Source organism: Rhizobium herbae (genome assembly GCF_019511375.1).
GTDB lineage: Bacteria > Pseudomonadota > Alphaproteobacteria > Rhizobiales > Rhizobiaceae > Pararhizobium > Pararhizobium herbae_A.
In genome coordinates this window covers 282,612-507,889 of sequence record NZ_JAEUAO010000002.1, presented here as the reverse complement: position 1 = coordinate 507,889, position 225,278 = coordinate 282,612, and the positions used below count along the sequence as shown (strand labels likewise).

Genomic DNA, 225,278 nt, shown 5'->3' with positions numbered 1-225,278 from the left:
ATCTGCCGCATCAGGACGGTGTCGGCGATATCGCCTTCGTAGAAGCGCGCTTCGGGCGCGATCGCCCAGCGAAACCCGGTGGAAAGACGATCGATGACGACGACCTGTTCACCGGCATCGAGCAGCGCCCAGACCATGTGGCTGCCGATATAACCGCCACCACCCGTTACCAAAACCGCCATCCGTGTACTCCCACACTGTTGAATTCAGCGGGATATGACCCGTTCACGGCGCGATACACAAGGATTTTGTGCAGTGCCGAACGGTCAAATATCACTCAAGAGGCGATATAGCCGGCCAACCGCGCCGCAGCCGTCGCGATCTGGCCGGGGTCGCGCAGGAAACAGGCGCGCATGAACAGGGCCCCACCCTCGCCGAATGCCGTGCCCGGTGCAAGGCCGACACCCGTCTTGTCGACGATGTCGAGCGCGGTGCGGCGGGCATCGGTGACCCCATCGATTTTCAGGAAGGCATAGATCGCGCCATCCGGCTTCAAGGTCTGGACGCGATTGGTCGCGATCAGCGCGTCGCACAGCAAATCGCGCGAGCGGGCCGCCTTGGCGATGTTTTCGGCAATGAAGTCATCGCCCCGGTCGAGTGCGGCGACGGCACCCGCCTGCATGAACTGGGCTACGCCGGATGTGGAATACTGGATAAGGTTTTCCAGCACCTGGCCGATTTCCGCCGGCGCAACGATCCAGCCGACGCGCCAGCCGGTCATCGACCAGTTCTTGGAGAAGGAATTGACGAAGAGAATGCGGTCGCTGTCTTCGATGATGTCGAGGAAGGACGGCGCCCTGCCGCCATTGAAATAATAGAGCGCATAGATTTCGTCCGCGATGATCCAGAGACCATTCCGGCGCGCCAGATCAAGAATTGCTCTCAGATCGTCATGCGATGCGGTCCAGCCGGTTGGATTGGACGGCGTGTTGACGAACAGTGCCCGTGTTTTCGGCGTGATCGCATCTTCGAGCTTGGCGATGTCGAGCTGCCATTTGCCGTGTTCGAAGTTGAGCGGAACCGCAATCGCCCGGGCGCCGGAAAGCTCCGCACTTGCCGCGAAATTCGGCCAGGCAGGCGAGAGGAAGACCACATCGTCGCCGGGCGAGGTAACGGCCTCGATCGCAAGCTTGATGGCCTGCATGCCCGACCCCGTCACATAGAAATTGTCCGGCGCAAGCGTCTTCTGGAAATGGCGCTGATAGTAGCGCACCAGCGCCTCACGCAGCGGCGGGATGCCGCGCTGCCAGGTGTAGAAGGTCTCGCCGGCCATCAGCGAATCCTGCGTCGCCTGGGCGATGAAGTCCGGAGTCGGCAGATCTCCCTCGCCAACCCAGAGCGGGATAAGCCCTTCGCGCCCGCGCGCATAATTCACCAGCTCGACGATGCCGCTTTCGGGTGCTGCGAGCGATCGGGGGCTGAGGCTGGCGAGAATGGTCATCGGCGGGCTCCTGTTTTCCCGCCGCTTCTAGCGGTTTTTCAGATCACGATCACGCGATATTCGCTGACGAATCTATCGATTCTGGTGATGTGTCGCCTCACGCTCGCTGCTTCAGCAAATCTCGGATTTCCGTCAACAGCTGCACATCGACCGGTGGCGGCGCTGCGGGCTCCTCATTTTTCTGCTTTTCCAGTGTGGCGCGCATCGTGTTGACTGCCTTGACCAGCAGGAAGATGATCCAGGCGAGAATCAGGAAATTCAGCACCACTGTGAGAAAGTTGCCATAGGCGAAGACCGCGCCCTGCTCGCGGGCCGCGGCAAGCGAGGTGGCGGTCACGGTGCTCGAAAGCGGAATGAAAAAGTTGGAGAAATCAAGCCCGCCGGTGATGGCACCGATGATCGGCATGATGATGTCGTTAACCAGCGAGTTGACGATCAGGCTGAAAGCCCCACCGATGATAATACCGACGGCTAGGTCTATGACATTGCCCCTGGCGATAAACGCCTTGAACTCATTCAGCATTGCTCTCTCCTTACTTCCCTTGAAACCGGCTGGCTTTGCCTGTCCCTGCATTGCTGGCCAGCCGGGGCGATGCTACTTGAAATTACACCCAAGTAAATCGCGCCTCGAAAAAGGAAAGTGAAACCCACCGGTTTCACGCCGTCTGAAAAAACAGAAGTCCGTTCTTTGACTTAAGGTTTAGACGCACCTGATTTTCTTCCCCGCCGTCTTGTCCTATGCTGATGCGAGGACAAGGAGGAGGCATGCTTTCGGGCTCGATCATCTTCGCGGCCGCCTTCGCCTATCTGCTGCTTTTGTTTGCAGTGGCAAGTTACGGCGATCGCAAGGCGCGCAACGCGCCTGCCGGCAAGGGCAGGCCGCTCGTCTATGCCCTCAGCCTCGCGATCTACTGCACCTCATGGACCTATTTCGGCGGCGTCGGTCTCGCTGCCGAGCGCGGGCTGGAATTCACCGGCATCTATATCGGCCCGATCCTGATGTTCACCCTCGGCCTGCCGGTGATCCGCCGCATCATCGCGCTTGCCAAGTCCGAGCGGCTCACCTCCGTCGCCGACTTCGTCGCCGCGCGGTACGGCAAGAACCCGGTGGTTGCCGCCATCGTCGCGCTGATCTCGCTGATCGGCGCCATCCCCTACATCGCCCTGCAGCTGAAGGCCGTTTCCAGCTCGGTGTCGGCGATGGTCGATACCAGCGGCTATGGCATCGGCGCCGGCCAGAATTTTATCGACCTGCCGCTGCTCGTCACGCTGTTCCTCGCCTGTTTCGCCATCGTCTTCGGCACGCGGCATACGGATGCCACCGAACACCAGGATGGTCTCATCCTGGCGATTGCGATGGAATCGGTGGTGAAGCTCCTGGCGCTGCTGACCGCCGGCTTCTATGTCGTGTTCGTCCTGTTCGACGGGCCGAACGATCTCTGGGCCAAGGCGCTCGCCAACCACCAGGTGATGACCGCACTGCACTATCAGACGCCGCTGCCGCGCTGGATCCTGCTGGTCGTGCTTTCGGCCTTCGCCATCATCATGCTGCCGCGGCAGTTCCACGTCACCGTCGTCGAGAACCGCACGGAAAGGGACCTGCGCACTGCCGGCATCCTCTTCCCGGTCTATCTGGTCGCCATTAATCTCTTCGTGCTGCCGATCGCCATCGCCGGCATCCTGACCTTTGCCGGCGGCGGCGAGGCGGACCTCTATCTCCTGACACTGCCGCTCGCCGCCGACATGCCGGCGCTGACGCTGATCACTTTCATCGGCGGTTTTTCCGCTGCCACCGCGATGGTCATCGTCGCCTCGGTGGCGCTGTCGATCATGATCTCCAACGACATCGTCATGCCGGTGTTCTTGAGGCGCAACCTGATGGGCCGCGGCAGCTCGCGGGATGTGACGGGCACCCTGCTCAACGTCCGGCGCACGGCAATCTTCGCGGTCCTGCTGCTTGGCTACGGCTATTACCGCTCCGCCGACATGAGCGCCGGCCTGGCATCCCTCGGTCTTCTCTCTTTCGCTGCCATTTCGCAGATGGCCCCGGCGCTCTTTGGCGGCCTCCTCTGGCGGCAGGCCAACGCCCGCGGCGCGATTGCCGGCATGACGGTCGGCTTCCTCGTCTGGGCGTACCTGCTCTTCCTGCCGAGCCTCGGCGGACCGGACAATTCGCAGGTCGCGGCCACCGTACTCGGCTTCCTCTTCCCCTTCACCGCGATCTTTTCCGGCCCTGCCGCCGATCCGCTGGTCAATGCCTGCGCGCTCAGCCTGCTGGTCAACGGGGTCGCCTATGTCATCGGCTCGCTGACGCGTGCGCCAAAACCGCTGGAGCGGCTGCAAGCCGGCGTCTTCATCCGCCGCAAATCACGCTCGGAGAAAGCGTTTCGTGGCCGCAAGACCAAGATCACCGTGCTCGACCTGAAGACCACGATCGCCCGATATCTCGGCGACGAGCGCATGCAGCGTTCGTTCCAGACCTATGAGCGCCAATCCGGCCGCTGGCTGGAGGACCATCAGCCGGCCGACATGGCACTCGTTCATTTCTCCGAGCAACTTCTCGGCAGCGCTATCGGCTCCTCTTCCGCGCGGCTCGTGCTGTCGCTGGTACTGCAGCGCATGGACGACACGTCTTCCGACACCGCCTGGCTGCTCGATCAGGCATCGGAAGCGCTGCAGTACAATCAGGACATGCTGCAAACGGCGCTCTCACAGATGGACCAGGGAATTGCCGTCTTCGACAGTTCCAACAACCTGATCATCTGGAACCGCCGCTTCCGCCAATTGCTCGACCTGCCGGAAAGCGCCGGCCAGGTCGGCTTTCCGCTGGCCGAAATCGTTTCGATGCTGAGCAAGCGCGGCGATATCCGCAAGGAAGACGAAAAGGCGCTGGTCGCCAACTTCCTGACGCTCGACAAACCCTTCCTGCTCGAACTTTCCGGCGGCGAACGCATCATCGAAGTGCGCACCAATGCGATGCCCGACAAGGGCATCGTCACCACCTATACCGATATCACCCAACGTGTCGCCGCCGACATGGCGCTGAAGCAGGCGAACGAAACGCTGGAACTGCGCGTTGCCGAGCGCACCGGTGAACTCACCCGCGTCAACCGCGAGGTAGCCGAAGCCCGTGCGGCCGCGGAGGAGGCCAATATCGGCAAGACCCGCTTCTTCGCCGCCGCCGGCCATGACATCCTGCAACCCCTCAACGCCGCCCGGCTCTATTCATCGTCGCTGGTCGAGCGTCTGGGGGATTCTGAAAACAGAGTGCTCGTCCAGAACATCGATTCCTCGCTGGAATCGGTCGAATCCATCCTTGGCGCCGTGCTCGATATTTCCCGCCTGGACACGGGCGCGATGAAGCCACGCCTGCAAACCGTGCCGCTCAACGACCTCCTGCGCCGGATTGAAACCGACTTCGCCCCCGTCGCCCGCGCTGCCAATCTCAAGCTCACCGTCATGCCGACGTCGCTGTCGGTGCGCACCGACCCCAACCTCCTGCGCCGCCTCATCCAGAACCTCGTATCAAATGCCATCAAATATACGCCGAAAGGCAAGGTCCTGGTCGGCGTGCGCCGCGAGGGCGGCAACGCCGTCGTCCAGGTGCTCGATTCAGGCATCGGCATTCCTGCGTCGAAGTTTCGTACGGTCTTCAAGGAATTCGCCCGGCTCGACGAGGGCGCCAAGACGGCGTCCGGCCTCGGGCTCGGCCTGTCGATCGTCGACCGCATTTCCCGCGTCCTCAATCACGCCGTCGATCTGCAATCCAAGCCCGGCGCGGGCACGCGCTTCCGCGTGACCATGCCGATCGACCGCACCACCGCTAGTATCAAGACCGCCGCCACGGCAGCGGTTGGAACCGCCGAACCGCTCCATGGCCTGCGTGTCCTGTGCATCGACAACGAGGCGCAGATCGTCGAAGGCATGAAACTGTTGCTCGAGGGCTGGGGCTGCACGGTCACCACCGCGCTGTCGCTGGCTGCCTGGCAGGCCGATCCGACCAATCTCGCCCAGCATCCGGATGCCATCATCGCCGACTACCACCTCGACAAGGCAACCGGCATCGCCGCGATCCAGGCGATCCGCGACCATTTCGCGATTGCCATCCCTGCCCTCCTCGTTACCGCCGACCGCACTCCGGAAGTCCGTGCCGCCGCCGAACGAGATAGCGTGGCGCTGCAAAACAAGCCGGTTCGCCCGGCCTCGATGCGAGCCTGGCTGACGCAGCTTTCCGTATCGATGAAGGCGGCAGCGGAGTAGCTGGAAGAGATTGCCGAAGGGCAGCCCCGTTCAAGCCGCCACAGCCGCGATCTTCCCCAGCTGGATCACCGCCTGCGTGCGGCTATCGACGTTGAGCTTGAGCAAGATCGCCGAGACATGTGCCTTGATCGTCGCTTCGGAGACGCCCAGTTCGTAGGCGATCTGCTTGTTGAGCAGGCCTTCGGCGAGCATGCCAAGCACGCGCGATTGCTGCGGCGTCAGCGTCTGCAGCCGATGCAGGAGATCGGCCACCTCCGGCTCGTGCTCCATGCCGCGCTGGAAACCCGGCGGAGTGAAGATGTCGCCGGCCATGACCGTTTCGATGCCATGGCGGATTTCATCGATGCCGGCGGATTTCGACAGGAAGCCGCAGGCCCCCAGTTCAAGCGCACGCTGGATCGTCGCCGGATCGTCATGGGCGGAGACGATCATCACCGGCAGGCTCTGGAATTCGGCGCGAAGGGCGATCAGGCCCGACAGGCCGCTGACACCCGGCATGGTGAGATCGAGCAGCATCAGGTCGGCGGAGACGTTGTCGATCGCCGCCTGCCGCGCCGCGGTGAAATCCCCGGCCTCGATGATGGTCGGATTGCCGGCCATGCCGGACAGCGCCTGGCGCATGGCGCCGCGAAACAGCGGGTGATCGTCCGCAATGATGATGGTCAAGCCTGACGTCATGACGCTCCCTCCCAAGAGCTCCGCGCGGTGGCCAAATCCTCCCATTCGCCGCCGCGGCGCATGCATCGTCCGGGATCCGGTCAGGTCTTCTGAGGCACGCTCTCGGTGTCGTCGGACTCGCGTTCCAGATCCTTCACAATTCCCATGAAACTGCGCATCATTCTTTCCATGATGCTCATCGTCTGGTCAATCTCTTCCTTCGTCGGAAGCCGCGGTTTCAGTGAGGTTTGCCCCTCGCCGACCGCTTTTTCCAGGGTTTCGATGCGTTTGGCCAGGAGATCGAGCTCGAGCTCGAAGGCAGTGCGTTCGTCGGCCGCCATCCGGCAGACGAGATCGCCATCCTTTTCCTGACACAGCGACACCTCGCCCGTCTGCGTATCGAGCCGCGCAACGCCGGTGTCGGTCTTCTGCATCGCATAGCGCCCGGGCGCCGGCTCCTGGGCAAACGCGGCGATCGCTGCGAGGACCCCGCCCAGAGCCAGGACCGGCATCAGTAACCTGTTCATCGCAATCTCCCAATCAGCCGAAAATCCGGGATCGAACCCGCTTGCCGGTGGACTTTCGCACAGGATTGCGGCAATCCCGCAAAACACAGTGTCCAATCTCCAGGAAACGGCGGCATGAGCAGCATTATCTACAAAATCGTCCCGGCGACTCTATGGCAGGATGCGCTCAACAGCGGAGAATTCAAGGGGGCATCGATCGACCTGACGGATGGCTACATTCATTTGTCGACGGCCGAGCAGGCACCGGGAACCGCTGCCCGCTATTTTGCCGGACAGCAAGGCCTTCTGCTTGTTGCCATCGATGCCGAAAAGCTCGGCGACAAGCTGGTCTATGAGCCCTCGCCCAGCGGTACATTGTTTCCGCATCTCTACGCCACGCTGTCCTTCGATGCGGTCCTCTGGGCAAAGCCGCTGCCGCTCGGTGCTGACGGCGCCCATCTCTTTCCGGAGCTTGACCGATGATCGATGCCTTCCAGTCGCTCGCCCGCCGCGGCCTCTTCCTGCTTGATCCGGAAGCGGCCCACGGGCTTTCGGTCAAGGCGCTGAAAACCGGCCTCGTGCCCGCCTGCGCAGCACCCGCCGATCCGCGGCTGACGCAGACCGTCGCCGGCCTCACCTTCGCCAATCCGCTCGGCATGGCGGCCGGTTACGACAAGAATGCCGAAGTTCCGGAGGCACTGCTCAGGCTCGGTTTCGGTTTCACCGAGATCGGCACCGTGACGCCGAAGCCGCAGGCCGGTAACGACAAGCCGCGCATCTTCCGTCTGGTCGAGGACGAGGCGGTCATCAATCGTCTCGGCTTCAACAATGAAGGTCATCAGGCAGCGCTGACCCGGCTTCGTGGCTGCTCTCGCGATGCGATGATCGGCGTCAACATCGGCGCCAACAAGGACAGTGCCGACCGCATCGCCGATTACGTCGCCGGCATTCGCGCCTTCTACGGCGTCGCCCGCTATTTCACCGCCAATATCTCTTCCCCCAACACGCCCGGCCTGCGCGACCTGCAGGCACGCGAAAGCCTGGCGGCACTTCTGTCGGCCGTGCTCGCCGCCCGCGACGAGGAGGCCGCAAAAACGGGAAGACGCCTGCCAGTGTTCCTCAAGATCGCGCCGGATCTCACCGAGGAAGCCATGGACGACATTGCGGAAGAAGCGCTGTCGCACGCTCTCGACGGGCTGATCGTCTCCAACACGACGCTGGCGCGCGACGGCCTCAGGGACCAGGACCAGGCCAAGCAAAGCGGCGGTCTTTCCGGCAAGCCGCTGTTTGAAAAATCCACCGTCGTGCTTGCCAAGATGCGCAAGCGCGTCGGACCCGCCCTGCCGATCATCGGCGTTGGCGGCGTCTCCTCGGCGGAAACGGCGGCGGAAAAAATCCGCGCTGGCGCCAACCTCGTCCAACTCTATTCCTGCATGGTCTATGAAGGCCCTTCACTCCCGGGCAGGATCGTCCGCGGCCTGTCAAACCTCTGCGACCGCGAAAAGCTCTCGTCGATCGCTGATATCCGTGGCAGCCGGACGGATCATTGGGCGGCCAGGAACGTCTGAGCCGTGCGGCGTGGCACCAGCGCCATCAGGAAAAGGCCGCGAAACAGCAGGAACAGGTTGAGCGACGCCCAGAGCCCGTGATTGCCGAAGACCGGCACCAGCAGCCAGAGGGCAACGACATAACCCGCGAAGGCGGCAAGCATCATGTTGCGCATGTCCCGCGACCAGGTGGCGCCGATGAAGACGCCGTCCATCAGGAACGCCAGCGCCCCGGTCATCGCCGTGATCGCCGCCCACGGCAGATAGACATAGGCTTCCGCCCGCACATCTTCCGCAGTCGTCAACAGATCGACCAGGCTGTCGCCGAAAATCAAAAAGGCGATGGTGGTGAATCCGGCGAGCGCGAGCGACCAGATCGCCGTCATCCTCAGCGCCCTGTCGAAGGCCGGCCGGAAGCGGGCGCCGATCGCGCGGCCCGTCAGCTGCTCGGCGGCATTGGCAAGCCCGTCGAGATAATAGCCGGCGACAAGGAAGATCGTCATCAGCACGGCATTGGCCGCCAGCGTCAACGGACCAAGGGCCGTACCGATGCGCGTCATCAGGGCAAATGCGCCGAGAAGCACGAAGGAGCGGATCATGATGTCGCGGTTGAGCCCGAACAGCGGCTTCAGGCGTTCGCGGGCAACGACTGAGGCCCAGCTCGGCGAAACCGTGCGGTCGAAGCGGCCATAAACGACCGCGAATCCGACGATCGCACCGACCACTTCGCCCGTGACCGTCGCCAGCGCCACGCCCATCACGCCCCAGCCGAGATAAAGCCCGAGAAAGACGCACAAGACAATGTTGATGCCGTTGATCAGCGTCTGCAGCATCAGCCCCGTCGTCCCCTGCCCGCGCCCGAGCACGTAGCCGAGGATCGTGTAGTTGGCGAGCGCCGCCGGACCGGAAAGGATGCGGCAGAGGAAATAGGTGCTGGTCACCGCCGCCACCTCCGGCCCCGGCGCCATCAGCCAGAGCCCGGCCGCCAGGAGCAGCGGCGATAACAGGACGATGGCGGTGCCGCACACGAGAGCGATGATCAGGGAACGCCAGAAAACCGCCTGCTCTTCCGCCCTATCGCCGCGCCCGAAAGCCTGGGCAACAAGGCCGGTTGTGGCGGCGCGCAGGAAATTGAAGGTGGTGAACAAAAGGTCGAAGAGGATGGCACCGACCGCCAGACCGGCAAGCAGCGTCGCCTGGCCCATATGTCCGACGACGGCCGTATCGACCAGCCCGAGCAGCGGCGTCGTCAGGAAGCCGAGCGTCATCGGCACCGCGATCGACAGGATCAGCCGGTTGGTGACCAGAAAGGGACCTGCCCCTTGGCTGTTTTCGCTGTCGGTCGTATGCGCTGCCGTCATGCTTTGTCCTCAAGACCAGCCGCGAAACCCAAGATCAGATCAGGCGGTCGAAAGCACCATGGCCCAATAGGGCTGGTTTCCTGAAGTGGGATTCCGCATCACCGCGACGCCCAGGCCGCTGTAGTTCGGCCCCAGCATGTTTTCCAGATGCTTGGGCGAATGGTACCAGGCGGCATAGGCCTTTTCGGCGCTGTCCTGGCCCATGGCGATGTTTTCGGCCGCCGGCAGGGCAACACCCTGTCCTTTCATGCGATCGAGGAAGCTGTCGCCCACACCGATCAGATGCGCCATCTTGCCGGCCTTGGCCATGCGGTCCGCCTGCGACAAGGCCGCCCGTGCGGCCGCCGGGTCGCGTGCGAGCGGTTTGAGGCCCTTCTGTTTTCTAAGGTCGTTGACATAACCGAGCGTCGTATCCGTCTGGTCGCTGCCATTGCCGCTTGGGGCCACCTTGGGCGTACCGCAACCGGCGAGAAAGCCGAGCGAAAGAAAAGCTCCAGATCGCAGAAGAGTGCGCCGGGAGGCGAGGAAGTTCTGATCGTGCATGTTACCGCCGGTAGTTCAAAATGCGCAGGATGATGAAGACCGGAATGACCACCGCCGCACCGAGCAGCAGGTAGTCTCCGAGGCGGCCGAGCGCCGCGAAGCCGGAATGCCAAAGGTCTAGAATGAAGTCTCGGACCGTGTAGAGTATGCCATAGGGCGTCCAGCCGAACACCGCCATGACGAAGCCGACGATGACCGACACCACCAAAAGCTTGACGATCACCCGGCCCGGCGAATCGCCCAGAAACTTGTTCACTCCATCGGCCATGGCCCATGATTCTCCTGTTTTGCCTGACATAAGCTGCCAAGGAGCCGCTCGCAAGCCGTGAAGATTGGCGATACCCCTTGCCGAGCCAATCGCCGCTTGCCATTTTTACCTGTGCACGCGACAAGCGGTCAAAGCCCAAGGGCACAATCGAGGCGCAGAAACAATGAACCTCAACCAGCTTTCCTCCGGCGACCTGATTGCCGACCGCCGCGCCGAATATGCGCATATGCTTGCCGAAAGCGACGACCACACCGGTGCCGCCGACCTGATGTCCCAGGCGCTGGAGCTTGTCCCCGATTGGGCGGCCGGCTGGTTCCGCCTCGCGGACTATCAGGAGAAATCCGGCCGCAAAGAGGCGGCGGTCGCAGCGCTGAAGAAAGTTCTCGAGCTCAACCCTGACGATATTTTCGGCGCCGGCCTGAAGCTTGCCCTCCTCGGCGGCGCTGAAACGCCGGAGCAGCCGTCCAGCCTCTATGTGGCGCAACTGTTCGACGACTATGCCGATCGCTTCGACAAGGCGCTGGTCGAGAAGCTCCATTACACCGTTCCGGAAAAGCTCGCCGCCCTGATTGCGGCCCAAGCGGGCAACCGGCGCTTCGCCCATGTCATCGATCTCGGCTGCGGCACCGGCTTGTTCGGCGAACGTATCCGCGACAAGGCGGATCACCTGGAAGGCTTCGATCTGTCGGCCAACATGCTGGCCAAGGCGGAAGACAAAGGCATCTACGACCAGCTTGCGCAGGCCGACCTTTCCCTGCCGCCGGAAAGCTGCGGCCTGTTTGCCAAGGGCAAGGCCGCCGAAAACCGTGCCAACCTCGTCAGCGCTGCCGACGTGCTGATGTATCTCGGCAATCTCGACAGCGTTTTCGTCATCGCATCAAAGCTGCTTGCCGATGACGGCCTGTTTGCCTTTTCCGTCGAGGACGGCGGCGACGAAGGCGACTTCGTCCTGCGCGAATCCCTGCGCTACGCGCATTCTGAGCGTTACATCCGGCAGCTCTGCAAGCGCTTTGGGCTCGACATACTTGACATTCACAAAACCACGATTCGCAATGATGGCGGAAAACCCGTCTCCGGCATTCTTTTCCTTGCGAGAAAATCGGCCTGAACGAACTTTTCTTGCTTAGTGTAATTAGGTCAGCATTGCTTACATATTCTGCTTGATTGAAACCGCAGGAATCGCGATAATTGCTGCATTGCACACTGGCGCTGCTGTCGAACAAACGCTGCGTGGTCATTCATTCCAATCGCCGCCCGTCCGGCTTCTGCGCGGGCACACATCCTTGCAGCGCTCGGAGATCGCGCCATGAGCCTTATCAATGCGCTTGGCTTCTGGAACACCAACGCAACACGCCACACACCGATCGAGGACGTGCAGGGCATCTTCTCCGGCAGCCTTGTGGCAGCACTTGGTCTCTATGTGCTTGCCAGCGCCGGGCTTCTGACGGGCAGCACCGCCGGGGTCGCCTTCCTCCTGCACTATGCGCTGGGCATCAATTTCGGTCTCGCCTTTTTCGTGCTCAACCTGCCGTTCTTCTATCTCTCGTGGAAGCGCCTCGGCATGGCCTTCACGCTGAAGACCTTCATCGCCATCGGCATCACCTCGCTGCTCACCAATGTCCAGAGCCAGGTGCTGCAGATCGCCAGCATCCACCCGGCCTGGGCAGCCCTTCTCGGCGGCCTGTTGCTGGGCTACGGCGTGCTGGCGCTCTACCGCCATCGCGCCAGCCTCGGCGGCGTCGGCATTCTCGGCGTCTATCTGCAGGAACGGTTCGGCATCCGCGCTGGTCTCGTCCAGCTTGCCATCGATCTTTGCGTGCTGGCCGCCGCCTTCTTCGTCACCCCGCCGCCGGTCGTCATCTATTCGGTACTCGGCGCCGTCGTGCTCAACCTGTTCCTGACCATCAACCACCGCGCCGACCGTTATATCGCGCTTTGACGACTGGCCCGTTGGGATAGGTTGGACCGGAAGCGTGCGCCTCCGGTCCGGGTGGGATAGTTCGAGCCGGTCTAAGCCGCCTCCCTCTTTCCGTACGGGTCAAACCGCCCGTAGAACGTCTCGCCCTTGGCCGCCATGTCCTTGAGCAGCGGCGTCGGTTGGAAATGCTCGCCGTAGCTTTCCGCCAGCTTTTCGCACAGCGCCACAAAGGCCTTCACGCCCATGCCGTCGATATAGCTCAGCGTGCCGCCGGTATAGGGGGCGAAGCCGAAGCCGAGGATTGAGCCGACATCGGCTTCGCGGGGGTCGGTAACGATGCCTTCCTCCATGGTGCGGGCGGCTTCGAGCGCGATGGTCACGAGGAAACGCTGCTTGATGGTCAAGACGTCGAAGTCTTCGGCGGGCTTCGAGGGGTAGAGATCCTTCAGGCCCGGCCACAGGAATTTTTTCGCGGGCTTGGCGGGATATTCGTAGAAGCCCTTGCCGTTCTTGCGGCCACGACGGTCGAGATCGTCGACCAGCTTGTTGATCAGTGCCATGTGGCGGGGATCGACGGCCTCTTCGCCGAGGTCGGCGACGGTGGCCTTGAGGATCTTCTGGGAAAGGTCGATCGCCACCTCGTCGTTGAGCGACAACGGGCCGACCGGCATTCCGGCCATCTTGGCGGCGTTCTCGATCATTGCCGCCGGCACGCCTTCGATCAGCATGTCATAGGCTTCGTGGATGTAGCGGAAGACGCAGCGGTTGACGTAGAAGCCGCGCGTGTCGTTGACGACGATCGGCGTCTTCTTGATCGCGGCGACGAAATCAAGCGCTGTGGCAAGCGCCTTGTCGCCGGTTTCCTTGCCGAGGATGACTTCCGTCAACATCATCTTCTCGACCGGCGAGAAGAAGTGGATGCCAATGAACTGGGCCGGGCGCTTCGAATTCTTCGCAAGGCCGGTGATCGGCAGGGTCGAGGTGTTGGAGGCGAAGATGGCATCCTCGGCAAGCACCGCCTCGACCTTCTCGATGACGTCCTTCTTCACCTGGCGGTCCTCGAAAACAGCCTCGACGACGAGCTTGACGTCCTTCAGGTCGTTATAGTCGGCAGACGGAGTGATGCGGGCAAGAAGGGCGGTTGCCTCGTCCTGCGTCAGCCGTCCCTTACCGATCGAATCCTTCACCAGGCCTTCCGAATGGGCCTTGCCCTTCTCTGCGGCCTCCATGTCGCGGTCGATCAGAGTGACTTCGATGCCGGCGGCGGCAGCGACATAGGCGATGGAGGCGCCCATAAAGCCGGCGCCAACGACGCCGATCTGCTTCAGCTCGGATTTAGGGATGCCGGCCGGACGGCGGGCTCCCTTGCCGAGCTCCTGCATCGAGATGAACAGCGAACGGATCATCGAGAAGGCTTCGGTGGTCTGCAGGATCTCGGTGAAATAGCGCTGCTCGATCTTCAGGCCGGTATCGAAGGGAACCTGCAAGCCCTCATAGACGCATTTGAGGATCGCAAGGCCGCCCGGATAGTTGCCGGCGGTCTCGCGGCGCAGAATGGCGGAGGCAGCCGGCCAGAGCTGGGCTGCGGCCGGCGTCCATATGCCGCCGCCGGGAACCTTGTAGCCCTTCTCGTCCCAGGGCTGGACGGGCTTCAGGCCGTTCTTGATCATCGCCTTTGCCGCATTGATCAGCTCGGCCGGCTCGGCGATCTCGTGGATCAGGCCCATGGCCTTGGCACGCTGCGGCGTGAGCGAGGAGCCGGTGGTCATCATCTGCAGGGCGTCCTGGGCGTTGGTCAGGCGGGGAACGCGCTGCGTGCCGCCGGCGCCGGGGAAGATGCCGACCTTGACCTCAGGCAGGGCGATCTTGACGGATTTCGAATTGGCGGCGACGCGGCCGTGGCAAGACAATGACAATTCAAATGCGCCGCCCATGCAGGTGCCGTTGATGGCCGAGACCCAGGGCTTGCCGGAGGTTTCAAGCTTGCGGAACAGGCCCGTCATCTGGCCGGTCAGGTGGAACAGTTTTTGCGCCGCGTTTTCCGGATCGAGCTTTTTCTGTTCCTGCTGGAAGGTGAACATGCCCTTGATCATCGACAGGTCGGCACCGCCGGAGAAGGTGGACTTTCCGGAGGTGAAGACGACGCCCTTGACGGCTTCGTCGGCGACGGTCTGGTCGACGATGGCGTCGAGTTCCTTCATGACCTCGGCCGTGAAGACGTTCATCGACTTGTCGGGCATGTTCCAGGTGACGAGCGCGATGCCGTCGGCGTCGGTTTCAATGGTGAAATTGGTGTAGCTCATGATGGGATTCCTCTTCCCTGAAATTCGTTCATAGTCAAAAGATGCCAAGCGCCAAGCAAAACCCGCCAACAACGAGAATGAGGACCACCCACAGAACGCGGTTTTGCGCGCGCAAGCGGCGGACATGTTCGTCCGTCCCGATCCGGGTGGAAGCCTCGTAGTCCGCCTTCATGTCCCTCTCCAGGTGGTGATGGGCGAACTCCTCCTCGATTTCGTGGTTCAGATCCTCGTAGACCTCGCGCCTCGGCATGTCTTTTGTTCCTAGACCCGCTCGATGATCGTCGCGGTGCCCATGCCGGCGCCGATGCAAAGCGTGACAAGCGCGGTCTCGAGGCCGCGGCGCTCCAGTTCGTCGAGCACGGTGCCGAGGATCATCGCGCCGGTGGCGCCGAGTGGATGGCCCATGGCGATGGCGCCGCCATTGACGTTGATCTTGTCATGCGGGATGTCGAAAGCCTGCATGTAGCGCAGCACGACGGCGGCGAAGGCCTCGTTGAGCTCGAACAGGTCGATATCGGCGATGGTCATGCCGGCGCGCTTCAGCAGTTTCTCGGTGACATCGACCGGGCCGGTCAGCATCAGCGCCGGATCGGAGCCGATATTGGCAAAGGCCTTGATGCGGGCGCGGGGCTTGAGGCCCATGGATTCGCCACCGGCCTTCGAGCCGAGCAGCACGGCGGCTGAACCGTCGACGATGCCGGACGAATTGCCAGCGTGGTGCACGTAATTGATCTTCTCGATTTCCGGATGCGCCTGGATGGCAACGGCCTCGAAGCCGCCCATCTCGCCGGGCATCTGGAAGGAGGGGTTAAGCTGGGCGAGGTTCTGCATCGTCGTCGTCGGACGCATGTGCTCGTCCTTGGCGAGGATGGTGATGCCGTTCTGGTCGTTCACGGGGATGACCGACTTGTCGAAATAGCCGTTGTCCCAGGAATGGCCTGCGCGCTTCTGGCTCTCGACCGCATAGGCGTCGACGTCATCGCGGGAGAAGCCGTATTTGGTGGCGATCAGGTCGGCCGAGACGCCCTGCGGCATGAAATAGCCTGGGAAATTGACGGACGGGTCCATGTACCAGGCGCCGCCGGACATTCCCATGCCGACGCGCGACATGCTTTCCACGCCACCGGCGATGACGATGTCATCGGCGCCGTAGGCGATCTTGCCGGCTGCGAAATTGATGGCGTCGAGACCGGACGCGCAGAAGCGCGAAATCTGCATGCCCGGGGCCTTGTTGGAATAGCCGGCCTCGAAGGCGGCGGCCTTGGGGATCACGGCGCCGGCTTCGAACACCGGATCGACGCAGCCCATGATAATGTCATCGACGGTGGAGGTGTCCAGCCCGTTGCGATCGCGGATAGCCTGCAGCACTCGTGCCGCCAGACGCGGCGTCGGCACTTCGTGCAGTGCCCCATCCTTCTTGCCCCGTCCGCGCGGCGTGCGCACGTGGTCGTAAACGAAGACTTCGCTCATTGTATCATCTCCCTATGCGGCGATCATCAGACCGCGCGTCGTCTGTGTCAAATCGGTCGGGTTCCTCTTCTCCCCAGCGGGGAGAAGGTGGCCCGCAGGGCCGGCTGAGGGAGGCCAAGAACTCAGCATGCGCTGCAAGCCCCCCCTCATCGCCTCGTTATGCTCGGCACTTCTCCCTGGGGAAAAGAAGGTTTTTCTCAGAACGCGTCCGCGTCGAGCGCCATCAGCGTATCGGCGCCGGTTTCGATGCGGGCCTTGCGCAGTGCGGTTTCCGGCATGATGCGCTCCATGAAGAATTTGGCGGTGACGAGCTTGTTCTTCAGATAGGCTTCGCGGCCCGTGTCGCCGGCGGCGAGTTTTTCTTCCGCCGTCTTGGCGATCTTCGCCCACATGTAGCCGAGAACGACGAGGCCGAAGAGGTGCATGTAGTCGGTCGAGCCGGCGCCGGCATTGTCGGGCTTGGCCATGGCATTGCCCATGAACCACATGGTCGCCGCCTGCAGGTCGTTCAAGCCCTTCTTCAGGCCCTTGGTGTAGGTTACGAGCCTTTCGTCGGAGCGGTTTTCCTCACAGAAATCGCCAATTTCCTTGAACAGCGCGGAGATCGCCCGGCCGCCGTTCAGCGCCAGCTTGCGGCCGACGAGGTCGAGCGCCTGGATGCCGTTTGCGCCTTCGTAGATCATGGCGATGCGGGCATCGCGAACGTACTGGCTCATGCCGTGTTCTTCGATATAGCCGTGGCCGCCGAAGACCTGCTGGGCCATGACGGCGTGCTCGAAGCCCTTGTCGGTCAAGACGCCCTTGAGGATCGGCGTCATCAGGCCGAGGATGTCGTCGGAGGTCTGGCGATCCTTTTCGTTGTCGCTGCGATGGGCGATGTCGGATTGGAGCGCCGTCCAGAGCGTGAAGGCGCGGCCGGCCTCGTTGAAGGCCTTGATGGTCATCAGCACGCGGCGGATGTCGGGGTGGACGATGATCGGGTCGGCCTTCTTCTCCGGGGCCTTGGCGCCCGACAGCGCGCGGCCCTGGAGGCGGTCGCGGGCATAGCCGGCGGCATTCTGGTAGGCGACTTCGGCGATCGACAGGCCCTGCATGCCCACACCAAGGCGGGCCTCGTTCATCATAACGAACATGGCGTTCAGGCCCTTGTTCTCCGCGCCGATGAGATAGCCGGTCGCCTCGTCATAGTTCATGACGCAGGTCGAATTGCCGTGAATGCCCATCTTGTGCTCGATCGCACCGCAGGAGACGCTGTTGCGACCACCAATGGAGCCGTCGGCTTCGACATGGAATTTCGGCACGATGAACAGAGAGATGCCCTTCACCCCCTCCGGCGCGCCCTCGATGCGGGCAAGCACGAGGTGGACGATGTTGTCGGCCATGTCATGTTCGCCGGCGGAGATGAAGATCTTCTGGCCGGAAATCTTGTAGGATCCATCACCCTGCGGCACAGCCTTGGTGCGCAGCATCCCGAGGTCGGTGCCGCAATGGGGCTCGGTGAGGTTCATCGTGCCGGTCCACTCGCCCGTCACCATCTTTGGCAGATAGGTCTGTTTCTGGTCTTCGGTGCCATGCACGAGGATCGCGGCGATCGCTCCCTGGGTCAGACCGGGATACATGGTGAGCGCCATGTTGGCCGAGGACATATATTCGCCGACTGCGGTGTGCAGCGTGTAGGGCAGGCCCTGGCCGCCGAATTCCTCCGGTACCGCAAGGCCAAGCCAGCCGCCCTCCCGGTAGTGGTCGAAAGCCTGCTTGAAGCCCTTGGGCGTCGTCACCGTCGCGTCGTCGTTGCGCTTGCAGCCTTCCTGGTCGCCGGAAAGGTTGACGGGAAACAGCACTTCCTCGGCGAGTTTTGCGGCTTCGCCGACGATCGCCTCGATCATGTCCGGCGTCGCGTCGGCAAAACCGGGAAGGTTGTTGTAGCGCTCGATGCCAAGGACGTCGTTTAGAATGAAAAGCGTGTCTTCTACCGGGGCCTTATAGCTGGGCATGTCTCGTGTTCCTCACCTGTAACCGTGTCGCGGGGCAAGCCTCTCCGGGGCGCGCGCACCATGTCATTTTCAGCATGCTACAAAACTTTGACGTTTGCGTAAACGTCAAAATTGATGAATGCGACAACTTTGCCACTCGAACCTGCCGGTGGCCGGAATCGGCATGTGTCGAAATCGCCCGTGCGGAAGCCTCCAGGGTCAGCATGCGCCGAAATCGTTAAAAAAATCCCAGCCCAGTTAACGGCTTATTTACTACGTTTGCCGAAAGTGGTGCTGAGGTGGTCAAAGCTGTAACAGTCGTGTCTTCGCGTCATTGCAGCCTTGTCCGAGTTCGGTGCCGGAGTATCCGAAGGCGGGGAAATGCCCTGCTAAGCCCCGGATTCCGATCAAGGCCGGTGAAAGAGGCGAAGAACGATGAACGGATCGCGATCAAATTTCCCACGTCCTGGCGCCCAGGCCCATGGCGACAGGTCATCCCTTGACGCGCTGAACCGCACGATCGAGGGGCTGGAAGCGCGAATCGAAGGCTTGATGGGAACCGCCGCGCGTGATCCGCGCAGCCGAGCTGATACTGCGCCGGCCCGTCACGACCCGATCGCGGAGATCATGCAACGCCAGCGCGCGCTGTCGGCAACCCGCGAGCGCGACATTCTCCGCGACCGCGGACCCCAAACGCGTGGTTATGACGACCGCCGTGAAGCCCAATCCCCGATCTCATCGGAACGCGACGTGCCGGTTTCGCCGCAATTCAGCGAAGGACTGCGCAGCGAGGAGTTTCGCCGCGAGCCATTGCGGAGCGAACCAAGGCGTTCGGAGCGCCAGGACACGCCGCGCCAGGAATTCCCCCGCCGGGAGCCGACGCGCAGCGAGCCACAGCGCCCGGATCCGGCCACCGCGGAGATTGCGCAGGCGCTGGTCGGCCTGCGCCAGGAATTGAAAAAGGACATCGCCGATGGGCTTTCGCGCGAAATGAATGCGCTGCGCGCCGAGATCCGTGGCATCGCCACCGATGTGGCGCAGGACCAGTCGATGGCGGGGGATATCCGCAGCGACCTGCAGAAGCTTTCCGACAGCATCAACCAGCTCGGCCGGCAGGCCTCCCCCTCGCAGGCCGACGCCCTCAAGGTCGAGTTCGACGAACTGCGCGCCATGATCGACGGCCTTGCCCGCGAAGACAGTGTGCGCCGCATGGAAAGCCGCTGGACCGGCGTCGAAGACCGGATGATTGCTTTCGATTCGAACCGCGACGATGAACTTGTGGCGCTCGCCTACCGGCTCGACGACATCAAGTCGCAGATCGGCGCGATGAACAGTGGTCCGGCGCTGCATGCGCTGGAGGACAAGCTGGTATCCGTGGCTCAGGCGATCGAGATGATCGGCCGTCATATGCAGCCGGACGACCGTCGCCTCGCCTCGCAGTTTGCCGATCTCGATGCGCGTCTCGATGAAATCAGCCGTGCCATCGTTGCAAGTGGCCGCACCGTCTCAGACAGTGCCGGCGTCAACCGCGTGGAAGGTCGTCTTGCCGACCTTTCTCGGCAGATCGACAGCCTGCAGCACCCATCCGACAACGGCATCGGGATCCGCATCGAGGCGCTGGCCGCACGCGTCGAGGAACTGGCGAACGAGGAAGCCGCAGTGCGCCTCGAAGAACGGCTCGATCAGCTGTCGCTGATGCTGGAGCGCTCGCAGAAGGTTTCGGCCCAGCCGGACCTGACGGGCTATCTCGCCGATATTTCCCGCAAGATCGACGCGCTCGACCAGGGTACCGTCAACGAAGCGCTCGCAGAGCGTCTCGACGATCTCGCCCGCCGCATCGACCAGTTGGACGCGTCCTCCGCGGGCTATGGCGGCGAAGACCGTTTCGCCCGGCTTGAAGGCCAGCTTTCGGATATCGCCATCCGCCTCGAGGAAACCCATGCGGCTCCCTACGACGACAGCGAGATCCTGCGCAGCCTGCAGGACCAGATCGCCAATCTGTCGAGCCTCGTCAGCCAGCCGCGGGACGTGTCCCCAGGGATCGCCCCTGCCGACTTCGAAGGCCGGATGAGTGCGCTCGAGGACTATCTGGCGACCAGCGACGAATACATCATCGAGGCCGCCCGCCAGGCGGCCGAGGCCGTCATGGAGGCCTATGCCAGGAACGGCGCCGCACACACGGCGTCGGGCGGAATGGACATGGCGGCAATCTCGGCGCTCGCCGACGATCTCAAGGTTCTCGAAGACATGAGCCGCTCGAGCGAGGAGCGCACCGCACGCACCTTCGACGCGCTGCACGAGACGCTTGTCCATATCGCCGAGAAGCTCGAACGGCTGGAAGAACGCGGGTTTGAACAACAAGACCCCCCTCGCGCCTTCGGGACGCGCGGGCAGGACAGCCAGCCGCACATGCCGAAGGCGGCGCAGCCGGTTTTCGCGACGGAGGACGAGCCTTTCACCGAGGCGGACTTTGGCCACCGGTACGAGGAGCTGAAGCGCGACATGCACGGGCTCGCCGCGGAAGCCGAGCCGGCGACCCTCTCGCGTGAGGAGGTCGAGGAAGCCGTTCAGATCGTTGCGGAACAGGCAAGCGTACACCAGGATGACGTGAAGGCGGCGGCACCGGCGGCAAAGACCGGCCTTCTCGCCGGGCTGACCAGGCGGTTTGCCGGCAAGCGCAGAGAACCGGCGCGCCCGGCGGAACGCCAGATGGTCGACCCGACGCCGTCGATCGACGCCGCAGAGGTGATCGAGCCGGACGTGGCCAATCAATTGCTGGAGCCCGGTTCCGGCGTGCCGGATGTCCGGAAGATCCTTGAGCGCGTGCGGGCCGGGCAGGCCGGCCGCAATGAGCAGACGGGCGAAGTGGACAAGTCGGATTTCATCGCCGCCGCGCGCCGCGCAGCCCAGCTCGCCGCCGAAGAGGCCGAGACCCTGAACCGCGGCAAGAGCGGGGCTGCCGCCTCGCCCATCGGCGGCACCCTTTCCCGTCATCGCCGCCCCATCCTGATGGCTGTCGGCGCCGTGCTCCTGGCGATCATGTCCTATCCGCTGGTCAACACGTTGATCAGCGGCGACGGGGCACCGGTCGAGACACCGGTTGCCACCATCGAGCAGCCGGCAACGAGCGAGCAGACAGACACCGCCAGTCTGGCGACGGTACCCCACGTGAGCGAGACCGGCATGTCCAGCGCCGACGGCGATGCCCTGCCGTTGGACACGCTGCAGCCGCAGACCGGCAAGAACACGACCGCACAACCGACGGTAACCGAGCCGCAGATGGCGGAGCCGGATACCGCCACACCGCAGACCACCCTGCCGGAGACGAAGCTGCCAGACGCCATGCAGGCAAAGCCGGAGGCTGCCCTGGCTTCGCAGATGCCTACTATTTCCGCAGATACGGCGACGTCCGCGGGGGCGACCACCGCAAAGGTCGAGGCTGCCAAGGCTGAAACGTCGACGCCACCAGCCGGCACGGCGATCGTCGTTCCCGTCGAGGTCAAGCCGGAGGCGCTCGCCGAAGCCGCCAGCAAGGGCGATCCGCTGGCGCTCTTCGAGGTTGGCGCTGTCTATACCGAGGGGCGCGGCGTCAAGATCGACCTGGCCGAGGCTGCGAAGTGGTACCAGCGCGCCGCCGACGCTGGTGTGGTTCCGGCCGAATACCGGCTGGCAAGCCTCTACGAAAAGGGCACCGGCGTTGCCCGGGACCTGACAAAGGCACGCACGCTCTACCAGCGGGCCGCCGAAAAAGGCAATGCCAGCGCCATGCACAATCTGGCGGTCATGCTGGCGAGCAGCGGCGATGCGGCTCCGGATTTTGCAGGCGCCGGAAAATGGTTCGCCATGGCGGCCGATCGGGGCATCCGCGACAGCCAGTTCAACCTGGCCATCCTCTATGCACGCGGCAACGGCGTGAAGCAGGATCTGGAAGAGTCCTACAAGTGGTTCGCCATCGCTGCCCGTGACGGCGACAGCGATGCCGGCCAGAAGCGTGACGAGGTGGCCAAGGCCCTGAGCGCGGACCAGCTGAAGAGCGCCAAGGCGAAATTCGAGGCCTGGAAGCAGACGCCGCTCGATGCCGGGGCCAATTCGGTCGATGTGCCTGATGCCTGGGTGGGCAAGGGCGTGAAGACCGCCTCAATCGACATGAAGAAGGCGCTGCGCAACATCCAGGCCATCCTCAACAACAATGGGTTCGATGCCGGCGAGCCGGACGGCGAGATGGGCAAGAAGACCATCGCCGCCATCAAGGCCTTCCAGAAATCGCTCGGCCAGGAACCGACCGGCGAGATCACCGATGCGCTGGTCAAGGAACTGCTGAAGCGAAACGGCTGACGTTGCCTGGCGATGCGGACACAGCGGCGCCGCTTTGACTGGCAGAGTTTTCAAAAGGCGTCTGCGGCCGCAATAATGCCGCAGACCAACCGGACAAGGAGGCCTGCAACGGGTTAGGTCTAAAACTTGCAAAAGGTTGACAGGTCCAGGCCCGGGGCGCATGACGGAACGACGTTGAATTCGCAATTTCGAATTGGTTTTCAGGCCCGTTCCATTCCAAATCTCCCGTGGTGAATCACTTGCCACTCTGACGTTTTCGCCCGCCATGCGGGCTATTGGCATATTTAGAGGTCCTGGCCGTGACGGTGTATCTGCCCATCGCAGAGTTGTCGGTGAACATTCTGATCATCCTCGGCATGGGCGCAGCCGTCGGCTTCCTGTCCGGCATGTTCGGCGTCGGCGGTGGCTTCCTGATCACGCCGCTCTTGATCTTCTACAATATCCCGCCCGTCGTCGCGGTCGCCACCGGTGCAAACCAGGTCGTCGCCTCCTCGATTTCCGGCGCCATCACCCATTTTCGGCGCGGCACCATCGACATCAAGCTCGGGACGGTACTGCTCTGCGGCGGTCTGGCCGGCGCCACCCTCGGCGTCTGGCTTTTCTCGCTTCTGAGGCGCATAGGCCAGCTCGATCTGGTCATTTCGCTCGCCTATGTGATCTTGCTGGGCACCGTCGGCACACTGATGCTCTGGGAAAGCATCAACGCCCTGCGCCGTGCTTCGAAAAACGAGACGGTGACGCTGCGCAAGCCGGGCCAGCACAACTGGATCCACGGGCTGCCGCTGAAGATGCGGTTCAAGAAATCGAAGATCTATCTCAGTGTCATCCCGGTCGCCACGCTCGGCTTCTGCATCGGCATCCTGACCTCGGTGATGGGGGTCGGCGGCGGGTTCATCATGGTACCGGCGATGATCTATCTGCTGCGCATTCCCACCAATGTCGTCGTCGGCACTTCGCTGTTCCAGATCATTTTCGTTTCCGCCTATACGGTGATCGTCCAGGCAACCGCCAACTACACGGTCGATATCGTGCTCGCCTTCGTGCTGATGATCGCCGGCGTGATCGGTGCGCAATACGGCGTGCGCGTCGGCCAGAAGCTGCGCGGCGAGCAGTTGCGGGCCCTGCTCGCGCTCCTGGTTCTGGCGGTCGGCATTCGCCTTGCCATCGAACTGGTCATCCCGCCGAAGGAAATTTATTCGATCGTTTCAGCGGGGCGCGGCTTCTGATGCGGATCCTCGGTCTAATTTTCCTCCTGGGACTGTTTTTTGCCGCGCCGCTTGCGACGTACGCGGAGCCGATGGATTTCACCGAGAAGCTCGACATCGGCATTTCGACCGACGAGATTTCGATCACCTCCGATTTTCGCGGCGCGGATCTGACGATCTTCGGCGCCATCGACGGCTTCAATGCCGATCTCCTTGCGCAGGGAAAATACAATATCGTCGTGGCCCTCGAGGGTCCGAAGGAAAACACCACGGTGCGCAAGAAGCAGCGCGTCTTCGGCATCTGGATCAACACCAATTCGATGACCTTCGAACTGGTGCCGGAATCCTATTCGCTGTCGAGCACGCGCGACATTGACACGATCGCGCCACCCGGCGGCATGAACAACATGGGTATCGGCGTCAATCACATCCCGCTGACTCCGATCGGCTATATCGGCGACGGCAGCAATCTCACCGAGTTCCGCGACGCCTTCCGGCGCCTGAGGGAAACGACGGGTGTCTACCAGCGCGATCCGGGCGGCGTGCAGTTCATCAGCTCCAGCCTTTTCAAGGCCTCGGTGCGGCTGCCGGCCGACGTGCCGAACGGCGTGCACATCGTGCGCGCCTATCTCTTCCGCGACGGCGTTTTCGTTGCCGCCAAAGCCTTGCCGTTGCGCGTCGTCAAGACGGGCCTCGAGCAGGCGATTACCCGCGCCGCGCATGAATCGCCGCTTTTCTACGGCATTACCGCCGTGCTTCTCGCCGTCGTCACCGGCTGGCTGGCAAGCATCGTCTTCCGCCGCGATTGACACGGGTTTGCCGCAGCCGAAAAACAGGCTATTGCGGTCGAGAAGCATCGAAAGGCCACCAGTTGGCCGATGAATGGAGTGTCCGATGAAGCCGATTTTCGTCCAGCTGCAATGTGCACCCGGCAAGACCTACGAGGTCGCAGACGCGATCTACAAGAAAGAGATCGTTTCGGAGATGTATTCGACCAGCGGCGATTACGACCTGTTGATCAAGATTTATGTCGAGGAAGGCGAGGACATCGGCAAGTTCATCAACGACAACATCGCCACCGTCCCCGGCATCAATCGGTCGCTGACGACGCTGACGTTCAACGCGTTCTAGCGGGCAGCGGTCCGGCCGCGCCCGGATGTTCCCGCATGTCCTCTTCGGAGTGATCCGCACCGTTGCATGCGGCAAGCGCGCTCGACATGCACGCAATTTCCGCACTTCCCCAATATGGCACCCGCTGAGAAGCGCCAAAACCGGCGTGCGGTCGCGCGATTTGCCTCCGGAAAACCGCTTGCATTTCACAATCGGATTGCCTAATCTCGGACCAGTTGCAAAACGATATTGGTCGCCGGAGGAGAAGTGTGATGGGCAAAGTTGTCGTCTGGAACCTGATGTCGCTCGACGGCTATTTCGAAGGTGCAAGCAAATGGGACCTGGATTTCCACCTGCTCGTCTGGGGGCCTGAGCTGGAAGCGTTGAGCAAGGAGTTCGGCGAGAAAGCCGAAGCGCTGGTTTTCGGCCGCGTCACCTACGAGGGAATGAAGGCCTATTGGACGACCACGGAGGATGACACCGAGATCAAGACCTTCATGAACGCGCTTCCGAAGATCGTCGCCTCCCGCACCTTGAAGGACGCGGATTGGAACAACAGCCGCGTCGCGAGCGACATTGCCGGCGAACTTAAGCGCCTGAAGCAGGCATCCGGGAAGAATATCTATATCTTCGGCAGCGCCGAACTGGTTGCCTCGCTGTTGCCGGACGACGTGATCGACGAGATCATGGTCTGCGTCGTGCCGGTGCTGCTCGGGCGCGGAACGCGGCTCTTCAAGCCTGCAAACGAGCGCACGTCGCTCAAGCTGCTCGAATCCCGCCCGCTGCAGTCCGGTGGCGTCATACTGCGGTATGAGACGGAGAAGTCTGCGGCCTGACGGTGGTCACTGAGAACATACGGCATTTCGAGCCGCTGGCGGGGCGGCCGAACGTCCCGTTGGATCGGTGCCATCAGGATCTTGAGACGTAGAAACTACCCCAACAAATTTGCAAATTTCACCGAAAAGATCCGGTCCCGCCCGAGCATATGGGCGACAAGGCTGTGGCGGTCGAACAGGCCGTGCATGGCCTTGTGGCGCAGGTCGAGACCGCCGGTGGTGACGCCGAAGGCCGGCATGATCAGGCGGCTGCCATCGGTGGCGAAACAGGCGCGCCGGACCCGCTTCTCCCGACGCGTGACGGTCGCAGCCGGATGGAGATGGCCGGCAATCTCGCCGGCGGGAGCATCCTTTGCCGGTTCGTGACGGAAGACCAGGCCGGCATGATGGAGTTCGTCGGCAGACGCGCCGGGCAGGCTGACCGTGCCATCGGGATCATGGTTGCCGTTGATCCAGATCCATTCGCGGCCGCGCGCCATCGTCTCTATCATCTGACGGAAAATTCCCGGCATCAGGGCCGAGCCGACGCGGTCGTGGAAATTGTCGCCGAGGCTGATCACCGTCTTCGGATTGTGACGGCAGATGACGGCATCAAGGATGCGCAGCGTCGCCAGCGTGTCATAAGGCGGCAAGAGCATGCCGCGCCGGGCAAAGGCCGAGCCTTTTTCCAGATGCAGGTCGGAAACGACGAGGGTCTCGAGATCGGGCAGGTAGAGGCCGCCGAGCGGGTCGCAGATTGCTGCCACGCCGTTGATGACGATGCGGGCGGACAGCGCCGGATTGTCCGGCAGGGCGGCGATGGCGTTGGCTATGCGGTGCATGTGGTTCCGGCTTGTCGATTACGGTCAATGCCCTGCCACCACCTCGCCAAACAGTTCGTCAGCGGCTTCGGCAAGCAGGAAATCCTGCGCGTCGCCGCCGACCGCTTCCTTGCCGATTTCGAGCATGACCGGCACGGCAAGCGGAGAAATCTGCGTCAGCGGGCGATGGGTGATGTGGCCCTTGATTCGCGATAGCATATCGCCAAGCCGCTCGATTTCCAAAAGTCCGGTGGAGGCGTCGTTGCGGGTGGCTTCGAGCAGGATGTGATCGGGCTCGTGGCTGCGCAAAACGTCGTAGATGAGGTCGGCCGACACCGTCACCTGCCGTCCGCTCTTTTCCTTGCCCGGATGGCGCTGGTCGATCAGGCCGGCGATGACAGCGCAGTTTCGGAAGGTGCGCTTCAGGAGGAAGCTTTCATTGAGCCAGGCCTCCAGGTCGTCGCCGAGCATGTCCTCGTCGAGCAGGTGCGCAAGCGACGGACGCTTGCTCGCGAAGGCCGCACCTAGGTCCTCCAACCCCCAGACAGCCAGCGAATAGTCGGTAGCGACGAAGCCGAGCGGCTTCAGCCCGGCCCGGTCGAGCCGCCGCGTCAGGAGCATGCCGAGCGTCTGATGCGCAAGCCGCCCCTCGAAGGCGTAGATCACCATGTAATGGCGACTGCCGCGCGGAAAGGTCTCGACCAGCAGTTCGTCCTCCTTCGGCAGCATCGACAGATCCTTCTGCAGCGACAGCCAGTCGCGCACCTGGTCCGGCAGGCTCGCATGGCGGGCCGGGTCGGCCAGCATCTTGCGGACCTGCCCGGCGAGGTAGGTGGAGAGCGGAAACTTGCCGCCGGCGTATGAAGGAACCTTGGGGTCGAGCGTATAGCCCTGAGATACCAGACATTCGTTTTCACGGATGCCTTCGAAGCGCAGCACCTTGCCGGAAAACAGGAAGGTGTCGCCGGGCGACAGCATCTCGAGGAAATATTCCTCCACCTTGCCGAGCGGCATTCCTCCTCGACCGAGCGAGCCCCGAGCGTTGCGCCTGACCATGCGCACGTTCAGCATCGGCGATTCGATAATGGTGCCGACGTTGAGACGATATTGCTGGGCGATCAGCGGATTCGACACCCGCCAGAGGCCTTCCCTGGTTTTGCGGATCTTGGCGTATCGTTCGTAGCTGCGCAACGCATAGCCGCCGGTGGCGACGAAATCGATGATGCGCTCGAAGGTTTCCCAAGTGAGATCGGCGTAAGGCGAGGCGCTGGTGATTTCCGTGTAGAGCGCGAGAGGATCGAACGGAGCGGCGCAGGCCATGCCAAGCACATGCTGGGCGAGCACGTCGAGCGCGCCCTTGCCGACGGGCGGGGTGTCCTGCGCGCCGATGTAGTTGGCGTCGAGGGCAGCCTGGCACTCCATCACCTCGAAGCGGTTGGCCGGCACCAGGATGGCGCGGCTCGGCTCGTCCATGCGGTGGTTGGCGCGGCCGATGCGCTGGGCAAGGCGCGAGGCGCCCTTCGGCGCGCCGACATGGATGACCATGTCGACATCACCCCAGTCGATGCCGAGATCGAGCGTCGAGGTGGCGACGACGGCGCGCAACCTGTTTTCCGACATCGCCGCCTCGACCTTGCGGCGCTGGGCGACGTCGAGCGAACCGTGATGAAGGGCAATCGGCAGATTGTTGTCGTTGATCGTCCAGAGTTGCTGGAATACCCGCTCCGCCTGGCTGCGGGTGTTGACGAAGAGCAGTGTGGTCTTCTGTTCGCCGATCGCCCGGTAGATGTCGCCGATGGCATAGGCTGCGGTATGGCCGGCCCAGGGAACATGCTCCTCGGTGCGCAGAATCGAAATCTGCGGCCGTGCGCCGCCCGTCACCGTGATTAGCCCGGCGTGATTGTTTTCGCCGGCTCTCTGCGGGCTAAGCCAGCGCTGCAGGTCCATCGGGTCTGCGACAGTGGCCGACAGGCCGATTGCCTGCAGGCCGGGCGCCAGTTTTCTGAGGCGGGCAAGGCCAAGCGACAGGAGATGGCCGCGCTTGGAGGTGACGAGCGAATGCAACTCGTCGAGCACGACATATTTCAGGTCCTTGAAGAAACGCTCGGCCTCGCCATTGGCGAGAAGCAGCGCCACCTGCTCGGGCGTCGTCAGGAGAATATCGGGCGGATTGAGCTTCTGGCGCTGGCGCTTGGCTTGTGGCGTGTCGCCGGTGCGGTTTTCGATGCGCACCGGCAGGCCCATTTCGCCGACCGGTTTCATCAGATTGCGCTCGATATCGACGGCGAGCGCCTTCAGGGGCGAGATGTAGAGCGTATGGATGCCGGTGAAGGCCGAGCCCGGCGGGATTTTCCCGCGCCCGGTGAGCGAAACCAATGACGGGAGAAATCCGGCGAGCGTCTTGCCGGCGCCGGTCGGCGCGATCAGGAGCATGCTTTCGCCCCCCTGCACGCGCGCGAGAAGCTCCAGTTGATGTGCACGCGGCTGCCAGCCCTTTTCCGCGAACCAGCGCAGAAAGGGCGAGGGAAGGAGCATCGAGGTTTCTGCGCGCGCGGCGGAATCGATCTGGTTCACGCGTACAAATGTAGATCAAATACGGCGGATTTGAAGGGCCGTTTGGTCCTTCGGCTTATGTCGGCATCGTTGGCCGATGCCTCAGCTAACCAATCAGCGTCCTTGTACGTGACAGAGCATAGATAGCCCATCCGAGCAGATGTCCGAAAAAGTGGATGCTCAGCAAAGCATATACGAGCATCGCGAGGACGATGAGTTGTGCGTCGGACATGGGAGATGCGCCGAACACCGAGCGCAGAATCTGGGGAACCCATCCGAAGCGAAGGCTCCAGCCGCAGCCGAGATAGCTGCATTGCGAGGCGATGCTTTGTGCCGTAGCCGCCGAAAACAAAACAGAAATGGTGATTAAGTTTCTCAGCGAGTATTCATGATCGCGAATAAGTCTGGAGACCAGCACTGCCTTGCTTATTGTCAGTACGAAAGCCGCCAGCAACGAGAAAAGGATCGTGAGTGGAACAGTCATGTCTTGCTCCTCCTGGATATCGACGAAGGATAAGTTTAGCGACTTTCAAATCAGTTTAAGCTATTGCTAAAATTCGCAACAATACCGACAAACTCACATGGAACACTTCGCCCGCTTTTGCGTTGATGGAAATCGAACGGCCAAGATCAAGGGAGAGGGATATGCCGTTGTCAGTGCCCGATGAAACCGTCGTTCCGCCCGATGAGCATCTCCTGACAGTGCAGGAGGCGCTTGAACCGCTTTACCAGAAGCTCGAACAGGAAGTGGAGAGCAAGTTGGTGGAAGCAGCCGTCGACGCGGGTTGGTCTCCCTATGATGCGTTGAATGCCATCGCGCAGCTGAAAAAGCATGACGGCGTTGAATGACTGAACGTCGGGTGGGGCGCTCTCACATTGCGATATAGCGATCCTTGCGATGGTTCACGGCCAGCGTAATGTTCATCACCAATGCGCCGGCAATCGAGCAGGCGATGATGTAGGGGCTGGCGAGGAACACGGAGCAGGCGACGATGGCGCAGTCGAAGCCGAGCTGGACGAGGCCGGCGCGCCAGCCGAAGCGATCCTGGAGATAGCGCGCCAGAATGCCGATGCCACCCAGGCTGGCGCGATGGCGGAAGAGTGCCAGCAGTCCCGCGCCGATGACGAGGCCGCCGAACAGCGCTCCAACGAGCGGATCGACCTGTGTGAGCCCCAGCGCAGGCGGCACGACCTCCGACAGGGTCGCGGTGATGGCGACGGCGGCGAAGGTCTTCAGCATGAAGGTAAGGCCCATGCGACGGAAGGCGAGATAGTAGAAGGGCAGGGTTGCAGCGAAGAAGCAGGCACCGAAGCTGAACCCGGTCGCGTAGTGGATGAGAAAGGCGATGCCCGGCACGCCGCCCGTCAACAGCCCTGCGCTGGACAGAAGCGTAATGCCGAGCGCCGCAAGCATGCTGCCGGAGATGACGCCCTGCACGTCGTCGGCGATCGAGTGGCGTTCAGCGCTCGAAGCCATCAGCGTCGCAAAGACTGATTTTGTCGGTGTTGCCATCATTTCTGCCGTGTCCTTGCCCTTGGGAATTCCCTTCTATCGTCCGCTTTGCCAAACGCAAGCGCTACGGCCGGTTCCCGTCCGTTGACAAGCACGATAATCGTGGATAAGATATATCCACGATATGACAAGGAGAGAGCGGTGAGATTGGGCGAGGGTGTCGAGCAGGCCATTCACAGCGTTGCGATGCTGTCGGGCCTTACGGAGGGCGGCGTGCTCTCGGCTGCCGCGATCGCCGAATTTCATGGTGTTTCGACCAGCTATCTCTTGAAGCATCTGCAGGCGCTGTCGGGCGCAGGCATACTCGATACGGTTCCGGGTCCGAAGGGCGGATACCGGCTGGCACGGAAACCGACGGACATCACGCTTCTCGACATCGTCCTTGCCGTCGAAGGCCCGGCACCAGCTTTTCGCTGCGGCGAAATCCGCCAGCGTGGGCCGAACCCGCTACCGAGCCGGTATTTCGCCAAACCCTGCGGCATCAACGCCGCCATGCTGAAAGCCGAGCAGGCCTACCGGGCGGAACTGGCAAAGACCACGATTGCCGACCTCGGTCGCGCCTTGGCCGCGGTCGATGACGGCGCGATCGCAGCCAGGGGCTGCGCCTTCCTGGAAATTCATGAACGCAAAACGGCTCGCTGAGCCACATCAAGGAGAAGACCGATGCAAACTCGTCTCGACATGACCAAAGCCTCGCCGGAAGCCTTCAAGGCCGTGCTCGCGCTTGAAAATTTCGTGCAAAACTCCGGGTTGGAGCGTCGCTTCATCCACCTGATCAAGCTGCGCGCTTCCCAGATCAACGGCTGCGCCTACTGCGTCGACATGCACGTCAAGGAATCGCGTCATGACGGTCTGAGCGAACAGTGGATCAACCTGATGTGCGTCTGGCGCGAATCGCCGGTCTATGACGCCCGCGAGCGGGCGCTGCTGGGCTGGGTCGACGCGGTAACCAACATTGCCCAGACCGGCGCTCCCGATGAGGCCTATGAAACTCTGAAGGCGCATTTCTCGAGCGAGGAGATCGCCAAGATCACGGTCGCGATCGGCACGATCAATGTCTGGAACCGCCTTGCCGTCGGCTTCCGCTCGCAGCATCCGATCGACAAGCCGGCAAAGGCTGCCTGAGAGAAGCCCCTCTCCGCTCCTTTTCCGCCCGCAGTGCGGCAGGCGGGGGCTGGATCAGGCGCTGGCCGCCTGCATGGCCGGCCGGGAAAAGCGGTTCCCGGCCAATGCCCGAGCGCGACACCCAGCGCTTAGGCGGCCATGCCCTGAATGGCCGAGACCTGCCAGTCGCCGCCGCGCTTGCGCAGGAAGGTCCAGAGCTCGACGGCTTCGGTCGGATGTTCCGGATCGCCCTCGACGACGCGGCCGGTGGCGCGGTCGCGCGTCACGTCGATGCTTTCGTAGCGCATGGCGACCGTCGCATAATCGGCGTCGTCCTCACGCCAGGCTTCCGCCACGTCGCCCTGCACCAGATGCACGTCGCTGACCTCGTTCTTCAGGCCCCTGGTGGCATTGTCGCTCAGTTCCTCGGCGAGCCACGACATCGCCTCCGGCGTCGTCAGCTTGCGCAGCGCCGCATAATCCTCTGCGGCATAAGCCGCCTGCACCTGCTTCAGCATCGTCTCGAACCGGTCGAGATCCTGCTGGCTGACGCCGATCTCGTCTGCAGGTCGCGACACGGCGCGCGCCGGCTCCTGCCGCGCCGCGCCGCCGATCTGCGGGATTTTGAAAGGCATGCCGGCGCCAAAGCCGTTGCCCGACGGGCCGGAATACCCCGTGGCAGCATCACGCGGCGAATAGCCGGCGGCGGCCGGTTCGTTGCGGCGGCTAAAGAAGCGCATCGCCAGCATGACGGCGCCAAAAATCAGGCCGACCTGCAGCAACAGGCCGAGGAAACCGGCAGCGCCGCCAAGGCCGTTGCCCATCAGCATGCCGATCAGGCCGCCGAGCGCCAGGCCGCCGAGCAGCGAACGGCCGAAACCGCCAAACAGACCGGGGCGCTGGGCCGCGGGGCGCGTCTGGCCCATGGTCTGTTGGCCGGTCGCCTGGCCGGGAGTCTGCTGCGGCGTCATCGTCCGGTTGATCGGCGCGGCGTCGCCGGGTGCCGTGCGGGTGATCGGCGGCGTCGAAAACGTCCGTGTGCCGCGACTGCCGAAGCCGCCGCCGGCGCGGCGAGCCTCGGCGAGATCCACCGCGGTCAACATCACCATCGAAGCGACTGCGATCGTCGCGAGAGCCCGTCCAACCTTGAACATCATACCCATCCTGTTGTCTCTTCCCGGCGCGCCAGGCGCGCTTGTGAGGGACATATGGGGACTCCCGCCCGGAATTGAAGTCTTTTGCCACACAGTTCACGGTAAAGCGGGTGGGAAGACGCCTCCGGACTGCCACATTTTCGGCCTCGCCGACCTCCCTGCGACAATGGCCTGCTGCCGGGTGGGCGTCAGCACCGAAACCGCACGCATGGATGCCGAGGGCATCGGACACCATGTCAGCGGCGAAAACGCTCGAGGCCTTTCGCCGTTTCATTGCGAGCAAGAACTGATCTAGCCAACGGTCAACCGCCGCCCGAAGCGTTCGCCCAAGATGATGATCATGCCGGCGGAGAAGATCAGCGCAGCGCCGATGAAAACCTGGAAGGCCGGGATATCGCCCCAGATCAGGAAGCCAAGGGCGAAAGCCCAGATCAGCGAGGAATATTCGAATGGCGCCAGCACCGAAACCGGCGCGCGGCGCATGCCTTCGAACAGCGCATATTGGGCGATGCCGGCGATCAGCCCGGTTGCCACCATCAGTGCGACGTCGGCAAGGCTCGGCGGCACCCAGGTGACCGTGACGGCAAGGCCGGTGAACAGTATGAAGAAGCCGCTGGATATGGTCATCTGCACCAGCGTCACCTCCTCCAGCGCGGTCTTGCGCAGGAGCACCGTCGAAAAGGCCCAGAACACCGCCGCCAGCAGTGCCAGCCAGACCGGCAGCGAGAGCTTCAGGCCCGTGCCGAACGGGTCCGTGGCGACCAGCACGCCGATGAAGCCGACGACGACCGCGATCCAGCGCAAAAGTGGCACGTCCTCCTTCAGGATCGGCACCGCCAGGATGGTGATCAGGATCGGCGCGGCATAATAGAGCGTCGTCAGTTCCGCCAGGCCCAGATCACGCGCCGCCGTGTAGTAGCAAAGCCAAGCCGCCAGCAAAAGCAGATTGCGCAGGATCATGGGCCCGAGAACCGGCGACCGGAGAGAACGGCGCAGCAACGGACCACGCCCGACGGCCACGCACAGCACGAAAATCGTCACGCTGCGGACGAATAAAATCTGCCAGACGGGCAGCGCCACCACCAGCCATTTGACCGAGGCATCCTGCAGCGTGAACAGGAAATAGGAAAAGATTGTCAGCAGAATGCCGGAAAGGACGGAGGTATTCACGCAAAGCTCCCGATGCACGGCGGAGCGTGCGGCTGCCCTGTGATAGCGCGGTCCGGTGCGGCGGGAAAGAGAAGCCGATGATCAGGTTCTGTGGCGAAAAATGGGATAGGCTGGTCCTACTTGGGCTCCTAAATCATGTTCTAACTACCTTGCGCCGAACGAAGAGAAGGGGCTACGACCTCCCCCAGCCTCTCACAGTTTCCACGCATCCGGTCGGCGATCCTGCGTTTCAATCGTGTGATTGTGGTAAAACGGCGTAGTTGCAGGATTATTTTCCTTGAATACTTTACTAAAGGCCGCGGTTTCGCTAATGTTCCTGCCAGACGGCAGGAAGCAAACAGCAGAGAAAGCGTTACGCTTCACCGCCCGCAGGATGCGCAACGATGTTTTCACATGACCGGATCTGGGGCGCGATCGATGCGCTCGCCGAGCGTCACCAGCTATCGCCTTCGGGTCTCGCCCGGCGGGCGGGGCTCGATCCGACGTCGTTCAACAAGTCCAAGCGGCACTCTGCTGATGGACGCGAACGCTGGCCGTCGACCGAATCGATTGCCAAGGTCCTCGATGCCACCGGCTCGACAATCACCCAGTTTATGGAATTCCTGCGCCCCGGACCGGCGTCCGGCTCGCTGCCTGACGGCGCGTTTCCGCCGCAAACCGGCTCTATCCCCCTGCTCGGCTTCGCCCAGGCAGGCGCCGGCGGCTTTTTCGACGATGGCGGCTTTCCGGCCGGCCAGGGCTGGGATGTGGTCGAATTTCCGGCCGCACCGGGTGCCAGGGCCGGCGTCTATGCATTGGAAATCCAGGGCGACAGCATGCTGCCGCTCTATCGCGACGGCGACGTGCTGATCGTCGAACCCGGAGCACAGATCCGCCGCGGCGACCGTGTCGTGGTGAAAACGACCGAGGGCGAGGTGATGGCCAAGGTTCTGGTGCGCCAGACTGCCCGCAGCATCGAGCTGCTTTCGCTTAACCCGGAGCATCCGAACCGCACATTCGAGCTCAGCGAGGTTGACTGGATAGCCCGTATCATCTGGGCCAGCCAATAGGACAGTTTTCCTGATGAAGCGGCCCCTCACCACCATCGCCGGCGGATTGCTTGGCATTTTTCTGACTGTCGCGCTTCTCAAAGGCGGCGCATCGGTCATTCAGGGACAACAAAGCGCGGCCGCTCCCGAATTCACGCTTGAAACACCCGAGCTCAGCGATGTACCGGATCTGGGCGGTGTGGAAACGGACGTTGGCGAAGAGGTGCCGGTCGATCCCGCGGAAAACGGCACGGTCGATCCCTTGAGCACGCCCGTGCGCGACATCGCACCGGAACAATTCGGCTTGCCTGAGGAGGTGACGGCAAAGCCGCTCAAGCGCATCGAGGCCCGCCAGTCGCTGTCCGAGCCCGTGGCAAAACCCGAACCCATCGCCTCCGTCCTTCGCCATCCGGTAGCGCTCTCGGCGGGGCTGATCCAGTTCGATGGCGACCGCCTGCTGCAGCTTGACGGGCTGGTCTCGCAGACAGCCGATCGGACCTGCGACGCCAATGGCAAGCGCTGGCCCTGCGGCCTCGTGGCGCGCACCGCATTCCGCAACTTCCTGCGGGCCCGCGCGCTGTTGTGCAACGTCCCGAAAAACGGCTGGCAAGGCACGCTGACCACCACCTGCACCGTCAACGGCATCGATCTCGCAGTCTGGCTCGCCAAAAACGGCTGGGCGGAGGCATCGGCGGGATCACCGCTCGAAACCAGGGTGGAAGCGGCAAGACAATCCGGTCTCGGCATTTTCGGCGACGATCCCCGCTCCGTCGGCGCAGCGCATGCCCCGCTTGATGAAGCGACGACGCCCGAGGAGCCGCCAATCAATACCGATATGCTTCAACCGGACTTGTAAGAGACAGCCCCGGTCCATACCTCTTTGCCTAGTCCCAGCAGCACGGATCGTCATGCCCGATAACCTCAGTCCTCAGGAAGCTCTCATCTATGTGATGGTGATGATGTCGGCAGTCGACAAGACCATGACCGATAACGAACTGGAGGGTATCGGCCGGCTGGCTCGCCACCTGCCGGTCTTTGACGGCTTCGATCATGACCGGCTGGTGCATGTGGCGCGGGAATGCGGGGCTCTGCTCGACGGCGCGGAAGGACTGGACATCGCGCTTGAAGTCGTGCGCGAGGCGCTCCCGCCCCGGCTCTACGATACGGCTTATGCCGTCGCCGTGGAGCTTGCCGCGACGGATCATTCCGTCCTGAACGAGGAAATCCGGCTGCTGCAGCTTCTTCGGGACCGGCTGGGGCTCGACAAGCTTACCTGCGCCGCCATCGAGCGCAGCGCCATCGCCCGCTTCCGCAAATAACCGGCAGAGAGACAGCGATCAGTAAATGCCGGCGGGAAAATACCGCAGGTAGATTTCATTGAGACGGCCCTTGCGCGAGAGTTCGAGCAGAGCGTGATCGATCGCCTGCGTGAGGGCCGGGTCGCCCTTGCGGTTCATGATCGTCAGCCCCTCCCCGAGGAAACGCTGCGAGAAATAAGCGCCGTCCAGAAGCGTACAGCAATTGGCAGCGTCATTGCCCGCCGTCCAGAAGGACAGTTGCATGCCATCGGAGAAGGCTGCAGCAACAGCCCCGCTCTTCAGCGCCGTGAGCATCGCATCGCGGCTGGCAAATGACCTGACCTCGAACGTCGGAAAGAACGCCTTCAGCATCGCTTCGTGTGTCGTCCCGGATACCGCACCGACCGGCTTGCCGCCGAGCGCGCTGACGGCGAGATCGCTCCCCATGGCCTGCCGATTGGCCGCAAATCGGGCGGGCAGCGTCATGAAGGCGCGGGAAAAGGCGAAACGCTGCCGAAGCTCGGGGCTGATGCCAATCCCCGCGATAATTGCCTCTCCCTGCCCGTCCTCGAGCGCGGACTGCAGTTCCGCGAAAGTCACGGCCTGGATCTGACATTTGGCCTCGATCTCCAGTTCCCGGCAAATTTCCCGCGCCAGATCGACATGGAAGCCTGAAAGCTTGCCCGACTGGTCGATGAAGTTGAAAGGCGGGAAATCCACCGTCGTCAGAAAGCGCAGGCGGGCGAGGCCGCTCAGATCCGGTTTCGCGATCCGCTCGCGCGCGTCAAACAACAAAGGCAGGTCGTGAACGCCGGCCGCCCGTGAAAGGCCCGAAAACGCTGCAATCAGCAGCACACACAACGTGAAAATCCCATTGAATTTTAGAAGTGCACGGAGCGCGCGTATCACTATGATCATTCCCGGGATCAGATAAGGGGATATTGCCGCCAGGCGGCGACGGGGATTGCATGCGGCTGGAAGATTATCCGGACAATTCCGGAATGGCTACCGCAAATCAAGCGCCGGGCAGACGAACGCCGTCTGCCGCAACGGCGCAACTGTTCTCTCTGGCTTTGAAACGGGAAGGCCGCCTGTTGCTGCAGATGGGCATCGGCAAGCCCTTGATTGCGCAGGCCATGCTCCTGGCCGAAGAGCACGGAACGACCGTCGAGGAGGAACTTCTCGCCTCTGGCGACATCAATGAGGCCATCTATTTCGCAGCTCTGGCCGAAAGGCTCGGGCTCGACTTCATGCCGGATATCGACCCGAACCGGGTGCAGGATATTGCGGGGATCGATACGCAGATCATCCGGCCGGAAATGCTGCGTATTCATCACGCAAGCCGCCCGCCGATCACTGTGATCGTTCCTTCGCTTTCCCGGCTGGACGAGATGGCGGCGCTTCTTGAACGAACGCCACCGCTGCGCCAGTCGATCGCCGTCTCCACCCCTTCGGCCGTGCGCAATGCGGCCTGGCAGGCCGGGCGCCGGCGCCGGGTAACGGCGACGACGCAGGCACTTTTCGAAACGACCCCCCTTCACAGCGCCCGCATCACCTTCTGGGGCAAGCAGGGATTTTATGCCGGCGTCATGCTCGGCGCGCTGGTCGCAGCCGCGATCACACTGCCGATCGTCAGCCTCCTGATGCTGCATATCGTCCTGACGCTGTTCTACCTGGCCAACTTTCTCGTACGGTTCTATGCGCTCGGCTGCGCCTTCCTGCAGCAGCGCTCCGGGCGAAGGCCCCCCATGGAGGACGAGACGGTCGGTCCCCTGCCCGTCTATTCGGTACTGGTCGCACTCTACAAGGAAGAAAGCGTGGCCGCACAGTTGATCGCAGCGCTGGACCGGCTCGACTGGCCACGCTCGCGCCTCGATATCAAGCTGATCTGCGAGGAGGATGATGTCGAGACGATCGCCGCGTTGCGCGCCCTGCCGCTCGCGCCCGAATATGAGATCGTGCTTGTGCCCGTGCACCTGCCACGCACCAAGCCGAAGGCCCTGAGCTATGCCCTGCCCGGGGTTCGCGGCGCCTTCGTGACCGTCTATGACGCGGAAGACCGGCCGCATCCCGGCCAGCTGCGCGAGGCCCATGCCGCGTTCATGGCGGCACCGGAGCGCGTGATCTGCCTGCAGGCCCCCTTGATCGTCACCAATGCCCGGCAATCCTGGCTGAGCGCGCTGTTTGCGGTGGAATATGCCGGGCTTTTTCGCGGGCTGTTGCCGATGCTGTCCCTGACCGGCCTGCCGCTGCCGCTTGGCGGGACATCCAACCATTTTCGGACAGCGGAGCTGCGGCACATCGGCGGCTGGGATCCATACAACATGACCGAGGATGCGGACCTTGGCATGCGCCTGCATCGCCTGGGCTATCGCTCCCGTGTCATCCTCAGGCCCACCTTCGAGGAAGCGCCGGTGACGCTGCCGATCTGGCTCGGCCAGCGAACGCGCTGGTTCAAGGGCTGGCTGCAGACCTGGCTCGTGCTGATGCGCAAACCTGCGCAACTTGCCAGGGAAACTGGCTGGCCGTCCTTTGCCGTATTTCAGGTTCTGATCGCAGGCATGCTTTTATCCTCGCTCTGCCACCCCATCGTCATCGGATTTCTCGTCTATCTGACATGGATGATGCTCCAGGACAGCACCCATGTGGACAGCTGGCTCGCCTTCTGGCTGTTTGCCTGCGACATCATCAATATCTTCGGCAGTTATGCCGTCTTTATTGCGCTCGGCCGCAACCGCATGGGAGCGAGCGAGAGACGGGCGGTGGGCAGGAATTGGGTTTACGTGCCGTTCTACTGGCTGATCATGTCACTGGCCGCCTGGAGAGCTCTGCTGGAACTCAGGACCAATCCGTTCTCCTGGAACAAGACGCCACATAGCCCCGTCGGCGAGGCATAGGACGAAAAGCAGGCGCGGTCGGCGGAAATCGTACCCGAAGGCGGATGAATCAGCGCGCTCCGCATTGACGGATCCCGGCATGAAGGAACAAATTAGTTGTTCCTTATGTTCTAGCGTAAAAAGGAGGATACGATGAAAATCGACCCTGATATCGCTATGGCGCACTATGCCTGGAAGATCAAAGCGAACGGCCGGCGTGCCATCCGAAGGGTCACCACGCTCCCGGAACTGCACGACACCCTGCAGACACTGAACCTGCCGGGAATTGCCCCGCCGGAATGGGTCATCAAGGACGCGTGGCGCGATCAGCGTGCCGGGCACGGCCGCTACGTCCACAACGAAGGCGGCAGGGATGAATGGTCACTCGTCTGGACGAAGGTCGACGATGGTCCGGAACTTTAATGCCGAACGTTTCGAACAGGATGTAGGCGCCAGGCCGGGCGCCTGCAAAGCCGGCCCCTCCCACTGAAAACCCCGTCGAATTCATGCGCTGGGAGCGCAGCGCAAGACCGAACGATAATTGGGGGGCCGCCTCGTGAACAGTCCCCCTTTCGCAAAATCCCTAGAGGGATAAGGGCTTCGAGCAGCGGCCCTATGGAAGCCACCCGTTTGACATAAGCGGACGTTAGCTGAACAAGAAGTCGTGCTTGTCGAGTTGCGCTAACTTGACGTTTTCAAGGAGAAGCGACCCCTCGTCGTAGATGATAAGCATGCCGCCAGTCGTGTCAGCTGCATGGTCGAGCACGTCGGCAAACGAGTGCAGGCCAACGTCATGGAAAAGGATTACATCCTTACCGGCTTTGCCTGCTTTGAAATCGGTGATGATATCATCACCGGCATCGTTTTCGAACACGAATACGTCGGGGCTACTAGAGCCGTAAAGTTCATCGTTGCCGGACCCGCCGTAGATGCGGTCTTCGCCTCTACCGCCTGAGATAAAGTCGTCGCCGCTATCACCGTACAGTTTGTCGTCGCCCCTATTGCCGTACAGTTTGTCGTTGCCGGTTCCACCTTTGACAATGTCGTCGCCGAGCTTCGCATCGATGACGTCGTCACCACTTCCGCCGTAGATGACATCGTCACCAAAACTGCCGATCACTCGGTCATTTCCGCTGTCCCCGAATAGACGGTCCCCTTCATCTCGTCCGCCGCTGCCCTGGATGCGATCATCCCCGGCACCACCATGAATGACGTCGCTTTGTCCACCGCCCCTGAAACTGTCCTTGCTTGATGATCCGACCACATTGAAGGCATCATTATAGACCGTACCATTGAGCTGCATGAAATCGCCGTCGGATGCCTGATCGAAGATCGTCTGCAGATCTGAGCCGAAAATGTCGAGGCCGGACATGGACATCTCTGCAGATTGGCTGAATGTTCCATCAACCGCCACCGCAGTTTGCTGACCGAAAGAGATGCTGTCGAGGGTGCCGACAACGTTGCCGGTGCCAGGATCAAGGGTCCAGCCGGTGGAAGAATGAAAAATGACGCCCCCGCCATCTGCACCAATAAACGCATATTCGGTCACATCCGTGTCCGTGGAGAGCGCTGCAGAAACATTGTCGAACGCGAATTTTTGGCTGAGATACCGGCTAAAGCTGATGCCGATACCATTGTTGTCGGGATCAAATGCGTTGATTTGAACTGTCATGCGGTCCCTCCTAGAAGCTAGATAAAATTAAGTAAAAACAGAATCATAGGCACAGGAGTAGCACCAATACGCTGCCGAGGAAATGCCCGAGCTCCGTAGCTGGAATGCGCTAAAAGGCATCATTGTGATTGATATCCTATCGGAGATACGTGAGCCGCATAGCCGCCACTCAGCGGTGATCAAACGATCGACAGGGCCAAAGCCAGAACGAAAAGTGTAAAACTGGCGTTAAACCGTCTGCTTGAGAGGGTGCCGAGTGCCCTCAAACCTTAGGAAACAAGGTGGAGCGGGTAGCGGGAATCGAACCCGCACGATCAGCTTGGGAAGCTGACAAGCTACCACTACATCATACCCGCGTCGGCTTAGGAGGTTTCCACCAAGCGCTGCCGGCTGTCAAGGTGGCTTCGGATGGCGGGCACCTTTATTCCGAGCGGAAATGCTTGGACAGCTTCAGTCCCTGCGCCTGGTAGTTGGAGCCGAGACCGAGACCATAGAGGCCTTCCGGCCGCTCCATCATGTGCTCATAGACCAGCCGGCCGACGATCTGGCCATGCTCCAGGATGAAGGGAACCTCGTGGCTGCGAACTTCGAGCACGGCGCGGCTGCCCGTTCCGCCCGCAAAGGCGTGGCCGAAGCCGGGGTCGAAGAAGCCGGCATAATGGACTCGGAATTCGCCGACCAGCGGATCGAACGGCGTCATTTCCGCGGCATAGAGCGGCGGCACATGCACCGCCTCACGCGAGACGAGAATGTAGAATTCGTCGGGATCGAGGATCAGTTCGTCGCGGCCGCGGCTATAGAGCGGCTCCCAGAAATCGAAGATGCCATGCTCGGCCTTCTTGTCGACATCGACGACAGCGGTGTGGTGCTTGCCGCGATAGCCGATCAGGCCGTCGGCGCCGGTTCCCTTGAGGTCGATGGAAAGCGCGATGCCGCCGCCGGAGACGTTCGGCTTTTCGCTGGCAACCAGCACGTCGCTTTCATGCAGCGCCAAGACCTCGGCTTCGCTGAGCAGCGAGTGGCCGATGCGGAAACGGATCTGCGACAGGCGCGAGCCGCGCCGCACGATCACCGGGAAGGTGCGCGGGCTGATTTCGAGGTAGAGCGGGCCGGAATAGCCGGCGGGTATCTTGTCGAATTCCTGGGCGCGATCGGCGATAACGCGGGTGAAGATATCCAGCCGGCCGGTCGAGCTCTTCGGATTGGCCGAGGCCGACATGTCGGCAGGCAGGTCGACGCTTTCCATCAGCGGCACGATGTAGACGCAGCCGGTCTCGAGCACGGCCCCCTCGGACAGATCGACGACATGCAGTTTCAGCCGGTCAAGCTTGTCAGCCACGAGATGACTGGGGCCCGGCAGGAAGCTGGCGCGCACGCGAAAGGCTTTCGAGCCCAGGCGCAGGTCGAGGCTTGCCGGCTGGATCTGGTCGATATCCAGCGCACCCTCGCTTTTCAGACGCCCCGTCTCAAACAACGCCGCTATGGCGCGATCGGCTAGAATGCCTGTTGCCCTCGTCATCCCGTGTTCCTTTTTGCCGCAAGCAGCACGTCATAAACCAGATTGTCCCTGTGACATATCTTCTTGTTCAAGGGAATTGACGCAAGCATGCTTGCGCAGTATTTGGAGGATTATCCCGTGGTGATTTGGCCGGTCGGCTTGCAGCCACGTTAAACAAATAGCTAAAAAGGCCGGGTTCGAAACCGGCTTGCTTTTGCGGCCGGTTTTTTTGTTTGTGAAAGCGACGATCCGATGAGCAAAAACTGGCGCCCGGCAACACAGCTCGTTCATGGCGGCACGACCCGTTCGAACCACGGCGAAACCTCAGAAGCCATCTTCCTGACCCAGGGCTTCGTTTATGACAGCTCGGAAGCCGCCGAGGCGCGCTTCAAGGGCGAGACCGACGGCTTCATCTACGCCCGCTACGGCAGCCCGACCAACGACATGTTCGAACAGCGCATGTGTATGCTGGAAGGTGCGGAGGACGCGCGCGCCACGGCATCCGGCATGGCGGCGGTTTCGGCGGCCATTCTGTGCCAGCTCAAGGCCGGCGACCATATCGTCGCCGCCCGCGCCCTGTTCGGCTCCTGCCGCTGGGTAGTGGAGACGCTGGCGCCGAAATACGGCATCGAATGCACGCTGATCGACGGGCGCTTCCTCGAAAACTGGGAAAAGGCGGTCAAGCCGAACACCAAGGTGTTGTTCCTCGAGAGCCCGACCAATCCGACCCTGGAAGTGGTCGATATCGCCGGTGTCGCCAGGATCGCCAATGCGATCGGCGCCAAGGTGGTGGTCGACAACGTCTTTGCGACGCCGCTTCTGCAGAAGCCGCTGGAACTCGGCGCCCATATTGTCGTCTATTCCGCCACCAAGCACATCGACGGCCAGGGCCGCTGCCTCGGCGGTATCATCCTTTCCGACAAGGAATGGATCAACGAACACCTGCACGATTATTTCCGCCACACCGGCCCGGCGCTGTCGCCGTTCAATGCCTGGACGCTGCTGAAGGGCATCGAGACCCTGCCGCTGCGCGTGCGCCAGCAGAGCGAGAACGCCGCGCGCGTCGCCGACTTCCTTGCCGAACAGCCTGAGGTCGCCCGCGTGATCTATCCCGGCCGCAAGGATCATCCGCAAGCCGATATCATTGCCCGGCAGATGAAGGGCGGCTCGACGCTGGTGTGCTTCGAACTGAAGGGCGGCAAGGAAGCCGCCTTCGCGCTGCAGAACGCGCTCGACGTCGTGCTGATTTCCAACAATCTCGGCGACAGCAAGAGCCTGATCACCCATCCGGCGACGACGACACACAAGAACCTGTCGGAGGAAGCCCGCGCCGAACTCGGCATTTCGCCGGGCACCGTGCGCTTCTCGGCCGGCATCGAAGACAGCGAAGACCTGATTGAGGACTTCGCCCGGGCACTGAAAGCCATCGGGGCCTGATTTCCGGCTTTTTTTTGCAAACGCCCGCATCCGCACGGATGGGGGCGTTTTTCATGCTTGCGTCTCAGCCCTGAAACGCGCCCGCGCCAACATGACGCGCGACAGCGCCGTGTAGAAGCAGACAAGGGAAAAGCCGATGGCGATCTCCGAGAACCAGTGCGGCAGCAGGCAGAAGGCGAGGAACACGGCAATCGTTTTCGTTGCCTCGGCAAGACCCGTGGTAACAGAGAGCAACTTCACGCGCTGCGCGTCCGTGGCGAGGCCGCCCCTCTCGACCATGACGCCAAAGGCGAGGCAGCTCGCGCCATTGATATAGAGAGACAGAAGCAGCAAACCGCCCGCTGCGCCGTTTTCATAGGGGTCGGCGAGGACGAAGGCGAAGGGGATGAGGCCGTAGAAGGCGAAATCGAGGACGGTATCGAGGAAGTCGCCGAAATCCGTGCGGTCAGTCGCACGCGCGACGGCGCCATCCAGCCCATCGCAGATCCGGCTTGCGCCGATCAGAACGAAGCCCCAGGCGAAAGCGTCGAGAACGATGGCAAGGGCGGCGGCCAATCCGAGCACGAAGCCCGTGACCGCCACCGTGTTCGCGCCGACGCCGCGGCGCGCCAACGCCTGGCCGGCGTGATCGAGCCGGGGAGCAAGTCGCCGCCTGAAGTGACCGTCGAGCATGCTGTACCCTATCCTAACAGTTTACGCTGTCCATTATTCTTGACGAAACCATCTTGCTGTAGAATATCGCCGGTAGACTTGAAAAGGGTTTGCATATGTACCGCGCGCTAACTCGCGATATCGAGGTGACCGTAGAGCCTTACTATCTGGAGGAGCAGTCCGATCCGGAGGACAGCCGCTATGTCTGGGGCTACCGGATCCTGATCTCCAATTTTTCCGGCAAGACCGTGCGCTTGATGACGCGCTACTGGCACATTACCGACGAAAACGGCCAGGTGGACGAAGTCAACGGGCCGGGCGTCATCGGCGAGCAACCGGTTCTCAATCCCGGCGACACCTATGAATATTCCTCGGGCTGCCCGCTGGACACACCGTCGGGCGTGATGTTCGGCCATTATTCGATGGAAACACCGGACGGCGACATCTTCACGGTCGACATCCCCGCCTTTTCGCTGGATTCACCAGGCCAGGCCCGGACGCTGAACTAGAGCTTCGCACCGCTCTTGGGATTTGCTCCAGCCGCAGCCTGTTACTGCGGCTTCACTTCCGTTGCCTCGAAGCGATAGGTCGTCGAGCAGAACTCGCACGTGACCGATACCATTCCGTCCTCGACCGCGTGATCGAGATCCTCCTGACTAAGGCTCGCCAGGACATCGCGCAGCTTCTCGCGCGAACAGCTGCACCTGTCGTAAACGGGCTGGGGCGGATAGACCTTGACACCACGCTCATGGAACAGCCGGTAGAGCAACCGCTCGGTACCGACCGTCGGATCGGTCAGCTCATCGGCGTCGATGGTCTCGACCATGACGCTTGCCTCGTCCCAGTGATCATCGACTTCGAAGGCATTTTCGCCGTTGTCGCCGTCACCGCCGTGAAGGTCCGCCTGGCGCATGCGCTCCGGCGCTTCGGGCAAGAACTGCGCAACCATGCCGCCCGCCCGCCACCGATGTCGCGGTTTGCCGTTCTCGTCGCGGTCGAGCAATTCGGCGACGCCGAGGCGCACCTTGGTCGGGATCTGTTCCGACTGGCGAAAATAGACGCCCGCGATTTCCTCCAGCGAGGCGCCATCGAGCGGTACGATGCCCTGATAACGCTGCGTATGCGCGCCCTGATCGATGGTGAAGGCGAGAATGCCTTCCCCCAGCAAATGCTCCGGCTTGGTGAGGCCATTTTCTTCGGCGAGCGACACGGCTTCCTCATCGTAGCGGGCATAGGCGCGCACCCGGTCGGGCGTCGAGAAGTCGGCGACGACCAGATCGACCGGACCATTGCTTTTCGTCTGGACGATCAGCTTGCCCTCGAATTTCAGCGACGTGCCGAGCAGCACCGTCAGCACCACCGTTTCGGCAACCAGACGGGCGACCGGCAGCGGATAATTGTGACGTTCGAGAATGGCGTCGAGCATCGGGCCGAGCTGCACGGCCCGCCCGCGCACATCTAGGCCCTCTACCTGAAACGGCACGACATGATCGTCGCCGGCGAAATCGAATTGGCCGAGGCCTGGCATGGCTTCCGTCATCACTCTGCTCCTTAGCCCTCGGACATCGACCAGCCACAAAGGCTGGGGCCTATGACGACGCGATGTCCGATGCTCTTATTGATCCTGCGCAGGTCCGTTTTGTCCAGATCAGTGCTGAGAAAACGGCTGCTCGCTCTTCTCCACGCAGCTGCGGATGAAAGAACCGAGGTTGGACTTCTGAACGCGGCTGACCGGGCGAGGAGGCCTAAGCCCCACGGGTCATCCAATTGCAGCTTAGATCGTGTGCCGCGGTCCGGTTTTCAATATGTGCGGCGCAGACGCTCAGAGTGCGCCGAGGCACCAGGCCAGAACCGATTTTTGCGCATGCAGGCGGTTTTCCGCCTCGTCGAAGACGACCGACTGCTTGCCGTCGATCACCTCGTCCGTCACCTCCTCGCCGCGATGGGCGGGCAGGCAATGCATGAACAGCGCGTCCTTGTCGGCCTTCGCCATCAGCGCTGCATTGACCTGGAACGGTTGGAACACATTGTGGCCGCGCGCCCGATGCTCCTGGTTCATCGACACCCAGGTGTCGGTGACGACGCAATGGGCACCTGCGACCGCCTGTTCGGCCTCGTGATAGAGCTTGATGTCGCCGCCATTGTTGCGGGCCCAGTTGAGGATCCTGTCGTCCGGCTCGGAACCCAGCGGCACTGCCATGTTCATCCGATAGCCGAAACGCGCGGACCCTTCGACGAAGGAATGCAACACATTGTTGCCGTCGCCGGTCCAGGCAATGGTCTTGCCCTTCACCGGACCTGCATGCTCCTCGAAGGTCATGATATCGGCCATGATCTGGCAGGGATGCGTCGTATCCGTCAGGCCGTTGATCACCGGCACGGTTGCGTGTTCGGCGAGTTCCAGCAGGCGCGAGTGATCGGTCGTGCGGATCATGATGGCATCGACATAGCGCGACAGCACCCTGGCCGTGTCGCCGATGGTTTCGGCGCGGCCGAGCTGCATCTCGGTGCCTGAAAGGAACAAGGTCTCGCCGCCGAGCTGGCGCATGCCGACATCGAAGGAGACGCGCGTGCGGGTCGACGGTTTTTCGAAGATCATCGCCAGCATCTTGCCGACAAGCGGTTTTTCCGCCGTGCCGGCCTTGGTGGCGGCCTTGCGAACCCGGGCATCGTCGATGATCGTCCGCAGGTCGCCTGCCGTCATGGCGGAAAGATCGAGAAAGTGTCTGGCCATTCTATTTCAAAGTCCTGTGTTTTCAGCTTGGGAAGGGGAACGTCGCTCAGGCCGAGGCCTTTCGTCGTTCCACCGTCAGCTGTTCGGCCGCGCGCTCGAGCCGCGACAGGCCTTCGCGGGCTTCCTCCGCCGTCGTCACCAGCGGCGGCAGCAGGCGGATGACGTTTTCACCGGCAGGCACGGCGAGGAGCCGCTCGGCGCGGATCGCCTTGAGCAGGTCCGCTGACGGTACCCTGGCCTTGATGCCGAGCATCAGGCCATCGCCGCGGATTTCCTCAATGATATCAGGGAACCGATCGGCAAGCGAGGCGAGCCCCTGGCGGAAGACCAGCGCCACGTCGCGGACATGCTGCAGAAAGCCGTCGGCCAGCACGACGTCGAGGACGGCATTGCCGACGGCCATCGCCAGCGGATTGCCGCCATACGTCGAACCATGCGTACCAGCGATCATGCCGAACGCAGCCTCCGCCGTTGCAAGGCAGGCGCCGAGCGGGAAACCGCCGCCGATGCCCTTGGCAACCGCCATGATATCCGGCGTGATGCCTGCCCATTCGTAGGCAAACAGCTTGCCGGTCCGGCCGATGCCGCACTGGACCTCGTCAAGGATCAGAAGCAGTCCGTATTCGTCGCAGAGCGAGCGCAGTTCCTGCAGGAACTCCTTGGAAACCATGCGAATGCCGCCCTCGCCCTGGATCGGCTCGATCAGGATCGCTGCGGTTTCCTCCGTGATGGCCGCCTTCACCGCCGGCATATCATTGAATGGTACCTGGTAGAAGCCCGGGGCCTTCGGGCCGAAGCCTTCGAGATACTTTGCCTGGCCGCCGGCGGCGATCGTCGCCAGTGTGCGGCCATGGAAGGCGCCTTCGAAGGTAATGATATGGAACTTTTCCGGGTGCCCCTTGGAGAAGTGGTAGCGCCGCGCCGTCTTGATGGCGCATTCCAGTGCTTCCGCACCCGAATTGGTGAAAAACACCTTGTCGGCGAAGGTTGCCTCGGTCAGCCGGCGGCTGAGGCTTTCCTGTCCGGGAATCTCATAGAGGTTGGAGAGATGCCAGACCTTGTCGGCCTGATCCTTCAGCGCCGAAACGAGGTGCGGATGGGCATGGCCGAGCGAATTGACCGCAACGCCGGCGGCAAAATCGAGATAGCGGGTGCCATCCTCCGCAACCAGCCAGACGCCTTCGCCGCGTTCGAACCTTAGGGGCGCGCGGGCATATGTGTCATAGAGCGGCGTGGCATCGGCCATGGCGCATGTCTCCTCAATCATCCAAGGTGATTGTTTCGGTTGGCTCAGCTCGGACTGTGGCCAGCCCTTAAAAAATCAAAATGCCGCCTCGCGGCGGCAAAATCACTATCTTCATTTCGCACCGCAATGTCAACAAAAGCCGGTGATTTGCGGCAATTTGCGCCAACAACGCGACATGGTTTTTTTTGATCGGACACTCTTGCAAAAATGCCACGCACACCAAGCAAGTTGGGGAAAACTCGAAAATCGATTCGCTCGGATTCCTGGGACTCTTGTCAGCGAGTCCCCCTACCTCTACCTTAACAAACAATTACTAGAACGCATGCGGCGGACCTAGTCACCAAAAGAGTTATCGCGTTTCAACCTCGGCGCCTGTCCGGGGGACGGTGGAGGATTCGACCATCACCAACGCTGTGAATGGAGAAAAGACCATGAACTGGACTGACGAGCGGGTCGAGAAACTCAAGAAGTTGTGGTCAGAAGGATTGAGCGCGAGCCAGATTGCCGCGCAGCTTGGCGGCGTCAGCCGAAACGCAGTTATCGGCAAGGTGCACCGGCTTTGCCTGCCCGGCCGCGCCAAGGCCGGCGGAAGTACAACGACCGCCACCCGCACCAAGCGTCCAGCAACGTCTGCCCCGCGTGCGCCCAACTATGCTGCGCGCGTCGCCACCCGCACCGTGACGCGCACCACCGGCGCCACCGTCATGAAGGAAGAGATGGAAATCGACGCCGTCGAGGATCAGAACGACGCGCCGGTCGGCAACGTGGTCGTACCGATGTCCCGCCGCCTGGCGCTGACGCAGCTCACCGACCGCACCTGCAAGTGGCCGATCGGCGATCCGATGAAGGACGAGTTTCATTTCTGCGGCAATGACTCGCCCGACACGTCGCCCTATTGCACCTTTCACGCAAAGCTGGCCTATCAGCCATCCGCCGAGCGCCGCCGGGCTCGCTGAAGGCCCGCGGACGCCGAACATGAAAATGGGGCCAACAGGCCCCTTTTTCATGCAATCAGCCCTCCAGGGAATAGCCGGCGCCGCGCACGGTTCGGATCACGTCCTGCATGTTGGAAAAGTTGAGCGCCTTGCGCAGGCGACCGACATGCACGTCGACAGTGCGCTCGTCGACATAGATGTCGTGACCCCAGACGCCATCCAACAGTTGAGACCGCGAAAAGACGCGGCCGGGCGAGGCCATGAAGAATTCCAGCAGCCGGAACTCGGTCGGCCCGAGGCGGACTTCCCGGGTCTTGCGGTGGACGCGGTGGGTTTCGCGGTCGAGCTCGATATCGCCGCATTTCAGCAGCGTCGACAGCACCTCCGGCTTGGCGCGGCGCAGCATCGCTTTCACCCGGGCCATCAGCTCCGGCGTGGAGAACGGTTTGACCACATAATCGTCGGCCCCGGTGGCAAGACCGCGAACCCGCTCGCTCTCTTCGCCGCGCGCCGTCAGCATAATGATCGGCAGGCGCTCGGTTTCGGAACGCTGGCGAAGCCGGCGGCACAACTCGATGCCGGAAACTCCCGGCAACATCCAATCGAGGATCAGGAGGTCCGGCAGGCGCTCTTGCAGGCGGATTTCGGCTTCGTCGCCGCGGTTGATCGTATCGACCTCGAACCCTTCAGCCTCGAGATTGTAGCGCAGGAGAACGCTCAGCGCCTCCTCGTCTTCGACAACGGCAATTCTTGGCAGCATGCTGTCTCAACTCCTTGACACCTTGGCCTCAACGCAAGGGGCTCGCCCGCCGGGTCCACAAGGCCGCCCGGGCAATCAAAATGTAAGCATTAACTTACGACGGCAGATCACTTGCCGAACGCGCCGACGGTGTTGGCAGTATCATCCTTCGGACGTTCACCCACCGGCTGGGCGCCGGTTGCCATATAGTAGATCGTCTCGGCGATGTTGGTGGCATGGTCGCCGATGCGCTCGATGTTCTTGGCGCAGAACAGGAGATGCGTGCACGGCGTGATGTTGCGCGGGTCTTCCATCATGTAGGTCAGGAGCTCGCGAAACAGCGATGTGTAGATCGCGTCGATTTCATTGTCGCGCTCACGAATGCTGTTGGCCTTTTCCGGCGAACGCGACGCATAGACGTCCAGCACTTCCTTGAGCTGCATCAGCGCAAGCTCGGCCAGATGCTCGAGACCGCGGGCGAGCTGGCGTGGCAGGCTGGCGCTGGAAACGGCGATCACCCGCTTTGCCGTGTTCTTGCCGAGATCGCCGACGCGCTCGAGGTCGGCCGCGATGCGGATGGAACCCATGATTTCGCGCAGGTCAGCTGCCATCGGCTGGCGTTTGGCGATGGTGACGATCGCCTTCTCGCCGATCTGACGCTCCGCCTCGTCGAGGATGGTATCGTCAGAAATGACCTTTTGAGCAAGCGCGAGGTCGGCATTGACCAGCGCGCGCACGGATTCGGCGACCATCTGTTCGGCAAGGCCGCCCATCTCGGAAATGCGCCGTGTCAGGTATTTCAGGTCTTCGTCGTAGACGGAAACAATGTGCGTGGACATGATTGTTTTTCCTTCGTCACAATCCGGTTTCAAGGGCGCTGCCGTCTCACAACGGGAAACGGCGAGACATATCGTCAGCCGAAGCGGCCCATGATGTAGTCCTGGGTGCGCTGGTCATCCGGATTGGTGAACATCTTGTCGGTGTCGTTTTCCTCGACCAGATTGCCGAGATGGAACATGGCGGTGCGTTGCGAAACGCGTGCCGCCTGCTGCATCGAGTGAGTAACGATGACGATGGTGAAATTGGTCCGCAGCTCGTGGATCAGTTCCTCGACCTTGGCCGTCGCGATCGGGTCGAGAGCCGAGCACGGCTCGTCCATCAGGATCACCTCGGGGCTGACGGCAACGGCGCGCGCAATGCACAGGCGCTGCTGCTGACCACCGGAGAGGCCGGTGCCCGGTTCATGCAGGCGGTCCTTCACCTCGTTCCACAGGCCTGCCTTTTGCAGACTCTGTTCGACGATCTGGTCGAAATCGGCCTTGGAGCGTGCCAGGCCATGGATCTTCGGGCCATAGGAGACGTTCTCGTAGATCGACTTCGGGAAGGGGTTCGGCTTCTGGAAGACCATGCCGACGCGGGCGCGCAGTTCGACGACGTCGATACTCGGATCGTAGATATCGTCCTCGTCGAGGGTGATCTTGCCCATCACACGGCAATTGTCGATCGTGTCGTTCATGCGGTTCAAGGTGCGCAGGAAGGTCGACTTGCCGCAGCCGGACGGGCCGATCAGTGCCGTTACCGTGTTTTCGCGAACATTGAGGTTAACATCGAAAAGCGCGCGCTTCTCGCCGTAATAGACCGAAACGTCCTTGCCGATCATCTTGAAGGGAACAGCGTTCATTTTCTGATCCAGCGCCTTTTCAACTGCTGCTTCTGACATCATGTTCATGTTCTTACCTCACTACCAGCGACGCTCAAAGCGACGCCGCAACAGGATTGCGCCAAGGTTCATAACCACGAGGAAAATCAACAGAATGATGATCGCGCCCGAGGTCCGTTCGACAAATGCACGTTCGGCTTCATTGGCCCACATGTAGATCTGCACGGGCAACGCGGTAGACGGTTCCATCGGGGAACCGGGGTAGTCGACAACGAAGGCCACCATGCCGATCAGGAGCAGCGGCGCCGTTTCGCCGAGCGCGTGAGCCAGACCGATGATCGTGCCGGTCAGCACGCCCGGCATGGCAAGCGGCAACACATGGTGGAAGATCGTCTGCATCTTCGAAGCGCCGAGCCCAAGGGCAGCCGATCGGATCGACGGGGGCACCGCCTTCAGTGCCGCGCGGGTGGCGATGATGATCGTCGGCAGGGTCATCAATGTCAGGACGAGGCCTCCGACCAGCGCCGCCGAGCGCGGCATCCCGGCGAAGTTGATGAAGATCGACAGGCCGAGCAGGCCGTAGACGATCGAGGGGACGGCGGCGAGGTTGTTGATGTTGACCTCGATGAGGTCCGTCAGCCGGTTCTTCGGCGCGAACTCTTCGAGATAGATGGACGCGGCGACGCCGATCGGCAGCGCCAAGGCAAGCACGATCAGCATCATGTAGAGCGAGCCGAGGGCTGCCACACCGATGCCGGCCGCTTCCGGCCGGCTGGAGGCGCCGAAGGTGAAGATGCCGGTGTTGAATTCCTTCGTCATCGCACCGCTGTCGGTCAGCGTCTTCATCCAGCCGATCTTCTGGTCGCTGACCTTGCGCTTGGATTCCTCGACTGCGAGATCGATCTGACCCTTGTTGGCGCTGTCGATGTTGCCTTCGGCAAGCAGCGACACGTTTACGGTCGTGCCGATCACCGAAGGATTGGCTATGACGATGTCACGCAGCTGCATGCGGGCGCTTGCGGACACCATCTCAGTGGCCTTCTTGACCTCGGCCCGGTTCTTCGGATCGATGCCGAGCGCCTTGACGAGGGCATCGCGCACCAGCAGCGGATAGTTGGCCGTCATCAGCTTGGACGGATTTGCCGCGCGCTCGTTCTTCGGGTCGATGACCTTTTCGGCAAACTCGATCGGCAGCGTGATCGTCGTCTGTTGAAAGGCCGTGTAGCCGTTCGAAATGACCGTCCAGAGAAGGACGAACAGGAAGAACAGGCCGATCACGATCGCCGCCATGCCATAGGCACGGAAGCGGCGCTCGGCGGCATAGCGGCGCTTGATGCCGATATCGCGTCTGGCTGCGGTGGGGCGCACGAAGGCGGGGGACGAAGAGGAAACGATCTCGGTCATTCGTACTGTTCCCGATATTTGCGCACAATGTAGAGTGCATAGATGTTGAGGCAGAGCGTGATGCAGAACAGCGTGATCCCGAGCGCGAAAGCCACCAGCGTCTGCGGCGAGTTGAACTCAAGGTCGCCGGTCAGCTGATTGACGATCTTGACGGTGACCGTCGTCATCGCCTCGAAGGGATTGAGCTGCATGCGCGCGGCAACGCCTGCGGCAAGCACCACGATCATGGTTTCACCGACGGCACGCGACGCGGTGAGAAGCAGGGCACCGACGATGCCCGGCAGCGCTGCCGGCAGGACGACCTTCTTGATCGTTTCCGACCGGGTGGCACCCAGCCCGAGCGAACCGTCGCGCAGGGCACGCGGCACCTGGGTGATGATGTCGTCCGACAGCGAGGACACGAACGGGATCAGCATGATGCCCATGACGATACCGGCCGTAAGCACGCTCTGCGCCTGAATGAAGGAGACGTAGTTGCCCGTGACGAGACCATTCAACTGGGCGGAAATATCGCGCAGGAACGGGCCGACCGTGACCAGGGCGAAGAAGCCGTAGACGATGGTAGGGATGCCGGCGAGGATTTCCAAAAGCGGCTTGGCGATCGAGCGGACGCCAGGCCGGGCATATTCGGACATGTAGATCGCCGCGAAGAGGCCGATCGGCACGGCAAACAGCATCGCCACGAATGCGATGTAGAGGGTGCCTGCCAGGAGCGGCAGCAGGCCGAACTGACCCTGCGTCGCCTCGCTGCCGGCTGCGGCGAAACGCGGATCCCAGACCGTGCCGAAAAAGAAGCTGGCCGGCGAAACCGAATTGAAGAAGCGGATCGCTTCCGACAGCATCGAGCCGACGATGCCGATCGTCGTCAGGATGGCGATCGACGAGGCGAGCATCAGGGTCCAGAGCATGACGCGCTCGACCTGATTGCGGGCGCGGAACGGCGCGGAGATGCCACGCAGCGCGAAGACGGCACCGGCAGCGGAGATCAGGAGAACCACGACCGCCATCAAGACGCGACTTGTCGCAGTCATCTGATTGAATTGCGCGGCGGATTTGACCATGTAGGCTTCGCCTTCGCCGGCAAGTGGAACACCTTTTGCGGCCAACACGTCGCGCAGATTGGCGGAGCCGTTGTTGAGCGCTGCCAATTCCGCATCATCCAGCAGATTCAAACCGTTGGCAACGGACTTCACCTGCCCGAGCGCGAGTTCGCTGGTTGCTGCACCCTGGCTGAGCACCGTTTGCGGGAGTGCGTTGCGCACGGCGCTATCGATATAAGCGGGTGCTGCAATCGCCCAGACGGCAAGAACGATCGTCGCCGGGATGATCGCGCAGATCGCTGCATAGGTGCCATGATATCCAGGAAGGGAATGGAGAACCGAAAGCTTGCCGTTCGAGGTGGCAATAGCCCGGGAGCGTCCGGCGAGATACGCCGCAAACCCGACAATCAAAATAAGCAAAAGAATAAGAGATGTGTTCATCTGCATGTCCCCCCGGCTTTGACAATCACTGAAAGCCGGCAAATCCGAACGCGGGAGGTCCGCCACGGCAAATTTGCCGTGGCGGATATTGCTCAGCTTGTTAGAGCATGTTGCCGGCGGCGAAAGCCTTGCGGCCTTCTTCGCGCTCGGCGTCCGGAGCCGAAACCAGGCCATACGCGGCGAGCGGGCTGTCGGGGCCGATCATCTGGTCGTCAAGGAAGAACTCGACATATTCCTTGAGGCCCGGGATCACGCCAAGGTGAGCCTTCTTGACGTAGAAGAACAGCGGGCGGGAAACCGGATACTCACCGGAAGCGATGGTCTCGACCGACGGCGTAACGCCGTTGACGGTTGCGACCTTCAGCTTGTCGGCGTTGTTTTCAAAGAAGGCCAGACCGAAGACGCCGATGCCGTTCTTGTTGGAAGCGATGCGGGCGAGCGTTTCGGTGTAGTCACCGTCGATATCGACAGCCAGGCCATCCTTGCGGACCGCTACGCACTTCTTTGCAGCTTCCTTTTCATCGGCGATGAGGCCCTTGATGACGTCCTTGGCGCCGGCTTCCTTGCAGCCTTCAGCAAGAATCTTCTCTTCGAACACTTCGCGGGTGCCGTGCTTTTCGCCCGGGATGTAGGCCGCGATCTCAACGTCCGGAAGGTCCTTGTTGATTTCCGACCACTTCTTGTACGGGTTGGCAACGAGCTTGCCGTCAACGACGATTTCAGCGGCCAGAGCGAGGTAGAGGTCCTTCGGGACCAGCTTCAGCTCGGCATTGCCTGCGTCGGTTGCGAAGACGATGCCGTCATAACCGATCTTGATCTCCTGGATCTCGGTGACGCCGGCTGCCTTGCAGGTCTCGAGTTCGCTGTCCTTGATCTTGCGCGAAGCGTTGGCGATGTCGATCGTTTCCGGGCCAACGCCCTTGCAGAATTCCTTCAGGCCGCCACCGGTGCCGCCCGATTCAACGATCGGAGTCTTGAAGTCGGGGAAGGTTTCGCCGAAGGTTTCAGCAACGATCTTGGCGTAAGGCAGAACCGTCGAGGAACCGGCAACCTGGATCTGGTCGCGGGCAATCGCAACGCCTGCAAAAGCGGCGGATGCAACCAAAGCTGCAACAGTGAGTTTCAAGGCTTTCATCAGAATTCTCCCAGAATGGGCTTGTGTGGGTGCGCTTTTCATCAGCGCTCGCTTTCGCCGTGTCGATCGGCCGCCCTAGTTAGCGCCCGATGGCCTCACCTTTTATGTCAATTTCACGAAACATTTGTGACAGCTTAAACTATTGAATTTACTTCATTAAACAGATTTGTGACTTTTCGGGGAGCCGGTTTGTGTCAAAACCTTACGGTAAACACGGTGCCCTTGCCGATTTCCGACTGGACGAGCAATCTGGCGCGGTGCCGGGTGAGGATATGCTTGACGATGGCAAGCCCAAGCCCGGTGCCTTTTTTCGACCGGCTGGCTTCTACGTTAACCCGGTAGAATCGTTCGGTAAGACGCGGAACGTGCTCTGCAGGGATGCCAGGCCCGTAATCGCGGACGGACACTTCAGCCGGCGCGTCGCCGCCACCGGAGAGCGTCACTTCGACCATTTTTCCCTCCTGGCCGTATTTGCAGGCGTTTTCGATCAGATTTTCGAAAACCTCGGTCAGTTCGTCGCGATCGCCCTGAACGACGACCGGATCATCCGGCACGACCAGCGAAATCTCCACACCGACATCTTCCGCCAGCGGCGACAGCGCATCCCGCACATGACCGAGCAGCGGCGCGAGGTCGACCGCCTCGTCCGGCGCAATGTGGGATTTGAGTTCCAGCCGCGACAGCGAAAGCAGATCATCGACAAGGCGGCTCATACGCGTCGCCTGCTCGTGCATGATGCCGAGGAATTTCTCGTGCGCCTTGGCATCGTTGCGCGCCGGCCCCTGCAGCGTCTCGATGAAGCCGCGCAGCGAGGCAAGTGGCGTTCTCAGTTCATGGCTGGCATTGGCGACGAAATCGGAGCGCATCCGGTCGATGCGGCGTGCCTGCGATATGTCGCGATAGGAAAGAACATAGAGCCGCTCGTTAGGCGATCCGATCTCGGCTGGCGCGACGCGCACGATGTAGACCGATTCCGACGGGAACCGCTCGGAATGTTCGATCTGGTTTACCTTGCCGGTGGCGATCGTCTCCCGGACCATGTCGAGGATCCCGGGCGAGCGAACCCGTGCGGAAAGATCGGTGTTGGCCGGGATCGTGCCGAAGGCCTTTTCGGCCGCATGGTTCTGCAGAACCACGGTTTCGTCGGGCGCAACCACGAGGATCGGCGTGTCGAGCGCGTGGAAGGCCGCAGCCAGCATACTCAGATCCGTTTCCTCGGCCACCGCCTGGGACACGGGGACGGCGGGCGGCGTGGTGTCGGTCGAACGGCTGAAAAGCGCCGCCATCCAGACTATCCAGAACAGCAGCACCGCGACGGTGTGAATGCCGGCCAATACGAGCGCCGCCGCGACGATGGCCGACAGGCCGATGATCCACTTCTCCGCGCGAGCCCTGTCCTTCAGGCGCTCCCAGACTGTCTTTGTCTCTTCCAACATACTCTCTCTTACCGGCATGCAATCAGCCGGTGATATCGGAGGTTCATGACAATGATTTTCACGGCATGCTTGAATTCGCAATTCAATTGTGGCCTCCTCCCATGAAATCGCGACCGGCGGAAAATGCAGAAGGGGAACCTATCGTGGTGGGGATCGAAAAAACGCAGCCGGTCAAACTCGTCGTCAACGGCAAGGAGCGGGTTTTCGATATCGACAACCCCGAACTGCCGAGTTGGATCGACAAGGAGGCGCTGGCCTCTGGCGGCTTTCCCTACGACAAGAAATTCGACGGCAGCGACTATGACGCAGCGCTGAAGAAACTGCAGATCGAACTCGTCAAGGTTCAGTTCTGGCTGCAGGCGACGGGCAAGCGCGTGATGGCGATCTTCGAGGGTCGCGATGCCGCCGGAAAGGGTGGTGCGATCTACGCGACGCGATCCTACATGAATCCTCGCTCCGCTCGCGTCGTCGCACTGCCCAAGCCGACCGAGACGGAACGGGGGCAATGGTATTATCAGCGCTACATCGCGCATTTTCCAACGGCCGGCGAGTTCGTCATGTTCGACCGCTCCTGGTACAATCGGGGTGGCGTCGAGCCGGTCATGGGCTTCTGCACACCCGAGCAGAACAAGCGGTTTCTCAAACAGACGCCACGGTTCGAGGGGCTTATCACCGGCGACGGTATTCACCTTTTCAAATTCTGGCTGGATATCGGCCGCGAGATGCAGTTGAAGCGGTTCCACGACCGGCGGCACGATCCGCTGAAGGTGTGGAAGCTCTCGCCGATGGATATCGCCGCGCTGACGAAATGGGACCTCTACACCGAAGCGCGTGACCGGATGCTCGAGGAAACCCATACCGAACATGCGCCCTGGACGATCGTCCATGCCAACGACAAGCGCCGCGCCCGCCTCGACATCATCCGTCACATGCTGAAGACGCTCGATTATGACGGCAAGGACGAGGACGCGATCGGCGAGATCGACGGCAAGATTCTCGGCTCTGGACCGGGCTTCGTGAAGTAGCGCTTCGCCGCTTCTTCACCCGGCCACTGCGTTCATTGCCCGGGAAGAATGCGGACGGCGAACAGGTCGAGGCTGTTGCCGGTACCCGCCAGGTCGCTGTTGATCAGCATATGCCCGGGAGCGCTCGGCGCCAGACTGCGGTCGAACGTCACCTTGAACAGCATGTCGCTGGTTTCCTCGTTCACCGTGAAGCGATGACGGCCGCAGTCGCCCAGCGAGGAGAAGTCGCATTCGACGGAAAACTGCGTCTGCTTGCCCGCATCGGCTCGAACGCTGAGTGCCACGGTCGACGTCTTGCCGGAAATCTGCCCGAGAACCGACGCCGGGATTTCGATCCGGACGTTTCCGTCAGCCCCGGCGGTCGCGGAGGTGATGCGCAAGCGTTGACCGCTCTCGTCGCTGACAGCATCAGCCGTCGCACGGCTGCCCGCCGTGACCTTGCCTGCGTCGGCAGGCTTGAACACCTCGACCCAGTCGCCGGAAAAACCCGACTGGGCTCCGAGCGTCCTCAGCCCCTCGCCGCCGTCGAAATCCTCGGACATTACGGTCGAGGGCGGATTGGCAACGCTGGTATCGCGCTCGGCGGCCGATTTCAGAAGGCCGCTGGTTTGCGCCCACCAGGCCGCCGTCCCGATAGCGGCAACGAGGGTCGCCACAACCATGACGAAGGACAGCAAGCGGTCGCGCTTGCGCCGGCGGGGCTTTGGCAACGCGGCGACTGCCGCGGCTTTCTTGCCGCGTTTGCCGGCGACCGGTTCGAAGGGGGCTGCCTCCGGCGCGCGGTTTGCCTCGCGGCGGTCGGGACGCACGCCGGCAAGCCCGTCATCGACCACGGGGCCTACTGCTTCCCCGGCGGCTCGTTCCGGCGGCATGTGAACCCTGTCGTCGAGCGCCGCCGAGGCAGCCCCGTCATCGTCAAGACGAGCATCCAGACGAACCGCGGGCGCCACGGACGCAGCCTTCAGCGCCGCACGTTCCTCGACTTCGATGGCATGGATGATCGCTTCGAGGCGGTGGCGCTGCTGGGCGATCACATTCGGATCGTGCACGTCCTGCTTCCTGAGGCCGGCCTCGAGCGCGTTTCGCGCCGACTGATAGATACGCGCCCGTGTTTCGGAATTCGCCCGGTCGGAGCGCTCCAGCGCATGTCTGATGGCAGTTTCCAGTCCGCTCACTATCCGTCCTTCTTGATGCAGACGACCGGCATGGGGCCGCGCTGCAGGGCATGCCGCACTGGAGCCGAAGCTCTCTGGCCGGCGGGCATGCCGATCAACATTGTCGCGAAAGCCTTGCGGTGCGGCAGCGCTTTCGTTCCTTGAGCATCCGCCGTGGCTCCTGGAAAACAAGGCGCACTTTTGGATGTGTTAACAATTGGGTAACTGCTGACGTCGCGATCTGCAAGCCTCGCGCGTCAAACTGACAGCCGGCGGCGGGGAAAACCCGGTGGTTTTGCCCGGCTTGCCGGATAGGGAGCGTTCAAGCACCCTTTGCAAAATCCATCCGCGCTGATAAAGTTCTTACGTTTACGAAAACGTCAAAGATTGAACCACCGGGAGCGAACTCTTGTCATTGCCAGCCCTTCTCAACGGCACCACGCGGCTGCCCGTCGTCGCAGCGCCCCTGTTCATCATCTCGCATCCAGCCCTGACGATTGCCCAGTGCAAGGCCGGCGTCGTCGGCTCGTTTCCCGCGCTGAACGCCCGGCCGGAAGCGCAGCTGGATGAATGGCTTGCCGAGATCACGGAAGAACTTGCGGCGCACAACGCCCGCAGTCCCGGCAGGCCGGCAGCCCCCTTCGCCGTCAATCAGATCGTCCACAAGTCCAACAAGCGGCTCGAGCACGACCTGATGCTGTGTGTCAAATACCAGGTCCCGATCGTGATTTCCTCGCTGGGTGCCGTGCCGGAAGTGAATGCGGCGATCCATTCCTATGGCGGCATCGTGCTGCATGATGTGATCAACAATCGCCACGCCAATTCCGCCATCCGCAAGGGCGCCGACGGCCTGATCGCGGTTGCCGCCGGCGCCGGCGGCCATGCCGGAACGCTCTCGCCCTTCGCCCTGGTCCAGGAGATTCGCACCTGGTTCGACGGGCCACTCCTGCTCTCGGGCGCGATTTCCACCGGCGGTGCCGTGCTTGCCGCACAGGCGATGGGCGCCGACATGGCCTATGTCGGCTCGGCCTTCATCGCCACAACGGAGGCGCGCGCCAGCGACGCCTACAAGCAGATGATCGTCGACAGCAGTGCCAATGACATCGTCTATTCCAACTTCTTCACCGGCATTCACGGCAACTACCTGAAACCCTCGATCGTCGCCGCCGGCATGGATCCCGAGCAGCTGCCCCAGGCCGATCCGTCGAAGATGGATTTCGAGACCGCCACAAGGGGCGCGAAGGCCTGGAAGGATATCTGGGGCTGCGGCCAGGGCATCGGCGCCGTCACGGAGATAGGACCGGTATCCGCATTGGTCGATCGCCTTGCCCGCGAATATGACGAAGCGCGCCAGAGACTGGCGCTGTAAGACAGCACCTTTGCGTCGTCCCGAGGTTTTTTCCGGTTCTGCAAACTGATGGCTTGAAATCCCGTCGGTTTGCAGGTATCAGCCCCTCACACATCGCTCCGCGGCACCCGCGGAACGTTTGCGGGCCGCTTTAGCTCAGGTGGTAGAGCACATCATTCGTAATGATGGGGTCGCAGGTTCGAGTCCTGCAAGCGGCACCATATTTGTTCCTGGACATATATTACTTCAATGGTTTATGGCCTTCCTGCGGTCGGGTATTCCATCGCACCTTCTGTCGCACCATTTTCTTTTCCTCGGATGGCCACACCGGTCGTTCAAGCCCGGCGCAAGCGACGCGGCGTAGCCTGTCCTCTTAACCGGCATGAAGCCGGCCAGCAAAGGACAATGACATGTCGAACACGATCGACTACGCGCCCCTCCCGCAAGACGCAGCCATCGCCCTGTTCCTGCAGGAAGGCGATGCCGACAGGTTGACCGACCTGCTTGTCGATGCGCTCGACGAAGCTCTCAGAATTCTGAAAGAAGAGCTGGTTTCCCGGCCGCTGAACTGACCTGGGGAGATCCCACCGGCGGCATGACGAACCTCCGACGCAAGGATGCCATATCTACCCCGTATGACTCTCTCCCGTCATGCGGGGGTGCTACGCTACAATTTACTCGGGAAAACATGGTTAATTTTTTAACTATTTTCCGGTTAGCAGCGTGGGAGGTCAGCGGATCGGCCGTTGATTCGAGAACCGGGAGGACCACAGATGATCTTCAATCTGCTCAAGCCCAAGTGCGACGATACCGCCGATACCGGGACCTATGCGGACGGCGCTTTCGAGCTGCCGGTCATCGAGATCAACTCCGCTCCCCGCCGGGTTCGCGGGCATATCGCGCATCAGCGGGACTATGGCAGCGACCGTGCCATCTCGCCGATCCCCGCCGGCCTTGCCTGACAATCCGGCAGGGGATGACCGCCCCTACGGCGGCCTCATTCTTCAGAGACGCGGCTTCAGCTTCATGTGGCGGTTGACGTCCTTGTAGAGCAGATAGCGGAACTTGCCGGGGCCGCCCGCGTAACAGGCCTGCGGACAGAAGGCGCGCAGCCACATATAGTCGCCTGCCTCGACCTCCACCCAATCCTGATTGAGCCGGTAGACCGCCTTGCCCTCCAGAACGTAGAGGCCATGCTCCATGACATGGGTTTCGGCAAAGGGGATCACCGCGCCCGGTTCGAAGGTGACGATCGTCACATGCATGTCGTGGCGCAGGTCGGCGGTGTTCACGAAGCGCGTCGTCGCCCATTTGCCTTCGGTGCCTGGCATTGGATCAGGGGTGATATCCGCTTCGTTGAGGAACAATGCGGGTGGCACGTCAAGACCGTCGACGGCCTCGTAGATCTTGCGTATCCAGTGGAACCGCACCGGCTTGTCACTGGCGTTGCGCACGGCCCATGCGCTGGCCGGCGGAATGAAAGCGTAACCGCCGGGTGACATCTGGTGGGCCTTGCCGTCCAGCGTCACGGTCAGCTCGCCCTCGACGACGAACAGAACACCCTCGGCGTCCGCATCCGGCTCCGGCCTGTCGCTGCCGCCTTTCGGCGCCACTTCCATGATGTATTGCGAGAAGGTCTCGGTAAAGCCGGAGAGCGGCCGCGACAGGACCCACGCCCGGGTGCCTTCCCAAAACGGCAGGTAACTGGCAACGATGTCCATCATCACGCCCTTGGGGATGATGGCATAGGCCTCGGTAAAGACGGCGCGGTCGGTAAGCAACTGCGTCTGCGGCGGAACGCCGCCCGTGGGGGCGTAGTAAGTGCGGTTCATCGGATTTCCTGGACTTTCAAGATGGATCAGTCCTTATGGCCGCAGGCGGCCGCAAGGAACACTCAATCATTAGCGCAATGGCGCGCTGAGATCACGCTGCAATTCCCCCTTATGTCCAGATAGAGTTTCGCCAAAGACGGGGGAAATCACCGTTAACGATGCGATCGCGCAAGGCTATGCGCCCGCTCCTATTTGATGATCTCGCTCGGCGGTGGCGGCTGGTTCGTCACCTCGTGCAACCATTCCCGCCAGATTGCCACCAGAAGCGCCATCAGCACCGGCCCGACGAAAAGCCCGAGGAACCCCATGGTCTTGACGCCGCCGACGAGGCCAAAGAAGGTTGGCAGGAAGGGGAGGCTGATCGGTCCGCCGACAAGCCTGGGGCGCAGGGTCTTGTCGACAATGAACAACTCGATGGTTCCCCAGGCGAACAGGGCGGCGGCGGCAAACGGCGAGCCACTGGCGAAGAGATAGACCGACACGAGGGTGAAACAGAGCGGCGCGCCGCCGGGGATCAGCGCCATGATGCCGGTGATGATGCCAAGGGTCACTGGCGAGGGAACCCCTGCCAGCCAATAGGCGACGCCAAGCACGATGCCTTCGCCGATAGCAATAATGCCCATGCCGGTGACGGTCGAACTGATGGTCAGCGGCACGATGCGCGACACGCGCTCCCAGCGCATCGGCAGGATACGTTCACCGAGACGATCAAGCTGGACAAGCAGTTTCTCGCCGTCGCGATAGACGAAAAACAGGGTGATCAGCATGAAAAGCAGAGTGAGCAGCGACTGGAAGGCAGACGCGCCGACAACGAGCACGCCGCGGTAGATGCTGCCGATATTGGAGCCACTGACGAGCTGGACCAGTTCGCCGACCGCGCCGGGATGGCCGACATATTTGGCCCATTGCGCTCCAAGCCAGACACCGGCACCCGGAATCTGCGTCAGCCAGACCGGCACAGGCGCTCCGAATTTGTTGGTGGCGGTGGTCCAGTCGACCCAGTCACGGACTTCATCGACGGCGTAGACCGCGGCCAGCGAAATCGGCGCGACGATGAAGGAAATCACCGCAATGATCGCAATGGTGGCTCCAAGCGTCCGGTTGCCGCCGATGGCCGCAAGCAGGCGACGATAGATTGGCCAGGAGGCGAAGCCGATTACCAGCGCCGCCAGCACCGGCACCAGAAAGCCGTGGAAGAAATAGACGCCGGCGAGGAGGATAAAGACGAGCAGCCAGCGCGCGGCCGAAATCGGCCCGACAAGCGCCGAGCGTTCATGGGCCGGACGGCCAAAAAGGCGCGGCTCAGACGGAAGCTCGCCCCGGTCACGATTGGTCAGTTGCAAAAAGCATTCCTCCACATGACATCAAGATGACAGCAAAACTCACGGCTTGCCACATGTTTCCGATTTTTGCCGGCAAACCCGGCGCGTGCGGCATAGGTAAATATGACCGCAGCGTCAACACAAGCCGATGACAATCGAACTTTGGCACGTGATGGGGAGGACTTGGGAGGAACGCCTTGGCTGGCTTGTTGCAGTGCAATATACCTTTTCGCACCTGCTCGCAGAACATTGCGGGCACCTGCCGCGAAATCTGGCCATGCACCGCCAAACTCTCGGCGATGTATTGACGTTTACGTTAAGGTTATATAATCCGGAATGGACTTGATGAGGCGAAACGAAAGCTTCATCCTCATCAATGTGGGCGATCTGGAGGGATCGTCCGCTCCTGCGCAGCGCAAGCCGATGACATTTTCGGACAGGGTTGTGTATGGAAAAATGAAGACGGCGCACGGCCGTCTTGCAGCGCGGCGGCAGTTGCATCAGGGAGAGAGACCATGCCGGACACTTTGATTCAGAAGCGCGACCCCCAGGCCGCCAAACCCTGGCTGCAGTCCTATCCGCCCGGCATGCCCGCAGAAATCACCCCTTTGCCCCACAACTCCATCGGCGAACTCTTTGTGGAAGCCTGTGCGACATACGCCACGCGCCCTGCGTTCACCTGCATGGGCAAGACGCTGACCTTTGCCGAACTCGACGCCGAGAGCAAGAAGATCGGCGCCTGGCTTCAATCCACCGGTCTGGCCAAGGGCGACCGCGTTGCCGTGATGATGCCGAACATCCTGCAGAATCCGGTGATCGTCTATGGCATCCTGCGCGCAGGCTTTGCCGTCGTGAACGTCAATCCGCTCTATACGCCGCGCGAACTCGAGCATCAGCTGAAGGATGCCGGGGCCAAGGCGATCTTCGTGCTGGAAAACTTCGCCCACACGGTCGAGCAGGTGGCCGCGCGCACCGACCTTAAGCACATCGTCGTCGCGACCATGGGCGACCTTCTGGGTCTCAAGGGCCTGATCGTCAACATCGTCGTGCGCAAGGTCAAGAAACTCGTGCCGCAATGGTCGCTGCCCGGCCACCTGTCCTTCAAGGCGGTTTTGGCAAAGGGAAACAGTGCGACCCTGAACAAGGTCGATGTCAAACCGGGCGATGTCGCCTTCCTGCAATATACCGGCGGCACCACCGGCGTCTCCAAGGGCGCGACGCTCACCCATGCCAATCTTCTCGCGAACATGGCCCAGATGGGCCTGTGGCTTGAAACCGCCTTCCTCAACAAGAAGCGGCCGGATCACCTGGTGTTCCTCTGCGCCCTGCCGCTCTACCATATCTTCGCGCTCACAGTGAATTCATTGATGGGCCTGAAGACCGGCGGGCAAAATATCCTGATCCCAAATCCGCGCGACATCCCGGCCTTCGTCAAGGAACTGGCGAAGTATAGGGTCAACATCTTCCCGGGCCTGAATACGCTGTTCAACGCACTGATGAACAACGCCGAATTCCAGAAGCTCGACTTTTCCGAACTGGCGCTGACCTTCGGCGGCGGAATGGCGGTGCAGCGACCGGTTGCCGAACGCTGGGAAACGATGACGGGATGCCCGATCAAGGAAGGCTACGGCCTTTCGGAGACATCGCCCGTCGCGACGGCCAACCGGCTGGACGCAGCCGAGTTCACCGGCACGATCGGCCTTCCCCTGCCCTCGACGGAGGTTGAGATCCGCGACGACGATGGCAACACGCTGTCGCTCGGCGATATCGGCGAAATCTGCATCCGCGGCCCGCAGGTCATGGCCGGCTACTGGCAGCGGCCCGACGAAACCGCCAGGGCGATCTCGCCCGACGGCTTCTTCCGCACCGGCGATATCGGCTTCATGAACGCGCAAGGCCTGGTCAAGATCGTCGACCGCAAGAAGGACATGATCCTCGTCTCCGGCTTCAACGTCTTCCCGAACGAAATCGAGGAAGTGGCGATGACGCATGCGGGCATTCTCGAATGCGCGGCGATCGGCGTGCCGGATCAGCATTCGGGCGAGGCCGTGAAGCTGTTCGTCGTCAAGAAGGACCCGAACCTTACCGAGGCGGATGTCAAGGCCCATTGCTCCGCCAACCTCACCAACTACAAGCGGCCGAAATTCGTCGAGTTTCGCACCGAACTGCCGAAGTCGAATGTCGGCAAGATCCTGCGCAAGGATCTGCGCGGCTGAGGGTGTTCAAACCGCCCGTCTTGTCAAAGGTTGACGGAGCGTTTGCAGCCTTCCAGTTTTGCAACCGCAAGACGATTCCAATTGTCGACCCGCAATAGGAAAGAACGGCTTTCTTATCCTTCGGGTGAGGACGCTCTTGATTTGCCGTGGCCAAAGCGACTAGCTATCGCGACCCATCCGCGACGCAAGGAGCCCTCGCCATGAACGCGCCCGCCACCACCGCGCTTGTCAGCCAGCTGAAATCCACCGTCACCGACACCAAGGCAACCGATATCCGGACGGCTTTCACCAGCGATCCCGAGCGCTTTGCAAAATACAGCGTCACTCTTGACGACATGCTGTTCGATTATTCGAAATGCGCCGTAAACGAGAAGGTGCTGGACGGCCTCGAGGCACTCGCAAAAGCCGCCAAGGTCGCCGAAAAGCGCGATGCGATGTTTGCCGGAGAGGCGATCAACATCACCGAGGGCCGCGCCGTCCTGCATACGGCGCTGCGCAACCGCTCCAACACGCCGGTCCTGGTCGACGGCCGCGACGTGATGCCGGACGTCAACGCCGTGCTCGATGCCATGGGCGCCTTTTCCGACGGTATTCGCTCGGGCGCGCTGACGGGTGCGACGGGCAAGAAGATCACCGACGTCGTCAATATCGGCATCGGTGGTTCCGACCTCGGGCCAGTGATGGCGACGCTGGCGCTTGCGCCCGCCCATGACGGCCCGCGGCTGCATTTCGTCTCCAATGTCGATGGTGCCCATATCGCCGATACGCTGAAGCTGCTCGATGCCGAGACCTCGCTGTTCATCGTCGCCTCCAAGACCTTCACCACCATCGAAACGATGACCAATGCGGCGACGGCCCGCGCCTTCATCGCCGAAAAGCTCGGCGAAAAGGCGGTCGGCAAGCATTTCTGCGCCGTCTCCACCGCCCTCGACAAGGTCGCTGCCTTCGGCATCGACAGCGACCGGATCTTCGGCTTCTGGGACTGGGTGGGCGGACGCTATTCGGTCTGGTCGGCGATCGGCCTGCCGCTGATGATCGCGATCGGCAAGGAGAATTTTGGCGAATTCCTCGCCGGTGCCCATTCGATCGATAACCATTTCCGCACGGCGCCGCTGCGCGAAAACATCCCGATGCTGCTCGGCCTTCTCGGCTTCTACCATCGCAACGTGCTCGGCTATCCGACCCGCGCCATCCTGCCCTACGACCAGCGCCTGTCGCGCTTCCCTGCCTATCTGCAGCAGCTCGACATGGAATCGAACGGCAAGGGCGTGACGCTCGACGGTACAGCCGTCGAGGGCAACTCCGGCCCGGTCGTCTGGGGCGAGCCGGGCACCAACGGCCAGCACGCCTTCTACCAGCTGATCCACCAGGGCACGAGCGTCATCCCGGCGGAATTCATGATTGCCGCGAACGGCCACGAACCGCACCTGCGTCACCAGCACCAGTTGCTGATCGCCAACTGCCTGGCGCAGTCGGAAGCGCTGATGAAGGGCCGGACCCTCGAGGAAGCCAAGGCGCAGATGGCGGCCAAGGGGCAGGATGCCGCCTTCATCGAGCGCATTGCCCCGCACCGCGTCTTCACCGGCAACCGGCCGTCGCTGACCTTCGTCTACGATCAGATGACCCCCTTCACCTTCGGCCGCCTGATCGCGATCTACGAACATCGTGTCTTCGTCGAGGGTGCCTTGTTCAACATCAACTCCTTCGACCAGTGGGGCGTCGAGCTCGGCAAGGAACTGGCGACGGGCCTGCTGCCGGTGGTGGAAGGCAAGGAGAGCGCCGAGGGCCACGACAGTTCGACGGCCGGCCTCGTTGCGGCGCTGCTGAAGGCGGCGAAGTAGTCTCGCCACGGCCTCGACAGACATCGATGAATACAGGCTGAATGCGGAGTTCAGCCTGTATTCGGACACGATGCGATATGCCTGAAACCGCGTCCTCAAGCCGGAGAGACCTCCGGCGACGCAAGGGTCCGGGGCATTGGCGTGGAACACTATTTCTTCGATCTGCACTTCGGCGATGAACAGGTGGTCGATGAAGACGGCATCGATCATTTCGATGTGGGATCAGCCGTGTATTACGGACAAAGAATCGCCGACAAGATCGGTCGCGATGCCGACTACACATCGCTGAAGGTGCATGTGCGCGCTCCCGACGGCTGCATTCTGGCGATTGTCGCCGCATCCTCCGGCCGTGGCTACGAGCAAGTGGCGCTGATCGGTCGCTGAGGCGGCTTGGATTTCAGGGAAGGCCATTTCCTGCGCCCGACAGTCAATCATCTGCTTGTCATCAAAACATGATCAAAGAGCCCGGATGGCAGTTGCCAGGCGATTCGACCGTCAGCCAGTGCTCCGCAACATATCGCAGAGCCGCGTCCAGGGGCGCAGCATGGAAAAGACCGTTCTCGTTGTGACCGATGCCTGGCATCCGCAGGTCAACGGTGTCGTTCGCACCCTCGATGAACTTGCCCGTTCGGTGCAGGAACAGGGGATCACCATCGAATTCCTGACACCGGAGCGGTTTGCCACCTTCCCGCTGCCTTTCTATCCCGATATCCGGCTGGCACTTCCGACCCGGCGGCAGGTAGCGAAAGAGATCGATGCAGTGGCGCCCGACTATATCCATATCGCCACGGAAGGGCCGCTCGGCCTCGTCGCGCGCGGCATCTGCCTGCGCAGGGGGCTGCCGTTCACGACGAGCTACCACACGCGCTTTCCCGAGTTCGTCAGCGCGCGATTGCCCATTCCGGAAGATTGGAGCTACTGGTGGCTGCGCCAGTTCCACAATTCCGGCAATGGCATGATGGTCGCCACCGCGTCGCTCGGTACGGAGATGGCTGCGCGCGGCTTTCACAACATCAAGCGGTGGACGCGTGGCATCGACACGGTTCTCTTCGACCCGGCGCGCCGCCAGAACCTGCCCTTCCCCCGCCCGATCTTCCTGAACGTCGGACGGGTGGCGGTGGAAAAGAACCTTCCGGCTTTCCTCGACCTTGACCTGCCCGGCAGCAAGGTGGTCGTCGGCGACGGGCCAGACCTCGCCCACCTGCGGCAGAAATATCCGCACGTGCATTTCCTGGGCCGGCGCATGGGAACCGAGCTTGCGACGATCTACGCGTCGGCGGACGTCTTCGTCTTCCCGAGCCGGGTCGATACCTTCGGCAACGTCATTCTGGAGGCGCTGGCGAGCGGTTGCCCCGTCGCAGCGTTTCCGGTCACCGCACCGAGCGACATACTGGCAGATGGCGGCGGCTTTCTGTCCAGCGATCTGCGGCAAGCAGCCCTTGCCGCGCTCGCCTTGTCGCGGGAGGACGCCCGGCAAAAGGCGCTGACATTCAGCTGGAGCGAATGCGCGCGGCAGTTTCTCTCGAACCTTGCGGGCGTACCCCGCAGTGCCTTTGCCGGCCGCGGCCGACGGTTGCGATCGGCATCGTAGGTCTGCCGGATCTTTCTTGCAGCCAACCCACATGGCGCCAGCGCGCCGGCGCGCTATCACAACCGATGGCCGGCAAGCGTTTTCGCAGGTAAATTAGAGGCCGATCTCGTAGCTCCAGGGCGGATTTGCACCGGCGCGCGACACGGTGACGGCGGCGGCCTTGGCACCGAGGGCAAGAGCATCGCGCACGGCGCTTTCGCTCAGGTTCGCAACCTGTTGCTTGGTCAGGAGATTGTTCATCTTCAGCGAAGCAAGAATGCCCGCGTCGAACGTGTCGCCGGCGCCGACCGTATCGACGACGGTGACTTTTTCACCGGGCACCGAAACCTTGCCGCGCGCCGTGTAGCCGTCGGCGCCGTCAGCGCCCTTGGTGATGACGATGAGCTTCGGGCCGCGCTGCAGCCATTTGCCCACCAGTTCCTCATGCGTGCCCGCCTCGCCGAACCAGTCGAGGTCCTCGTCGGAGAACTTGACGATGTCTGACATGGCCGCCATGCGCAACATGCGGGCCTTGTGGGCTTCGGCATCCTTGATGAAGCCGGGACGGATATTGGGATCGAAGGAAATCACGCGTTTCTCATGCTCGCGGGCCATCAGGGATTCGTAAGTCGATCCGCACGGTTCCGGAATCAGGCTGATGGCGCCGAAATGCAGCGCCTCGCAGAAATCGCCGAGCGCCGGCAGGTGATCCTTGGTGATCATGCGGCCGGCGGTGTTTTCGTCGAAGAAGGCATAGGTCGCCGAGCCGTTGATCAATTTGACGAAGGCCATCGTCGTATGGAGCGGCAGCGTCGCGCACGGGCCGAAATCGACGTTGCTGGACTTCAGCGTCTCGCGCAGCATATCGCCGAACATGTCATCGGAGAGGCCGGTGAAGAAGCCCGTCGGGATGCCGAGGCGGCCGAGCGCGATCGCCGTGTTGAAGATCGCGCCGCCGGAATAGGGCGCGAAAGCCACCTCGCCCGCCGTCGTCTGGCGCGGCAGCATGTCGATCAGGGCTTCTCCACAGCAGATGATCAAGACGGCATCCTCCCTTTCAGTGATTTCATTTCAATCGATTTAAAGCAAGACGATCAGGAATTCCAGCTCCGTTTTCAGGCTGTCGCCAAGGCGCTGACGCCGCCATTGCGACCCGACCATTCGAGCGGCGCGTTGAGGAAGGATTCGACCTCCGACAGCGTGTTTTCGTCGAACAGTTTCTGTTCCTTGGCAACCGCGAGAACGTCGCGCCACGTGGCGATGTTGTGCAGCGTCACCCCCTTCTCCTGCATCTCTGCGCGAGCCTTCGGGAAAATATCATAGTAGAACAGAGCGATCCCATGATCGACCACACCGCCCGCTGCGCGGATGGCGTCGATGAACTTGAACATCGAGCCGCCGGCCGTGGTCAGGTCCTCGATGACGAGCACGCGCGCACCCTCGGGCATATGCCCTTCGATCTGGGCGTTGCGGCCGTGCCCCTTGGGCGCCTTGCGTACATAGATCATCGGCAGGGCGAGGCGCTCGGCCAGCATCGCGGCGAAGGGAATGCCCGCCGTCTCGCCGCCGGCAATGACGTCGAACTGCTCGAAACCGGCCTCACGCAACACCGTCGCGGCGGCAAAATCCATCACGGTCGAGCGGATGCGCGGATAGGAGATCAGCTTGCGGCAATCGATATAGACCGGGCTCGCCATGCCCGAGGCGAGCTTGTAGGGTTCGGCGGCGCGGAAATGCACCGCCTTGATTTCCCAGAGCATCTTTGCGACCAGCTCGGCCATGACGGCCCTGTCGGGAAAGGATGTCTGGATCATCGCGGCCTCCTTAGCCATTGGATTTTGTTATCCGCGCATAGCAGTTCGAGCCCCCGAAAGCCAGAGGCGGAACACCTGGAACCGCTGGCCGCGGTGTTCGCCGCGATCAAGCCGTTCGCCCCTTTCAATCACGCGGCCGGCGCTGGACTTCGAAGGAGGCCGATCAGCACCCGGGCCGGATTTCAGCGCTCCGTGACGGCCCAGTGCAGCGGGAACATCGGATCGAAAACGGTAACAGCACCCGCTTCCGTCTCGATCTTCTTCGGGAACTCCACAGGTTCGGCGTGCTTGCGCAGCGTGATCGTCTCCTCGTTGACCGGCAGGCCGTACCAGGCGGGACCGTTCAGCGACGCAAAGGCCTCCAGCTTGTCAAGCGCCTGCTCCTGTTCGAAGACATGCGCAAGGCAGCTCATCGTGTTGATCGAGGTATAGATGCCGGCGCAGCCGCAGGCGCATTCCTTCAAGGGATCGACATGCGGCGCGGAGTCGGTGCCGAGGAAGAAGCGCGGATTGCCCGAGGTGGCGGCGGCCCGCAGGGCAAGGCGATGAACCTCGCGCTTGGCAACCGGCAGGCAGTAATAGTGCGGCCGGATGCCGCCGACGAGGATGGCGTTACGGTTGATGATCAGGTGATGGGTGGTGATCGAACCGGCGAGGTTGGCCTTCGACGACGTGATATAGTCGATGCCGTCCTTGGTAGTGACGTGTTCCATCGTCACCTTCAGCTCGGGAAGGCGGGCGCGCAGCGGATCGAGCACGGTTTCGATGAAGACGGCTTCACGGTCGAAGATATCGACGTCCGCCGATGTCACTTCGCCATGGACACAGAGCGGCAGGCCGATTTTCGCCATGCGCTCCAGCACCGGCATGGCATTTTCGAAATTGCGCACGCCGCTTTGCGAATTGGTCGTGGCGCCGGCGGGGTAGAGCTTGACCGCCTTGATCAGCCCGCTCCTGTGCCCGGCTTCGACATCGTCCGGGTTCGTGCCTTCGGTGAGATAGAGCGTCATCAGCGGCTCGAACCGGTCGCCTTTCGGCACGGCTGCCAGGATGCGCTTGCGGTAGGCGGCCGCGTCGGCGGTGGTGACGACGGGCGGGACCAGATTGGGCATGATGATGGCGCGGGCGAAGTGGCGGCTGGTATCGCCGATCACGCCCTTCAGCATGCCGCCGTCGCGCAGATGCAGATGCCAGTCGTCGGGACGGCGGATGGTAAGTTCGGTGATGGCATGCGTGCTCATGACGGATATCTCCAGGCGCAATCTAAGGGCGCATGGTGCAAGGGCATGCGCTGACCGAGGGTTCGGATAGCATCATTATGCGCGGGAAAACAACGACGGACTGCCCGCCTCAGGCCGTTTCGAAGATCTCGATGGCAATATCGGCCGGACGGGAATTTTCGATGATCCGCTTTCCGTTCGGCAGGTCGTTGCCGTAGAGCTTCCATTCGATGCCGGCGTCGTCGAGTCCGTAGTGAATCCAGCGCTGCCGCAGGCGCTCCTCCAGAACCTCGTAGGACGGGCCGACGAAGATCGTCAGGTCGAACATGCCGTCAAGCCGTTTCCAGGGCGCCTCGTCGAGCAGCAGGTAGTTGCCTTCCGTCAGAATGATGCGCGTCTCCGGCGCGACCACCCGGGCCGAGGCAATGGCGATCTCGCGGGAACGGTCGAAGACCGGGACGAGCACTTCCTCGTCCGCCTTGCGCACCGCCTTGACGATGTCGATGAAAGCGCGGACGTCGAAGGTTTCCGGCGCGCCCTTGCGTTTCAGCAGGCCGCGTTCCTCGAGAATTCCATTATCCATGTGGAAGCCGTCCATCGGCAGGACCGCGGATTTTTCGCCGCGCCGCGTCAGCTCTTCCTGGAGCGTATCGGCAAGCGTGGATTTGCCGGCCCCGGGGGGGCCGGCAATGGCAACGATGAAGCGTGGCCGCTTCCCCGCTTTCTCGATGACGGCGTCGGCGATTGCCGCAAGCGTCATGGTCATGCGGCGAGCGCCTCCGGCGGCACCTTGGCACCGGTCATGAAGGCAACGGCATCCGACATGGTGTATTCCTTCGGATTGATGACGCAGAGGCGTTTGCCAAGCCGGTGGATATGGATGCGGTCGGCCACTTCGAACACATGCGGCATGTTGTGCGAGATGAGCACGATCGGCAGGCCGCGCGCGCGCACGTCGAGGATCAGTTCCAGAACGCGGCGGCTTTCCTTCACCCCCAGCGCTGCCGTCGGCTCATCGAGAATGATGAGCTTGGAGCCGAAGGCGGCGGCGCGGGCCACGGCCACCCCCTGGCGCTGGCCGCCGGACAGCGTTTCCACCGCCTGGTTGATGTTCTGGATCGTCATCAGGCCGAGTTCCGACAGCTTGTCGCGAGCGATCTTTTCCATCGCCGCATGATCGAGCATGCGGAAAACACTGCCGAGCGGCCCGGATTTGCGAATTTCCCGGCCGAGGAACATGTTGTCGGCAATCGAAAGCGCCGGCGACAGGGCAAGGTTCTGGTAGACCGTCTCGATGCCCGCCTTGCGGGCCTCGATCGGCGAACGGAAGTTCACGACCTCGCCGTCGAGGCGGATTTCACCTTCGTCCGGATGGATCGCGCCGGAAATCGCCTTGATCATCGAGGACTTTCCGGCGCCGTTGTCGCCGATCACGGCCAGGATCTCGCCCTTGTAGAGATCGAAATCGGCATGGTCGAGTGCGGTGACGCGGCCGTAACGCTTGACGATGCCACGCGCGGTGAGAATGGGTTCCTGAGCCATCAGCCTGCCACCTTTCTGATCCACTGGTCGATTGCAACGGCGGCGATGATCAGCACACCGATCAAGAGATAGGTCCATTGCGGGTCCGTGCCGATCAGGCGCAGGCCGAGTTGGAAGACGCCGACGATCAGCGCCCCGAACAGCATGCCCATGATCGAACCGCGGCCGCCGAAGAGCGAGATGCCGCCGATCACCACCGCGGTGATCGATTCGATGTTGGCGAACTGGCCCGCCGTCGGCGACACCGAGCCGATACGGCCGATCAGGGTCCAACCGGCGAGTGCGCAGATCAGGCCCGAGAGGACATAGACCGACATCAGCATCCTCTTGACGTTGACGCCTGAGAGTTCCGCGGCGTCCGGATCGTCACCAACCGCGTAGACGTGCCTGCCCCAGGCCGTTTTGTTCAGCACATACCACAGGGTGCCGACGAGCAGCACCATCGTGACCGCGCCGTAGGTAAACACGGCATTGCCGATCCGGATATTGGTGCCGAAGAACTGGAGAAGCGGCGCGCTGGCGCTGATGTCCTGGGAGCGGATTGTTTCGTTGGCGGAATAAAGGAAGTTCGATGCCAGCACGATCTGCCACATGCCGAGCGTGACGATGAACGGCGGCAGCTTCACGCGCGACACCAGCCAGCCGTTGACGGCACCGCAGAGCCCACCGACGGCAATGCCGCAGATCACCGCTATTTCCGGCGGAAAGCCGTAGCGGAAGGTAAATTGCCCCATCACCACCGACGAAAGCACCATGATCGCACCGACGGACAGGTCGATGCCGGCCGTCAGGATGACCAGGGTTTGGGCGGCGCCGACGATGCCGGTGATCGCCACCTGCTGCAGGATCAGCGTCAGGGAAAATGCCGAGAAAAACTTCGAACCGAGAACCGATCCGAAGACGATCAGCGAAAGGACCAGCACGATCAGCGGCACTGCCGCCGGCCTCTTGTGCAGAAAATGCTGGGCCTTCTGCAAGGGTGTCTTGTCATGCGTATCAAAGGAAGCAACCTGCTTCGAGCTGCCACTCAGGACCTTTTCGAATTCCTGCGATGGCTGCGAGGCTACTCTCGGTTCGCTCATGAAAATTCCTCCCGCCTCTCAAAACCGTTCCCGTCGGTATGGGCTCCCCACCCCATCCGCCTGCACCTGCACACCGGACAGGTAGCAGGGCAAGGGGAGAAGTGTGCTCACGGTTATGGCGTTTTGTCAAAATGACATCATAGCTTAAACGAAGGGCGGCCCGAAGCCGCCCGTCGTCCCGTTCAGCGGCGGGGCGTCAGCCCCAGCACTTTTCCGTGCCGGCCTTGGTGTCGATCGATTCAACACCAGGAGCGGGCTTATCGGTCACGAGCGACACGCCCGTGTCGAAAAAGTCCTTGCCTTCGGTCGGCTTCGGCTTTTCACCGGTGTCGGCGAATTTCTTGATCGCTTCGATGCCGAGCGAGGCCATCAGCAGCGGATACTGCTGCGAGGTGGCGCCAATGACACCATCGATGACGTTCTTGACGCCTGGGCAGCCGCCATCGACCGATACGATCAGCACGTCCTTTTCCTTGCCGACAGCCTTCAGCGCCTCGTAGGCGCCGGCAGCGGCTGGCTCGTTGATCGTGTGAACGACGTTGATGGACGGATCCTTCTGCAGAAGGTTTTCCATGGCGGTGCGGCCGCCTTCCTCATTGCCGTTGGTCACGTCATGGCCGACGATGCGCGGGTCATCCTCGTCGCCGATCTTGTTGGGGTCCTTGGGATCGATGCCGAAGCCGATCATGAAGCCCTGGTCACGCAGAACGTCGACGGTCGGCTGGGACGGCGTCAGATCGAGAAATGCCACCTTGGCGTCCTTGGCCTTGTCGCCGAGGGTTGCCGCAGCCCACTGGCCGATCAGCTTGCCGGCGAGAAGGTTGTCGGTTGCGAACGTTGCATCAGCGGCATTGGCCGGTTCAAGCGGCGTGTCCAGCGCGATCACGAGAACACCGGCGTCGCGCGCCTTCTGCACGGCCGGCACGATGCCCTTGGTGTCGGAAGCCGTCAACAGAATGCCCTTCGCACCGTCGGCAATGCAGGTCTCGATCGCCGCGACCTGGCTTTCGCTGTCGCCGTCGATCTTGCCGGCATAGGACTTCAGCTCGACGCCGAGTTCTGCCGCCTTGGCGCTTGCGCCTTCCTTCATCTTGACGAAGAAGGGGTTGGTGTCGGTCTTGGTGATGAGGCAGGCCGAAACATCGGCGGCCTGGGCAGGTGCAGCAAAAACAACGCCGAGCGCAAGCGCGCCGAGAGCGGCGGAAACAATAGTCGTCTTCATGAAATCCTCCCAAGGATTGAAAAATAGAAACCGGTCTACCGGCTCGTCAGGCCTCGCCCGCCACAACATCTCCACTGCCGCAGTTGGCGCTTCCGGGCACAAAACAAACACCAAAACGAAACCCTGTCAATAAATAAATCAAATTGAATTATTAAATATCTGTGGCATTCTCTGCGCAGAAAACGTGCACGCGCTCGATATCGTTGCAGTGCGCGTGAAAGAGACAGAGCAACGGCGCAACGAGGAGAGACGTCCGGACGCCACGGTCTGGACGGAGCAGCGCGCCGGCGGGAGGAAACGCGGCATGATATCACGGAGCGATTCCGGCGGCGCCTTGGCCGTTCCGGACGTTGTCGATCCCGGCGGCGGCGCCAACCTGACACGCGTGCGCGCCTATAACGAGCGTCTGGTCATGTCGCTGGTGCGCCGCCACGGCAGCTTGTCCAAAGCCGATATTGCCCGCCGCTCCGGTCTTTCGGCGCAGACGGTCACCGTCATCATGCGGGCACTCGAGAAGGACCATCTCCTGACCCGCGGCGATCCGGTGCGCGGCCGCGTCGGGCAGCCCTCGATACCGATGCGGCTCAATCCGGATGCGGTCTATTCCTATGGGGTCAAGATCGGCCGGCGCAGCTGCGATCTCGTGCTGATGGATTTCGTCGGCAACATCCGCCTGCACCTGCACCAGATTCACGCCTATCCGATGCCGGAGGAAATCCTGACCTTCATCGTCGAAGGAATACCGAAGCTCGAAAAGATGCTGACCGAGGAGCAACGCGGGCGCATTGCCGGCATCGGCATCGCAACGCCCTTCCAGCTCTGGAGCTGGGCCGAGGAGACCGGCGCACCGAAGGACGCGATGGACACATGGCACGGCTTCGATCTGCGCGAGGCGGTGGCTGCGCGCACGCACCATCCCGTGCTGTTGCAGAACGACGCCACCAGCGCCTGCGGGGCCGAGCTGATCTTCGGCGTCGGAAGCTCCTATCCCGACTTCATCTATTTCTACATCGGCTCCTTCATCGGCGGCGGCATCGTCCTGAATTCCTCGCTGTTTTCCGGCCGCACCGGCACGGCAGGCGCCGTCGGGCCACTGCAGGTTTCCGACCGGAACGGCAAGCCGCAGCAGCTTCTGAAGATCGCGTCGATCTACGTGCTGGAAAATCTCCTGCGCGAGAGGGGCATCGACCCGAAACCGCTCTGGTATTCCGCCGATGAGTGGATCGACTTCGGCGAACCACTCGAGACCTGGATCCAGCTCACGGCGGCTGCCCTTGCCCAGGCGATCGTTTCCGCCGCCTCGATCATCGATTTCGGCGCGGCCGTCATCGATGGCGGCTTCCCCGGCTGGGTGCGCACACGCATCGTCGCCGCCATTCGCAAGGCGGTCGGCGAGCTTGATCTCGAAGGCGTCATCATGCCAGACATCGTCGAAGGTGCGGTAGGCGCCCAGGCCCGCGCCATTGGCGGGGCCAGCCTTCCGCTCTTTTCCCGCTATCTCAGCGATACCAACGTTCTTTTCAAGGAAACTGCCTGATGCTGAAAGGTCTGAACCCTATCCTGAGCCCGGAACTTCTGGCGACCCTCAGGGCGATGGGACACGGCGACGAAATCGCGCTGGTCGACGGCAACTATCCCGGGCTGGAACACGGCCGACGGTTGATCCGTCTCGACGGGCATCATCTGATCCCGGTTCTGGACGCGATCCTCAGCGTCATGCCGATCGACGATTTCGTACCGGAGGCGATCTTTCGCGCCACGGTCAAGCAGGACCGCGACGTGCTCGATCCGGTGCATCGCGATATCATCGCCTGCTGCGCCAGGCATGAGCCCGATCGCGCGGTCACGCCGCTGCTCGGGCCGGAATTCTATCCGAGGGTCAGGGCTGCACATACGGTCGTTCAGACCAGCGAGCCCCGCCTCTACGGCAATGTCATCCTGCGCAAAGGCGTGATTTACCCCTGACGCTTGCACTCAAAAGGAAAGGCCCGCCGGATGAATAATCCGGCGGGCCTTTTTGTTGGCGACCTGCGATCAGGCGACAGCCGCTACGCCGCGGCGGGCGTCAACCGAAAGAGAGCCCGGGCCGAAAGTGGCGACGAACAGGAAGCCACCTGCTATGGCGAGATTCTTCATGAAGTGGATGTCGTTACCGGCGACCGAGAAATCACCATGACCGATGAACGCTGTGGCGACGCAGAAAAGGGCCAGGATGTAAGCGACCGGACGGGTGAAGAAGCCGACGAGGATAGCGATGCCGCCGAGCAGTTCGACTGCCGTTACGAGAACGGCGGTAATCATGGGAACCGGCAGGCCGATGCTGCCGAAATAGCCGGCGGTACCGCCAAACGCAGTGAGCTTGCCGTAGCCGGCTACGATGAAGATGATGGAAAGGAGGACACGCCCCGCGAGGGCGACGACATTCTGCTGCATTGAAATATACTCCGGTTGGGGTTCCTGGTTGTCGATAGATTTATCAGCAATTCCCAATTCATCCAGCCCGCGCCAACGAAACAGATCGTTCACAATAACGAGACGGCGAAGAGAGGTCGTCAACACTGCGTGATCGGCCTTACCCGAGGGGCAGCAGCGACAAACAGCGTGTGAATAGGACAACCATTCCAACTTCCCTGGTCTTTTTTGTTGCAACGCCGGGAAGACTGCGAGAAGAATTTCACAGGGGCAGATATTTCGGGGGGACGGGGAAGCAAGATGAATGAAATCAACAAGAGTCCCGCCTTCTGGCGCTCCTTTCCGATCTTCGAGGAGTTCGACAAGGAAACGGTGGCTGCCGTCGCGGCCCTTGCGACCTACCGCAAGTGGACTGCCGGAACGGTGATCTTCCAGCGCGGCGACGAAGGCAATTACATGATTGCCGTGATCTCCGGCCGCATCAAGCTCTCGCTCATCACCCCACAGGGGCGGGAATTGCTTCTTCGCCACATCGAGGCTGGCGCACTGTTCGGCGAGATGGCCATTCTCGACGATCAGCCTCGCTCGGCCGACGCCACCGCGATCACCGTTACCGAAGGCTATGTCATCGGCAAGAAGGCCTTTCTCGACTTCATCACCCACACGCCGAACGCCGCCGAATCGATCATCCGCTATCTCTGCGCGCAATTGCGCGACACCACGGACCGGCTGGAAACGATCGCGCTCTATGATCTCCACTCCCGCGTGGCGCGTTTCTTCCTGGCGACGCTGAAACAGATCCACGGCAACGAACTGCCGGAAAGCGCAAATCTTCGCCTGACGCTCAGCCAGTCCGATATTGCCGGCATTCTTGGCGCAAGCCGCCCGAAGGTGAACCGCGCCATCCTGGCCCTCGAGGAATGCTCGGCCATCAAACGGACCGATGGCGTCATTACCTGCCACGTCGGGCGGCTGCAGAGGATCGCGGAACCCGAAGAGGAATAATGCCTTGAAAAGCTTCCGCCTGCCCCGGGTCAAGCCGCTGTTTGCCGGAGCGGTTGCGAGCGTCCTGGGTGCGCTGTTCCTGTTCTTCTCCGCCGGACCGGTGCTTGAAACGCAGCGCGAGCTTTTCTTCGATTCGCTGACGCAATGGGTACCGGCGCCGCAATCCGATCAGATCGTGGTCATCGACGTGGACCGGAAATCGCTGCTGCAGACTGCGGCGAAGAGTTGGGGCCGCGGCGAAACGGCCGAGTTACTCTCCCGGTTGTCGGCGGCCGGTGCCAAGGCCGTCGCGCTCGATTTCATTTTCAGCACGGCCTGCGATCCCGGGGAGAAATCCAACGCCGCGCTGACGCAGGCGATTTCGGCCGTGCCTACCATTCTCGGCTTTCTGATTGCCGATGGCGGCCCCGAGCATCCGGCACCTGTTCCGCCCGTCGCGGTCCGCCGTCCGGTGGCGATCCCCGACCTGTGGTTCATCGATGGCGCCGAAGCCTCGTGCCCGTTTCTGCAAAAAGCGTCGCGGTCGGCGGCAGCCGCCTTTCTCGTCGGCGACGAGGATGCCCGCATCCGCCGGGTGCAGGCCTTTTCGATCCTCGGCAACGATGCCTATCCGACGCTCGGGCTCGAGGCTGCACGCCTGGCCGAAGGCGGCCGCACGCCGATCCTCGGCGGCCAACCCGCCTGGCTGAAGCTCGAAGCCCGGCTGATCGAACTGGACGAGGATGGCAGCATGCGGTTTGCCGCAAGCTCGAGCGCCACGATCGCTGCGCGCACGGTATCGGCGGGCGACGTGCTGAGCGGCGCCGTCGCCGACGCGCGGTTCAAGGGCAAGACGGTGTTCATCGGCAGCAGCCTTCCCAATCTCGGCGGCCTGCGTTCCACCGCCTCGATGCCACTCGAACCTTCCGTGCAAATCCATGCCGACGTCGCCAATGCCGTGCTGACCGGCTTCATCCCCCGTCGCGATGCGCAACTTCCACTTCGTGAGGCGGCGCTTGCTTTGGTCGGCGGGCTGCTGGTCGCCCTGATTGCGACCCGCCTGCGGCCGGTGACGTCGGCGCTCCTGGGGCTTCTGGCGATTTCCGCGACGATCGCGGCGGCCGCGGCGATCTATGCCGCCTCCGCCCTGCTGGTCGATGCCGTCGGCATCAGCCTTGCCCTCGTCTTCGTGCTCGCCGTCACCAGCGTGCTGCAATTTGCCCGGGTCAGGCGGGCAGAATCGGCGGCGCGCAGCAAGTTCTCGCAATACCTGCCGCAATCCGTCGTGGCCCGCTACATCGACAACCCGGATGACGACCGCGTCGCCGGCGAGGAGCGACCGGTGACGGCGCTTTTCACCGACATCGAGGGCTTTTCCACCCTGTCGCAGAAGCTTGCGCCGCGCGACCTCGTTACCCTGCTCGACACCTATTATGCCGAGGTGAACGGACTGGTCGCCCGCTACGGCGGCATGGTCGACAAGGTGGTGGGGGACGCCGTGCATGCGTTCTTCAACGCGCCGGAGGATCTCGAGGACCACGTCAACAAGGCGATCGACTGCGCCGAGGCGATCCGGGCGCTGACGGAGGAAATGCGCCGCCGGCCGGGCTTCGTCGAACATCAATTCGGCCGCACGCGGATCGGTATCGAAACGGGGATCGCCGTGCTCGGCGAAGTCGGGGCCGGCGGCAAGCTGGACTATACCGCCCATGGCGACGCCATCAATCTCGCCGCCCGGCTGCAGGAAGCCAACAAGTTCCTCGGGACCGCCATATGCATCGGCCCGGAAGCGGCCGTCCAGAGCGGCCGCAAGCTGCGGTCGCTCGGCATGCACGAAATCCGCGGCTTCGGCGAAATGGAATTGTTCACCAGCGAGGCCTGAGGCTAGAGCATGATGCCGAAAAGTGTGAGCGGTTTTCGGACGACATCATGCTCTACTTCTTTGATTCTGGAGCCGGATGATTTTAGGTCGATTCGACCTAAAATCATCCGGCTCTAGGCCTCAACGCGTCAGCCCGACGCTCGCATAAGCCTCGACGATTCTGGCTTCCTTCCAGACGACGGGCTGCGTCGGCGCATCGCCGGGCCTGGCGATCTCGACACCCTCGCCGGCCCCCACCAGCCGCTGGACACCACCGCCATCGACAGACACTTGGCCGTGTTCGACAAACACGGCGAAAACACCGCGGTTCGGGCCGGCGAAGAATTTCGTGCCCCGCACGCCGATCATGCCGAAGGTGGTTCGCAAGGCGAGGTCGATCTTGGCAAGGCCTTCCGGCCTGTCGAAGACCATCTGCCCCATGCCGAGCTCCATGGTGCCGCCCTGGCCGGCGATGAAGCTGTCGACAAGCAGCTCCGTCTCGCTGCCGAGCAATATCCGGGTATCGGCGAGTTGCAGGTCGGCGAAGCTTTCGGCAGCGGTCCGGACGAAGTCGTTGTCCATGATCTGCGCGCCGGTCGCCAATCCCTCTTCCTTCTCCGCGCGCTTCAGGTTGACCTTGCCGCGCACATCGGTTGCCTTGCCAATGACGGCGTTTGCATGCGCCGGGATGGCGAACAATCCCCCCATGGCCAAAGCGCAGCCGCCGACGAATGTCCGCCGTCCGATCCGGACGTGCCGCATCGGCATGTTCTCTCGCGTCATTGCCCTTGCTCCTTGTTCAAACAGGCCGGTTTTCGACGCAGCATCCGCGCACAGGCCAGGAAGCCTGCCGGACACTCCTTTGGCCGGATTGCTTTCATTCTTCCTCCCCGGCGGCCTGAAACGCTGTTTCCCAAGGAACAGCCATGCGCCGGCTTGCTCCCTAGGGTGGCACAAACGCCAGGGAGAACGCTATGAAAAACGAAACCAGCAAGCGCATTTCCGTGATCAACGCCATCCTGCTCACCGCCGTCAGCCTGCTTGCGATCGCAGCGATCGCCATTCCCCCCGCCCGCGCTGCCTCACCGATGCTGCCAGCCGACCAGTGTGATGCCGAGGCCGGCAGCGAACACGATCTGCAGCGCAACCTGTCCTTTCGCCCCGTGGCGACCGAGGATCTCCGCATCGGTATTGCCCTCTCGGCCTGCCGCGAAGCCTTCAACCAGGGCAGCGGCCCACGCCAGACCTTTCAGCTCGCCCGCGTGCTCCATGCCGCCGGCCAGCACGCGCAAGCCTTCCAGATGCTCGAAAAAGCGTCCGAAGGCGGGCATGCGGCCGCGATGGTGAACTATGCCGTCATGCTTGGCGAAAAGGGAGATCACGACACCGCTTTCGCACTCTTTGAAAAAGCCGCCGCCACCGGGAACATCATGGCCGCGTACAATCTCGGCGTCGCCTATCGCGATGGCGTCGGCACGTCCGCCAATGGCTCGCTTGCCGCCCAGTGGTTCGAGCGGGCCTCGGTCGCCAGGGACAATCTCGGCGCCTTCAACCTCGCCGTCATGCTGGACGAGGGGACGCAGGTTCGCGAAGACGATCAAAAGGCCGCGCGGTTCTACCGGCTGGCCGCTGACCGCGGCAATGTCGATGCGATGGTCAATCTCGGCCTGATGCTGGAAAACGGCGAAGGCATGCAGGCCGACCCGGTTGCCGCCGCTGCAATGTTCGCGAAGGCTGCGGAAAATGGCGACGCATTCGCCATGACGAAGATTGCCAAGCCGGGGATCGATCCGGCAACAACAGCCAGCGTCCAGCCGAGCGAGCAGGCAAACCTCGTTCTGGCAAAATCGGGCCGCGTCAAGTGAGGCAGCCGCATCCAAGAAACGGCTTGCGGCCTCCCCATGCCGTTCAGCCGCGCGCGGTCCGCTGGCCGGGCAGGGACCGGCCGCCGCAGCGCCTGTTTCTCGCCATCAAACCGTAAGCATAAACTAACACATTCGTCAGCGGATTTCGCCGGCCTGCGGCCCCCAGGTATCGGTCAGGGCAAATCCCTCGGCCAGCGGATCGAACGGATCAAGCGCCACCTGATGCAGCCCGAAGGTCCAGCCGCGGCCGGAAATCGTCGGGATGATCGCCGGACGGCCCGCCACCTCAGTGACGCTTTCCAGCCCCACCTCGAATTCCGAACCGATGATCGAACGCGACGTGAAGACGTCGCCCACCTTCGCCAACCCTCGCGCGTGAAGCGTCGCGAGATTGGCGGAGCTGCCGGTGCCGCAGGGCGAACGGTCGACCCGCCCCGGCCACATCGTCGTGCAGGTGCGCACCGTACCGTCGGCTTCGGTATCGCGGAACATCACATAGGCGACGCCCGTGATCTCCGGAATTTCCGGGTGGACGACCGGGATCGTGCGGTTGACGAGGTCCTTCAGCATCATGCCGGCCTCGACGATCCGGCGGGCGTTGGCCTTTTCGATCGTCGTGCCGATCTGCGCGACGTCGACCAGCGCATAGAAGACGCCGCCGAAGCAGAGGTCCATCTTTATCCGGCCCCAGTCGGGCGTATCGACCTCGACATCCAGCTCATGCACGAAGGAGGGAACCATGGTGAGCTTGACGCGCTCGCAACGGCCGTCGCGGCAGGTGGCCGTCGCCTTGACCAGGCCGGCGGCAGTATCGAGCATCACCACCGTCTCCGGTTCCTTCATCTCGACAATGCCGGATTCCAACAGCGCCGTCGTCACGCAGATCGAGTTCGAGCCGGACATGGCATGCGCCTGATCCGCTTGCAGGATAATGAACCCTGCATCCGCCTCCGGCCGCTTTGCCGGCACCAGGAGATTGACGGAGCCGATCGATCCTGAGCGTGGCTCGAGGCAGAGGAAACGCCGCAGGCTGTCATCGACGGTATTGATGTGGTTCAGCTGTTCGGCGATCGAGTTGCCCGGGATTTTCGGCACGCCGCCGATCGCCACCTTGCCGATCTCGCCTTCGCAATGAACATCCAGCAGCTGGATCGTACGTTTCCATCTCATCATTCGGCTCCAGTGTCGAAAATCAGTTCCAGCCGCGCATCAGCGCCGCGTCTGCGGCAAGTGCGGCCATGAAAGTGCGTTGTTGCCTGAGTGCTGCCACCGCCGTGTCCCGATCGGTAAGCTCGAAGCGCAGCCGTGCGCCGACCGGCGCCTGCGCGAGCTTCCACAGATCCGCCTCGATGACATTGGCGATCTTCGGATAGCCGCCGCAGGTATTGGCCTCGGCAAGCTGGATGATCGGCTGGCCGTTCGGCGGCACCTGCACCGTGCCGGGCATGATACCATGCGAAAAGAGTTCCAATTTGCGGATAAGCGTCAGCTCCGGGCCGCTCAGGCGATAACCCATACGATTGGCATCATTGGTGATCAGCCAGTCGGTTTCATGAAATTGCGAGCGTGATTCGCCGGTGAAGACAGCATATTCGGCGCTCGGCAAGACGCGCAAGACGATCGCTTCGTCCTTTGCCGCTGCAGGTCCGCGCAGCGCCGATACATCGGCGCCGTAACCACCCTCCATCCGCAACATTCTGCGAGACCCCTCGGCAAGCGCCAGCCTGTCGCCTCGGTGCAACCCGCGGCCCTCAAATCCGCCGAAAACGCTCTTGAGATCGGTGGAACGCGAGCCAAGCACCAGCGGCACGTCGATACCCCCCTGGAAGGCGATGACGGTGCGGGCACCCCAGCGCGGCAGGCCGAGCGTCAGCGCCTCGCCCGCCTTCGCAGTCATCGCCCACCAGCCGGGAACCTGCCGATCATCGAGCTTTGCCGGGCAATCGGCCCCCGCCACGGCAAAGACCGTATCGGCCTTGAACCGCAACCGGAAGGGAAACAGCGCCACCTCGATGCCGGCCGCGCCCTCGTCGTTTCCGACGAGCAGGTTGGCGATTTCGAGCGCCGGGGCGTCCATGACGCCGGAGTGCCCGACGCCGGCATCGAGGTAGCCCGTGCGCCCGAGATCCTGCACGGAATTGACCGCGCCGGTCGACAGGATCTCGATCATGGCTGGACCTCCAACACACGGAAGTGGATACGGTCGCCCGGCTTGCAGGCGCACGGTGGATCGCGCAGCGGGTCGAACAGCGGCACCTCTGTCTTGCCGATGATGTGCCAGCCGGACGGTGCCGTGCAGGGCATGATGCCGGCTTGCGCGCCGCCGATGATCACCGAGCCGACCTTCACCTTCATGCGCGGCACGGCCCGGCGGGGAAAGGCGAGCTGCGGATCAAGCCCGGAAAGATAGACGAAACCCGGCATCGCGCCGACGGCCGCCACCGAGTAGACCGCTTCCGAATGCCGGCGCACCACCTCTTCGACGGTTAGCCCGGCATTGTCCGCAAGCGCCGCCAGATCCTCGCCGTCCGGCCCGCCATAGACCACCGGGATGTCGATATCGCGGCCTGAGACCGCGTCCGGCACCACCGTCTGCCAGATGCGCAGAAGCTGCTGTTCCACTTCGCCGGGCGAAATCGCCAGCGGGTCGAAGACGATCATCAGATTGTTCATGCCGGGCACAGTCTCGGCCACGCCGTCGACCTTCAGCATCCATGCCGCCACGGCCCAGATTCTCGATTGGATATCGTCCGAAAAAACCGGACCGGCAGCGTCGAGCAGGATCGCGCCTGCGCCTTGCGAGCTCAATCTGGGAGAAACAACGTCTGTCACCTGAAAATCCGCCGAGGAACCTTGCCGCTTCTCTGATATATTAGCTTGCGGGTCTTGCCTAGCCGTATCGCATTCACAGCTTCGATCTGATTGCAGCGCTGACGACACGTCAATCATCCTTTGCGACGACGCGGAGGCGCATCCTGTCATTTCCCTAACCCCCGACATAGGCTAAGATCGGTTTGCCTCAAATCATCAGGAAGCGGAAAAGCCTTGAACACCAAACGCTTGAGCGTCGATCTGAACTCCGACATGGCCGAAGGATTCGGCGCCTACCGGATGGGTGACGACGATGCAATCCTCAAGGTCGTCACCTCGGCGAACATCGCCTGCGGCTTTCATGGCGGCGATCCGGAGATCATGGCAACGACCTTCGCCCTGGCGAAGGAGCGCGGCGTCGCCGTCGGCGCCCATCCCGGCTTTCCCGACCTCTGGGGCTTCGGGCGCCGCAACATTCCTTTCTCCGCCGGCGAGATCGAGCGCCTCGTCGCCTACCAGATCGGCGCGGCGCAGGCGATGTCGGCCTATGCCGGCCATCCCATCACCCATGTGAAGACGCATGGTACGCTCGGCAACCTGACCCAGCAGAACGCCGAGGTGGCAATGGCCGTCAACCGCGCCATCAAGGCCGTCGATCCGTCGCTCGTCTGCCTCGTCATCGCGCTCGGCCACCAGCAGCGACAGGCGAACGAGATGGGACTGAAGACTGCATCCGAAATCTTTGCAGACCGGGCCTATACGGAGGAAGGTTATCTCGTCGACCGCAAGATCGCCGGTTCGGTGATCCACGACCCTGCCGAGGCCGCCGCCCGCGCCGTTCGCATGGTCCGCATGAATGCCATCGAGACGATAAGCGGCAAAAGCATCAGAACCCCTATCGACTCGATCTGCGTTCACAGCGACACGCCGGCCGCCGTCATGATTGCAGCAACTGTCCGGCTCGGCCTGGAGGCCGAGGGCATCACGGTGAAGAACTTCCTTTCCTGATCCCTGCCGAAAACGAGACATTCATGGACCTCGACCTGATCGAACGGCTGATGCGCCTTCTGGAAAATTCCAGTGTCAACGAGTTGGAACTGACGGAAAACGGTACGCGCATCCGCCTGTCGAAGACGATTGCGGCACCTCGGTCCAACGCATCCAACGCGGCCGCTTCGTCAGGCGGAGCCCGAGCGGAAGCGACAGCGTCCGCCGCCGCGGCAGGGTCGAAGGAACATGTCGTCGTCGCGGGTTTGCCCGGCACCTTCTACCGCTCGCCGCTGCCGGGCGAACCGCCCTTCGTCGAGCTCGGCGCCCTTGTCGAAGACGGCCGCAAGCTTGCCATCATCGAAGCCATGAAGATGATGAACCCGGTCGAAGCCGACTGCGCCGGTCGGATCACCGCAATCCACGTCGCGGACGGCGCGGCGGTCACCGCGGGCATGCCGCTGATGACGATCGAGATGACGGCGTGAGCCGATGAACAGCAAAGACATTCAGAGCGTGATCGCCTTGATGGAGCGGCACGGCGTTGCCACGTTCGATTACGAACACGGAACCACCCAGCTTCATCTGACGATTGGCGCCGATGCGCACGACGCCGCGCCGGCTGACCCGGCGGCGATGGCGAATCCGGAGACGATCCGCTCACCCGGGGTCGGCATCGTTCTCTATGCTCACCCTGCAAATGCCGGGCCAGTGCCGGCGCTGCCGCGAAAGGCCGCGAAAGGCGAGGTCGTCGCCTATATCAAGACGGGCCTGACCCTGCGCGCCGTTCTTGCCACCAAGGACTGCCGCCTCCAACGCGTGCTCGTCGCGGAAGGGACGGGTGTCGGCTATGGCGAAGCACTGCTCGAAGTCGCGCCGTGATCGAACAATCCCAATTATGTTGCTTGACGCCCCGGCTTCCCGCGGCCAGCCTGACGGCATTCATTAGTGGTTTCTTTACAATGGGCGCGCCGCGATGACGAAGCTGATCGTCTTCACCGACCTGCACATGGTGCCCAAGGGCACATCGATCATCGGGCTTGATCCGTTCCAGCGACTATCCGCCGGCATTGCGCACGTCAACCGCTACCATCCCGACGCTGACCGGGTGATCGTCATGGGCGACCTGGCGCACCAGGCCGACCGGCCGTCCTATGAGCGGCTGAAAGCCTTGCTCGACCAACTGATTCCGCCGCTCGCCATCACCATCGGCAATCACGACAGGCGCGACGTGTTTCTCGACGTCTTTTCCACCGCTGCCCGCGACGAGGACGGCTTCGTGCAGCAGGCCATCGATTTCCCCGACTGCCGCGTCGTCATCCTTGATACGCTGTTTGCGCCGCCTTACGACTATCCGCGCAGTCACGCCGGCTTCCTCTGTACCAGGCGCCTTGCCTGGCTCGACCGGCAGCTGGAAACGGCCGGCGACCTGCCGGTACTGCTCTTCATGCACCATCCGCCGCACGCGACCGGCTTTACCGGCATGGACCTGATCCGCCTGATCAACGAGGTGGACTTCTATGACGTGGTGAAGCGTCGCGGCAATGTGCTGCATCTCTTCGCCGGCCATGTGCACCGGACGATTTCCGGATCCAGCCGGGGCATTCCCTTTTCCGTCTTCAAAAGCCCGGTGCACCAGCAGCCGATGCCCTTCCAGGCACCGGACGCCTCGCTGTCCGTCGACGAACCCGCCGCCTACGGCATCGCCGTCATGACCGACACGGGGGTGCTGGTACATACCGAGGATTACGAGATCGCGGTTCGGGATGCAGCGGTTGCTTAGCGCCGCGCATCAAATGCTCTCGGCATTCGATCCGAGACCGATCGCGGACGTCCGTCGGACGATGCCCCACTCTGCAAGAGCTGCAATGTTGTCGTGAACGCGCTTCACATCCCCGCTCGATGGACCTCGCCAGTCCAAGCAGCTTCGGCAGCCGGCCATGTCTCCCTATCCTATTCCGCTCGCACGGAATTTCAGCTACCCTACGTGCCATGACCCTCATCGTTCCCACCGAAGATTTCGATTGCCAGAGTTGTGGCGCCTGCTGCAGCTATTCCGAGGAGTGGCCGCGTTTTTCGCTGGAAACGGAGGAGGAGCTGGAACGGATCCCCGCCGAATATGTCTCCACAGATCTCGGCGGCATGCGCTGCGAGGACAATCGCTGTTCGGCGCTGGAGGGAAAGCTCGGCATCCATGTCGGCTGCCGGATCTACGCCGTGCGACCGATCGTCTGCCGCACCTGCATGCCTGGCGACGACGAATGTCTGACGGCCCGCCACAAGCTGTCGCAGAAAGTCATGCTCTGACTTCGGATCGTCCGGCACGATTTTGGTTAGGCCGTATACTACACGGTTTATCTGATAAAAATCAGGGAAACATTCATTTCTTACGACATTTAACCGGATGGATATCCGGAAACCTCTGCCTTATTTTGCACGCAGGATTGGAAGGCGCGCCGCGCCAGTTCAGAGGGACGAGATCGATGAGCCAGCCGCAGAAAACTCCGCAGACCAAGGCCGCCCCCCTGCCCTTCGAAAACTTCGCGTCGCCGATCGCCACTCAGACGACGCTGCGCCAGGCAATCACCGCCTCCTACCGCCGGCCGGAAACCGAGTGCCTGCCGCCGCTGGTCGACGCCGCGACGTTGCCTGACGATATCCGCGCCCGCGCCAGGGCCACCGCGGCCAAGCTGATCACGGCGCTACGCGCCAAGCACAAGGGATCCGGCGTCGAGGGGCTGGTGCATGAATATTCGCTGTCGAGCCAGGAGGGCGTGGCGCTGATGTGCCTGGCCGAGGCGCTGCTGCGCATTCCCGACACCGCCACCCGCGACGCGCTGATCCGCGACAAGATCGCCGACGGCGACTGGCGTTCGCATATCGGCGGCGGCCGCTCCCTCTTCGTCAACGCCGCCACCTGGGGCCTCGTCGTCACCGGCAAGCTGACCGCCACCGTCAACGACCGCAGCCTGTCCGCCGCCCTTACCCGCCTGATCGCGCGGGCCGGCGAGCCCGTGATCCGCCGCGGCGTCGACATGGCGATGCGGATGATGGGCGAGCAGTTCGTCACCGGCGAAACCATCCAGGAGGCGCTGAAGCGCTCGCGGCCGCTCGAGGCCCGCGGCTTCCGCTATTCGTACGACATGCTCGGCGAGGCCGCGACCACCGCTGCCGACGCCAAGCGCTACTATGCCGATTACGAAAACGCCATCCACGCGATCGGCAAGGCCTCGAACGGCCGCGGCATCTATGAAGGCCCCGGCATCTCGATCAAGCTGTCCGCCCTGCATCCACGCTATTCGCGCGCTCAAGCTGCGCGCGTTATGACCGAGCTGCTGCCGAGGGTGAAGGCCCTGGCGCTGATCGCCAAGCGCTACGATATCGGCCTCAACATCGACGCCGAGGAGGCCGACCGACTGGAGCTTTCGCTCGACCTGCTCGAAGCGCTGCGCCTCGATCCGGACCTGTCCGGCTGGAACGGGGTCGGCTTCGTCGTCCAGGCCTATGGCAAGCGCTGCCCCTTCGTGCTCGATTTCATCATCGACCTCGCCCGCCGCTCCGGCCACCGCATCATGGTGCGTCTCGTCAAGGGCGCCTATTGGGACGCCGAGATCAAGCGGGCGCAGCTCGACGGGCTCGAAGGCTTCCCCGTCTATACCCGCAAGGTCCATACCGACGTTTCCTATATCGCCTGCGCCCGCAAGCTGCTGAGTGCCAAGGACGTCATCTTCCCGCAATTCGCCACCCACAATGCGCAATCGCTGGCGACGATCTACGAAATGGCCGGTCCCAATTTCAAGGTCGGTGATTACGAGTTCCAGTGCCTGCACGGCATGGGGGAACCGCTTTATGACGAGGTGGTCGGCAAGGCCAATCTCGACCGTCCGGCCCGCATCTATGCGCCGGTCGGCACGCATGAGACGCTGCTTGCCTATCTCGTGCGCCGTCTCCTGGAAAACGGCGCCAACTCCTCCTTCGTCAACCGCATCGCCGATCCGGCCGTCTCCGTCGACGAACTGGTCGCCGATCCGGTCGACATCGTGCGCGCCATGCCGTTGATGGGTGCGCCACATGACCAGATCAAGCTGCCGTCCGACCTTTATGGCGGGCGTCGCAACTCCGACGGTCTCGACCTCTCCAACGAGGCCTCGCTGGCGATGCTTTCCGAGGCGCTGAAGGAAAGTGCCGCGATCGCGTGGACCGCTGCGCCGCAGCTTGGATCACAGACCCTGCGCGGCGAAAGCCGGTCCGTGCTCAATCCCGGCGACCACCGCGACGCCGTCGGTTCGGTCATCGAAACCGCCGAGGACGATGCCCGTCGCGCCGTCCACATCGCCCTTGCCGAAGGCGCCAGATGGAGCGCCGTTTCGCCGGCCGAGCGCGCCCAGCGCCTCGTGCGCGCCGCCGACCTGATGCAGGCGCGCATGCCGACGCTGCTCGGGCTGATCGTCCGCGAAGCCGGCAAGTCGCTGCCGAATGCGATTGCCGAAGTGCGCGAGGCGATCGATTTCCTGCGCTATTACGCCGAGCAGGCAAGCCGCACGCTCGGACCGGCGCATCAGGCGCTCGGACCGATCGTCTGCATCAGCCCGTGGAACTTCCCGCTGGCGATCTTCACCGGCCAGATCGCCGCAGCCCTCGTCGCTGGCAATCCCGTTCTGGCAAAGCCCGCCGAGGAAACGCCGCTGATCGCGGCCGAAGGCGTGCGTATCCTGCACGAGGCCGGCATCCCGTTGGAAGCCCTGCAGTTGCTTCCCGGCGACGGCCGCGTCGGTGCCGCCCTGGTTGGTGCCGAAAATATTGCCGGCGTGATGTTCACCGGCTCGACGGAAGTTGCCCGGCTCATTCAGGCGGGGCTTGCCGATCGCCTGTCGCCATCCGGCCGGCCGATCCCGCTTATTGCCGAAACCGGCGGCCAGAACGCCATGATCGTCGACAGTTCCGCGCTTGCCGAACAGGTCGTCGGCGACGTCATCGCCTCGGCCTTCGACAGCGCCGGCCAGCGTTGCTCGGCGCTGCGCGTGCTCTGCCTGCAGGACGATGTCGCCGACCGCGTGCTGACCATGCTGAAGGGCGCGCTGCACGAACTCGATATCGGCCGCACGGACCGGCTCGCCGTCGATGTCGGGCCGGTGATCACGGCCGAAGCCAAAGGTGTCATCGAGAAGCACATCGAGGCGATGCGCGGACTGGGCGCCAAGGTCGAGCAGATCGCGCTTTCCCCGGCCACTGCCGAGGGTACCTTCGTGCCGCCGACGATCATCGAGCTGAAGCAGCTTTCCGACCTGAAGCGCGAGGTCTTCGGTCCCGTCCTGCACGTGCTCCGCTACGAGCGTGACGATCTCGACCGGTTGATCGACGATATCAACGCCACCGGTTACGGCCTCACCTTCGGCCTGCACACCCGCCTCGACGAGACGATCGCCCACGTCACCTCGCGTGTGAAGGCCGGCAATCTCTACGTCAACCGCAACATCATCGGCGCCGTCGTCGGCGTGCAGCCCTTCGGCGGGCGCGGCCTCTCCGGCACCGGACCGAAGGCCGGCGGCCCGCTCTATCTCGGCCGCCTCGTCACGGTCCCTCCGGTGCCGCCGCAGCACAGCTCGGTACATACGGATCCAGTGCTGCTCGATTTCGCCAAGTGGCTCGATGGCAAGGGACTGAAAGCACAGGCGCAGGCGACCCGCGAAACCGGCAGCCAGTCGGCGCTGGGGCTTACGACCGAACTGACGGGGCCTGTCGGCGAGCGCAACCTCTATGCGCTGCATGCACGCGGCCGTATCCTGCTCGTGCCGGAGACCGAGGACGGCCTCTACCGCCAGCTTGCCGCCACGCTTGCCACCGGCAACCATGCCGTCATTGATAGCGCGTCAGGTCTGAAGGGTGCATTCAAAGCTCTTCCAGCCACAGTCTCCGCCCGGATTTCCTTCACCGCGGACTGGAAGGCGGACGTGCCATTTGCCGGCGCGCTGGTCGAGGGCAATGCTGAGCGTGTCCGCACCGTCAACAAGCAGATCGCCGCCCTGCCCGGCCCGCTGGTCCTCGTCCAGGCCGCATCAAGGGAGGAGCTTGCCCGCAATCCGGACGCCTTTTGCCTGAACTGGCTCTTGGAGGAAGTCTCGACCAGCATCAACACGGCAGCCGCCGGCGGCAATGCGAGCCTGATGTCGATCGGGTAAGACGGGTGGGGGCGGTCTTCTCCCGTCCTGTTGAAAGGCAGACGCTACTGCAACCTTTATCTTTGCTGGCTTGGCAGCATTTTCGCCGCAGCTGATCTCCCCCTTCAGGGGGAGATGCCGGCACAGCCGACAGAGGGGGTTTCCTTGCTCCCCGCTTCCCTGCCATAACGCAGCCATGTACACCCTGAAAGACACTGCAACCCACACGCAGGAAATCAAGAAAAGCCGCTTCCTGGCGATCTGCGGCCCCGTCGCGAACGAGGACGAAGCCAGGGATTTCATCGCGCGCCATTCCGACCCGACGGCGACCCACAATTGCTGGGCCTTCCGCATCGGCCAGACCTATCGCTTCAACGATGACGGCGAGCCGAGCGGTACGGCCGGAAAGCCGATCCTGCAGGCGATCGACGGCCAGTCGCTCGATCATGTCGCTGCCCTCGTCGTGCGCTGGTTCGGCGGCACCCTGCTCGGCAGCGGCGGCCTCATCCGCGCCTATGGCGGCACGGCGGCCCTGTGCCTGCGCGCGGCGGAGAAGACGGAGGTCATCGCGACCGTCAGCGGTACGGTCGGCTGCGCATTTTCCGATCTGTCATTGATCAAGGCCCGGCTTGCCGGCATGGGCGTGACGATCACGGGCGAGACCTTTACCGGCACCGGTGCCAACCTCTGCCTGCAAATTCCCAAGCATGCCTGCGAGGCCGTGGCGGCGGCCATACTCGATCTCAGCCGCGGCCGGGCGGCTCTTAAATTGGAAGGTTGATTTTCGCCTCCACGCAGAAGTGTTATAACACTTTGAAAACAAGAACCATTTTTCTCAAAATCGCGCGTCCGCGCAAGTTTGTGCACTGGCTCCTCCGTCACATTCGGAATAAAAACAAAAGGTAAAGCAAGAAACCCCGGTTTCGTTTGGCCGGATTGAGGGGCGCGCCGCCGCCCGGCGAGGAATCACACATGAAAAGTAGAACTCTTGGGCGCACCGGCGCCACTATTTCCGAAATCGGCTTCGGCGCGTGGCAGATCGGCGGCGCCTGGGGCGATGTCTCGGAGGAGGACGGCAAACGGGCGCTGAATGCCGCGCTCGATGCCGGCGTCACCTTCATCGATACGGCCGACGTTTACGGCGACGGCCGCTCGGAAAAGATCATCGCTTCGGTGCTCAAGGAACGCGGCGGGAACAAGCCATTCGTCGCCACCAAGGCCGGCCGCCGACTGAGCCCCCATGTCGCCGATGGTTATACCGGCGCCAATATCGAAGCCTTCATCGACCGCAGCCTTACCAATCTCGGCGTTGCGACGCTCGATCTCGTCCAGCTTCATTGCCCGCCGACGGAGGTCTTCTACCGTCCGGACCTGTTCGGCGCGCTGGATGGCCTGATCGCCAAGGGCAAGATCCGCAATTATGGCGTCTCGGTCTCCACCGTCGAGGAGGGGCTGAAGGCGATCGAATATCCCGGCGTCGCGACGATCCAGATCATCTACAATATCTTCCGCCAGCGTCCGCATGACCTGTTCTTCGAACAGGCGCAGAAGAAGAATGTCGGCATCATCGTCCGTGTGCCGCTGGCCTCCGGGCTGCTGTCCGGCAAGATCACCGCCGATACCAAATTTGCCGATGACGACCATCGCAAGTACAACCGCCACGGCGAGTTCTTCGATGTCGGCGAGACCTTCGCCGGCGTGCCGCTCGAAGTCGCGCTCGAGGCCGTCGAGCAGGTGCGGCCACTGGTGCCGCAGGGTGTCTCCATGGCGCAGTTCGCGCTCGCCTGGATCCTCCAGAGCCCCGCCGTCTCGGTCGTCATCCCCGGTGCCCGCAACGCGGCGCAGGCCAAGGCGAATGCCGCCGCCAGCGACGTTCCCGCACTTCCCGAGGAAACGATGGCGGAACTCGCCGACGTCTATGAGCGTTTGATCAAGGTTCACGTTCACCAGAAGTGGTGACGATCTGAGCCGCGCCGGAGGTTTGGCGCGGCCCTCCCGGATGGTCGAGGTGCAGCCGATGAACGATCCCTATCGTCTCTCCCGCTTCGTCGAGGCGCAGGAACCGGTCTATGAAACGGTCCTTCGCGAACTGGAACACGGCCGCAAGGAAAGCCACTGGATGTGGTTCATCTTTCCGCAGATCGCCGGCCTCGGTCATTCGCCGACCGCCCAACGGTTTGCCATTTCGTCCCTCGATGAAGCCCGCGCCTATCTCGCGCATCCGCTGCTCGGCAGCCGTCTGATCCAGTGCACCCGCACGGTCAACGCCGTGCGCGGCCGCACCGCGCACCAGATCTTCGGCTCGCCGGACGACATGAAGCTGCACTCGTCGATGACGCTGTTTCGCGAAGCGGCCAGCGATCCAGAGCCGTTCACGACCGCGATCGACCGCTATTTCGGCGGTGAAGCCGACCAGCGGACGCTCGACATTGTTGCGCAGTCCTGAGATCCGCGGGAGACATGCCACAGATGAGGAGGCGCCGGCGAGCATCCGCCGAAGACCGGATCAAGACGATCTTGGGTGTCCGTCACACCGGCGAATGCAGAAACGCGGGCATCGGCGCGCTCTCGGCCAAACGGGAAAGATAGAGCCGTGCCGTGTCGAGAGCCTCGCGAATCGTCACATCCATGTCGAGATAACGGTAAGTACCCAGCCGCCCGACGAAGGTGACGGAGGCTTCCTGCTCGGCGCGCGCCACATAGTCGGCAAGCTGCTCCTTCTCCTTGACCAGGCGTATCGGATAGTAGGCGATGTCTTCAGGGCCGCAAACGCGGGCGGTTTCCCGATAGCAGACTGAACCGGCGTGCTCTTCCCAGGGAGAGAAGTGCTTGTGTTCGGTGATCCGCGTGTAGGGCACGGAGACGTCTGCATAGTTCATGACCGCGCAGCCCTGATAGTCCCCGTCGTAGGTAAACCGCTCGAAATCGAGGGTGCGATAACCGAGCCGGCCAAACTCGTAGTTGAAATAGCCGTCGAGCGGGCCGGAATAGAAGACATGCCTGAAGTCTTTTCCTTCGGCACGGTCAAAATGCGTGCCGAGTTTGACCGTGATGTTGGGATGGTCGAGGATATGTTCGACCATCCGGGTATAGCCGTTTTCAGGCATGCCCTGATATTTGTGGAAGAAATAGTTGTCGTCATAGTTGAAACGCACGGGAAGCCGCTTCAGGACGGAAGCCGGCAATTCCGTCGGCGAGCAACCCCACTGCTTTTGGGTATAACCTTTGAAGAAGGCCTCATACAGGTCTTGTCCAACAAAGCGCAGCGCTTGCTCCTCGAACGTCTTTGGCTCGCTGATGGACTTGTCGGCCTGTTCTTCGATGAAAGCGCGCGCCTCGTCCGGTCTGAAATTCTTGCCGAAAAACTGGTTGATCGTATGGAGGTTGACGGGCAGCGAATAGACTTGGCCATTGCTCGTCGTCTTGACGCGGTTCTTGTAGGGCAGAAACCGCTGGAAGCTGTTCACATAGTTCCAGACCTCGGTGTCGTCCGTGTGGAAAATGTGCGGCCCGTAGACATGGACCATCACTCCGGTCGCCTGGTCGCGCTGCGTATGGCAGTTTCCGGCGATATGATCGCGGGTGTCGAAGATCTCGACCTGGTGGCCCGCCTGCGCCAGGTCACGCCCGATCACTGCACCCGACAGGCCGGCTCCCACCACGGCAATTTTTCCGTTCGCGCGCATTCCAGACCAGTCCTTAAGCCGTCGGGTCCGTCCACAAGCGGCCATCGCGGGCAAGCGGCGCATACTCGTTCCATTTGGCCAGTTTCTCGAGATACCGGCGCCGGTAGGCGCGATCATCCTCGAAGTCGATGTTCGCCGACACAACCTCGGTGCCGATTTCATAATAGACGTCGAGATTGCGCAGGTCGGGCACCGGCGTTTCGCCGCGCTCGGCCTCGCCCTGCATCTGCCAGAACAATTGCTCGAGGCGGCGTGCGAGCGCCGGAATATCGCGCAGCGCGCTAGTCTCGCGGTGGCGCTGCAGCGATTCCCTCACCGTCGCGAGGCTCTTGCGGTCACGCTCGAAGGCGATGGCCCGGCGTACGTAGTCGTCCGGCGTGCTGCAGATCAGTTCCGGGACGCCGGCGGCCGAGATGATGCTGCCGCAGAAACGCGCGGCGAAGCTTTTCCCGGTCATCGTCACGATCGGCAACCCCATGGTGATCGCGTCTGCCGCGGTGGAATGCGCGCCATAGGGAAAAGTGTCGAGGAAGAGGTCGGCCAGGCCGATGCGCGCGAGATGGTTCGGATTGTCCGCCTTGGGTGCGAAAATGAGCCGCTCGGCCGCCACGCCGCTTTGCACGGCTGCCTGGCGAAGCCGCTGGTTGACGTCCGCATCCCCTCCCAGCAGCCACAGCACGCTGCCCGGCGTCTGCGAAAGGATTGCCATCCAGCGGGCAAAGCAGCTGGCGTTGATCTTCTGCATGCCGTTGAAGCACGCATAGACGAAAGCATCCTCCGGCAGACCGGCCTGCGTCCGGCTTGGCGGCGCGGCAATCAGCCGCTTGCGGTCGACCGGCTGGTTGCAGGCAATCCGCAGCACCTTTTCGGAATAGTAGATCTCGTTCTCCGGCGGGACGATGTGCCCGTCGGCGATCATGTACTGATGGAACGGGCTGCCCATGGAACCCGGGTAGCCGCAGAAATTGACGATCACCGGTGCGGGCCGATAGGCGAAGATCTTGGTCCGTGCATGCTTGGTGTAGCCGTTGACGTCGACGAGGACGTCGATTTCGTCGGCAACGATTTGCGCTGCCGCTTCGAGGTCGTCGACCGCGGCGATATCGCGCCAGCAATCGACCGCGTTCCTGATCCGCTCCTGCGTCGCATCGTTCGGGCGGGGATCGCCGCAATAGTAGGCAAAGATTTCGACGCTGCTCTTGTCATGCAGCTCCAGAACCTCGCTGAGCGCGAAGCCGACCGCGTGCTCGCGCAGATCCGAGGACAGATAGCCGACGCGCAAGCGCTGCCTGGTTCCCGATTTCTGCCGCAGCGGCTTGCGCTGGAAGCCGCTGAGATCCGGCCGCCCGACCAGCGCTTTGTTGTAGCGGTAGGCTTTGGCGAGCTGGAACAGCGGGTCGTCGACATGGCAAGCGAGAGTAAGGGGCGACATCGCATCCAGCAACTGGCGGGTCGAGACGTGGTCCGATGCGACCAGGACCGGCCACTTGCACTGCCGCTGCCGCAGCGACGTCCAGTGCTGGCCCGCCTCGGTCTTGTCGGGCCGCAGTTCGATCGCCTGCCACAGGGCCGTTTCCGCCTCTTCCATCTGGCCCGAGCTCTCCAGAACGCGGCCGATGTGCTGGAGCATCATCAGGCGGTGGCTGACCTGTCCGGCGGTGATCTCGGCCGTCGCCTCGACAAAGCTGCGCCATTGCTGGACGGCCTGGACGGTCAGGCCGCAATCCTCCAGCGCACGGCCGAGGTTGACATGGGCCTGCCCGAAGCGCGGCTCGATCTTCAAGCAGGCGCGCAACGCATGGATCGAGCTGGCAACATCGCCCATCTGCCGCAGGGTGACCGAATAGTTGAAATAAGCGAGATGCAGGAGGGCATTGGCATCGTTGAACGCGATCCAGGTCTTGTAGAGCTCGGCTGCCTGCGGCCTTTGCCCGGCAGCGTTCAGGCTTTCCGCGATCTGAAACAACTCTGCGAGCGACAACTGTTGGGTTCGCGCCCGCTCCAACACGCTGGCGAGGGGCGAAACGCGGTCTGAGGCGAATGCATTATTGATGAGCATGGATATCTCGCAAACAGGCGGCCTGACGCTGGCGTCTATCCGCAGGACTTCTATCGGCACTAGCTTGCGTTGGGCTTGTCGCCTTGCAGGTTCCTGGAAGCCATGTCGACGTACATCATCAACCAGCGGGACAAGGTCGACGCCGATGACGGCGCTCAACCAGACGGGCACGCAATCGCAAGCCTCGCCACCGCGCAACTCGCGGCACTGAGCTCCACGCAGATGGCAGCCCTGGCCACCGGGCGATTGGTCGGAACCGGTCGCAAGGCCCAAAACGCTCGAATAGTAGCCGCCTGCGGACGCTGGCGCGCCGCCGGTTCCAACCAGCGCCCTCGACACGCTGCCTTACCAGACAGCGCGTGCAACCCAGGCAACGCCACTTACGGCAAGCCTTCGCCTATACGTTAAGCTCTTGTTGTTGCTTGCAGAAAAATGGCGCGCCAGAGAGGATGAAACTGGGAACCATTATACGGCCTCGCGCAAGCCTCATGTTTCATTGACCGGCGCGAGGCCATTGGCTACGCCGCGCGGGAAAGCGCTACCGCGTCCGGTCCCGCCGGAAAGCGCAACGTGCCGGTGGTATCGTTGACCGCCCGCCATACGGCTTCAGCCACATCGATTTCCCTAGTAGTCAGAGCCGGTTTCGCGAACGCCTCGAAGATCGGGCCTGCAAAGGCGGCGTAATCCTCCGGAATGAGGTCTTCCACACGCACAGAGGTGTTCTGGGCAAACTGCGTGGTGGGCGCGTAGCCGGGCTCCACAAGCTTGGCGATGATGTTGAAGTGCGCCAGCTCGTGCGCGAGCGAGCCGGTGAAGCCCTCGATGGCCTGCTTGCTGGCGGTGTAGGCCGCCGCCAACGGCATCGGGGCCAGGGTCACGCTTGACGTTACGTTTATGATCGCGCCCGACCGGCGCTCGCGCATCTGCGGGATGACAGCCTGGGTCATGGCCATGACACCGAAGGTGTTGGTGTCGAACACTTTCCGAATGTGAGATAGGGGCGTTGCTTCAAAGGCGCCTACGACGCCGATGCCCGCGTTGTTGACCAGCACATCGATGGGCCCGGCGGTTTCGATGGCCCCTTTGATGCTGGCCTCGCTCGTAACGTTCAGGCGCAGGATGCGCAGATTTTCCGAGGGCGGCAGGATGCCCTCGCGGGGGGTGCGCATAGTCGCAATGACGTTCCACTGTTTTGAAAGAAAGTAGCGAGCAGTCTCGAGACCGTAGCCCGACGAGCAGCCGGTAATCAATATGGTTTTCATGGCTTCATCTCCTTGTTGTCCATGAATCCATGCTAAAGCCGAGCATCTGGACTATCTATAATTGAAAGTCCAATTTTTGTTTGCTATGGTCCAAAAATGGTCGATCCGCTCTCTGAAGTCATAGGTCTGCTCCGTCCTCACGCCGTATTCACCAAAGGGATCAGCGGCGCGGGACGATGGGGCGTCCGCTACAGCGACTTCGGTCATCCGAGCTTTGCCATTGTGATTGAAGGCTCCTGCCGGCTGGCTGTCGATCGTCAAAAGGAATTGGTCCTGAACGCGGGCGATTTTGTTCTCCTGCCGACGACGCCCGGCTTCACAATGTCCGGCTTCGAACAGGTCACCCCGGAAATCATTGATCCCCACGCTGCGGCGAATGCGACCGGCGAGGTTCGCCACGGCCGGCAGGACGGCCCGCCGAGTGTTCGCATTATCGGCGGCTACTTCCTTTTCGGCGGCGAGGATTCTGGCCTGCTGTTGTCGCTGCTGCCAGAGCAGGTTCACTGCCGCGGCATCGAGCGGTTGTCGACACTGGTCCGGCTCTTGATCGACGAAGCCTCATCGGATCGACCGGGGCGCACATTGGTACTCACACGGCTCGTCGAGATTTTGCTGGTGGACGCATTGCGGCTTACGCAGACGCCCGACGCTCCTGTAGGATTGCTGCGAGGTCTCGGCGATGCCAGGCTGGCGGCGAGCATAAGGCAGATGCATGCCGATCCCGCTCGTCCTTGGACCATGGCCGATCTAGCAAAAGAGGCTGCGCTGTCTCGCTCAGCATTTTTCGACCGCTTCGCGCGCAATGTCGGGGTGCCGCCCATGGAATATCTGCTGTCGTGGCGGATGGCGCTGGCAAAAGACCTTCTTCGCCGGCAGGGAATCGAAATCGCTGAAGTTGCCGAACGCGTCGGTTACGGATCGGCCAGCACGTTCAGTACGGCCTTCAGTCGGCATGTTGGCCAGCCACCTGGCCGGTTTGCGCGCGCTTCCTAGAGCAAACACCAGGGTAGTTCATGGTGTTATTCGCGCGCCCAGTGAAGATCTAAGCGAAATCAAGGCGAAGAAAAATGGCGCACCCGAAGAGATTCGAACTCCTGACCCCCAGATTCGTAGTCTGGTGCTCTATCCAGCTGAGCTACGGGTGCGTGGCACGGCGGTGATCACCGCTTGCGTGGCGATCCTCTAAAACGTCCAACCGGGGAATGCAAGCGAATTTCCGCAAAAAGTTTCTTTTTTGCGCTGCAATATGGCTATCGCTTTGGAAAAGCAGGCAGATCTTCTTTGAGAGCTGTCATTGCCCTGTCATTTTCAACCGGCGAGCGCCCAAAACCCGCTGCGATCAGGGCCGGGTCTTGGAGCGGAACGCATCGAGCGGCACCGGCCGGTCCGGCAGCTCGATGCGGAACAGCGTTCCCGGCGTCGGCTTTTCGACGAGCGCGATGGTGCCGCCATGGGCAAGCACCAGTTCGCGGGCGATCGCCAGTCCGAGCCCCGTGCCGCCAGAGCGGGCCGAGCCGCGGAAGGCGGCGAACAGGTTTTCCCGTGCCTTCGGCGGCATGCCGGGACCGGTATCATCCACGGAGATGCTGACGACGCTGCCGGTGCGCATTGCCGCAACGGTGATGACGCGAGGGGAACCTGCCTCGCCCGGATCGTTCATCAGCGCCTGCACGGCGTTGCGGCAGATATTGTGGACGATACGGAACAACTGCTCGCTGTCGGCATCGACCTGCAGATCGTCGGCGATCTGGATGCGGAAATCGATGCCTGCATTCGGGTCGATCGCCAGCATTTCGGCGACGTCGCTGACCAGCAGCCGAAGCCTGACGAAACGCCGGTGCGGCGCCGGCTCGGTGGTGCGGCCGTAAGAGAGCACCTCGGTCGTATAGCCGACGGCGCGGTCGATGGTGCGCAACAGCGTCGGGGCGAAGCGCTTGACGATCGGATCGTCGACATCGGCCAGCCGGTCCGAGATCAATTGTGCCGACGACAGGATGTTGCGCATGTCATGGTTGATCTTCGACACGGCAAGGCCGAGATCGGCGAGGTTCTTCTGCTGCTTCAGGGTCTTCTGCAACTGCCGCTGCATGGCCGCGAGATGCTGGCCGGCAACCGATAGCTCGTCTTCGCCGGGCGCCGGGTCAAGCACGCGGGCGGGATCGGCAGGGTCGGCCGAAAAGTCCTGCATGTTGGCGGTCATCCGCCGGATTGGCGCAATCATCAGGCGGCGAATCGCCAGGAAAATCAGCGTGGCGGTGAACAGCGAAATCGCCAGAGAGAGGAAAAACATGTTGCGGGAATAGATCAGCATCGCCTTGCGCAGGCTCTGATCCTCCATCACCACCTCGATGATCGCGTCGCTGTCTCCCACGGGCCCGTAGATCCGCACCACCTTGTCGCCGCCGAACAGCAGCGTGTCGAAGGCGTCGCGGATGGCGGCAAGCGGCGTCATCGCCGCGACGTCGTACTGCGCATCGACTTCCGGCGGCATGTCCTCGGCGGCGATCAGCCGAGATTCATCCTTGCGCCTGAGCACGATCGCCTTGGTCCCCGTCGCCATCAGGGTTTCCTCCTGCAGCGGCCGCGAGAGCTGCACATCCTGGAGGCCGTCGACCACCACGCCGGCTGCAGCCGCCGTGTTGAGCCGGTCTTCCAGCCAGCGAATGCGCATGTTGGCGACGGATGGCACGAAGATCAGCACTTCGGCGAGCATGACGAACGATACCGTGAGCAGCAGCAGCCTGCCGGAAAGCCCGCGAAAAAAGCCGGTCCGCCGTGGTGGCTTGTGGAAGGCTGCGGCCCCTGTCTTTTCTGCCGTCATGTTCTTTGCGCGTTCCCGCCCCGGCCGGGACGCCGCGGCAGCCGGATGACGGCACGGGCGAACGGCTTACGTGTCAGAGCTTTATAATAGGCGATGCCTGCACGTTTTCCAATCTCCGTCATGGTCGCATGGGATGGGGCGGTGCCATATGCCGCTGCGACTGAGCTTGACGCGCTCCATTAATAATCGCGGCGAAAAACTCGCCGTGGCTGCACATGCAAAAATCCCGCGGCGATAGCGGATCGCCGCGGGACGATTGTTCAGCGCGTCACAGGAAACCGGGTCAGAATTCTTCCCAATTGTCCTTCGACACGGCGGCGCTCGCCGAGCCGCCACCGAAGGCACGGGCGACGGTGCCGAGCATCTTGCGGGCCGGCGAGGCAACCGGACGGGCGTTTTCGCGGACCGGTGCGACGACCGCGCTCGGCGGGGCATCGTTGAGCTTGAAGTGCGAGATCAACCGGGCGAGGTTGTCGGTTTCGGCCGAGAGCTTGTGGGTGGCGGCGTTTGCTTCCTCGACCATGGCGGCGTTCTGCTGCGTCACGTGATCCATCTGGTTGACAGCGATGCTGACTTCGCTGAGACCCGTCGACTGTTCGCGGGCGGCGGTGGCGATCGAGTGGATGTGGTCGTTGATCTTCAGCACCCGCGTCTCGATCTCGCCGAGAACCTGGCCGGTCTCCTGCACGAGCTTGACGCCGGTTGCCACTTCCGAACCGGATTTTGAAATCAGCGCCTTGATGTCCTTGGCGGCGCTTGCGGCGCGCTGGGCAAGCTCGCGAACCTCCTGCGCGACGACGGCAAAGCCCTTGCCCGCATCGCCGGCCCGCGCCGCCTCGACACCGGCGTTGAGCGCCAGAAGGTTGGTCTGGAAGGCGATCTCGTCGATGACGTTGGTGATCTGGCCGATTTCGCTGGAGGCCTGCTCGATGCGGCCCATGGCGTCGACCGCATTGCGGACCACTTCGCCGGACTGGGCGGCACTCTGCTTGGCTTCGGTGACCATGACGGTCGCCTCCTGGGCGCGGTCGGTCGAGTTGCGGACGGCGACGGTGATTTCCTCCAGCGCCGCCGACGTTTGTTCGAGCGATGCTGCCTGCTGCTCGGTTCGCTTGGCCAGGTCGTCGGCGGCGGAGCGCAGTTCGATCGAGTTGCCGTTGATCGAATCGGTCGTGGTGCGGATCTCGCGCAGCGTATTTTGCAGGGTCGACAGCGTATCGTTGACGTTCTGCTGCAGTTCGGCGAAGGCGCCGTGGAAGGTGCCGTTCATGTCCTGCGTCAGGTCGCCGGCGGCGAGGCTGGCGATGACGCGCCGCGTCTCGTTGATGCCGCTGTCGACGCTTGCGACCAGTTCGTTGACGCTTGCAGCGAAGCGATTGAGGTCGGCGTCGTCGTAGTCCTTGTTGATGCGGCGGGTGAAATCGCCGGCGGCGGCCGCGGCAACGACCACCGCGATGCTCGACTGCAGGTCGGCACTCTTTTGGCGCAGCGCCGTTTCCTGGGCATTGAGTTCGCGCACCGCAAGACCGTTGCGCTTGAAGACTTCGACGGTAGCGGCCATTTCGCCGATCTCGTCCTTGCGGCCGGCAAACGGCACGTCGGCGTCGAGATCGCCCTCGGCGAGCCGCTTCATCGTACCCGTCAGCCTGACGATCGGCTGGCTCAGTTCCTTCGTGCCGATGTAGAAGGCGATGCCAAGGCCGGCAACAAGACCGATGGCGGCCGTCACGAGGACGATCAGGATCATCTGTCTTTCGATGGCGCCCAGGTCTTCCTGGATTGCCTCCAGCGCGGCGCGGTCCGCGTCCACGACAGCGTCGATCTCGGCCTGGAAGGCCTTGCGGTTGGCGCGGTTGAGTTCGTTGTTGCCCTGCTCGTTGGCAGCCTGCGGCGAGACCTCCTGGCTGAGCCGCGCCGTCTCCGTACGGAAGGTGCGGAATTCGGCGGCACGCTTGACCACGGCCTCGAACGCCGGCAGTTCCTCCGGCGGCACCAGCGGCCGCCAGTCGGCGAGAAGCGCATCCATCTTGCCGAGGTTCTTCATCAGGCCTTCGGCGAAGGACTTGGATTTCTCGACCGTCGGGGCCGCGTAGATGCCGCGCGATTCCATCACCACCGCGGTCACCAGGCGGTTCAGGCGCTCGCCGTTGAAGGCACGATCCGAGGCATTGTCGAACTGGACGAGCCTTGCATTGTATTGCGTGATCACCGTCAGCGCCATGCCCGTCACGGCCAGCGTGATCAGGCTCATCACGCCGACGATGAGATAGATCTTACCTCGAATTTTCATGCGTACCCGTCTCCTCGCAACCTGCAAAAGGCCTGAAAGCGGCAACTTGCAGGCTTGGTTATATGCGGAGACACTAAGTCAAGGATGATTAACGAAGCACTTCCTGGACCGGTAGAATTGTGGGGGTCCCGCCTTAGGGGTTTCTTCAGCCTCTTATATTAATACGCTCTAATTTTTCAATCTTGCATTGAATCCACCGACGCAGATCGCGTGGCGCCCGGCGCCATCCGGAGCGCCTGAAACGTGCAAATCCCAGCTTTTCTGCGCCGGCAATTGACTTTCGCGCGTCTTTGCTCTTATAAGCCGCCCCACGTCCGGACAAGTCCCCTTGCGCCCCGCGCAAAGCCGTGGCCGGAACGTAACGCTCCCTTGCTTAAAAGCAAACCCAAGAAGGGCCGCACACCGCGGTATTAAAATAAATGTCGAAGCGTACCTATCAACCGTCCAAGCTTGTTCGCAAGCGCCGTCACGGCTTCCGTGCACGTATCGCCACCAAGGGTGGCCGCAAGGTTATCGTTGCCCGCCGGGCACGTGGCCGCAAGCGTCTGTCGGCTTAAGCCGATCGGGCCCGAGGAAAGAATGCGGGCACATGACGTCAAATAATCCAAAATCGACTGTCGGGCGGCTGAAAAGCCGGCCGCAGTTTCTTGCTGTGCGCAAAGGGGAGCAGCGGAAAGGCCCGTTGTTCCTGCTCGAGGTTCTCGATCGTGGCGAGCCGGAGAGCCAGCCCCGCTGCGGCTTCACCGTCACCAAGAAGCACGGCAATGCCGTGGAACGCAACCGGATGCGCCGGCGCCTGAAAGAGGCGGTGCGGCTGTCTGCCGGGTTTGCAATGAAGCCCGGACACGACTATGTGATTGTCGCCAGACGCGACCTCCTCAACGCTCCCTTCGAGCGGCTGGTGGGAGGGCTCCGCGAGCGGATCGAAAACAAGCAGAAAATTCACGGCCGCAGCCGGCCGGCTTCAGGAAAGAATGATGGAAAATAACCGCAACTACTTCGTGGCGATTGCCCTGTCGGTGCTCATCCTGATCGCCTGGCAGTTTCTCTACATCAATCCGAAGATAGAGAAGGAGCGAATTGCGGCGGAGCAGACCACCCAGGCCAATCCGGCAGCCGGCAACCAGACAACGGCAGGGCAGACAGCGACCGGACAGGCAGCGACCGGGCAGACCCCGGCCGGCGCGGTTCCCGGCGGCAACGAGAGCCGCGAACAGGCGATCGCCAAATCGGCCCGCGTGACCATCGACACGCCGGCGCTCAGCGGCTCGATCAACCTGACCGGCGCCCGCCTGGACGACCTGAAGCTCAAGGAATATCACGAGACCGTCGACGACAAGAGCCCGATCATCACGCTCTTCAGCCCGGCCGACAGCAAGGACGGCTATTTTACCGAACTCGGCTATATCGGCAACGAGGCGAGCGGCACGGTTCCCGGTCCGGCGACCGTCTGGTCGGTCAAGAGCGGCGAAAAGCTGACGCCGGCGACACCGGTGGTGCTGACCTTCACCAACGAGAAGGGCGTGGTCTTCACCCGCACCATCTCGGTCGACGAACACTTCATGTTCCAGATCACCGATACCATCAACAACGGCAGCGGCGCTCCGGTTTCGCTGTCCTCCTACGGCCGCGTCACCCGCTTCAACAAGCCGACGACACCGAGCATCTACGTGCTTCATGAAGGCTTCATCGGCGTGATCGGCGAGCATGGCCTCACCGAGGTGGCCTATGGCAAGGTCGAGGACGAAGCACCGATCCAGCCCGGCAAGACGACGACCGGCTGGCTCGGCATCACTGACAAATACTGGGCGGCCACGATCGTGCCGCCGCAGGCGACGCCATACGAAGCGAAGTTCGCGCATTTCCCCGACGGGCGTCCGCGCTACCAGGCTGACTACAAGCAGGATGCAATCACGATCGCTCCTGGCCAATCGACCGATCTGAAGGCCCTGGTTTTCGCCGGCGCCAAGCAGGTTCCGTTGGTCGATGGTTACGAGAAGTCCTATTCCATTCCGCAGTTCGACCTCTTGATCGACTGGGGCTGGTTCTACTTCATCACCAAGCCGATGTTCAAACTGATGGATTTCTTCTTCCGTTACTTCGGCAATTTCGGCGTGGCGATCCTTCTGACCACCATCGTCGTCAAGGCGCTGTTCTTCCCGCTTGCCTCGAAGCAGTACGCTTCGATGGCGAACATGAAGAAGGTCCAGCCGAAGATGGAGGAACTGAAGAAGAAGCACGGCGACGACCGCATGGCGCTGCAGCAGGCGATGATGCAGCTCTACAAGGACGAGAAGATCAACCCGATCGCCGGCTGCTGGCCCATCCTGTTGCAGATCCCGGTGTTCTTCGCGCTCTACAAGGTGATCTACGTCACCATCGAGATGCGTCACGCGCCGTTCTTCGGCTGGATCCAGGATCTGTCCGCGCCGGATCCGACCTCGATCTTCAACCTCTTCGGCCTCCTTCCGTTCGAAGTGCCGCACATGCTTTTGATCGGCGTCTGGCCGTTGATCATGGGTGTCACCATGTTCCTGCAGATGCGCATGAACCCGACGCCGCCGGATCCGACCCAGGCGATGCTGTTCACCTGGATGCCGGTCGTCTTCACCTTCATGCTGGCGAGCTTCCCGGCCGGCCTGGTCATTTACTGGGCCTGGAACAACACCCTGTCGATCGCCCAGCAGGCGGTCATCATGAGGCGCCACGGCGTCAAGATCGAACTGTTCGACAATCTCAAGGGCCTGTTCTCCAGGAAACCCAAACCGGCCGAATAGGCCGGCGCGAGTTGCGTGCAAAGGCTCCGGATCGCCTCCGGAGCCTTTTGTTTTTCCGGCTGCTGGAAGCCAAGGCCGCCTTTGTGGCATCCGCAGCAACGCTCTGCGCGCGCATCGCGCACTGCTTCTGGACGCGATTTGAGCACGCTGACAGTCGCGCTTGGTATCGGTTCGATAAGGGGTCGCAGCCTTTCCGTGACGCATGAAGTTTGCGACAACAGCGTGTCGCGCCTGTCGGCGTCCGCACCGCAAATCGCGTCTAGACTTCCCGCCGTCTCCAACCGGATTCCTGCCATGTCGCAACCTTCCGCCTTGCCGCAATCCGTAGCCGCAGGATCACAAAACCTTCAGGGCTCACTGCTGCTCATCGGCTCGGCCGTCGTCTGGAGCTTCAGCGGCACGCTGGCGCGGTTCCTTGCGCTTGAGGGCTGGACCGTCGTCTTCTGGCGGTCGCTGTTTGCGGCCCTCTTTCTCCTCGGCTTCATGCTTCTGCGCGATGGCCCGCGCGGCACAGCGACACTTTTCCGCAACATGGGCCTGCCCGGGATCGCCGTCGGGCTCTGCTTCGCCATCGCCTCGACCTCGTTCATCCTGGCACTTGCCTACACCACCGTCGCCAATGTTGTGCTGATCCAGGCGGGCGTACCGCTGATCGCCGCGCTCATCAGCTGGCTCGTCTTCCGCGAGCGTATTTCGCGCCTGACATGGCTTGCCATCGCAGCCGTGATCGGCGGCGTCGCCATCATGGTTTCGGATTCGATAAGCGGCGCGGTCTCGCCGGTCGGCGATGCGCTTGCCATGCTCATCGCCTTCGTCTTTGCGCTCGCCACCGTGATTACCCGCCGCTACGCCCATGTCCGCATGACGCCGGCCGCCTGCTTCGGCACCATCGTAGCCGGCACGGTCGCGGCGCTCATGTCCTCCGGCCTCGCGGTCACACTGCCCGAGCTCGGCATCCTCGTGACCTTCGGCGCGCTCAATTTCGGCCTCGGCCTCGCGCTGTTCGTGACCGGCGCACGGCTCATCCCGTCCGCGCTCGCCGCCCTTTTGGGAACGGCTGAAACCGTTCTTGCGCCACTCTGGGTGGCCCTTTTCCACGGCGAGATCCCGAGCTCGAATGCCATAGTCGGCGGAACGGTCGTGCTCACCGCCCTTCTCTCCTATCTCAGCGTCGAGCTGTGGCGGCAGAGAAGAGCGCTTGGCTGAGCAAAGTCGCCAGGCGCGCAACTCTCCTTGACTTGGCGGCGCAAAACCGCGAAGTCGTGGGCAGACCAAGGACAGGACGCCATGACAGACATCAAGCCGCAGGACGACAAGCCCCTCTTCGGGCGGCCGTGGATATTCATTCGCGGCGTGCCGTCGATGAAGTTCCTGCCGCCGGAAGGTCCGCTGGAGATCGCCTTTGCCGGCCGCTCCAATGTCGGCAAGTCGTCGCTGATCAACGCGCTGGTCGGGCAGAAGGGTCTCGCCCGCACCTCCAACACCCCGGGCCGCACCCAGGAGCTCAACTATTTCGTACCTGACGGTTACTCCGGCGAAGCCGGCGACCTGCCTCCGATGGCGCTCGTCGACATGCCCGGCTACGGCTATGCGCAGGCGCCGAAGGAACATGTCGATGCCTGGACCAAGCTGGTCTTCGACTATCTGCGCGGCCGCTCGACGCTGAAGCGCGTCTATGTGCTGATCGACAGCCGCCACGGCATCAAGAAGAACGACGAGGACGTGCTCTCCCTGCTCGACAAGGCGGCGGTGTCCTACCAGATCGTCCTGACCAAAACCGACAAGATCAAGGAGCCGGCGGTTCCAAGGCTGATTGCCGAGACGCTGGAAAAGATCCGGAAAAGACCGGCTGCCTTCCCGGAAGTCCTCTCCACCTCCTCGGACAAGGGCAACGGCCTCGAGGAACTGCGCGGCGCCATCCGGACCGCAATCGCCAGCTAACCGGGCTGTCACACTACCCCGACATCAATTGTGCTCTATCTTCCCGCCGGGATTGCCGTTCGGCAGCCCTGGAGACGTCACGCGTTGAGGGAGAAACAACATGTCTGATCTGATTGTCATCGGCTTCGACAACATGGAAGAAGCCGACAGGGTGCTTCTGAAGCTGAACACGCTGAAGAAGGAATACCTCATCGACCTCGAGGATGCCGTCGTCGTCGTGCGTGACGAAACCGGCAAGGTTCACCTGAAGCAGAGCGTCAATCTGGCCACGATCGGCGCCACCTCCGGCCTGTTGAGCGGTTCGCTGTGGGGTGGCCTCGTCGGCCTGCTGTTCCTCAACCCGCTGGCCGGTTTTGCCATCGGCGGCGCAATTGGAGCCGGCACCGGCGCTCTTTCGGGCTCGCTTGCCGACTACGGCATCGATGACGATTTCATCAAGTCCCTGAGCGAGACCATTCCCAACAACTCCTCGGCGCTGTTCGTCCTCGTGCGCAAGGTGCAGCCGGAAAAAGTGCTGGCGGAATTTTCTGGCTTGCGCGGCAAGGTTCTCAAGACCTCGCTCGCGCCGGAGCAGGAAGCGAGGCTACAGGCAGCGCTCTCGGGGACCCAGCCGCAATCGCCGACACCGGGTACGTTCTGACACGAGTTCAGGCCGCCGTCGCCGGCGAAAACGTCAACGCCATGCCGTTGATGCAGTGGCGCATGCCGGTCGGCGGCGGGCCGTCGTCGAAGATATGGCCGAGATGCCCGCCGCAGCGGCGGCAATGGCACTCGGTGCGCGTCATGAACAGCGAGGTGTCCTCGCGCGTGCCGATGGCGTTCGGCAGCGCCTCCCAGAAGCTCGGCCAGCCCGTGCCGCTGTCATATTTCGCCTCCGAGGAATAGACCGGCAGATCGCAGCCGGCGCAATGGAAGATGCCCTTGCGCTTCTCGGTGTTGAACGCGCTGGTAAAAGGCCGCTCGGTGTCCTCGTGGCGCAGGATGCGGTACTGCTCGTCCGTCAGGATCGCCTTCCATTCCGCGTCGGTCTTCGTCACCTCGAATGTTTCGCCCGTTTCCGAAGCAACGCTGTTTCGCGTGAAGCCGCGAAAGGCGGCGGCGGCGAGGATGGCGGTGCCGGAAAGAAGAAAGAAGCCGCGGCGTGTCATGATCGTTCTCCCGTCTGCCGGATGTGCCGGCAATGCTTTGCAGTGAACCTAATGTTCCCGGCTGCGGACGGCAAAACAAATGCCGATCAATCCCGCGTGAGGAAACGCTTGAACATGAAAAAGGCCACCGGAAAAGGCACCGGTGGCCACTACGGCGCCGCGCGTCAAACATGACCACAGTACACGACAGCGTGGGAAATACCCCCTCTGTCACTTCGTGACATCTCCCCCTCAAGGGGGGAGATGCCCGGCAGGGCAGAGGGGGGTGACGCGGCCACTGTGACATGACGCACAAAGACACTGTAGCGCTTCGAATTGCTGCATGTTTGGAAACCTTGCAGCAGGCCGGAAAAGACTGGTTCCCGGCCCGCAGATGCGTTGCCGACCAGGTCAGCCCTTCGGCAGCAGCACCTTGTCGATGACGTGAATCACGCCGTTCGACTGCTTGACGTCGGCGATCGTGACGGTTGCCACGCCGCCGGTTTCGTCGGTGAGCGTGATCTTGCCGCCATCGGCCTTGGCCTTCAGCACGCAGCCGCCGACCGTCTTGACATCATGCGTGCCGCCATCGTCCATCACCATCTTGCCGATGGCATCGGACATCGCATTGGCCGATACCACATGGCAGGTCAGCACCTTGGTCAGCATGTCCTTGCTTTCCGGCTTCAGGAGCGTTTCGACGGTGCCGGCAGGCAGCGCGTCAAAAGCCGAATTGACCGGGGCAAACACCGTGAACGGCCCGGCGCCCTGAAGCGTCTCGACCAGACCGGCAGCCTTGACGGCCGCGACCAGCGTCGTGTGATCCTTCGAATTCACCGCATTTTCGATGATATTCTTGTTGTCGTACATCGGCGCGCCGCCGACCGACGGATTTCCGGCGTGGGCGGCAAAGGCGCCGGCAGCCAGTATCGAAGCAACGGTCACTGTCCTCAGCATGGACTTGAACATCTCTTTTCCTTCCTGTTGATCTCGGACCCGGCCTGCGGGTCTCTGCCAATTTTCTGGAGTTCATGTTCTCTGCGCAGAGACGAAGCGAATAACGGGAGCCCTGACAAAAGAGTTTCAGGAAAATTCGGAAATTGCCAACAGTCTGGAATAAAAGCGCTTTTTTAAGTTATCAGGAGCGCACTGCGAAAAATGCTGCGCAGCGGGGCGCAGCATTCGGTCAGCTATGACTGACATTCGAAAACAGTCTCAAGGAAGACGCGTCTTGCCCGCGGCAACAACCGGTCCCGTTGCTCTGCCTGTCGGCGAGCCGCCGAACGGTTCGACGCTGACGGCGAGCGTGACACCCTCGCCCACCTTCGCGCGCAGTTCCGGCGCGATGACGATCTCGCCTTCGCCCGTCTGCGGCAGGACGCCAAGGGACTTGGCCGGATTGTCGCCCTCGATCAGCCAGACCTCCAGCGACTTGGCCTGCGCCTGCCGGGCAGCAACCGGCGTCACCGTCAGCGCCCCGGTGGCAGCGTCGTACTGCGCCATAAGGTTGATCGCCGCGCTGCCCTCGCCCGCAAGCTCGGCCACCAGCGCTCGCTTCTTCTCGCTCACCGGCTCCAGAATGCCGGAGGCAAAGGTGGCGAAGGTGATGAAGCCGCCGATGGAGGCGAGCGTCAAAATCCGCCAGAAGGCCAAAGAGTTCCACAATCCGCCGCCTGCAACTGACGACTGATCGGCAAAGATCCGCCGCTCGATGGCGGTGAAGACCTGCGGCGATGGCGCCAGCGGCTCATAGCTCTCGTCGAAGGTGGAGAGATTGCTCTGCCAGTGCTTGACCATGGCCGCGAAGGCGCGGTCGAGCACCATGCGGGCCTCGACCTTTCGGCGGTCGTCGGCAGAAAGAACACCAAGCACATATTCGCCCGCGATCACCTGGTCGCGACGGGAATCACCGCTTTCGGGGTCCTGTGTGGTCATCGCTCCATGCACTCTCTCAGTTTGAGGAGGCTGCGGCGCAGCCATGTTCGCATCGTGTTCAGCGGAACGCCGAAAAGACCGGCGAGTTCCTGGTAGCTCAGCCCTTCGACATAGGCCTTGCGCACCGCGTCCGCGCGGTCTGGTTCAAGCTCGCCCATGCACTTGTCGATTTTGCGGCCTTCCGCCGCGTTGACGGCGGATTTTTCCGGATCGGGCGCAGAATCGGCCAGATCATAGGCTTCGTCAATCGTGTTTGCCACAGGCTTTCGCGCCCTCAACTGGTCGATCGCATGATTGCGCGCGATCGCCGAGAGCCAGGACATCGGATTGGTCTCGCCGGCGGCATAGCGGCCGGCGCGCTGCCAGATCTTGACGTAGATTTCCTGCAGCGCCTCTTCGGCTTCGGCCCTGTCCTTCAAGATACGCACGCAAATGGCAAAAAGTTTCGGGCTGCTCTGCCTGTAGAGCGCCGAGAACGCCGCACGGTCCCGCAGCGCAACCCGTCCGATCAGCGTGGAAATATCGTCACTGGCCATGAAAGCTTTTAGTCCTCGCCCCTGTGGCGGCGTAGATAGGGCGGGAAACCGGGGATAAAAAGGGAGGGCCACAGATAAAGCCGGCCAGCCAAACCAATGTCACATTGGCGTTATCTTTCGCGCGGACATTCCCTCGGCCGGAAACTTGCGCTAAACAGCACCCGGCTTTTTCCAGAGGTATTCCCATGTCCGCATCAGAGAGCGAAATCCAGGCCGATCTTCTCGCCAAGGCCCTGCCCTATATGCAGCGCTACGAGAACAAGACGATCGTCGTCAAATATGGCGGCCACGCCATGGGCAATCCCGAGCTCGGCAAGGCCTTTGCCGCGGATATCGCGCTGCTCAAGCAGTCGGGCGTCAACCCGATCGTCGTCCATGGCGGCGGCCCGCAGATCGGTGCGATGCTGACGAAGATGGGCATCGAATCGAAATTCGAGGGCGGCCTGCGCGTCACGGACGCCAAGACCGTCGAAATCGTCGAAATGGTGCTTGCCGGCTCCATCAACAAGGAAATCGTCGCGCTGATCAACCAGACCGGCGAATGGGCGATCGGGCTGTGCGGCAAGGACGGCAACATGGTCTTTGCCGAAAAGGCCAAGAAGACCATCAAGGACCCGGATTCCAACATCGAGCGCGTGCTCGACCTCGGCTTCGTCGGCGAGATCGTCGAAGTCGACCGCACCCTGCTCGACCTGCTCGCCCGCTCGGAGATGATCCCGGTCATCGCCCCGGTTGCTCCCGGGCGAGACGGCCATACCTACAACATCAATGCCGACACCTTCGCCGGCGCCATCGCCGGGGCGCTCAACGCCACCCGCCTGCTCTTCCTGACCGACGTCCCCGGCGTACTCGACAAGAACGGTGACCTGATCAAGGAACTCTCCGTCGCCCAGGCGCATGCCTTGATCAACGACGGCACGATCTCCGGCGGCATGATCCCCAAGGTCGAAACCTGCATCGACGCCATCAAGGCCGGCGTCCAGGGCGTCGTCATCCTCAACGGCAAGACGGCCCATTCGGTGCTTTTGGAAATCTTCACCGAACAGGGCGCGGGAACGCTGATCGTTCCGTAAGCGAGGTTGGTGCGGCTTGCGTGGAGACGGCTGGACGGCCCGCCGTCGCAAAAAATCAGCCCTGCCGATAAACCTTCGCCGCCTCGCCCTTCAGCCATTCGATCATCGCCCGGTACGGCCCCGGCCCATAGCTCACGCGGGCAACGCCTAGTCCGGCAAGTGTGCGCACGTCCGGCACGCCCGGCCGCATCATGATGTTGACCGGCAGTGCGACGGCCTCGCAGACGCGGCCGATCAGGTCCGGGTTCGACAGGCCCGGCACGAAGAAGCCGCTGGCTCCGGCCTCGGCATAGGCCGCCGCCCGCTCGATCGCCTCGTCCACCAGGGGGGCGTGGCGGACGGGATCGGAGACTTTAAGGAACAGATCGGTGCGGGAATTGATGAAGAAGGGCACGCCCTTCTGCTCGGCCGTCGCGCGGATTGCCTCGATCCTTGCCGCCTGCGCCTCGAGCGTATGCAGGCCGCTGCCGCCGACCACCTGGTCCTCGAAATTGATGCCGACGGCACCGACGTCGATCACCCGCCCGACGTTCAGCGCGACCTCGGCGGCATCTTCGGCATAGCCGCCTTCGAAATCGATCGACACCGGCAGGTCGGTCGCCGCGACGATGGAGCGGGCGATATCGACAAGCTGCAGCAGCGGAATGTCCTGTCCGTCGCCATAACCGTTGGCAGCCGCCACCGACCAGCTCCCGGTCGCCAGCGCCTTGGCGCCGGCTTCTGCAACGGCCGTGGCGCTGCCGGCATCCCAGATATTGTAGAGCACCACCGGATCACCCTTGCGGTGCAGCTCTGCGAACACCTTTGCCTTTTCCACCTGGTTCATCGTTTTTCCTCCGAAAACATTCCCGGTGAACGTCATGCCGCAAAAGCCGCCACCTGCGCCAGAGGTGACAGCCAGATTTCGCGGGTCTGTTCGGTCAAACCACCAGCAGCATGACGACGCCGAGTACGATCAGCAGGCAGCCGATCACCTCCAGCCGGTTGATCCATTCGCGAAAGATGAAGACGGCGGAAGCGAAGGTGAACAGCATCTCGACCTGCGCCACCACCTTGACGATCGCCGCCTGCTGCAGCGTCATCGCCATGAACCAGCCGAAGGACGCAGAGGCCCCGGCAAAGCCGACCAGCAGGCCCGGCCTCCAGGCGGTGATCACGCGCTTCAGTTCCTCCGGTTCGCGGATCACGAGCCAGACAAGCATCGTCAAGGTCTGCAACAGGATGACAAAGCAAAGCGTAAAGCTCGCCTGCACGACAAAATCCGGCGCGGGCAGGCTCGGCGCCAGCGCCAGCGAGGCGGAGCGGTAGGACACCGCCGACAGGCCGAAAAAGGTGCCCGACATCAGTCCGATGCCGGCCGTGCGGGTAAAGACCGACGTCACCAGCGATGTGACGCTGAGCGGCGTGCGCGCCACCGAAATGATCATCACGCCGATGACCGATATGGCAATGGCAATCAGCGTGCCCTGGCTTGCCGCCTCGCCGAGGAAGATCAGCCCGAACACCGCCGCCTGCGCCGGCTCGGTGCGCGAATAGGCGGTTCCGACCGCAAAATTGCGGAAGGAGAACAGGTGTACCAGAAGAAAGGTTGCGGCGATCTGCGCGAACCCACCGATCACCGCCCACAGAAAGAACTGCCCGTCCGGAACAGGCAGCGGCCGGCCGAAACCGCACCAGAGAATCGCGAGATAGGCGAACGCAAAGGGCAGGCCGTAACCGAAGCGCACGAAAGTCGCGCCGGTCGTGCCCATGACGCCCTTGAGGTGTTTCTGCATGGCGGAGCGGATATTCTGCAGGAACGCCGCCGCGATGGTGATCAGGATCCAGGATTGCATGCCATGCCGGCTAGCATGCAGGGCAGGAGATTGCCAAGGACAGCGGGCGGCTAAATGCGCTTCAGGCGGAGTTTTCCTGCGCCGCCGGCGCCGGCGCGCCATGTCTGAAGGTCAAGGAGGGTACCTCATCCTCGAATTTCTTCACGCGCTGGTCGTAGTCCGGCGAAACCGTACCGAGGACACGGTCCCAGAACGAGAAATAGTTGCCGTAATTGTACCGGAATCCCGAATGGTGCTGGTCATGGAAGGTCGTGCACAACAACGGCGACGGGTAACGCGCGGTCGATGAGGCGAGGTATTCGAAGCCGCAATGGCCTAACATGCCGTTGAAATGCTCGAATAGTCTGTGCCCCACCAGAATGGCCGGCGGGAACGGCACGACGAACACGATGACGGCCGAAAAACTCTGCAACAGAAAATTGTCCAGAACATCCTCCGAATAGGTGCTCCAGATCGTCGGTGCGACACTTTTGTGATGAAGGGCGTGCAGCGGGTAGAGCCACTTCGTGTGCAGCAGCCGGTGCATGAAATAGAACCAGGTGTCGTAAAGGAACATGACGAGGATGAAGAGCGGCAGCGCCGCCCACCAGTTGAAGGTCCAGGGCGCAGGCGCCCAGCCTTTTTGCTGGGCGTAGAGGCCGATCGTCACCGGGAGGCAGGCGCTGAACATCGACGCCAGGCTCTGGCGGATTTCCGCCTTGCGACGTTTGCCGGAAGCGCGCCCCTTCTGGATTTTCCGCTCCGGATTGCGATCGTTGAGCCAGGTCAGGCCAAAGCCGAGGGCGAAATAGGTCACGACCGTCGCGGCGTAGAATTCGAAGAGAAATGCAAGATAGTAGAGCTCATCCGGCATCGGTATCAACGGCTCCGACCCAAAATCTTCCCTGCCGGAAGCGTGCCATATCTTTTCAGCAATTCAAAGTGGAAACGCCAAAAGGGCACATAAAGCCCATTTCCTAGGCACTGTCGCCATGCGATAAGGCTCCATGACCCAGCTCGATCGCCTGCCGACCAAAGCCGACTTCGCCCATGTCACCGACTGGGTGTTCGACCTCGACAACACGCTCTATCCGCATCACGTCAATCTGTTTTCGCAGATCGACCGCAACATGACCGCGTTCGTCGCCACCTTGCTGCGGCTGGATCCGGCCGCGGCCAGGGCGCTGCAGAAGCAGTATTACCGCGATCACGGCACGACGCTGCAGGGCCTGATGATCCATCATGACATCGACCCCAATGATTTCCTCGAAAAGGCGCATGCGATCGACTATTCCGTCGTGCCTGCCGACCCGGCGCTCGGCGAGGCGATCCGGGCGCTGCCCGGCCGCAAGTTCATCTTTACCAATGGCAGCGTCAAGCATGCCGAGATGACGGCGCGGGCGCTCGGCATTCTCGATCATTTCGACGAAATTTTCGACATCGTTGCCGCCGACTATGTGCCGAAGCCGGCCGGTGATACCTATCACAAGTTCATGAGCCTGCACCGGGTCGACACGAACCGTGCCGCCATGTTCGAGGACCTGCCGCGCAACCTCATCGTACCAAAGGCGCTCGGCATGAAGACGGTGCTGCTCGTGCCGCGCAATTTCGAATATGAATTCGCCGAGGCGTGGGAAAAGACAAACGATGGCGATGCCCAGGTCGACTATGTTACCGAGGACCTGACCGGCTTCCTGACGCGACTTGTTTCGGCAGATTGACATCGCGTAGCGAAACACAGGTTTGCCATGGAAAATCGCTTTTTCATCAAAGGTTTACATTACGAAAAATTAACTGGCGATCCGGCCTGATCCGCCTATCCTGCGTTCGTGGACAATCTCATGGACAAGGATTTTGACATGCGGAAGAACAAGCTCATTCTCGGCTCCGTCGCAGCCAGCCTCGCGCTCGCCAGCCTTGCCGTCCCCAGCTTCGCCGCCCGTGAGCGGCCAACGCGTGAGCAACGCGCGGAATGGATGATGAAACGGCTCGATACCAATGGCGACAGGAAGGTGTCGCTGGAGGAAATCCAGGCGCGCGCATCCGAAGCCTTCAAGAATTTCGATACCGACGGTAACGGCCAGGTGACGCGCGACGAGATCAAGGCCAAGCGACAGGCCTTCCGCGAGGCCCGCAAGGAATTGCGCGCCGCCATGGACAAGACAGGCGCGGACAGGACCGAGGCGATGGAGAAGCTAAAGGACATGCGTCCGGTAATGCTGCCCGGAATGCGCCCCCGCGTGTTCGCCATGGCAGACACGGACAAGAACGGTTCGCTCAGCCTTGCCGAGGTTTCCGAGCAGGCGGGCCGGATGTTCAAGCGTCGCGACAGGAATGGCGACGGTTTCATCGATGCGGCCGATTTCGCCCGGAAGATCTGATACCGCGGCCGGCGCAAACCGCGCCGGCCTTTTCTCGAAAGACGCGACTTACGCTTCGGGCGTTCCTTACAGCTCGACCCTTCGGTCCGCCTTCCTCACGCGCATGTAAATCCAGTCCAGCACCAACATCACGATGAGCGAAACGCCGACCAGCGGGAAGACGACACCCCCGGCAATAAGCATCGCGATCAGGCCGCGAAACACCCGTGTGTCCGCCGGCGTCGGGGGCACGCCGAGCGAGCCCTTGGGCCGCCGCTTCCACCACATGACCCCGGCGGAAACGGCCAGCAGTACGATCAGCAGGCAGGCGATCGTCAGCACGACCTGGTTGGCCAACCCGAATTGCTGGCCGAGATGGACGCTGATGCCCCATTCCAGCGCCTTGCCGAGCGGGCCGTAGTCGGCATAGCGCATGTCGATCAGGGCCTTGCCCGTGTACTGGTCGAGATGCACGACCCGCTGCTCGGCAAGGTCGTCCGGATAGACCGAGCCAGAATAGACGCCGTCCTTCGTCTGCGGAATATTGACCGCGTAACCGCGATGCAGACCGAGCCCGTCGAAGACGGCCACCGCGCGGTCAAGACCGATCGGCTCGGCTGTCCCATGCGTGGCGGCGGACGGTGATTGCGGGATTTTCGCCTGCTCCAGCGACCAGGACGTCTTGGCGACATGATCGAGATGCTCGCCCGACATCGGCACCGCGACACGCACGCCGGCCGGATAGCCGAAGTTGTTGCCGTTCGCCCATTCGTTGACCTTGGCTCCCCACACGCCCGACCAGGGCATGCCGGTGAGGGCCAGAAAGACGATGAAGAAGCCGACAAGAATGCCGCTGACAGCGTGCGTGTCGCGCCAGAAGACCCGCCGTTTCGGCGTGCCGCGAATGCTCATCACGCCGCCGGTCTGGCTGCGCGGCCACCAGAGATAGATACCGGTCGCGACCAGCAGGATCGACCAGCCTGCCGCGATCTCGATCAGCGAGCGCGCGAAGGAACCGAAATATTTGAGGCTGTGCAGCGTGCGGATGGTCCACATGATCGTTCCCCGGTCCGGCAGCGAGCCCAAGACCTTGCCGTCATAGGGGTTCACATAGACGGCGACCTTGCCGGCGCTCTCGGTGACGATGGTGATTTCCGCGGAGGCGGTGGGAGTTGAAGGATCGGTGAACTTCACCGCCGTGCCGGGATAGGCCGCCAGAGCCGAGGCGACCATCGCCGATGGTGCAGCTTTCGCCAGGTTTTCGTGGATGGCGACGGTTTTCAGGTCGGCGTGGACGACCGCATCGATTTGGGTCCGTCGACCGGCGTCGTATGGGCAGCCGAACCGGCCGCATCGGTAAAACAGAGAATGTTGAACGGATCGGCGGCGGCTGCAGCCATGCCGCCTTGGGCGAACCCTGCAGACAGACCCTGCAGCAACAGGACGATCGCAAATAGCGCCGAAATGGCGCTGAACGAAATCCGGTCCCTGACGATCTGCCGCACGATATACATCAGGGCTCGGATGCCACAGAACCCGCCCCATGTCACTGCGGCGAAATGTGAAATTCGCTGTGCCGGGGGCCGTCCGATCCTACCGGACGCCGGATGCCATCGGCACCTGCTTGGGATCGATCGTCTGGTAGAACTTTGCGATGATCTCCCAGGCCTCGTCCGCCGTTTCGACAAACCGGATCAGGTCGACGTCGGTGGGAGCGATCGTACCGAATTCCGCCAGCGCCTCGAAATCGATGATCTTGCGCCAGAACTTCTCGCCGAACAGGATCAGCGGCACCAGCGCCAGGCGGCCGGTCTGCATCAGCGTGATCGTCTCGAACAGTTCGTCCAGCGTCCCGAAGCCGCCGGGAAACACCACGACCGCCTTTGCACGCAGCAGAAAGTGCATCTTGCGGATGGCGAAGTAGTGGAAGTTGAAGGAAAGCTCCGGCGTCACGAAGCGGTTCGGCGCCTGCTCGTGCGGCAGCACGATGTTGAGGCCGATCGAAGGCGCGCCGATTTCGGCAGCCCCGCGGTTTCCCGCCTCCATCACGCCCGGCCCGCCGCCGGTGACGACGACATATTCGGTGTAGCCCGACTCCGCTGAATGCTGCGAACAGAGCTGCGAAAACTTGCGAGCCTCCTCATAGTAGATCGAGGCGGCCGTGAGGTTCTTGCGCTGCGTCTCGTTCCTCGCCGCCCAGGCATCGCCGCCGGGTTCGGGAATGCGCGCGCCGCCGAACATCACGATCGTCGAATTGATGCCCCGCTCGGAAAGGATCATCTCGGGCTTCAGCAGCTCGAGCTGCAGCCGCACCGGGCGCAGTTCCTCGCGGGCGAGAAAATCGTCGTCCGTATAGGCGAGCCGGTAGGAGGGCGACATCGATTGCGGCGTCGGCGGAACGCCCGCTGCCCGCGCCCGCGCCTGGCGGCTGTCGACCAGCGGATCCCAGACCCCGTCCTTGCGCCGCAAATTCCGCTTTTTCATTCTTGCCATGGCAAACTTTCCTGACGCAAACCGGCAGCCTTTCATCGCTGCCGGATGCTCCTTCGAATATTCCCTGCGCTACGGCTCAAATCACCGCAGCATTCCCGTGACATACACCTTCATCCATCGCCGACCGCAACCGAAAAGGCTTCAATTTTTCGGGATCATGCTCTAGAGCATGTTCACGATAGACGCCGAAGTTTAAGGAATTCCGATGAGCATCCAAGATCTCGCTTCCCTCCGCCAGACCATCGACACGGCTTTCGACAATCGCGACAGCATCACCACCTCGACCCGGGGGGAAGTCCGTGACGCCGTCGAAGCCGCGCTCAACCTGCTCGATGGCGGCAAGGTGCGGGTGGCCGAACGCGGCGCGGACGGCAACTGGACGGTCAATCAGTGGCTGAAGAAAGCAGTTCTCCTTTCCTTCCGCCTCAACCCGATGGAGATCATCAAGGGCGGTCCTGGCGAAGCCGCCTGGTGGGATAAGGTACCCTCCAAGTTCGACGGCTGGAGCGTCAACGAATTCGAGAAGGCCGGCTTCCGAGCCGTGCCCAACGCCATCGTCCGCCGTTCGGCCTATATCGCGCCGAATGCGATCCTGATGCCGTCCTTCGTCAATCTCGGCGCCTATGTCGGCGAAGGCACGATGGTCGATACCTGGGCAACGGTCGGCTCCTGCGCCCAGATCGGCAAAAACGTCCACCTCTCGGGCGGCGTCGGTATCGGCGGCGTGCTCGAGCCGATGCAGGCCGGCCCGACCATCATCGAGGACAACTGCTTCATCGGCGCCCGCTCGGAAGTCGTCGAGGGCTGCATCGTGCGCGAGGGCTCGGTGCTCGGCATGGGCGTCTTCATCGGCAAGTCGACCAAGATCGTCGACCGCGCCACCGGCGAAGTCACCTATGGCGAAGTGCCGCCCTACTCGGTCGTCGTCGCGGGCTCGATGCCGTCGGGCAATGCCACCATGGCAAACGGCCAGCCGGCGCCGAACCTCTACTGCGCTGTCATCGTCAAGCGCGTCGACGAGAAGACCCGCTCCAAGACCGGCATCAACGAACTGCTGCGGGACTGATCGATGGCCGCGGAGGGGCAGCAGACCATGTCATGGCTGTTCTTCAGCCCCTCCGGCCGCCTGCCCCGCCTGCCCTATTTCCTCGGCTGGCTGTTCTGGGTGGCGATCAGCGGCTTCGTTTTGACGCGCATGTTCGCCAATGAGGGGAACGACATCGCGCTGGCGCTCTGGACGCTGATTCTGGTCGTCAGCGGCCTCGTCTCGACCGCGTCGATCGTCATGCTGACGATCAAGCGCCTGCACGATATCGGCTATCCCGGGCCGCTCGCCATCTGCCTGTTCATTCCGGTCCTGAGCCCTGTCGTCTTCATCACGCTCTGTCTGTGGCCCGGCAAGCCCGAAGCCAATGAATACGGACCCTGAACCCGGCGGCCTGATTATGATCGCAGCGGCATCCGGAAGGTGAAGCAGGTTTCCTCCGGCGTGGAGGAAACCGAAAGCCTGGCATTATGCGTTTCGGCGATTTCCGAAGCGATATAGAGCCCAAGACCCAGCCCCTCGAGATTGGCTTTGGCGGAAGCGCGAACGAAGGGTTTGAACAGATCCTTGAGCACCGCTTCGGGAATGGGCTCGCCGGCATTTGCGACCGTAAGCACGAAACAATTGCCCGCAATCGTGGAGCGCACCCTTATGGGCGTCGTCGGGTCGCCATGCGTCAGGGCGTTGGCGATGAGATTGGACAGGAGCTGGCCGATCCGCCCCTCGTCGCAACGCACCAGCGCCTCGGCAAATTCCGCCTGGATCGCCCGCCCGGGATTGGCCATTCGCAATTCCGCAACCACCTGCTCCATCACCGGCTTCAGCGGAACCCGGTCCGTCTGCTCGACGGGAATGCCGCCGCCGAGCCGCCCGCGGGCGAAATCGAGCACATTGTCGATGAGGCCCGACATGCGCGAAATGCTGGCTTGCATCAGCCCGAGCACCGCCTTGCCCTTCTCGTCCTCGACCGAACGCTGCAGCATGCGCGTGCCGGCGTCGAGCGAAGCGAGCGGATTGCGCAGGTCATGACCGAGGACCGCGATGAACTGCTCGCGCAGTTCGCCGGCCTGCCGCTCCTGATCGATGCGGTCGCGGGTATCGAGGTGAAAGGCGATCAGATTGGCAAACAGCCGGAACATGCCGATGATTTCCGGCGTGTTCAGCCTGCGCGGCACCGTATCGATGGCGCAAAGCGTGCCGAAGAAGGAACCGTCCGCCAGCGTGATCGGCATGGAGATATAGCTCCGCAGGCCCTCCGGCGTATGGTGACCGGCATATACCGGGTCGTCGGCGACGTTCTCGATGATCACGGCTTGCCGGTGTTCGCGGACCTCGTTGCAGATCGTCGTCTCGATCTTCAGTTCGTCGCCTGGCGCAAGCCCGAACGCGATTTCGTCGCGCACGCTGCAGGCGATCCACCGGTCTGCCGTCACCCGCGCCACCGCCGCAAAGCGCATGCCGGTCGTCTTGCAGATGACATCGAGGATGGTCGGCACGGCATCGATTTGCGCGATGGCTTCGATGGCAGCGATGGGATCGTTCAAAGCACGCCTTTCGATTGACTGTTTCCGGATCTCGCTTATGTCGGTGCAGCACCGCCAGGATGCAAGCTCCTGTTTGAAAGAGCTCGTGCGGCTCGGCATTGCGCGCGCTCTTTAGCCTTTTCACGGGAATTGCAGCTCGGCAGGCGGCTCACTGCGCCGCCAGCTCGCCAAACCGCATCACCACCTCGAAACCGTCCTTGCGGCCCGTTGCCGGCGACAGGATGTCGAAGGCGACATTCATCTGCTGCAGCAGCCGTTCGGCGATCGACAGGCCGAGGCCGGAACCGGGGGAGCCGGTGTTGCCGCGGCCGAACCGCTTGCGGATGGTTGCGAGTTCCCCCGGCGTGAGCGGCGCGGCACCATTGACGATCCGCACCACGCCGCCCGTCTCGAGCCGGATATCCACCGGCTCCTCGGCCCGGCCGTGCAGCAGGGCGTTCTCGATCAGGTTGCGCAGAACGATGGCAAAGGCGTCCTCGCTGTAGGAGCCCTCGAGCCTCGCTCCCTCCTGCCGCTCGAAACGCAGCCTTGACGGGGCCAGATCGCCGCGCTGGAAATCGGCCAGCACCAGTTCGAGGACACGGGCCAGATCGACATTGGTGCTGCCCGCGCCGATTCCCGCCTCGGCGCGGGCCAGTTGCAGCAGCTTTTCCGCCGTGTGGCCGAGATGGGTGAGCGATGCCTCGACCTGCTGGGCCCGGCGCTTCCTCGGCCCGTCGAGTTCGGCGATCAGCATCTGCGTCTGCGCCAGGGCGCCGGCGATCGGCGTGCGCAGTTCATGCGCGCTGTTTGCCGTGAATTCCCGCTCGGCGTCGAAGGCGGCCTGCAGGCGGGTCAGCAGATGGTTGACGGAGCGGGCGATCGGCTGCAGTTCGCGCGGCAGCATGCGCGACGGCACCGGCGCCAGGTTGCCGCCGTCCTTCTCCTCGATCGCCCCGCGAAGGTCATCGACCGGCGCCAGCGCCCGGCGCACGATCAGCCAGATCAGGCCGATGCTCACGGGAATGAGCACCAGCACCGGCAGGAAAAGCGCCAGGCCGCCTTCGGTGATCGCCTCGTTGCGGTTGGCCATGGCATCCGCCACCTGCACGAAGATCGTGCCGTCGCCAGCGCTCGCCGTATAGAACTGGTAATCACCGTTTTTCCAGGAACCCCGCTTCAGCGGCGCTTCGAAAGGTTCGACCGGTGCATCGTGCGAGCGGATCAGGACGCGGCCCTGCCTGTCGCGGACCTGATAGACGAGATACTCGTCTCCCATATCCTCGCCCTGGCGCAGCAGATGCTGCGGCGAGGACGGTCCCTCACGGCGCTGGAGATCATCCAGGACGAGCGGCATCAGCCGTTCCGCCGTTTCCTGCAGCGAACCGTCGAAGAATTCGCCGAATTCATCCTGCATGACGGAAATGCCGAGGCCGGCGGCAATCAGCCAGAAGGCCGTGGTTGCGCCCGTCAGCCAGAGGATCAGCCGCCGCGTCATGCTCCTGCGGTTAGCCTTGTACTGCGTCACGCTGGCGCCCCGATCCTGTAGCCGACGCCGCGCACGGTCACGACATGGTCCCGGCCGAGTTTCTTGCGCAGCCGGCTGACATAGACCTCGACGGTGTTGCTTTCGATCTCGGAGCCGAAGGCATAGAGCGCCTCCTCGATCTGCGCCTTCGAGATGATGGCGCCGGGCCGGGCAAGCAGCGTGTCGAGCACGGCCCATTCGCGGCCGGAAAGACCGATTTCCTCGCCGGCGGCAAAGACGCGCCGGTCGACCGGGCTGATCTTCACCTCGCCAACGTGGATCACCGGCGAAATATTGCCGCCGTAGCGGCGGATGACCGCGAGCATGCGGGCGGAGAGTTCGCCGAGATCGAAGGGTTTGACGAGGTAATCGTCGGCGCCGCTGTTCAAGCCTTCGATCCGGTCGGAAATCTGGTCATGCGCCGTGAGAATGATGACCGGCGTTGCCGTACCCGCCGCCCGCAGCTCCCTCAAAAGGGCAATGCCACTGCCATCCGGCAGCCTGAGATCGAGAAGAATCAGCCCATAGGTAACGGTGCGCAGCGAGACGCGCGCATCCTCGAGCGTCTTCATCCAGTCGACGGCGTGATCGGCGGCCGCGACATGGTCGCGAACGGCTTCCCCCAGAATGATATTGTCCTCGACGAGCAGAACGCGCAATCCGCTGGTTCCCGTTGCGATCAGCTGTACCGGCATCCTTATTCCCTCTTGGCCCGCGCCGTCAAACGGCTTGACGGGCACGGCACGAAACCCGCAGCCCTTTTCCGGGAGCAGGTGCCTGCCGCCTAGCGCCCCTAAGCCTTCTTGGCCGGACATCTGGGCCGGACATCTGGGCCGGCTTTCTGACAGGAACCTGAATGCGCGCTTTGGCGCAGAACGACGACGCTGTGATCGCCGCCGTTCAGCCTCCTGTCAGGATTGACCGGCAGGCTGGCGGTGGACACTGGAGATTTCTGTTTGAAAGCGCGGCGAATTCACCTGGGACTGCTCTACGTTGCCATTCTCGTCCTCATCATCGCGACGATCCCGCTCGCCCAATTTGCCGGACGGCAGCCAATGACAAACCACCAGCAATCGACAACGCTCACGGTCCGTCTCAAGCAAGGGATGTAGGTCGAGAGTCGCGTTTGTCGTGGCCACACTGCGGTAGTGGAAGAGCGGACCTTGCTCCCTCTTCTCCCCAACGGGGAGAAGGTGGCGCGAAGCGCCGGACGAGGGGGCCGCCGGCGCCGAAATCGCCGTGCCCCCCTCATCGCCTCGCATACGCTCGGCACTTCTCCCCGAGGGGAGAAGAGGAAGCCTGCGGCAAGCGCCTTCGCTCCATATGCAATTACCCTGCCCTCAAAGGGGGAGATCGGGAACACGCGGCCAGCCCCACCCCAATCTCCCTCCTTGAGGGGGAGATGCCCGGCAGGGCAGAGGAGGGTATTTTGCAGGCACTGTCGTGTACGGTGGCACGCGGCAACGAAGCCGCTCCCCGGCCCTTTGCACTTGGCCTGAAGGCATTCTATGATCTCGACAGCGTGGTCGGCCGCTCGGGGTGTATGAATGTCGGCACTGCCTTTCTCGAAAATTTCGGCACCGCTCAACGGACTGCTCGCTGCGGTCGGGCTCGTGGCGGTGGCTGCGCTGACCACGCCGGATCTCGCCGCAGCAACCAAGCTCGCCCTGGAGTTCCTGCTCGCCGGCATCTGGGCCATTTATGTGCTGCAGCTGATCGGGACGCTGATCAAGCAGAGGACGCGGAACGTTCGCGACAGCATGCCTGCCCTTGTCGTCGATGTGCTGGCCGTATTGGTTCCTCTCGCCGCGTTCCTGCTCGACGGCACGCGCGACCAGAGCCTCTATTGTGCCATCTGGCTTTTGAAGCCGCTGCGCGATTCGACCTTCTTCCGGCTGATGGGCCGGGTCCTCACCAGCGAGGCGCGCAACCTGATCGGCGTCACATCGGTCTTCGCCATCATTCTGTTCGGCGCCGCGCTCGCGGCCTATCTCATCGAGCGCGACGTCCAGCCGGACAAGTTCGGCAGCATCCCCCAGGCGATGTGGTGGGCAGTGGTGACGCTGTCGACCACCGGCTATGGCGATGAAATTCCGCAGAGCTTTGCAGGCCGTGTTCTGGCCGGGCTGGTGATGATGTGTGGCATCGGCATCTTTGCGCTGTGGGCCGGCCTCCTCGCCACTGGTTTCTACGAGGAAGTCCGCCGCCAGGACTTCGTGCGCAATTGGCAGCTGGTTGCGGCCGTGCCACTGTTCCAGAAGGTTGGCTCGGCCGCGCTGGTCGAAGTCGTGCGCGCGCTGCGGCCGCGTGTCGTGCCGGCCGGCACCGTCATCTGTCGAAAGGGGGACATCGGCGACCGGATGTTCTTCATCGTCGAGGGCCGCGTCAGCGTCGCGACGCCCAATCCGGTGGAGCTCGGTTCCGGCAGCTTCTTCGGCGAAATGGCACTGATCACCGGCGAGCCCCGCTCGGCGACCGTCAGCGCCCTAACGGAGGTCTCGCTGCTGTCGCTGTACGCGGTGGATTTCCAGATGCTCTCGAAAAGCAGCCCGGAGATCGCCGAGATCATTCGCAGGACGGCGCACGAACGGCGCGGCGGGACATCCGATTCCTCTTTCTCTGCGGGAGAGGAGACGAAATCGACATCTTAACCAAAGGCAAAAGTCAGATTGCTGACAAAGTCGGTCATTCCAACCCTCCCTCATTACCGCCCTTGTGGCGGTAATCCAGCCGCGCGATGTCCATCGCGTGAAAGAGCCTTTGCGCCCAAGGACTTGAGCGCGCTGGATACCCGCCACAGGCGGGTACGAGGGTGATGGAAAGCCCGCTTTCGAACGGGAGCGTCGAGACATGACAGAATGCTTGCCAAAGGCAAAAAAGCCGCCCGCAGTTCCCCCGTTCATCCCCGCCCGGAAAACCTGTGCGATGATCGTGGCGTTCCGTCATCGGCTACCCCGCGAGGCGTCGCGGCGAGGCGGAACCGGTGCCGGGTGGAGGAAGGACGTGAGCCTTTGCCCGGTGGACTGGCAGAAAATGGTTTCCCTCCCGCCTGAAACAGGGCGGGGCGTGCCTGTGAGGCACACATGAGGAGCGGCGACTGGGCTTGCGATAAGCAATTCCCTTTCGTGGCGCCGCAGAACCGGAGCAATCCGGCATCGGTCGAGCGCCACCCTGTACCGGAAAAAGGTGCCGCCATCCCCGCAGAGAAACCGGAGTTGCCAGTCGACGAACACGCGAACGGGGCGCTGGAAGGCGTCATATAAATTCCTTAGTCTCGGCACTTTCCAGCGCCCCGGCCAAGTGAGACTTAAAGCAAACCACGGCGGATTTTCCGGGCGTGGACAAAGATGTTTGAGATGATGCGACAGATTGCAGGAAGTGCAGACGACAGCGGCAGTCGCCTCTCTCTGCCGGGAATCTCCCCACAAGGGTGGAGATTGGCGTGCAGCTAACCCCTCGCTCCCGATCTTCCCCCTTGTGGGGAGCGAAGTGACAGAGGGGGTCTTCCCAATGCGATCGGATACTGTGAAATACCACCCCTTCTCTGCGGGAAAGCCCGAGGCATGACAGCGACGAGACGACAACGCCAGTAGTGCAGCTTGCTTCTCCCACGTGACAGTCCGGTGGGGATCGGCTACACCAAGCCTTTAAGACAACAGGCCTTTCTTGATGACCGTTACCGATCCCGCCGCCAACCTCGCCACCCTGATCCGCTGCCCCTCCGTAACCCCTGCCGAAGGCGGCGCGTTGAGTGCACTCGAAAAGATGCTGAAACCGCTCGGTTTTGCCGTCGAGCGGGTAACGGCGAGCGAGGACGGGACGCCGGACATCGAAAACCTCTATGCCCGCCTCGGCACCGCTGGCCCGCATCTGATGTTTGCCGGCCATACCGACGTCGTGCCGATCGGCGACGAGGCGGCCTGGACACATGGCCCGTTCTCCGCCGACATTGCGGATGGCGAGATGTATGGCCGCGGCGCCGTCGACATGAAGGGCGGCATTGCCTGTTTCGCCGCCGCCGCCGCCCGCCATATCGAGAAGAATGGCAAGCCACAGGGCTCGATCTCCTTCCTGATCACCGGCGACGAGGAAGGCCCAGCCATCAACGGCACCGCCAAGCTACTCGAATGGGCGGCAGCAAAGGGCGAGCGCTGGGATGCCTGTCTCGTCGGCGAACCGACCAATCCCGACCGTCTCGGCGACATGATCAAGATCGGCCGGCGCGGCTCGCTGTCCGGCACCATCACCGTGCACGGCGTCCAGGGCCACGCCGCCTATCCGCATCTCGCCGACAGCCCGGTGCGCGGCATCCTTGCCTTGACGCAGGCGCTGATGGATCCGCCTTTCGATTCCGGCACCGACGATTTCCAGCCGTCCAATCTCGAGGTGACGACGATCGACGTCGCCAACAAGGCGGTCAACGTCATTCCGGCCAAGGCGTCGGCGTGCTTCAACATCCGCTTCAACGACACCTGGAGCGTCGACAGCCTGAAGACCGAGATCATCGCCCGCCTTGACCGCGCCAGCGCCGAGAGCGTGCTGCGTCCAGGCCGGCCGCCGGTCAGATACGATATCGTCTGGAGCGAGCGCCCGAGCCACGTCTTCCTCACCCGCAACAACGCATTGATCGCTTCCCTGTCGGACGCCGTCCAAGCCGTCACCGGTCGCGCGCCGACGCTGTCGACCACCGGCGGCACGTCGGATGCGCGCTTCATCAAGGACTACTGCCCGGTCGTCGAATTCGGTCTGGTCGGCCAGACCATGCACATGGTCGACGAACGTGTTGCCATTGCCGACCTCGAAACGCTGACGCAGATCTACGAAACCTTCATCAGCCGCTGGTTTGGCCATGCCGCAGATTGAGGAGATCGGCAATTACATCAAGGGAGTCTGGCTGCTGATTCTCGGTGACAGGACCGGGTTCGACTGGCTCGACATTAGCGCCCTCGGTGTATGGCGCTCCTTTGCCGCCTTCCTCTGGTGCCTGCCGGCGATGGCCGTCGGCTGGGCCGCGTGGCGCCTCTATTATCTGGCCAACATGCCGCACGGCGCCGAGACGGGGCTTATCTTCATCCTCAAGCTGCTCTTCGTCGACATGGCCATGTGGATCGTGCCGCTGGTGCTCGTCGCTGTGCTCGCAAAGCCGCTCGGTTACGGCGAACTGCTGGCGCCGATCATCATAGCCAGCAACTGGCTGGCCGTGCCCACGGTCTATGCGATGGCCGTTCCGCTGGCGATCAGCCTGATCATCCCCAACAGCGAGGACCTGACGAGCGTGCTGTCGCTAATCCTGCTCCTGGCGAATTTCACCGCGATTTTCCGGCTGGTGAAAACCATCGCCAAGGGCCAGACACTGCTCGCCTCCGCATTGTCCGCCCTGCTGATCCTGCCGTGGCTGATGCTCGGCCAAGGGCTTCCGCGAATGCTCGGTCTGATGCCGGCCTGACCCCGCTGGCGCTCAGTAATCGACCTGCATGAAATAGAGCCCGTCCGGCGGCGCCACCGGCCCGCAGGCCTTGCGGTCCCGCGCCTCCAGTGCCGCGCGCACGTCGTCCGGCGTCCACCTGCCCTCGCCCACCAGCTTCAACGTGCCGGCGAAGGAGCGTATCTGATTGTGCAGGAAGCTCTGGGCCGTGGCACGGATTTCGACAAGGTCGCCTTCCCGCGTCACATCGAGCCGGTCGATCGTGCGCATCGGACTGTTGGCTTGGCAATGGGTCGAGCGGAAGGTGGTGAAGTCATGGTGCCCGACCAGCAGCTGCGCCGCGGCATGCATCGCCGCATGATCGAGCGTCTTCGGCACCCACCACGCGCGCTTGGCCTCCAGCGCCAGCGGCGCCGGACGCGAGATGATGCGGTAAAGATAATGCCTCCTCAACGCTGAAAACCGCGCGTCGAACGCGGGCGTCACTTCTGCGGCATCAATGATCGCCACCTGTTCGCAAGCCTGGCGCAGATGGGCGTTCAGCGCATTGCGCAAGGTTGCGGGCTTCCAGGACCGGGTGAGATCGGCATGCGCCACCTGCCCCCTGGCATGCACGCCGGAATCGGTGCGCCCCGCGCCACGGATCGAAACGGTCTCGCCGGTAAGGCTGAGGATCGCCTTCTCCACGGCGCCCTGCACCGAGGGGCCGTTCTCCTGCCGCTGCCAGCCGACATAGGCCGAGCCGTCATATTCGATGGTCATGCGGAAACGCGGCATCACAACAGCCTTGTGCCGGCTGGAATAGGCGTGCCGCGGCGGAAATCGTCGGCATCGAGCACCTTGCCGCCTGCCCTCTGCAGGCGGGTCAGCCGCACCGAACCATTGTCGCAAGCAATCGTCAGGTCGTCGAACAATGCGGTGCCGGTTTCGCCGCCCACCTTTTCGACAACGGAGGAGAGTACCTTGATCCGCTCCATCTTGCCGCCGATTTCGACTTCGAACCAGGCGCCGGGGAAAGGCGAGAGACCGCGAATATGATTGTGAACCTCGGCCGCCGTCCTGGAGAAATCGATCCGGGTTTCCGCCTTGCTGATCTTGGCGGCATAGATGACGCCATGCTCCGCCTGCGGCGTAAGCGGCAGGTCACCGCCTTCGAGCTTGTCCATGGCGTCCTTCATCAGGTCCGCCCCAACCAGCTTCAGCTTGTCGTGCAGTTCACCGGCCGTCATTTCGTTGCCGATGGCCACGACCTTGGTCAGCGCCACCGGCCCCGTGTCGAGGCCCTTGTCCATCTTCATCACCATCATGCCGGACTCATGGTCGCCTGCCATGATCGCCCGCTGGATCGGCGCGGCTCCCCGCCAGCGCGGCAAGAGCGAGGCATGGCCGTTGTAGCAGCCAAGCCGGGTCCCGTTGAGGATGTCTTCCGGCAAAAGCAAGCCATAGGCGACCACCACGGCAACGTCGGCGTCGAAATCGCGAAAGGTCTGCCGGTCGGCGGCGTCCTTGAAGTTGACCGGAGTCAGCACCTTGATACCCAGCAATTCGGCCGCCTGGTGCACCGGCGACTTCTGCAGGTCGAGCCCCCGCCGGCCACCGGGGCGGGGCGGCTGGGTATAGACGGCAACGATCTTGTGACCGGCCTCGGCCAGCGCCGCCAATGTCGGAACCGAAAATTCGGGCGTTCCCATGAAGATGATGCGAAGCGGCACGGCGCGCGGACTCCCGTTCTGATCAGGCCTCTTCAAACGGGTTTACGAGCTTCAAATCAAGCCCCTCGAAGTCTTTTGTGTTGCGGGTCGCAAGCGTCGCATCGTGGGAAAGGCAGATGGCGGCGATCATGGCGTCCTGAACCGAGATCGGGCGCCCCGCGCTTTCGCGTTTTGCACGGAGGCGGCCGGAAAGGACGGGGGTTTCTTCTACAAATTCCAAGACACGTCCTCGAAACTGGGTCGCCAGCAGATTTTCCAGCGACCGAATATATCGGTCCGAACCTGTCCGCAGATAAAATCGCTCTGCGCCGAACGATTGCTCCATGACGACAACAGAATTCAAATACAAGCTGGATTGAGCCTCACGCCGGAACCACAGGACGACATTTCGATCCGGAGATGATTTTATAAGTTCCGAAATGATGTTCGTATCGAGGACGATCATTCAAATTCCACCGGCGGGCTGCCAAAGTCCTTCTTCCGCTCAGCTTCCACTTCATCCAGGATAGCGGCGAAATCGTCACCCAATCCCTCGTCTGCACCAAAAGCCGCGCGTAGAGCATCGTAAGCGGATTGTTCTTGCACCGGCTTGATATCCTTCTCAGCAATCAGGCCCTTGCGCAAAAGTTCCTTGGCCTCATCGGAAAGACTGCGCCCTGTGCGATCGGCCGCAGCGGCGATGTCGCGCTTCAAAGCATCGGAAATGTTTCGGATCAGCAGATCGCCCACGCCCAACCTCCACTATGATATCAATGATATCATAGGCCCGAAGGTCATCGTTTTCAATGCAGGCGTCAGATCGCCTTGGCGCCGCGAACCTTGGCGGCCTTGGTGAATTTGCGGATCACCATTTCGCGCTTGAGCTTGGAGATATGATCGATGAACAGCACGCCGTTCAGGTGGTCGATCTCGTGCTGCAGGCAGGTTGCCAGCAGGCCATCCGCGTCCATCGTCTGCTGCTTGCCCTCGCGATCGACATATTCGACGGTGATTGCGGCCGGGCGCTCGACCTCGGCATAATAATCGGGGATCGACAGGCAGCCTTCCTCATAGACCGAGCGCTCGTCGGAAGACTTCAGGATTTGCGGGTTGATGAAGACCAGCGGCTGCTTTTCCTCGCCCTCCTTCGCAAGATCGATGACGAGCATGCGCCTGGCAATGCCGACCTGGATCGCCGCCAGGCCAATGCCGGGCGCGTCATACATGGTGTCGAGCATGTCATCGGCAAGACGGCGGACATCGGCATCGACCGTTTCCACCGGCTTGGAAAGCTGGCGCAGCACGGGGTCGGGGAGAATGATGAGCGGCTTGATGGTCATGCGGCTCCCATAGCCGATCTTTCGCATCGATGGAATTCTCGTTTCACGATTTTTGCCGGAAATTTCGGCAAGTCGTGTCGATTGATTCACCAATGTTCCCGTTTTGATCTGGCCACTGTCGCCGAATCCGCTTAGGCTGCTCCGATGGAACCTGTGACCCTCACCTTCGACCAGCCTCTTTTCATCGTAGGCGGCCATCCCGTATCACTTGGAATGGGGCTTTTCGTTACCATTGCAGTCCTGCTCATCGCCGGTATCCCGACGGTGCTGCGGCGGCAGCGTGCCCGGCAGGCTGCGCTGGAGGCGGAACAGCGGATGACCGCGCTCATCGCCGCGCAGACGGAGATGCAAGGACGTATCGCGGCGATGGCCGAGGTGTTCGGCGCCCGCCAATCCGAACTCAACCAGTCGATCAGCCAGAGAATCGACGGCATGACGCACCGGCTCGGCGCTTCGATCAGCGAGCAGACCAAGGCGACGCACGAGAACCTGCGCCGGCTGCAGGAGCGTCTTGCGGTGATCGACACGGCACAGACCAATATCCAGTCTTTGGCGAAGGACATGGCAGGGCTGCAGAGTATTCTTTCCAACAAGCAGACGCGCGGCGCCTTCGGCCAGTCGCGCATGGAAACGATCATCGCCGACGGTTTGCCGATGGGCTCCTATGCTTTCCAGGCGACGCTGTCGAACGGATCACGGCCGGACTGCACGGTTCGGATGCCGAACGGCCAGCCGGCGCTGGTGATCGACGCCAAGTTTCCGCTGGAAGGCTGGAATGCGATCCGCAACGCCACAGATCCGGAAGCTTCCCGGCAGGCCGCGCAACAGTTCCGCCGCGACATGGAGGTACATATCCGGGATGTTGCGGGCAAGTACCTGATCGCCGGCGAGACCCAGGATACCGCGTTCCTGTTCGTGCCCTCCGAATCGATCTTTGCCGAAATCCACGAGAATTTCGAGGCGATCGTCCAGAAAGCGCACCGGGCGCGGATCGTCATCGTTTCCCCATCGCTGCTGATGCTGTCGATCCAGGTCATCCAGGCAATCCTGCGCGATGCGCGGATGCGCGAACAGGCGCATCTGATCCAGGGCGAGGTGATCCGGCTGATGGAGGATCTGACCCGCCTCGATGACCGGGTGCGCAAGCTGCATGGACACTTCCTCACCACGCAGAAGGATGTCGATGACATCCTGACCTCGTCGGAGAAGCTCAAGCGTCGCGGCGCAAGGATCGAGGCGCTGGAGCTGGAATCCGCCGGCACATCACCCGAGGCCAAACCGGAACCGAAATCCTTCGACAATCGCATGGGGCAATTGAAGCTGCGGGTGGTTGACGAGGACTGATCGTCTCGGGCACTGTCCGGCAAAAATCGCCGGCCGGGAGAGCATCAGATGATTACAGTTTTCGGTTCCATCAACATGGACCTGATCGCCACCACGGCACGGCTGCCGAAGCCCGGCGAGACGGTTGCCGGCACGGGTTTCTCGACTGCCGCCGGCGGCAAGGGGGCCAATCAGGCCTTGGCGGCACGACGCGCAGGAGCCACCGTGCGCATGGCGGGGGCCGTCGGCTCGGACAGTTTTGCCGATGGCGCGCTGGCGCTTTTGAAACAGGCGGGAACCGACCTTTCCCTGACGAAGACGGTGAGCGAACCGACCGGAACGGCCCACATCCTCGTCGGCGGTGATGGCGAGAACGTCATCGTGGTGGTGGCAAGCGCCAATGGCACCGTCAGCACCGCCGATGCAACCGCGACGCTTGAGAGGATGGCAGCCGGCGACACGCTGATGCTGCAACTGGAGATTCCGGCGGAATCGGTAGAGCGGGCACTGGTCATGGCGAAGGAAAAGGGCGTCACCTCGATCATCAACATCGCTCCGCTGACGAAAGATGCCGCGCGGCTCGGACGCATGGCTGATATCGTCATCGCCAACGAGACGGAATTCGAGCTGCTGGCCGGCCGTGAAGGATTGTCGTCCGAAGAGCGCGTCGAGGCGATGCAAAGCCTTTCGCGCGAAACGGGGCAAACCGTAATCGTGACGCTCGGCGCCGAGGGCGTTGTTGCCGTGCGCAATGGCAACGTGCATCGCGCCAAGGGACTGAAGATCGAGCCGGTCGACACCGTCGGCGCTGGCGACACGTTCTGCGGTTATCTCGCAGCCAGCCTCGATGCTGGTCTTGATTTTGACAAGGCGCTTCGGCGTGCCGCCGTCGCCGGCTCGCTCGCCTGCCTGAAAGCCGGTGCGCAGCCGGCCATCCCGCAAGCCGCCGAGGTCGATGCAAGAGCCTGATTGCATCGGCTGCCGCCGAACGTCTGCGCAATCAGGACAGTGAACGTCGTCGCTGCGGCATAAGCGCTTGATTTATCCAAGAAAGGCGCGATCAAGCCGGATTGCGTTGTGCCATTTTTAATAAATAACGCGCTATTCAAGCAACTACCAAGGCGCGTCTCGCGAGGATCAGGGGCGGCCTTCCGATGTCGGTCGGCATCTGGCGCTCCATGACGGGGCATCTCCCAAAAACAGATCGCGTCACGCCGCGGCCTTGAAACCGCGGCCCTCATCATGCGGGGACCTTCAATGCTCAAGTTCCAGGCCAAATCGCTGGCGACCAAACTGATCGCGGTGACGGGCGGCATCATTGCGCTCGTTCTCCTTGCTTCCAACTACGTGCTGATTTCCCAGACCCAGGATCGTGTCGAAACGCTGGTGCTGGATCAGGCCCGCATCGAGGCGAAGGCGATCGCATCCGAAATCGCCAGCAACATTGCCGAGCTTGCGGGCGCCGCCCGCTCGACGGCAGGCGTGATCGGCCGCGGTCATGAAGGCGGTTATCTCGACCGCAAGGGCGTCGTCGACATGCTGAAGGCCAATGTCGAGAAGAATGCATTCGCGTTCGGCAGCTGGTTTGCCGAGGAACCGAACGCCTTCGACGGCAAGGCCAAGGATTACGCCGGCAAGAAGGATTTTGGCGCCGCCAAGGATGGAATGCTCAATCCCTACTGGACGAAGGGCAAGACCGGCATCGACTTCTCGACCTTCGATTCCGACTACCCGGCCGAATGGTACGCGCTGGCGGCCAAGAGCCTGAAGGGCGCCATGACGTCGCCCTACACGGAGACGACGACGGGTGACAACAACTCGATGTCCTCGATCGCCTACCCGGTGATCTCGAACGGCAAGCTGCTCGGCGTCTCCGGTGTCGATGTTTCGCTGACGTCGCTTGCCAACAAGGTGAAGGACATGCACCCCTTCGGTTCGGGCCGCGTGACGTTGCTGTCGCAGAGCGGCAAGTGGCTTGTCGCCCCGATCCCGGACCTGCTGATGAAGGACTATGACGGCATCGGCGCCGATGTGGTGAAGAACGCACTTGCCGCCTCCCAGCCCGGCATGATCCACGACCTGAGCTATGACGGCCACGAGACCTTCGACCGCGTCGTCTACCCTTTCGCGCTGCCCGACGTGAACACGACCTGGGTCGTCCTCGTCGACGTGCCGCAGACGGCGATCAATGCCCCGGTCGTCGACCAGACCTACATGATGATCGTGGGCGGTTTGATCGTCCTCGGCGCCGTGCTGCTCGGCCTCTATCTCGCCGTTCGCCGCTTCGTCCAGAAGCCGCTTGCCGGCCTGGTCAGCGACGTCGAAAACCTGAGCAAGGGCGTCTACACCACGCCGGTTTCCGGCCAGGACCGCGCCGACGAGACCGGTTCCGTTGCCAAGGCGCTGGAAGGCTTCCGCCACCAGCTGGCCGACACCAAGCGGCTGGAAGCGGAAGCACAGCACGAGCGCCTGCAATCGGAACAGCAGCGCAGCCAGTCCGAGGCCGAACGCGCTGAGGCGAACGCCACCCAGCGTGACATCGTTGCCAAGCTGGCAAAGGGCCTCTCGCAGCTTTCCTCCGGCGATCTTGCCTACCGGATCACCGAGGATTTCCCCGGTGAATACGCCCAGCTGAAGAGTGACTTCAACTCCGCCATGGAAAGCCTGGAAGAGACGATCCAGACGGTCAACACCTCGGTCGTCAACATCGGCACCGGCACCAGCGAAATCAGCAACGCAGCCAACGACCTCTCGCATCGCACCGAACAGCAGGCCGCAAGCCTGGAGGAAACGGCTGCCGCGCTTGATCAGCTGACCTCGCAGGTCAATGCCAGCGCCGACAATGCCAAGGTCGCGGCGAAATCGGTCGAGACCGCCAGCAACGATGCCGAGCAATCGGGTGAAGTCGTGCAGAAGGCGATCGCCGCGATGAAGGGCATCGAGCAGTCGTCTGGCGAAGTCAGCCGCATCATCGGCGTCATCGACGAAATCGCCTTCCAGACCAACCTGCTTGCGCTCAATGCCGGCGTCGAAGCCGCCCGCGCCGGTGACGCCGGCAAGGGCTTCGCGGTGGTCGCCCAGGAAGTGCGCGAACTCGCCCAACGCTCGGCCAACGCCGCCAAGGAGATCAAGACGCTGATCAACGCCTCGGCCGGCCAGGTGCGCGAAGGCGTCGACCTTGTCGGTCGTGCGGGCGGCGCTCTCCAGAAGATCGCCGACCAGGTAGTGCAGATCAACGGCCTGATCCGCCAGATCTCCGGCTCGGCCTCCGAACAGGCCGTCGGCCTCAAGGAGATCAACACGGCTGTCAACCAGATGGACCAGGTGACGCAGCAGAACGCCGCGATGGTGGAGGAGACCACCGCCGCCAGCATGGCGCTGAACGAAGAGGCGCGCGCGCTCAGCACGCTCGTCGCCCGCTTCCACGTCGCGCGCCAGGGTCAGTCGTCTGCCGACATGCTGCGCAACACCGCCGAAAGGATGCGGACGCCTGCCAAGGCGGCGAGCTACGGCGCGCCCGCCAAGCCGGTGTCGACACGCAATTCCGCCGCAGCGCCAAAGGCCGTGCCACAGGTGTCCGGCAACACGGCGCTGTCCCAGGATAACTGGGAAGAGTTCTGAGCCAAGGACCGAACTAAAGATTGCAAACGGCGCCCCTACGGCGCCGTTTCTGTTTGGTCCGCGGGCTTGTGCCCGCTGCCACGTTTTTGGTTCGCCTCGCGACCCGCCAACCTATGAGGGAACTTTCGCGGCTCTCCTGCGTTCAAGCTGCAATATCAACCCGGAGGAGCAGCGATGTCTGATCGTGAACCAACAGTTATCAACACGGGCGGTGGTGGCGGAAATACCGGATGGATCGTGGCGATCATTCTGGCGCTTGTCGTTATCGGCGCGCTGCTGATGTTTACCGGCGTGATCGACATCAACGGCGGCGGCAGCCAAACCGATGTGAATGTAAACGTGCCGGCGGTGGAAACGCCTTCGACGGACAAACCGGCAACCGATACGCCGGCGACGGGCACCCCAGAGACGGGGACACCGGCGACAGGCACAACGCCCCAGCAATAGTAACGGCTTGGGCGCCACGCGCCAGGGAACTGAGGCAAGCGCAATGACGGCGCCCTGCAGCGCCGTCAGCTTATGCGAACGCAATAGCCGTTCAGGATTCAGAGCCGCGCCAGACGCTCCGTCAAAAGGTCGAAGAAGCCCTGATCATCGATCTCGCGCATGACCTTGGCATTGTGCTTGCGGCCGGTCACCTGCCACCAGTCGACCACCGTCATACCGACCGTCAGGTCCGATTTCGTCTCGATCTCGACATTGCAATCGCGACCCTTGAACAGGTCCGGGCGCAGGAGATAGGCGATGACGGTCGGATCGTGAAGCGGGCCGCCGTCGGAGCCGTATTTTTCGACATCGAAGCGTTCGAAGAATTCCAGCATCTCGGCCATGGCGACCGCAGCCGGCGAGCCGATCGCCCTGATCCTTTCGACGCGGGCCTTGGTGGTCAGCACCCGGTGAGTGACATCGAGCGGCATCATCACGATCGGGATGCCGGACTTGAAGACGATCTCGGCGGCATCCGGATCGACGTAGATGTTGAATTCGGCGGCGGGCGTGATGTTGCCGCCCTCGAAGAAACCGCCGCCCATCATCACCAGTTCGCGCACACGCGGCGCGATTTCGGGAGCCTTGTTCAGCGCCAGGGCGACGTTGGTGAGCGCCCCCAGGGTGCAGAGCGTGACCGTGCCGGGCGCTTCAGCAAGCAACGTCTCGATGATGAAATCCACCGCATGCTGCGGCTGCAGTGGCATGGTCGGTTCGTCGACCACGGGTCCGTCGAGTCCGGTCTTGCCGTGTACGTATTCGGCGGTGACGAGCTGGCGGACAAGCGGCCTGTCGGCGCCGGCGAACACCTTCACATCGCGACGGCCGCAGAGTTCGCAGACGACCCGGACGTTGCGGGACGTGAGCGCGACGGGAACATTGCCGGCCACGGCCGTTATGCCGAGCACGTCGAGTTCGTCCGGGCTGCCGAGCGCCAGCATAATCGCGGCGGCATCGTCCTGCCCCGGATCGGTATCGATGATGATCTTTCGCGGCGCGGTCATGCTCGTCTCCTTCAAATCAGCGAGCGGACTATGATTTGCCTGCTTGCCTCGCGCAAGCGTCTTGCGCTTGCTGCGCACAGCTACCATATTGGGCTTCGTGGATGCCGCCTCGCGGGTCCGCAAACGGTCGCTTGAGAGCCAAGGACTACTGTATGGCCCGGATTACGCCTTTTACGAGCCCGCTGCTGCTCGGGTTTGATGCCATGGAAAAGACCCTTGAGCGGATCGCCAAGGGCAATGACGGTTACCCTCCCTACAATATCGAGCGCATCCGCGGAGACGAATCGTCCGGCGAGCAGGAGCGTCTGCGGATCACGCTGGCGGTTGCCGGCTTCTCCGAGGACGATCTCGACGTGACGACCGAGGAAAACCAGCTGATCATCCGCGGCCGCCAGTCCGAAAGCGGCGAGCGCGACTACCTGCACCGCGGCATCGCAGCGCGCCAGTTCCAGCGGATGTTCGTGCTTGCCGACGGCATGCTGGTTTCCAAGGCGGAATTGAAGAACGGTTTGCTGTCCGTCGACCTGATCCGGCCCGAACCGGTGCGCATGGTAAAGAAAATTAATATTTTAGTCCCAGAGTAGGATACCGGCATGCTTTGCCGGCTGCTTCGAGGCCCCCGGCAGCCCAAGACCGCCGCGAACTTCGTGCAGAACATCAATGAGTTGCGGCTTCCAGCACGCCCTGTCGGGGCAGCAGGCGCCGCAAAGCCACGGAGTACGTCTCATGGGATTGAAACACGTCAGCACAGCCCTGTCGAAAAACGATCTGGCGCATCTCGGCGCCGGTGAAGTCGGCTATATCCGCAAGATGCGGTCGGATGAAGTGTCGCGCGTCTTCCCGGAAGCCCCCGACATGGACCCGGGTCTGGACCTGTGGGCCCTGTTCGGTGCCGACGGCACGCCGATCCTTTTGACCGACAACCGTTCCAGCACCTTCTTCAAGGCGGCCGAAGACGACCTGAAGACGGTTAGCCTTCACTGAGCCGCGAGTCGTTTCGGTTTCGGCGCCTCAGACCCGCCGGAACGTCAGATAGGCGGACTTGCGCCCTTCCCGCCGCGCCTTGGCCTCGTAGCGCGTGCTCGGCCAACCGGGAAAGGGTGTCAGCCAGTCGGCCGCATTTTGCGCCGTCCAGTCGAACGCCGCATGGTCGCGGCAGTGCAGCAGTGTCCAGTTTACATAGGTATCGATATCGGAGGCGAAGCAGAACACGCCGCCGGGTTTCAGCACGCGGGCAAAGCGATCGAGATTGACCTTTGAGACGAAACGGCGCTTCCAGTGCTTCCGCTTTGGCCAGGGATCCGGATAGAGGAGATCGATGTGGTCGATCGAAGCCGCGGGCAGCCAATCCAGCACCTGCGTCGCGTCGTCGTCGTGAAGGCGGATGTTCTCAGCGCCCCGCTCCTCGATATGGCCGACCAGCTTCGCCATGGAATTGACGAAGGGCTCGACGCCGATGAAACCCGTGGACGGGTTTTCGACGGCCCGATGGATGAGATGTTCACCGCCGCCGAACCCGATCTCGAGTCTGACCGCGCCGACAGGATGGCTGAACAGGGTCTTGAGGTCTCGCGGCGCCGGCGCCGCCAGATCGAGACGAAGAAGCGGCAGCACCGTTTCGAGATGTGTTGCCTGCAGCGCGCGCAAGGGCTTGCCCTTGCGGCGTCCGAAGAAGGCTTCGGTCGAGCGGCTGCGGTGCTGTTCGGTCATGGTGCGGTCTTTCGGCGATAGAAAAGCGGGTGCCTCCAGAAGGAAACACCCGCTCTTTACTGTCTTCTTCCGTCACTCGTCCAGAGGCCGGATCAGGCGGCCTTCAGAGTGTCCTCTTTCAGGGCGTCCTTCAGCGGCTTGACCAGATCGAGCTTTTCCCAGGAGAAGGAGCCGTCGCGGCCGGCCTTGCGGCCGAAATGGCCGTAGGCGGAGGTCTTGGCGTAGATCGGCCGGTTGAGGTCGAGGTGGCGGCGGATACCGGACGGCGACAGATCCATCGTCTTGCGGATGGCCTGTTCGACCTGGTCTTCGGTCACCTTGCCGGTGCCGTGCAGATCGACATAGATCGACAGTGGCTGGGCAACGCCGATGGCGTAGGAAATCTGGATCGTGCAGCGATCGGACAGGCCGGCGGCAACGACGTTCTTGGCCAGATAGCGGGCCGCGTACGCGGCCGAGCGGTCGACCTTGGTCGTGTCCTTGCCGGAGAAGGCGCCGCCGCCATGGGGAGCTGCGCCGCCATAGGTATCAACGATGATCTTGCGGCCGGTGAGGCCAGCATCGCCGTCAGGACCGCCGATGACGAATTTGCCGGTCGGGTTGATGTACCAGTTGCAATCCTCGGCGATCTCGATGTCGTGCAGTGCTTCGCGGATATAGGGCTCGACAACGGCGCGAACCTTGGCCGAGTCCCAGTTGCCGTCGAGATGCTGGGTCGACAGGACGATCGAGGTCACTTCGCTCGGCTTGCCGTCGACATAGCGGACGGTGACCTGGCTCTTTGCATCCGGACCAAGCAGGCCGGCGTCGCCCTGACCTGCCTTGCGGGCAGTTGCGAGCAGGGCGAGGATGCGGTGCGAGTAATAGATCGGCGCCGGCATGAGCTCGGCGGTTTCGCGGCAAGCATAGCCGAACATGATGCCCTGGTCGCCCGCACCTTCGTCGCCCTGCTTGTCGGCAGCGTTGTCCACGCCTTGGGCGATGTCAGCGGACTGCGGATGCAGCAGCACATCGATCTTTGCGGTTTTCCAGTGGAAGCCAGCCTGTTCATAGCCGATTTCACGGATCGCCTTGCGGGCGGCAGCCTTGAACTTCGCGGGATTGATCAGCGGGTGCCCCGCCGCATCCTTTACGACGTTGCCGCTCTTGTCTTTCTTCAACAGGGTATCAGGCACCCGAACCTCACCGGCGATAACCACACGGTTGGTCGTTGCCAAAGTTTCGCAGGCGATGCGAACCGTCCAGGGGTCAACGCCCGTCTTTGCAGCTTCACGATACACAAGATCAACGATTTCATCCGAGATCCGGTCACAGACCTTGTCGGGATGGCCTTCTGCCACCGACTCACTCGTAAACAGGTAGTTTGCGCGCATGCGGGAAGTCCCCTCAAAGAAAAAACGGCTCCGAACGTGTTAGTGATAATGCCACCAAAAAACAAGCACACAAGGACATAAATATATCTTTATATGTGCGTTATAGGAACGTTTTTCCTGCTTTCCCCTCGGCCTGGCGCGCAGGTTGCCGTCCTGCAAAGCACAAAAAAAGCGGCGCTATCCGGCCGCTTTTTTCACATTCGCCGAGAGTGGGCCTTATTCGGCTTCCGCCTCGACTGCCAAGGCCTTGACCAGGTCCACCAGTTTGCGCCGCACCTTCGGATCGCCGATCTTGACGAAGGCGCGGTTGAGTTGAAGCCCTTCCGAAGACGACAGGAAATCAACCACATAGTTCGAGCTGGAGGCTTCGGCCAGGCCTGACGAACCGGAGGACGAACTCTCGCCCGGTGCGTCTTCGAAAAAGAAGGATACCGGAACATTCAGAATGCTCGAAATGTTCTGAAGACGGCTTGCGCCGACCCGGTTGGTCCCTTTTTCGTACTTCTGAATCTGCTGGAAGGTGATCCCAAGGCTCTCACCGAGCTTTTCCTGGCTCATGCCCAGCATGGTGCGGCGAAGGCGAATCCGGCTGCCGACATGAATGTCGATCGGGTTCGGCTTCTTCTTGTTCTCTATCATAGCGGTTTCCTAATAAGCGAGTTGCAGTTGCCCCATAACCTGGCCACTTACAGAGAGCTGACTACACACGCTACGTTGTGATGCCGGGCGGAAACCCTCTGAAACATAGGTAAGGATCATTGGTGGAAGCTACTATGCAATTTTAGGGGTTTTTGGTCAATTCTCCCGGAAAATAAAACTAGCGCGGGAAATAATCGCGAGGCCGAATATCAGGCCCGCGAGCAACAACCCGTTTCTGCCTTGTTGCTCGGGAGCCATCGGCAGAGCAATCTTTCCCGGCAAGATTGTGTCCACGAATCCGCGGGTGCCGAACGGAAAACCGGTGACGACCTCGCCGCGCGCATCGACGATCGCCGATACGCCGCTATTGGCATCGCGGATCAGCGGCAGGCCCGTCTCGACGCTGCGCAGTTGCGCCTGCTGGAAATGCTGGTAGGGGCCAGGCGTATTGCCGAACCAGGCATCATTGGTGATATTCAGCAGTGCATTCGCGGCCAGTGCATCACTGCCGATCTCCCGCGGGAAGATCGCCTCATAGCAAATCAGCGGGTAAAGCGTCTTGCCACCCGGCAAAGTGAGGAGCGAGCGCGTCGCCGCCGAAGAGAAGCCGCCGGGCATGTCGGCTGCAACGGCATTCAACCCGGCCGAGACCAGCAGGCTTTCGAGCGGCAAGTACTCTCCGAAGGGCACAAGATGCATCTTGTCGGAAGCGCCGACGATCTGGCCGCGATCGTCGATCACATAGATCGAGTTGTAATAGCGCGGCGGCTGGCCGGCGCCTGCATCCTCGGCCCGGACGGCCCCGGCGATGAGGATCTGACCCTCCTGCAGCACATCGGAAATCCGTATCAGCGCGTCCGGATTTTCGGTCAGGATGAACGGTACGGCGGTTTCCGGCCAGATCACGACGTCCGGGCGCTTACCGCCATTTTCCGCCGGCGCTTCGGTAAGCTTGAGATGCTCCTCGAAGATCGCGCGCCGCTCGCTGTCATCGAATTTCTTGGACTGATCGATCAGCGGCTGCACGAGACGGATGGTGACGGCCGGATCCGCAGGCAAAGGCAGCGGCTGGTTCAGCCGGTAAAATCCGTAACCGAAATGGGCTGCAACAAGAAGTGCGGTAAGACAGAGGCCCGTCTTGAGCCCCTTGCGGGTACCGATCAGGGCCGGCGATGCGAAGACAAAAACGGCCAGCATGTTGACGCCAGCAAGACCGATCACCGCCGCCGACTGCATCATCAGCGGCACCGGCATGGCCGCATAGCCGATTGCGTTCCAGGGAAAGCCGGTAAGGATGAAGCCGCGCAGCCACTCGAACAGTCCGAAGGCAAAGGCGAGCGCGGCTATGCGCCCCATGCCATCCGACCAGAGAAGGCGGGCGAACGCCGCCGCGAAAGCGTAGAAGATGGCAAGAAAGGCAGGCAGCCCGACGACGGCAAGCGGCACGGCCCAGGCGAATTCGTCGGCCTCGACGAGCAGCGCATTGCCCAGCCACCAGAGACCGCCGAGAAAGTAGCCGAAGCCAAAACACCAGCCAACGAAGAATGCGGGAAAGCTACGCCGCAACACCCCATGATCCGGATTGCCTGAAGCGCCGTCGATGAGCCAGACGAGAACGGGAAAGGACAGAAACGGCGCGGCGAAGATACCGAAGGGCGGCAGGGCAAAGACGGCCACCAGCCCGGCGGTAAAGGCGACAAGCGCCCGGCGCGCGCCGGACAACAGCATGATCTTGCCCGCAAGCCACTCCATTCATTCCCCCCAACCGGCGTGAACCGCACATTGCCAGGCGAGGCGTGCGGTGGGCGCAAGCCGCCCATTCGAATCACGCCCGCAGTTTTCCAAAAAAGTGACTGCTTGTCGTGCCTCGATACGGCGCCGGGTTACGGAAAGCGAAGCTTTATCCCGTTTCGCGCAGGGATTTTTCGTCGCTGGCGAGCGTAGTTGCCTCGACCGGCGCATCCTCGTCGCCCTTGAAGGGCCGGCGCCGGGCCGGCGGACGTTTGCGGACGATCCGCACGCGTTTCACCCGGCGCGGATCGGCATCGAGCACCTGGAATTCGAAGCCCGGAATCGCCTGGACAACTTCACCGCGGGCCGGAATACGGCCGAGCGATGCAAAGACCAGACCACCCAGCGTATCGACATCCTCAAGCTGCTCGCGCACGTCGAAATCCGGCCCGATCGCTGCGGCGATCTCCTCCAGTTCGACGCGGGCGTCGGCGACAAACACGTCGTCGGAGGTCTTGGCGAACATCACCTCTTCATCGTCATGCTCGTCCTCGATATCGCCGACGACCATCTCCACGATATCCTCGAGCGAGGCGAGACCATCGGTGCCGCCATATTCGTCGATGACCAGCGCCATCTGGATACGGGCGGCCTGCATGCGCTGCATCAGGTCGGATGCGTGCATCGACGGCGGCACGAACAGCACCTGGCGGATGATGCCGGCCTCTTCGACGGTCTTCGACAGATCGATGCGTCCCAAATCGAAGCTCGGCTTTGGCTGGCGCGCCGGCTTTTCCGTTTTTTCGGCAGAGTTTGCACCGCTCGCGGGGGAACGGCTGCCGTTGCGGCGCTTGTTGCGTGCCTGCTTGGTAACATAGGAAAGCAGATCGCGGATGTGCACCATGCCGCGCGGATCATCGAGGCTCTCGCTGTAGACCGGCATGCGCGAACGGCCGGATTCCTCGAAGATGACCATCAGCTCACCGATGGTGATCGAGAGATCGACCGCTTCGATATCGGCACGCGGCACCATCACATCCTCGACGCGCACCTCACGGAAGCGGAGAATATTGTTGAGCATGGCTCGCTCGGCAGGCGAGAAGGCGGTATCGGCGCCAGGATCGGTCATCAGCGCGTCGGCGAGATCTTCACGAATGCTGGAATTGCTGCCGGCACGCCAAATTCGGGCCGCGCGGCTCCAGAAGGAGGAGCCGGATTTGCCGCTCTCAGTCTTCGGGACGGTGCTACTACTGCCCGCTTCGTCCTGACTGGAGGCTTCTGCCTCATCTCTTACAGCCGCGGCCGGCTGTGTCCTAAAATCGCTCATCGTTCCAAACTATCATACGGGATCACCGTCCCCATAGGGATCAGATAGCCCAAGACCGGCCAAAATGCGAGTCTCAAGGCTCTCCATTCTTTCGGCATCGTTCTCTTCCATGTGATCATAGCCGAAAAGATGCAGAAATCCATGCACCAGGAGATGGCTCAGATGCTCGTCAAACGGCTTGCCGAGCGCCTGCGCTTCCCGCACCAGGGTCTCCTGGGCAAGGATGATGTCGCCGAGCATCGGCCCCGGCATCTTGCCGGGCGTCAGCGGAAAAGCCGGAAATGACAGGACATTGGTCGGCTTGTCCTGGTTGCGCCATTGCGCATTGATCTCGCGGATTGACGCATCGTCGGTAAAAACCAGCGACACCTCCGGCGGCATTTTCGGAAACGGCTGCTTTTCCTCGCGACGGAGGAAATCGGCGGCCGCGCCGAGGACGCGCTCGCTGAGCGACTGAAGGTCGGCCTCGGAGGACCAGGGGCCCTCCTCGACGCTGATCTGGATATCAAGGCTGGTCATGACTGGCTGCGGCCGTCCTTAGCGGTCGCTCTGCTCGCTTTCGTCATGCACGGCGGTCGATGCCTCATAGGCGCGGACGATACGGGCAACCATCGGATGGCGCACGACATCGGCATCCTTGAAGCGGACGACGGAGACGCCTTCGACGCCGCGCAGGATCTGCAGCGCTTCGACAAGGCCGGACTTGACGCCGCGCGGCAGGTCGACCTGGCTCGGATCCCCTGTGACGATCATGCGGCCGTTTTCACCGAGACGCGTCAGGAACATCTTCATCTGCATCGCAGTGGTGTTCTGCGCCTCATCCAGGATGACGGCGGCATTGGCAAGTGTGCGGCCGCGCATGAAGGCGAGCGGGGCGATTTCGATGACGCCGGCGGTGATCGCCCGCTCGACCTTGTCGCCCGGCATCATGTCGTAGAGCGCGTCGTAGAGCGGCCGCAGAAAGGGATCGACCTTGTCCTTCATGTCGCCCGGCAGGAAGCCGAGGCGTTCGCCCGCCTCCACGGCAGGGCGCGACAGGACGATGCGATCGACGGCGCCACGCTCGAGCAGCTGGGCTGCATGGGCCACTGCAAGATAGGTCTTGCCGGTGCCTGCCGGGCCGACGCCGAAGACCAGCTCGGACCGTTCCAGCGCACGGATATAGGCATCCTGCGTCGGCGTGCGGGCGGCAATGGTCTTCTTGCGGGTGGAAATCTGGGCGAGGTTCAGCTTGGCCTTCTTTTCCAGCGTTGGAAGCTGCAGTTGATCATCGGCGGCAACAGCCATGCGGATCGCGCCTTCGACGTCGGAAACCTCGACCGTACTGCCGTTCTGCAGGCGCCCATAAAGATAATCGAGCGCCCGGCGCGCCTGGTTGGTGGCGACCATGTCGCCCGAGATCGCAACCGAATTGCCGCGCGGACGCGCATCGATGTGCAGGCGCTGCTCGATCAGTTTCAGGTTCTGATCGAACTGACCGAAAAGCTCACTGGCGAAGCGATTGTTCTCAAATGTGAGCACGAAGTGATTGACGTCTGTCGCGGATGTTTTCGACTGGCGCGGCGATGATGAGACCAATTCGTGTCCGTTCAAGCGGTCAGGCTCCTTGAGTTAGCGGTCCCTCAGCTTACCACCTCGGCAAACAGACTGTTAGGGCCCGTACCTGTGATTCGTACAGAGATAATGTCACCGATTTGCGATGACTTTGCATCAACATTCACCGATTGCAGCCAGGGCGAGCGGCCGATCAACTGGCCCGGCATGCGGCCGGGCTTCTCCAGGAGCAGGTCGATGGTCTTGCCAACACACTGCTCGGCAAAGGCGTGCTGCTGCTTCAAGAGCAAAGCCTGCAATCTTTCCAACCGGTTGGCCTTTACGTCCTCCGGCACCTGATCATCAAGTTCGGCGCCAGGCGTGCCCGGGCGAGTGGAATATTTGAAGGAAAATGCCTGTGCATAACCAACCGTCTCGACAAGCCGGAGCGTATCGGCGAAGTCCTCGTCGGTCTCGCCAGGGAAGCCGACGATAAAATCGCCGGATAGCGCAAGATCGGGCCGCGCCGCCTTGATGCGGGCGATCAGCGCAATGTATTCGGCCGTCGTATGGCGCCGGTTCATCGCTTTCAGGATACGGTTGGAGCCGGACTGGATCGGCAGGTGCAGATAGGGCATCAGCTGCGGCAGGTCGCGGTGCGCGGCAATCAGGCTGTCATCCATGTCACGCGGGTGGCTGGTGGTATAGCGCAGGCGGGCAAGGCCGTCGATTTCGCTGAGGCGATGGAGAAGCTCGCCAAGCCCCCATTTGTCACCATTCGGGCCGCTGCCGTGCCAGGCATTGACGTTCTGGCCGAGCAACGTGATTTCGCGTACGCCGCCATCGACCAGTTTCTGCGCTTCGGAAACAATCTGGGCGACCGGGCGGGAGACTTCCGAGCCGCGCGTATAGGGCACGACGCAGAAGGTGCAGAACTTGTCGCAGCCCTCCTGGACGGTCAAAAAGGCGGTGACGCCACGCGCCCTGGTCTTTGCCTTGTCCGGCGCCGGAAGATGCTCGAACTTGTCCTCGATGGCGTAGTCGGTTTCGAGCACCCGCTCGCCGCGCTTGACGCGCTTCAGGGCCTCCGGCAGGCGGTGATAGGTCTGCGGGCCGATGACCAGGTCGACAGCCGGCGCGCGGCGCAATATCTCGTCGCCCTCGGCCTGGGCGACGCAGCCGGCGACGCCGATCATCATCTCGCGGCCCTCGCCGGCCTTTTTCTTCTTCAGCTCGCGCAGGCGGCCAAGCGCCGAATAGACCTTTTCGGCCGCCTTCTCGCGGATGTGACAGGTGTTCAGCAGCACCAGATCGGCATCTTCCATGACATCGGTCGCGACATAGCCGTCCCTGGCCAGCGCGTCGGTCATCCGGTCGGAATCATAGACGTTCATCTGGCAGCCGTAGGTCTTCACAAAAACCTTCCGGACTGCTGAGCTTTCGAGCGCCATTTCGCGCTTTGCGGACAAAACTGCTGTTTCCTGTGTCATGGGCGGTTCCATAGAGCAAAGAGGCGCAAAATTGAAGCCCTTTCGGCGTTCAGCGGCCGCGCAGCTTGAGCGCCAGCATGGAGCGGATGCTCTTCTCCACCTGCCGGCTGACGGCCTTGCGATTGCTCTGCGGCGTATAGGTGATCTGCTCGCCAAAGATGACGTCGACGTCGACCGCCCCCTCGTAGAGAATGCCGAGCAGATGCGGCGCAAGAGCGATATCGCCGGGCCAGGCGGCGATCGGCCGGTGGTAGCGCCCCATCGGCATGCCATGAATGCCGGTATAGGCGATGGCAACCGGCTGGACGTGCACGACGCCCGTCGGCGACAACGGCACGGCAGCGGCAGCGGCGCCGAACAGGGATGTCTTGATTTCGAGCAGCCGGTTGCCGTCCGAGGTCGTGCCTTCGGGAAACAGAACGACGATCTCGCCGGCGGCGAGCCGCTTGCCGATCTCGTTGACCTGAGTGCCGGTGGTGCGCTTCTGGTCGCGCTCGATGAAGATCGTCTTCTGCAGCCGGGCAAGCAGGCCGAAGACCGGCCAGGCCTTGACGTCGGACTTGGCAACGAACACCACGTCGGCGATCGATCCAAGCACGAGGATATCCTTCCAGCTCGCATGGTTTGACACCAGCATCAGCGGCCGCTGGCGATCCGGCATACCATGCACGCGCACGTGAATTCCGACCAGACGGCAGGCCATGCGATGCCAGAGACGGGGGAGCCTGCGCCTTTGAGGCGCATCCAGCCAGAGAAAGACCAATTGCATCGGAAGCAAAACGAGCGTCGCGACAAACAACAGTGTCATGCAAAGCGTGACGCGCACCCAATTGATCACGCGCGCAAACTCCACGCCTGCAGCCGGACCGCAGCGCAGCGTCTAACTCGATCGGTGATCGTCTCGTCGGCGTGGCGGCGCAAGCGTCCCCCTTTCAGAGCCAGTACGGCTAGCCAAGATCGAGGCGCATGACAAGGGCTGCGGTTCGGGTGCCGCCAGCACCCTGGTAATAGGCCCGTCTTTTGCCGACATCGACAAAACCGAGCTTGCGATAAAGGCCAATGGCCGCAACATTGGTTTCGTCGACTTCGAGGAAGACCGCTTCGGCCGCCTGATCGCGCGCCTCGCGCAGCGCTGCCCGCATCAGCCGCCAGCCCAGGCCCAGCCGCGCGAACCGTGGATCGACGCCGATCGTCAGGATTTCCGCCTCTCCGGCGGCGACGCGCGACAGCACGAAGCCGCCGGTCAAGGGCCGCCCATAGGCATTGCTCTGGCGCGCGACAAAACCGAACACCGTGTCCTGAACCATGAGGGAATGCAACTCGCCATCGCTCCACGGCGATGCGAAGCGCAACTGGTGGATGGCAGCAGCCTGCGGCAGGTCGTTCGTTTCCAGCGGGACGATCTCGAACTCGGGCTTGCGGATGAAATAGTCCGTCAGCGACATCTTACGCTCTTACGCCCGCGCAACGGCAAAGCCGGCCTGCGGCCTCACATCCGGCCCGCGCAGATAAAGCGGGCTCGGCCTGCCCCGCGACGGATCGGCAGCCGCGCCAAGCCGCGCCACAACGCCGATGTCGGCGGCGTCGACCTCAGCCACATCCGGCAAAGGAGCATCGGTCAAATGCCGGGTGGCGGAGCCGCAGATGACGCCCTCGAACCCCGCGAACATGCGCGGTGCATCGTCGAGCTCGACGATCTGCGCCTCGGTCCGCGGCGTGCCGGCGGCCTCGAATATCTGGCAATAGAGTTCGTCGCGTTTCGCATCCATGGCGGCAAGCACCGGCCGGCCCGGATGTTTCTCACCAGCGGACTTGGCAAGCGCCGCCAGCACGGACACGCCGACGGACGGCACGCCGAGGGCGAGAGCAAAGCCGCGCGCTGCGGCAACGCCGACCCGGATGCCGGTAAAGGACCCGGGGCCGATGGTGACGGCAATGCGATCGATATCGGACAAGGCCTTGCCGCTTTCGGCAAGCGCCTGGTCGACGAAGGCCAGGAGCTGCTCGGCGTGACCGCGGCCGATATCGGCACCGGCAGATGCGAGGACCTTGTCGGCGGTGCTGTCATAAACGGCGGCAAAGCAACCGGTCCCAGCTGTATCGATGGCCAGGACGATCATGGGTGGAGCACTCTAACGCATAGTCGCGGCACTGGCTGTACGCTCGCTCAGACGGCTTCAACCGCCTGCACCTCGGGAATGAAATGGTGCAAAAGGTTCTGCACTCCGTGCTTCAGCGTCGCCGTCGAGGACGGGCAGCCGGAGCAGGCACCCTTCATGTTGAGGAAGACCACCCCGTCGCGGAACCCCTTGAAGGTGATGTCGCCGCCATCCTGGGCAACGGCCGGGCGGACGCGGCTTTCCAGCAGTTCCTTGATCGTGGCGACGATCGTCTCGTCACCTTCGTCGAAGAACTCGCCGTCCAGATCGCTCTCTTCGGCGCGGGTCTGCACGGCCATGACCGGCTGGCCTGACATGAAGTGTTCCATGATCGAGCCGAGAATGGCGGGCTTCAGATGCTGCCATTCCTGATCTTCCTTGGTCACGGTGATGAAATCGTAGCCGAAATAGACCCCGGTGACGCCGGGGATCGTGAACAGCCGCGAGGCGAGCGCCGAACCGGCCGCAGCTTCTTCGGCGTCACGGAATTCAGCCGTGCCGTTTTCCATGACCACCTTGCCGGGCAGGAATTTCAACGTCGCCGGGTTCGGCGTGGCTTCAGTCTGGATGAACATGTCTTTCTCCGCGTCGGCCGGGATGACGTTCAACCAGCCTGTTTAGAATTATTCAAAAATATAGGCCGTTTGAACAACAGCTTCAAGATGCGCCAGGGAGCGATTGCGGCCGTGAAGGATGAAAACGCCTGATGCTGCCTTCAGCTCAACGCGTCGATTTCCGCATCCGTCAGGCTGTCTGGTATGACCGTCACCGGGATCGGAAATGCCGCCGTCTTGCCGGCGATCGAGGATACCAGCGGCCCCGGGCCATCCTTGGCGGAACCGGCTGCGAGCACGAGGATCGCGATGTCCCGGTCTTCCTCAATCAGGCTGTAGATCTGCTCGGTGGCGCTGCCTTCGCGGATCACCATCTCCGGCTCGATGCCGATCGTCTCGCGCACCGTCTGGCCGATCTTGGCGAGCGTTGCCTCCGCCTCCTCGCGCGCTTCTGCCCGCATGATGCCTTCGACGCCAAGCCATTCCTGGAAATCGCCATCGGCAATGACGTACAGAAGAACCAGGCCGCCGTTGGAATTCTTGGCCCTCATGCCGGCATAGTGAACGGCCCGGCCGCATTCCGGCGTGTCGTCGATCACCGCCATAAATTTACGGCGGTGACCTTCCAGTCGTGAGAGTCGTGTTGAAACCATAACGGGACTCTTACACCCGATATTTTTGGCTGCAAGGTTTCTTTTGCGGCGGTTTAATGCAGAAAGCCGACGATCTCCCGGACCTGGTTCATCGTCACTTCCGCCCTTGCCCGGGCCCGCTCGCCGCCATCGCGCAGGATGCCGTCGATGTGGGTCGTGTCATCCATCAGGCGACGCATTTCGCCCGATATCGGCGCAAGAACGTTGACCGCCAGATCCACCAGTGCCGGCTTGAAGACCGAGAACTGCTGGCCGCCGAACTCCTCGAGAACCTGGCCCTTGGTCTTGTCGGCAAGCGCCGCATAGATGCCGACGAGGTTGTCCGCTTCCGCGCGACCCTTGAGGCCATCGACCTCGCTCGGCAAGGCATCCGGGTCGGTCTTTGCCTTGCGGATCTTCTTGGAGATCGCATCGGCGTCGTCCATCAGGTTGATGCGCGACAGATCGGACGCGTCCGACTTCGACATCTTCTTCGTTCCGTCGCGCAGGCTCATCACCCGCGGTGCCGGGCCGTCGATCAACGGTTCGACCATCGGGAAGAAGGCATGAACGGGCTCCTCTCCGACCTTGATGTCGACGCCGTAATCTGTCCTGCGGATATGTTCCATGAAGTCGATGTTGAACTTCATGGCGATATCGCGGGCAAGCTCCAGATGCTGCTTCTGGTCATCGCCAACCGGCACATGCGTGCCGCGATAGACGAGAATGTCGGCGGCCATCAGGCTCGGATAGGCGAGCAGGCCAAGCGACATCTGCTCGGCGTTCTTGCCACCGGACTTGTCCTTGAACTGCGTCATGCGTTCCATCCAGCCGATGCGGGCGACGCAATTGAAGATCCAGGCGAGCTCGGCATGCTGCGGCACAGCCGACTGGTTGAAAACGATGTGCCTCTTCGGATCAATGCCGGCGGCGATGAACGCGGCGGCGATCGAGCGGATCTGGCTGCGCATGTCGGCATGTACGAGTTGCGCGGTGATCGCGTGCAGGTCGACGACGCAATAGATGCAATCGTTGTTTTCCTGCAGCGCCACGAACTTGCGGATCGCGCCCAGATAATTGCCGAGATGGAGATTGCCGGTGGGCTGAACGCCGGAAAAAACGAGCGGCTTGAAGTCTGACATCGTGTCCTCATTCGGGCTTGTGGAGGGCCCGGCCTCTGTTGCTGTTGGCGGGCTTATGCACACAGGCGCGGCAGCGATCAAGAGGCGTCCACGCACTTTGCGGATCCTGATGTGGCGGCAAACGCGCAAGGCCGATCGCCCTCGGCGCCGATTCAAAGCTGGCGCAACGGCATCACCCAAAATCAAACTAGAAATTTTTTCTCTAATTTATTTTTGTCTTTAATACAAAACTCAAGCAAACCATGCTCTGCAATTTGCGTTGTAGACATTCAATTCCACAATTTTGCTTCATTTTGGATGAATTTACCATTGTATCCCTAAGCCCCGCATTTAAATGGGGCCGTTCGACTGCCGTGCCGCAAAACGCACGGCGGCCCGATGCCGTTTTGCATGCCGCATCCGAAACCAACGTGCCGTGAGGCATTTGCCAAGGGGGATTGCTATGCGTGACGTTTTCTCGATTGCTCTTTCCTGCCTGCTCGCCTTGTCCTTCTTCACCAGCAGCGAAGCCAGCGATGGCAAGCGGCGCAAGGTCAGCCTTCCGACCCGCAGCGTAACCGTAGCCTATGGCGTCCAGACCGCTTCGGTCATGACCAGCTGCTTCTCGCCGAGACTGCGAAGCATATTGGCGCATATTGGTGCCAGCACCGGGCAACGGCCGCTGGTGACATCAGGTCACCGCCCGCGCGCGCATCGCCGCGGCTCACTTCACCGACTGTGCCAGGCAGCGGATATCCGCGTGCCCGGCGTGCCGGAAAGCAAGATCATCGCCGCCGCAAGAACGGCACCCGGCATCGGCGGCATCGGCCGCTATTGCAACGGCATCATTCACGTCGATACGGGTCCCCGGCGCCAATGGGCCCATTGCGGCCGCAGGGGCGGCGGACTCCTGGCCGCCAAGCGCCGGTCAGGCAGGCGCACCTGACAGGCGCGACGCGCGATGATCTCTTTCACAGGCGTCGCGTCAGATATCGGCGGGCGGGGCCGGTTTGGCTGCGGCCTTGCGCTTCAAATTCCGCCGGATCATGCCGAGATCGGCACCGCCGACAAGAAAGGCGACGGCGAAATAGACGGCCATCGAGACGGCAATCAAGAGGGTTAGCGCGCCGATCTTCGTCAGGAGCGGCGAACCGGAGGCAAGCGATACCGCAAAGACGCCGCGCAGATAATAAAGCGCGCCGCCCATGACGGCCGCAGACACGACAAGTAGCGCTGTCCGCCGCATCAGCGCCCATTCCCACGCGAGATGGCCGCGGCGCAGCAGCGTCACGAAGAGCAGGATGGTGCTGAGCCAACCAGCCGTCGCTTCGGCGATTGCGATGCCTGGCGCCCCGAGACGCGGGAACAGGGTCAGGGCTGTGGCGCAGTTGACGGCAACCGCGACGACGGAAAACCGCATCGGCGTCTTGGTGTCCTCGCGGGCGTAAAAGCCCGGCTGCAGCGCCTTTATCAGCACGAAGGCCGGGAGGCCGATGCCGTAAATGGCGAGGATCGACCCGACGATCTCGGTGTTCTGCGCGTGGAAGGCGCCGCGCTCGTAGAGCACGCGGATGATCTCGTCGGAGAGAATCCAGAGCGCGAAAGCCGCAGGGATCGTCAGGAACAGCACGAATTCGATCGAGCGGTTCTGCAGGTTTCCGGCTTCGCGCAGATTGCCGCCCTTGAGCGCGCGCGACAACTCCGGAAGAAGCACGACGCCGACGGCAATGCCGACGACGCCGAGCGGCAGCTGATAGATGCGATCGGCATATTGCAGGGCGGCAATGGCGCCGTCCTGGGCGGACGCGATTGCCTGGCCGATCAACTGGTTGATCTGGGTGATGCCGCCGGTGATCGCCGCAGGTACGGCAAGGATCAGCAGGCGCTTGACGTTGGGCGTGAAGCGGGGAAAGCGCAGGCCGATGTTCATGCCGGCATGAAGAACGCCGAGATAGACGACGGCAAGCTGCAGGATGCCGGCCGCCAGCACGCCCCAGGACAAATACCAGGCGGTCGCCAGCGGATCGGCCCCGGTATAGAGCGCATAGAACAGCGCGCCGATCATCACGACATTGAGGAAGATCGGCGCGACGGCGGCGGCGAAGAAATGATGCAGCGAATTCAGCATGCCGCTCATCATCGCGGTCAGCGACATGCACATCAGGTAAGGGAACATCACCGCCGCCATGCTGACCGTGATGCCGAATTTCTGCGGGTCGTCGGCAAAGCCCGGCGCGATGATGAAGCGCACCAGGAGCGGCATGGAAAGCTCCATCACGATGGTGAGGACCAGCAGCACCGAAAAAAGCACGCCGAAGACTTCTTCCGAAAAGCGCTTGGCCCCGTCCGTGCCGTTCGCCTCGATCTCCTTGGAAAACAGCGGCACGAAGGCGGCATTGAAGGCACCTTCGGCGAACAGGCGGCGAAAGAGGTTGGGGAAGCGGAAGGCGGCGTAGAAAACGTCGGCCATCGGCCCCGTGCCGAGGGCGGCCGCCATCAGCGTTTCGCGGGCGAAGCCGAAGATGCGACTGCCGAGCGTGGCAGCGCCGACCGTCATGAATTTCCCGACGAGGCTCATGAGTCCGCCCTGATTTTTCTGGGCGCCGTCGCCGGACGCTGGGCGTTCTGCGGCGCGATGATGCCCGGCGGCATGCGGTCGCGCATCTCATCGGTCTCATCCGACATGACCGCCTTGAGACGCGCGACGATATTGCCGTGCCGGGTCTCATTGGTGATCTTCTGGCCGACAAGGTCGGTGACGTAGAAGGTATCGATGACCTTCTCGCCGAAGGTGGTGATGTGGGCGGAGGCGATATCGAGGGAAAGATCGGACAGCACGGCCGTGATCTCCGACAAGAGGCCGGTGCGGTCGAGGCATTCCACCTCGATGACTGTGAACTTGTTGGAGAGGCCGTTGCTGATGGTGACGGCCGGCGGCACCGTGAACGCCTTGTTGCGCTTGCGGTGCTTGGTCCGGCTGGCGATCACCTCCGGCAGCCGCTTCTTGCCCGACAGCACGTCCTCGATCATCTTGCCGATGCTGGCGGCACGGCGCGTCTCGTCGTCGTCGTTCGGGAACTCGCGGTTGACGAGGATGGTGTCCAGTGCCCGGCCGTCCGAGGTCGTGAAGATCTGCGCGTCGACGATGTTGGCGCCGGCCGCGGCACAGGCGCCGGCGATCACAGCCAGCAGGCGCGGATGGTCGGGCGAGAGCACGGTGATTTCGGTGATGGCGTGGAACTGGTGCGTCCTGACCATCGTTGCCAGCGCCCGGCCCGCCTTGTCGGCTTCGCGGATGAAGCGGGCGTGGCGGAGCTGGTCCTCCAGCGGCACGGAAAGCAGATAGGGTTGATAGTGCAGCTTGGTATAGGTCTTGCGATCCTTCTGGCTCCAATCTGACAGCGCATTGTAGAGCGTCTCGGCCGCATGTGCCGCACGCTCCTTGCGCGGCAGGTCGGAGAAGCCGCCGGAGAGAAGCAGTTCGGTCTCGTAGTAGAGCGTGCGCAGAAGCTGGCCCTTCCAGCCATTCCACACGCCCGGACCGACGGCGCGGATATCGGCGATCGTCAGCACGAGCAGCATCTTCAGGCGGTCGAGCGACTGCACCCGTTCGCTGAAATCGATGATCGTCTTGCGGTCGTTGAGGTCGCGCGTCTGGGCGACCATCGACATGGTCAGATGCTCCTCGATCAGCCAGGCGACGGTCTCGGTCTGTTTCGGCGTCAGGCCGAAGCGCGGGCAGAGCTTGCGGGCAACCTTGGCACCCGCGATCGAATGATCCTCAGGCCGACCCTTGGCGACGTCATGCAGGAGCACGGCAACGAACAATGCGGTGCGATCCTCGATGCCCGGCATCAGCTTGGCGGCCAGCGGGTGCAGTTCCTCGTCGCGACCCTGGTCGATCCGGGAAAGCACGTCCACGGCGCGCAGCAGATGTTCGTCCACCGTATAGTGGTGATACATGTTGAACTGCATCAACGACACGATCTTGCCGAATTCCGGGATGAAGCGGCCGAGCACGCCGGCCTCGTTCATCCGCCGCAGGATCAGTTCCGGGTCGCGGCGCGAGGTCAGCATCGAGATGAAGAGCCGGTTGGCCTCCTCATTGTCGCGCACGGCCTGGGTGATCAGGCCGAGCGACCGGGTCACCTGCTTCAGGGCAGCCGGGTGGAACTCAAGGCCATTGATATCGGCGACATGGAACATGCGGATCAGGTTGATCGGATCGCGCTTGAAGATGTCGGGGCTCGCAAGCGCGATGCGCCCGCCATCATCGACGAATTCCAGCGTGCCGGCGATCTTGCGGACGCGGTGGGTGAAACGGCTGAGTGCCGCGGTAAATCCCGGCAGCTGCTTGGCCTGCTGATCCTCGAGCGCGGCACAGAAGATGCGCGTGAGGTCGCCGACATTCTTCGCCACCAGGAAATAATGCTTCATGAAACGTTCGACCGCGGTGAGGCCCGGGTGGTCATGGTAGCCGAGGGCTTCAGCGATCTCGCGCTGGATGTCGAAGGACAGCCGCTCCTCCGCCTTGCCGGTCATGAAATGCATGTGGCAGCGCACGGCCCAGAGGAAATCATCGGCCTTCTGGAACAGCTCGTATTCCTGGCGCGAGAGGACGCCGAGCTTGATCAGGTCGGCAGAGTTTTTCACGCGGTAGAAGTATTTGGCGATCCAGAACAGCGTGTGGAGGTCGCGCAGGCCGCCCTTGCCTTCCTTGACGTTCGGCTCGACCAGATAGCGCGTGTCACCGGCCTTGCGGTGGCGCTCGTCGCGCTCGGCGAGCTTGGCGGCGATGAAATCGGGACCCGTGTTCTTGACGATCTCGCCGTCGAAGCGGGTTTCGAGCTCGTCTGCAAGATCGCGTGAGCCGCAAATATAGCGCGTTTCGAGGATCGCGGTGCGGATCGTCATGTCGCCCCGCGCCAGCCGGATGCACTCGTCGATCGTGCGCGTCGCGTGACCGACCTTGAAGCCGAGATCCCAGAGGATATAGAGCATGAATTCGATTGCCGGCTCGGCCCAGACAGCCTTTTTCGCCGGCAGCAGGAAGAGAAGATCGATATCCGAGCCCGGCGCCAGCGTGCCGCGGCCATAACCCCCGACGGCGGTGACGGCGATGCGGGTCCAGGGCTGCGCATTGGCGGCGTCAAAGACCTCGTTCAGGACGAAGTCGTGCAGCACGGTGATCAGTTGGTCCTGCAGCCAGGAAATCCGCTCGGCGCATCTGAGGCCGCTGCCATCCTGCTTCAGCAGCTCGCGGGCGGCCTGGCGGCCGTCCAGATTGGCCTGTTTGAAGGCGGCAAGCAACGCCCGACGCATCATGTCGCGATGCTCCGCATGCGCCGAAGCAATGAAGCTGCACTTGGCTCTCAGCGCTGCGACATTCAGGATATCGGGAAATGAAGTGTCATGTATGGTCATCAAATGCCGACCGTCTTCCTGTCCGGCAGGTTCTGCGAGCCGCTGCTTTGGGAGCACATTTCGGACCTCTCTTTAGGCGGCGCTGATACCACATCCGATGTCCCGGCGCCATGCGACACCGCGACCTATCTGGTATAGCGCGCAAGAATTGCCAAGATGTTTCTTGGCGACAGCAGCACGAATTGGCGATGCTCGCCAGCGCGATATCGGCGAATAACGGATGCCGGTCAAGTCTTCGCTTTTGGGTCAGCCACCTGTTGCTTTCGCGCCCCTGCCCGATAATGCGATGGGCTGACCCCGGTCACGCGACGGAATTCCCGATTGAAATTGGACTTGGTGGAGAAGCCGGCCTCGAACATGATCTCGGTCAACGGCTTCCTTGTTTCCTCAAGCAGGCGGCAGACCTCGGCGACGCGACGGTTGTTGACGAACTGCGAGAGGTTGAAACCGGTGGCGCGGTTGATCACGGCCGAAACCTCCCGCGGCGGCAGGCCCGCCCTGCGGGCGAGCCGCGCTAGACTGAGGTTCTCATCCTTGTAAAGCGCATTTTCCTCCAGCGCCGCCTCGATGCTCGCCAACAGGGCCTGGTCGGCGCCGCTCGGCGGGTTGCGCGGTTCGCCCAGAGGCCCGGCCCGGGTTTCGGGTATCAGAAAGTACGCGAGGACCGCGACAATGGCGACGATGTTCATCAGCCCGACGGCGGCAGGCACGGCGGCATGGCCGTAGAAGGCCGTGTATACCGCGAGCGCCCCGTCGGAAAGCGCAAAAAACAGCATCAGACCGGCCGTCAACCGCGCGACGCGCAGCACCGGACGCACGCGCTGCAACGAGGCCTCGGCAGCGGCCGCATCGCCTACGAGCGTTAGCCGGTAGAGCGCTACGCCATAGCCGAAGAAGATCGCCAGCAAGAGCAGATCGACAAAACCACGCAGGAAGGCAACAGAAAGGGCGACAGTGAGGGGCGCCGCAGCATGCAGAATCTGCCTTTTCAGCCGCGCCCCGGCCAATGACCGGAAGGCGAGAAAAGCGAGCGGCGGCATGATCGCGGCGGTGACCGGCTGGATCGGCGCGAGAGCATCGATGCCGTAACCGAAGCGCAGCCCGACGATCATGCCCTGAAGCGCATAGAGGAGGATGAAGGCGAGGAATATGTGCCGCGGACCTGCAGCGTCAACGCCTTTCAGGCTTTGATGCGCGACCACCGCGAAGACGAGACCGGCAAGGAAAGGCAAAGGAACGGACAGCAAGCAGATACCCGATAAAAACGGCCTCGATCATGTTCTCGGAGGCCTTTATCACGTTCGAGGTCGAAAGGCAGGTGGCTCAGTGGTTCTGCTCGACAGCGTCCGAATCTATCTGGAGCCTTCAATGTTCTCTATATCCAAACATCTTTGCTTTCTTTGCACTGTCGCAATTTCTGCCGTGATGATGCACCATCCGGCTGACGCTAAAGACAATGTTGGCGTACGCCAGATCGTAGCCCGATCCACAGAGCGCGGCAGCAACCTCGACGTCACAGTTTGGTATCCCGCGCAATTGGGCGGCGAGCAGGTCATGCTTGGCGAGAGCATATTCTTCGTGGGTACGCCTGCCTGGCGTGACGCGCCGATCTTGGAGGGGAAATTTCCACTTGTCCTGCTTTCCCATGGTGCCGGCCTGGCCGGCAGCCCGCAAGCGCTGAGCTGGATTGCGACACCATTGGCTCAGCAAGGGTTCGTCGTGGCCGCCCCTATGCATCCGGGAAATTCCGGCAGGAATAGATCCGCGGCTGAAACGATGAAGATCTGGTTGCGGCCGGGTGATCTCACCGAAACCCTGGATGCGATGGAGAGAGATTCCTTTTTCCAAGAGCATCTTGAGCAAGGCAATGTGGGCGCTCTCGGTCTTTCCATGGGCGGCGGCACAGCTTTGGCGATAGCAGGTGCCCGCATAAATCCAAACCTTCTTGCGGGCTATTGCGATACGGACGCGCTCAACGCTTCTCTTTGCGAGTGGGTCAGGCAAAGCGGCGCTGATCTTCACGCAATGAATTTGCAATCCGCCGGCCGGGACAATGAAGACAAGCGCATTCGTTTTGCCATGGCGATCGATCCCGCTCCAATTGACGTCTTCGAATTCAAAAGCTTTTCCGGGATTTCAATCCCGATCGAGCTCATAAACCTTGGCCGACCAAATCAAATTCCACCGACGCTACAGGCTTCCGAGGTGGCGAAAAGCATTCCGACGGCGAGTTATACGACAATCAGGGACGCGAGCCATTACAGCATGTTCGCCGAGTGCAACCCGGGCGCCTCGCAGATCGCCGAATCCGAAAGGATCGGTGACCCAATCTGCATGGACGGCGGAGGGCGGTCACGAAGCGAGCTTCACGCACAACTGATCGACATGGTCATTGCTGCTTTCAACCGGGTGCTGAAGGCAGTCCCATAAGCCGAAAGTTTTCCGCCCTCTAAGCCCCGGCCAGCTGCTTCTTCAGCGCGTAAAGCGCGTCCATCGCCTGGCGCGGGGTCATGTCGTCCGGATTGAGGCTCTTCAAGGCTTCCTCCACCTTGGACGGACCGGGCTTGGCGTGCTCCTCGCGGCGAATGGCGACCTGGAACAGCGGCAGGTCGTCGATCAGCTGGCTTGCCGGGTTCTTGCGGTCCGCATCCTCGAGCTTTGCCAGCACGTCCTTGGCGCGGGCGACGACGGACGCGGGCAGGCCCGCAAGCCGGGCGACCTGGATGCCGTAGGAGCGGTCGGCGGCGCCGGGACCGACTTCATGCAGGAAGATGACCTCGCCGTGCCATTCCTTGACCCGCATGGTGGCGTTGGAAAGCCGCCTAAGTTTTTCCGAAAGCACCGTCAACTCGTGGAAATGGGTGGCGAACAGGCCGCGGCAGCGGTTGGCTTCGTGCAGATGCTCGACGGCGGCCCAGGCGATCGACAGGCCGTCGAAGGTGGCGGTGCCGCGGCCGATCTCGTCGAGGATGACCAGCGAGCGGTCGGTCGCCTGGTTGAGGATGGCGGCCGTCTCGACCATCTCGACCATGAAGGTCGAGCGGCCGCGCGCCAGGTCGTCGGACGCACCGACGCGGGAAAACAGGCGATCGACAACGCCGATATGGGCGGAGGCGGCCGGCACGAACGAGCCCATTTGCGCCATGATGGCGATCAGCGCGTTCTGGCGGAGGAAAGTCGATTTACCGCCCATATTGGGACCGGTGAGCAGCCAGATCGCCCCGTCGCCTTCGCCGTCATGCGGCGACAGATCGCATGTGTTGGCGACGAACGCCATGCCCGACTGGCGGCGCAGCGCCTGCTCGACCACCGGATGGCGGCCGCCGTCGATGGAAAACATCTTCGACTGGTCGACATGCGGACGGCAATAGGCCTGCTCTTCGGCAAGCGTCGCGAGACCGGCCGAGACATCGACGACGGCAAGCGCCAGCGCGGCCGCCTTGATTGCCTCTGCCTCCGCAACCACGGCGGCGGTCATCCTTTCGAAGGCTTCGAGCTCGATCGACAGCGCCCGGTCAGCGGCATTGGCGATCTTGGTTTCCAGATCGGACAGTTCCGTCGTGGTGAAGCGCATGGCGTTGGCCATGGTCTGGCGGTGGATGAAGCGCGCCCGCGCTTCGGGACCGTCGGTCATCGGGCCGGCATTGCCCTGCGTCACCTCGATGAAATAGCCAAGCACATTGTTGTACTTGATCTTCAGCGACTTGATGCCGGTTTCCTCGGCATAGTTGAGCTGCAGGCCGGCGATGACGCGGCGGGACTGGTCGCGCAATGCCCGCATCTCGTCAAGCTCGGGGCTGGCGCCATCGCGCAGGAAGCCGCCATCGCGCTTCAGGAGCGGCAGCTCGTCGCCGAGAAGCGTTGCCAGCGTCTGCACGAGTTCGCCCGGCAGCGCGTTCAGCGCTTTCAGCGCGACGGCGAGTTCCTCGGAAAGATCCCCTCTGCCGAGCAGCCCCGCGATTTCGGCCGCCGCCTGGCAGCCTGAAAGGATGGCTCCGAGATCACGCGGGCCGCCGCGGCCGAGCGAGAGGCGAGACAGGGCGCGCGGCATGTCCGGCACGTGTTTCAGCGCGGAACGCAGATCGCTGCAGAAGGCGGGCTGGGCGGAGAGCGCGGTGATCGAATCGAGCCTGGCGTTGATCCGCTCCGGATCCGTCAGTGGCGACATTAGCCGTTCGGCCAGCAGCCGGGCGCCGCCGCCGGTCACCGTCCGGTCGAGCGCCTTCAGGAGCGTGCCGTTACGGTCGCCGGACTGTGTCTTGACGAGTTCCAGATTGGCGCGGGTAGCCGGGTCGATGAACAGCGTCGAGGCCGCGCTTTCGCGCTCCGGCGTGCCGAGCGGCGGGCGCTCGGAGAACTGGGTCTTCTCCACGTAGGAAATCGCGGCCGAGGCGGCGGCGAGTTCGGCACGGGAAAAGCTGCCGAAACCGTCCAGCGTCTTGACGCCATAATAGCGGGCGACGCGATTCTCCGCCGTGGCGCTGTCGAACAACACCGAAGGTTGCGGAACGGCGATGCGGCCGAGAATGTCGATGACGGGGCGCATCTGCGGATCATGGAAGACGGTATCGGCGAGTATGAGCTCACGCGGCTCGATGCGCAGGATATCGGCCAACAGCCGCGTTTCGGTCGTTTCGGCGAGGCGGAAGACACCGGTGGAAATATCGATCCAGGCGAGCGCGATCGCCGGCTCCGAGCTGCCGCGAATGCGAGCGAGCGCCATCAGGTAGTTGGATTCCGACGGCGAGAGCAGCTTGTCTTCGGTGATGGTGCCGGGCGTGACGAGGCGCACGACGTCCCGCTTGACGACCGACTTGGAGCCGCGCTTCCTGGCTTCAGCCGGATCCTCGACCTGTTCGCAGACGGCGACGCGGTAGCCTAGCGCGATCAGCTTCTGCAGGTAGTCATCCGCCGCATGCACCGGCACGCCGCACATCGGGATTTCCTGGCCGAGATGCTGGCCGCGCTTGGTGAGCGTGATGCCGAGCGCGCGCGCGGCTTCGACGGCGTCCTGGAAGAACAATTCGTAGAAATCGCCCATCCGGTAGAACAGGAGCGAATCCGGATTGTTCGCCTTGATCTCGATGTACTGCTCCATCATCGGCGTGGCCGTGGCGCGGCTTTCCTCCGTCGCCAGTTGAACGGCGGTGAGAACCTCGGCGTTGCGGGTGATCGGCTCGGCTATAAAAGTCATGCTTGTCCCAAAAAAGTGGTGCCACACTATCCATGCGCGTTTATAGAAGACAACAACAAAGCGGCGCAGCGGTGCCGTCGCCCACAAAAGGTTGGAGGATCCATGTCGGCAAAGGACAAGAGTGGTCGCAGCGCCACCAGCGTGACGGACCAGGAAGCGCTCGATTTTCACTCGCAGGGCCGGCCTGGAAAGTTGGAGATTTCACCGACCAAGGCGATGGCGACGCAGCGCGACCTGTCGCTTGCCTATTCGCCCGGCGTAGCGGTGCCGGTGAAGGCGATCGCGGCAGATCCGGCAACCGCCTATGACTACACGACGCGCGGCAACATGGTGGCCGTCATTTCCAACGGCACCGCCATCCTCGGCCTTGGAAATCTCGGCGCACTGGCCTCCAAGCCGGTGATGGAAGGAAAGTCGGTCCTATTCAAGCGCTTCGCCGACGTTGATTCGATCGACCTCGAGGTCGATACGGAAGATGCCGACGAATTCATCAATTGCGTGCGGTTCCTCGGCCCCTCCTTCGGGGGTATCAACCTGGAGGACATCAAGGCGCCGGAATGCTTCATCATCGAGCAGAAGCTGCGCGAGATCATGGATATTCCCGTCTTCCATGACGACCAGCACGGCACGGCGATCATCGCAACTGCAGGCCTCATCAACGCGCTGCAGCTGACAGGCCGTGACCTGAAGACCACACGGCTGGTGTGCAATGGCGCAGGCGCGGCGGCCATTGCCTGCGTCGAGCTCATCAAGTCGATGGGTTTTGCACCCGAAAACATCATCATGTGCGACACGAAGGGCGTCATCTATCAGGGCCGCACCGAAGGCATGAACCAATGGAAGTCGGCCCATGCAGTCAAGACCGACCGGCGTACCCTCGAAGACGCAATGAACGGCGCAGATGTGGTGCTCGGCCTGTCGCAAAAGGGTGCCTTCTCGGAGGCGATGATCCGTTCCATGGCTGAAAAGCCGATCATCTTCGCGATGGCCAATCCCGATCCGGAAATCACGCCGGAGGAGGTATCCGCCATTCGCGACGACGCGATCATGGCCACCGGCCGATCCGACTATCCGAACCAAGTCAACAATGTGCTGTGCTTTCCCTACATGTTCCGCGGCGCGCTCGACGTCCATGCCTCGACAATCAACGAAGCCATGAAGATCGCGGCGGCCGAGGCCTTGGCGAACCTTGCCAAGGAAGACGTCCCGGATGACGTGGCGGCCGCCTATCAGGGCAACCGGCCGCGTTTCGGCCCGCAATACATCATTCCCGTGCCCTTCGATCCGCGCCTGATCTCGTCCATCCCGGTCGCGGTGGCAAAGGCGGCGATGGAGAGTGGGGTTGCCCGAAAGACAATTCCGGATCTGGCCGCCTATGGCCGTCAGCTTTCGGCCCGCCGCGATCCGATCGCCTCGACGCTGCAGCGAATCTACGAGCGCGTTCGCCGCCAGCCGAAGCGGATCGTCTTTGCCGAAGGCGAAGAGGTTCAGATGATGCGCTCGGCACTTGCCTATGTGAACCAGGAACTCGGCACTGCCCTGCTTCTCGGCCGCGAGCAGCAGATGCGTGAGATGGCCGATCGGGAGGGTATCGACCTCGACCGGCCCGGCATCCAGATCGTCAATGCGCGCATTTCCAAACGCACCGGCGCCTATACGGACCATCTTTACGCCCGGCTGCAGCGCAAGGGCTATCTCTACCGCGACGCCCAGCGCCTGATCAATAACGACCGCAACCACTTCGCCGCCTGCATGGTGGCCTTGGGCGACGCCGACGGCATGGTGACGGGCATTACCCGCAACTATTCCACCGCGCTCGAGGACGTGCGCCGCTGTATCGATCCGAAACCGGGACACCGGGTGATCGGCGTGTCGCTGGCGCTGTGCCGCGGCCGCACCGTGCTTGTCGCAGACACGGCCGTGCACGACATGCCGTCGGCCGAGGAACTCGCCGACATTGCCGAGGAAGCGGCAGGTCTCGCCCGCCGGCTCGGCTATTTCCCGCGCGTGGCGATGCTTGCCTATTCGACGTTCGGGCACCCGTCCGGCGAGCGCTCGGAACGGGTGCGCGAGGCCGTCAACATCCTCGACAGGCGCCGCGTCGATTTCGAATATGACGGCGAAATGGGTGCGGATGTGGCACTCAACGCCCGGGTGATGGAACAGTATCCCTTCTGCCGGCTTTCCGGCACCGCCAACGTGCTCGTCATGCCGGCCTTCCACTCGGCCTCGATCTCGACGAAGATGCTGCAGGAACTGGGGGGATCGACCGTCATCGGCCCGCTGCTCGTCGGGCTCGACAAATCGGTCCAGATCGTTTCGATGGCGGCCAAGGATTCCGACATCGTCAACATGGCGGCTATTGCCGCGCACAATGCCAGCAGCTGATCAAGACAAGCAGAGCACGAAAAAAGCCCGCTCGGGGAACCGATGCGGGCTTTTTCATGTGATATGCCGATCTTGATCAAAATATTCAGGCCAAGCCTGCTGAATACTTTCTATGCAGTAAGCGAAGGGCTCATGTTCACTCACAAGCAAACTGTATTCTACAATGCTGCGTAGCGTCAAGGCGTTTTGCAACCTTTAATGGTTTTTTCATCAGGTCGAGAATCTTCCGGCATCATTACCGTAGTAATTGAGATAGCGACCGGAAATATGCGTGATCGGCAAGACGATCAGCACATCCGTTGTGCGGAAGGCATGATCGACGACGGCGCCCTTGCCGACCATGGCGCCGAGGCGCATGTAGCCCTTGATCAGCGGCGGCAGGGCGGCGAGCGCCTTGCGCATGTTGATGGCTTCGGCCGGCATCAGATCCATCGTGCGGAACAGTTCCGGAAGGGCGCAGACCTCCCATTCCTCCCGCACCACCATGTTGTGGTGGAGAAAGGAGAGTGCCAGTGCGTGTTCCTCCGGGATGACGCCGGGGAAGGAGCCACAACCGAACATCGCATCGACGCCGTATTTGAGCGCATAGGCCCAGTTGCCCTGCCAGAGAAGCTCGACAGTGCGCTTGGTGCGATATTGCGGCAGCACGCAGGAGCGGCCAAGCTCCATGAACTTCTTCTCCGGATGGCGTTCCAGCAGCGAGCCGACGGAAAACTCGGAAGCCGAATAGAAGCCGCCGGTCCGGGCCGCAACGTCCTGGCGAAGCAGCCGGTAGGTGCCGACGATCTGGTCCTCCGGATCGCCCTCGATCGACGTGTCCAGCACCAGCAGGTGATCGCAGACAGCATCCCAGGCATCCGCATCACGCTTGCGGCGCTCGGCATCCTGCGGGATCTGCGCCTTCATTTCTTCGACGAAGACCTTGTAGCGCACCGCCTGGGCGGCATCGATCTCCGACGCATTGCGGGCAAGACGGGTTTCCAGATTGCCAATACGGCCGAGCACATCCGACGCCGGGGCATTGACGCCCCGGACACGGGTCTGCGGCTGGTCAGCCACGATCACCAGATCCAAAGGTTCGACTGTCATTGCGCGTCATCCTGGTCACAATAATCCTGTCCGGCTTAAACCACGTTTCTGCGACAGGATAGTGACATTGGGACCGCAAGGCAAAGGTTGACTGTCAGTGGGAAAGCAACAAGCGGTTGATTTCGGTGGTCAGCGCTTTCGGATCGGCAGGCTTGGAAAGGACGGCGCTCGCGCCGGCGGCCAGCAGTTTCTCACGGGTTTCGCCCGCGGCATCGGAGGTGAGCACGATCACCGGAACAGCCTTTCTTTTCGACTGGCGCTCCTCCTCTCGTAGCCGTTTCAGCATCGAAAATCCGTCGCCGCCAGGCATGTTGAGGTCGGTGACGATCAGTTCCGGGTCGATGCGGACACCCGCCGGCGCATCGAACAGGGCGACAGCAAGCGCCTCGAAATCCTCGACCACGCGGACCGGATGTCCGGCCCGCTCGAGCACCGCGCGGACCATGAAGGCATTGACCGGATCGTCTTCCGCCAGCAGCAAGCCGCCCTCGACCGGCTTTTCGCGCAAGGCCGGGGCGTCCCGCAGCACCGGCCGGTTGTCGTTGATCGCGTCGCGCACCTCCATTCCCTTCATGCGGCCCCGCAGGACCTCGACCAGTGACTTTTCGCGCAACGGCCGAATGAGCCAGGCGTGATAGCCGTCCATCTGGTTGATCGGCCGGCCGTTGCGCTCTTCGGGATTGACGAGGTAGGTCTTGCGCAACTTCTGCTGGTCAAGGATCGGCATCTGGGCCAGGAGGGTCTGGAACTGCGCGGAATGCCGATGATCGACGATGATGTCCGTCAGCGATGTTGCCGCCGCAAGCGCACGAAGGGCGACGGCCTGCGCTTCCAACACCGTTTCGGCGCATTCGCAGAAGCCGCCAAGCGTCCGGATCGTCGATGACAACGCCCTGGAGGCCGGCCCCGCAGGCGCCATCACCAGCACGCGCGAGCCATCAAGAACACCCCTCCTGGCGAGCGCGGCGGCAGCGAGATCGCAGCCCACGGCCGGAAAGCGAATTTCGAAGGTGCTGCCCTTGCCCGGAATGCTGGAAACCGTCAGCGAGCCGCCGAATTCCTCCATGATGCGCCGCGAGATCGCCAGACCAAGACCGGAGCCGAGGGAGCGCTGGGCGCTGCCTCCCGCCTGCTCGAACTCGTCGAAGACCCGGGCCTGCTCCTGCGGCGTCATGCCCGGGCCGCTGTCGTCGATGCGAATGACGGCGGTCGCGCGCTCGATGGAGGCCGTGACGAGAACGCCGCCAGTATGCGTGAACTTGACAGCATTGCCGATAACGTTGAACAGAACCTGGCGCAGGCGGGCGGCGTCGAAATCCATCAGGCTCGGCACTTCGGCTGTGACGGTGGCGCCGATTTCGATGCCTTTGTCATGCGCGCGGTGGGACAGCATCTCGACGACGCTCTCGATCGTCTCGCGCAACGGCGCAGGCGCCGGGCGAAGCTGGAAGCGACCGACCTCGATCGATGAGAAATCGAGCAGATCATCGACCAGTTGCACCAGCGCATGACCGGACTGGCACATGCCGGAAAGATAGTTTTTCTGCTCGCTGGTGAGCCGCGTCTGGCCGATCAGGTCGCTCATGCCGAGAATGCCGGACAGCGGCGTGCGGATTTCATGGCTGACCGTTGCCAGCAGCCGCGACTTCGCCTGGCTGGCGATTTCGGCCTTGCGGCGCGCTTCCTCGCGTTCGCGCGCGACCCGGCTTTCCTCGGTCACATCGCGGCCGATGCTGTGCAGCATGAAGACGCCGCTGCCCGGTTCGCGGGCGATGACGTCATGCCAATCGAACAGCTTCACCCCGGCATCGGTGACGATCCGCACGCTGTAGTGATTGGGGCCGCTCGCCGGCTCGAAGTCGATGCCGAGCGCCTCGCAGGTCATGCCTTCCGGCTTCAGCCACCCGGTCAGGCGGCGGAAGACGGTATTGGCCTGGACGATACTGCCGCCCGGTTCGCGGATGATGGCGATATCGCCGAGTGCGTCGTGGATGGTAGAGAGCAGTTGCGAAGTCTCGCTGCGCTCCCAGCGTTTGTCGCTCGCCTTCTCTTCCTGGACGCGGCCACGGACCGCGGCCGGTCGAGCGACGGAGCGATACCAGTCCTTCAGCAGCAGAGCGGCCCCGGCGACACCGGCGATGGCAAGGCCTGCAGGCAGCAGATAAAAGCCTGCGTCGATGCCGGCGCCGAAAACGGCGGCAGAGCAGAGCACAGCACCGCCTGCCAGCGCCGGCTTCAACGCCGGGTACTTTTCCCGAGGGACATCAAGACCGTCGCGCGGCTGCAGAAAATGGAGATCGTCGTGCGCCCCGGCTTGCGACGCGCTGTCCTGCCCCAGCGTGCGGCGGGGCGCGCTGAACTCGGCTGCAATCCGCTTTTTCAGGTTTGGCAGGTCGCTCATGACGCCTGCCTAGCACGACAAGCGTTTTTAATGGCTTCAGCCGGTCTCTAAAATTTTAGGCGTCCTGCTTTTTCAATATCTCGTCGAGGATGATCGCACCGGCGCCAATGGTGATGAAACTGTCAGCGAGATTGAACACGGCAAACGACCAGGTTGCGGTGTGGAACAGCACGTAGTCGATTACATAGCCGAAGATCAATCGATCAACGAGATTTCCCAAGGCGCCCGCAATGATCATCGCATAGCCAAGATGTGCGAAGAACCGGTCTTTTGACGTGCGCCGCCACAGCCAGAGGACGAAAGCGACGACGAGGAGGCGCATGGTGACGATGAACCAGCCTTCCATGCCGGACAGCATGGAAAACGCCACTCCGTAATTGTAGGTCCGGTACAGCGCCAGCATCGGCATGACCGGCACAGCCTGCTGAAACGGCAACCACATCTCGACCGCAGCCTTGATCGCCTGATCGATCAGGACGGCGATGACGACAAGAATGAGGATCGGCAGCGGTCGCGAAAAAATAGCCGTCTTTTCCATTATGCCTTGGCATCCAAAGTCAACAAATGGCGGCGCGCTTCAAACAGCATGATGCCGGTGGCGATCGCCAGGTTGAGAGAATCGGCGCGGCCCTGCTGCGGAATACGCGCCAGCGCGGTCGCCTCCTTTGCCAACTCGTCCGGCAGGCCGGCCTGCTCGTTGCCCATCAGCAGGACGACCGGCTTCTTGCGGTAATCGATGGTGCGGTAGTCGACGGCCCCCGAGAGATGCGTGGCGACGACCTGAACGCCGGCGGCCTTCTGCCATTTGACGAAATCGGCGACGCTGGTGCGGACGACCGGCATGGCAAAGACCGAGCCCATGGTGGCCCGCACTGTTTCCAGCGAGAACGGATCCGTGGTTTCGCCGATCAGGATGACGCCGGAAGCGCCTGCCGCGTCGGCCGTGCGGATGATGGTACCGAGATTGCCGGGATCGCGGACGCGGTCGAGGGCCACATAGGTCTCGCCGAGCTCGGGTCTGATGTCCTTCAGGTTCGCATAGCGCTGCTCGAAGACGCCGACGACCATCTGCGGGTTGTCGCGGCGGGTGATGGCCGACAGCACCTTTTCGCTGACTTCCAGCACCAGGCCGCCGCTCGATACCGTCTTCAGCGCCACCTGCTCAACCTGCGCCTTGCCCTTGGCCGCCTTGGCGTAGACCAGCGTCTTGATGGTCCAGCCGAGATCGAGCGCGTCGATGACAAGCTTCAGCCCCTCGGCGATGAAGGAATGGGTCTCGTCGCGCTCCTTCTTGTTGGCGAGCGCCTTGATGTCCTTGATGATCGGATTGGCAAGGCTGGTGACTTCCTTTACCTGGCCGACCCGGCGGGGGCCGTGATCCCTGTGGTCATAGTTCATTTCGGCACCCATCGGCTGAAAAGGGAGGTGGAAAGCGCCCGGCCCGTCTCGTTGCCGTCAAGGCCGCCTTCCCTGAGGATAAGTTCGCCCGATTCCACCGCGCCACCCCTGCCGCGCATCGTCTCGCGCATCAGCTCGTGGATGGAGTAGAAGCTCGCGCGGATCGAATAGGCCGTCAGCACGAGGCCCCTCGCCTCCGGCGACAGGATCTCGCGGCAGATGTCGAGCATCAGGGCGAGATGGTCGAAAAGCTGCCAGACCTCGCCATTCGGGCCGCGGCCGAATTTGGGTGGGTCCGTCAGGATGATATCGTAGCGGCTGCCCCGGCGCTCCTCGCGCTGGATGAACTTCATTGCATCCTCGCAGATCCAGCGGATCGGCAGATGCTCGCCACGACCCAGCGCCTGGTTTTCCCGCGCCCAGCCGATCGCCTTCCTGGAGGCATCGACGTGTGTCACTTCGGCGCCGGCTTTCGCCGCGATCAGCGAGGCAACGCCGGTATAGCCGAAGAGATTGAGCACCTTCAGCGGCCGACCGGAGTTCTCGATCTCACCCTTCATCCAGCTCCAGTGCGCGAGCTGCTCGGGAAAGACGCCGACATGGCGGAATGCAGTGAAGCGACCGTAGAACTCGGCATCGAGGATCTGCATGGGCCAGGTCTCGCCCAGCACATCCTTGGGAAACCGCCACCGGCCCATGCCGTCTTCGTCGGTATCGCCGGTGAAGATCGAGTCCACATTGTCCCAGACATGCGCCGGCAGCGTTTTCGGCCACAGCGCCTGCGCTTCCGGCCGCACGATGCGGTAGGGGCCGTACTGCTCGAGCTTCAGGCCGTCGCCGCTGTCGATCAGGTGATAGTCCCGCGCGCCCTTCGTCTCGAGAATGACCGGGACACGCTCCTGCGGCTTGGCTCCGCTGCGGATGCGAACTTCGGCGCGAGGTGGCTCGACGGCAACCGTCTTCGTGGCGGCTTTTTGGGGAAGCGGTTTGTCTGCGCCCTTGCGAACGAAAGGCACGCTGTCGCTCCGCACCGGATTGGCTTGCGCTGATTTCCTGGCCAACGGCTTTGCGCCACCAGCCGGCCTTGCACGCGCCACCGTCTGCCCGGCTTTTCCCTTGGGCCGTCGATCTTTGTCTTTCACTTAGGGTCGTCCGTCCATCTGCTACGGTTCAAGCGCTGCAAATAGCACCGCTCCTCCTGTTGGCAAAGCTGATTCACGTCTTACATACGAGAGTGCAACCGCAACGATGGAGAACCAGCATGGAAATGAAGGGGGAGGAGCGCATCGCCGCTCACCGGGACGCTGTTTGGGCAGCGCTCAACGACCCCGACATTCTCAAGCAGTGCATCCCCGGCTGTCACTCGATCACGCGAACGTCACCGACCGAGTTTTCGGCAGCGCTGAAGGTGAAGATTGGCCCCATCCCGGTGATGTTCACCGGTCAGATTACCCTGTCGAATGTCCAGGCTCCGGACAGCTATAGGATTTCAGGTGAAAGTGCGGGCGGCATCGCCGGTCTGGCGAAAGGCCGCGCGGATGTGACGCTGAGCGAATATGGCGACGAGACCATATTGGCCTATGACGCGAGCGCGGAAATCGGCGGCAGGCTTGCGCAGCTTGGATCGAGGCTGGTCGGCTCAAGTGCCAGCAGGCTGGCGGCAAAGTTCTTTTCCGACTTCAGTGCCGCCGCCAAGGCCTTGGCGGAAGCCTGAGACTTATTTCGACGAAGTCGGAAGCATTGTCTGCGATGCTATGGTTTCTGCGCGGGTGCGATGTTTTTCGGCTTCGGCATGCCACTTCACCGCCTGGCTCGCCTCGTTGCGCGCCCGCTTGCGATACTTGCCCTGGCTGAACCAGGTGGCGAGTGATCCGACGATCATGCCGAAGATCACCGCGAGAAACAGAAAGACGAAGAACGGCGCCGAGGCGGAAAGAACGCTGTCCGTCGGATCGAACGGATTGAGCGCCAGGGTGACCGTCTGCCTGTTGGCGACCGACAGCACGATCAGCACGATGGCGATCGGGACCAGCACTACGATGTTCACCAGCTTCTTGATCATCATTCCGTCTCCGTCATTCCCGCAGCCTGATGCCGCGGCACTCCGACCTGCCGCATAATTTTGTCCATAAACCGGCAAGATCCAGGGAGTTCGGCAGGCGCATCAAGCGGATCGCCGCGGCTCATTCATCATCTTCATCGTCGGAACCGGGATTGAGGCGCTCACGCAGCTCCTTGCCGGTCTTGAAGAAGGGAACCCATTTTTCCTCGACGAACACGCTGTCGCCGGTGCGCGGGTTGCGTCCGGAGCGCGACGGCCGGTTCTTGACCGAAAATGCGCCAAAACCGCGCAATTCGACCCGGTTTCCGCCAGCCAGAGCATCCGTGATTTCATCGAGAACTGCGTTGACGATATTTTCGACATCCCGGTGATAGAGGTGCGGATTGCGAGCCGCAACAATCTGCACCAGTTCTGACTTGATCACTGTCGCCCCCTCATTTTTTGAATTTGCGTTTGTTCTTAGAGTGTTATGCCCATCGGATGGCCATGTCCACCGGTTGCGCGGGATGCCCAGCCGTTTTCAAGCCTCCCAAAACGGCAAACAAGAGGTCATCGGGTGTTTTTTCAATCGCTGCCAACCTGCCAAACGGAAACCAGACCGTCAAGAAACAACTTCTCCCGGCCTATCTTTTCGAGGTTCTCTAGGAGCGGAAAAGCTTCATATCCCAAGGATTTGAGCCATCCGGACGCAGTCGCCCCCAGGCCGAACGGGAAGGACGAGCCGGGCGCCTTCCACTCGACGATGTCAAGTTCCTTGGCAACTTTCCGGCCGCTCAGAAAGGCACGAATTTCCACCTCGCCACCGAGTTCGTCAACCAGCTTCAGCTTGAGCGCCTGACGTCCGGTGAAGATGCGCCCGTCGGCAAGCTGCCGGGCTTCGTCGCGCGGCATTTTCCGGCGGTCGGCGACAACATCGACGAACCAGTCGAAGCTGTCGTCGATCATTGCCTGGATCACCGCCTTGGCATCGTCGCTCGGCGGGTGGAAAGGCGAGGGCTCGGCCTTGAGCGGCGAGGATTTGATCTCCTCCAGCGAGACGCCGACCTTGTCCATCAGCGTCTTGATCTGCGGATACTGGAAGAGAACGCCGATCGAACCGGTAATCGAGGTCTCGCCGGCAATGATGCGATCACCGGCAAGCGCGATCATGTAGCCTGCCGATGCGGCCAGCGTGCGAATGTCGGCGACCACCGGCTTCTTTTCCGCCACCTTGCGGATAGCCTTGAACAGCACTTCGCCGCCATAGGTCGTGCCGCCGGGCGAGGTAATGGTGACCACCAGCGCCTTGACGGCATTGTTTTCGGCTATGCGATCGAGACGCTCCAGCAGTTCGCGGTCATCCTGGATGATCCCGGAAATATTGACCCGCGCGATATGCGGGCGGCTGAACGCGCCCGTCTCGCCGGCGCTCGCATAGATGTAGGCGGCGATGCCCGCCAGGAGTATCAGAGCGATGGACACGAGCCGCCAGAAGCCCAGTTTTCGCCGAAGCTGGCGCCGGTCGGCGATCGCAAGCTGATCCATGATCTTTCCTCCTTTTCAAGGGCGGCCGGATAAACAAGCCCTTTTCTGCCCAGCGATCCATAGCTGCGGACCGCCACGTTGTAACCCGGTTTGAACAAAATTCGAGCCTCCATTGTAGCGGAACAAAAAAATCTCCATATTCGCCGTCACTCACATCGCCTGGTCAGCAGGTCCCTTGGGCATTTGCGCCGCGATGATTTCGAACGACGGGCTACTTCATGCTGAATGACGTGCATTTTTCCGGCGGCTTGCCGCATTCGGGGCCGATCCTCGCCGACGCCTATACGGTCGCGGCGCGCCATTCCCGGCTGGTCAGGCGGCTGAAGATCATCCTGCCGCTCGTGGCGGTCTTGATCGGCGCGATTTTCGTTGCCGTTTCGGTGGTGCGCGCCTTCCTGCCGGAAAACCTGCAGATCGAAAACGCGACGATCGAAAACGGCAAGATCGTCATGCAGAACCCGGCAATTTCCGGTCGCAACAAGCAAGACATCAGCTACTCGATGAAAGCTGTGCGCGCGCTGCAGGACATCGCCAATCCCGACATCATCACGCTCGAGACGATCCACGCGGAGATGCCCGTCAACGACAAGCTGATCGCCACCGTCGAGGCGACCAGCGGCATTTACGATCGCGGTGGCAACACCTTGAATATGAACGCACCTTTCAGCATCAGCATGAACAATGGCGTCGTTGCCGATTTCCAGAAGGCCTATCTTGACATCAATGCCGGCGAGATGGAGACCGAGAAGCCGATCGCCATCAGCATGAATGGCGGTTCCATTGTTGCACAGTCGTTGAGAATGACGGATAAGGGACGCATTGTTACATTTGAGGGCATGGTGAAGGTCGTCGTCGATCCTAAAACCATTCGCAAAACCGCCAACTAGGTGCACATATGTCGGCCATTTCCGCCTTTTCCTTTCGGCTTGCCGGAACTTTCATTCTCTTAAGCCTTTTTGCCACTACTCCCCTTGCCGCCCAGGAGACGACGAGCAAGATGAAGGGTCTCCAGCTTTCCAACGAGGAGCCGATCCAGATCGAGAGCGACAAGCTGGAAATCAAGGACCCCGAAAGCAAGGCGATATTCACCGGCAATGTGAAGGTCGTTCAGGGAACGACGACGCTGCAGGCCGGAAGCATGGTTGTCTATTACAAGAAAGGCGGCGGCGCGATTTCCAGCGGCAACGCCGATATCGACCGCATCGAGGTGGACAAGAAGGTGTTCCTGCAATCGGGCACGCAGCAGGCGACAGCCGATAGCGGCGAGTTCAACATGACGGCCCAGACGCTGGTGCTGAAGGGCAAGCAGGTGGTGCTGTCGGAGGGCAAGAACGTTTTTACCGGCTGCCAGTTGAACGTCCAGATGGACACCGGCGAAGCGCAGCTCGAAGCCTGTGGCGGGCGCGTTCAGATCCAGCTCGACCCGAAGTCCCAGAAAACGAACTGATGCAGACGCCCACGTGAACATCACCTTCCTGAACAAACGCAAGCGGGCTGGCAAGCATGACGCGGCCGCCCCGGCCCGCGTCGTCGACAAGGCACGCTACGAGGGCACGCTGATTGCGCGCGGCCTGACGAAAGCCTATCGCGGCCGCAGGGTCGTCAACGGCGTGTCGCTGGTCGTGCGTCGCGGCGAGGCCGTCGGCCTTCTTGGTCCCAACGGCGCCGGCAAGACGACCTGTTTCTACATGATTACCGGCCTGGTGCCGGTCGATGAGGGATCGATCGAGATCAACGGCAACGACGTGACGACGATGCCGATGTATCGCCGCGCCCGGCTCGGCGTCGGTTACCTGCCGCAGGAAGCCTCGATCTTTCGCGGCCTGACCGTCGAGGAGAATATCCGCGCGGTTCTCGAAGTGCACGACAAGAACCGCGACCGGCGCGAGAGCAAGCTCAATGAACTGCTCGGCGAGTTCAACATCTCCCACTTGCGCAAATCTCCGGCCGTGGCGCTTTCGGGTGGAGAACGCCGCCGCCTGGAAATTGCCCGGGCACTGGCGACCGATCCGACCTTCATGCTGCTCGACGAACCCTTCGCGGGCGTCGATCCGATTTCGGTTGCCGATATCCAGGCGCTGGTGCGTCACCTTACCTCGCGCGGCATCGGCGTTCTGATCACCGATCACAATGTCCGCGAGACGCTGGGCCTGATCGATCGCGCCTACATCATCCATGCCGGAGAGGTGCTGACGCATGGACGGGCCAATGACATTGTCACCAATGCGGATGTCCGTCGCCTTTATCTCGGCGACAATTTCAGCCTTTGAGCATGTTCTTTTTGGTCGATGGTGAGGATGACGGCGGCAGCGAAAATCTGCCGGGACATTTCTCTTGACCGAGAGCCGGATTTTGAGCAAATTTCGCTCACCCGCTGATGCTGCAGCGCAGTATGGGCACAGCAGGCATTTTGCACGTTCCGATGACATCACTCCGGAGCATCGCAGGCGGGTTCTCGCCTTGCAGCTTTGCGCATTGTGCATGTCTATTGCATAGAAAAATGCCCGACCGCCTGGAAATTCATCTTATTTCCCGCGAACGCTTGACCAAACCCCGTTAATAAGCAATTTTTGGGCCAATTGAAGAATTGGCGAATTCACTCCCAGAAGTGAACGCCGGCTCGGAGAATTGAGGGGAGTTTCGCGTCCGCATGGCCCTGTCAGCCAGCCTCTTCCTGCGTCAAAGCCAGACCCTGGCGATGACCCCGCAACTGATGCAGTCCATCCAGCTGCTGCAGATGACGCATTTCGAACTGAACCAATTCATCGAACTGGAAGTCGAGAAGAACCCGCTGCTCGAATTCGCGGCAAATGATGATGGCGCCGCCGGCGGCGATCGCTTCGGCAAGGACGAACTCCACATCACGCCGGACGAACGCACCGAGCGCGACAGCGGCGACACCGCATCCTTCGACCCGCTCGGCGACGTCTACGACAGCACGACGTCTGCGACCGGCGAGCGGATGAGCGAACAGCTCGACGCCAATTTCGAGAATGTCTTTCCCGACGACACGGCACCGCAGCGGGTCGATGCGCCGGAATTGCTCAGCCAGTGGAAATCGATGCCGGGTGGCGGCGAAGGCGAAGGCAGCGACGGCTACGACCTCGATGATTTCGTCGCCAACCGCGTGACGCTGCGCGACTTCCTCAACGAACAGGTTCCCTTCAGCGTAAATGGCGCGGCCGACCGGCTGATTGCCCAGCACCTGATCGACCAACTGGACGAGGCCGGCTACCTGCATGCCGATATCCGCGAGATCGGCGAGCGATTGGGCTGCGCGACGGCCGATGTGGCGCGGGTGCTCGACAGCCTGCAGCAGCTCGATCCGCCCGGCGTTTTCGCGCGAACGCTGAGCGAGTGCCTCGCAATTCAACTGCGCCTGCGCGACCGGCTCGACCCTGCCATGGCGGCCCTCCTCCAGAACCTGGAATTGCTTGCCCGGCGCGACTTCGCCAGCCTGAAACGCATTTGCGGCGTCGATGAAGAAGACCTCATCGACATGCTGGCGGAAATCCGCAAGCTCGATCCGAAGCCCGGCACGAGTTTCGAAACAAGCCCGTCGGAGGCCATCGTCCCCGATATCGTCGTGCGTCCGGCGCCGGATGGCAGCTGGGCTGTGGAGCTCAATCCGGATACGCTGCCCCGGGTGCTGGTCAACCAGGCCTACTACGCCACCGTTTCGCGCCACGCGCCGAAGAACAGCGCCGACCATGCCTTCCTGGCCGAATGCCTGCAGACGGCCAACTGGCTGACCCGCAGCCTCGACCAGCGCGCCAAGACGATCATGAAGGTGGCGACCGAGATCGTTCGGCAGCAGGACGCCTTCCTCGTCAACGGCGTCGACCACCTGCGGCCACTCAACCTGAAGACCGTCGCCGATGCCATCAAGATGCATGAATCGACCGTCAGCCGCGTCACATCGAACAAATACATGCTGACGCCGCGCGGCCTGTTCGAGCTGAAATATTTCTTCACGGTGTCGATCGGATCGGCGGAAGGCGGAGACGGGCACTCGGCGGAATCGGTGCGCCACCGCATTCGCAACATGATCATGCTGGAAAGCCCGGACGCCGTGCTTTCGGACGACGATATCGTCGATATCCTGAAGAAGGGCGGCGTCGACATCGCCCGCCGGACGGTGGCGAAATACCGGGAGGCGATGAACATCCCCTCCTCTGTCCAGCGGCGCCGCGAAAAACGGGCAATGGCAAAGGTCTCGGCCTGAGACCAGCCGGTACTTATCCCCGTTATCCTCGCGATCAACAGGTGTGAAATCCCGCAATCACGGTCTGTTAACTCTTCGTTTGACTTTTAGAACAACCTGGAGTATTTGGCGGCCGCAATGGCATGAGGATCAAGCCTGCCTGAAGCATATCCCTCCAAATCCTGCCCCTTCTGACGCAAAATTCGTTTGCGTGCGTGAAATGCTTGGATGACGGATGCGGTTGGAATAGACTGGCTGCGCAAATCACGAAGAGAGAGGAAACTCCATGAGTGTGCGTGTATCCGGTAAACATATGGAAATCGGCGAAGCGTTCCGTCTGCGGATTGAAGAGCAGATCGCACAGGCCGTAACCAAATATTTTGACGGAGGATATTCAAGCCAGGTCACCGTGGAAAAATCTGGATCCCGTTTCAGCGCCGATTGCAAGATTCACCTCGATTCAGGTGCCGCCTTGCAGGCCAACGGCCAGGCGAACGACCCTCAAGCTGCGTTCGACGCGGCCTCCGAGCGGATTGCAAAGCGCATCCGCCGGTACAAGCGCAAGCTCAAGGATCACCACAATGGCAATGGCCATACAGGATTTGCCGAAGTAGCCTACACCGTGATGGATTCAGTGCCCGACGAAGACGACGAGCTTCCGGACAACTATGCACCGACGATCGTCGCGGAGAGTTCAAAACAGCTGAAGACGATGTCTGTAGCAAACGCCGTGATGGCGCTCGACATGACAGACGAACCCGTCCTGATGTTCCGTAGCCCCGGCAATGAGCAGTTGAATATCGTCTACCGACGCAACGATGGAAACATTGGCTGGATCGATGCAGCCAATATCAAGGGCTGAGTGGACCCGATTGAGTGCCGGCTCGCCGGCGCTCAATCGACCGCTTTTTCCTGGTGGTGGACGCGGGCGGTACCGTTGACGATCCGTCAGAAACCACCGAGAAAGATGGATGGAGCCGCGGTCCGGCATTATTTGCCGAACGTCGTTTCCACCGGCGAACGAGGACAAAAAGAATGGCATTGGCAGGTTTGCTGCAGCAGAATGCGATACTTCCGGCCATGAAGGCCAATTCAAAGAAGCAATTGCTTCAGGAATTGGCGGCAAAAGCATCCAAAATCACTGGACTTCCCGAACGAGAAATTTTCGACGTCATTCTCCAGCGCGAGCGGCTCGGGTCCACCGGTGTCGGCAACGGCATCGCCATTCCGCACGGCAAGCTCGCCCACCTGTCGTCGATCGTCGGTATTTTCGCCCGGCTTGATTCTCCGGTCGATTTCGAAGCATTGGACGACCAGCCGGTCGATCTTGTCTTCCTGCTTCTGGCGCCCGAGGGTGCCGGCGCCGATCATCTGAAGGCGCTGTCGCGCATCGCCCGTGTTCTGCGTGATCCCGATATGGTCGCCAAGCTGCGGGCAACGGATTCCGCCTCCGGCATCTACGCTTTCTTAAGCGACGGCCACGCCTCCAACGCGGCCTGATCGCCCTCCGGCCGGCTGACGGTGTCCATGAAGGCGGTAAGGGCTCGGTCTGGCCGGATGGCCGGACGCCGGTGTCGGCTTTGGGTGGATGCGCTCCGTCCCTTCGAAAATTGCCATCGTTTCGGGATCGACGCATTGCGGCCACGCGAAGAGCTGCTCGAGGTTGCGCATCAGCCGTACGCATGCAGCAAAAGTGGGGGCGTCCTTTTCTATTTCCGCAGCCTTGACGGGCTATCGACAGCCGCCCTGCCGTCAACAATAATCCTCGCATCAACAAACGAGGAGAACGGGCCATGGCGGGCAGACTTTCCGGAAAGACGGCGTTGATCAGCGGCGGCGCGGGGGGGTGCGGCCTTGCCGCATCCCAGCTCTTTGCCCGCGAGGGCGCCCGCGTCGGCATTATCGACCTGCCGCGCAGCAACGGCGAGGAGGTGGCAGCCGCAATCCGCGCCGAGGGCGGGCAGGCCGTTTTCGCGCCGGCGGACGTGTCCGTGTCCTCCGAGGTGAAGGCGGCGGTAAAAGCCGTCGAGGATGCTTTCGGCAATATTACCGTCCTCTTCAACCATGCGGGCATCCTGGCCGTCGGGCCGTTCCTCGAGACGGAGGAAGACGAGTGGGACCGGCTGATGGCCGTCAATGTGCGCTCGATGTTCCTGATGACCAAGGCCGTGCTGCCCGGCATGCTGGCCGCCGGCGGTGGCAGCATCGTCTCCACCTCTTCGATCTCGGCCGTCGCGGCGACGCCGATGGAGGTGCTCTACGACACGACCAAGGGCGCCTGCCATATGTTTGCCCGCGCCATCGCCGTCGAGTTCCGTGATCGCGGGATCCGCTCCAATGCCGTCTGCCCCGGCTTCATCGCCACCGACCACGGCAAGCGCGAGCTGGTGGGCCTGGCAAAATATGGCGTCGATGTTTCGGACGCTGCTATCGCCGCCCAGCAGGGCCGGATGTGCGACCCGATGGAAGTCGCGCAGGCAGCCCTGTTCCTGGCGAGCGACGAATCGAGCTTCGTCAACGGCACGCATCTGTTCGTCGACAACTGCTTCACGGCTGTCTGAACACCAATAGGGAGAACGGGACCATGATGGATGCAGGCGGACACTGGCGAAACTGGGTGGGAAATCAGTCGTGCATCGTCCGGCACAGGGGCGCGCCCGAGAGCGAGGCCGCCTTGTCGGAGATGGTGCGGGAGGCGACGTCGAACGGACTGAGCGTGCGTTGCGCCGGCTCCGGCCATTCCTTCACGCCGGTGGCTCTCACCAGCGGCCTGCACCTGACGCTGTCGAAGCTGCAGGGCATCACCGATATCGACACGGCGCGCAAGCGGGTCTCGGTGCATGCCGGCACGACGATCAACACGCTTGGCAAGGCGCTCAAGGCAAACGGCCTGTCGATGATCAACCAGGGCGACATCGACAGCCAGGCTTTGGCCGGCGCACTGACGACCGGCACACACGGGACCGGCTTGACGCTCGGCAACATGGCCTCGCAGATCGTCGGCATGCGGCTGGTGCAGCCGGACGGCCGCGTGCTTGTCATCGACGACAACAAGCCGGACATGCTCGATGCCGCGCGCGTCTCCATCGGCATGCTCGGCGTCATCTCGGAAATCACGCTGCAGGTGATGGACAGCTACAACCTGCATGAGAAGCTCTGGCGCTGCACGTTCGACGAATGCATGGAGCAACATGACGAACTGGCGGCAACCCATCGGCATTTCGGATTCTTCTGGTGCCCGGTGCCCGAAAGCCGCCATTGCTATTGCCTGCCGGATACGTCCTCCGTCTCGACCACGACCAGCCTGTCCGACGTCTGCGAGATGAAGACGATCGACATCACCGACCGGCCGCCGATGGAAAGCCCCTTCGAGAAGATCGCCTATTCCTCGGAAATCTACCCGATCGAATATGTGCCGAACTTCCACGAGCTGGAATATGCGGTGCCGGTGAAATACGGCAAGCAGGCGTGCATGGAAGTGCGCAAGCTGATGCTGGAGAAACATCCGACCTGCATCTATCCGATCGAATATCGCTTCACCGCCGGCGACACTGGCTGGATCAGCCCGTTCTTCGAACAGGATTCGATCACGCTCTCGGTCTCCGGCGAGCCGGGTACAGACTACTGGGACTACCTGAAGGACGTCGACGACATCCTTCGCCAGTTCGGCTCACGCCCGCACTGGGGCAAGCTGCATTTCCTCGGCGCGGAGGACGTGGCAGCGCTCTATCCGCGTGCGCGTGACTTCAAGGCGCTGCGCAACAAGCTCGATCCGGAGGGGCGCTTCCTGAACGATCATCTGCGGCAGTTGTTCGGGTGATATTGCGCAGTTTGGTGGCTGAGCCAGGTGTTGCCCTGCCACGTAAATTGTTGGGAGACGGTGCGCGTGGAGCTCGCGCTCAATGTTCTTGAGCGTTCACGCGGCAACGGACGGAGGGGAGGCTGACCGTGAACGGCGCTGATGTGCTTTGCGATGTGCTTTTGGCCAATGACGTCAACATCTGCTTTGCCAACCCCGGCACCTCGGAGATGCATTTTGTCGCGGCTCTCGATCGCCGGCCTGAAATGCGCTGCGTGCTGGGGCTGTTCGAGGGCGTGGTGACCGGTGCTGCCGACGGCTATGCACGGATGACCAACCGGCCGGCGGTAACGCTGCTTCATACGGGACCGGGACTGGCAAACGGGCTCGCCAACCTGCACAATGCCCGGCGCGCGCGCGTTCCCGTAATCAATGTCGTCGGCGATCATGCCTCGTATCATCTTGCCCTCGACGCGCCTCTGACAGCGGACATCGAGAGCCTGGCTGCGCCGATGTCCAACTGGGTAAGGCGGATAGAAGGGCCCGACGATGTTGCCCGGGCAACACAAGCAGCTATTCATGCCTCGCTGTCGCCTCCGGGCATCGCAACCCTGATCCTGCCTGCCGATGCGGCGTGGGGTGAGGCAAGGCCGCCCGCGTCGGCAGTGATCGATCGTCCCGCGCCTTCAGCCACCAGGGGCGAGGCTATACGCAGCGCAGCGGAAGCGATCCGCAAGGCCCGCGGCCGCGCCGCATTGCTTGTCAGGGGAACAGCGGCATTGGCCGACGCCCTGGAGATCGCCGGGCAAATCTCGGCCGCGCTCGACGTTCGCCTGTTCAGCGAAGTGCAGGTGGCGCATATGCAGCGCGGCATCGGCCGTGTGGCGCCAACACGCATCCCCTACCCGATCGATGCGGCATTGGAGGTGCTGGCCGGTATTGACGTTCTCGTCCTCGTCGGCGCACCGGAGCCGGTTGCTTTCTTCGCATACCCGGGCAAGCCTGGGCGGCTCGTCCACAACGGGTGCCAGGTGCTGGCTTTGGCAGCGCATGGCGAGGACCTGAAACGGGCGCTGGAGGAGCTTCGGGATGAACTGGGGATAAAAAGCTCGCAGGCAGTGCCGCAGGCAAGGACCGTCCCGGCTGAAGGGCGTCCCAGCGGCGCACTCACGGAAGACGCGGTCGCAGTGATCGTGGCGCAAAAACTCCCGGACAACGCCATCGTCTGCGATGAAGGCATCACCTCGGCCCGAAGGTTCTTTTCGCTGTCCGAACAGTCGGCTCCACACGATTTCATGATGAACACGGGCGGGGCCATCGGCATCGGTATACCCTTGTCCATCGGCGCTGCCATTGCCTGCCCCGACCGAAAGGTTTTGAACCTGCAAGCCGATGGAAGCGGGATGTATACCGTTCAGGGATTATGGACCCAGGCCCGGGAAAATCTCGACATCATCACGATCATCTTTGCCAACCGCACCTATGCGGTGTTGCATGGAGAGATGCGGAACGTCGGAGTTCAGACGATCGGCGAAAACGCCCGGCGAATGTTGGATCTCGACAATCCGTTGCTGGACTGGGTGTCGATGGCAAGGGGATTGGGGGTCGAAGCGGCCCGCGCCCGCACGTGCGAGGAATTCACCGGTCTTCTCGACCACGCCTTGGCGCGCCACGGCCCCTTTCTGATAGAAGCCACTATCTGACGGCCAATCGCCTCGGGAGATTGGCCCTCAGGTAAGCAAATTATTCGCTAGGCAGCCGGCGTCTCTTCCGCTGCAACCGCCTTCGGGCCGCCCTTGGCGACGCCGACCATGGCGGGGCGCAGCACGCGTTCGCCGATGGTGTAACCGGCCTGAACCACCTGCACGACGGTGTTGTTCGGCACTTCGGGGTTCGGTACCTCGAACATAGCCTGATGGAAATTCGGGTCGAACTTCTGGCCGACCGGCTCCAGCTTCTGGACACCATGACGCTCAAGCGCCGCGAGCATGGCGCGCTCGGTCATCTCGACGCCTTCGACCAGGGCGGTGAAGCCGGCATCGCCGGCCGCACGTGCCTCAGCCGGGATGGCATCGAGAGCGCGGCGCAGATTGTCGGATACGGCGAGCATGTCGCGGGCAAAGCCGGCGACGGAATAGGACTTCGCATCCTTGACATCGCGCGCGGTGCGGCGGCGCAGATTGTCCATTTCGGCGGCAAGCCGCAGGTAACGGTCGCGATAATCGGCGGCCTCGGCCCTGGCGAGTTCCAGAGGATCGGGTTCGACAGCGGCGGCTTCGACCTTCTCAGCGGCAGCTTCAGCGTTCACCGCGGCTTCCTCGGCTGCGTTGGCATCTGCTGCATGTTTGCTCGTGTCGTCGGTCATGACGGTCTCCGGTATGTCGCTATGTTAGGATTTGTAGCCGATATCGAGCTTTGAGGGCGAAAAATCAAGGGTTCAATCGCCGACCTGCCGGAAAAACCAAGCTCTATTGGGGGATCATCGAGACAACCGCGACATCAATTGTGCAGTGTAATCCACCATCGGCACGATGCGCGAATAGTTGAGCCGCGTCGGGCCGATGACGCCGACCGCACCGACGATCTTGTCGTCGCTATCCCTGTAGGGCGCGACGATCAGCGACGAGCCGGACAGCGAAAACAGCTTGTTTTCCGAGCCGATGAAGATGCGAACCCCCGGTCCGCTTTCGGCGAGATTGAGAATTTCAATCAGGCTGTCCTTCTTTTCCAGATCGTCGAACAGCATGCGCAGCCGGTCGATGTCCTCGGCACCGGCGAGGCCCTCGAGCAGATTGGCGCGACCGCGCACGATCAGCTTTGTCGGATTCCCCTCCGTTTCGCTCCCAGACCAGATGGCAAGACCCCGCTCCACCAGATCCTGGCTCAGCGTATCGAGTTCGCGCCGGACGGTTTCCTTGACCTTTTCCAGCTGGGCGCGCACTTCCGGCAGCGTCTGGCCGGCGAGATGCGCATTGAGGAAGTTGGCAGCCTCGGTCAGTTGTGAACTGGTGACGCCGGCCGGAAGCTCGATGATGCGGTTTTCGATCTGATCATGATCGCCGACCAGGACGGCCAATGCCTTCGTCGGCGCCAGGCGCATGAATTCGACATGCTTCAGCACCGGATCACTCTTGGCGGTGATGACAAGCCCTGCGCCGCGCGACATGCCGGAGAGCATCTGACTTGCTTCGGTCAGCAGAGCTTCCACGGGCTGGTCGCGATCATTGCGGCGCACGTGCCGATCGATCGAGGCTCGATCCTCGGCCGACAGGTCGCCCACCTGCATGAAGGCATCGACGAAGAAACGCAGGCCCACCTGCGTCGGCAGGCGACCGGCACTGATATGCGGGGAGTAAATGAGGCCGAGGTCCTCAAGATCACTCATGACGTTGCGCACGGAAGCCGGAGACAGCGACATCGGCAACAGTCGTGACAGGCTGCGGGATCCCAGCGGCTCACCGCTTTCCAGATAGCTCTCCACGATACGGCGGAAAATTTCCCCCGAGCGGTCGTCGAGCGCCGAAAGCCTGTCCCGCATCGCAGATTTCTCCACCACCATTCGAACGCAAGAACCCTTTCTGTTTCGACCAACCGAAATATAGTGATCACGGCACCTGATGGCAAAAGGGAAATTGGCCCGGAAGCCTTCGCCCACTGCGCCTGCCCGGTCGCTGTTCTTTTCCGCGCAAATGATTTCCCTTCCTCCCAACATAGGCTAGAAGGCTGACAAAACATCACAGGAGTTCAAAATGCGGCCTTCCGGCAGAAAAACCGACCAGATGCGCAAAGTCTCGTTCGAGCGCGGCGTTTCCAAGCATGCCGAGGGGTCCTGTCTCGTCAAGTTCGGGGACACGCACGTGCTGTGCACCGCGAGCCTCGAGGACAAGACGCCGCCGTGGCTGCGCAACAGCGGCAAAGGCTGGGTGACCGCCGAATACGGCATGCTGCCGCGCGCCACCGGCGAACGGATGAAGCGCGAGGCCGCCAGCGGCAAGCAGAGCGGCCGCACCCAGGAAATCCAGCGGCTGATCGGCCGCTCGCTCAGGGCCGTGGTCGACCTGCAGGCGCTCGGCGAGCGCCAGATCTCGATCGACTGCGACGTCATTCAGGCCGACGGCGGCACCCGCACGGCCTCCATCACCGGCGCCTGGATCGCCCTGCGCGACTGTCTTGCCTGGATGGAAGCGCGCAACATGATCAAGGTCGAAAAGGTGCTGAAGGACCATATCGCCGCAATCTCCTGCGGCATCTTCGCCAACCAGGCGGTGATCGACCTCGACTACCTGGAAGACTCGGCGGCCGAGACCGACGCCAACTTCGTCATCACCGGCTCCGGCGGCATTGTCGAAATCCAGGGCACGGCGGAAGGAAAGCCGTTCTCGGAAGAGGAATTCGGCACGCTGATGAGCCTTGCCAAGAACGGCATTGCCGAGCTGGTCAGCTTGCAGAAACAGGCGATCGAGGGCTGAGCCATGGCCGCGGCGTTCGAAGGCATACTGGAGACGGCGCTCTATGTGGATGATCTCGACCGGGCGGAGGCGTTTTACGGCTCCGTTCTCGGGCTCGACAAGATCAGCCGCGCCGGCAACCGGCATGTCTTCTTTCGCTGCGGTCCAGGCGTCCTTCTGATCTTCAACCCGGCGGAAACCGTAAAGCCGCCGCCGGAAGGAGGCTTGCAGGTGCCACCGCACGGCACGCACGGGCCGGGCCACATGTGCCTGCGGGTGCCCGCCCAGGGCCTCGACGCCTGGGAGGACAAGCTGAGGGCCGCCGGCGTCGCGATCGAATCCCACGTGCAGTGGCCGTCGGGCGCGCGCTCCTTCTACTTTCGCGATCCGGCCGGAAACAGTCTCGAATGCGCCGAAGCCAGTCTTTGGAATATCGACTGACACGAATGAACGACATGGGGCGGCCGGCCCGGATGAGAAGGACGCAGATGCGCAAACTTGAAGACAAGACCCTGATCGTGGCCAGCCACAATGCAGGCAAGATCCGCGAAATCCGCGAGCTAATCGGCCCGCTTGGTTTCGAGGCGAAATCCGCCGCCGACCTCAATTTCGCCGAGCCGAACGAGACCGGCACGACGTTTGAGGAAAACGCCACGATCAAGGCGCTCGCCTCGGCGAAGGCCGCCGGCCTGCCGGCCCTTTCGGATGATTCCGGGCTTGTCGTCGATGCGCTGAACGGCGATCCCGGCGTCTACACCGCCAACTGGGCGGAGACTGCCGACGGTACGCGCGATTTCGCCATGGCGATGGAAAAGGTCGAGACCGCCCTTCAGGACGCGGGTGCGACGGCCTTCGATCGGCGCACCGGCCGCTTCGTCTCGGTGCTCTGCCTTGCCTGGCCGGATGGGCATGTCGAACTGTTTCGTGGCGAAGTCGAAGGTCACATCGTCTGGCCGCCGCGCGGAACGCAAGGGTTCGGCTACGACCCGGTCTTTCAACCGCTCGGTTACGACACCACATTCGGTGAAATGAGCGCCGACGCGAAGCACGGCTGGAAGCCCGGCGATGCGCAAGCCTTGTCGCACCGCGCCCGCGCCTTCAAGCTGTTTGCCGAGACATGCCTCGGCGCCTGAAAGAACCAAACGGAATGGCCAGTTTCTCCTCCATCGGTGACAGCACCGACCCCGGCTTCGGGGTCTACGTGCATTGGCCTTTCTGTGCCGCGAAATGCCCTTATTGTGATTTCAACAGCCATGTGCGCCACCAGCCGGTCGACCAGCCGCGTTTCGTCTCGGCGTTCCTGACCGAGATGGCGGAAGCCCGTCGCCTTTCCGGCCCGCGCACCGTCACCAGCATCTTCATGGGCGGCGGCACGCCCTCGCTGATGAACCCGGAAACTGTCGAAGCCGTGCTCACCGGTATCGCCAAATTCTGGCATGTGCCTGACGGTATCGAGATCACCATGGAGGCCAATCCCTCCAGCGTCGAGGCGACGCGTTTTCGCGGCTACAGGGCTGCCGGCGTCAACCGTGTCTCGCTCGGCGTCCAGGCGCTCAATGACCGCGACCTCAAATTCCTTGGCCGGCTGCACAACGTGGAAGACGCGCTTAAGGCGATCGGGCTCGCCCGCGACATCTTCCCGCGCATGTCCTTCGACCTGATCTACGCCCGCCCGAACCAGACGGTCGAGGACTGGGAACAGGAGCTGAAGCAGGCCGTCTCCTATGCCGTCGATCACCTGTCGCTCTACCAGCTGACCATCGAGGAAGGCACGCCCTTCTACGGGCTGCACAAGGCGGGCAAGCTGATCGTCCCGGATGGCGAGCAGTCGGCCGTGCTCTACGAGGCGACGCAGGAGATCACCGAGGGTTTCGGCATGCCGGCCTACGAGGTGTCCAACCACGCAGCACCCGGTGCCGAAAGCCGCCACAATCTCACCTATTGGCGCTACGGCGACTATGCCGGCATCGGCCCCGGCGCGCATGGGCGGCTGGGCATGGGCCGCAACAAGATCGCCACCGCCACCGAGCGCAATCCGGAAGAATGGCTGAAACTGGTGGAAGAACAGGGCCATGGCATGATCGACCAGGAGGTTCTCGGCCTCGACGAGCAGGCCGACGAACTGCTGCTGATGGGCCTGCGGCTGAAGGAAGGCATCGACCTCGTCCGCTGGCAAAGCCTGTCCGGCCGCGAGCCCGATCCGGATCGCGAGCAGTTCCTGATCGAGCACGGCTTCATCGAACGGCTTGGGAATTCCCGCCTGAGGTGCACGCCGGCCGGCATGCTGATCCTTGACGCGGTGGTCGCCGACCTCGCCTGCTGATCCTATTCGAACGCCAGGAGGTATTTTCTGAGAATCGCATCGAGCGCGGCGCGTTCATCCAGGTCCAGAAATGCCGTCAGACGATGCTGGTTTGCGACATGCGCGGTGACGGCGCGCTCGACAAGGTCAAATCCCTCAGGCTTCAGGGCAATCAGCACGCTGCGCCGATCCTCGGGATTGGTCAGGCGCGCGACGAGGCCCGCTTTTTCCAGCTGGTCGACGCGGTTGGTCATCGTGCCGGAGGTGATCATCATCGTTGCCAGGAGATCGCCGGGCGAGAGCCGGTAGGGCGCGCCGGACCGCCGCAGGGCCGCCAGCACGTCGAAACTGGCGGACGTCAGCCCCAGCTCGAGGAACGTCTTTTCGACCTCCCGCCCGAGATAGGTCGCGAGCCGCGCCAATCGGCCGAGCAGACCCATGGGCTCGACGTCGAGATCAGGGCGCTCGGTGCGCCACTGCGCAAGAATTCTGTCGACGTGGTCCTTTTCCATGGCCGTGGCGCCTGGTTCCTTGATACGTCCCATCTAGAAGCAATTCATCTTGACGTCAAGATAAACCGCGATATGCTGATATTATCTTGAAATCGAGATACTTCAAATGAAGACAAATGCATCCTCCCTGCCCGATATCGGACTGACCGCCATTGCACCCGCCATCTGGGGCAGCACCTATCTGGTCACCACCGAATTCCTGCCGCATGGCTATCCGCTGACGGTTGCCTTGTTGCGCGCCTTGCCGGCCGGCATCATCCTTCTGCTGATCGTCCGGCAATTGCCGCAAGGCATCTGGTGGATGCGCTCGATCCTTCTCGGCGCACTCAATTTCTCGTTTTTCTGGGCTATGCTGTTCGTCTCCGCCTACCGCCTGCCGGGCGGCGTCGCCGCAACCGTCGGCGCCATCCAGCCGCTGATCGTCGTGGCGCTGGCACGCTTGCTGATCGGCACGGCAATCAGGCCGGTGACGATCGCGGCTGGTCTGGTCGGCATGGCCGGGGTCGGCCTTCTGGTACTGACGCCCTCGGCGGCGCTCGACTCGATCGGCATCATCGCCGGGCTTGCCGGTGCGGTGTCGATGGCCTTCGGGACGGTTCTGACCCGCCGCTGGACGCCGCCGGTTTCAAGCCTGACCTTTACCGCCTGGCAACTGACCGCCGGCGGCGCGCTGCTTTTGCCCGCTGCCCTGCTGATCGAGCCCACCCTTCCCGTGCCCACGACCGCCAACCTCCTCGGCATCATCTGGCTCGGCCTGATCGGCGCTGCCTTCACCTATCTGTTGTGGTTTCGCGGCCTGGCAAAACTCGAACCGGCCGCCGTTGCCTCCCTCGGCTTCCTCAGCCCGCTGGTGGCGACGCTGCTCGGCTGGGGCCTGCTTGGGCAGAACCTGACGATGATGCAGATCGTCGGCATGGTGGCCGTGCTGGTCAGCGTCTGGATGGCACAACGGACGCAGATGGCACGATGACCGAAGCGGTTGAGCTGACTTTTTAGTACAATAAATGCGTGTTATCTTCCGTCGTTGAATTCAACCTGTCGAATTGAACGGGAGACGAGCATGAAACTCGCTGCCTACAACGTCGAGAACCTGTTTGACCGTGCCAAGATCATGCTGCTGGAAGAGTGGGAGGACGGCAGGGAAGTGCTGGAGGACTTCGCCGAGGCCAACCAGATCCTTGGGCAGCCAGTCTACGACGCAGCCGCAAAGGCCAGGCTCGCGGAACTGCTGATCGAGCTTGGCCTCGAAAAATCGGACGAGGCATCCTACGTCCTGCTCCGGCGCAACCGCGGCGAATTGCTGAAACGGCCGAGCGACGGCGGCATCGAGATCATCGCCGAAAGACGAGCCGATTGGGTTGGCTCTCTGGAGCTCAAGGAAGCGCCGGTCAACCATGAATCGATGCTGAACACGGCAAGGGTCATCAAGGAAATCGACGCCGATGTTCTCGGCATCGTCGAGGCCGAAAGCCGACCCGTCCTGTCGCAATTCAGCAAGGACATCATCACGGCCGTGGGCGGCACACCTTTCGACCATGTCATGCTGATCGACGGCAATGATACGCGCGGCATCGACGTCGGCGTCATGACGAAAGCAGGCTATCCGATCACCAAGATGATCAGCCATGTCGATGACATGCACGGCAACGAGAATATCTTTTCGAGAGACTGTCCGGAATACACGATCAAAACGGCTGGCGGCAACACGCTCCACGTGCTGGTGAACCACTTCAAGAGCAAGGGATATGGCGATCCGCGCAGATCGGAGGCACGACGCGTCCTGCAGGCGACGCGGGTCAACGAGATTGTCAGCGACCTGCTGGACAGCGGCGAAAAATTCATTGCCGTTGTCGGCGACCTCAACGACACGCCCGACAGCGACGCGCTGGCAGCGCTGACAGCGGGCGACATCCTGAAAGATGCCTTCCACCATTCTGCATTCGACGACGGCGGTTTCAAGGGCACCTATGGCAGCTGCACCGCCAGAAACAAGATCGATTACCTTCTGCTGTCACCCGACCTTTTCGGCAAGGCATCGGCCGGGGGCGTTTTCAGAAAAGGCATGTGGCCCGGCAAACGGCCGAAGAAATGGGACGTGTTCGACAGTCTGGAACTGCCGGTCCACGCCGCATCCGACCATGCAGCCATATGGGTCGAACTCGATATCTGACATGGCGAGATCGACATGATCCCGTCATTGCTTCCGGGCGAGCTTTAAGCCCACTCGCCCTTGCGCATCACCGGAACCCTGGCGCCGTCCGGCCGGACGCCGTCGATGTCGACCTCGCCGGAGCCGATCATCCAGTCGATGTGGATCAGGCTGGAATTGCCGCCCTGCGCCTTGATCTGCTCCTGGCTCAGCGACGCGCCGTCGAGGAAGCATTTGGAATAGCACTGGCCAAGCGCGATATGGCAGGAGGCATTCTCGTCGAACAGGGTGTTGTAGAACAAGACGCCACTGGCCGAGATCGGCGAGGAATGCGGCACCAGCGCCACTTCGCCGAGCCGCCGCGCACCCTCGTCGGTATCCAGCACCTTCTTCAGCACTTCCTCGCCATTGGTGGCCTTCGCCTCGACGATCCGGCCGCCTTCGAAACGAACCTGGATGTTGTCGATCAGCGTGCCCTGATGCGACAGCGGCTTGGTGCTCGACACATGGCCTTCAACACGCAGAGCATGCGGCGTGGTGAAGACTTCCTCGGTCGGGATGTTGGGATTGCAGGTGATGCCGTTCTTGGCGGTCGAGGCGCCGCCGTGCCATTCATGGCCGTCAGCCAGCCCGACCGTCAGGTCCGTGCCGGGGCCGGTGAAATGCAGGGCTGAGAAACGCTCGGCGTTCAGCCACGACGAACGCCGGGCGAGATTGGCATTGTGCTCTGCCCACGCCGCAATCGGATCTTCGACATCGACGCGCGAAGCGGTAAAGATCGCGTTGGCGAGCTTTTCGACGGCGACGTGTTCGGGATCGTCCGGAAACATCTGCTTCGCCCAGGCCGGGTTCGGATAGGAAACGATGTTCCAGTTGATGTCGAAATTGGAGATCTTCTCCAGTGCCGGCTTGTAGGCGATCGAATTGGCCTTGTTGGCGCGCGCCACCTTGGCCGGGTCCTGCGCCGCCAGCATCATCGGGTTGTCGCCGGAAATCGCAAGACGGGCGGCATTCTTGCCGTAAGCCTTGGCCATGCCGTCATAGAGCCAGTCCGTCGCGCGGTCGAAGCTCTCGTCGGGCGCATACCGGTAGCGCGCAAGCGTCGTCTCTTCATCCGAGTAGAAAGTCGAGACCAGCGCAGCGCCGGCAATGTAGGCGTGCCTGGTGATCAGGCGCACCAGCGGCAATGCGGCGATCGGCGACGTGATCACCAGCTCCTGTCCGCGCTCGAGCCGCAAGCCCACCTTGACTGCGACTTCAGCGAGCTTGTCGAGCTTGACGGGATCGACGGCTTGATGGGCGGGAGAATGGAAGGTCATCGCATATCCTGACTTGTTCGTCCAAACCCCCTGTTTAATGCGCTTCGGACCAAAACAGAAGGCTTTTGCGAGGCGCCGCCGATCACATCATCGATCAGGCCGCCAGCTTGCCGCGCCTTAGAAGATAGGCGTCATGCCGGTGCAGGAAGGCCATGAGACGCTCCTGATAGTCGGCTGTGACCGCCTCCACGACACTCGGCCGGACGGCAAGCGCATTGCGCCAGGCGTTGACGCGCCGCAGCCCAGCGAAGATGCCGCTCTCGAACAGGTTTTCGAACAGCTCGAAATAGCGGAACACCGGCGCGAAGACGGCATCGACCATGCCGAAGCGCTCGCCCGCGAAATAGGGTCCTTCCCCCAACTCCTCTTCGAGCGTTGCGAATTTTGAGGCGAGCGTCTGGCGCCTGGCTTCGAACTGTTCGGCATCCTTCGCCGTCTCGTAAACCCAGAGATCGGCAAGGATCGATGAGCCGAATTCCATCCAGCCGCGATGGCGCGCGCGGGTCAGCGGATCGGCCGGATGCAGCGGCGCACCCGCCTGGGTTTCCTCCAGATATTCGCAGATCACCGTGCTTTCGAACAGGACCGCGTCATCCCGGCCGGCCTGTGGGATTGCCAGCAACGGCACCTTGCCGAGCGGCGAGATCCGCAGAAACCAATCCGGCTTGGCGGCGAGATCGATATAGCGTCGTTCGAAGGCCACCCCCTTTTCCGCCAGCACGATCGCGGCGCGCTGGACGTAGGGGCAGAGATGATGGCTGATGAGGGTGAGCTTTTCGGATTGCATGGGATTACTCCGACTATTTAGATGCAATTGCATGTATTAGTATTTGCCAGCGCCGTCAAGTTAGATGTAAATGCATGTATGTCCGATAACGAAGACGCGCCCGCTCCCGTACCGAGCCCTCATGGCACGCAGGCCTGGATCAACCTGATGCGGGCACAGCAAAGGGTACTTGCCCTGATCGAGCGTGACCTGAAGGCCGCCGGCCTGCCGGGGCTTGGCTGGTACGATGTGCTCTGGGAGCTCTCCCGTGCCCATGGCGGACGTTTGCGGCCGTTCGAGATCGAAGAGCGCACGCTTCTGGCGCAATACAATCTATCGCGCCTGATCGACCGGCTGGAGCGGGAAGGTCTCGTCGAGCGACAGGTCTTCGACGACGATGGCCGCGGCCGCTGGGTGCTGATCACGGAAAAAGGCCGCGCCCTGCGTTCGACGATGTGGGACGTCTATGCCAAGGCCATCGCAAAGCATGTCGGCGCAAGGCTGCCGGACGCCGGGGCTGCGCAACTTGCGGATCTGTTGTCGCGACTGCTGTGAGATTCAGGCAACCAGCGGCGCGGCAACGGCGTTCAAGGCCCTCAGCGCAACGTCGGGAGCAAGCCGCACCTGCAGGCCGCGCTGACCGCCGTTGATATAGACGAGCGGCTCGACGAGCGCTCCTGCCTCGATCGCCGTCGGCACCTGCTTCTTCTGCCCGAACGGACTGATGCCGCCGACATGGTAGCCGGTCAATCGCTCCGCCTCCGCCGGCTTCATCATGTTCGCCGACTTGCCGCGAAAGGCGGCCGCCAGCTTCTTCATGCTGACCTCGCGATCGGACGGCACGACGACGCAGACCGGCTTGCCATCCACCTGCGCCATCAGCGTCTTCAGGACACGGCACGGCTCCTCGCCCAGCGCTTCCGCCGCCGCCATGCCGATCCGGTCTGCGGAGGGATCGTAATCATAGGTATGAACGGTAAAGGCGGCTCCGGCCTTTGTCAGCGCAAGCGTTGCACGGGTGCTTTTCGACATGGGTTCCGTCAATTTCGCGAGGAGGAGGAGGGTTCAGCCCCTGTGGGCGCGATCGAGGTGATCGAGAACGACGAGGCGACGCCTCTCGCTTCCTCGATCCGGGCGAAAACGCGTTTCCGCATCGAACTCTGCAAGCGCCCTTTCGGAAAGCTCTTCGAAGAGCGTGTTGAGGCTGATCCCGCGGGCTGCTGCAAGCGCCTTCAAGCGCTCGTGTTCATCGTTCGGAATACGGATCGTCAATGTGCTCATTTCAATACCTCCTTTCCGCCATCGACCTCACCCAGCAGAAAAGATACGCTCATAAACCTCCGGCTTGAAGCCTGCCGTAAATGCTCCGTCACGATCCAGCAAAGGTCGCTTGATCATCGACGGCTGGGCGAGCATCAGCGCAATCGCCCTGCCCTCGTCCAACCCCGCCTTGTCGGCATCGGGCAGTGCGCGAAACGTGGTGCCGGCGCGATTGAGCACGGCTTCCCAGCCAAGCGCCGCGCACCAGAGCCGGAGCGTCTCCTGCGCAATTCCGGCTGCCTTGTAATCGTGGAAATCATAGGCAATGCCTTGGCCGTCCAGCCAGGTGCGCGCTTTCTTCATCGTGTCGCAGTTCTTGATGCCGTAAATCGTCACGCCCATTCGTCATGCCATCCCTTTGCTTGCCGGCAAGCGGGATAGCATGACGCGGACAAACATCAAGCAGCGAATAATGGCCGCCTCACTCCAGCAGCGGCCAGCGGTCGATAAAGTCGTAGCCGCTCTTGCCGGTGACACTGCGGATGAGAACGAACTCGCGCGCAATCCAGCTGACCGGCGCGACGAGCCTGTGCTCCGCGACAGGCGACGCATCATCGAGAAGCGTCATGTGCGGCAAGAAGCGAGGATTGTAGCTGAAGGTCAGTCCGACAGCCCACATTTCCTTGGCCAGTTGCACATGCAGGTCCATGATCTCCTCGCTGCGCACGGCATTGGCGAGCACGACGGCGCTTGCGATATGCATGACCCGGTCGAACGTCACCTCGAACGGCGCAGCCTTGACCGTCGCCATCGCAGCCGACACGGCAAAGACGATATCCTCCGGAAAATCGGCATTCTTGCCAACCGCATTGAGCGAGACATGCATGCGATTATGCGGGCGTGAGCCTGTCGACAATGCATGCCGTTGCAATACCGCGCGGCCGATCTCGGCGGCCTGCAACGCCACGTCGTGCTCCGGCACGAGCGCCAGAAACAGATTGCCCTTTCCGGCATCATCGAATCTTCGCGCTTTGCCCCCATTTGCATGGGCAAACGACTTCCGATCACGACGCAAAGCTTCATTCCCGGCTTTTCCAAGCATGGCAGACCTCATCTCTTTTTGAATGAGGCGAGTATAGCCGAGTCTCCTACGAGAGCAAGAACAAAACGCGAACATTACGAATCTATTCCCATGGAGGCGTGGAATGTTCGTTGTTGAGAAACTGCTGAATTTCCGTAGGGGTGGAAGCGGACGATTCGCGATCCGATGCCCGCCCTCAGCAAGAAACGGGTGGCATCGAGGGCGAAACTGAGGGAGAATCGAGGAAAATCATCGCCTCGCCTGTCGGCACCGGTTGCCCGGAACCACCCGCACCCGGCTCGGCGGGAACGAAGGAGCTTTGGCATGGCCGCGTCCCAATATCATGTCTTCGAAACCGCTGGCGGCTACTGCGGCATCGCCTGGAACAGCGTCGGCATCGTGCGCTTCCAGTTGCCGACGCGGAGCGCCGAGGCAACGGAGCGAAATCTCCTGCGCCGTATGCCAGACGCTGGACGCGCCGCCCCGCCAACGGCGGTAAGCGAAACCATCGCCGCCGCGAAACGCTATTTCAACGGGGAAGAGATCGATTTTTCGGACATCCGGCTCGATCTCGACGGTCAGGACGACTTCTTCAAGCGGATCTACGCTGCCCTCCGCCGCGTCGGCTGGGGCCATACGACCACCTACGGCGCCTTGGCCAAGGAGCTCGGCGCCGGCCCTGAAGCCGCCCGCGATGTCGGGCAGGCCATGGCAAGGAACCCGGTGCCGCTGATCATTCCGTGCCATCGGGTGCTCGCCGCCGGCGGCAGGGTCGGCGGTTTTTCCGCTCCCGGCGGCGCAACCGCCAAGATCCGCATGCTGGAACTGGAAGGCGTCCATCTGGGCCCGCCGGAGCCGGCACAACAGTCGCTGGCCCTGTGAACCCGGGCGTGACGCGAGACCAGCCGCCGCCGGCATCCCCGACACCGCGAACAGTCAGGCCTGCAGCGATCGAAGGATCTACAGCGCCGCACGTCTCATCAGACGCGCAAAGGTTGCTGTAGCACTTTGGAATTACTGCATGTTTCTGTCCTTAAATCGGCGACGATTTGGGGAAACCTGCAGTAGCGGATCGATCCGAAACTACGCTCCCGTCATTCCCACTCGATTGTTCTAAACCCAGCTAGGGCGTTGATGTAGCAGGGTTTTTCTTTCTTGCGGCGCGGAAAGCCGCCGCGCGGGCCGTCAAAAAACTACGGTATTGATTTTAAAGAGGAAATCGTCCGAAGATTTTTTGTGCGGTTTCAGTATCTGTCGAGACCGACCGCCTCTCAGGAAGTGGCCGCGCAACGTGTCTGGAAGCCGGACACATTGCGCAGAACCGCCCTCAGGCAACGACTGGACCTTTCGCAAACCCGTCAGGACAGGACCTGATGGTGATGCTTCAACCCGGGAAGCAGGACCGACAATCACTGCCAGTCCGACATCTCATAAAGCGGCCGGATCTCAATCTCGCTCGGCCCCGGCATCGGGTTCGGGCAACGTTTCACCCAGGCCACCGCCTCGTCCATATCCTTGACGTTCCAGAGCCAGAATCCGGCAACCAGCTCGCGCGTCTCGGCAAAAGGCCCGTCGATGACGGTGCGGCCGGTACCGTCGAATGCGACCCGCTTGCCTTCGGAAGACGGCTTCAGGCCATCGGCGGTCACAAGAATACCGGCCTTTTCCAGCTCGTCATTGAACCGCCCCATCGCCTCCATCATTCCCATGGTTTCGGGGGTAGGGGAAAAGCCCTGCTCACTCTCTGCGGTCGCCTTCACAAGCACCATTACACGCATCGTCCGTCTCCGTGTTAAGCAGGCCTGAATGACCTCGCACCCAAACGACGAACGGGAGTCTCCGGAATCGACAGGCTTTTGCAATTTTTTATCGGCTCACGTCTGGCCGACCATGCTGATCACCCAAGCAGGCTTGAAGCCTATCTTGACACGCTACCTACCAGTTGGTAGACAGCGCTATGTCCAATCCATCCACAACCGCCGACGACATACTGCGCTGCGCCCGCTCCCTGATCATCAGGGGCGGCTACAACAGCTTCAGCTACGCCGATATTTCGGATGTGGTCGGCATTCGCAAGGCGAGCATTCATCACCATTTTCCCGCGAAATCCGATCTCGTCCGCGCAGTCGTTGGGCAGTATCGGCAAGAGGCGGCAGCGGGTCTCGCTGCGCTGGAAAGCAATATCCCCGATCCGCTCGAACAGCTCCGCGCCTATGTCGGATACTGGGAAACCTGCATATCTGACGGCTCTCATCCGTTCTGCGTTTGCGCGCTGCTCGCCAGTGAAATTCCGGTACTGCCCGACGACGTCGTTGTCGAGGTACGGGCTCATTTCCGCAAACTGTCGGATTGGCTCGCCTCCGTGTTTGATCGCGGCGCCGCCCAAGGCCGCTTGCTGCTGACAGGAACCACTCGGGAAACCGCCGAAACCGTCATGGCAACCGTCCATGGCGCCATGCTCTCGGCACGGGCTTTCGGCGATGCCGGCGCCTTCGGCGCGGTCACGACCCCATTGCTGAATCGTATCACCGCTTAAACGAAAGCGTCTACCATCGCGAAACGCATATCAAAATACCTACCATCTAGTAGATAGATAAATCATCTCCCTTCATCGACTTGAAAGGCAATGCCAATGTTCGGAATCTCCCCCCTGGGCTGGATACATACGCTCGGCAGCCTGCCGGCCATCCCGCTCGGCATCTACATGCTTGCCCGGCACGGCGGCATCGTGCCGGCCTCGCTTCCTGGTAAAGTCTACTTCGTGTCGATGATGATTGGCGCCATCACGGTGTTTCTCGTCGCCCATGAACCGGTAGGCTACATCATCGCCATCTTGACGATACTGCTTCTTTTCGCCGGCTATGGCGCAGAGCACCTGCTTGGGCCAACGCGCAAGGCCAGATACATCGAAACGATCTGTCTGAGCCTGAGCGTCTTCTTCCTGATGGTGCCGACAGTCACCGAAACCCTGCGGCGCGTCCCGGATGGCCATCCCTTCGTCACCAATCTGAATTCGCCGCTGCTTCTGGGCGCGCAGGGCGCGCTTCTGGTGATGCTGATCGTCGGCCTGACAGTTCAGATCATTTATCTCGTAAAACGAGACAAGGCCGCCGTCAGGTCATAACGGCAGCCTTGTCTGTCATCGGAAAGGTTCCGCCGGACAAGCGCCGGCGGATAACCTTATTCCCACTCGATCGTGCCCGGCGGCTTGCTGGTCACGTCGTAGACGACGCGGTTGATGCCGCGCACTTCGTTGATGATGCGGGTGGCGGCGCGGCCAAGGAATTCCATGTCGAAGTGATAGAAATCCGCCGTCATGCCATCGACGGACGTGACGGCGCGCAGCGCGCAGACGAATTCATAGGTGCGGCCGTCACCCATGACGCCGACGGTCTGGACGGGAAGCAGGACGGCGAAGGCCTGCCAGATCGCGTCGTAGAGGCCGGCCTTGCGGATCTCGTCGAGGTAGATCGCATCGGCCTCGCGCAGGATTTCGAGCTTTTCGCGGGTGATGCCGCCGGGGCAGCGGATGGCGAGGCCCGGACCCGGGAAGGGATGACGGCCGATGAAACTGTCCGGCAGGCCGAGCTCCTTGCCGAGCACGCGCACTTCGTCCTTGAACAGCTCGCGCAGTGGCTCGACGAGAGCCATGTTCATGCGCGCCGGCAAGCCGCCGACATTGTGATGCGACTTGATGGTGACTGACGGACCGCCGGTGAAGGAAACGCTTTCGATGACGTCCGGATAGAGCGTGCCCTGCGCCAGGAACTCGGCGCCGCCGATCTTCTTGGCCTCTGCCTCGAACACGTCGATGAACAGGCGACCGATGGTCTTGCGCTTCACCTCCGGATCGCTCTCGCCTTCCAGCGCATTGATGAACAGGTCCGATGCATCGACGTGGACCAGATGCAGGTTGTAGTGCTCCTTGAACATGGCGACGACGTCGGCCGCCTCGTTCTTGCGCATCAGGCCGTGGTCGACGAGGATGCAGGTGAGCTGATCGCCGACGGCCTCGTGGATCAGGAGTGCGGCGACCGAACTATCGACGCCGCCGGAAAGGCCGCAGATGACGCGCTTGTCGCCGACTTGGCGGCGGATTTCGGCAATGGCCTTGTCGCGGTAGGCGGCCATCGACCAGTCGCCCTTGAGGCCGGCGACCTTGTGAACGAAATTGGCGAGCAGCTTGGCGCCGTCGGGCGTGTGCACCACTTCCGGATGAAACTGCACGGCGTAGAATTTCTTCGCCTCGTTGGCGATGAAGGCAAACGGCGCGTTAGGCGAGGTGGCGACGACTTCGAAGCCTTCCGGAATGGCGGTGACGCGGTCGCCGTGGCTCATCCAGACCTGGTGACGGGAGCCGACGGTCCACAGGCCGTCATAGAGCGCGCAGTCCTTGCCGATTTCGATGAAGGCGCGGCCGAATTCGCGGTGATGGCCGGCCTCGACCTTGCCGCCGAGCTGTTCGCACATGGTCTGCTGGCCATAGCAGATGCCGAGAACCGGAAGACCGCTGTCGAACACCACTTGCGGCGCGCGCGGCGAGCCGATATCCAGCGTCGAGGCCGGGCTTCCCGAGAGGATGATCGCCTTGGGGTTCAGCCGCTTGAAACCCTCGTCGGCGGACTGGAAGGGCACGATCTCGCAATAGACGCCGGTCTCGCGAACGCGCCGCGCGATCAGCTGCGTGACCTGGCTGCCGAAATCGATGATGAGAACGGTATCGGGATGGACTGTCGCTGTCATGACGCGCTTCCGCTGGCTGAGGGTCATCTGGTGGGGAACTATGGCGAGCCTTTAAATAAAGGCGGCCATAAGCGCAACGATTACATTGCACCCCGACAATTTTGCGCCGTCAGACGGCGATTTCGCCCGTTTCGACGGCTCTTTCCAACGCATCGACGGCGGCCGCGAGCTTCTCATCGATCACGTGCAGATATTCCGTCCAGTCGTCGACATGCTTCAGGTCGGCCTTGCCATCGGAAATGCCCCGCAGCCCGACGAGCGGGATGCCGAAGGACTGGCAGGCTCGCAGGATGGCATAGGTCTCCATCTCGACCATGTCGGCATCGATCGTCTCATAGGTCGCGCCGGAAACGATATTTGCGCCGGTCGAGAGACTTGCCCGTTTCACGCCGGGAATGCGCAGCGGCAGATCGACGCTGACGGGCAGGTCGAGGAACGGGGTGGCGCCCTTCGTGAAACCGAGCGGCGACGCATCCATGTCGCGGTAGGCGGCAGAGGTCGCCTGATAGACTTCCGTCTGCTCCAGCCGAGCCGATCCGGCCGAGCCGAGCGAGACGACGAGATCGGGCAGGCTGTCGCGCCAATGCAGGTCCGACAGCGTGCGGGTCAGCGTTACCGCAGCCTCGACCGGGCCGACGCCGGTCATCAGCGGCGATATGCGCTCACGCAGGTGCACACCATATTCCGCATCGACGGCCATGACGTAGAGCAGCGTCTTGCCTGCCACATGCTTCAGTTCGAATGTCATCCTTCAATTCCCTCGCGTCCGCGGATCACCATCATCGTCGCCGTCATCGAGGCTATCAGCTTGGCCGGTCCATCAGCGGAAAGCGCATAACCGCGACCGTCGGAGACGATGATCGTCGTGCCCGGCTTCATCACCTCGCCGCGGAACAGGAACCGCTCGCCCCTGCCCGGTGACATCAGGTTGACCTTGAATTCGATGGTGAGAATGGAGGCGTCGGGATCGATGAGCGAATAGGCGGCATAGGTGCCGGCGGCATCGAGCGCCGCCGAAATGATGCCGGCATGCAGGAAGCCATGCTGCTGGGTCAGTTTCTCGTCGAAGGGAAGCTCGATCTCGACTGTGCCCTGCTCAACCCGCGTCAGCTCGGCGCCGATCGTCGCCATGGCGGCCTGCCTGCCGAAACTGTTGCGGATGCGGTCGCGAAATTCCACCGTGTTCTCTCAATCGTCTGCGCGCATATTGCCGCCGTACCGGCACATCCCGGCGGACGGACAGTCGCATGACGGAAAACCGAGAACAAGCTCAATTGGCGACATAAACCGTCATGTTGCGCCGAGACGAGGGCGATCAGGCGCGACAACGCCATGGGCAAACAGCCCGTTTTTGCCCCTCACCCTAACCCTCTCCCCGCAGGCGGGGAGAGGGGACATGCCCGGCTTAACTTCTGTTGATTGGCGATACGGGGCGGCAAGTTACCTTCTCCCCGCTGTCGCGGGGAGAAGGTGCCCGGCCGGGCGGATGAGGGGCCACACTGTCGAACGGCCACTGTCATGTCCCATGCGCGATCCCCATATCGACTGCATGGATGAACACAAGCCCTTCCAGATACGCCCGGCCACCGGCGACGACGTCTTCGCGATCGCCGGTGTCCTCGTCGACACCTGGCGCTCGACGTTTCGCGGGCTGTTGGCCGATGCCTTTCTCGATGGCATGTCGCGCGAGGACGAGGCCATTCGCCTTGCGCGGCGGATGGGCGTGCCGGCTGTCCATTATCTCGTCGCCGTCGAGCCGGGCGCAAGCAACATCATCGGCTTTGCCAATTTCGGCCCGCCGCGCGGCCGCGTTCCAGCGCATATTCACGAACTTTACGCGCTCTATATCCGCAGCGAGCATCAGCGGGCCGGCATCGGCACTGCCCTGGTGCGGTCGGTGGCGGCACAATGCGCCGGACAAGGCGCCAGGTCCCTGTTTGCCTGGGTTCTCGCCGGCAATCCCAACCGGCAGTTTTATGAACGGCTTGGCGCGAAAGTGATCGCAACGAGCGGGGTTGGGGTCGGAGACCGCAGTTACGAGCAGGTCGCCTATCTCTGGGACAATATCGAAGCCTTGCTCCGACGAGCCGATGGTCAATCCTGAACCCGCCGCTTTCAGAGTTTCCCGAGCCTGACGATGTGCTGATCCCAGGCGACGTTGCTGTGTGCTTCGCCGAACTGGCCGCTGTAGGACGACGCGACGAAGCCATGCGGGGCGGGGGCGATGCCGGCCGCATCGGCAAGCCTGTCCTGCCTGACAACCCTGCCCGTCTTCGCGTCGACCGTGACCGCCGTGCCGCCCTTCGGCGAGGTCAGCCCCACCAGCCCGTCGCGCCGGTTCACCGCGATGGCGCCGACATAGTTGGCCAGCGCCACCGTCGTCTCCTCCGGCAGTTCCAGGAAGCGGATATCCTCGCCGCGCGAGAATGAGCCGGCAAGCGGCGGCAGGTCGTTGCGCGCGCCCTCATACTGGCAGGCGAACCAGATCCTGCCATCGGCATCGATATCCACATGCCGCGTGGAAAGCTGGCGCAGGTGGTCCGGCATGGCGTGACGCTCGATCAGCGCGCCCGTTTGCGTGTCCACCAGCGCCAAAGACGGCTCCATGTGATCGAGGTTGAGTTTGGTGCGGCCGAAATCCGGATGTGTTTCGATGCCGCCATTGGCGACGACCAGCATCCGGCCATCCGCCGACAGCGTCATGTCGTGCGGGCCGATGCCATGGGAGGGAAATTCGCCTATCCGGGCAAAATCGTTCGTGCCGTCATAGACGCCGATCATGCCGCGATTGCCGGAAAAATCGTTCTCCGTCGCGTATAGCAAACGCCCATCGGCGGAAAAGCAACCGTGGCCGTAGAAATGCCGGCCCTCGACCGAGGTGATGACGATCGGCCCCTGGCTATTGTCCGGCGCGAAGACCAGCGCATAGGTGCCTGGCCTGCGGGCAAAGGCGACGGCACGGTTGCCGACCGGCGAGCAGGTCATGCCATGGGCGCGCGCCGGCAGCGGCACCCGCTCGAGGATGTCCCCTTCCTCGGTCAGAGTTGCGATCCCGTAGGAGCCATCGGGCGCCATGAAGGCGGAGGCATAGACCGCCTCGGTTCGTGACAGCGCGAAGGCGGCGCCTGGCGCAAGCGTTGCCGCCCAACTCGCGCCCGCCATCCTCAGGAAGGTGCGGCGGCCGATCAAATTCCCGGATTGGCGCTGGATGAGGTTCATGGGATTACCGACCGCCTAACACCTGTCGCATGCGAGACGCGATCGCCAGATTGATGACAAAGTCGGCCACCTCCTTCCTTCGTCATGCCTGGGCTTGTCCCAAGCATCTAAGCCCGTGAGTGAATTTTAAATAAACAATGACGCTCAATAGTTTAACCGGCGAAGGCAGATCCTCGGCACAGGGCCGAGGATGACGTAGTGGGTCAAGACGCGACACGCTTGCCTTTTATCAGACCGCTCTTTCAAAGCCAGCCCCGCCGCTTGAAATAGAGGAAGGGCAGATAGGCCGACAGTACCATCATGAACAGCGCCATCGGATAGCCGAACCCGAGTTTCAGCTCCGGCATGACGTCGAAATTCATGCCGTAGATCGAGGCGACCAGCGTCGGCGGTAGGAAGACGACGGCGGCGACCGAGAAGATCTTGATGATCTGGTTCTGCTCAAGATTGATCAGCCCGAGCGTCGCATCGAGCAGGAAGTTGATCTTGTTCGACAGAAACAGCGCATGGTCGCCAAGCGAGGCGGCATCGCGCTGGATCAGTTTGACGCGCTGGCGGCTTTCCTTGATTGCCCTGCGGACGCCGATCCCGTCGAGCGCCGTGTGATAGGCGACGAGCCGGCCGACACTGACGAGGCTTTCGCGGATGACGCTCAGGAAATCGCCTTTCTGGCCGATCTGCTCGATTAGCGACTGGAGGTCGCGGGTCTTCTTCGTGACGCTGGATGTGTTCTTGCGGAACACTTCCCGCGAGATGCCGTCGACTTCGTTGCCGATACGCTCCAGCGCATCGGCCGTACGGTCGATCATGGCTTCCAGGAGCCCCAGCATGGCCAGTTCCCCGCTTTCGCAGGCGACCCCGTTCGGCCGCTGCATGCGCGCGGCATAAAGATGGAACGGCTTCGGATCGGCATGGCGAACGGTCACCAGTGTCGCTCCCTTCAGGATGAAGGTGACCGGCACCTTGACCGGATTGTCGCCGTCGAGCTCGGTCGCCGCAGTCATGGTCATGAACTCGGCGCCGTCCTCCTGATACAGGCGGTCGGAAAGCTCGATCTCCTGCATTTCGTCCCGCGTCGGGATTTCGATGCCGAGATGCTGTTCGACGATGCGGGTCTCGGTCTGGGTGGGATTAAACAGATCAAACCACACGACCGGCGTGGTTTCAGCCAGTTCCGTGGCGTCGAGCAGGGCAAAGTGATTGTTCTGGCTTTTGTAGCTGCGCAGCATATCGGGGTTCCATTCTGGCAAGTCTGTCGACCGCCAGCGGCCCCCTGCTTTCAGGGCCTGACGGTCGGCAAGATCGAAGCGGTACTTCGACTGTCGGGGTTCATGATCAGTTGATCCTTGTATGGCCGTGTTCGCAGTGGAACACGGTTGACGCTTTGCGCCTCTGGACGGCTTTTGTCAACCGCTTTCAAAGACTTGGCGGGCGATCGAAGCGAGGGCTCGAGGCTCAGTCGCCATCGGCGAAAGAGAAGCCGGCACCAAGCCCGATGGCGCCGCCGAAATCCAGATTGAGGCGCTGCAGAACGTCATTTGTGTTCTGCAGGATGCGGTTCAGCCTGACGCGCTGCTCCTCGTCTTCGATGGCCTCGTCGATCGGCAGATCGATCTGATCGGCATCGTCGACGATAGCCTGCAGGACATGGTTGATGGCGCGCACCATCGAGCGCCTGCCGTCGGGCAGCAGGCCCCCCAGGTCGGCCTCGTTGAACAGCGTCTGGACCGCCGTGAAATTGGCCGAGAGCGCCGGCATGGTATTGCCCGAGCGCCAGTAGATCGCCAGCTTCGGATGCCCCTTGTCCGGCTCGCCCTTGACGATGGCGGCATAGAACGGCCGCAAGCGCTGGTCCCGGATGCTTTCGACGCCATGGACGAGGATGCCGAGCAGTTCAGTCGCCGCTTCCTTGCCGTCGCGATAGAGCGGATTGTCGGGACCGGGCGTCTTCCAGGCGGACTGGATGCCATCCGGCTTCTCCCATTCGGCATGAAGTTCGGCGGCAATGGACTTCAGGTTGTCGGCGATCGCCGCACCGTAGCGGCACCGGAACCCGTTCTTCTGCGACGACAGGACCTCCGCGCCGGTTCCGTAAAGCACATATTCCAGCGCGCCGAGACCCTGCGCGGCAACGCTCTTGCCCTTCAGCGTCTCCGCCTTTGTCGCGGTCTCGTCGCTTGTCGCCAGGATGCGCTGGACCTGTTTCAGGCCGGTGCTCTTGCGATCCGGGAAAAACAGGAAGCGCTCGAAACGGTTGCCCTCGATGACCGGCCCGACGCGGACGATCTCGATCGTCGACCATTGCTGGACGACCTCGTCGAAGGTCATCTGCACGTCGCCGAAGGTCTCCTCGGAAGGCTTGTCGCACAGCACATGGGCCGCTTCGGCAAGCGATTGCGTGCCCTCCATCAGGTCGAGGTAACCGGGGCGGATGAAATCGTCGACGGCCTTCTGCATGACGCGCGGCACCGCCTCAAGCTTGAGCCCGGCGCGCGGCGGCCTGATCCCCTCGACATCCTCGGCCATGGCGGGCAGCGACAGGATGGCAAGGCCGAGGCCGAGAAGCAGGGGAAGCCGGTGGCGCATCACAGAGACTCCAGGAATGTCATCAGGGCTTGTCTATCGGCTTTTTCCAGCGCCGCAAACCGATCGCGTGCTTCTGCCGCTTCGCCGCCGTGCCAGAGGATCGCTTCGGTCAGATTGCGGGCCCGCCCGTCGTGCAGGAAAAACGTGTGGCCGCTCACCGTCCTGGTCAATCCGATACCCCAGAGCGGCGGCGTGCGCCATTCGCCACCCGACGCGTCGCCCACTTGCTGGCCGTCGGCGAGCCCATCGCCCATGTCATGCAGCAGGAAATCGGAATAGGGCCAGATCAACTGGAAGGAATGCGCCTTGTTGGCAGCGTCGCGGCGGGTGACAAATTTGGGGACGTGGCAGGAGATGCAGCCGGTCTCATAGAAGACTTTCTTGCCCGCCAGCGTTTCCTTGAAACTCGCCTTGCGCCGCGCCGGAACCGCCAGGTTTTCCGCGTAGAAGGTGATGAGGTCGAGGATCGGATCCGGCGCTTCGGTATCGCCCAGCCTCGGTTGCACGCCGTCGGCCATCGCCAGGCACGCGGTCTGCGCCGGGGTGCAATCTCCATGGCTGCGTCTGGCGTCCGGCGATGAGATGCCAATGTCCCCCGCAAGCGCATCCGCGCTCTGCTGACGCACGGTGGCGCTCTGCGCCTTCCAGCCGAAGCGGCCGAGGGTCAGTTTGCCGGAGACGGGATCACGCACCAGCGCCGGTTTGCCGCTTATGCCGTCGCCGTTCCTGTCGTCGCGATCCGAATTGATGAGGATGTCGGCGGGATGGATCGCCTCGACCAGCCCAAGCCCGCTCATCGCCTGGGTCACGCGCGGCGAAAGCGTGGTCGTTTCATCAAGCGCACCATAAGCGGGCTTGTCGATCGAATAGCGCGGCTTTCGCAGGAAAACCGTTTCGCCGCCAAAGAGCGTGACCGGAGCTTCGGTATAGGCGACCTTCATGCGGCCTTCGGCGGAAAGACCGGGCACGGCGCTATCCTGCAACTGGGCGCCATAGACCGGATCCGGGAAATTCAATACGTCATGGGCAGCGAGCGCCGCCCGTTCCGCGTCGCTCTTCGGCCCGCGGGCAAGCCGCAGGAACATCGAGGTCGTGTCCGTCGACCCTTCCGGCGGGTGACCGCGCCCGTCCTTCAGGTGGCAGGTCTGGCAGGCACGGGCATTGTAGAGCGGCCCAAGGCCGTCCGAGGCCTGCGTCGAGGAGGGTGACGAGACCCAGAGCTTGCGAAACAGCGCATTGCCGAGCTTGAACGTCCCTTCCTCGGCAAAGGTGATGTTGGCCGAAAACTGCGAGAAGCTGTCTTGATTGACCGAGGCGATGGAGGTGCCCGCACCACCCGACATGGCCTCAAATTTCTCGGCCTTGGCGAAATCGGTCGTGGGGCGGGTTACGGCCTCGACACGTGCTTTGTCAGCCTCGGAAAGGTCGTCGCGTGCCTGGGCGGAGAAATGGTCGGCGCTTTTCGTTGCCGCGGCTTTACCCCCCTCTGCCCTGCCGGGCATCTCCCCCTCAAGGGGGGAGATCGATGTGGCAACCTCTCGCCCACTCTCCCACCTGGAAATTCCGGTTGCCTTTCCAGTAGAAATAGCAGTTGGCTCGGAGCCAATCTCCCCCCTTGAGGGGGAGATGTCACGCAGTGACAGAGGGGGGTATGCCGCCCCAGACGCAATCCCCTCCCCCCCAAAAACGGAAAAACCGCCCGCTGTCAGCAAAAGCGCAGCGGCAGACGGAAAGAGCACACCTCGGACGAGCCAAACAGGCATTCAGAAAAACCGGGCCGCGACATAAGCGGCGGCCCGCCTTTGCTTACTGGAAGACAGCGTTAGGATTATCCAGGCTGTCGGAACCTTCAAGCTCGATCGTGCCGAGATCCAGCGACGCAATGACGCGCTCGACCGTCTTTGCCTGCGCAACCAGACCATCGATGGCCGCCTGCACGACGGCGTTGCCCTCGGCGTTGCCTTCGGCGATCATCTGGTCATAGGCCTCGACCGTCTGGCCGCGCTTGGCCATGGCTTCCATTGCGGTGACGGTCGCTGCCAGTTGCTCCTTCATTTCCTTGTCGAGCGCCGGATCCTTGGCGGAGACGAGTTCGGAAAGCGACGGACCGGTCAGCTTCGTGCCGTCGACCCTGGTGTATTCGCCGAGATAGGCCGACTGGATGCCGATCGCGTCGTGCAGATGCGAGTTGTAGGTGTTGTCGGAGAAGCAGTCGTGCTCCTCTTCCGGATCGTGCAGCAAAAGACCGAGCTTCATTCGCTCGCCCGCCAGTTCGCCGTAGGAGAGCGAGCCCATGCCGGTGAGAATCGCGGCGAGGCCGGCCTTGGCGTCACCTTCGACATTCTTGGTGGCAGCGCCATCCGGCGCCCAGTTGGCGACCATCTCCCTGAGGTCGGACACGAGCAGGTCGCTGGCTGCCTTCAGATAGGCGGCGCGGCGGTCGCAATTGCCGTTGGTGCAGGCCTTCGTGTCATAGTCGGTGTAGGCCCGGTTGCCCGCGCCCTTGCCCGTGCCGTTCAGGTCCTGGCCCCAGAGCAGGAATTCGATCGCATGGTAGCCGGCCGCGACATTCGCCTCGATGCCGCCTGCCTCCTGCAACGTGCCGGAGAGCAATTCCGGCGTGATGTTGGTCGCATCCACGTCCTTGCCGTCGATCTTGATCGATTTGTTGGCGATGACGTTGGCGGTGAACAGCGCATTCTCGTCGCTTTCCGTGCCGTAGCTCGGATCGACATAGTCAATCAGGCCTTCGTCGAGCGGCCAGGCATTGACCTTGCCTTCCCACTCATCGACGATCGGGTTGCCGAAACGATAGACTTCGGTTTCCTGATAGGGATTGCGGGCAGCAAGCCAGGCCTCGCGGGCCGCCTTCAGCGTCGCCTCGCTTGGCGTCGCGATCAGCGCGTCGACCGCCTTGTCGAGCGCCTCGGCGGTCGAGAGCGCATCGGAATATTTGGCGTGCGCCACCTCGGCATAGTGCTTGACGACGGCGGCGGCGTCGGTCGCAGCCAGCGCCGGCTGCAGTGCAAGCATCGACGTTGCAGTTGCGAGCGCCAGCGCGGCGCCGCGAAGGAATGATGTGGTCATGATCTCTCCTGGCATTTTTCCGAATGAATTCGGAGTTCCCCGCCGCCCGCTGCCTCGGGTCGCGCAATCGGCGCGCAAGCGAGATAGGGACGTGGCTGTTCAACCCGGTTTACATGGACCAAAAGTAAACTTGTGTCAAATTGTATAGTTTAGAACGGTTTCAATCCGCCGCCGCAATCCGGCCGCATCGCGCCGCCCGAAAGCGCAATATTTAGGCATTTACTGATGAATTTTTCATCTATATGGTCGCGCCGTCATCATTCGGTCCCCCTCGCATGCGCCATCACATCAAGCACTTCGTCCGCCGGCACGAGCCTCGCGGCCACGCCCATCACCACGCCAAATCCGCGGCCGGTGCAATCACCGCCATGGTCGCGGTCGGCCTTTTGTCGGTCTATACCGGACTGCCGCTCTTGATTGCCCCCTTCGGGGCCAGCGCCGTGCTTCTGTTCGGCCAGCCGAAGAGCCCGCTGTCCCAGCCGGCAAACGTCATCGGCGGCTATCTGCTGGCCGCGGCGACCGGCAGCGTTGCGAGCTTTTTCTTTCCCGGCCTCTGGCTTGCGGGCGCGATTGCCGTCGGCGTCACGATCGGCCTGATGCTGGTGCTGCGCGTCACGCATCCGCCGGCCGGCGCCGTGCCGATTGTCGCGATCGCCTCGCATTTCGACCCGCCGGTGCTCTTCGAAGTGGTTTCGCTGGGAAGCGTGCTGCTCGTCACCATCGCCGTGCTGCATCACCTGATCCCGCCGCGCCAGCAATATCCGTTGCGGGTGGACTAGGGCATGATGGAGTGGCCGCCAGAGGGCCGAGCCTTGGTGGCGCGCTAGGCCTTCCGGCCCATCAGGCAGAAGAAGAAGCCGTCGGTATCGGTGGAGGCCGGCGTCAGCGTGACGGTCTTCATGTCGGCCGACCAGGGTTGCGGCTTGTCGGTGCCGAAGAGATCGGCCCAGGCATCGGCGCCGGAGAGGATCTCGAACTCCGGATTATCCTCGCAGAAATTGTAGACCTGGGCCTCGTTTTCCTCCGGCAGGACCGAGCAGGTGACATAGACGAGATGGCCGCCCGGGCGCACGAAGCGTGCGGCACCGGCAAGCGCCTCCTGCTGCTGCGCCAGGCGCTCTTCGAGGTTCTTCTGCGTCAGCCGCCATTTCGTATCCGGGCGGCGGCGCCAGGTGCCGGTGCCGGTGCAGGGCGCATCGACGAGAACCCGGTCGAACTTGCCGGCAAGCGGCGCAAGGCCCTCCAGGCGGTCGTGGACCTGGACGTTGCGCGTCCCTGCCCGCTTCAGCCGCTCGATGATCGGCGCCAGGCGCTTGCGGTCCGCGTCGTAGGCGTGCACCTGGCCCTTGTTGTTCATGGCGGCTGCCATGGCCAGCGTCTTGCCGCCGCCGCCGGCGCAATAGTCGAGGATCTGCTCGCCTTCCTGCGGCATCACGAGATCGGCGACGATCTGCGACCCCTCGTCCTGCACCTCGAACCAGCCTTTCTGGAAGGACAGCTCTGCCGTGACGTTGGGCAGCCGCGACGGCCCCTCGCCGGCTTGCACGCGGATGCCGTTGCGGGCGATCACCGTCGGCTCGACGCCACAGCGCTCCAGCGCCTTCAGGACTTTTTCACGTGAGGCCTTCAGGGTGTTGGCGCGCAGATCCAGAGCCGGACGCCCGGCCAGCGCCTTCGCCTCGGCAAGCCAGTCTTCGGCAAAATTCTGCTCGAAGGACGGCTGCACCCATTCCGGAATATCGCCCTGCACATGAAGCGGCGCGTCTTCCAGCTTGCGGCTGGCGAAAGCCGCCTTCATCTCCTCAGTGAGTGGTTCGGGCGCAAACTTGTCGCCCTCCAGTTCTGAGGCCAGCTGCTCCGGCGACACGCCCCACTGGCGAAACATGACCGCATGACCGAGCGCCGTGGCGCTATCGCTATCCATCAGCCAGGCGTGCGACAGTTTCATGCGCAGGGCGTCGTAGACGATGTTGCCGATTGCGGCGCGGTCGCCGGACCCGGCGAAACGATGCGCCAGCCCCCAGTCCTTGAGGGCATCGGCTACGGGACGCTTGCGCGCCTCAATATCGGCGAGAACCTCTATGGCTCCGGCGAGCCTGCCACCCAGTCGCATCTTTCACACTCCATTTTCCGCCGTGGTAGCGGTGATGGCCGTCAAGAGCAAGCCGGGATGCGGCCGCAAACGACGATTGCTGACCAGATGCGAGGTCGGTGGCCGATGCGGCAGGCAGAAGCGCCTTTGCCGATCATGCCGGATCTTACCCGGCCGGAACAAGATCCGGACAGGCACGTCTTCGCCGTCAGCTGACGACGCGGTAACAGATGCTGGCCGTTCCCGAGCGGATCATGCCGATATGGGAGGCAGCGGCCTTGGAAAGGTCGAGCACGCGGCCGCGAATGAAGGGACCGCGATCGTTGATGCGCACGACAACCGTCTTGCCGTTGCGCTTGTTGGTGACGGCGACCTTGGTACCGAATTTGAGGTTTCGATGAGCGGCCGTCAGATATTTGGCGTTCATCCGTTCGCCGGACGCGGTGCGCGAGGAAAGCGCGTACCAGGATGCACCGCCGCAGCCGGTTCCTGCAGCGTGGCTTGGTGTTACCGAAGTAAGAGTTGCCCCCAAGGCAAAAGTAACTGCCATTACGGCAGAGGCGAGTTTGGTCTTGATCAAACAGACGACCCCTTCGTTTGAAATTTAGTTAAGTCTCACGAAAGATCTGCTTGTCGGGGGAAAAAATGGCGAAAAAGTGCTTCAACCTTTAACGTTGCATTAGGAAATATTGACAACCTGCAAAAAATTAAAATTACGAAATTTTGAAATTCTGTCACATGACCGCGGAAATGCTTTGGAATCAGGCATTAATCCTAAAAGGCCTCTACAGCGGCCCCTGAGCCCCGGGCCGCATATAAAAAATGATTCAAATTTTTGAAAAGTGCCTTATTTGGCCAGTTCGCAAGCTAGAAAATCGCAGTATCGCGCTCAGGTTGCATATCGAAGAAAGAGCAAACGCCGTTTTTCTTGCCCGTTCCGACAGATCAAAACGGCCAGAAAACAGGAATAGTTCAGCATTCTGTTCTTCGACTATGGAAGAAAACCCATAGTCTTTCGAAATCATTTATACTTGGAAGATCATCCGCGCCATTGTCCGCCGGCCCATAATTCGGCTAGCGAAATCCGATAGTCGGGGAAGCGAAAGACGAAGCCGAGGTCGCGCAGGCGCGCATTCGAAACGCGCTTGTTCTCGCCATAGAACGACCGCGCCATGGGAGACAATTCGGCCGTTTCGAAGGGGATTTCGGGCGGCGGGCTGACGCCCATCAGACGCGCAGCCTCGGCCACGACATCCTGCGGCGGGGCGGGCTCGTCGTCGGTGACATTGAAGATGCCGCCGATCGATTTTTCCGCCAGAAAAAGGGCCGCGCCGGCGATATCCTCGACGCGGATGCGATTGAACACCTGGTTGGGCTTGATGAGGCGGCGGGCCGTTCCGGCCTCGAGATTGCAGAAGGCATTGCGGCCCGGGCCGTAGATGCCCGACAGGCGCAGCACCGCGACCGGGATATTGCTCTCCTGGCCAAAGGCAAGCCACGCCTTTTCCGCCGCGACGCGCTCCACCGAGCGGGCAGACACCGGCTCCAGCGACGTCTCCTCCGTTACCCAGGCGCCGCCGTGATCGCCATAGACGCCGACCGTCGAGAGATAGGCCGCCCATTGCAGGTTCGGCATCAGCTCGGCAAGCGAGGGGGTGCTGGGCCGCATTATCGGATCACCCTCACGGCCCGGCGCGATGGACTGGATCAGATGTGTCGTCCGCTTCATCGCCGCGGCGAGTTCCGGCGAGATCGTTGATCCGTCATAAACCAGCGCATCGATGCCAAGCGCACGAAGGCCGTCGAGCTTGTCGGCCGATCGCGTGGTTCCGGTGACCGATTGCGCCAAAGGCAAAAACGCCTTGGCAATGGCCGAGCCGGAGTAGCCGGCGCCCAGGATCAGAACATGCATCAGACAACTCCTGCCAGTTTCCATTCGACGAGGACGTCGACATCGGTCTCGTTCTGCCGTCTTGCCGCAAAATCGTTGAAATCGCCAGCCGTCATCAGCCGCGACAACGCCCAGACCGCCATGCCGCGCACCGGTGGCGACGCATCCTTCGACAGGGTCGCGCAGACATCGATCAGCCCGGCATCGCCGGAATTACCGGCGGCGATCAGGCAGTTGCGCACGAAGCGGTCGCGACCGACGCGCTTGACCGGCGAGCCGGAAAAAAATGCGCGGAAGGAAGCATCGTCGAGCGTCAGCAGGAAGGACAAGGACGGCGCCCGCAGATCCTCCCGTGCCTTCAGCTTCATTTCGCAGGCACTGGCGGCGAATTTGTTCCAGGGGCAGGCGGCAAGACAGTCGTCGCAGCCATAGATGCGATTGCCGATCAACGGCCTAAGGGCCGGATCGATCGTCCCCTTGTGCTCGATCGTCAGATAGGAAATGCAGCGACGCGCATCGATTTTGTAGGGAGCCGGAAAGGCGTTGGTCGGGCAGGCGTCGAGGCAGGCGCGGCAGGAGCCGCAATGGTCCCGCTCCGGTTCGTCGATCATGAGCTCGGCGGTGGTGAAAAGGCTGCCGAGGAACAGCCAGGAGCCGAATTCGCGGCTGACGAGATTGGTGTGCTTGCCCTGCCAGCCGAGCCCGGCCTGCTCGGCCAGCGGTTTCTCCATCACCGGCGCGGTATCGACGAAGACCTTGACGTCCTCGCCAGCCCTTGCTGCAAAGCGCGTCGCCACCTCCTTGAGCCTGCCCTTGATGACGTCGTGATAGTCCCGGTTGCGCGCATAGACCGAAATGGTCCCGCATTCGGGCCGTTCAAGAAGCGAACGCGGATCCTCGTCCGGCCCGTAGTTCATCCCGAAGAGCACGACGGAGCGAACCTCGCCCCACAAGACGCGCGGATCGGCGCGGCGATCCGCCGTCTGCGCCATCCAGTCCATGGTCCCGTGATATCCGTGGTCAAGAAAATCGGCGAGGCGCTCAGGCGCCTGCGGAATGGAGTCCGGGCGCGTTACGCGGCAAACGTCGAAGCCCTTGTCACGGGCCTCGTCCTTGAGGAAGCTGGTGAGCGTTCCGCGACGCTTGTCAAATTTTTCCGCCGGGAGCGCATCGCCGGGCACGGGGCTCTCCTGTCGCTGGCGCATGATGTGACCGAAAACCGTTTCAAAGCTTTCGGCATCATGCCCTAAAAATCGAGATCGGCGTAGTGCGATACCGGGGTCACGCCGCGCACGCGCTCGGCAAGCAGCGGCCGGAAGGACGGCCGGGATTTCAGCCGCTGGTACCAGTCCTTCACGGGCGGCGCTTCCGACCAGTCGATCTCGCCGAGATAATCGAGTACGGAGATGGCAGCGGCGGCGGCAAGATCGGCATAGGACAGCCGGTCGCCGGCCAGATAGGTGCGCGAGCCGGCAAGCCAGCCCAGATATTTCAGATGCTGGCGGATGTTCGAGCGCGAGGTGCGAAGCACCTTCGAATCCGGGGCGCCGCCGCCCTGGTCCGGCGTCATCTGCAGCTTGAAGATGCGTTCGCGCACCAGCGGGCGCGTCACATCGGCTTCCATCTTCTGCAGGAACCATTCCGCCAGCCGGCGGATTTCCGCACGCTGGAACGGGTCTTCGGCGAGCAGCCGGCGGTCGCGCTTGAGGACGCCGTTGGTCTCGTCGAGATATTCGGAGATCACGGTCGCGCCACAGAGCGCCCGCATGCTGTCATCGACATAGACGGGCAGCGTTCCGGCAGGATTGAGCGTCAGGAAATCACGCCGCCTCTCCCAGGGCTGCTCTTCGGCCAGTTCCGTCTGGTAGCCGTATTCCGAGAGGATCAGCCGGACGAACCGGGAGGCGGTCGACATAGGATGGTGATAGAGAGTTGGCATTCGATACGGTTTCGTCAGTTCGATTGGGAGGAGGTTTGCCGCGGCCGTTTGGTCTGGCCACGGCGCATTTTAAAAAGCTATAGGAACTTGCTGGCGCAAACACAAGCGAATCAGCCAGCGCCCTTCGATGGTCCCAGACCTTAACCCCCAATGCTTCAGGGATACTTAATTCATGGCCGATCAGTCGATCATCAGCGCGCTTGTCCTCGGTTTTATCGAGGGCCTGACCGAATTCATTCCGGTGTCTTCGACGGCCCACGTGCTGCTTGCCGGGCATTTCCTCGGCTTCAAATCGCCCGGAAACACCTTTGCCGTGCTCATCCAGCTCGGCGCCATCCTCGCCATCCTGCTCGTCTATTTCCAGCGGCTGCTGTCGATCGCGACCGCCCTGCCCTCGAGCGTCAAGGCGCGGCGATTCGTCCTGTCGATCCTCCTCGCCTTCCTGCCCGCGGCCGTGATCGGCGCCATGGCGCATGGTTTCATCAAGAGCGTGCTGTTCGAAACACCGATGCTGATCTGCATCGTGCTGATCCTCGGCGGCATCGTTCTTTATGCGATCGACCGTTTGCCGCTGAAGCCGAAATATCGCGACGTCATGGACTATCCGCCGTCGCTCGCCCTGAAGATCGGGCTTTTCCAATGCCTGGCGATGATTCCGGGCACGTCCCGCTCGGGCGCGACCATTGCCGGCGCATTGCTGATGGGAACCGACAAGCGCTCCGCCGCCGAGTTCTCCTTCTTCCTCGCCATGCCCACCATGCTCGGCGCCTTCACGCTCGATCTGTACAAGAATCGCAACGCCCTCAACTTCGACGACGTATGGCTGATTGCCGTCGGCTTCATCGCCGCGTTCGTGGCGGCGCTGGTCGTCGTGCGCTCGCTCTTGAACTTCGTCTCCAGCCGCGGCTTCGCACCATTCGCCATCTGGCGCATCGTCATCGGCACGGCCGGCCTGATCGGCCTCTGGATGGTCGGCTGAGCGGCAATAAAAAACCGCATGCGCTTCCTTGCAGAAGTGCATGCGGTCCCCTGGCCCCCGCCATGAAACTGTGCCGCCTCGAAACGAGGCGGAAATTCTTATTCGGCGAGCTTGCCGATCGAGGCCGTGGTGCACGGGTCAACGCCGTAGGCCGGCGCACAGCTGTGATTGCTGGCAACCGTCTTCGGCGCCGCGAAGGATCCAGCCAGAACGATAAGTGCCGCGCACGCAAAGAAAATTGCGATCGACTTGCCCATGAAAAATGTGCCTCTCAAGATGATATGTCGGCGCCGGTCGCTTCGGAAATGAAGGACCCGGCGCGGCTGTTGTCTATGCGCTGGAACAGCCCTTATCAATATCGATAGATGCTGAATCGACGGTAAAGACCAATCGCTTTTTCCAGTGCGGCAGAACTGCAACGCTTTGCCTTGAGGCGGGCAAAAAGAAGCCGCCGGAGGGGACCGGCGGCGCGATTGAAACCTGTTCCTGTCAGGTCAGGGCGTGGTCAGGCGGCGCCGCCGGACCGCGTATACTGGCCCTGCGGACGGTAACGCACCATGTAGGATGGCAGGATCGCTTCGACCGAAGTCGGCTCGATGCCGAAAGCCTGCAGCGTGCGGCCTTCGGCCCGCGCACTCTCGGAAACGACATTGTCGCGCTTCAAAAGGATGACCTGATCGGGTGTGATCGGCGGCGCCACGAAGGGCACCAGCGAGGCAACGGACCCCATCAGCGAGGCCAGGCCGAACGGAAGCGGCAGCAGCGTGCGCGTGCGCCCGATGGTCTTCAGCATGATCTCGAGACAGTTCTTGAAGGTCAGGACTTCCGGCCCGCCGAGTTCGTAGATCCTGCCCTTGGCGACCTTGCCCTCGATGGCCTTCGCAACGGCTTCGGCGACATCGACGACATAGACCGGCTGGAATGCCGTCTTGCCGCCGCCGACCAGCGGCAGCACCGGCGAGAAGCGCGCCATCTCGGCGAACTTGTTGAAGAAACCGTCCTCGGGTCCGAAGATGATGGACGGGCGCAGGATGACCGCTTCGGGAACCGTCTCCAGGATCGCTTTTTCGGCCCGGCCCTTGGATTTCGCGTAGAGCGATTCGCCATTGGCATCGGCGCCGATGGCGGAAATATGGGTCAGGCTCGCACCGACACCGCGCGCCGCCTCGGCCACGGCGCGGGCGCCGAAATCCTGAACCGCGTCGAAGGTGTTGCGGCCGCTTTCAAACAGGATGCCGACGCAATTGACGACATGATCGGCGCCGTGAACCGCCGCATCGACCGAATTGCGGTAGCGCAGGTTGGCCTGCACCAGGGAAATCTGGCCGACATTGCCGAGCGGCTGCAGGAAACCGGCGAGGTCCGGACGCCGGACCGCGACGCGGATGCGGAAACCGCGTTTTGCAAGCGCACGCACGACATGACGGCCGACAAATCCGGACCCGCCGAAAACGGTAACGAGCGGGGGGAGATTGGACAAAGTCATGACGGCGGCACTCCTGATTTCAGCGTGGTCTGTGTGTGCTACATAGCCCAATCATCGGGCGACGGGAAGGCGTATCGCCAAGGCTTTTCTGCCGTTTTCCGCCGTGATGCACGCCGCCGCTCAGACGCCCTCGACGACCACCATTTCGGCACTCGCGACCTCGTGGCGGATTGCTGCCGCGATCTGATATTCGGGGGAATTGTAGCAATCGATCGCCGCCTGCAGCGACGGGAACTCGATCACCACGTTACGCGACCGGACATCGCCCTCCAGGCGCCGGAAAGCACCGCCGCGGGCGAGAAATTTGGCGCCGTATTTTTCAAACGCCGGCTTTGCGGCCGTGACATAATCCTTGTAACGCTCGGTATCGCGGACATCGACGCGCGCAATCCAGTATCCCTTGGCCATCACCGTCTCCCTATTTTCACCGCAACTCGTTGCTATTGCTTCCGTTCTTTCCGCCAATTCACTTGGCCGGTCAAGGCGGGCCGCTCTTCCTGCAGAACGGCACCGTCAAGGCCAGGCCCCGGGGTGTCAGATGATTTCATTCGGTAGAACCGCGGCCATGCTGGGTGTCACGACCGGCCTGTGCCTCTGGCTGGGCGACGCGCATCCCGCCAGCGCAAAGCCCGGCCAATGCGCACCGGACGTCTACGCCGCCGCAACGGCACCGGCAACGAGAAAGGACCCGCAGGTCGATATCCGGTGCGACTTGACGCTCAGGCCCACGGACATCGTCACCAAGCGCATCATCATCTCCGGCGGCTCCGCATCCGGCATGACACTCGATTGCCAGGGCGCGACGCTTGACGGTTCGCGCGGCACGGTCAACTTCGGCCGCCCGACGGTGCTGATCCGCTCCACGAAGGGCAAGGGAGGCGACTGGAGCGTGCCTTCCGGCGTCACCGTGCGCAACTGCAATATCAAGGGCGCATTGCGCCTCCAGGGAATGGGCACCAACGGTCAGGCAAAGGAGATGCGCCTGTCGTCCCTGAACGCCGATCACACGGCCCGCGCCCAGGCAGCGGCTCCATCCCGTATCGCGTTATCCGGGTTGACGATCGTGGCGGATGGCAGGGTTCCGCTCTATATCGGCCCCGGGGTGACCGGGGTGCGGCTTGAAAGATCCACCTTGGCCGGCAAGAGCGACGGACCGGCTCTCTATCTCGACGCGGAATCGGCGCGAAACACGATCAGCGGCAACAGGTTTGCCGTCGCAAGCAAGCGTGAGCAGATCGCCATCGACGGCTCCGCCGAAAACGTCATTACCGCAAACCGTTTCGACGATCCGGCTGGCGGCGGCATTTTTCTCTATCGCAACTGCGGCGAGGGCGGCACGATCCGACACCAGAAGCCGCAGCACAACACGATTTCGGATAACACTTTCGCCTATCGGGCGGCTTTCCGGGCCAAGCCAGCCGTCTGGCTCAACTCGCGCAATGGCGCCCGAAGCTACTGCTTCCGCGATCCCGCCCATCCCTTTGGCAGCAGCCTCAGTTCGCTCGATTTCGCCCAGTTCAACACCGTGACGGGCAATCGCCTGGTCCACGGTGCAGCGTCCCTCATTCGCAATTCCGACCCGAGCAACGTGATTGCCGGCAACAGCCGATAAACCGGAGCATGTCACGCGAAGGTGTGCAGCGATTTCGCGCAAACGACGGCAACAAAGACTTAAAGCACGACAAGCACCGTGCGCTGCCGACACACGAAGAGGCGGCTTTTGCCCCTCACCCTAGCCCTCTCCCCGCAAGCCGGGAGAGGGGACGTGCCCTGCTCAGCCGTGGAGACTGGCGAAACGGTGCCGCATGTCCCTTCTCCCCATCAAAACGGGGAGAAGGTGCCCGGCAGGGCGGATGAGGGGCCGCCGCGTCGCTCGATGACTGTCGTGCGTGGTGGACGATGGCCGCGCGCTTTCAGAGCGCCCCCGTCATCTCCTCGAGAATGGCTAGCGCTGCGGCGCGCGGATCGGCGGCCTTGACGATGGGGCGGCCGACGACGAGGTGGCTCGATCCGGCGGCAAGCGCATCGGCCGGGGTCATCACCCGCTTCTGGTCGCCCCGGTCGCTGCCGGCCGGACGGATGCCGGGCGTGACGATGGCCATGTCCGGCCCGACTATGTTGCGGACCGCAGACGCTTCCTCGGCCGAGCAGACGATGCCGCCCATGCCGGCTGCCCGCGCCTGCTCGGCACGGCGGAGCACCAGGGCTTGCGGGTCGAGCTGATAGCCGGCGTCGATGACGTCCTGGGCATCCATCGAGGTCAGCACTGTGACGCCGAGCAGGCAGAGCTCGGAGCCGCGCGCCGCCTCGACGGCGGCCCTCATCGCTTTCGGATAGGCGTGCAGCGTCAGCATCGACATGCCCATCCTGACAATGTTCTCGACGCCCTTGGCGACCGTATTGTCGATATCGAGCAGCTTCATGTCGAGAAAGATCTTCTTTCCGTCCTTCGCGAGATCGCGCGCGAACTCCAGCCCGCCGGCAAACACCAGCTGATAGCCGATCTTGTAAAACAGCACGTCGTCGCCAAGCGCTTTGACGATTGTCTCGGCTTCGCCGATGGTGGGGAGATCAAGGCCGACGATCAGCCGGTCGCGCGCGGTCACAGTCATTTTTGCCATCCTTGCCAGAGCTCAAACGGCTCCCAATCGCATGCGAGGCACGGGTCTGCAAGGGCAAATTGCCGCCGCCAGTTCGGACAATCAGCAGCGCGGCACCGGCACGTCCGCGCCGATGCGGACCTGCGGATGCGTGACGCAGATGCCGAACATCGGCAATCTCAATGCGTCTTGCGATAGACCCACAATTGCGCCGGCGGAATGTTGCGCACGACAAAATCATAATGGGAGATCTGATAGCGATCCGGCATGGCGACGACCGGCGACAGCGGGCCGTAGGAGATCTGGACGACGGGCCGGCCGACGGGAATGCGCGACAAGAGATCCTCGATCAGCGACACCCTCATATGCATCGGAAAGTTCAGAAGCGGCACGGCGGAAATGACGCTGTCGAACGTCTGCTCGCGGCGCGCACCCAGGGTCTTGTCCAGATTGAAGGCATCGCCATTGATGAAATCGACGCCGGGATAGGTCTTGACGAGGTGCTGAAAGAAATCGGTGGAGAATTCGACCGAGACCAGATTCTGCGGCTGCACGCCCTTCTGCAGGATCGCCTTGGTGATGACGCCGGTGCCGGGACCAAGCTCGAGAACGGGGAGGCCCGAATGCGGATTGACGACGCTTGCCATTCGCCGGGCGGTTATTCCGGATGTCGGCACGATCGAGCCGACCGCCTTCATATTGCTGCGCCACCCCTTGAAGAAACGAATTTCCTCGTCGAATTTCTTGCCAAGACGCTCTTTCAGCCGAAAATTCATGCGCATCTCCACCAATACGTCGGCGCCAAACAGCACGTCATGTTCTGTTCTAACGCGCGTCGTCTTCAATCGCGACGCGATTATGTGTCGCTGACTGCGACAAAAACAAGTCTTTTCGCGCCACTCTGTCCCCCTGCCAACAGCTCACTTGCCGCCACCCCGAAAATTAGCTGCGATGGTCTTGCTGCCAACAAGTGCCCGCCGGTCAGAAGTGACAAGGGCCGGAGACTGGCCCGGCCATCGCTTCAGACCCTCAAATGGCTCGCTCGTTGGCCTAAGCAGGTTCCGGAAAGGTGTCCAACGGTTTTTCGGCCAGAACCTGCGTTAAAACAAACACCTAAGCAGACCAAACGTTGGCCTGCCAACGAAAGTCTGCTTAGACGCGCATCGGCATCAGCACATAGAGCGCGTCGTCGCCTGCCAGATCGCGCACCAGCGTCGGCGAGCCGGGATCGGCAAGCATGAAGACAGCCTCGGTGCCGGAAAGCTGCGCGGTGATGTCGAGCAGGTATTTGGCGTTGAAGCCGATCTCAAGCGCATCGCTTTCGTAACCGACCGGCAGTTCCTCCGTTGCGCTTCCGGAGTCCGGATTGTTGACGGTCAGCGTCAACTGCCCGTCCGAAAGGGCGAGCTTGACGGCACGACCGCGCTCGGAGGAAATCGTCGAGACGCGGTCGACGGCCTGGGCGAAGGACTGGCAGTCGATTTTCAATTCCTTGTCGTTGTTGGCCGGAATGACGCGCTGGTAGTCCGGGAAGGTACCGTCGATCAGCTTCGAGGTCATGATGATCGAGCCGATGGTGAGCCGGATCTTGGCATCGGAAACCTCGACCGTGACCACCACATCCGGATTGTCGACCAGCTTCTGCAATTCGCTGACGGTCTTGCGCGGGATGATGATGCCCGGCATGCCTTCCGAACCGCTTGGCGCTTCCAGATCGGCGCGGGCAAGACGGTGGCCGTCGGTGGCAACAGCGCGCAGCTTGAGCTGGCCCTTGTTTTCTATGGTGTGGATATAGATGCCGTTCAGATAATAGCGGGTTTCTTCCGTCGAGATCGCGAACTGGGTGCGATCGATCAGCATCTTCAAGTCGGTGGCCTTGATGCGGAAGGAGTGCGTGAACGTTCCGGCGGTGAGGTCCGGGAAATCGGACTGCGGCAGGCACTGCAGCGAGAATTTCGAGCGGCCCGAGGCGACCGTCATCGCAGTGCCTTCGGCGTTGGTCGCCAGCAGCACTTCGGAACCGTCCGGCAGCTTGCGCACGATGTCATAGAGCAGATGCGCCGGCACCGTCGTTGCCCCCGCCTGCTCGACCTGCGCCGGCGTCGCCTCGGTGATTTCGAGGTCGAGGTCGGTCGCCTTCATTTCGAGGCTCGCACCATCGGAGCGCAGGAGCACGTTCGAGAGGATCGGAATGGTATTGCGCCGCTCGACCACGCGGTGAACGTGGTTCAGCGACTTCAGGAGATTGGACCGCTCGAGAGTAATGCGCATGAGATGCTACCGCTTTCAACCATCGCCGGGCGGGCCGCGCCTCCCGGCTTGAATTCTTGAGGTACCCGCTTGGCGGCGGGAAAGGATGTGGACGGGCAAAATGGCAGAAAAAA

General features: G+C 62.3%; 215 protein-coding genes, 3 tRNA genes, 2 pseudogenes and 1 riboswitch (1 of these 221 only partly in view). Of the genes and pseudogenes, 92 read left to right on the top strand and 128 right to left on the bottom strand.

Going from position 1 to position 225,278, the window contains the following annotated elements:
* The 3 genes from galE to mscL form a co-directional block, all read right to left on the bottom strand.
* Positions 1-182 carry the start of a UDP-glucose 4-epimerase GalE gene (galE, locus tag JNB71_RS09660; RefSeq protein WP_220371603.1) on the bottom strand. It extends 811 nt beyond the left edge of the window, so the window shows 182 of its 993 coding nt (coding positions 1-182); it begins with the start codon at positions 180-182; its stop codon lies beyond the left edge, outside the window.
* Between the two features lie 95 nt (positions 183-277).
* Complete coding sequence (locus JNB71_RS09655) at positions 278-1,441, bottom strand: pyridoxal phosphate-dependent aminotransferase (protein ID WP_220371602.1); 1,164 nt, start codon at positions 1,439-1,441, stop codon at positions 278-280.
* A gap of 97 nt (positions 1,442-1,538) precedes the next feature.
* The gene (mscL, locus tag JNB71_RS09650; protein ID WP_220371601.1) at positions 1,539-1,964 is read right to left on the bottom strand and encodes a large conductance mechanosensitive channel protein MscL; all 426 of its coding nucleotides are present in this window, start codon (positions 1,962-1,964) and stop codon (positions 1,539-1,541) included.
* Between the two features lie 242 nt (positions 1,965-2,206).
* On the opposite strand from mscL, the gene JNB71_RS09645 reads away from it, so the two are divergent.
* Positions 2,207-5,701, top strand: a complete 3,495-nt coding sequence (locus JNB71_RS09645) for a PAS domain-containing hybrid sensor histidine kinase/response regulator (protein WP_220371600.1) — start codon at positions 2,207-2,209, stop codon at positions 5,699-5,701.
* Between the two features lie 30 nt (positions 5,702-5,731).
* Here the strand turns inward: JNB71_RS09645 and JNB71_RS09640 are convergent, their stop codons facing one another.
* Together JNB71_RS09640 and JNB71_RS09635 are read right to left on the bottom strand one after the other, a co-directional pair.
* The gene (locus tag JNB71_RS09640) at positions 5,732-6,379 is read right to left on the bottom strand and encodes a response regulator transcription factor (protein ID WP_220371599.1); all 648 of its coding nucleotides are present in this window, start codon (positions 6,377-6,379) and stop codon (positions 5,732-5,734) included.
* An 80-nt stretch (positions 6,380-6,459) separates the two neighbouring features.
* Positions 6,460-6,885, bottom strand: coding sequence for a hypothetical protein (locus JNB71_RS09635; protein ID WP_220371598.1), 426 nt, complete (start codon positions 6,883-6,885; stop codon positions 6,460-6,462).
* 114 nt (positions 6,886-6,999) lie between these two features.
* Between JNB71_RS09635 and JNB71_RS09630 the strand changes: the two genes are divergently transcribed.
* Both JNB71_RS09630 and JNB71_RS09625 read left to right on the top strand, forming a co-directional pair.
* Positions 7,000-7,347 carry a DUF952 domain-containing protein gene (locus JNB71_RS09630; protein ID WP_220371597.1) on the top strand — a complete coding sequence of 116 codons (348 nt, stop codon included), beginning with the start codon at positions 7,000-7,002 and terminating at the stop codon, positions 7,345-7,347.
* A complete protein-coding gene (locus JNB71_RS09625; protein ID WP_220371596.1) occupies positions 7,344-8,432 on the top strand; it encodes a quinone-dependent dihydroorotate dehydrogenase in 1,089 nt (362 codons plus the stop codon). The genes JNB71_RS09630 and JNB71_RS09625 overlap by 4 nt, the downstream gene beginning before the upstream one ends.
* Here the strand turns inward: JNB71_RS09625 and JNB71_RS09620 are convergent.
* The 3 genes from JNB71_RS09620 to JNB71_RS09610 are packed head-to-tail and all read right to left on the bottom strand — an operon-like array spanning position 8,408 to position 10,583.
* On the bottom strand, positions 8,408-9,772 hold the full coding sequence (locus JNB71_RS09620) for an MATE family efflux transporter (RefSeq protein WP_220371595.1): 1,365 nt from the start codon (positions 9,770-9,772) through the stop codon (positions 8,408-8,410). The two genes, JNB71_RS09625 and JNB71_RS09620, sit on opposite strands and share 25 nt — an antisense overlap.
* Positions 9,773-9,811: 39 nt before the next feature.
* Positions 9,812-10,315 carry a CAP domain-containing protein gene (locus JNB71_RS09615; protein ID WP_220371594.1) on the bottom strand — a complete coding sequence of 168 codons (504 nt, stop codon included), beginning with the start codon at positions 10,313-10,315 and terminating at the stop codon, positions 9,812-9,814.
* A gap of 1 nt (position 10,316) precedes the next feature.
* The gene (locus tag JNB71_RS09610; protein ID WP_018324060.1) at positions 10,317-10,583 is read right to left on the bottom strand and encodes a DUF6460 domain-containing protein; all 267 of its coding nucleotides are present in this window, start codon (positions 10,581-10,583) and stop codon (positions 10,317-10,319) included.
* Between the two features lie 163 nt (positions 10,584-10,746).
* On the opposite strand from JNB71_RS09610, the gene JNB71_RS09605 reads away from it, so the two are divergent.
* Complete coding sequence (locus JNB71_RS09605) at positions 10,747-11,691, top strand: class I SAM-dependent DNA methyltransferase (protein ID WP_220371593.1); 945 nt, start codon at positions 10,747-10,749, stop codon at positions 11,689-11,691.
* Positions 11,692-11,889: 198 nt separating this feature from the next.
* The gene (locus JNB71_RS09600) at positions 11,890-12,522 is read left to right on the top strand and encodes a YitT family protein (RefSeq protein ID WP_220371592.1); all 633 of its coding nucleotides are present in this window, start codon (positions 11,890-11,892) and stop codon (positions 12,520-12,522) included.
* Between the two features lie 71 nt (positions 12,523-12,593).
* Here the strand turns inward: JNB71_RS09600 and JNB71_RS09595 are convergent, their stop codons facing one another.
* The 4 genes from JNB71_RS09595 to JNB71_RS09580 all read right to left on the bottom strand — a co-directional run bounded on the left by JNB71_RS09595 (position 12,594) and on the right by JNB71_RS09580 (position 18,268).
* Entirely contained in the window at positions 12,594-14,804 is a 2,211-nt protein-coding gene (locus tag JNB71_RS09595) for an FAD-dependent oxidoreductase (protein WP_220371591.1), read from the bottom strand.
* Positions 14,805-14,838: 34 nt separating this feature from the next.
* Entirely contained in the window at positions 14,839-15,054 is a 216-nt protein-coding gene (locus tag JNB71_RS09590; RefSeq protein ID WP_220371590.1) for a hypothetical protein, read from the bottom strand.
* 11 nt (positions 15,055-15,065) lie between these two features.
* Entirely contained in the window at positions 15,066-16,274 is a 1,209-nt protein-coding gene (locus JNB71_RS09585) for an acetyl-CoA C-acetyltransferase (protein WP_220371589.1), read from the bottom strand.
* A gap of 197 nt (positions 16,275-16,471) precedes the next feature.
* A complete protein-coding gene (locus tag JNB71_RS09580) occupies positions 16,472-18,268 on the bottom strand; it encodes an acyl-CoA dehydrogenase C-terminal domain-containing protein (RefSeq protein ID WP_220371588.1) in 1,797 nt (598 codons plus the stop codon).
* 414 nt (positions 18,269-18,682) lie between these two features.
* Here JNB71_RS09580 and JNB71_RS09575 point away from each other — a divergent pair, with 414 nt between their 5' ends.
* From JNB71_RS09575 to JNB71_RS09555, 5 genes are all read left to right on the top strand, one after another.
* On the top strand, positions 18,683-22,582 hold the full coding sequence (locus JNB71_RS09575; RefSeq protein WP_220371587.1) for a peptidoglycan-binding protein: 3,900 nt from the start codon (positions 18,683-18,685) through the stop codon (positions 22,580-22,582).
* 299 nt (positions 22,583-22,881) lie between these two features.
* Positions 22,882-23,808: a sulfite exporter TauE/SafE family protein gene (locus JNB71_RS09570; protein ID WP_220371586.1), complete on the top strand. Its 927-nt coding sequence runs from the start codon at positions 22,882-22,884 to the stop codon at positions 23,806-23,808.
* Positions 23,808-24,596 (top strand): TIGR02186 family protein, encoded by a 789-nt coding sequence (locus JNB71_RS09565; protein ID WP_220371585.1) that lies wholly within the window; start codon positions 23,808-23,810, stop codon positions 24,594-24,596. Before JNB71_RS09570 ends, JNB71_RS09565 begins: the two co-directional genes overlap by 1 nt.
* Before the next feature lie 85 nt (positions 24,597-24,681).
* On the top strand, positions 24,682-24,918 hold the full coding sequence (locus JNB71_RS09560; RefSeq protein WP_220371584.1) for an Lrp/AsnC ligand binding domain-containing protein: 237 nt from the start codon (positions 24,682-24,684) through the stop codon (positions 24,916-24,918).
* Between the two features lie 251 nt (positions 24,919-25,169).
* Positions 25,170-25,733 (top strand): dihydrofolate reductase family protein, encoded by a 564-nt coding sequence (locus JNB71_RS09555; RefSeq protein ID WP_220371583.1) that lies wholly within the window; start codon positions 25,170-25,172, stop codon positions 25,731-25,733.
* A gap of 95 nt (positions 25,734-25,828) precedes the next feature.
* Here JNB71_RS09555 and pdeM read toward each other — a convergent pair whose 3' ends face one another.
* The 3 genes from pdeM to JNB71_RS09540 all read right to left on the bottom strand — a co-directional run bounded on the left by pdeM (position 25,829) and on the right by JNB71_RS09540 (position 29,570).
* Complete coding sequence (pdeM, locus tag JNB71_RS09550; protein WP_220371582.1) at positions 25,829-26,554, bottom strand: ligase-associated DNA damage response endonuclease PdeM; 726 nt, start codon at positions 26,552-26,554, stop codon at positions 25,829-25,831.
* A 24-nt stretch (positions 26,555-26,578) separates the two neighbouring features.
* On the bottom strand, positions 26,579-29,068 hold the full coding sequence (locus JNB71_RS09545; protein WP_220371581.1) for a ligase-associated DNA damage response DEXH box helicase: 2,490 nt from the start codon (positions 29,066-29,068) through the stop codon (positions 26,579-26,581).
* 124 nt (positions 29,069-29,192) lie between these two features.
* Positions 29,193-29,570 carry a hypothetical protein gene (locus JNB71_RS09540; RefSeq protein ID WP_220371580.1) on the bottom strand — a complete coding sequence of 126 codons (378 nt, stop codon included), beginning with the start codon at positions 29,568-29,570 and terminating at the stop codon, positions 29,193-29,195.
* A 161-nt stretch (positions 29,571-29,731) separates the two neighbouring features.
* Between JNB71_RS09540 and JNB71_RS09535 the strand changes: the two genes are divergently transcribed.
* Positions 29,732-29,935, top strand: coding sequence for a hypothetical protein (locus JNB71_RS09535; protein ID WP_220371579.1), 204 nt, complete (start codon positions 29,732-29,734; stop codon positions 29,933-29,935).
* 22 nt (positions 29,936-29,957) lie between these two features.
* Here the strand turns inward: JNB71_RS09535 and JNB71_RS09530 are convergent, their stop codons facing one another.
* The gene (locus tag JNB71_RS09530; RefSeq protein WP_220371578.1) at positions 29,958-30,599 is read right to left on the bottom strand and encodes a YitT family protein; all 642 of its coding nucleotides are present in this window, start codon (positions 30,597-30,599) and stop codon (positions 29,958-29,960) included.
* Between the two features lie 141 nt (positions 30,600-30,740).
* Here JNB71_RS09530 and JNB71_RS09525 point away from each other — a divergent pair, with 141 nt between their 5' ends.
* Both JNB71_RS09525 and JNB71_RS09520 read left to right on the top strand, forming a co-directional pair.
* Positions 30,741-31,241, top strand: coding sequence for an RrF2 family transcriptional regulator (locus JNB71_RS09525; protein ID WP_220371577.1), 501 nt, complete (start codon positions 30,741-30,743; stop codon positions 31,239-31,241).
* Between the two features lie 21 nt (positions 31,242-31,262).
* Positions 31,263-31,724: a carboxymuconolactone decarboxylase family protein gene (locus JNB71_RS09520; RefSeq protein WP_220371576.1), complete on the top strand. Its 462-nt coding sequence runs from the start codon at positions 31,263-31,265 to the stop codon at positions 31,722-31,724.
* 128 nt (positions 31,725-31,852) lie between these two features.
* Here JNB71_RS09520 and JNB71_RS09515 read toward each other — a convergent pair whose 3' ends face one another.
* Both JNB71_RS09515 and JNB71_RS09510 read right to left on the bottom strand, forming a co-directional pair.
* On the bottom strand, positions 31,853-32,857 hold the full coding sequence (locus tag JNB71_RS09515) for a Tim44 domain-containing protein (protein WP_220371575.1): 1,005 nt from the start codon (positions 32,855-32,857) through the stop codon (positions 31,853-31,855).
* Positions 32,858-33,148: 291 nt separating this feature from the next.
* Positions 33,149-34,027 carry a DMT family transporter gene (locus JNB71_RS09510; RefSeq protein ID WP_220371574.1) on the bottom strand — a complete coding sequence of 293 codons (879 nt, stop codon included), beginning with the start codon at positions 34,025-34,027 and terminating at the stop codon, positions 33,149-33,151.
* 383 nt (positions 34,028-34,410) lie between these two features.
* Between JNB71_RS09510 and JNB71_RS09505 the strand changes: the two genes are divergently transcribed.
* Genes JNB71_RS09505 through JNB71_RS09495 form a run of 3 tightly spaced genes read left to right on the top strand, consistent with a single transcriptional unit; the run spans position 34,411 to position 36,374 of the window.
* Entirely contained in the window at positions 34,411-35,076 is a 666-nt protein-coding gene (locus JNB71_RS09505; RefSeq protein ID WP_220371573.1) for a S24 family peptidase, read from the top strand.
* Positions 35,077-35,089: 13 nt separating this feature from the next.
* Positions 35,090-35,911 (top strand): thermonuclease family protein, encoded by an 822-nt coding sequence (locus JNB71_RS09500; protein ID WP_220371572.1) that lies wholly within the window; start codon positions 35,090-35,092, stop codon positions 35,909-35,911.
* 52 nt (positions 35,912-35,963) lie between these two features.
* The gene (locus JNB71_RS09495; protein WP_220371571.1) at positions 35,964-36,374 is read left to right on the top strand and encodes a tellurite resistance TerB family protein; all 411 of its coding nucleotides are present in this window, start codon (positions 35,964-35,966) and stop codon (positions 36,372-36,374) included.
* Between the two features lie 18 nt (positions 36,375-36,392).
* Here JNB71_RS09495 and JNB71_RS09490 read toward each other — a convergent pair whose 3' ends face one another.
* Entirely contained in the window at positions 36,393-37,262 is an 870-nt protein-coding gene (locus JNB71_RS09490; RefSeq protein WP_431028526.1) for a transporter substrate-binding domain-containing protein, read from the bottom strand.
* Positions 37,263-37,354: 92 nt separating this feature from the next.
* Between JNB71_RS09490 and JNB71_RS09485 the strand changes: the two genes are divergently transcribed.
* The gene (locus tag JNB71_RS09485; protein WP_223215809.1) at positions 37,355-39,250 is read left to right on the top strand and encodes a glycosyltransferase family 2 protein; all 1,896 of its coding nucleotides are present in this window, start codon (positions 37,355-37,357) and stop codon (positions 39,248-39,250) included.
* A 132-nt stretch (positions 39,251-39,382) separates the two neighbouring features.
* On the top strand, positions 39,383-39,652 hold the full coding sequence (locus JNB71_RS09480) for a hypothetical protein (RefSeq protein ID WP_220371568.1): 270 nt from the start codon (positions 39,383-39,385) through the stop codon (positions 39,650-39,652).
* Between the two features lie 223 nt (positions 39,653-39,875).
* Here the strand turns inward: JNB71_RS09480 and JNB71_RS09475 are convergent, their stop codons facing one another.
* The 3 genes from JNB71_RS09475 to JNB71_RS09465 form a co-directional block, all read right to left on the bottom strand.
* Complete coding sequence (locus JNB71_RS09475; RefSeq protein WP_220371567.1) at positions 39,876-40,901, bottom strand: calcium-binding protein; 1,026 nt, start codon at positions 40,899-40,901, stop codon at positions 39,876-39,878.
* Between the two features lie 282 nt (positions 40,902-41,183).
* Positions 41,184-41,257 (bottom strand) — tRNA-Gly (locus JNB71_RS09470).
* Positions 41,258-41,322: 65 nt separating this feature from the next.
* Positions 41,323-42,420, bottom strand: coding sequence for a 2'-deoxycytidine 5'-triphosphate deaminase (locus JNB71_RS09465; protein WP_220371566.1), 1,098 nt, complete (start codon positions 42,418-42,420; stop codon positions 41,323-41,325).
* Between the two features lie 107 nt (positions 42,421-42,527).
* A riboswitch (SAM riboswitch) is annotated at positions 42,528-42,606 on the top strand.
* 45 nt (positions 42,607-42,651) lie between these two features.
* Between JNB71_RS09465 and JNB71_RS09460 the strand changes: the two genes are divergently transcribed.
* A complete protein-coding gene (locus JNB71_RS09460) occupies positions 42,652-43,836 on the top strand; it encodes an O-succinylhomoserine sulfhydrylase (RefSeq protein WP_220371565.1) in 1,185 nt (394 codons plus the stop codon).
* 51 nt (positions 43,837-43,887) lie between these two features.
* Here JNB71_RS09460 and JNB71_RS09455 read toward each other — a convergent pair whose 3' ends face one another.
* Positions 43,888-44,508: a CDP-alcohol phosphatidyltransferase family protein gene (locus JNB71_RS09455; RefSeq protein WP_220371564.1), complete on the bottom strand. Its 621-nt coding sequence runs from the start codon at positions 44,506-44,508 to the stop codon at positions 43,888-43,890.
* Between the two features lie 95 nt (positions 44,509-44,603).
* Between JNB71_RS09455 and apaG the strand changes: the two genes are divergently transcribed.
* On the top strand, positions 44,604-44,996 hold the full coding sequence (gene apaG / locus JNB71_RS09450; protein ID WP_018324031.1) for a Co2+/Mg2+ efflux protein ApaG: 393 nt from the start codon (positions 44,604-44,606) through the stop codon (positions 44,994-44,996).
* 41 nt (positions 44,997-45,037) lie between these two features.
* Here apaG and JNB71_RS09445 read toward each other — a convergent pair whose 3' ends face one another.
* The 3 genes from JNB71_RS09445 to JNB71_RS09435 form a co-directional block, all read right to left on the bottom strand.
* Positions 45,038-46,027, bottom strand: coding sequence for an Hsp33 family molecular chaperone (locus JNB71_RS09445; protein WP_220371563.1), 990 nt, complete (start codon positions 46,025-46,027; stop codon positions 45,038-45,040).
* 282 nt (positions 46,028-46,309) lie between these two features.
* Complete coding sequence (argF, locus tag JNB71_RS09440) at positions 46,310-47,221, bottom strand: ornithine carbamoyltransferase (RefSeq protein ID WP_220371562.1); 912 nt, start codon at positions 47,219-47,221, stop codon at positions 46,310-46,312.
* A 46-nt stretch (positions 47,222-47,267) separates the two neighbouring features.
* Positions 47,268-48,467, bottom strand: coding sequence for an aspartate aminotransferase family protein (locus JNB71_RS09435; protein ID WP_220371561.1), 1,200 nt, complete (start codon positions 48,465-48,467; stop codon positions 47,268-47,270).
* Between the two features lie 431 nt (positions 48,468-48,898).
* Here JNB71_RS09435 and JNB71_RS09430 point away from each other — a divergent pair, with 431 nt between their 5' ends.
* Complete coding sequence (locus JNB71_RS09430) at positions 48,899-49,423, top strand: GcrA family cell cycle regulator (RefSeq protein WP_220371560.1); 525 nt, start codon at positions 48,899-48,901, stop codon at positions 49,421-49,423.
* A gap of 55 nt (positions 49,424-49,478) precedes the next feature.
* On the opposite strand, the gene phoB is transcribed toward JNB71_RS09430, so the two are convergent.
* The 7 genes from phoB to phoR all read right to left on the bottom strand — a co-directional run bounded on the left by phoB (position 49,479) and on the right by phoR (position 57,257).
* The gene (phoB, locus tag JNB71_RS09425) at positions 49,479-50,162 is read right to left on the bottom strand and encodes a phosphate regulon transcriptional regulator PhoB (RefSeq protein WP_220371559.1); all 684 of its coding nucleotides are present in this window, start codon (positions 50,160-50,162) and stop codon (positions 49,479-49,481) included.
* A 107-nt stretch (positions 50,163-50,269) separates the two neighbouring features.
* Entirely contained in the window at positions 50,270-50,980 is a 711-nt protein-coding gene (gene phoU, locus JNB71_RS09420; RefSeq protein ID WP_222857233.1) for a phosphate signaling complex protein PhoU, read from the bottom strand.
* A 74-nt stretch (positions 50,981-51,054) separates the two neighbouring features.
* Positions 51,055-51,870, bottom strand: a complete 816-nt coding sequence (gene pstB / locus JNB71_RS09415; RefSeq protein WP_220371558.1) for a phosphate ABC transporter ATP-binding protein PstB — start codon at positions 51,868-51,870, stop codon at positions 51,055-51,057.
* Positions 51,871-51,882: 12 nt separating this feature from the next.
* The gene (gene pstA / locus JNB71_RS09410; RefSeq protein ID WP_220371557.1) at positions 51,883-53,205 is read right to left on the bottom strand and encodes a phosphate ABC transporter permease PstA; all 1,323 of its coding nucleotides are present in this window, start codon (positions 53,203-53,205) and stop codon (positions 51,883-51,885) included.
* Positions 53,202-54,686 carry a phosphate ABC transporter permease subunit PstC gene (gene pstC / locus JNB71_RS09405; protein WP_220371556.1) on the bottom strand — a complete coding sequence of 495 codons (1,485 nt, stop codon included), beginning with the start codon at positions 54,684-54,686 and terminating at the stop codon, positions 53,202-53,204. The genes pstA and pstC overlap by 4 nt, the downstream gene beginning before the upstream one ends.
* A gap of 100 nt (positions 54,687-54,786) precedes the next feature.
* Positions 54,787-55,821 (bottom strand): substrate-binding domain-containing protein, encoded by a 1,035-nt coding sequence (locus JNB71_RS09400; protein WP_220371555.1) that lies wholly within the window; start codon positions 55,819-55,821, stop codon positions 54,787-54,789.
* Between the two features lie 194 nt (positions 55,822-56,015).
* Positions 56,016-57,257 (bottom strand): phosphate regulon sensor histidine kinase PhoR, encoded by a 1,242-nt coding sequence (gene phoR / locus JNB71_RS09395; protein ID WP_220371554.1) that lies wholly within the window; start codon positions 57,255-57,257, stop codon positions 56,016-56,018.
* A gap of 143 nt (positions 57,258-57,400) precedes the next feature.
* On the opposite strand from phoR, the gene ppk2 reads away from it, so the two are divergent.
* Positions 57,401-58,282: a polyphosphate kinase 2 gene (ppk2, locus tag JNB71_RS09390; RefSeq protein WP_431028517.1), complete on the top strand. Its 882-nt coding sequence runs from the start codon at positions 57,401-57,403 to the stop codon at positions 58,280-58,282.
* Positions 58,283-58,314: 32 nt separating this feature from the next.
* Here ppk2 and JNB71_RS09385 read toward each other — a convergent pair whose 3' ends face one another.
* Positions 58,315-59,457: a biotin transporter BioY gene (locus JNB71_RS09385; RefSeq protein ID WP_220371552.1), complete on the bottom strand. Its 1,143-nt coding sequence runs from the start codon at positions 59,455-59,457 to the stop codon at positions 58,315-58,317.
* Between the two features lie 388 nt (positions 59,458-59,845).
* Between JNB71_RS09385 and JNB71_RS09380 the strand changes: the two genes are divergently transcribed.
* The 4 genes from JNB71_RS09380 (at position 59,846) to JNB71_RS09365 (ending at position 61,746) form a co-directional block, all read left to right on the top strand.
* Positions 59,846-60,805, top strand: coding sequence for an NAD(P)H-dependent flavin oxidoreductase (locus JNB71_RS09380; RefSeq protein ID WP_220371551.1), 960 nt, complete (start codon positions 59,846-59,848; stop codon positions 60,803-60,805).
* A gap of 124 nt (positions 60,806-60,929) precedes the next feature.
* Positions 60,930-61,005 (top strand) — tRNA-Thr (locus JNB71_RS09375).
* A gap of 189 nt (positions 61,006-61,194) precedes the next feature.
* Positions 61,195-61,356 (top strand): hypothetical protein, encoded by a 162-nt coding sequence (locus JNB71_RS09370; protein WP_220371550.1) that lies wholly within the window; start codon positions 61,195-61,197, stop codon positions 61,354-61,356.
* A 201-nt stretch (positions 61,357-61,557) separates the two neighbouring features.
* Positions 61,558-61,746, top strand: a complete 189-nt coding sequence (locus tag JNB71_RS09365) for a hypothetical protein (RefSeq protein ID WP_220371549.1) — start codon at positions 61,558-61,560, stop codon at positions 61,744-61,746.
* 42 nt (positions 61,747-61,788) lie between these two features.
* Here the strand turns inward: JNB71_RS09365 and JNB71_RS09360 are convergent, their stop codons facing one another.
* Positions 61,789-62,616, bottom strand: coding sequence for a bifunctional allantoicase/(S)-ureidoglycine aminohydrolase (locus tag JNB71_RS09360; RefSeq protein WP_220371548.1), 828 nt, complete (start codon positions 62,614-62,616; stop codon positions 61,789-61,791).
* Positions 62,617-62,804: 188 nt separating this feature from the next.
* Positions 62,805-63,959, bottom strand: coding sequence for an AI-2E family transporter (locus JNB71_RS09355; protein WP_220371547.1), 1,155 nt, complete (start codon positions 63,957-63,959; stop codon positions 62,805-62,807).
* 494 nt (positions 63,960-64,453) lie between these two features.
* Between JNB71_RS09355 and JNB71_RS09350 the strand changes: the two genes are divergently transcribed.
* The 4 genes and pseudogenes from JNB71_RS09350 (at position 64,454) to JNB71_RS09335 (ending at position 69,586) form a co-directional block, all read left to right on the top strand.
* Complete coding sequence (locus tag JNB71_RS09350; RefSeq protein ID WP_220371546.1) at positions 64,454-66,154, top strand: long-chain fatty acid--CoA ligase; 1,701 nt, start codon at positions 64,454-64,456, stop codon at positions 66,152-66,154.
* Between the two features lie 200 nt (positions 66,155-66,354).
* A complete protein-coding gene (gene pgi / locus JNB71_RS09345; protein WP_220371545.1) occupies positions 66,355-67,995 on the top strand; it encodes a glucose-6-phosphate isomerase in 1,641 nt (546 codons plus the stop codon).
* A gap of 141 nt (positions 67,996-68,136) precedes the next feature.
* Positions 68,137-68,435, top strand: a pseudogene (locus JNB71_RS09340) (DUF6894 family protein); the annotation flags it as partial.
* Positions 68,436-68,539: 104 nt separating this feature from the next.
* A complete protein-coding gene (locus tag JNB71_RS09335; protein ID WP_220371543.1) occupies positions 68,540-69,586 on the top strand; it encodes a glycosyltransferase family 4 protein in 1,047 nt (348 codons plus the stop codon).
* A 93-nt stretch (positions 69,587-69,679) separates the two neighbouring features.
* Here the strand turns inward: JNB71_RS09335 and JNB71_RS09330 are convergent, their stop codons facing one another.
* The 7 genes from JNB71_RS09330 to JNB71_RS09300 form a co-directional block, all read right to left on the bottom strand.
* Positions 69,680-70,606 (bottom strand): carbohydrate kinase family protein, encoded by a 927-nt coding sequence (locus JNB71_RS09330; RefSeq protein WP_220371542.1) that lies wholly within the window; start codon positions 70,604-70,606, stop codon positions 69,680-69,682.
* Positions 70,607-70,680: 74 nt separating this feature from the next.
* Positions 70,681-71,379, bottom strand: coding sequence for an orotate phosphoribosyltransferase (locus tag JNB71_RS09325; RefSeq protein WP_220371541.1), 699 nt, complete (start codon positions 71,377-71,379; stop codon positions 70,681-70,683).
* Positions 71,380-71,561: 182 nt separating this feature from the next.
* Positions 71,562-72,605: a dihydroorotase gene (gene pyrC / locus JNB71_RS09320; RefSeq protein ID WP_220372230.1), complete on the bottom strand. Its 1,044-nt coding sequence runs from the start codon at positions 72,603-72,605 to the stop codon at positions 71,562-71,564.
* 124 nt (positions 72,606-72,729) lie between these two features.
* Positions 72,730-73,359: a nucleoside triphosphate hydrolase gene (locus tag JNB71_RS09315; protein WP_431028805.1), complete on the bottom strand. Its 630-nt coding sequence runs from the start codon at positions 73,357-73,359 to the stop codon at positions 72,730-72,732.
* Positions 73,360-73,361: 2 nt separating this feature from the next.
* Positions 73,362-74,141, bottom strand: a complete 780-nt coding sequence (locus tag JNB71_RS09310) for an ATP-binding cassette domain-containing protein (protein WP_220371539.1) — start codon at positions 74,139-74,141, stop codon at positions 73,362-73,364.
* Positions 74,141-75,223, bottom strand: coding sequence for an ABC transporter permease (locus JNB71_RS09305; RefSeq protein WP_220371538.1), 1,083 nt, complete (start codon positions 75,221-75,223; stop codon positions 74,141-74,143). The genes JNB71_RS09310 and JNB71_RS09305 overlap by 1 nt, the downstream gene beginning before the upstream one ends.
* Positions 75,224-75,419: 196 nt before the next feature.
* Positions 75,420-76,445, bottom strand: a complete 1,026-nt coding sequence (locus JNB71_RS09300) for a sugar ABC transporter substrate-binding protein (RefSeq protein ID WP_220371537.1) — start codon at positions 76,443-76,445, stop codon at positions 75,420-75,422.
* 304 nt (positions 76,446-76,749) lie between these two features.
* Between JNB71_RS09300 and JNB71_RS09295 the strand changes: the two genes are divergently transcribed.
* Together JNB71_RS09295 and JNB71_RS09290 are read left to right on the top strand one after the other, a co-directional pair.
* The gene (locus tag JNB71_RS09295) at positions 76,750-77,982 is read left to right on the top strand and encodes an ROK family transcriptional regulator (RefSeq protein WP_220371536.1); all 1,233 of its coding nucleotides are present in this window, start codon (positions 76,750-76,752) and stop codon (positions 77,980-77,982) included.
* On the top strand, positions 77,982-78,410 hold the full coding sequence (locus tag JNB71_RS09290) for an RbsD/FucU family protein (RefSeq protein WP_220371535.1): 429 nt from the start codon (positions 77,982-77,984) through the stop codon (positions 78,408-78,410). Before JNB71_RS09295 ends, JNB71_RS09290 begins: the two co-directional genes overlap by 1 nt.
* Before the next feature lie 69 nt (positions 78,411-78,479).
* Here JNB71_RS09290 and JNB71_RS09285 read toward each other — a convergent pair whose 3' ends face one another.
* The gene (locus JNB71_RS09285) at positions 78,480-78,878 is read right to left on the bottom strand and encodes a DoxX family protein (RefSeq protein WP_220371534.1); all 399 of its coding nucleotides are present in this window, start codon (positions 78,876-78,878) and stop codon (positions 78,480-78,482) included.
* A gap of 279 nt (positions 78,879-79,157) precedes the next feature.
* Between JNB71_RS09285 and JNB71_RS09280 the strand changes: the two genes are divergently transcribed.
* Together JNB71_RS09280 and JNB71_RS09275 are read left to right on the top strand one after the other, a co-directional pair.
* Positions 79,158-79,862, top strand: coding sequence for a Crp/Fnr family transcriptional regulator (locus JNB71_RS09280; protein ID WP_220371533.1), 705 nt, complete (start codon positions 79,158-79,160; stop codon positions 79,860-79,862).
* 4 nt (positions 79,863-79,866) lie between these two features.
* Positions 79,867-81,723, top strand: a complete 1,857-nt coding sequence (locus JNB71_RS09275; protein ID WP_223215808.1) for a CHASE2 domain-containing protein — start codon at positions 79,867-79,869, stop codon at positions 81,721-81,723.
* A 120-nt stretch (positions 81,724-81,843) separates the two neighbouring features.
* On the opposite strand, the gene JNB71_RS09270 is transcribed toward JNB71_RS09275, so the two are convergent.
* The gene (locus tag JNB71_RS09270) at positions 81,844-82,464 is read right to left on the bottom strand and encodes a FecR family protein (RefSeq protein WP_220372228.1); all 621 of its coding nucleotides are present in this window, start codon (positions 82,462-82,464) and stop codon (positions 81,844-81,846) included.
* A 212-nt stretch (positions 82,465-82,676) separates the two neighbouring features.
* Between JNB71_RS09270 and JNB71_RS09265 the strand changes: the two genes are divergently transcribed.
* Entirely contained in the window at positions 82,677-83,567 is an 891-nt protein-coding gene (locus tag JNB71_RS09265) for a tetratricopeptide repeat protein (RefSeq protein WP_220371532.1), read from the top strand.
* Between the two features lie 135 nt (positions 83,568-83,702).
* Here the strand turns inward: JNB71_RS09265 and JNB71_RS09260 are convergent, their stop codons facing one another.
* From JNB71_RS09260 to pxpB, 3 genes are read right to left on the bottom strand one after another with little or no spacing between them, the layout of a single operon-like run.
* Positions 83,703-84,737, bottom strand: coding sequence for a proline racemase family protein (locus JNB71_RS09260; RefSeq protein ID WP_220371531.1), 1,035 nt, complete (start codon positions 84,735-84,737; stop codon positions 83,703-83,705).
* Between the two features lie 22 nt (positions 84,738-84,759).
* On the bottom strand, positions 84,760-85,737 hold the full coding sequence (locus tag JNB71_RS09255; RefSeq protein ID WP_220371530.1) for a biotin-dependent carboxyltransferase family protein: 978 nt from the start codon (positions 85,735-85,737) through the stop codon (positions 84,760-84,762).
* Complete coding sequence (pxpB, locus tag JNB71_RS09250) at positions 85,734-86,399, bottom strand: 5-oxoprolinase subunit PxpB (RefSeq protein ID WP_220371529.1); 666 nt, start codon at positions 86,397-86,399, stop codon at positions 85,734-85,736. The genes JNB71_RS09255 and pxpB overlap by 4 nt, the downstream gene beginning before the upstream one ends.
* A gap of 213 nt (positions 86,400-86,612) precedes the next feature.
* Between pxpB and JNB71_RS09245 the strand changes: the two genes are divergently transcribed.
* The 9 genes from JNB71_RS09245 to JNB71_RS09205 all read left to right on the top strand — a co-directional run bounded on the left by JNB71_RS09245 (position 86,613) and on the right by JNB71_RS09205 (position 95,969).
* Positions 86,613-87,386: a LamB/YcsF family protein gene (locus JNB71_RS09245; RefSeq protein WP_220371528.1), complete on the top strand. Its 774-nt coding sequence runs from the start codon at positions 86,613-86,615 to the stop codon at positions 87,384-87,386.
* Positions 87,387-87,409: 23 nt separating this feature from the next.
* Positions 87,410-87,853 carry an acetyl-CoA carboxylase biotin carboxyl carrier protein gene (locus JNB71_RS09240; protein WP_220371527.1) on the top strand — a complete coding sequence of 148 codons (444 nt, stop codon included), beginning with the start codon at positions 87,410-87,412 and terminating at the stop codon, positions 87,851-87,853.
* Between the two features lie 4 nt (positions 87,854-87,857).
* Positions 87,858-88,247, top strand: a complete 390-nt coding sequence (locus JNB71_RS09235; protein WP_220371526.1) for a hypothetical protein — start codon at positions 87,858-87,860, stop codon at positions 88,245-88,247.
* Positions 88,248-88,341: 94 nt separating this feature from the next.
* The gene (gene spdA, locus JNB71_RS09230) at positions 88,342-89,148 is read left to right on the top strand and encodes a 2', 3'cyclic nucleotide phosphodiesterase SpdA (RefSeq protein WP_220371525.1); all 807 of its coding nucleotides are present in this window, start codon (positions 88,342-88,344) and stop codon (positions 89,146-89,148) included.
* A gap of 209 nt (positions 89,149-89,357) precedes the next feature.
* Positions 89,358-89,672 (top strand): YkgJ family cysteine cluster protein, encoded by a 315-nt coding sequence (locus JNB71_RS09225; protein ID WP_220371524.1) that lies wholly within the window; start codon positions 89,358-89,360, stop codon positions 89,670-89,672.
* Between the two features lie 176 nt (positions 89,673-89,848).
* A complete protein-coding gene (gene putA / locus JNB71_RS09220) occupies positions 89,849-93,544 on the top strand; it encodes a trifunctional transcriptional regulator/proline dehydrogenase/L-glutamate gamma-semialdehyde dehydrogenase (RefSeq protein WP_220371523.1) in 3,696 nt (1,231 codons plus the stop codon).
* 175 nt (positions 93,545-93,719) lie between these two features.
* A complete protein-coding gene (locus JNB71_RS09215) occupies positions 93,720-94,304 on the top strand; it encodes an IMPACT family protein (protein WP_220371522.1) in 585 nt (194 codons plus the stop codon).
* 191 nt (positions 94,305-94,495) lie between these two features.
* Positions 94,496-95,482 (top strand): aldo/keto reductase, encoded by a 987-nt coding sequence (locus tag JNB71_RS09210; RefSeq protein WP_220371521.1) that lies wholly within the window; start codon positions 94,496-94,498, stop codon positions 95,480-95,482.
* A gap of 58 nt (positions 95,483-95,540) precedes the next feature.
* Positions 95,541-95,969, top strand: a complete 429-nt coding sequence (locus JNB71_RS09205) for a DUF1810 domain-containing protein (RefSeq protein WP_220371520.1) — start codon at positions 95,541-95,543, stop codon at positions 95,967-95,969.
* A gap of 82 nt (positions 95,970-96,051) precedes the next feature.
* Here JNB71_RS09205 and glf read toward each other — a convergent pair whose 3' ends face one another.
* The 3 genes from glf to JNB71_RS09190 all read right to left on the bottom strand — a co-directional run bounded on the left by glf (position 96,052) and on the right by JNB71_RS09190 (position 100,530).
* On the bottom strand, positions 96,052-97,209 hold the full coding sequence (gene glf / locus JNB71_RS09200; protein ID WP_220371519.1) for a UDP-galactopyranose mutase: 1,158 nt from the start codon (positions 97,207-97,209) through the stop codon (positions 96,052-96,054).
* 13 nt (positions 97,210-97,222) lie between these two features.
* The gene (locus JNB71_RS09195) at positions 97,223-99,268 is read right to left on the bottom strand and encodes a glycosyl transferase (protein ID WP_220371518.1); all 2,046 of its coding nucleotides are present in this window, start codon (positions 99,266-99,268) and stop codon (positions 97,223-97,225) included.
* 518 nt (positions 99,269-99,786) lie between these two features.
* On the bottom strand, positions 99,787-100,530 hold the full coding sequence (locus JNB71_RS09190; RefSeq protein ID WP_220371517.1) for an SDR family oxidoreductase: 744 nt from the start codon (positions 100,528-100,530) through the stop codon (positions 99,787-99,789).
* Between the two features lie 96 nt (positions 100,531-100,626).
* On the opposite strand from JNB71_RS09190, the gene JNB71_RS09185 reads away from it, so the two are divergent.
* Positions 100,627-101,523: an AraC family transcriptional regulator gene (locus JNB71_RS09185; RefSeq protein ID WP_220371516.1), complete on the top strand. Its 897-nt coding sequence runs from the start codon at positions 100,627-100,629 to the stop codon at positions 101,521-101,523.
* A 75-nt stretch (positions 101,524-101,598) separates the two neighbouring features.
* Here the strand turns inward: JNB71_RS09185 and JNB71_RS09180 are convergent.
* The 3 genes from JNB71_RS09180 to JNB71_RS09170 all read right to left on the bottom strand — a co-directional run bounded on the left by JNB71_RS09180 (position 101,599) and on the right by JNB71_RS09170 (position 105,641).
* A tRNA-Arg gene (locus tag JNB71_RS09180) sits at positions 101,599-101,675 on the bottom strand.
* A gap of 194 nt (positions 101,676-101,869) precedes the next feature.
* Positions 101,870-103,351, bottom strand: coding sequence for an ATP-binding protein (locus JNB71_RS09175; RefSeq protein WP_220371515.1), 1,482 nt, complete (start codon positions 103,349-103,351; stop codon positions 101,870-101,872).
* Between the two features lie 283 nt (positions 103,352-103,634).
* Positions 103,635-105,641, bottom strand: a complete 2,007-nt coding sequence (locus JNB71_RS09170; RefSeq protein WP_220371514.1) for a methyl-accepting chemotaxis protein — start codon at positions 105,639-105,641, stop codon at positions 103,635-103,637.
* A 419-nt stretch (positions 105,642-106,060) separates the two neighbouring features.
* Between JNB71_RS09170 and rpmH the strand changes: the two genes are divergently transcribed.
* The 6 genes from rpmH to JNB71_RS09140 all read left to right on the top strand — a co-directional run bounded on the left by rpmH (position 106,061) and on the right by JNB71_RS09140 (position 110,999).
* Positions 106,061-106,198 carry a 50S ribosomal protein L34 gene (rpmH, locus tag JNB71_RS09165; RefSeq protein WP_018323967.1) on the top strand — a complete coding sequence of 46 codons (138 nt, stop codon included), beginning with the start codon at positions 106,061-106,063 and terminating at the stop codon, positions 106,196-106,198.
* A gap of 32 nt (positions 106,199-106,230) precedes the next feature.
* The gene (gene rnpA / locus JNB71_RS09160) at positions 106,231-106,629 is read left to right on the top strand and encodes a ribonuclease P protein component (RefSeq protein WP_112851537.1); all 399 of its coding nucleotides are present in this window, start codon (positions 106,231-106,233) and stop codon (positions 106,627-106,629) included.
* Positions 106,619-108,418: a membrane protein insertase YidC gene (gene yidC / locus JNB71_RS09155; RefSeq protein WP_220371513.1), complete on the top strand. Its 1,800-nt coding sequence runs from the start codon at positions 106,619-106,621 to the stop codon at positions 108,416-108,418. The genes rnpA and yidC overlap by 11 nt, the downstream gene beginning before the upstream one ends.
* 294 nt (positions 108,419-108,712) lie before the next feature.
* The gene (locus JNB71_RS09150) at positions 108,713-109,624 is read left to right on the top strand and encodes a DMT family transporter (protein ID WP_220371512.1); all 912 of its coding nucleotides are present in this window, start codon (positions 108,713-108,715) and stop codon (positions 109,622-109,624) included.
* Positions 109,625-109,705: 81 nt separating this feature from the next.
* The gene (gene yihA / locus JNB71_RS09145) at positions 109,706-110,359 is read left to right on the top strand and encodes a ribosome biogenesis GTP-binding protein YihA/YsxC (protein WP_112859257.1); all 654 of its coding nucleotides are present in this window, start codon (positions 109,706-109,708) and stop codon (positions 110,357-110,359) included.
* Positions 110,360-110,459: 100 nt separating this feature from the next.
* Positions 110,460-110,999 carry a DUF1269 domain-containing protein gene (locus JNB71_RS09140; RefSeq protein WP_220371511.1) on the top strand — a complete coding sequence of 180 codons (540 nt, stop codon included), beginning with the start codon at positions 110,460-110,462 and terminating at the stop codon, positions 110,997-110,999.
* 7 nt (positions 111,000-111,006) lie between these two features.
* Here the strand turns inward: JNB71_RS09140 and msrB are convergent, their stop codons facing one another.
* From msrB to JNB71_RS09120, 4 genes are all read right to left on the bottom strand, one after another.
* Positions 111,007-111,507: a peptide-methionine (R)-S-oxide reductase MsrB gene (gene msrB, locus JNB71_RS09135; protein WP_220371510.1), complete on the bottom strand. Its 501-nt coding sequence runs from the start codon at positions 111,505-111,507 to the stop codon at positions 111,007-111,009.
* Positions 111,508-111,897: 390 nt separating this feature from the next.
* Positions 111,898-112,455 carry a fasciclin domain-containing protein gene (locus JNB71_RS09130; protein WP_220371509.1) on the bottom strand — a complete coding sequence of 186 codons (558 nt, stop codon included), beginning with the start codon at positions 112,453-112,455 and terminating at the stop codon, positions 111,898-111,900.
* Between the two features lie 246 nt (positions 112,456-112,701).
* Complete coding sequence (locus JNB71_RS09125; RefSeq protein WP_220371508.1) at positions 112,702-113,421, bottom strand: anti-sigma factor; 720 nt, start codon at positions 113,419-113,421, stop codon at positions 112,702-112,704.
* Positions 113,418-113,957, bottom strand: coding sequence for a sigma-70 family RNA polymerase sigma factor (locus JNB71_RS09120; RefSeq protein WP_220371507.1), 540 nt, complete (start codon positions 113,955-113,957; stop codon positions 113,418-113,420). Before JNB71_RS09120 ends, JNB71_RS09125 begins: the two co-directional genes overlap by 4 nt.
* Positions 113,958-114,142: 185 nt before the next feature.
* On the opposite strand from JNB71_RS09120, the gene argB reads away from it, so the two are divergent.
* A complete protein-coding gene (argB, locus tag JNB71_RS09115; RefSeq protein WP_220371506.1) occupies positions 114,143-115,030 on the top strand; it encodes an acetylglutamate kinase in 888 nt (295 codons plus the stop codon).
* Between the two features lie 55 nt (positions 115,031-115,085).
* Here argB and JNB71_RS09110 read toward each other — a convergent pair whose 3' ends face one another.
* The 3 genes from JNB71_RS09110 to JNB71_RS09100 form a co-directional block, all read right to left on the bottom strand.
* A complete protein-coding gene (locus JNB71_RS09110) occupies positions 115,086-115,856 on the bottom strand; it encodes an isocitrate lyase/PEP mutase family protein (protein WP_220371505.1) in 771 nt (256 codons plus the stop codon).
* 94 nt (positions 115,857-115,950) lie between these two features.
* Positions 115,951-116,865 (bottom strand): EamA family transporter, encoded by a 915-nt coding sequence (locus JNB71_RS09105; protein WP_220371504.1) that lies wholly within the window; start codon positions 116,863-116,865, stop codon positions 115,951-115,953.
* A gap of 61 nt (positions 116,866-116,926) precedes the next feature.
* Positions 116,927-117,718, bottom strand: coding sequence for a sterol desaturase family protein (locus JNB71_RS09100; RefSeq protein ID WP_220371503.1), 792 nt, complete (start codon positions 117,716-117,718; stop codon positions 116,927-116,929).
* Between the two features lie 133 nt (positions 117,719-117,851).
* Between JNB71_RS09100 and JNB71_RS09095 the strand changes: the two genes are divergently transcribed.
* The gene (locus tag JNB71_RS09095; RefSeq protein WP_220371502.1) at positions 117,852-118,565 is read left to right on the top strand and encodes a pyrimidine 5'-nucleotidase; all 714 of its coding nucleotides are present in this window, start codon (positions 117,852-117,854) and stop codon (positions 118,563-118,565) included.
* Positions 118,566-118,685: 120 nt separating this feature from the next.
* A complete protein-coding gene (locus JNB71_RS09090) occupies positions 118,686-119,225 on the top strand; it encodes an EF-hand domain-containing protein (RefSeq protein ID WP_220371501.1) in 540 nt (179 codons plus the stop codon).
* 66 nt (positions 119,226-119,291) lie between these two features.
* Here the strand turns inward: JNB71_RS09090 and JNB71_RS09085 are convergent.
* From JNB71_RS09085 to JNB71_RS09080, 3 genes and pseudogenes are all read right to left on the bottom strand, one after another.
* Positions 119,292-120,500 (bottom strand): annotated as a pseudogene (locus JNB71_RS09085) (PepSY-associated TM helix domain-containing protein); the annotation flags it as partial.
* Entirely contained in the window at positions 120,485-120,718 is a 234-nt protein-coding gene (locus JNB71_RS24420; RefSeq protein ID WP_223215845.1) for a hypothetical protein, read from the bottom strand. The gene JNB71_RS24420 and the pseudogene JNB71_RS09085, both read right to left, overlap by 16 nt.
* 79 nt (positions 120,719-120,797) lie before the next feature.
* The gene (locus JNB71_RS09080) at positions 120,798-121,697 is read right to left on the bottom strand and encodes an LOG family protein (protein WP_220371500.1); all 900 of its coding nucleotides are present in this window, start codon (positions 121,695-121,697) and stop codon (positions 120,798-120,800) included.
* A 205-nt stretch (positions 121,698-121,902) separates the two neighbouring features.
* On the opposite strand from JNB71_RS09080, the gene dapD reads away from it, so the two are divergent.
* Together dapD and JNB71_RS09070 are read left to right on the top strand one after the other, a co-directional pair.
* Positions 121,903-122,763 carry a 2,3,4,5-tetrahydropyridine-2,6-dicarboxylate N-succinyltransferase gene (dapD, locus tag JNB71_RS09075; RefSeq protein WP_220371499.1) on the top strand — a complete coding sequence of 287 codons (861 nt, stop codon included), beginning with the start codon at positions 121,903-121,905 and terminating at the stop codon, positions 122,761-122,763.
* 3 nt (positions 122,764-122,766) lie between these two features.
* Positions 122,767-123,126, top strand: a complete 360-nt coding sequence (locus JNB71_RS09070) for a DUF805 domain-containing protein (protein WP_220371498.1) — start codon at positions 122,767-122,769, stop codon at positions 123,124-123,126.
* A 14-nt stretch (positions 123,127-123,140) separates the two neighbouring features.
* Here the strand turns inward: JNB71_RS09070 and JNB71_RS09065 are convergent, their stop codons facing one another.
* From JNB71_RS09065 to JNB71_RS09055, 3 genes are all read right to left on the bottom strand, one after another.
* Positions 123,141-124,286: a GAF domain-containing sensor histidine kinase gene (locus JNB71_RS09065; RefSeq protein ID WP_220371497.1), complete on the bottom strand. Its 1,146-nt coding sequence runs from the start codon at positions 124,284-124,286 to the stop codon at positions 123,141-123,143.
* Positions 124,287-124,434: 148 nt separating this feature from the next.
* The gene (locus JNB71_RS09060; protein ID WP_220372226.1) at positions 124,435-125,763 is read right to left on the bottom strand and encodes a sensor histidine kinase; all 1,329 of its coding nucleotides are present in this window, start codon (positions 125,761-125,763) and stop codon (positions 124,435-124,437) included.
* A gap of 26 nt (positions 125,764-125,789) precedes the next feature.
* Complete coding sequence (locus JNB71_RS09055; RefSeq protein WP_220372225.1) at positions 125,790-126,452, bottom strand: response regulator transcription factor; 663 nt, start codon at positions 126,450-126,452, stop codon at positions 125,790-125,792.
* 888 nt (positions 126,453-127,340) lie between these two features.
* Here JNB71_RS09055 and JNB71_RS09050 point away from each other — a divergent pair.
* The 3 genes from JNB71_RS09050 to JNB71_RS09040 all read left to right on the top strand — a co-directional run bounded on the left by JNB71_RS09050 (position 127,341) and on the right by JNB71_RS09040 (position 131,239).
* Positions 127,341-128,444 (top strand): cyclic nucleotide-gated ion channel, encoded by a 1,104-nt coding sequence (locus JNB71_RS09050; protein WP_220371496.1) that lies wholly within the window; start codon positions 127,341-127,343, stop codon positions 128,442-128,444.
* Between the two features lie 1,018 nt (positions 128,445-129,462).
* Positions 129,463-130,656 carry a succinyl-diaminopimelate desuccinylase gene (gene dapE, locus JNB71_RS09045; RefSeq protein ID WP_220371495.1) on the top strand — a complete coding sequence of 398 codons (1,194 nt, stop codon included), beginning with the start codon at positions 129,463-129,465 and terminating at the stop codon, positions 130,654-130,656.
* Positions 130,643-131,239 carry a hypothetical protein gene (locus JNB71_RS09040; RefSeq protein WP_220371494.1) on the top strand — a complete coding sequence of 199 codons (597 nt, stop codon included), beginning with the start codon at positions 130,643-130,645 and terminating at the stop codon, positions 131,237-131,239. The genes dapE and JNB71_RS09040 overlap by 14 nt, the downstream gene beginning before the upstream one ends.
* Positions 131,240-131,251: 12 nt before the next feature.
* Here the strand turns inward: JNB71_RS09040 and truA are convergent, their stop codons facing one another.
* From truA to def, 5 genes are all read right to left on the bottom strand, one after another.
* The gene (truA, locus tag JNB71_RS09035; protein ID WP_220371493.1) at positions 131,252-131,995 is read right to left on the bottom strand and encodes a tRNA pseudouridine(38-40) synthase TruA; all 744 of its coding nucleotides are present in this window, start codon (positions 131,993-131,995) and stop codon (positions 131,252-131,254) included.
* Positions 131,995-132,930, bottom strand: coding sequence for a methionyl-tRNA formyltransferase (gene fmt / locus JNB71_RS09030; protein WP_220371492.1), 936 nt, complete (start codon positions 132,928-132,930; stop codon positions 131,995-131,997). Before fmt ends, truA begins: the two co-directional genes overlap by 1 nt.
* Before the next feature lie 22 nt (positions 132,931-132,952).
* Positions 132,953-133,375, bottom strand: coding sequence for a type II toxin-antitoxin system VapC family toxin (locus JNB71_RS09025; RefSeq protein WP_220371491.1), 423 nt, complete (start codon positions 133,373-133,375; stop codon positions 132,953-132,955).
* Entirely contained in the window at positions 133,372-133,659 is a 288-nt protein-coding gene (locus tag JNB71_RS09020; RefSeq protein WP_220371490.1) for a FitA-like ribbon-helix-helix domain-containing protein, read from the bottom strand. The genes JNB71_RS09025 and JNB71_RS09020 overlap by 4 nt, the downstream gene beginning before the upstream one ends.
* A 65-nt stretch (positions 133,660-133,724) precedes the next feature.
* Entirely contained in the window at positions 133,725-134,249 is a 525-nt protein-coding gene (gene def / locus JNB71_RS09015; protein WP_220371489.1) for a peptide deformylase, read from the bottom strand.
* A gap of 144 nt (positions 134,250-134,393) precedes the next feature.
* On the opposite strand from def, the gene JNB71_RS09010 reads away from it, so the two are divergent.
* The 4 genes from JNB71_RS09010 (at position 134,394) to JNB71_RS08995 (ending at position 139,640) form a co-directional block, all read left to right on the top strand.
* Positions 134,394-135,593, top strand: a complete 1,200-nt coding sequence (locus JNB71_RS09010; RefSeq protein ID WP_220371488.1) for a DNA recombination protein RmuC — start codon at positions 134,394-134,396, stop codon at positions 135,591-135,593.
* A 48-nt stretch (positions 135,594-135,641) separates the two neighbouring features.
* Positions 135,642-136,541 (top strand): ribokinase, encoded by a 900-nt coding sequence (locus JNB71_RS09005; protein WP_220371487.1) that lies wholly within the window; start codon positions 135,642-135,644, stop codon positions 136,539-136,541.
* Between the two features lie 288 nt (positions 136,542-136,829).
* Positions 136,830-139,193, top strand: a complete 2,364-nt coding sequence (locus JNB71_RS09000) for a methyl-accepting chemotaxis protein (RefSeq protein ID WP_220371486.1) — start codon at positions 136,830-136,832, stop codon at positions 139,191-139,193.
* Between the two features lie 174 nt (positions 139,194-139,367).
* Positions 139,368-139,640 carry a hypothetical protein gene (locus JNB71_RS08995; protein WP_220371485.1) on the top strand — a complete coding sequence of 91 codons (273 nt, stop codon included), beginning with the start codon at positions 139,368-139,370 and terminating at the stop codon, positions 139,638-139,640.
* A gap of 98 nt (positions 139,641-139,738) precedes the next feature.
* Here the strand turns inward: JNB71_RS08995 and JNB71_RS08990 are convergent, their stop codons facing one another.
* Positions 139,739-140,683 (bottom strand): nucleoside hydrolase, encoded by a 945-nt coding sequence (locus JNB71_RS08990; protein ID WP_220371484.1) that lies wholly within the window; start codon positions 140,681-140,683, stop codon positions 139,739-139,741.
* Positions 140,684-140,835: 152 nt separating this feature from the next.
* Between JNB71_RS08990 and JNB71_RS08985 the strand changes: the two genes are divergently transcribed.
* Together JNB71_RS08985 and JNB71_RS08980 are read left to right on the top strand one after the other, a co-directional pair.
* On the top strand, positions 140,836-141,267 hold the full coding sequence (locus tag JNB71_RS08985; protein WP_112851845.1) for an Hsp20 family protein: 432 nt from the start codon (positions 140,836-140,838) through the stop codon (positions 141,265-141,267).
* Between the two features lie 142 nt (positions 141,268-141,409).
* On the top strand, positions 141,410-141,667 hold the full coding sequence (locus JNB71_RS08980; protein ID WP_018323928.1) for a DUF1150 family protein: 258 nt from the start codon (positions 141,410-141,412) through the stop codon (positions 141,665-141,667).
* A 27-nt stretch (positions 141,668-141,694) separates the two neighbouring features.
* On the opposite strand, the gene trmB is transcribed toward JNB71_RS08980, so the two are convergent.
* From trmB to trpS, 14 genes are all read right to left on the bottom strand, one after another.
* Positions 141,695-142,393 (bottom strand): tRNA (guanosine(46)-N7)-methyltransferase TrmB, encoded by a 699-nt coding sequence (gene trmB, locus JNB71_RS08975; protein WP_220371483.1) that lies wholly within the window; start codon positions 142,391-142,393, stop codon positions 141,695-141,697.
* A gap of 92 nt (positions 142,394-142,485) precedes the next feature.
* Positions 142,486-143,766: a methionine adenosyltransferase gene (metK, locus tag JNB71_RS08970; RefSeq protein ID WP_220371482.1), complete on the bottom strand. Its 1,281-nt coding sequence runs from the start codon at positions 143,764-143,766 to the stop codon at positions 142,486-142,488.
* Positions 143,767-143,982: 216 nt separating this feature from the next.
* Positions 143,983-144,405, bottom strand: coding sequence for a helix-turn-helix domain-containing protein (locus tag JNB71_RS08965; protein ID WP_018323925.1), 423 nt, complete (start codon positions 144,403-144,405; stop codon positions 143,983-143,985).
* 156 nt (positions 144,406-144,561) lie between these two features.
* Positions 144,562-146,157 (bottom strand): apolipoprotein N-acyltransferase, encoded by a 1,596-nt coding sequence (lnt, locus tag JNB71_RS08960; protein ID WP_220371481.1) that lies wholly within the window; start codon positions 146,155-146,157, stop codon positions 144,562-144,564.
* A 148-nt stretch (positions 146,158-146,305) separates the two neighbouring features.
* Positions 146,306-147,463 (bottom strand): transporter associated domain-containing protein, encoded by a 1,158-nt coding sequence (locus JNB71_RS08955; RefSeq protein ID WP_220371480.1) that lies wholly within the window; start codon positions 147,461-147,463, stop codon positions 146,306-146,308.
* A gap of 12 nt (positions 147,464-147,475) precedes the next feature.
* Positions 147,476-147,982 (bottom strand): rRNA maturation RNase YbeY, encoded by a 507-nt coding sequence (gene ybeY / locus JNB71_RS08950; protein WP_220371479.1) that lies wholly within the window; start codon positions 147,980-147,982, stop codon positions 147,476-147,478.
* Positions 147,983-148,000: 18 nt separating this feature from the next.
* Complete coding sequence (locus JNB71_RS08945) at positions 148,001-149,056, bottom strand: PhoH family protein (RefSeq protein WP_220371478.1); 1,056 nt, start codon at positions 149,054-149,056, stop codon at positions 148,001-148,003.
* Positions 149,057-149,085: 29 nt separating this feature from the next.
* The gene (miaB, locus tag JNB71_RS08940) at positions 149,086-150,486 is read right to left on the bottom strand and encodes a tRNA (N6-isopentenyl adenosine(37)-C2)-methylthiotransferase MiaB (RefSeq protein WP_220371477.1); all 1,401 of its coding nucleotides are present in this window, start codon (positions 150,484-150,486) and stop codon (positions 149,086-149,088) included.
* A gap of 49 nt (positions 150,487-150,535) precedes the next feature.
* A complete protein-coding gene (locus JNB71_RS08935; RefSeq protein WP_220371476.1) occupies positions 150,536-151,324 on the bottom strand; it encodes a lysophospholipid acyltransferase family protein in 789 nt (262 codons plus the stop codon).
* A 109-nt stretch (positions 151,325-151,433) separates the two neighbouring features.
* Positions 151,434-151,931 carry a GNAT family N-acetyltransferase gene (locus JNB71_RS08930; RefSeq protein ID WP_220371475.1) on the bottom strand — a complete coding sequence of 166 codons (498 nt, stop codon included), beginning with the start codon at positions 151,929-151,931 and terminating at the stop codon, positions 151,434-151,436.
* 9 nt (positions 151,932-151,940) lie between these two features.
* Positions 151,941-152,606 carry a tRNA (adenosine(37)-N6)-threonylcarbamoyltransferase complex dimerization subunit type 1 TsaB gene (gene tsaB, locus JNB71_RS08925; RefSeq protein WP_220371474.1) on the bottom strand — a complete coding sequence of 222 codons (666 nt, stop codon included), beginning with the start codon at positions 152,604-152,606 and terminating at the stop codon, positions 151,941-151,943.
* Positions 152,607-152,653: 47 nt separating this feature from the next.
* A complete protein-coding gene (locus JNB71_RS08920) occupies positions 152,654-153,220 on the bottom strand; it encodes a NifU family protein (RefSeq protein WP_220371473.1) in 567 nt (188 codons plus the stop codon).
* Positions 153,221-153,360: 140 nt separating this feature from the next.
* Positions 153,361-153,852, bottom strand: coding sequence for a universal stress protein (locus JNB71_RS08915; RefSeq protein WP_220371472.1), 492 nt, complete (start codon positions 153,850-153,852; stop codon positions 153,361-153,363).
* Positions 153,853-153,905: 53 nt separating this feature from the next.
* Complete coding sequence (gene trpS / locus JNB71_RS08910) at positions 153,906-154,973, bottom strand: tryptophan--tRNA ligase (RefSeq protein ID WP_220371471.1); 1,068 nt, start codon at positions 154,971-154,973, stop codon at positions 153,906-153,908.
* Between the two features lie 442 nt (positions 154,974-155,415).
* On the opposite strand from trpS, the gene JNB71_RS08905 reads away from it, so the two are divergent.
* A complete protein-coding gene (locus JNB71_RS08905) occupies positions 155,416-155,898 on the top strand; it encodes a YcbK family protein (protein WP_220371470.1) in 483 nt (160 codons plus the stop codon).
* A 39-nt stretch (positions 155,899-155,937) separates the two neighbouring features.
* Here JNB71_RS08905 and murJ read toward each other — a convergent pair whose 3' ends face one another.
* The 3 genes from murJ to JNB71_RS08890 all read right to left on the bottom strand — a co-directional run bounded on the left by murJ (position 155,938) and on the right by JNB71_RS08890 (position 161,623).
* Complete coding sequence (gene murJ, locus JNB71_RS08900) at positions 155,938-157,530, bottom strand: murein biosynthesis integral membrane protein MurJ (RefSeq protein WP_220371469.1); 1,593 nt, start codon at positions 157,528-157,530, stop codon at positions 155,938-155,940.
* Positions 157,527-160,376 (bottom strand): [protein-PII] uridylyltransferase, encoded by a 2,850-nt coding sequence (locus tag JNB71_RS08895; RefSeq protein ID WP_220371468.1) that lies wholly within the window; start codon positions 160,374-160,376, stop codon positions 157,527-157,529. Before JNB71_RS08895 ends, murJ begins: the two co-directional genes overlap by 4 nt.
* A gap of 227 nt (positions 160,377-160,603) precedes the next feature.
* Positions 160,604-161,623, bottom strand: a complete 1,020-nt coding sequence (locus JNB71_RS08890; RefSeq protein ID WP_220371467.1) for a helix-turn-helix domain-containing protein — start codon at positions 161,621-161,623, stop codon at positions 160,604-160,606.
* Between the two features lie 121 nt (positions 161,624-161,744).
* Between JNB71_RS08890 and JNB71_RS08885 the strand changes: the two genes are divergently transcribed.
* Positions 161,745-162,806 carry an alpha/beta hydrolase family protein gene (locus JNB71_RS08885; protein WP_220372224.1) on the top strand — a complete coding sequence of 354 codons (1,062 nt, stop codon included), beginning with the start codon at positions 161,745-161,747 and terminating at the stop codon, positions 162,804-162,806.
* A gap of 19 nt (positions 162,807-162,825) precedes the next feature.
* On the opposite strand, the gene mutS is transcribed toward JNB71_RS08885, so the two are convergent.
* Positions 162,826-165,570 carry a DNA mismatch repair protein MutS gene (mutS, locus tag JNB71_RS08880; RefSeq protein WP_220371466.1) on the bottom strand — a complete coding sequence of 915 codons (2,745 nt, stop codon included), beginning with the start codon at positions 165,568-165,570 and terminating at the stop codon, positions 162,826-162,828.
* A 102-nt stretch (positions 165,571-165,672) separates the two neighbouring features.
* Here mutS and JNB71_RS08875 point away from each other — a divergent pair, with 102 nt between their 5' ends.
* A complete protein-coding gene (locus JNB71_RS08875) occupies positions 165,673-167,958 on the top strand; it encodes an NADP-dependent malic enzyme (protein ID WP_220371465.1) in 2,286 nt (761 codons plus the stop codon).
* Between the two features lie 210 nt (positions 167,959-168,168).
* Here the strand turns inward: JNB71_RS08875 and JNB71_RS08870 are convergent, their stop codons facing one another.
* The 5 genes from JNB71_RS08870 to JNB71_RS08850 all read right to left on the bottom strand — a co-directional run bounded on the left by JNB71_RS08870 (position 168,169) and on the right by JNB71_RS08850 (position 173,988).
* Positions 168,169-169,047: a GNAT family N-acetyltransferase gene (locus tag JNB71_RS08870; protein ID WP_220371464.1), complete on the bottom strand. Its 879-nt coding sequence runs from the start codon at positions 169,045-169,047 to the stop codon at positions 168,169-168,171.
* A gap of 94 nt (positions 169,048-169,141) precedes the next feature.
* A complete protein-coding gene (locus tag JNB71_RS08865) occupies positions 169,142-171,448 on the bottom strand; it encodes a PAS domain-containing hybrid sensor histidine kinase/response regulator (RefSeq protein ID WP_220371463.1) in 2,307 nt (768 codons plus the stop codon).
* 55 nt (positions 171,449-171,503) lie between these two features.
* Positions 171,504-171,986 carry a signal peptidase II gene (gene lspA / locus JNB71_RS08860; protein WP_222857229.1) on the bottom strand — a complete coding sequence of 161 codons (483 nt, stop codon included), beginning with the start codon at positions 171,984-171,986 and terminating at the stop codon, positions 171,504-171,506.
* Positions 171,986-172,846: a TrmH family RNA methyltransferase gene (locus JNB71_RS08855; RefSeq protein WP_220371462.1), complete on the bottom strand. Its 861-nt coding sequence runs from the start codon at positions 172,844-172,846 to the stop codon at positions 171,986-171,988. The genes lspA and JNB71_RS08855 overlap by 1 nt, the downstream gene beginning before the upstream one ends.
* Positions 172,843-173,988, bottom strand: a complete 1,146-nt coding sequence (locus tag JNB71_RS08850) for a class I SAM-dependent methyltransferase (RefSeq protein ID WP_220371461.1) — start codon at positions 173,986-173,988, stop codon at positions 172,843-172,845. The genes JNB71_RS08855 and JNB71_RS08850 overlap by 4 nt, the downstream gene beginning before the upstream one ends.
* Positions 173,989-174,107: 119 nt before the next feature.
* Here JNB71_RS08850 and JNB71_RS08845 point away from each other — a divergent pair, with 119 nt between their 5' ends.
* On the top strand, positions 174,108-174,560 hold the full coding sequence (locus JNB71_RS08845; protein ID WP_220371460.1) for a CoxG family protein: 453 nt from the start codon (positions 174,108-174,110) through the stop codon (positions 174,558-174,560).
* Positions 174,561-174,563: 3 nt separating this feature from the next.
* On the opposite strand, the gene JNB71_RS08840 is transcribed toward JNB71_RS08845, so the two are convergent.
* The 3 genes from JNB71_RS08840 to sppA form a co-directional block, all read right to left on the bottom strand.
* Positions 174,564-174,908 (bottom strand): DUF1049 domain-containing protein, encoded by a 345-nt coding sequence (locus JNB71_RS08840; RefSeq protein ID WP_220372222.1) that lies wholly within the window; start codon positions 174,906-174,908, stop codon positions 174,564-174,566.
* Positions 174,909-175,029: 121 nt separating this feature from the next.
* On the bottom strand, positions 175,030-175,332 hold the full coding sequence (locus JNB71_RS08835; protein WP_018323897.1) for an integration host factor subunit beta: 303 nt from the start codon (positions 175,330-175,332) through the stop codon (positions 175,030-175,032).
* A gap of 140 nt (positions 175,333-175,472) precedes the next feature.
* On the bottom strand, positions 175,473-176,432 hold the full coding sequence (gene sppA / locus JNB71_RS08830) for a signal peptide peptidase SppA (protein ID WP_220371459.1): 960 nt from the start codon (positions 176,430-176,432) through the stop codon (positions 175,473-175,475).
* Positions 176,433-176,650: 218 nt separating this feature from the next.
* On the opposite strand from sppA, the gene lptC reads away from it, so the two are divergent.
* The 9 genes from lptC (at position 176,651) to JNB71_RS08785 (ending at position 186,138) form a co-directional block, all read left to right on the top strand.
* Positions 176,651-177,319, top strand: coding sequence for an LPS export ABC transporter periplasmic protein LptC (gene lptC / locus JNB71_RS08825; RefSeq protein WP_220371458.1), 669 nt, complete (start codon positions 176,651-176,653; stop codon positions 177,317-177,319).
* 8 nt (positions 177,320-177,327) lie between these two features.
* On the top strand, positions 177,328-177,879 hold the full coding sequence (locus JNB71_RS08820; RefSeq protein ID WP_220371457.1) for an LptA/OstA family protein: 552 nt from the start codon (positions 177,328-177,330) through the stop codon (positions 177,877-177,879).
* Positions 177,880-177,892: 13 nt separating this feature from the next.
* Positions 177,893-178,702, top strand: a complete 810-nt coding sequence (lptB, locus tag JNB71_RS08815; protein WP_431028473.1) for an LPS export ABC transporter ATP-binding protein — start codon at positions 177,893-177,895, stop codon at positions 178,700-178,702.
* Positions 178,703-179,082: 380 nt separating this feature from the next.
* Entirely contained in the window at positions 179,083-180,657 is a 1,575-nt protein-coding gene (gene rpoN / locus JNB71_RS08810; protein WP_220371456.1) for an RNA polymerase factor sigma-54, read from the top strand.
* A gap of 265 nt (positions 180,658-180,922) precedes the next feature.
* Positions 180,923-181,498: a ribosome hibernation-promoting factor, HPF/YfiA family gene (gene hpf, locus JNB71_RS08805; RefSeq protein ID WP_220371455.1), complete on the top strand. Its 576-nt coding sequence runs from the start codon at positions 180,923-180,925 to the stop codon at positions 181,496-181,498.
* A 173-nt stretch (positions 181,499-181,671) separates the two neighbouring features.
* Positions 181,672-182,136: a PTS IIA-like nitrogen regulatory protein PtsN gene (gene ptsN, locus JNB71_RS08800; protein WP_018323890.1), complete on the top strand. Its 465-nt coding sequence runs from the start codon at positions 181,672-181,674 to the stop codon at positions 182,134-182,136.
* 293 nt (positions 182,137-182,429) lie between these two features.
* Positions 182,430-183,197 carry an SDR family NAD(P)-dependent oxidoreductase gene (locus tag JNB71_RS08795; protein WP_220371454.1) on the top strand — a complete coding sequence of 256 codons (768 nt, stop codon included), beginning with the start codon at positions 182,430-182,432 and terminating at the stop codon, positions 183,195-183,197.
* A 23-nt stretch (positions 183,198-183,220) separates the two neighbouring features.
* Entirely contained in the window at positions 183,221-184,456 is a 1,236-nt protein-coding gene (locus JNB71_RS08790; RefSeq protein ID WP_220371453.1) for a D-arabinono-1,4-lactone oxidase, read from the top strand.
* A 128-nt stretch (positions 184,457-184,584) separates the two neighbouring features.
* A complete protein-coding gene (locus JNB71_RS08785) occupies positions 184,585-186,138 on the top strand; it encodes an acetolactate synthase large subunit (RefSeq protein WP_220371452.1) in 1,554 nt (517 codons plus the stop codon).
* Between the two features lie 47 nt (positions 186,139-186,185).
* Here JNB71_RS08785 and grpE read toward each other — a convergent pair whose 3' ends face one another.
* Entirely contained in the window at positions 186,186-186,800 is a 615-nt protein-coding gene (grpE, locus tag JNB71_RS08780) for a nucleotide exchange factor GrpE (RefSeq protein ID WP_220371451.1), read from the bottom strand.
* Positions 186,801-186,914: 114 nt separating this feature from the next.
* Positions 186,915-187,994, bottom strand: coding sequence for a heat-inducible transcriptional repressor HrcA (gene hrcA, locus JNB71_RS08775; protein ID WP_220371450.1), 1,080 nt, complete (start codon positions 187,992-187,994; stop codon positions 186,915-186,917).
* A 190-nt stretch (positions 187,995-188,184) separates the two neighbouring features.
* Here hrcA and rph point away from each other — a divergent pair, with 190 nt between their 5' ends.
* Genes rph through hemW form a run of 4 tightly spaced genes read left to right on the top strand, consistent with a single transcriptional unit; the run spans position 188,185 to position 191,206 of the window.
* On the top strand, positions 188,185-188,904 hold the full coding sequence (gene rph / locus JNB71_RS08770) for a ribonuclease PH (RefSeq protein WP_220371449.1): 720 nt from the start codon (positions 188,185-188,187) through the stop codon (positions 188,902-188,904).
* A gap of 3 nt (positions 188,905-188,907) precedes the next feature.
* Entirely contained in the window at positions 188,908-189,324 is a 417-nt protein-coding gene (locus JNB71_RS08765) for a VOC family protein (RefSeq protein WP_220371448.1), read from the top strand.
* Positions 189,325-189,371: 47 nt separating this feature from the next.
* Positions 189,372-190,016, top strand: coding sequence for an RdgB/HAM1 family non-canonical purine NTP pyrophosphatase (gene rdgB / locus JNB71_RS08760; RefSeq protein ID WP_220371447.1), 645 nt, complete (start codon positions 189,372-189,374; stop codon positions 190,014-190,016).
* Positions 190,017-190,030: 14 nt separating this feature from the next.
* Complete coding sequence (gene hemW, locus JNB71_RS08755; RefSeq protein WP_220371446.1) at positions 190,031-191,206, top strand: radical SAM family heme chaperone HemW; 1,176 nt, start codon at positions 190,031-190,033, stop codon at positions 191,204-191,206.
* Positions 191,207-191,208: 2 nt separating this feature from the next.
* On the opposite strand, the gene JNB71_RS08750 is transcribed toward hemW, so the two are convergent.
* Positions 191,209-191,697: a MarR family winged helix-turn-helix transcriptional regulator gene (locus JNB71_RS08750; RefSeq protein WP_220372221.1), complete on the bottom strand. Its 489-nt coding sequence runs from the start codon at positions 191,695-191,697 to the stop codon at positions 191,209-191,211.
* Between the two features lie 106 nt (positions 191,698-191,803).
* On the opposite strand from JNB71_RS08750, the gene JNB71_RS08745 reads away from it, so the two are divergent.
* Entirely contained in the window at positions 191,804-192,667 is an 864-nt protein-coding gene (locus JNB71_RS08745; RefSeq protein WP_220371445.1) for an EamA family transporter, read from the top strand.
* 90 nt (positions 192,668-192,757) lie between these two features.
* The gene (locus JNB71_RS08740; protein ID WP_220371444.1) at positions 192,758-193,867 is read left to right on the top strand and encodes an endonuclease/exonuclease/phosphatase family protein; all 1,110 of its coding nucleotides are present in this window, start codon (positions 192,758-192,760) and stop codon (positions 193,865-193,867) included.
* Positions 193,868-193,911: 44 nt separating this feature from the next.
* On the opposite strand, the gene JNB71_RS08735 is transcribed toward JNB71_RS08740, so the two are convergent.
* Positions 193,912-195,165: an aminopeptidase gene (locus JNB71_RS08735; protein ID WP_220371443.1), complete on the bottom strand. Its 1,254-nt coding sequence runs from the start codon at positions 195,163-195,165 to the stop codon at positions 193,912-193,914.
* Positions 195,166-195,259: 94 nt separating this feature from the next.
* Positions 195,260-195,952: a glutathione S-transferase family protein gene (locus JNB71_RS08730; protein ID WP_220371442.1), complete on the bottom strand. Its 693-nt coding sequence runs from the start codon at positions 195,950-195,952 to the stop codon at positions 195,260-195,262.
* Positions 195,953-196,030: 78 nt separating this feature from the next.
* Here JNB71_RS08730 and JNB71_RS08725 point away from each other — a divergent pair, with 78 nt between their 5' ends.
* Positions 196,031-196,486 (top strand): MarR family winged helix-turn-helix transcriptional regulator, encoded by a 456-nt coding sequence (locus JNB71_RS08725; protein WP_220371441.1) that lies wholly within the window; start codon positions 196,031-196,033, stop codon positions 196,484-196,486.
* A gap of 3 nt (positions 196,487-196,489) precedes the next feature.
* Here the strand turns inward: JNB71_RS08725 and ybaK are convergent, their stop codons facing one another.
* The 4 genes from ybaK to JNB71_RS08705 form a co-directional block, all read right to left on the bottom strand.
* A complete protein-coding gene (ybaK, locus tag JNB71_RS08720) occupies positions 196,490-196,963 on the bottom strand; it encodes a Cys-tRNA(Pro) deacylase (RefSeq protein ID WP_220371440.1) in 474 nt (157 codons plus the stop codon).
* Between the two features lie 33 nt (positions 196,964-196,996).
* Positions 196,997-197,212: a toxin-antitoxin system HicB family antitoxin gene (locus tag JNB71_RS08715; RefSeq protein ID WP_220371439.1), complete on the bottom strand. Its 216-nt coding sequence runs from the start codon at positions 197,210-197,212 to the stop codon at positions 196,997-196,999.
* Positions 197,213-197,239: 27 nt separating this feature from the next.
* Positions 197,240-197,593: an ArsC family reductase gene (locus JNB71_RS08710; RefSeq protein ID WP_220371438.1), complete on the bottom strand. Its 354-nt coding sequence runs from the start codon at positions 197,591-197,593 to the stop codon at positions 197,240-197,242.
* Positions 197,594-197,672: 79 nt separating this feature from the next.
* Positions 197,673-198,266 carry a 2'-5' RNA ligase family protein gene (locus tag JNB71_RS08705; RefSeq protein ID WP_220371437.1) on the bottom strand — a complete coding sequence of 198 codons (594 nt, stop codon included), beginning with the start codon at positions 198,264-198,266 and terminating at the stop codon, positions 197,673-197,675.
* A 330-nt stretch (positions 198,267-198,596) separates the two neighbouring features.
* On the opposite strand from JNB71_RS08705, the gene JNB71_RS08700 reads away from it, so the two are divergent.
* On the top strand, positions 198,597-199,154 hold the full coding sequence (locus JNB71_RS08700; RefSeq protein ID WP_220371436.1) for a methylated-DNA--[protein]-cysteine S-methyltransferase: 558 nt from the start codon (positions 198,597-198,599) through the stop codon (positions 199,152-199,154).
* Between the two features lie 527 nt (positions 199,155-199,681).
* Here JNB71_RS08700 and JNB71_RS08695 read toward each other — a convergent pair.
* Complete coding sequence (locus JNB71_RS08695) at positions 199,682-200,050, bottom strand: YciI family protein (RefSeq protein WP_220371435.1); 369 nt, start codon at positions 200,048-200,050, stop codon at positions 199,682-199,684.
* 179 nt (positions 200,051-200,229) lie between these two features.
* On the opposite strand from JNB71_RS08695, the gene JNB71_RS08690 reads away from it, so the two are divergent.
* Together JNB71_RS08690 and JNB71_RS08685 are read left to right on the top strand one after the other, a co-directional pair.
* The gene (locus JNB71_RS08690; RefSeq protein ID WP_220371434.1) at positions 200,230-200,808 is read left to right on the top strand and encodes a TetR/AcrR family transcriptional regulator; all 579 of its coding nucleotides are present in this window, start codon (positions 200,230-200,232) and stop codon (positions 200,806-200,808) included.
* Between the two features lie 96 nt (positions 200,809-200,904).
* Positions 200,905-201,396, top strand: coding sequence for a hypothetical protein (locus tag JNB71_RS08685; protein WP_220371433.1), 492 nt, complete (start codon positions 200,905-200,907; stop codon positions 201,394-201,396).
* 56 nt (positions 201,397-201,452) lie between these two features.
* Here the strand turns inward: JNB71_RS08685 and guaA are convergent, their stop codons facing one another.
* From guaA to JNB71_RS08670, 3 genes are all read right to left on the bottom strand, one after another.
* Positions 201,453-203,015 carry a glutamine-hydrolyzing GMP synthase gene (gene guaA, locus JNB71_RS08680; RefSeq protein WP_220371432.1) on the bottom strand — a complete coding sequence of 521 codons (1,563 nt, stop codon included), beginning with the start codon at positions 203,013-203,015 and terminating at the stop codon, positions 201,453-201,455.
* A gap of 109 nt (positions 203,016-203,124) precedes the next feature.
* The gene (locus tag JNB71_RS08675; protein ID WP_220371431.1) at positions 203,125-203,763 is read right to left on the bottom strand and encodes a 5'-methylthioadenosine/S-adenosylhomocysteine nucleosidase; all 639 of its coding nucleotides are present in this window, start codon (positions 203,761-203,763) and stop codon (positions 203,125-203,127) included.
* Positions 203,760-204,146 (bottom strand): PaaI family thioesterase, encoded by a 387-nt coding sequence (locus JNB71_RS08670; RefSeq protein ID WP_222857264.1) that lies wholly within the window; start codon positions 204,144-204,146, stop codon positions 203,760-203,762. Before JNB71_RS08670 ends, JNB71_RS08675 begins: the two co-directional genes overlap by 4 nt.
* 394 nt (positions 204,147-204,540) lie before the next feature.
* On the opposite strand from JNB71_RS08670, the gene JNB71_RS08665 reads away from it, so the two are divergent.
* Positions 204,541-205,119, top strand: a complete 579-nt coding sequence (locus JNB71_RS08665; protein ID WP_220371429.1) for a GNAT family N-acetyltransferase — start codon at positions 204,541-204,543, stop codon at positions 205,117-205,119.
* Positions 205,120-205,130: 11 nt separating this feature from the next.
* On the opposite strand, the gene JNB71_RS08660 is transcribed toward JNB71_RS08665, so the two are convergent.
* The 5 genes from JNB71_RS08660 to JNB71_RS08640 all read right to left on the bottom strand — a co-directional run bounded on the left by JNB71_RS08660 (position 205,131) and on the right by JNB71_RS08640 (position 211,907).
* Complete coding sequence (locus tag JNB71_RS08660; RefSeq protein ID WP_220371428.1) at positions 205,131-206,234, bottom strand: DUF1513 domain-containing protein; 1,104 nt, start codon at positions 206,232-206,234, stop codon at positions 205,131-205,133.
* A gap of 242 nt (positions 206,235-206,476) precedes the next feature.
* A complete protein-coding gene (locus tag JNB71_RS08655; RefSeq protein WP_220371427.1) occupies positions 206,477-207,463 on the bottom strand; it encodes a magnesium transporter CorA family protein in 987 nt (328 codons plus the stop codon).
* Positions 207,464-207,689: 226 nt separating this feature from the next.
* Positions 207,690-208,820 (bottom strand): imelysin family protein, encoded by a 1,131-nt coding sequence (locus tag JNB71_RS08650; RefSeq protein WP_220371426.1) that lies wholly within the window; start codon positions 208,818-208,820, stop codon positions 207,690-207,692.
* The gene (locus tag JNB71_RS08645) at positions 208,820-210,322 is read right to left on the bottom strand and encodes a di-heme oxidoredictase family protein (RefSeq protein ID WP_220371425.1); all 1,503 of its coding nucleotides are present in this window, start codon (positions 210,320-210,322) and stop codon (positions 208,820-208,822) included. Before JNB71_RS08645 ends, JNB71_RS08650 begins: the two co-directional genes overlap by 1 nt.
* A gap of 304 nt (positions 210,323-210,626) precedes the next feature.
* Positions 210,627-211,907, bottom strand: coding sequence for an imelysin family protein (locus JNB71_RS08640; RefSeq protein ID WP_220371424.1), 1,281 nt, complete (start codon positions 211,905-211,907; stop codon positions 210,627-210,629).
* 275 nt (positions 211,908-212,182) lie between these two features.
* Here JNB71_RS08640 and JNB71_RS08635 point away from each other — a divergent pair, with 275 nt between their 5' ends.
* Positions 212,183-212,686 carry an HPP family protein gene (locus tag JNB71_RS08635; protein WP_018323850.1) on the top strand — a complete coding sequence of 168 codons (504 nt, stop codon included), beginning with the start codon at positions 212,183-212,185 and terminating at the stop codon, positions 212,684-212,686.
* 44 nt (positions 212,687-212,730) lie between these two features.
* On the opposite strand, the gene JNB71_RS08630 is transcribed toward JNB71_RS08635, so the two are convergent.
* From JNB71_RS08630 to JNB71_RS08610, 5 genes are all read right to left on the bottom strand, one after another.
* Positions 212,731-214,020, bottom strand: a complete 1,290-nt coding sequence (locus tag JNB71_RS08630) for an RsmB/NOP family class I SAM-dependent RNA methyltransferase (protein WP_220371423.1) — start codon at positions 214,018-214,020, stop codon at positions 212,731-212,733.
* A 187-nt stretch (positions 214,021-214,207) separates the two neighbouring features.
* The gene (locus JNB71_RS08625; RefSeq protein ID WP_112848626.1) at positions 214,208-214,549 is read right to left on the bottom strand and encodes a septal ring lytic transglycosylase RlpA family protein; all 342 of its coding nucleotides are present in this window, start codon (positions 214,547-214,549) and stop codon (positions 214,208-214,210) included.
* 489 nt (positions 214,550-215,038) lie between these two features.
* Positions 215,039-215,911 (bottom strand): SDR family oxidoreductase, encoded by an 873-nt coding sequence (locus tag JNB71_RS08620; protein ID WP_220371422.1) that lies wholly within the window; start codon positions 215,909-215,911, stop codon positions 215,039-215,041.
* A complete protein-coding gene (gene queG, locus JNB71_RS08615) occupies positions 215,911-217,071 on the bottom strand; it encodes a tRNA epoxyqueuosine(34) reductase QueG (RefSeq protein WP_431028455.1) in 1,161 nt (386 codons plus the stop codon). Before queG ends, JNB71_RS08620 begins: the two co-directional genes overlap by 1 nt.
* A 65-nt stretch (positions 217,072-217,136) precedes the next feature.
* Positions 217,137-217,829 (bottom strand): glutathione S-transferase family protein, encoded by a 693-nt coding sequence (locus tag JNB71_RS08610; protein ID WP_220371420.1) that lies wholly within the window; start codon positions 217,827-217,829, stop codon positions 217,137-217,139.
* 172 nt (positions 217,830-218,001) lie between these two features.
* On the opposite strand from JNB71_RS08610, the gene JNB71_RS08605 reads away from it, so the two are divergent.
* Positions 218,002-218,808: an undecaprenyl-diphosphate phosphatase gene (locus tag JNB71_RS08605; protein WP_220371419.1), complete on the top strand. Its 807-nt coding sequence runs from the start codon at positions 218,002-218,004 to the stop codon at positions 218,806-218,808.
* Between the two features lie 98 nt (positions 218,809-218,906).
* Here JNB71_RS08605 and JNB71_RS08600 read toward each other — a convergent pair whose 3' ends face one another.
* From JNB71_RS08600 to JNB71_RS08590, 3 genes are all read right to left on the bottom strand, one after another.
* Complete coding sequence (locus JNB71_RS08600) at positions 218,907-219,065, bottom strand: hypothetical protein (protein ID WP_018323843.1); 159 nt, start codon at positions 219,063-219,065, stop codon at positions 218,907-218,909.
* Positions 219,066-219,313: 248 nt separating this feature from the next.
* Positions 219,314-220,294 carry a complex I NDUFA9 subunit family protein gene (locus tag JNB71_RS08595; RefSeq protein WP_220371418.1) on the bottom strand — a complete coding sequence of 327 codons (981 nt, stop codon included), beginning with the start codon at positions 220,292-220,294 and terminating at the stop codon, positions 219,314-219,316.
* Positions 220,295-220,414: 120 nt separating this feature from the next.
* Entirely contained in the window at positions 220,415-220,702 is a 288-nt protein-coding gene (locus JNB71_RS08590; protein ID WP_220371417.1) for a DUF1330 domain-containing protein, read from the bottom strand.
* A gap of 130 nt (positions 220,703-220,832) precedes the next feature.
* Here JNB71_RS08590 and JNB71_RS08585 point away from each other — a divergent pair, with 130 nt between their 5' ends.
* Positions 220,833-221,906 carry a NosD domain-containing protein gene (locus JNB71_RS08585; protein WP_220371416.1) on the top strand — a complete coding sequence of 358 codons (1,074 nt, stop codon included), beginning with the start codon at positions 220,833-220,835 and terminating at the stop codon, positions 221,904-221,906.
* A 301-nt stretch (positions 221,907-222,207) separates the two neighbouring features.
* Here the strand turns inward: JNB71_RS08585 and pyrF are convergent, their stop codons facing one another.
* The 3 genes from pyrF to dnaN all read right to left on the bottom strand — a co-directional run bounded on the left by pyrF (position 222,208) and on the right by dnaN (position 225,165).
* Complete coding sequence (pyrF, locus tag JNB71_RS08580) at positions 222,208-222,900, bottom strand: orotidine-5'-phosphate decarboxylase (protein WP_220372220.1); 693 nt, start codon at positions 222,898-222,900, stop codon at positions 222,208-222,210.
* 173 nt (positions 222,901-223,073) lie between these two features.
* Entirely contained in the window at positions 223,074-223,670 is a 597-nt protein-coding gene (gene pmtA / locus JNB71_RS08575) for a phospholipid N-methyltransferase PmtA (protein ID WP_162715670.1), read from the bottom strand.
* A 376-nt stretch (positions 223,671-224,046) separates the two neighbouring features.
* Entirely contained in the window at positions 224,047-225,165 is a 1,119-nt protein-coding gene (gene dnaN / locus JNB71_RS08570; RefSeq protein WP_220371415.1) for a DNA polymerase III subunit beta, read from the bottom strand.
* Between the last annotated feature and the right edge of the window lie 113 nt (positions 225,166-225,278).

What these genes read in the sequence shown, in the direction of transcription:
- JNB71_RS09655 (WP_220371602.1), bottom strand. Translation starts at nt 1,441, where the DNA reads ATGACCATTCTCGCCAGCCTCAGCCCCCGATCGCTCGCAGCACCCGAA.
- mscL (WP_220371601.1), bottom strand. Translation starts at nt 1,964, where the DNA reads ATGCTGAATGAGTTCAAGGCGTTTATCGCCAGGGGCAATGTCATAGAC.
- JNB71_RS09645 (WP_220371600.1), top strand. Translation starts at nt 2,207, where the DNA reads ATGCTTTCGGGCTCGATCATCTTCGCGGCCGCCTTCGCCTATCTGCTG.
- JNB71_RS09640 (WP_220371599.1), bottom strand. Translation starts at nt 6,379, where the DNA reads ATGACGTCAGGCTTGACCATCATCATTGCGGACGATCACCCGCTGTTT.
- JNB71_RS09635 (WP_220371598.1), bottom strand. Translation starts at nt 6,885, where the DNA reads ATGAACAGGTTACTGATGCCGGTCCTGGCTCTGGGCGGGGTCCTCGCA.
- JNB71_RS09630 (WP_220371597.1), top strand. Translation starts at nt 7,000, where the DNA reads ATGAGCAGCATTATCTACAAAATCGTCCCGGCGACTCTATGGCAGGAT.
- JNB71_RS09625 (WP_220371596.1), top strand. Translation starts at nt 7,344, where the DNA reads ATGATCGATGCCTTCCAGTCGCTCGCCCGCCGCGGCCTCTTCCTGCTT.
- JNB71_RS09620 (WP_220371595.1), bottom strand. Translation starts at nt 9,772, where the DNA reads ATGACGGCAGCGCATACGACCGACAGCGAAAACAGCCAAGGGGCAGGT.
- JNB71_RS09615 (WP_220371594.1), bottom strand. Translation starts at nt 10,315, where the DNA reads ATGCACGATCAGAACTTCCTCGCCTCCCGGCGCACTCTTCTGCGATCT.
- JNB71_RS09610 (WP_018324060.1), bottom strand. Translation starts at nt 10,583, where the DNA reads ATGGCCGATGGAGTGAACAAGTTTCTGGGCGATTCGCCGGGCCGGGTG.
- JNB71_RS09605 (WP_220371593.1), top strand. Translation starts at nt 10,747, where the DNA reads ATGAACCTCAACCAGCTTTCCTCCGGCGACCTGATTGCCGACCGCCGC.
- JNB71_RS09600 (WP_220371592.1), top strand. Translation starts at nt 11,890, where the DNA reads ATGAGCCTTATCAATGCGCTTGGCTTCTGGAACACCAACGCAACACGC.
- JNB71_RS09595 (WP_220371591.1), bottom strand. Translation starts at nt 14,804, where the DNA reads ATGAGCTACACCAATTTCACCATTGAAACCGACGCCGACGGCATCGCG.
- JNB71_RS09590 (WP_220371590.1), bottom strand. Translation starts at nt 15,054, where the DNA reads ATGCCGAGGCGCGAGGTCTACGAGGATCTGAACCACGAAATCGAGGAG.
- JNB71_RS09585 (WP_220371589.1), bottom strand. Translation starts at nt 16,274, where the DNA reads ATGAGCGAAGTCTTCGTTTACGACCACGTGCGCACGCCGCGCGGACGG.
- JNB71_RS09580 (WP_220371588.1), bottom strand. Translation starts at nt 18,268, where the DNA reads ATGCCCAGCTATAAGGCCCCGGTAGAAGACACGCTTTTCATTCTAAAC.
- JNB71_RS09575 (WP_220371587.1), top strand. Translation starts at nt 18,683, where the DNA reads ATGAACGGATCGCGATCAAATTTCCCACGTCCTGGCGCCCAGGCCCAT.
- JNB71_RS09565 (WP_220371585.1), top strand. Translation starts at nt 23,808, where the DNA reads ATGCGGATCCTCGGTCTAATTTTCCTCCTGGGACTGTTTTTTGCCGCG.
- JNB71_RS09560 (WP_220371584.1), top strand. Translation starts at nt 24,682, where the DNA reads ATGAAGCCGATTTTCGTCCAGCTGCAATGTGCACCCGGCAAGACCTAC.
- JNB71_RS09555 (WP_220371583.1), top strand. Translation starts at nt 25,170, where the DNA reads ATGGGCAAAGTTGTCGTCTGGAACCTGATGTCGCTCGACGGCTATTTC.
- pdeM (WP_220371582.1), bottom strand. Translation starts at nt 26,554, where the DNA reads ATGCACCGCATAGCCAACGCCATCGCCGCCCTGCCGGACAATCCGGCG.
- JNB71_RS09545 (WP_220371581.1), bottom strand. Translation starts at nt 29,068, where the DNA reads ATGCTCCTTCCCTCGCCCTTTCTGCGCTGGTTCGCGGAAAAGGGCTGG.
- JNB71_RS09540 (WP_220371580.1), bottom strand. Translation starts at nt 29,570, where the DNA reads ATGACTGTTCCACTCACGATCCTTTTCTCGTTGCTGGCGGCTTTCGTA.
- JNB71_RS09535 (WP_220371579.1), top strand. Translation starts at nt 29,732, where the DNA reads ATGCCGTTGTCAGTGCCCGATGAAACCGTCGTTCCGCCCGATGAGCAT.
- JNB71_RS09530 (WP_220371578.1), bottom strand. Translation starts at nt 30,599, where the DNA reads ATGGCAACACCGACAAAATCAGTCTTTGCGACGCTGATGGCTTCGAGC.
- JNB71_RS09520 (WP_220371576.1), top strand. Translation starts at nt 31,263, where the DNA reads ATGCAAACTCGTCTCGACATGACCAAAGCCTCGCCGGAAGCCTTCAAG.
- JNB71_RS09515 (WP_220371575.1), bottom strand. Translation starts at nt 32,857, where the DNA reads ATGTTCAAGGTTGGACGGGCTCTCGCGACGATCGCAGTCGCTTCGATG.
- JNB71_RS09505 (WP_220371573.1), top strand. Translation starts at nt 34,411, where the DNA reads ATGTTTTCACATGACCGGATCTGGGGCGCGATCGATGCGCTCGCCGAG.
- JNB71_RS09500 (WP_220371572.1), top strand. Translation starts at nt 35,090, where the DNA reads ATGAAGCGGCCCCTCACCACCATCGCCGGCGGATTGCTTGGCATTTTT.
- JNB71_RS09495 (WP_220371571.1), top strand. Translation starts at nt 35,964, where the DNA reads ATGCCCGATAACCTCAGTCCTCAGGAAGCTCTCATCTATGTGATGGTG.
- JNB71_RS09485 (WP_223215809.1), top strand. Translation starts at nt 37,355, where the DNA reads ATGGCTACCGCAAATCAAGCGCCGGGCAGACGAACGCCGTCTGCCGCA.
- JNB71_RS09480 (WP_220371568.1), top strand. Translation starts at nt 39,383, where the DNA reads ATGAAAATCGACCCTGATATCGCTATGGCGCACTATGCCTGGAAGATC.
- JNB71_RS09475 (WP_220371567.1), bottom strand. Translation starts at nt 40,901, where the DNA reads ATGACAGTTCAAATCAACGCATTTGATCCCGACAACAATGGTATCGGC.
- JNB71_RS09465 (WP_220371566.1), bottom strand. Translation starts at nt 42,420, where the DNA reads ATGACGAGGGCAACAGGCATTCTAGCCGATCGCGCCATAGCGGCGTTG.
- JNB71_RS09460 (WP_220371565.1), top strand. Translation starts at nt 42,652, where the DNA reads ATGAGCAAAAACTGGCGCCCGGCAACACAGCTCGTTCATGGCGGCACG.
- JNB71_RS09455 (WP_220371564.1), bottom strand. Translation starts at nt 44,508, where the DNA reads ATGCTCGACGGTCACTTCAGGCGGCGACTTGCTCCCCGGCTCGATCAC.
- apaG (WP_018324031.1), top strand. Translation starts at nt 44,604, where the DNA reads ATGTACCGCGCGCTAACTCGCGATATCGAGGTGACCGTAGAGCCTTAC.
- JNB71_RS09445 (WP_220371563.1), bottom strand. Translation starts at nt 46,027, where the DNA reads ATGACGGAAGCCATGCCAGGCCTCGGCCAATTCGATTTCGCCGGCGAC.
- argF (WP_220371562.1), bottom strand. Translation starts at nt 47,221, where the DNA reads ATGGCCAGACACTTTCTCGATCTTTCCGCCATGACGGCAGGCGACCTG.
- JNB71_RS09435 (WP_220371561.1), bottom strand. Translation starts at nt 48,467, where the DNA reads ATGGCCGATGCCACGCCGCTCTATGACACATATGCCCGCGCGCCCCTA.
- JNB71_RS09430 (WP_220371560.1), top strand. Translation starts at nt 48,899, where the DNA reads ATGAACTGGACTGACGAGCGGGTCGAGAAACTCAAGAAGTTGTGGTCA.
- phoB (WP_220371559.1), bottom strand. Translation starts at nt 50,162, where the DNA reads ATGCTGCCAAGAATTGCCGTTGTCGAAGACGAGGAGGCGCTGAGCGTT.
- phoU (WP_222857233.1), bottom strand. Translation starts at nt 50,980, where the DNA reads ATGTCCACGCACATTGTTTCCGTCTACGACGAAGACCTGAAATACCTG.
- pstB (WP_220371558.1), bottom strand. Translation starts at nt 51,870, where the DNA reads ATGAACATGATGTCAGAAGCAGCAGTTGAAAAGGCGCTGGATCAGAAA.
- pstA (WP_220371557.1), bottom strand. Translation starts at nt 53,205, where the DNA reads ATGACCGAGATCGTTTCCTCTTCGTCCCCCGCCTTCGTGCGCCCCACC.
- pstC (WP_220371556.1), bottom strand. Translation starts at nt 54,686, where the DNA reads ATGAACACATCTCTTATTCTTTTGCTTATTTTGATTGTCGGGTTTGCG.
- JNB71_RS09400 (WP_220371555.1), bottom strand. Translation starts at nt 55,821, where the DNA reads ATGAAAGCCTTGAAACTCACTGTTGCAGCTTTGGTTGCATCCGCCGCT.
- phoR (WP_220371554.1), bottom strand. Translation starts at nt 57,257, where the DNA reads ATGTTGGAAGAGACAAAGACAGTCTGGGAGCGCCTGAAGGACAGGGCT.
- JNB71_RS09370 (WP_220371550.1), top strand. Translation starts at nt 61,195, where the DNA reads ATGTCGAACACGATCGACTACGCGCCCCTCCCGCAAGACGCAGCCATC.
- JNB71_RS09365 (WP_220371549.1), top strand. Translation starts at nt 61,558, where the DNA reads ATGATCTTCAATCTGCTCAAGCCCAAGTGCGACGATACCGCCGATACC.
- JNB71_RS09360 (WP_220371548.1), bottom strand. Translation starts at nt 62,616, where the DNA reads ATGAACCGCACTTACTACGCCCCCACGGGCGGCGTTCCGCCGCAGACG.
- JNB71_RS09350 (WP_220371546.1), top strand. Translation starts at nt 64,454, where the DNA reads ATGCCGGACACTTTGATTCAGAAGCGCGACCCCCAGGCCGCCAAACCC.
- pgi (WP_220371545.1), top strand. Translation starts at nt 66,355, where the DNA reads ATGAACGCGCCCGCCACCACCGCGCTTGTCAGCCAGCTGAAATCCACC.
- JNB71_RS09335 (WP_220371543.1), top strand. Translation starts at nt 68,540, where the DNA reads ATGGAAAAGACCGTTCTCGTTGTGACCGATGCCTGGCATCCGCAGGTC.
- JNB71_RS09325 (WP_220371541.1), bottom strand. Translation starts at nt 71,379, where the DNA reads ATGATCCAGACATCCTTTCCCGACAGGGCCGTCATGGCCGAGCTGGTC.
- JNB71_RS09315 (WP_431028805.1), bottom strand. Translation starts at nt 73,359, where the DNA reads ATGACGCTTGCGGCAATCGCCGACGCCGTCATCGAGAAAGCGGGGAAG.
- JNB71_RS09310 (WP_220371539.1), bottom strand. Translation starts at nt 74,141, where the DNA reads ATGGCTCAGGAACCCATTCTCACCGCGCGTGGCATCGTCAAGCGTTAC.
- JNB71_RS09305 (WP_220371538.1), bottom strand. Translation starts at nt 75,223, where the DNA reads ATGAGCGAACCGAGAGTAGCCTCGCAGCCATCGCAGGAATTCGAAAAG.
- JNB71_RS09300 (WP_220371537.1), bottom strand. Translation starts at nt 76,445, where the DNA reads ATGAAGACGACTATTGTTTCCGCCGCTCTCGGCGCGCTTGCGCTCGGC.
- JNB71_RS09295 (WP_220371536.1), top strand. Translation starts at nt 76,750, where the DNA reads ATGATATCACGGAGCGATTCCGGCGGCGCCTTGGCCGTTCCGGACGTT.
- JNB71_RS09290 (WP_220371535.1), top strand. Translation starts at nt 77,982, where the DNA reads ATGCTGAAAGGTCTGAACCCTATCCTGAGCCCGGAACTTCTGGCGACC.
- JNB71_RS09285 (WP_220371534.1), bottom strand. Translation starts at nt 78,878, where the DNA reads ATGCAGCAGAATGTCGTCGCCCTCGCGGGGCGTGTCCTCCTTTCCATC.
- JNB71_RS09280 (WP_220371533.1), top strand. Translation starts at nt 79,158, where the DNA reads ATGAATGAAATCAACAAGAGTCCCGCCTTCTGGCGCTCCTTTCCGATC.
- JNB71_RS09270 (WP_220372228.1), bottom strand. Translation starts at nt 82,464, where the DNA reads ATGCGGCACGTCCGGATCGGACGGCGGACATTCGTCGGCGGCTGCGCT.
- JNB71_RS09265 (WP_220371532.1), top strand. Translation starts at nt 82,677, where the DNA reads ATGAAAAACGAAACCAGCAAGCGCATTTCCGTGATCAACGCCATCCTG.
- JNB71_RS09260 (WP_220371531.1), bottom strand. Translation starts at nt 84,737, where the DNA reads ATGAGATGGAAACGTACGATCCAGCTGCTGGATGTTCATTGCGAAGGC.
- JNB71_RS09255 (WP_220371530.1), bottom strand. Translation starts at nt 85,737, where the DNA reads ATGATCGAGATCCTGTCGACCGGCGCGGTCAATTCCGTGCAGGATCTC.
- JNB71_RS09240 (WP_220371527.1), top strand. Translation starts at nt 87,410, where the DNA reads ATGGACCTCGACCTGATCGAACGGCTGATGCGCCTTCTGGAAAATTCC.
- JNB71_RS09235 (WP_220371526.1), top strand. Translation starts at nt 87,858, where the DNA reads ATGAACAGCAAAGACATTCAGAGCGTGATCGCCTTGATGGAGCGGCAC.
- spdA (WP_220371525.1), top strand. Translation starts at nt 88,342, where the DNA reads ATGACGAAGCTGATCGTCTTCACCGACCTGCACATGGTGCCCAAGGGC.
- JNB71_RS09225 (WP_220371524.1), top strand. Translation starts at nt 89,358, where the DNA reads ATGACCCTCATCGTTCCCACCGAAGATTTCGATTGCCAGAGTTGTGGC.
- putA (WP_220371523.1), top strand. Translation starts at nt 89,849, where the DNA reads ATGAGCCAGCCGCAGAAAACTCCGCAGACCAAGGCCGCCCCCCTGCCC.
- JNB71_RS09215 (WP_220371522.1), top strand. Translation starts at nt 93,720, where the DNA reads ATGTACACCCTGAAAGACACTGCAACCCACACGCAGGAAATCAAGAAA.
- JNB71_RS09210 (WP_220371521.1), top strand. Translation starts at nt 94,496, where the DNA reads ATGAAAAGTAGAACTCTTGGGCGCACCGGCGCCACTATTTCCGAAATC.
- JNB71_RS09205 (WP_220371520.1), top strand. Translation starts at nt 95,541, where the DNA reads ATGAACGATCCCTATCGTCTCTCCCGCTTCGTCGAGGCGCAGGAACCG.
- glf (WP_220371519.1), bottom strand. Translation starts at nt 97,209, where the DNA reads ATGCGCGCGAACGGAAAAATTGCCGTGGTGGGAGCCGGCCTGTCGGGT.
- JNB71_RS09195 (WP_220371518.1), bottom strand. Translation starts at nt 99,268, where the DNA reads ATGCTCATCAATAATGCATTCGCCTCAGACCGCGTTTCGCCCCTCGCC.
- JNB71_RS09190 (WP_220371517.1), bottom strand. Translation starts at nt 100,530, where the DNA reads ATGAAAACCATATTGATTACCGGCTGCTCGTCGGGCTACGGTCTCGAG.
- JNB71_RS09185 (WP_220371516.1), top strand. Translation starts at nt 100,627, where the DNA reads ATGGTCGATCCGCTCTCTGAAGTCATAGGTCTGCTCCGTCCTCACGCC.
- JNB71_RS09175 (WP_220371515.1), bottom strand. Translation starts at nt 103,351, where the DNA reads ATGACGGCAGAAAAGACAGGGGCCGCAGCCTTCCACAAGCCACCACGG.
- JNB71_RS09170 (WP_220371514.1), bottom strand. Translation starts at nt 105,641, where the DNA reads ATGAAAATTCGAGGTAAGATCTATCTCATCGTCGGCGTGATGAGCCTG.
- rpmH (WP_018323967.1), top strand. Translation starts at nt 106,061, where the DNA reads ATGTCGAAGCGTACCTATCAACCGTCCAAGCTTGTTCGCAAGCGCCGT.
- rnpA (WP_112851537.1), top strand. Translation starts at nt 106,231, where the DNA reads ATGACGTCAAATAATCCAAAATCGACTGTCGGGCGGCTGAAAAGCCGG.
- yidC (WP_220371513.1), top strand. Translation starts at nt 106,619, where the DNA reads ATGGAAAATAACCGCAACTACTTCGTGGCGATTGCCCTGTCGGTGCTC.
- JNB71_RS09150 (WP_220371512.1), top strand. Translation starts at nt 108,713, where the DNA reads ATGTCGCAACCTTCCGCCTTGCCGCAATCCGTAGCCGCAGGATCACAA.
- yihA (WP_112859257.1), top strand. Translation starts at nt 109,706, where the DNA reads ATGACAGACATCAAGCCGCAGGACGACAAGCCCCTCTTCGGGCGGCCG.
- JNB71_RS09140 (WP_220371511.1), top strand. Translation starts at nt 110,460, where the DNA reads ATGTCTGATCTGATTGTCATCGGCTTCGACAACATGGAAGAAGCCGAC.
- msrB (WP_220371510.1), bottom strand. Translation starts at nt 111,507, where the DNA reads ATGACACGCCGCGGCTTCTTTCTTCTTTCCGGCACCGCCATCCTCGCC.
- JNB71_RS09130 (WP_220371509.1), bottom strand. Translation starts at nt 112,455, where the DNA reads ATGTTCAAGTCCATGCTGAGGACAGTGACCGTTGCTTCGATACTGGCT.
- JNB71_RS09125 (WP_220371508.1), bottom strand. Translation starts at nt 113,421, where the DNA reads ATGACCACACAGGACCCCGAAAGCGGTGATTCCCGTCGCGACCAGGTG.
- JNB71_RS09120 (WP_220371507.1), bottom strand. Translation starts at nt 113,957, where the DNA reads ATGGCCAGTGACGATATTTCCACGCTGATCGGACGGGTTGCGCTGCGG.
- argB (WP_220371506.1), top strand. Translation starts at nt 114,143, where the DNA reads ATGTCCGCATCAGAGAGCGAAATCCAGGCCGATCTTCTCGCCAAGGCC.
- JNB71_RS09110 (WP_220371505.1), bottom strand. Translation starts at nt 115,856, where the DNA reads ATGAACCAGGTGGAAAAGGCAAAGGTGTTCGCAGAGCTGCACCGCAAG.
- JNB71_RS09105 (WP_220371504.1), bottom strand. Translation starts at nt 116,865, where the DNA reads ATGCAATCCTGGATCCTGATCACCATCGCGGCGGCGTTCCTGCAGAAT.
- JNB71_RS09100 (WP_220371503.1), bottom strand. Translation starts at nt 117,718, where the DNA reads ATGCCGGATGAGCTCTACTATCTTGCATTTCTCTTCGAATTCTACGCC.
- JNB71_RS09095 (WP_220371502.1), top strand. Translation starts at nt 117,852, where the DNA reads ATGACCCAGCTCGATCGCCTGCCGACCAAAGCCGACTTCGCCCATGTC.
- JNB71_RS09090 (WP_220371501.1), top strand. Translation starts at nt 118,686, where the DNA reads ATGGACAAGGATTTTGACATGCGGAAGAACAAGCTCATTCTCGGCTCC.
- JNB71_RS24420 (WP_223215845.1), bottom strand. Translation starts at nt 120,718, where the DNA reads ATGTATATCGTGCGGCAGATCGTCAGGGACCGGATTTCGTTCAGCGCC.
- JNB71_RS09080 (WP_220371500.1), bottom strand. Translation starts at nt 121,697, where the DNA reads ATGGCAAGAATGAAAAAGCGGAATTTGCGGCGCAAGGACGGGGTCTGG.
- dapD (WP_220371499.1), top strand. Translation starts at nt 121,903, where the DNA reads ATGAGCATCCAAGATCTCGCTTCCCTCCGCCAGACCATCGACACGGCT.
- JNB71_RS09070 (WP_220371498.1), top strand. Translation starts at nt 122,767, where the DNA reads ATGGCCGCGGAGGGGCAGCAGACCATGTCATGGCTGTTCTTCAGCCCC.
- JNB71_RS09060 (WP_220372226.1), bottom strand. Translation starts at nt 125,763, where the DNA reads ATGACGCGGCGGCTGATCCTCTGGCTGACGGGCGCAACCACGGCCTTC.
- JNB71_RS09050 (WP_220371496.1), top strand. Translation starts at nt 127,341, where the DNA reads ATGTCGGCACTGCCTTTCTCGAAAATTTCGGCACCGCTCAACGGACTG.
- dapE (WP_220371495.1), top strand. Translation starts at nt 129,463, where the DNA reads ATGACCGTTACCGATCCCGCCGCCAACCTCGCCACCCTGATCCGCTGC.
- JNB71_RS09040 (WP_220371494.1), top strand. Translation starts at nt 130,643, where the DNA reads ATGCCGCAGATTGAGGAGATCGGCAATTACATCAAGGGAGTCTGGCTG.
- truA (WP_220371493.1), bottom strand. Translation starts at nt 131,995, where the DNA reads ATGCCGCGTTTCCGCATGACCATCGAATATGACGGCTCGGCCTATGTC.
- JNB71_RS09025 (WP_220371491.1), bottom strand. Translation starts at nt 133,375, where the DNA reads ATGATCGTCCTCGATACGAACATCATTTCGGAACTTATAAAATCATCT.
- def (WP_220371489.1), bottom strand. Translation starts at nt 134,249, where the DNA reads ATGACCATCAAGCCGCTCATCATTCTCCCCGACCCCGTGCTGCGCCAG.
- JNB71_RS09010 (WP_220371488.1), top strand. Translation starts at nt 134,394, where the DNA reads ATGGAACCTGTGACCCTCACCTTCGACCAGCCTCTTTTCATCGTAGGC.
- JNB71_RS09005 (WP_220371487.1), top strand. Translation starts at nt 135,642, where the DNA reads ATGATTACAGTTTTCGGTTCCATCAACATGGACCTGATCGCCACCACG.
- JNB71_RS09000 (WP_220371486.1), top strand. Translation starts at nt 136,830, where the DNA reads ATGCTCAAGTTCCAGGCCAAATCGCTGGCGACCAAACTGATCGCGGTG.
- JNB71_RS08995 (WP_220371485.1), top strand. Translation starts at nt 139,368, where the DNA reads ATGTCTGATCGTGAACCAACAGTTATCAACACGGGCGGTGGTGGCGGA.
- JNB71_RS08990 (WP_220371484.1), bottom strand. Translation starts at nt 140,683, where the DNA reads ATGACCGCGCCGCGAAAGATCATCATCGATACCGATCCGGGGCAGGAC.
- JNB71_RS08985 (WP_112851845.1), top strand. Translation starts at nt 140,836, where the DNA reads ATGGCCCGGATTACGCCTTTTACGAGCCCGCTGCTGCTCGGGTTTGAT.
- JNB71_RS08980 (WP_018323928.1), top strand. Translation starts at nt 141,410, where the DNA reads ATGGGATTGAAACACGTCAGCACAGCCCTGTCGAAAAACGATCTGGCG.
- trmB (WP_220371483.1), bottom strand. Translation starts at nt 142,393, where the DNA reads ATGACCGAACAGCACCGCAGCCGCTCGACCGAAGCCTTCTTCGGACGC.
- metK (WP_220371482.1), bottom strand. Translation starts at nt 143,766, where the DNA reads ATGCGCGCAAACTACCTGTTTACGAGTGAGTCGGTGGCAGAAGGCCAT.
- JNB71_RS08965 (WP_018323925.1), bottom strand. Translation starts at nt 144,405, where the DNA reads ATGATAGAGAACAAGAAGAAGCCGAACCCGATCGACATTCATGTCGGC.
- lnt (WP_220371481.1), bottom strand. Translation starts at nt 146,157, where the DNA reads ATGGAGTGGCTTGCGGGCAAGATCATGCTGTTGTCCGGCGCGCGCCGG.
- JNB71_RS08955 (WP_220371480.1), bottom strand. Translation starts at nt 147,463, where the DNA reads ATGAGCGATTTTAGGACACAGCCGGCCGCGGCTGTAAGAGATGAGGCA.
- ybeY (WP_220371479.1), bottom strand. Translation starts at nt 147,982, where the DNA reads ATGACCAGCCTTGATATCCAGATCAGCGTCGAGGAGGGCCCCTGGTCC.
- miaB (WP_220371477.1), bottom strand. Translation starts at nt 150,486, where the DNA reads ATGACACAGGAAACAGCAGTTTTGTCCGCAAAGCGCGAAATGGCGCTC.
- JNB71_RS08930 (WP_220371475.1), bottom strand. Translation starts at nt 151,931, where the DNA reads ATGTCGCTGACGGACTATTTCATCCGCAAGCCCGAGTTCGAGATCGTC.
- tsaB (WP_220371474.1), bottom strand. Translation starts at nt 152,606, where the DNA reads ATGATCGTCCTGGCCATCGATACAGCTGGGACCGGTTGCTTTGCCGCC.
- JNB71_RS08920 (WP_220371473.1), bottom strand. Translation starts at nt 153,220, where the DNA reads ATGTTCATCCAGACTGAAGCCACGCCGAACCCGGCGACGTTGAAATTC.
- JNB71_RS08915 (WP_220371472.1), bottom strand. Translation starts at nt 153,852, where the DNA reads ATGGTTTCAACACGACTCTCACGACTGGAAGGTCACCGCCGTAAATTT.
- trpS (WP_220371471.1), bottom strand. Translation starts at nt 154,973, where the DNA reads ATGTCAGACTTCAAGCCGCTCGTTTTTTCCGGCGTTCAGCCCACCGGC.
- JNB71_RS08905 (WP_220371470.1), top strand. Translation starts at nt 155,416, where the DNA reads ATGCGTGACGTTTTCTCGATTGCTCTTTCCTGCCTGCTCGCCTTGTCC.
- murJ (WP_220371469.1), bottom strand. Translation starts at nt 157,530, where the DNA reads ATGAGCCTCGTCGGGAAATTCATGACGGTCGGCGCTGCCACGCTCGGC.
- JNB71_RS08895 (WP_220371468.1), bottom strand. Translation starts at nt 160,376, where the DNA reads ATGACCATACATGACACTTCATTTCCCGATATCCTGAATGTCGCAGCG.
- JNB71_RS08885 (WP_220372224.1), top strand. Translation starts at nt 161,745, where the DNA reads ATGTTCTCTATATCCAAACATCTTTGCTTTCTTTGCACTGTCGCAATT.
- mutS (WP_220371466.1), bottom strand. Translation starts at nt 165,570, where the DNA reads ATGACTTTTATAGCCGAGCCGATCACCCGCAACGCCGAGGTTCTCACC.
- JNB71_RS08875 (WP_220371465.1), top strand. Translation starts at nt 165,673, where the DNA reads ATGTCGGCAAAGGACAAGAGTGGTCGCAGCGCCACCAGCGTGACGGAC.
- JNB71_RS08870 (WP_220371464.1), bottom strand. Translation starts at nt 169,047, where the DNA reads ATGACAGTCGAACCTTTGGATCTGGTGATCGTGGCTGACCAGCCGCAG.
- JNB71_RS08865 (WP_220371463.1), bottom strand. Translation starts at nt 171,448, where the DNA reads ATGAGCGACCTGCCAAACCTGAAAAAGCGGATTGCAGCCGAGTTCAGC.
- lspA (WP_222857229.1), bottom strand. Translation starts at nt 171,986, where the DNA reads ATGGAAAAGACGGCTATTTTTTCGCGACCGCTGCCGATCCTCATTCTT.
- JNB71_RS08855 (WP_220371462.1), bottom strand. Translation starts at nt 172,846, where the DNA reads ATGAACTATGACCACAGGGATCACGGCCCCCGCCGGGTCGGCCAGGTA.
- JNB71_RS08845 (WP_220371460.1), top strand. Translation starts at nt 174,108, where the DNA reads ATGGAAATGAAGGGGGAGGAGCGCATCGCCGCTCACCGGGACGCTGTT.
- JNB71_RS08840 (WP_220372222.1), bottom strand. Translation starts at nt 174,908, where the DNA reads ATGATCAAGAAGCTGGTGAACATCGTAGTGCTGGTCCCGATCGCCATC.
- sppA (WP_220371459.1), bottom strand. Translation starts at nt 176,432, where the DNA reads ATGGATCAGCTTGCGATCGCCGACCGGCGCCAGCTTCGGCGAAAACTG.
- lptC (WP_220371458.1), top strand. Translation starts at nt 176,651, where the DNA reads ATGCTGAATGACGTGCATTTTTCCGGCGGCTTGCCGCATTCGGGGCCG.
- JNB71_RS08820 (WP_220371457.1), top strand. Translation starts at nt 177,328, where the DNA reads ATGTCGGCCATTTCCGCCTTTTCCTTTCGGCTTGCCGGAACTTTCATT.
- rpoN (WP_220371456.1), top strand. Translation starts at nt 179,083, where the DNA reads ATGGCCCTGTCAGCCAGCCTCTTCCTGCGTCAAAGCCAGACCCTGGCG.
- hpf (WP_220371455.1), top strand. Translation starts at nt 180,923, where the DNA reads ATGAGTGTGCGTGTATCCGGTAAACATATGGAAATCGGCGAAGCGTTC.
- ptsN (WP_018323890.1), top strand. Translation starts at nt 181,672, where the DNA reads ATGGCATTGGCAGGTTTGCTGCAGCAGAATGCGATACTTCCGGCCATG.
- JNB71_RS08795 (WP_220371454.1), top strand. Translation starts at nt 182,430, where the DNA reads ATGGCGGGCAGACTTTCCGGAAAGACGGCGTTGATCAGCGGCGGCGCG.
- JNB71_RS08790 (WP_220371453.1), top strand. Translation starts at nt 183,221, where the DNA reads ATGATGGATGCAGGCGGACACTGGCGAAACTGGGTGGGAAATCAGTCG.
- grpE (WP_220371451.1), bottom strand. Translation starts at nt 186,800, where the DNA reads ATGACCGACGACACGAGCAAACATGCAGCAGATGCCAACGCAGCCGAG.
- hrcA (WP_220371450.1), bottom strand. Translation starts at nt 187,994, where the DNA reads ATGGTGGTGGAGAAATCTGCGATGCGGGACAGGCTTTCGGCGCTCGAC.
- rph (WP_220371449.1), top strand. Translation starts at nt 188,185, where the DNA reads ATGCGGCCTTCCGGCAGAAAAACCGACCAGATGCGCAAAGTCTCGTTC.
- JNB71_RS08765 (WP_220371448.1), top strand. Translation starts at nt 188,908, where the DNA reads ATGGCCGCGGCGTTCGAAGGCATACTGGAGACGGCGCTCTATGTGGAT.
- rdgB (WP_220371447.1), top strand. Translation starts at nt 189,372, where the DNA reads ATGCGCAAACTTGAAGACAAGACCCTGATCGTGGCCAGCCACAATGCA.
- hemW (WP_220371446.1), top strand. Translation starts at nt 190,031, where the DNA reads ATGGCCAGTTTCTCCTCCATCGGTGACAGCACCGACCCCGGCTTCGGG.
- JNB71_RS08750 (WP_220372221.1), bottom strand. Translation starts at nt 191,697, where the DNA reads ATGGAAAAGGACCACGTCGACAGAATTCTTGCGCAGTGGCGCACCGAG.
- JNB71_RS08745 (WP_220371445.1), top strand. Translation starts at nt 191,804, where the DNA reads ATGAAGACAAATGCATCCTCCCTGCCCGATATCGGACTGACCGCCATT.
- JNB71_RS08740 (WP_220371444.1), top strand. Translation starts at nt 192,758, where the DNA reads ATGAAACTCGCTGCCTACAACGTCGAGAACCTGTTTGACCGTGCCAAG.
- JNB71_RS08735 (WP_220371443.1), bottom strand. Translation starts at nt 195,165, where the DNA reads ATGACCTTCCATTCTCCCGCCCATCAAGCCGTCGATCCCGTCAAGCTC.
- JNB71_RS08730 (WP_220371442.1), bottom strand. Translation starts at nt 195,952, where the DNA reads ATGCAATCCGAAAAGCTCACCCTCATCAGCCATCATCTCTGCCCCTAC.
- JNB71_RS08725 (WP_220371441.1), top strand. Translation starts at nt 196,031, where the DNA reads ATGTCCGATAACGAAGACGCGCCCGCTCCCGTACCGAGCCCTCATGGC.
- ybaK (WP_220371440.1), bottom strand. Translation starts at nt 196,963, where the DNA reads ATGTCGAAAAGCACCCGTGCAACGCTTGCGCTGACAAAGGCCGGAGCC.
- JNB71_RS08715 (WP_220371439.1), bottom strand. Translation starts at nt 197,212, where the DNA reads ATGAGCACATTGACGATCCGTATTCCGAACGATGAACACGAGCGCTTG.
- JNB71_RS08710 (WP_220371438.1), bottom strand. Translation starts at nt 197,593, where the DNA reads ATGGGCGTGACGATTTACGGCATCAAGAACTGCGACACGATGAAGAAA.
- JNB71_RS08700 (WP_220371436.1), top strand. Translation starts at nt 198,597, where the DNA reads ATGGCCGCGTCCCAATATCATGTCTTCGAAACCGCTGGCGGCTACTGC.
- JNB71_RS08695 (WP_220371435.1), bottom strand. Translation starts at nt 200,050, where the DNA reads ATGCGTGTAATGGTGCTTGTGAAGGCGACCGCAGAGAGTGAGCAGGGC.
- JNB71_RS08690 (WP_220371434.1), top strand. Translation starts at nt 200,230, where the DNA reads ATGTCCAATCCATCCACAACCGCCGACGACATACTGCGCTGCGCCCGC.
- JNB71_RS08685 (WP_220371433.1), top strand. Translation starts at nt 200,905, where the DNA reads ATGTTCGGAATCTCCCCCCTGGGCTGGATACATACGCTCGGCAGCCTG.
- guaA (WP_220371432.1), bottom strand. Translation starts at nt 203,015, where the DNA reads ATGACAGCGACAGTCCATCCCGATACCGTTCTCATCATCGATTTCGGC.
- JNB71_RS08675 (WP_220371431.1), bottom strand. Translation starts at nt 203,763, where the DNA reads ATGACATTCGAACTGAAGCATGTGGCAGGCAAGACGCTGCTCTACGTC.
- JNB71_RS08670 (WP_222857264.1), bottom strand. Translation starts at nt 204,146, where the DNA reads ATGGCGACGATCGGCGCCGAGCTGACGCGGGTTGAGCAGGGCACAGTC.
- JNB71_RS08665 (WP_220371429.1), top strand. Translation starts at nt 204,541, where the DNA reads ATGCGCGATCCCCATATCGACTGCATGGATGAACACAAGCCCTTCCAG.
- JNB71_RS08660 (WP_220371428.1), bottom strand. Translation starts at nt 206,234, where the DNA reads ATGAACCTCATCCAGCGCCAATCCGGGAATTTGATCGGCCGCCGCACC.
- JNB71_RS08655 (WP_220371427.1), bottom strand. Translation starts at nt 207,463, where the DNA reads ATGCTGCGCAGCTACAAAAGCCAGAACAATCACTTTGCCCTGCTCGAC.
- JNB71_RS08650 (WP_220371426.1), bottom strand. Translation starts at nt 208,820, where the DNA reads ATGCGCCACCGGCTTCCCCTGCTTCTCGGCCTCGGCCTTGCCATCCTG.
- JNB71_RS08645 (WP_220371425.1), bottom strand. Translation starts at nt 210,322, where the DNA reads ATGCCCGGCAGGGCAGAGGGGGGTAAAGCCGCGGCAACGAAAAGCGCC.
- JNB71_RS08640 (WP_220371424.1), bottom strand. Translation starts at nt 211,907, where the DNA reads ATGACCACATCATTCCTTCGCGGCGCCGCGCTGGCGCTCGCAACTGCA.
- JNB71_RS08635 (WP_018323850.1), top strand. Translation starts at nt 212,183, where the DNA reads ATGCGCCATCACATCAAGCACTTCGTCCGCCGGCACGAGCCTCGCGGC.
- JNB71_RS08630 (WP_220371423.1), bottom strand. Translation starts at nt 214,020, where the DNA reads ATGCGACTGGGTGGCAGGCTCGCCGGAGCCATAGAGGTTCTCGCCGAT.
- JNB71_RS08625 (WP_112848626.1), bottom strand. Translation starts at nt 214,549, where the DNA reads ATGGCAGTTACTTTTGCCTTGGGGGCAACTCTTACTTCGGTAACACCA.
- JNB71_RS08620 (WP_220371422.1), bottom strand. Translation starts at nt 215,911, where the DNA reads ATGCATGTTCTGATCCTGGGCGCCGGCTACTCCGGCTCGGCCATTGCC.
- JNB71_RS08610 (WP_220371420.1), bottom strand. Translation starts at nt 217,829, where the DNA reads ATGCCAACTCTCTATCACCATCCTATGTCGACCGCCTCCCGGTTCGTC.
- JNB71_RS08605 (WP_220371419.1), top strand. Translation starts at nt 218,002, where the DNA reads ATGGCCGATCAGTCGATCATCAGCGCGCTTGTCCTCGGTTTTATCGAG.
- JNB71_RS08600 (WP_018323843.1), bottom strand. Translation starts at nt 219,065, where the DNA reads ATGGGCAAGTCGATCGCAATTTTCTTTGCGTGCGCGGCACTTATCGTT.
- JNB71_RS08595 (WP_220371418.1), bottom strand. Translation starts at nt 220,294, where the DNA reads ATGACTTTGTCCAATCTCCCCCCGCTCGTTACCGTTTTCGGCGGGTCC.
- JNB71_RS08590 (WP_220371417.1), bottom strand. Translation starts at nt 220,702, where the DNA reads ATGGCCAAGGGATACTGGATTGCGCGCGTCGATGTCCGCGATACCGAG.
- JNB71_RS08585 (WP_220371416.1), top strand. Translation starts at nt 220,833, where the DNA reads ATGATTTCATTCGGTAGAACCGCGGCCATGCTGGGTGTCACGACCGGC.
- pmtA (WP_162715670.1), bottom strand. Translation starts at nt 223,670, where the DNA reads ATGAATTTTCGGCTGAAAGAGCGTCTTGGCAAGAAATTCGACGAGGAA.
- dnaN (WP_220371415.1), bottom strand. Translation starts at nt 225,165, where the DNA reads ATGCGCATTACTCTCGAGCGGTCCAATCTCCTGAAGTCGCTGAACCAC.